The organism is Shewanella sp. LC6 (genome assembly GCF_006385735.2).
Lineage (GTDB): Bacteria > Pseudomonadota > Gammaproteobacteria > Enterobacterales > Shewanellaceae > Shewanella > Shewanella xiamenensis.
In genome coordinates this window covers 4,852,843-5,044,620 of the sequence record NZ_CP043902.1, presented here as the reverse complement: position 1 = coordinate 5,044,620, position 191,778 = coordinate 4,852,843, and the positions used below count along the sequence as shown (strand labels likewise).

General features: G+C 47.5%; 165 protein-coding genes and 3 rRNA genes. 85 read left to right on the top strand and 83 right to left on the bottom strand.

Features of this window, described 5'->3' with window-relative positions:
• Positions 1-445: 445 nt before the first annotated feature.
• The 5 genes from rpmH to mnmE all read left to right on the top strand — a co-directional run bounded on the left by rpmH (position 446) and on the right by mnmE (position 4,272).
• Positions 446-583, top strand: coding sequence for a 50S ribosomal protein L34 (gene rpmH, locus FJD32_RS22495; RefSeq protein WP_011070423.1), 138 nt, complete (start codon positions 446-448; stop codon positions 581-583).
• Positions 584-599: 16 nt separating this feature from the next.
• Positions 600-956, top strand: a complete 357-nt coding sequence (gene rnpA, locus FJD32_RS22490; RefSeq protein WP_011070422.1) for a ribonuclease P protein component — start codon at positions 600-602, stop codon at positions 954-956.
• The gene (yidD, locus tag FJD32_RS22485) at positions 923-1,177 is read left to right on the top strand and encodes a membrane protein insertion efficiency factor YidD (protein ID WP_037413461.1); all 255 of its coding nucleotides are present in this window, start codon (positions 923-925) and stop codon (positions 1,175-1,177) included. Before rnpA ends, yidD begins: the two co-directional genes overlap by 34 nt.
• Before the next feature lie 3 nt (positions 1,178-1,180).
• Positions 1,181-2,806, top strand: a complete 1,626-nt coding sequence (gene yidC / locus FJD32_RS22480; protein ID WP_037429332.1) for a membrane protein insertase YidC — start codon at positions 1,181-1,183, stop codon at positions 2,804-2,806.
• 104 nt (positions 2,807-2,910) lie between these two features.
• Positions 2,911-4,272 carry a tRNA uridine-5-carboxymethylaminomethyl(34) synthesis GTPase MnmE gene (gene mnmE / locus FJD32_RS22475; protein WP_140907427.1) on the top strand — a complete coding sequence of 454 codons (1,362 nt, stop codon included), beginning with the start codon at positions 2,911-2,913 and terminating at the stop codon, positions 4,270-4,272.
• A 154-nt stretch (positions 4,273-4,426) separates the two neighbouring features.
• Here the strand turns inward: mnmE and FJD32_RS22470 are convergent, their stop codons facing one another.
• Together FJD32_RS22470 and FJD32_RS22465 are read right to left on the bottom strand one after the other, a co-directional pair.
• Complete coding sequence (locus tag FJD32_RS22470) at positions 4,427-5,395, bottom strand: L-threonylcarbamoyladenylate synthase (RefSeq protein WP_140907426.1); 969 nt, start codon at positions 5,393-5,395, stop codon at positions 4,427-4,429.
• Positions 5,392-6,237: a DUF6671 family protein gene (locus FJD32_RS22465; RefSeq protein WP_140907425.1), complete on the bottom strand. Its 846-nt coding sequence runs from the start codon at positions 6,235-6,237 to the stop codon at positions 5,392-5,394. The genes FJD32_RS22470 and FJD32_RS22465 overlap by 4 nt, the downstream gene beginning before the upstream one ends.
• Positions 6,238-6,406: 169 nt before the next feature.
• Here FJD32_RS22465 and FJD32_RS22460 point away from each other — a divergent pair, with 169 nt between their 5' ends.
• A complete protein-coding gene (locus FJD32_RS22460) occupies positions 6,407-7,288 on the top strand; it encodes a LysR family transcriptional regulator (RefSeq protein WP_088586440.1) in 882 nt (293 codons plus the stop codon).
• 197 nt (positions 7,289-7,485) lie between these two features.
• On the opposite strand, the gene FJD32_RS22455 is transcribed toward FJD32_RS22460, so the two are convergent.
• A complete protein-coding gene (locus FJD32_RS22455; RefSeq protein ID WP_037429342.1) occupies positions 7,486-9,033 on the bottom strand; it encodes a POT family MFS transporter in 1,548 nt (515 codons plus the stop codon).
• Between the two features lie 179 nt (positions 9,034-9,212).
• Here FJD32_RS22455 and mioC point away from each other — a divergent pair, with 179 nt between their 5' ends.
• The 18 genes from mioC (at position 9,213) to glmS (ending at position 28,393) form a co-directional block, all read left to right on the top strand.
• On the top strand, positions 9,213-9,653 hold the full coding sequence (gene mioC / locus FJD32_RS22450) for an FMN-binding protein MioC (RefSeq protein WP_037429343.1): 441 nt from the start codon (positions 9,213-9,215) through the stop codon (positions 9,651-9,653).
• A 440-nt stretch (positions 9,654-10,093) separates the two neighbouring features.
• Positions 10,094-11,983, top strand: a complete 1,890-nt coding sequence (mnmG, locus tag FJD32_RS22445) for a tRNA uridine-5-carboxymethylaminomethyl(34) synthesis enzyme MnmG (RefSeq protein WP_037413447.1) — start codon at positions 10,094-10,096, stop codon at positions 11,981-11,983.
• Between the two features lie 117 nt (positions 11,984-12,100).
• Entirely contained in the window at positions 12,101-12,721 is a 621-nt protein-coding gene (gene rsmG, locus FJD32_RS22440) for a 16S rRNA (guanine(527)-N(7))-methyltransferase RsmG (protein ID WP_140907424.1), read from the top strand.
• A gap of 74 nt (positions 12,722-12,795) precedes the next feature.
• Entirely contained in the window at positions 12,796-13,584 is a 789-nt protein-coding gene (locus tag FJD32_RS22435; protein ID WP_140907423.1) for a ParA family protein, read from the top strand.
• Positions 13,585-13,593: 9 nt separating this feature from the next.
• Positions 13,594-14,472: a ParB/RepB/Spo0J family partition protein gene (locus FJD32_RS22430; RefSeq protein ID WP_037413441.1), complete on the top strand. Its 879-nt coding sequence runs from the start codon at positions 13,594-13,596 to the stop codon at positions 14,470-14,472.
• A 225-nt stretch (positions 14,473-14,697) separates the two neighbouring features.
• Positions 14,698-15,081, top strand: coding sequence for an ATP synthase subunit I (locus tag FJD32_RS22425; RefSeq protein ID WP_011074336.1), 384 nt, complete (start codon positions 14,698-14,700; stop codon positions 15,079-15,081).
• A gap of 12 nt (positions 15,082-15,093) precedes the next feature.
• Positions 15,094-15,888, top strand: a complete 795-nt coding sequence (gene atpB / locus FJD32_RS22420; protein WP_037413438.1) for a F0F1 ATP synthase subunit A — start codon at positions 15,094-15,096, stop codon at positions 15,886-15,888.
• A 70-nt stretch (positions 15,889-15,958) separates the two neighbouring features.
• Positions 15,959-16,210 (top strand): F0F1 ATP synthase subunit C, encoded by a 252-nt coding sequence (gene atpE / locus FJD32_RS22415; RefSeq protein ID WP_006083840.1) that lies wholly within the window; start codon positions 15,959-15,961, stop codon positions 16,208-16,210.
• 38 nt (positions 16,211-16,248) lie between these two features.
• Complete coding sequence (atpF, locus tag FJD32_RS22410; RefSeq protein WP_011624650.1) at positions 16,249-16,719, top strand: F0F1 ATP synthase subunit B; 471 nt, start codon at positions 16,249-16,251, stop codon at positions 16,717-16,719.
• Positions 16,720-16,735: 16 nt separating this feature from the next.
• On the top strand, positions 16,736-17,269 hold the full coding sequence (atpH, locus tag FJD32_RS22405) for a F0F1 ATP synthase subunit delta (RefSeq protein ID WP_037413434.1): 534 nt from the start codon (positions 16,736-16,738) through the stop codon (positions 17,267-17,269).
• Between the two features lie 14 nt (positions 17,270-17,283).
• Entirely contained in the window at positions 17,284-18,825 is a 1,542-nt protein-coding gene (atpA, locus tag FJD32_RS22400; RefSeq protein WP_037413433.1) for a F0F1 ATP synthase subunit alpha, read from the top strand.
• Positions 18,826-18,875: 50 nt separating this feature from the next.
• Positions 18,876-19,736: a F0F1 ATP synthase subunit gamma gene (gene atpG, locus FJD32_RS22395; protein WP_037413431.1), complete on the top strand. Its 861-nt coding sequence runs from the start codon at positions 18,876-18,878 to the stop codon at positions 19,734-19,736.
• A gap of 35 nt (positions 19,737-19,771) precedes the next feature.
• Positions 19,772-21,163: a F0F1 ATP synthase subunit beta gene (gene atpD, locus FJD32_RS22390; protein WP_205403018.1), complete on the top strand. Its 1,392-nt coding sequence runs from the start codon at positions 19,772-19,774 to the stop codon at positions 21,161-21,163.
• 36 nt (positions 21,164-21,199) lie between these two features.
• Complete coding sequence (locus tag FJD32_RS22385) at positions 21,200-21,628, top strand: F0F1 ATP synthase subunit epsilon (RefSeq protein ID WP_011624645.1); 429 nt, start codon at positions 21,200-21,202, stop codon at positions 21,626-21,628.
• 170 nt (positions 21,629-21,798) lie between these two features.
• The gene (gene glmU, locus FJD32_RS22380) at positions 21,799-23,163 is read left to right on the top strand and encodes a bifunctional UDP-N-acetylglucosamine diphosphorylase/glucosamine-1-phosphate N-acetyltransferase GlmU (RefSeq protein WP_140907422.1); all 1,365 of its coding nucleotides are present in this window, start codon (positions 21,799-21,801) and stop codon (positions 23,161-23,163) included.
• Between the two features lie 259 nt (positions 23,164-23,422).
• On the top strand, positions 23,423-25,516 hold the full coding sequence (locus FJD32_RS22375) for a TonB-dependent receptor (protein ID WP_140907421.1): 2,094 nt from the start codon (positions 23,423-23,425) through the stop codon (positions 25,514-25,516).
• A gap of 201 nt (positions 25,517-25,717) precedes the next feature.
• A complete protein-coding gene (locus FJD32_RS22370) occupies positions 25,718-26,488 on the top strand; it encodes a DeoR family transcriptional regulator (RefSeq protein WP_140907420.1) in 771 nt (256 codons plus the stop codon).
• Between the two features lie 75 nt (positions 26,489-26,563).
• Positions 26,564-28,393, top strand: a complete 1,830-nt coding sequence (gene glmS / locus FJD32_RS22365; RefSeq protein WP_047538114.1) for a glutamine--fructose-6-phosphate transaminase (isomerizing) — start codon at positions 26,564-26,566, stop codon at positions 28,391-28,393.
• Between the two features lie 79 nt (positions 28,394-28,472).
• On the opposite strand, the gene FJD32_RS22360 is transcribed toward glmS, so the two are convergent.
• The 3 genes from FJD32_RS22360 to FJD32_RS22350 all read right to left on the bottom strand — a co-directional run bounded on the left by FJD32_RS22360 (position 28,473) and on the right by FJD32_RS22350 (position 30,214).
• Positions 28,473-28,676: a DUF2061 domain-containing protein gene (locus tag FJD32_RS22360; protein WP_140907419.1), complete on the bottom strand. Its 204-nt coding sequence runs from the start codon at positions 28,674-28,676 to the stop codon at positions 28,473-28,475.
• 168 nt (positions 28,677-28,844) lie between these two features.
• Entirely contained in the window at positions 28,845-29,747 is a 903-nt protein-coding gene (locus FJD32_RS22355; RefSeq protein ID WP_055647059.1) for a 1,4-dihydroxy-2-naphthoyl-CoA synthase, read from the bottom strand.
• Between the two features lie 116 nt (positions 29,748-29,863).
• Entirely contained in the window at positions 29,864-30,214 is a 351-nt protein-coding gene (locus tag FJD32_RS22350) for a hypothetical protein (protein ID WP_037424115.1), read from the bottom strand.
• A 91-nt stretch (positions 30,215-30,305) separates the two neighbouring features.
• On the opposite strand from FJD32_RS22350, the gene ccoG reads away from it, so the two are divergent.
• The 5 genes from ccoG to FJD32_RS22325 all read left to right on the top strand — a co-directional run bounded on the left by ccoG (position 30,306) and on the right by FJD32_RS22325 (position 40,019).
• On the top strand, positions 30,306-31,733 hold the full coding sequence (gene ccoG / locus FJD32_RS22345) for a cytochrome c oxidase accessory protein CcoG (protein WP_037431664.1): 1,428 nt from the start codon (positions 30,306-30,308) through the stop codon (positions 31,731-31,733).
• Between the two features lie 524 nt (positions 31,734-32,257).
• A 16S ribosomal RNA gene (locus tag FJD32_RS22340) occupies positions 32,258-33,800 on the top strand.
• A 311-nt stretch (positions 33,801-34,111) separates the two neighbouring features.
• Positions 34,112-37,004: ribosomal RNA gene (locus FJD32_RS22335) — 23S ribosomal RNA — on the top strand.
• A gap of 173 nt (positions 37,005-37,177) precedes the next feature.
• Positions 37,178-37,293: ribosomal RNA gene (gene rrf / locus FJD32_RS22330) — 5S ribosomal RNA — on the top strand.
• The 16S, 23S and 5S rRNA genes sit together here, the layout of an rRNA operon.
• Before the next feature lie 275 nt (positions 37,294-37,568).
• Entirely contained in the window at positions 37,569-40,019 is a 2,451-nt protein-coding gene (locus FJD32_RS22325) for an EAL domain-containing protein (RefSeq protein ID WP_140907466.1), read from the top strand.
• Here FJD32_RS22325 and FJD32_RS22320 read toward each other — a convergent pair.
• Positions 39,976-40,989: an alpha/beta fold hydrolase gene (locus FJD32_RS22320; RefSeq protein WP_140907465.1), complete on the bottom strand. Its 1,014-nt coding sequence runs from the start codon at positions 40,987-40,989 to the stop codon at positions 39,976-39,978. The genes FJD32_RS22325 and FJD32_RS22320 overlap by 44 nt on opposite strands.
• A gap of 102 nt (positions 40,990-41,091) precedes the next feature.
• Positions 41,092-42,894 carry a DUF885 domain-containing protein gene (locus FJD32_RS22315; RefSeq protein ID WP_140907464.1) on the bottom strand — a complete coding sequence of 601 codons (1,803 nt, stop codon included), beginning with the start codon at positions 42,892-42,894 and terminating at the stop codon, positions 41,092-41,094.
• A 211-nt stretch (positions 42,895-43,105) separates the two neighbouring features.
• On the opposite strand from FJD32_RS22315, the gene add reads away from it, so the two are divergent.
• Positions 43,106-44,101 carry an adenosine deaminase gene (add, locus tag FJD32_RS22310; RefSeq protein ID WP_055648204.1) on the top strand — a complete coding sequence of 332 codons (996 nt, stop codon included), beginning with the start codon at positions 43,106-43,108 and terminating at the stop codon, positions 44,099-44,101.
• 71 nt (positions 44,102-44,172) lie between these two features.
• On the opposite strand, the gene hemN is transcribed toward add, so the two are convergent.
• From hemN to FJD32_RS22285, 5 genes are all read right to left on the bottom strand, one after another.
• The gene (hemN, locus tag FJD32_RS22305; RefSeq protein ID WP_080612454.1) at positions 44,173-45,549 is read right to left on the bottom strand and encodes an oxygen-independent coproporphyrinogen III oxidase; all 1,377 of its coding nucleotides are present in this window, start codon (positions 45,547-45,549) and stop codon (positions 44,173-44,175) included.
• A gap of 257 nt (positions 45,550-45,806) precedes the next feature.
• Positions 45,807-46,274, bottom strand: coding sequence for a DUF2489 domain-containing protein (locus FJD32_RS22300; RefSeq protein ID WP_037429860.1), 468 nt, complete (start codon positions 46,272-46,274; stop codon positions 45,807-45,809).
• 68 nt (positions 46,275-46,342) lie between these two features.
• On the bottom strand, positions 46,343-46,894 hold the full coding sequence (yihI, locus tag FJD32_RS22295; protein ID WP_037424074.1) for a Der GTPase-activating protein YihI: 552 nt from the start codon (positions 46,892-46,894) through the stop codon (positions 46,343-46,345).
• Between the two features lie 82 nt (positions 46,895-46,976).
• On the bottom strand, positions 46,977-47,615 hold the full coding sequence (locus tag FJD32_RS22290; RefSeq protein ID WP_037429866.1) for a class I SAM-dependent methyltransferase: 639 nt from the start codon (positions 47,613-47,615) through the stop codon (positions 46,977-46,979).
• Positions 47,616-48,440: 825 nt separating this feature from the next.
• A complete protein-coding gene (locus FJD32_RS22285; RefSeq protein ID WP_037424071.1) occupies positions 48,441-49,064 on the bottom strand; it encodes a c-type cytochrome in 624 nt (207 codons plus the stop codon).
• A gap of 169 nt (positions 49,065-49,233) precedes the next feature.
• Here FJD32_RS22285 and yihA point away from each other — a divergent pair, with 169 nt between their 5' ends.
• Positions 49,234-49,893 (top strand): ribosome biogenesis GTP-binding protein YihA/YsxC, encoded by a 660-nt coding sequence (yihA, locus tag FJD32_RS22280; protein ID WP_140907463.1) that lies wholly within the window; start codon positions 49,234-49,236, stop codon positions 49,891-49,893.
• Between the two features lie 980 nt (positions 49,894-50,873).
• Here yihA and polA read toward each other — a convergent pair.
• Complete coding sequence (polA, locus tag FJD32_RS22275; protein WP_140907462.1) at positions 50,874-53,639, bottom strand: DNA polymerase I; 2,766 nt, start codon at positions 53,637-53,639, stop codon at positions 50,874-50,876.
• A gap of 385 nt (positions 53,640-54,024) precedes the next feature.
• Between polA and elbB the strand changes: the two genes are divergently transcribed.
• Positions 54,025-54,681, top strand: a complete 657-nt coding sequence (elbB, locus tag FJD32_RS22270; protein WP_011718815.1) for an isoprenoid biosynthesis glyoxalase ElbB — start codon at positions 54,025-54,027, stop codon at positions 54,679-54,681.
• A gap of 75 nt (positions 54,682-54,756) precedes the next feature.
• Here the strand turns inward: elbB and glpG are convergent, their stop codons facing one another.
• The 5 genes from glpG to FJD32_RS22245 all read right to left on the bottom strand — a co-directional run bounded on the left by glpG (position 54,757) and on the right by FJD32_RS22245 (position 59,137).
• Complete coding sequence (glpG, locus tag FJD32_RS22265; protein ID WP_140907461.1) at positions 54,757-55,599, bottom strand: rhomboid family intramembrane serine protease GlpG; 843 nt, start codon at positions 55,597-55,599, stop codon at positions 54,757-54,759.
• Positions 55,596-55,901 (bottom strand): thiosulfate sulfurtransferase GlpE, encoded by a 306-nt coding sequence (glpE, locus tag FJD32_RS22260; protein ID WP_011718813.1) that lies wholly within the window; start codon positions 55,899-55,901, stop codon positions 55,596-55,598. The genes glpG and glpE overlap by 4 nt, the downstream gene beginning before the upstream one ends.
• A 98-nt stretch (positions 55,902-55,999) precedes the next feature.
• Entirely contained in the window at positions 56,000-57,025 is a 1,026-nt protein-coding gene (gene tdh, locus FJD32_RS22255) for an L-threonine 3-dehydrogenase (protein WP_037429853.1), read from the bottom strand.
• An 11-nt stretch (positions 57,026-57,036) separates the two neighbouring features.
• On the bottom strand, positions 57,037-58,230 hold the full coding sequence (locus FJD32_RS22250; RefSeq protein ID WP_055648197.1) for a glycine C-acetyltransferase: 1,194 nt from the start codon (positions 58,228-58,230) through the stop codon (positions 57,037-57,039).
• Between the two features lie 259 nt (positions 58,231-58,489).
• Positions 58,490-59,137 (bottom strand): TetR/AcrR family transcriptional regulator, encoded by a 648-nt coding sequence (locus FJD32_RS22245; RefSeq protein WP_037424052.1) that lies wholly within the window; start codon positions 59,135-59,137, stop codon positions 58,490-58,492.
• A gap of 245 nt (positions 59,138-59,382) precedes the next feature.
• Between FJD32_RS22245 and waaA the strand changes: the two genes are divergently transcribed.
• Positions 59,383-60,657 (top strand): lipid IV(A) 3-deoxy-D-manno-octulosonic acid transferase, encoded by a 1,275-nt coding sequence (gene waaA / locus FJD32_RS22240; RefSeq protein WP_140907460.1) that lies wholly within the window; start codon positions 59,383-59,385, stop codon positions 60,655-60,657.
• A gap of 14 nt (positions 60,658-60,671) precedes the next feature.
• On the opposite strand, the gene FJD32_RS22235 is transcribed toward waaA, so the two are convergent.
• Positions 60,672-61,424: a 3-deoxy-D-manno-octulosonic acid kinase gene (locus tag FJD32_RS22235; protein ID WP_140907459.1), complete on the bottom strand. Its 753-nt coding sequence runs from the start codon at positions 61,422-61,424 to the stop codon at positions 60,672-60,674.
• 88 nt (positions 61,425-61,512) lie between these two features.
• On the opposite strand from FJD32_RS22235, the gene FJD32_RS22230 reads away from it, so the two are divergent.
• The 4 genes from FJD32_RS22230 (at position 61,513) to FJD32_RS22215 (ending at position 65,898) form a co-directional block, all read left to right on the top strand.
• Positions 61,513-62,556 carry a glycosyltransferase family 9 protein gene (locus tag FJD32_RS22230; protein ID WP_140907458.1) on the top strand — a complete coding sequence of 348 codons (1,044 nt, stop codon included), beginning with the start codon at positions 61,513-61,515 and terminating at the stop codon, positions 62,554-62,556.
• 52 nt (positions 62,557-62,608) lie between these two features.
• Complete coding sequence (locus tag FJD32_RS22225) at positions 62,609-63,694, top strand: glycosyltransferase (protein ID WP_140907457.1); 1,086 nt, start codon at positions 62,609-62,611, stop codon at positions 63,692-63,694.
• A gap of 19 nt (positions 63,695-63,713) precedes the next feature.
• Positions 63,714-64,793: a CDP-glycerol glycerophosphotransferase family protein gene (locus FJD32_RS22220; RefSeq protein ID WP_109277653.1), complete on the top strand. Its 1,080-nt coding sequence runs from the start codon at positions 63,714-63,716 to the stop codon at positions 64,791-64,793.
• A gap of 145 nt (positions 64,794-64,938) precedes the next feature.
• On the top strand, positions 64,939-65,898 hold the full coding sequence (locus tag FJD32_RS22215) for a glycosyltransferase (protein WP_140907456.1): 960 nt from the start codon (positions 64,939-64,941) through the stop codon (positions 65,896-65,898).
• Between the two features lie 361 nt (positions 65,899-66,259).
• On the opposite strand, the gene FJD32_RS22210 is transcribed toward FJD32_RS22215, so the two are convergent.
• On the bottom strand, positions 66,260-67,333 hold the full coding sequence (locus tag FJD32_RS22210) for a glycosyltransferase (RefSeq protein WP_037428321.1): 1,074 nt from the start codon (positions 67,331-67,333) through the stop codon (positions 66,260-66,262).
• Between the two features lie 276 nt (positions 67,334-67,609).
• Here FJD32_RS22210 and coaD point away from each other — a divergent pair, with 276 nt between their 5' ends.
• Complete coding sequence (gene coaD, locus FJD32_RS22205; protein ID WP_011718800.1) at positions 67,610-68,101, top strand: pantetheine-phosphate adenylyltransferase; 492 nt, start codon at positions 67,610-67,612, stop codon at positions 68,099-68,101.
• A 66-nt stretch (positions 68,102-68,167) separates the two neighbouring features.
• Positions 68,168-69,640, top strand: a complete 1,473-nt coding sequence (locus tag FJD32_RS22200; protein ID WP_140907455.1) for a capsule assembly Wzi family protein — start codon at positions 68,168-68,170, stop codon at positions 69,638-69,640.
• A 58-nt stretch (positions 69,641-69,698) separates the two neighbouring features.
• On the opposite strand, the gene FJD32_RS22195 is transcribed toward FJD32_RS22200, so the two are convergent.
• Entirely contained in the window at positions 69,699-70,706 is a 1,008-nt protein-coding gene (locus FJD32_RS22195) for an NAD-dependent epimerase (protein WP_140907454.1), read from the bottom strand.
• 24 nt (positions 70,707-70,730) lie between these two features.
• Positions 70,731-71,894, bottom strand: a complete 1,164-nt coding sequence (locus FJD32_RS22190) for a nucleotide sugar dehydrogenase (RefSeq protein WP_140907467.1) — start codon at positions 71,892-71,894, stop codon at positions 70,731-70,733.
• 233 nt (positions 71,895-72,127) lie between these two features.
• On the opposite strand from FJD32_RS22190, the gene FJD32_RS22185 reads away from it, so the two are divergent.
• Genes FJD32_RS22185 through FJD32_RS22175 form a run of 3 tightly spaced genes read left to right on the top strand, consistent with a single transcriptional unit; the run spans position 72,128 to position 75,258 of the window.
• A complete protein-coding gene (locus FJD32_RS22185) occupies positions 72,128-72,859 on the top strand; it encodes a glycosyltransferase family 2 protein (protein WP_011627678.1) in 732 nt (243 codons plus the stop codon).
• A gap of 1 nt (position 72,860) precedes the next feature.
• Positions 72,861-73,520 carry a VTT domain-containing protein gene (locus FJD32_RS22180; protein WP_140907453.1) on the top strand — a complete coding sequence of 220 codons (660 nt, stop codon included), beginning with the start codon at positions 72,861-72,863 and terminating at the stop codon, positions 73,518-73,520.
• A gap of 13 nt (positions 73,521-73,533) precedes the next feature.
• Complete coding sequence (locus FJD32_RS22175) at positions 73,534-75,258, top strand: glycosyltransferase family 39 protein (protein WP_140907452.1); 1,725 nt, start codon at positions 73,534-73,536, stop codon at positions 75,256-75,258.
• A gap of 61 nt (positions 75,259-75,319) precedes the next feature.
• Here the strand turns inward: FJD32_RS22175 and mutM are convergent, their stop codons facing one another.
• From mutM to FJD32_RS22135, 8 genes are all read right to left on the bottom strand, one after another.
• Entirely contained in the window at positions 75,320-76,135 is an 816-nt protein-coding gene (mutM, locus tag FJD32_RS22170) for a bifunctional DNA-formamidopyrimidine glycosylase/DNA-(apurinic or apyrimidinic site) lyase (RefSeq protein WP_099457199.1), read from the bottom strand.
• Between the two features lie 24 nt (positions 76,136-76,159).
• Positions 76,160-76,615, bottom strand: coding sequence for a hypothetical protein (locus tag FJD32_RS22165; protein WP_140907451.1), 456 nt, complete (start codon positions 76,613-76,615; stop codon positions 76,160-76,162).
• Positions 76,616-76,696: 81 nt separating this feature from the next.
• On the bottom strand, positions 76,697-77,680 hold the full coding sequence (gene moaA / locus FJD32_RS22160) for a GTP 3',8-cyclase MoaA (protein ID WP_099457200.1): 984 nt from the start codon (positions 77,678-77,680) through the stop codon (positions 76,697-76,699).
• Between the two features lie 16 nt (positions 77,681-77,696).
• Entirely contained in the window at positions 77,697-79,496 is a 1,800-nt protein-coding gene (locus FJD32_RS22155) for a bifunctional molybdopterin-guanine dinucleotide biosynthesis adaptor protein MobB/molybdopterin molybdotransferase MoeA (protein WP_140907450.1), read from the bottom strand.
• A gap of 29 nt (positions 79,497-79,525) precedes the next feature.
• Complete coding sequence (mobA, locus tag FJD32_RS22150) at positions 79,526-80,119, bottom strand: molybdenum cofactor guanylyltransferase MobA (RefSeq protein WP_140907449.1); 594 nt, start codon at positions 80,117-80,119, stop codon at positions 79,526-79,528.
• Complete coding sequence (locus FJD32_RS22145) at positions 80,103-80,810, bottom strand: energy-coupling factor ABC transporter ATP-binding protein (protein WP_140907448.1); 708 nt, start codon at positions 80,808-80,810, stop codon at positions 80,103-80,105. The genes mobA and FJD32_RS22145 overlap by 17 nt, the downstream gene beginning before the upstream one ends.
• Positions 80,811-80,813: 3 nt before the next feature.
• Positions 80,814-81,521, bottom strand: coding sequence for an ABC transporter permease (locus FJD32_RS22140; protein ID WP_140907447.1), 708 nt, complete (start codon positions 81,519-81,521; stop codon positions 80,814-80,816).
• Positions 81,518-82,342, bottom strand: coding sequence for a substrate-binding domain-containing protein (locus FJD32_RS22135; RefSeq protein ID WP_069453927.1), 825 nt, complete (start codon positions 82,340-82,342; stop codon positions 81,518-81,520). Before FJD32_RS22135 ends, FJD32_RS22140 begins: the two co-directional genes overlap by 4 nt.
• Before the next feature lie 284 nt (positions 82,343-82,626).
• On the opposite strand from FJD32_RS22135, the gene FJD32_RS22130 reads away from it, so the two are divergent.
• Entirely contained in the window at positions 82,627-84,009 is a 1,383-nt protein-coding gene (locus FJD32_RS22130) for a sigma-54 dependent transcriptional regulator (RefSeq protein ID WP_037423995.1), read from the top strand.
• Entirely contained in the window at positions 84,010-86,145 is a 2,136-nt protein-coding gene (locus FJD32_RS22125; RefSeq protein ID WP_037428338.1) for a cache domain-containing protein, read from the top strand.
• Between the two features lie 253 nt (positions 86,146-86,398).
• On the opposite strand, the gene FJD32_RS22120 is transcribed toward FJD32_RS22125, so the two are convergent.
• Entirely contained in the window at positions 86,399-86,866 is a 468-nt protein-coding gene (locus FJD32_RS22120; RefSeq protein WP_140907446.1) for a GNAT family N-acetyltransferase, read from the bottom strand.
• Positions 86,867-86,964: 98 nt separating this feature from the next.
• Positions 86,965-87,624 (bottom strand): 7-cyano-7-deazaguanine/7-aminomethyl-7-deazaguanine transporter, encoded by a 660-nt coding sequence (locus FJD32_RS22115; protein WP_140907445.1) that lies wholly within the window; start codon positions 87,622-87,624, stop codon positions 86,965-86,967.
• A 229-nt stretch (positions 87,625-87,853) separates the two neighbouring features.
• Here FJD32_RS22115 and FJD32_RS22110 point away from each other — a divergent pair, with 229 nt between their 5' ends.
• Entirely contained in the window at positions 87,854-88,579 is a 726-nt protein-coding gene (locus tag FJD32_RS22110) for a transporter substrate-binding domain-containing protein (protein WP_037428341.1), read from the top strand.
• Between the two features lie 24 nt (positions 88,580-88,603).
• Here the strand turns inward: FJD32_RS22110 and FJD32_RS22105 are convergent, their stop codons facing one another.
• Entirely contained in the window at positions 88,604-89,962 is a 1,359-nt protein-coding gene (locus FJD32_RS22105; RefSeq protein WP_037428343.1) for an isochorismate synthase, read from the bottom strand.
• 419 nt (positions 89,963-90,381) lie between these two features.
• On the opposite strand from FJD32_RS22105, the gene FJD32_RS22100 reads away from it, so the two are divergent.
• The 8 genes from FJD32_RS22100 (at position 90,382) to FJD32_RS22065 (ending at position 98,150) form a co-directional block, all read left to right on the top strand.
• Complete coding sequence (locus tag FJD32_RS22100; RefSeq protein WP_140907444.1) at positions 90,382-92,421, top strand: TonB-dependent receptor; 2,040 nt, start codon at positions 90,382-90,384, stop codon at positions 92,419-92,421.
• A gap of 1 nt (position 92,422) precedes the next feature.
• Positions 92,423-93,787 (top strand): ATP-binding cassette domain-containing protein, encoded by a 1,365-nt coding sequence (locus FJD32_RS22095; protein ID WP_140907443.1) that lies wholly within the window; start codon positions 92,423-92,425, stop codon positions 93,785-93,787.
• Complete coding sequence (locus FJD32_RS22090) at positions 93,777-94,460, top strand: energy-coupling factor transporter transmembrane component T (protein WP_069453932.1); 684 nt, start codon at positions 93,777-93,779, stop codon at positions 94,458-94,460. The genes FJD32_RS22095 and FJD32_RS22090 overlap by 11 nt, the downstream gene beginning before the upstream one ends.
• Positions 94,457-94,999 (top strand): core component of ECF transporter, encoded by a 543-nt coding sequence (locus FJD32_RS22085; RefSeq protein WP_069453933.1) that lies wholly within the window; start codon positions 94,457-94,459, stop codon positions 94,997-94,999. The genes FJD32_RS22090 and FJD32_RS22085 overlap by 4 nt, the downstream gene beginning before the upstream one ends.
• 15 nt (positions 95,000-95,014) lie before the next feature.
• Entirely contained in the window at positions 95,015-95,752 is a 738-nt protein-coding gene (locus FJD32_RS22080) for a DNA-binding protein (protein WP_037428353.1), read from the top strand.
• A gap of 7 nt (positions 95,753-95,759) precedes the next feature.
• On the top strand, positions 95,760-96,002 hold the full coding sequence (locus tag FJD32_RS22075; protein WP_055647188.1) for a hypothetical protein: 243 nt from the start codon (positions 95,760-95,762) through the stop codon (positions 96,000-96,002).
• Between the two features lie 217 nt (positions 96,003-96,219).
• A complete protein-coding gene (locus FJD32_RS22070; protein WP_037423961.1) occupies positions 96,220-97,410 on the top strand; it encodes an HD-GYP domain-containing protein in 1,191 nt (396 codons plus the stop codon).
• Between the two features lie 104 nt (positions 97,411-97,514).
• A complete protein-coding gene (locus tag FJD32_RS22065) occupies positions 97,515-98,150 on the top strand; it encodes a paraquat-inducible protein A (RefSeq protein WP_140907442.1) in 636 nt (211 codons plus the stop codon).
• Between the two features lie 42 nt (positions 98,151-98,192).
• Here FJD32_RS22065 and FJD32_RS22060 read toward each other — a convergent pair whose 3' ends face one another.
• Genes FJD32_RS22060 through FJD32_RS22045 form a run of 4 tightly spaced genes read right to left on the bottom strand, consistent with a single transcriptional unit; the run spans position 98,193 to position 103,777 of the window.
• Positions 98,193-98,498, bottom strand: coding sequence for a DUF3240 family protein (locus tag FJD32_RS22060; protein WP_011627657.1), 306 nt, complete (start codon positions 98,496-98,498; stop codon positions 98,193-98,195).
• A complete protein-coding gene (locus FJD32_RS22055; RefSeq protein WP_140907441.1) occupies positions 98,495-101,548 on the bottom strand; it encodes a CusA/CzcA family heavy metal efflux RND transporter in 3,054 nt (1,017 codons plus the stop codon). The genes FJD32_RS22060 and FJD32_RS22055 overlap by 4 nt, the downstream gene beginning before the upstream one ends.
• A 1-nt stretch (position 101,549) precedes the next feature.
• The gene (locus tag FJD32_RS22050) at positions 101,550-102,578 is read right to left on the bottom strand and encodes a membrane fusion-like protein (protein ID WP_140907440.1); all 1,029 of its coding nucleotides are present in this window, start codon (positions 102,576-102,578) and stop codon (positions 101,550-101,552) included.
• Complete coding sequence (locus FJD32_RS22045) at positions 102,575-103,777, bottom strand: metal transporter (protein ID WP_140907439.1); 1,203 nt, start codon at positions 103,775-103,777, stop codon at positions 102,575-102,577. The genes FJD32_RS22050 and FJD32_RS22045 overlap by 4 nt, the downstream gene beginning before the upstream one ends.
• 144 nt (positions 103,778-103,921) lie before the next feature.
• Here FJD32_RS22045 and FJD32_RS22040 point away from each other — a divergent pair, with 144 nt between their 5' ends.
• Positions 103,922-104,467 carry a LuxR C-terminal-related transcriptional regulator gene (locus tag FJD32_RS22040; protein ID WP_037428372.1) on the top strand — a complete coding sequence of 182 codons (546 nt, stop codon included), beginning with the start codon at positions 103,922-103,924 and terminating at the stop codon, positions 104,465-104,467.
• A gap of 103 nt (positions 104,468-104,570) precedes the next feature.
• Entirely contained in the window at positions 104,571-104,726 is a 156-nt protein-coding gene (locus FJD32_RS22035) for a hypothetical protein (protein ID WP_162531799.1), read from the top strand.
• Positions 104,727-104,775: 49 nt separating this feature from the next.
• On the opposite strand, the gene FJD32_RS22030 is transcribed toward FJD32_RS22035, so the two are convergent.
• On the bottom strand, positions 104,776-105,726 hold the full coding sequence (locus FJD32_RS22030) for a putative sulfate exporter family transporter (RefSeq protein WP_069453938.1): 951 nt from the start codon (positions 105,724-105,726) through the stop codon (positions 104,776-104,778).
• 244 nt (positions 105,727-105,970) lie between these two features.
• Complete coding sequence (locus FJD32_RS22025) at positions 105,971-106,534, bottom strand: malate synthase (RefSeq protein WP_037423939.1); 564 nt, start codon at positions 106,532-106,534, stop codon at positions 105,971-105,973.
• Positions 106,535-106,717: 183 nt separating this feature from the next.
• Between FJD32_RS22025 and FJD32_RS22020 the strand changes: the two genes are divergently transcribed.
• Both FJD32_RS22020 and FJD32_RS22015 read left to right on the top strand, forming a co-directional pair.
• Positions 106,718-108,262, top strand: a complete 1,545-nt coding sequence (locus FJD32_RS22020) for a DUF3612 domain-containing protein (RefSeq protein ID WP_069453939.1) — start codon at positions 106,718-106,720, stop codon at positions 108,260-108,262.
• 351 nt (positions 108,263-108,613) lie between these two features.
• Entirely contained in the window at positions 108,614-109,039 is a 426-nt protein-coding gene (locus FJD32_RS22015; protein ID WP_069455370.1) for an SH3 domain-containing protein, read from the top strand.
• A 102-nt stretch (positions 109,040-109,141) separates the two neighbouring features.
• Here the strand turns inward: FJD32_RS22015 and FJD32_RS22010 are convergent, their stop codons facing one another.
• The 7 genes from FJD32_RS22010 to FJD32_RS21980 form a co-directional block, all read right to left on the bottom strand.
• Complete coding sequence (locus FJD32_RS22010; RefSeq protein WP_069453940.1) at positions 109,142-110,389, bottom strand: glutamate-5-semialdehyde dehydrogenase; 1,248 nt, start codon at positions 110,387-110,389, stop codon at positions 109,142-109,144.
• An 11-nt stretch (positions 110,390-110,400) separates the two neighbouring features.
• A complete protein-coding gene (proB, locus tag FJD32_RS22005; protein WP_069453941.1) occupies positions 110,401-111,507 on the bottom strand; it encodes a glutamate 5-kinase in 1,107 nt (368 codons plus the stop codon).
• Positions 111,508-111,516: 9 nt separating this feature from the next.
• Positions 111,517-113,013, bottom strand: a complete 1,497-nt coding sequence (putP, locus tag FJD32_RS22000) for a sodium/proline symporter PutP (RefSeq protein ID WP_140907438.1) — start codon at positions 113,011-113,013, stop codon at positions 111,517-111,519.
• A 3-nt stretch (positions 113,014-113,016) separates the two neighbouring features.
• Positions 113,017-113,193 (bottom strand): hypothetical protein, encoded by a 177-nt coding sequence (locus tag FJD32_RS21995; protein WP_181159862.1) that lies wholly within the window; start codon positions 113,191-113,193, stop codon positions 113,017-113,019.
• Between the two features lie 333 nt (positions 113,194-113,526).
• Positions 113,527-114,882, bottom strand: coding sequence for a glutathione-disulfide reductase (gene gorA, locus FJD32_RS21990; RefSeq protein ID WP_055647509.1), 1,356 nt, complete (start codon positions 114,880-114,882; stop codon positions 113,527-113,529).
• Positions 114,883-115,049: 167 nt separating this feature from the next.
• Entirely contained in the window at positions 115,050-115,580 is a 531-nt protein-coding gene (locus tag FJD32_RS21985) for a hypothetical protein (RefSeq protein WP_055647508.1), read from the bottom strand.
• Between the two features lie 101 nt (positions 115,581-115,681).
• On the bottom strand, positions 115,682-116,467 hold the full coding sequence (locus tag FJD32_RS21980) for a hypothetical protein (RefSeq protein ID WP_037427432.1): 786 nt from the start codon (positions 116,465-116,467) through the stop codon (positions 115,682-115,684).
• Between the two features lie 268 nt (positions 116,468-116,735).
• On the opposite strand from FJD32_RS21980, the gene prlC reads away from it, so the two are divergent.
• From prlC to FJD32_RS21965, 3 genes are all read left to right on the top strand, one after another.
• On the top strand, positions 116,736-118,775 hold the full coding sequence (gene prlC / locus FJD32_RS21975; RefSeq protein WP_055647785.1) for an oligopeptidase A: 2,040 nt from the start codon (positions 116,736-116,738) through the stop codon (positions 118,773-118,775).
• Between the two features lie 160 nt (positions 118,776-118,935).
• Positions 118,936-120,318 carry an IS4-like element ISUnCu8 family transposase gene (locus tag FJD32_RS21970; RefSeq protein WP_140906702.1) on the top strand — a complete coding sequence of 461 codons (1,383 nt, stop codon included), beginning with the start codon at positions 118,936-118,938 and terminating at the stop codon, positions 120,316-120,318.
• A gap of 102 nt (positions 120,319-120,420) precedes the next feature.
• Positions 120,421-120,951: a thioesterase family protein gene (locus tag FJD32_RS21965; protein WP_037423843.1), complete on the top strand. Its 531-nt coding sequence runs from the start codon at positions 120,421-120,423 to the stop codon at positions 120,949-120,951.
• A 12-nt stretch (positions 120,952-120,963) separates the two neighbouring features.
• Here FJD32_RS21965 and FJD32_RS21960 read toward each other — a convergent pair whose 3' ends face one another.
• The gene (locus FJD32_RS21960) at positions 120,964-121,611 is read right to left on the bottom strand and encodes a glutathione S-transferase family protein (protein ID WP_037423840.1); all 648 of its coding nucleotides are present in this window, start codon (positions 121,609-121,611) and stop codon (positions 120,964-120,966) included.
• A 205-nt stretch (positions 121,612-121,816) separates the two neighbouring features.
• On the opposite strand from FJD32_RS21960, the gene FJD32_RS21955 reads away from it, so the two are divergent.
• On the top strand, positions 121,817-122,506 hold the full coding sequence (locus FJD32_RS21955; protein ID WP_037423837.1) for a DNA-3-methyladenine glycosylase I: 690 nt from the start codon (positions 121,817-121,819) through the stop codon (positions 122,504-122,506).
• A 104-nt stretch (positions 122,507-122,610) separates the two neighbouring features.
• On the opposite strand, the gene FJD32_RS21950 is transcribed toward FJD32_RS21955, so the two are convergent.
• Complete coding sequence (locus FJD32_RS21950; protein WP_099458477.1) at positions 122,611-123,357, bottom strand: TorF family putative porin; 747 nt, start codon at positions 123,355-123,357, stop codon at positions 122,611-122,613.
• A 767-nt stretch (positions 123,358-124,124) separates the two neighbouring features.
• On the opposite strand from FJD32_RS21950, the gene FJD32_RS21945 reads away from it, so the two are divergent.
• From FJD32_RS21945 to FJD32_RS21930, 4 genes are all read left to right on the top strand, one after another.
• Positions 124,125-125,273: an efflux RND transporter periplasmic adaptor subunit gene (locus tag FJD32_RS21945; RefSeq protein ID WP_037423834.1), complete on the top strand. Its 1,149-nt coding sequence runs from the start codon at positions 124,125-124,127 to the stop codon at positions 125,271-125,273.
• A gap of 9 nt (positions 125,274-125,282) precedes the next feature.
• The gene (locus FJD32_RS21940) at positions 125,283-128,417 is read left to right on the top strand and encodes an efflux RND transporter permease subunit (RefSeq protein WP_037423831.1); all 3,135 of its coding nucleotides are present in this window, start codon (positions 125,283-125,285) and stop codon (positions 128,415-128,417) included.
• 134 nt (positions 128,418-128,551) lie between these two features.
• A complete protein-coding gene (locus FJD32_RS21935) occupies positions 128,552-128,827 on the top strand; it encodes a hypothetical protein (protein ID WP_099457213.1) in 276 nt (91 codons plus the stop codon).
• A 32-nt stretch (positions 128,828-128,859) separates the two neighbouring features.
• Positions 128,860-129,180, top strand: a complete 321-nt coding sequence (locus tag FJD32_RS21930; protein WP_081990902.1) for a hypothetical protein — start codon at positions 128,860-128,862, stop codon at positions 129,178-129,180.
• A gap of 79 nt (positions 129,181-129,259) precedes the next feature.
• Here FJD32_RS21930 and FJD32_RS21925 read toward each other — a convergent pair whose 3' ends face one another.
• On the bottom strand, positions 129,260-130,867 hold the full coding sequence (locus FJD32_RS21925) for an AbgT family transporter (protein ID WP_099457214.1): 1,608 nt from the start codon (positions 130,865-130,867) through the stop codon (positions 129,260-129,262).
• A gap of 476 nt (positions 130,868-131,343) precedes the next feature.
• On the opposite strand from FJD32_RS21925, the gene FJD32_RS21920 reads away from it, so the two are divergent.
• The 3 genes from FJD32_RS21920 to FJD32_RS21910 are packed head-to-tail and all read left to right on the top strand — an operon-like array spanning position 131,344 to position 133,709.
• On the top strand, positions 131,344-131,910 hold the full coding sequence (locus tag FJD32_RS21920; protein WP_037423819.1) for a LemA family protein: 567 nt from the start codon (positions 131,344-131,346) through the stop codon (positions 131,908-131,910).
• A gap of 48 nt (positions 131,911-131,958) precedes the next feature.
• Positions 131,959-132,987 (top strand): DUF3137 domain-containing protein, encoded by a 1,029-nt coding sequence (locus FJD32_RS21915; protein WP_099457215.1) that lies wholly within the window; start codon positions 131,959-131,961, stop codon positions 132,985-132,987.
• Complete coding sequence (locus tag FJD32_RS21910; RefSeq protein WP_037423814.1) at positions 132,987-133,709, top strand: lytic transglycosylase domain-containing protein; 723 nt, start codon at positions 132,987-132,989, stop codon at positions 133,707-133,709. The genes FJD32_RS21915 and FJD32_RS21910 overlap by 1 nt, the downstream gene beginning before the upstream one ends.
• Positions 133,710-133,820: 111 nt before the next feature.
• Here the strand turns inward: FJD32_RS21910 and rlmJ are convergent, their stop codons facing one another.
• Positions 133,821-134,666: a 23S rRNA (adenine(2030)-N(6))-methyltransferase RlmJ gene (rlmJ, locus tag FJD32_RS21905; RefSeq protein WP_037423811.1), complete on the bottom strand. Its 846-nt coding sequence runs from the start codon at positions 134,664-134,666 to the stop codon at positions 133,821-133,823.
• Between the two features lie 92 nt (positions 134,667-134,758).
• Positions 134,759-137,023 carry a GGDEF domain-containing phosphodiesterase gene (locus FJD32_RS21900; protein WP_099457216.1) on the bottom strand — a complete coding sequence of 755 codons (2,265 nt, stop codon included), beginning with the start codon at positions 137,021-137,023 and terminating at the stop codon, positions 134,759-134,761.
• A gap of 265 nt (positions 137,024-137,288) precedes the next feature.
• On the opposite strand from FJD32_RS21900, the gene FJD32_RS21895 reads away from it, so the two are divergent.
• Positions 137,289-138,038, top strand: coding sequence for a class I SAM-dependent methyltransferase (locus tag FJD32_RS21895; RefSeq protein WP_055647081.1), 750 nt, complete (start codon positions 137,289-137,291; stop codon positions 138,036-138,038).
• A gap of 110 nt (positions 138,039-138,148) precedes the next feature.
• Here the strand turns inward: FJD32_RS21895 and cyoE (FJD32_RS21890) are convergent, their stop codons facing one another.
• From cyoE (FJD32_RS21890) to FJD32_RS21865, 6 genes are all read right to left on the bottom strand, one after another.
• Positions 138,149-139,081, bottom strand: a complete 933-nt coding sequence (gene cyoE / locus FJD32_RS21890) for a heme o synthase (protein ID WP_011718749.1) — start codon at positions 139,079-139,081, stop codon at positions 138,149-138,151.
• Between the two features lie 13 nt (positions 139,082-139,094).
• Positions 139,095-139,448 (bottom strand): cytochrome o ubiquinol oxidase subunit IV, encoded by a 354-nt coding sequence (gene cyoD / locus FJD32_RS21885; protein WP_099457218.1) that lies wholly within the window; start codon positions 139,446-139,448, stop codon positions 139,095-139,097.
• Positions 139,448-140,068, bottom strand: a complete 621-nt coding sequence (cyoC, locus tag FJD32_RS21880; protein WP_047535571.1) for a cytochrome o ubiquinol oxidase subunit III — start codon at positions 140,066-140,068, stop codon at positions 139,448-139,450. The genes cyoD and cyoC overlap by 1 nt, the downstream gene beginning before the upstream one ends.
• Before the next feature lies 1 nt (position 140,069).
• The gene (gene cyoB, locus FJD32_RS21875) at positions 140,070-142,049 is read right to left on the bottom strand and encodes a cytochrome o ubiquinol oxidase subunit I (protein WP_099457219.1); all 1,980 of its coding nucleotides are present in this window, start codon (positions 142,047-142,049) and stop codon (positions 140,070-140,072) included.
• A gap of 2 nt (positions 142,050-142,051) precedes the next feature.
• Positions 142,052-143,080, bottom strand: coding sequence for a ubiquinol oxidase subunit II (gene cyoA / locus FJD32_RS21870; protein ID WP_099457220.1), 1,029 nt, complete (start codon positions 143,078-143,080; stop codon positions 142,052-142,054).
• A 189-nt stretch (positions 143,081-143,269) separates the two neighbouring features.
• Positions 143,270-143,590 (bottom strand): hypothetical protein, encoded by a 321-nt coding sequence (locus FJD32_RS21865; protein ID WP_050991325.1) that lies wholly within the window; start codon positions 143,588-143,590, stop codon positions 143,270-143,272.
• An 857-nt stretch (positions 143,591-144,447) separates the two neighbouring features.
• On the opposite strand from FJD32_RS21865, the gene FJD32_RS21860 reads away from it, so the two are divergent.
• Both FJD32_RS21860 and FJD32_RS21855 read left to right on the top strand, forming a co-directional pair.
• Positions 144,448-148,044 (top strand): EAL domain-containing protein, encoded by a 3,597-nt coding sequence (locus FJD32_RS21860; RefSeq protein ID WP_258195998.1) that lies wholly within the window; start codon positions 144,448-144,450, stop codon positions 148,042-148,044.
• A 74-nt stretch (positions 148,045-148,118) separates the two neighbouring features.
• Positions 148,119-148,595, top strand: coding sequence for a hypothetical protein (locus FJD32_RS21855; RefSeq protein ID WP_037427409.1), 477 nt, complete (start codon positions 148,119-148,121; stop codon positions 148,593-148,595).
• Between the two features lie 60 nt (positions 148,596-148,655).
• On the opposite strand, the gene FJD32_RS21850 is transcribed toward FJD32_RS21855, so the two are convergent.
• From FJD32_RS21850 to FJD32_RS21835, 4 genes are all read right to left on the bottom strand, one after another.
• Positions 148,656-150,161, bottom strand: a complete 1,506-nt coding sequence (locus FJD32_RS21850) for a DUF3300 domain-containing protein (protein ID WP_099457222.1) — start codon at positions 150,159-150,161, stop codon at positions 148,656-148,658.
• A gap of 149 nt (positions 150,162-150,310) precedes the next feature.
• Complete coding sequence (locus tag FJD32_RS21845) at positions 150,311-151,675, bottom strand: ATP-binding protein (RefSeq protein WP_099457223.1); 1,365 nt, start codon at positions 151,673-151,675, stop codon at positions 150,311-150,313.
• Entirely contained in the window at positions 151,668-152,363 is a 696-nt protein-coding gene (locus tag FJD32_RS21840; protein ID WP_140906960.1) for a response regulator transcription factor, read from the bottom strand. The genes FJD32_RS21845 and FJD32_RS21840 overlap by 8 nt, the downstream gene beginning before the upstream one ends.
• A gap of 1 nt (position 152,364) precedes the next feature.
• Positions 152,365-152,667: a PepSY domain-containing protein gene (locus FJD32_RS21835; protein ID WP_099457225.1), complete on the bottom strand. Its 303-nt coding sequence runs from the start codon at positions 152,665-152,667 to the stop codon at positions 152,365-152,367.
• 360 nt (positions 152,668-153,027) lie between these two features.
• Here FJD32_RS21835 and FJD32_RS21830 point away from each other — a divergent pair, with 360 nt between their 5' ends.
• The 4 genes from FJD32_RS21830 (at position 153,028) to FJD32_RS21815 (ending at position 155,916) form a co-directional block, all read left to right on the top strand.
• On the top strand, positions 153,028-153,948 hold the full coding sequence (locus FJD32_RS21830; RefSeq protein ID WP_099457226.1) for a choice-of-anchor H family protein: 921 nt from the start codon (positions 153,028-153,030) through the stop codon (positions 153,946-153,948).
• Positions 153,949-154,254: 306 nt separating this feature from the next.
• Positions 154,255-154,716, top strand: a complete 462-nt coding sequence (locus FJD32_RS21825) for a hypothetical protein (RefSeq protein WP_050991324.1) — start codon at positions 154,255-154,257, stop codon at positions 154,714-154,716.
• 258 nt (positions 154,717-154,974) lie between these two features.
• Positions 154,975-155,304, top strand: coding sequence for a hypothetical protein (locus tag FJD32_RS21820; protein WP_037427403.1), 330 nt, complete (start codon positions 154,975-154,977; stop codon positions 155,302-155,304).
• Between the two features lie 135 nt (positions 155,305-155,439).
• On the top strand, positions 155,440-155,916 hold the full coding sequence (locus FJD32_RS21815; protein WP_037423763.1) for a peroxiredoxin: 477 nt from the start codon (positions 155,440-155,442) through the stop codon (positions 155,914-155,916).
• 107 nt (positions 155,917-156,023) lie between these two features.
• Here the strand turns inward: FJD32_RS21815 and FJD32_RS21810 are convergent, their stop codons facing one another.
• The 3 genes from FJD32_RS21810 to FJD32_RS21800 form a co-directional block, all read right to left on the bottom strand.
• Positions 156,024-156,413 (bottom strand): NirD/YgiW/YdeI family stress tolerance protein, encoded by a 390-nt coding sequence (locus FJD32_RS21810; protein ID WP_069453966.1) that lies wholly within the window; start codon positions 156,411-156,413, stop codon positions 156,024-156,026.
• Positions 156,414-156,503: 90 nt separating this feature from the next.
• The gene (locus tag FJD32_RS21805; RefSeq protein ID WP_099457227.1) at positions 156,504-157,796 is read right to left on the bottom strand and encodes a HAMP domain-containing sensor histidine kinase; all 1,293 of its coding nucleotides are present in this window, start codon (positions 157,794-157,796) and stop codon (positions 156,504-156,506) included.
• Positions 157,768-158,436, bottom strand: a complete 669-nt coding sequence (locus FJD32_RS21800; protein ID WP_037423754.1) for a response regulator transcription factor — start codon at positions 158,434-158,436, stop codon at positions 157,768-157,770. Before FJD32_RS21800 ends, FJD32_RS21805 begins: the two co-directional genes overlap by 29 nt.
• An 88-nt stretch (positions 158,437-158,524) precedes the next feature.
• On the opposite strand from FJD32_RS21800, the gene FJD32_RS21795 reads away from it, so the two are divergent.
• Positions 158,525-159,808: a DUF5666 domain-containing protein gene (locus FJD32_RS21795; protein ID WP_099457228.1), complete on the top strand. Its 1,284-nt coding sequence runs from the start codon at positions 158,525-158,527 to the stop codon at positions 159,806-159,808.
• 65 nt (positions 159,809-159,873) lie between these two features.
• On the opposite strand, the gene FJD32_RS21790 is transcribed toward FJD32_RS21795, so the two are convergent.
• The 3 genes from FJD32_RS21790 to ompR form a co-directional block, all read right to left on the bottom strand.
• Positions 159,874-161,850, bottom strand: a complete 1,977-nt coding sequence (locus FJD32_RS21790; protein ID WP_140906959.1) for a methyl-accepting chemotaxis protein — start codon at positions 161,848-161,850, stop codon at positions 159,874-159,876.
• Positions 161,851-161,966: 116 nt separating this feature from the next.
• On the bottom strand, positions 161,967-163,283 hold the full coding sequence (gene envZ / locus FJD32_RS21785) for a two-component system sensor histidine kinase EnvZ (RefSeq protein WP_037427393.1): 1,317 nt from the start codon (positions 163,281-163,283) through the stop codon (positions 161,967-161,969).
• Between the two features lie 40 nt (positions 163,284-163,323).
• Positions 163,324-164,049 carry a two-component system response regulator OmpR gene (ompR, locus tag FJD32_RS21780; protein ID WP_037423742.1) on the bottom strand — a complete coding sequence of 242 codons (726 nt, stop codon included), beginning with the start codon at positions 164,047-164,049 and terminating at the stop codon, positions 163,324-163,326.
• A 375-nt stretch (positions 164,050-164,424) separates the two neighbouring features.
• Between ompR and greB the strand changes: the two genes are divergently transcribed.
• The 3 genes from greB (at position 164,425) to FJD32_RS21765 (ending at position 169,616) form a co-directional block, all read left to right on the top strand.
• On the top strand, positions 164,425-164,940 hold the full coding sequence (gene greB / locus FJD32_RS21775) for a transcription elongation factor GreB (protein WP_037427391.1): 516 nt from the start codon (positions 164,425-164,427) through the stop codon (positions 164,938-164,940).
• 129 nt (positions 164,941-165,069) lie between these two features.
• A complete protein-coding gene (locus FJD32_RS21770) occupies positions 165,070-167,436 on the top strand; it encodes a Tex family protein (protein WP_055646993.1) in 2,367 nt (788 codons plus the stop codon).
• A gap of 215 nt (positions 167,437-167,651) precedes the next feature.
• The gene (locus FJD32_RS21765) at positions 167,652-169,616 is read left to right on the top strand and encodes an LTA synthase family protein (protein ID WP_099457230.1); all 1,965 of its coding nucleotides are present in this window, start codon (positions 167,652-167,654) and stop codon (positions 169,614-169,616) included.
• Between the two features lie 56 nt (positions 169,617-169,672).
• Here FJD32_RS21765 and FJD32_RS21760 read toward each other — a convergent pair whose 3' ends face one another.
• Positions 169,673-170,227: a hypothetical protein gene (locus FJD32_RS21760; RefSeq protein WP_037431259.1), complete on the bottom strand. Its 555-nt coding sequence runs from the start codon at positions 170,225-170,227 to the stop codon at positions 169,673-169,675.
• 61 nt (positions 170,228-170,288) lie between these two features.
• Positions 170,289-171,080, bottom strand: coding sequence for a pimeloyl-ACP methyl ester esterase BioH (bioH, locus tag FJD32_RS21755; RefSeq protein WP_037431261.1), 792 nt, complete (start codon positions 171,078-171,080; stop codon positions 170,289-170,291).
• 25 nt (positions 171,081-171,105) lie between these two features.
• Here bioH and FJD32_RS21750 point away from each other — a divergent pair, with 25 nt between their 5' ends.
• Together FJD32_RS21750 and nfuA are read left to right on the top strand one after the other, a co-directional pair.
• Positions 171,106-171,912, top strand: a complete 807-nt coding sequence (locus tag FJD32_RS21750) for a ComF family protein (RefSeq protein ID WP_037423729.1) — start codon at positions 171,106-171,108, stop codon at positions 171,910-171,912.
• A 167-nt stretch (positions 171,913-172,079) separates the two neighbouring features.
• Positions 172,080-172,658: a Fe-S biogenesis protein NfuA gene (gene nfuA / locus FJD32_RS21745; RefSeq protein ID WP_037423725.1), complete on the top strand. Its 579-nt coding sequence runs from the start codon at positions 172,080-172,082 to the stop codon at positions 172,656-172,658.
• Between the two features lie 64 nt (positions 172,659-172,722).
• On the opposite strand, the gene FJD32_RS21740 is transcribed toward nfuA, so the two are convergent.
• Entirely contained in the window at positions 172,723-174,660 is a 1,938-nt protein-coding gene (locus FJD32_RS21740) for a S9 family peptidase (RefSeq protein ID WP_099457231.1), read from the bottom strand.
• 77 nt (positions 174,661-174,737) lie between these two features.
• A complete protein-coding gene (locus tag FJD32_RS21735; RefSeq protein WP_099457232.1) occupies positions 174,738-176,105 on the bottom strand; it encodes an MATE family efflux transporter in 1,368 nt (455 codons plus the stop codon).
• Positions 176,106-176,127: 22 nt separating this feature from the next.
• Here FJD32_RS21735 and FJD32_RS21730 point away from each other — a divergent pair, with 22 nt between their 5' ends.
• The gene (locus FJD32_RS21730) at positions 176,128-177,174 is read left to right on the top strand and encodes a polysaccharide deacetylase family protein (RefSeq protein ID WP_047540553.1); all 1,047 of its coding nucleotides are present in this window, start codon (positions 176,128-176,130) and stop codon (positions 177,172-177,174) included.
• Positions 177,175-177,189: 15 nt separating this feature from the next.
• Here FJD32_RS21730 and FJD32_RS21725 read toward each other — a convergent pair whose 3' ends face one another.
• The 5 genes from FJD32_RS21725 to FJD32_RS21705 form a co-directional block, all read right to left on the bottom strand.
• The gene (locus FJD32_RS21725) at positions 177,190-177,819 is read right to left on the bottom strand and encodes an SCO family protein (protein WP_161808791.1); all 630 of its coding nucleotides are present in this window, start codon (positions 177,817-177,819) and stop codon (positions 177,190-177,192) included.
• Positions 177,820-177,879: 60 nt separating this feature from the next.
• Positions 177,880-178,782 carry a heme o synthase gene (cyoE, locus tag FJD32_RS21720; protein WP_099457233.1) on the bottom strand — a complete coding sequence of 301 codons (903 nt, stop codon included), beginning with the start codon at positions 178,780-178,782 and terminating at the stop codon, positions 177,880-177,882.
• Positions 178,783-178,784: 2 nt separating this feature from the next.
• On the bottom strand, positions 178,785-179,858 hold the full coding sequence (locus tag FJD32_RS21715) for a COX15/CtaA family protein (RefSeq protein WP_099457234.1): 1,074 nt from the start codon (positions 179,856-179,858) through the stop codon (positions 178,785-178,787).
• Positions 179,858-180,403, bottom strand: a complete 546-nt coding sequence (locus tag FJD32_RS21710; protein WP_099457235.1) for a hypothetical protein — start codon at positions 180,401-180,403, stop codon at positions 179,858-179,860. The genes FJD32_RS21715 and FJD32_RS21710 overlap by 1 nt, the downstream gene beginning before the upstream one ends.
• Positions 180,404-180,470: 67 nt before the next feature.
• A complete protein-coding gene (locus tag FJD32_RS21705; protein WP_181159816.1) occupies positions 180,471-181,382 on the bottom strand; it encodes an SURF1 family protein in 912 nt (303 codons plus the stop codon).
• Here FJD32_RS21705 and FJD32_RS21700 point away from each other — a divergent pair.
• The gene (locus FJD32_RS21700; protein ID WP_047537887.1) at positions 181,327-181,557 is read left to right on the top strand and encodes a DUF2909 family protein; all 231 of its coding nucleotides are present in this window, start codon (positions 181,327-181,329) and stop codon (positions 181,555-181,557) included. The genes FJD32_RS21705 and FJD32_RS21700 overlap by 56 nt on opposite strands.
• Positions 181,558-181,585: 28 nt before the next feature.
• Here the strand turns inward: FJD32_RS21700 and FJD32_RS21695 are convergent, their stop codons facing one another.
• The 6 genes from FJD32_RS21695 to lexA all read right to left on the bottom strand — a co-directional run bounded on the left by FJD32_RS21695 (position 181,586) and on the right by lexA (position 187,719).
• Positions 181,586-182,461, bottom strand: coding sequence for a cytochrome c oxidase subunit 3 (locus tag FJD32_RS21695; RefSeq protein ID WP_140906958.1), 876 nt, complete (start codon positions 182,459-182,461; stop codon positions 181,586-181,588).
• Positions 182,458-183,039 carry a cytochrome c oxidase assembly protein gene (locus tag FJD32_RS21690; RefSeq protein ID WP_037423698.1) on the bottom strand — a complete coding sequence of 194 codons (582 nt, stop codon included), beginning with the start codon at positions 183,037-183,039 and terminating at the stop codon, positions 182,458-182,460. Before FJD32_RS21690 ends, FJD32_RS21695 begins: the two co-directional genes overlap by 4 nt.
• A 1-nt stretch (position 183,040) precedes the next feature.
• Entirely contained in the window at positions 183,041-184,633 is a 1,593-nt protein-coding gene (gene ctaD / locus FJD32_RS21685) for a cytochrome c oxidase subunit I (protein WP_037426604.1), read from the bottom strand.
• Positions 184,634-184,642: 9 nt separating this feature from the next.
• Positions 184,643-186,184: a cytochrome c oxidase subunit II gene (gene coxB, locus FJD32_RS21680; protein WP_099457236.1), complete on the bottom strand. Its 1,542-nt coding sequence runs from the start codon at positions 186,182-186,184 to the stop codon at positions 184,643-184,645.
• Positions 186,185-186,589: 405 nt separating this feature from the next.
• The gene (locus tag FJD32_RS21675) at positions 186,590-187,102 is read right to left on the bottom strand and encodes a SulA-like leucine-rich domain-containing protein (RefSeq protein ID WP_099457237.1); all 513 of its coding nucleotides are present in this window, start codon (positions 187,100-187,102) and stop codon (positions 186,590-186,592) included.
• On the bottom strand, positions 187,099-187,719 hold the full coding sequence (gene lexA / locus FJD32_RS21670) for a transcriptional repressor LexA (RefSeq protein ID WP_099457238.1): 621 nt from the start codon (positions 187,717-187,719) through the stop codon (positions 187,099-187,101). The genes FJD32_RS21675 and lexA overlap by 4 nt, the downstream gene beginning before the upstream one ends.
• 285 nt (positions 187,720-188,004) lie before the next feature.
• Between lexA and plsB the strand changes: the two genes are divergently transcribed.
• Positions 188,005-190,428 (top strand): glycerol-3-phosphate 1-O-acyltransferase PlsB, encoded by a 2,424-nt coding sequence (gene plsB, locus FJD32_RS21665; RefSeq protein WP_037423683.1) that lies wholly within the window; start codon positions 188,005-188,007, stop codon positions 190,426-190,428.
• Entirely contained in the window at positions 190,428-191,684 is a 1,257-nt protein-coding gene (mtr, locus tag FJD32_RS21660; RefSeq protein ID WP_140906957.1) for a tryptophan permease, read from the top strand. The genes plsB and mtr overlap by 1 nt, the downstream gene beginning before the upstream one ends.
• Positions 191,685-191,778: the final 94 nt, after the last annotated feature.

Below are 191,778 nucleotides of genomic sequence, written 5' to 3'. Positions count from 1 at the left end.
TAAGTTATCCCCAAAAGATCATCAAAAAGAGGTGTATTCTATAGCGAGATCTCAAGGATCGCTATCCTTAAAAAATAATTATCCCCAACAAGATCATTCTTTGTCAGCATCCTCGATCATCAAAGATCAAATTCGATCCTTTTATTCAACAAATAGGGAAAATCCCGCTTTATTAAGCGATCCAGATTGATCTATAATGGCGCCCCTTTGATCTGTTAACAGATCCTCTTAACTACTAGATGTAGTGTCCATACACAGAGTTATCCACATCTTATAGTGTGTGGGGGGAGTTGATCTAAGGATACGCTGGCAGAAATAACCCACTTGCTGACTTTCGTTGTTGACGGGGACAAGTAAAGTGATTACAATTCGGCCTCTTTTTTACCCTTACCTCTATTCGTGGAGATAAGGATATGTTCACTAATAACAAAGACGGATTGCCATCATGAGTAAACGTACTTTTCAACCTAGCAACCTGAAGCGCAAGCGTTCTCACGGCTTCCGCGCTCGTATGGCTACTGCAGGCGGCCGTAAGGTGCTTGCACGTCGTCGTGCGAAAGGTCGCGCTCGTTTATCTGCTTAATTAAGTGGATAACTAGTTGACTAGCTATACCTTTACGCGGGAGTTACGCTTGCTAACTCCCGCGCAATTTAAATCTGTATTTTCCAATCCCATCAAAGCATCTTCTGCTGAAATAACCTTGCTTGCCATTCCTAATTCGGAACAACATCCGCGTCTGGGTCTTACTGTTGCTAAACGCTACGTAAAACGTGCCAATCAGCGAAATCGCATTAAGCGAGTGATCAGAGATAGTTTTCGCCTCAATCAACACAATATTCCTCATCTTGATATTGTTGTGCTGGTTAGAAATGGGGTGATGGAAATGGAAAATGCCGAACTCAACAAGTTGATAGAAAAGCTATGGCGCAAACTCAGTCGCCGCTACAATGGCTAGCAACCACGTTTATTCGTGGCTATCAAATCTTCATCAGCCCAATCTTGGGACCTCGATGTCGTTTCAATCCCACTTGCTCTCATTACGCCATTGAGGCAATAAAAGTGCACGGAACCGCGAAAGGTTGTTGGTTTGCATTGAAACGCATATTAAAATGTCACCCTTTGCATCCCGGCGGTAGTGATCCCGTCCCCCCTAAAAATGACAGGTGTAATAAATAGGCTATGGAATCTCAACGCAATATATTGCTAATAGGACTACTGTTTGTCAGCTTTTTGCTGTGGCAACAGTGGCAAGCAGACAAAGCTCCAAAACCCGTTGCAACCGAATCGTCTGTAGTGGCGAATGCGACCACTAATCACAGTGCTGATGTTCCAGAAGCGGATACTGGTGTGCCAGCAGCAGTCGCTGCGACGCAAAATCTAATCACGGTTAAAACCGATCAGCTCGATGTGCAAATCAACCCTGTGGGTGGTGATATTGTTTTTGCTGCACTGGTTTCACATAAATTGGAACAGGGTAAAGACCAGCCATTTGTTTTGCTTGAGCAAACCAAAGATTACACTTATATCGCTCAGAGTGGCCTAATTGGCCGTGATGGTATCGATAGCAGTGCTAAAGGTCGCGCCGCATTTGCCGCCAGCAAAACTGAATTTACCTTAGCCGATGGCCAAGACACCTTAGAAGTACCACTGACCTATGTGGCTGATAACGGTGTGACTTACACAAAAGTGTTTGTATTCCATCGTGGCAAGTTTAACGTTGATATCGATTACAAAATCAACAACACCTCAGCTGCTCCATTACAAGTTCAGATGTACGGTCAGATTAAACAGACCATCAAGCCATCTGAAAGCAGCATGATGATGCCAACTTACCGTGGCGCCGCGTTTTCGACTCAAGATGTACGTTACGAAAAGTACAAGTTTGAAGATATGAGCAAGAGCAACCTCAATCAACCGACTCTCGGTGGTTGGGCGGCGATGCTGCAACATTACTTCGTATCAGCTTGGATCCCACCAGCAACCGATAGCAACACGATTTTCTCGAGTGTAAGCGCTGGCGGTTTAGCGAACATTGGTTTCCGTGGCGCGGTATATGATATTGCACCAGGTGCAACGCAAGAAATTAGCTCACAGTTCTATGTTGGCCCTAAAGATCAAAAAGCGCTATCTGCGTTATCTGATACCTTAAACCTAGTAGTTGATTACGGTTTCCTTTGGTGGTTAGCCGTTCCAATCCACTGGTTATTGATGTTCTATCAATCATTTGTGGGTAACTGGGGTGTGGCAATTATCCTGATCACCTTAACCGTTCGTGGTTTACTGTTCCCGCTTACCAAAGCGCAGTACACCTCAATGGCTAAGATGCGTAACCTACAGCCAAAACTGCAGGAACTAAAAGAGCGTTTCGGCGATGACCGTCAAAAGATGGGTCAAGCCATGATGGAACTGTATAAGAAGGAAAAAGTTAACCCTATGGGTGGCTGTTTACCTATTATTTTACAGATGCCAATCTTTATTGCCCTATACTGGGTATTGCTAGAGAGCTTCGAGCTGCGTCACGCACCATTTATGTTATGGATCCACGACTTATCAGTACAAGATCCATACTACATTCTGCCGCTGCTGATGGGTGTGTCCATGTTTGTGATGCAAAAAATGCAACCCATCGCACCGACAATGGACCCAATGCAAGTGAAGATGATGCAATGGATGCCAGTGATCTTTACCGTATTCTTCCTGTGGTTCCCATCGGGTCTAGTACTGTACTGGTTAGTGGGTAACATTGTTGCCATCATCCAGCAGAAGATTATTTATGCAGGTCTAGAGAAAAAAGGCTTAAAATAAGCCCAAGCGCTAGATCGGAGCTAACAGCTCAGCATATTCAAAAAGGCGGCTTCATTGGCCGCCTTTTCCTTTAGGTAATTTGATCGATATTAATGGGTATTTCCGTGACAACTGACACTATCGTGGCACAGGCCACCGCGCCCGGACGGGGCGGCGTAGGTATCATTCGTATCTCTGGTGATAAGGCAACCGATGTGGCCATGGCCGTATTGGGTCATTTACCTAAACCCCGTTACGCCGATTACTGCGACTTTAAAAATGCCTCAGGCCAAGTGATAGACCAAGGTATCGCACTGTTTTTTAAAGGCCCTAATTCCTTCACGGGTGAAGATGTATTAGAGCTGCAGGGCCACGGTGGTCAAATCGTCCTCGATATGCTGATCAAGCGCGTATTAGAAGTCAAAGGCATTCGCATCGCCAAACCTGGTGAGTTTAGCGAACAGGCCTTTATGAACGATAAACTAGACTTAACCCAGGCCGAAGCCATTGCCGACCTTATCGATGCCACCAGTGAGCAAGCCGCCAAAAGCGCGCTGCAATCACTGCAAGGTGAGTTTTCGAAGGAAGTGCATGAGCTGGTGGATCAAGTCACCCATCTGCGTTTATACGTCGAAGCCGCGATTGATTTCCCCGATGAAGAAGTCGACTTTTTAAGTGATGGCAAAATTGCCAATGCACTCTACAAAATCATCGACAAACTCAGCGCCGTCCAAGCCAGTGCCAAGCAAGGCTCGATTATCCGCGAAGGGATGAAGGTGGTGATTGCCGGTCGCCCCAATGCCGGAAAATCCAGTCTACTTAATGCGCTCGCCGGTAAAGAGTCGGCCATTGTGACCGAAATAGCTGGCACCACTCGCGATGTGCTGCGCGAACACATTCATTTAGATGGTATGCCACTGCATATTATCGACACCGCAGGTTTACGTGATACCACAGATACGGTTGAACAAATCGGTATCGAGCGCGCTTGGAATGAAATCAACAGTGCCGATCGGGTGTTGTTTATGGTCGATGGCACCACCACGGATGCCGTCGATCCCCACGATATTTGGCCGGATTTTATCGATCGTCTCCCCACCAATTTAGGCGTGACCGTTGTCCGCAATAAGGCCGATCTCACCGGTGAAAACCTCGAGATGACTGAAGAAAAAGGCTATAGCGTGTATAGGATCTCGGCCAAAACCGGTCTGGGCGTAGAGGAATTAAAGCAACACCTTAAATCCTTGATGGGTTATCAAAGCAACCTCGAAGGTGGCTTTATCGCCCGTCGTCGTCACCTCGAAGCATTGGATGTTGCCGCAAGCCATCTGCAACTAGGTAAAGAGCAATTAGAGGTTTATCTCGCAGGTGAACTGTTAGCAGAAGAGCTCAGAATGGCGCAACTCGCCCTGTCTGAAATCACTGGCCGTTTTACTTCAGACGATCTACTCGGCAAAATTTTTAGCTCATTCTGTATTGGAAAGTAAAAGAGTAAACGCATCCGATAAATTAAAATCAATATTATTATTTTTAAATATTTTATTGATGATTAAAAGGTTGCTATCAAAAAGCATATGCCCCTCGTTAACATTTTAACGAGGGGCATTTTTTTGCAAAAAACTGGACCCTACCACAGAGAAGCTATTCCGCAGCCGCGCGGTTTAATCGATCCCAAATATCAGCCCACTCCTCAAGACGAGGCGGCGCTTCAACCAAAAGTGTTTTAATCCCCTTTAGGTCTAATGCGTAAAGAGAGGCATAAAGTGCTTGTCGATATCCTTGGTGGTTGTTAGGTAATATCAGCTTATGTTGGCAATGGATATTTTCCATCTGTGCAGAATATCCCAATATCCCCGTAGCTTCAGGCTCTGCATAAAATTGCGTTGCGAGTGAAGCAGCACAAATCACGACTTTGGCATTAGGTTGATAATGGACTTTCATATTGCCAGAAATAGCTTCTTGATGGCATTCAGGCGTAATAACGGGGAACGGTAAGTAGGGCTGAAAATCCCTCGCGGATAATGGACCACTTCGTAAAATCTCAGCTTGATTTTCACTGATCCGTAAAATAGTCGACTCAGTACCCACACTGCAAATGCCGCCATCGAGTACAGCAGCAATCCTTCCATCAAGCCCACTCAATACTTGCTCTGCACTGGTCGGGCTGAGTTTTTTATGTAAGTTTGCAGATGGAGCAGCAACGGCAATATTGAACTGTTGCAGTAGTGATAAAAGCACCGGATGATCAGGCATTCTTATCGCAATACTGGGCAATCCACCGGTTATAACATCCGAAACCGAGGGATGACGCTCAAAGATAAGTGTCAGCGGCCCAGGCCAAAACGCCTCGGCAAGTGGTGCAACCCAATCTGGAATAACGTTAACCCAACGAGAAAGCTGATCGATGCTGCCAATATGAGTTATGAGTGGATGATTTCTAGGACGTTGTTTAGCCAAAAAAATCTTTTCAACCGCTTCAGGGTTACTGGCATCCGCCGCAAGCCCGTAGACAGTTTCAGTCGGTACTGCGACTAGTTCGCCCGCGATTAGCAACTCTCCCGCACGTTGTAAATCATCAGGATTCAGCGCATTAAGTCTTTCTGTTCTCATGGATTACACCAGTGGCAACGATAAGGATCAGCCACACTCTCCTCTTTGGTTTCAATTTGTTGATATTGGCAGTGAAGACATTGACGGATAAAAGCTTTAGCGAGATCTGTTGGCGTACCACACTCGCGGCAAGGCAAACCAACGATGCGATCGCGTAGCCAGAAATCCGCTTGATGACATTGTGGGCAGTGTGTTTGAAGGCGCTCAACCAGTTGCTGTGCAGCCTTGATAATATATTGCTGCCGCAGCGGAGAATGCATCGCGCGAAGGTCTGGAGCGACATCAATTGGGCAAGCAAAACGACCATTTTCAGGCCCTAGATTCATCGCTTCTAATGTGGCCAGCAACATATCTAGATTAGCTACACCTTTGATCGTATGACCATCAACCTTAACTATCCACGCTTGACCCTCTTCGGCACCAGATAACGCCGCACTAAGTGCACTCACATCATCCCCTTGGAAACTTTGCAAGCTTACCGGACCAGATACATTCGCTACGATATCAATATTTTGCCTTGCATCATGCAGTACGATTAGCTCCGTATCCCAATTCATTATTCCTGGCAAAGGCCCTCCACCAAAGCTACCTTCGCTGCCTAACCCCGCCTCTAAACCTGTTAACTCACAGGCGAGTCGCGCTTTTTTCTTAGCGCACTCTAGTGGTGAAAGCGTACGCTCAACTTCTCCAGAAAAGGTGCCCAGCATGTCGGTATCAAATGCATCCGTTGCGACAATTTCAATCCCAAGTGGCGACAGAATTGGCGCAATTTGTGCTGCCTTGCCATGTTTGCTTAACAAGGCAATTCGCTTTGGCATTTTATAATGTGATTGATGATCCATGATGAATACTCACTCCTGAAGTGAGGGGGGTAATTCTTAACTTTAAGCAAACCTAGCCCTCTACAACGCGATAACGACGCTGAATAAGGAAGGCTATTGTTGCCGTATCAGTGATGGGATGTAAAATAGATAGATATTTACATAACGTTCTATATAAGTGAACGATTCTATGAGAAACCTCAATTTTCACCATCTACATTACTTCTGGACTGTCGCTAAAGAAGGGCATTTAACTCGAGCCTCCCAGAGGCTAAACATTTCACAATCGGCTTTATCATCCCAGATCAGACAGTTAGAGGAACAACTAGGGCATGATCTGTTTCACCGTCAAGGCCGAGCATTATTACTGACAGAGGTTGGGCATCTCGTTCTCGAGTACGCTGAAGGAATTTTTAATTTAGGCCACGAATTGCTTTCAGTTATGGAAAATGGCGAGCACCAAAGGCTTCAGCTACTAAGAATAGGTGCAGTGGCGACCCTTTCACGCAATTTCCAAGAAAACTTACTACGCCCGGTCATTAAATTAAATAACGTCAAACTTGCTTTAAAATCATCCAACTTTGATGATCTACTCGAGCAATTGCGTGTACATAAATTAGATTTGATCCTCTCAAATCGCCCTGTGGCATCGGACTCTTCAACCCCTTGGCGCTGTAAATTAATTGCTCAGCAAGGCGTATGCTTAGTCGGCCCAAATAAAGCGGAATTCAATGCATTACGCTTTCCAGAGGATCTCACAAAAGTAAAATTACTATTACCAGGCCCCGACAGTGATATTCGTAGGCAATTTGATTTGTACTGCGAGCAACATGGTCTCTCACTAACCCCTTATGCAGAAGTCGATGATATGGCGATGCTCAGACTATTAGCGCGGGATTCGGGTGCGGTGGCCGTGGTACCTGAAGTGGTTGTACAAGATGAGATTCAAGCGGGACTATTGAAAAACTACGCGGCCTTAGATTGTGTGACTGAAAGTTTTTATGCCATAACCGCTAAAAGACACGTTGATTTACCGATCTTACATACTTTGTTAAGCACAAAAATGGAGTAACTGATATCACAATCAGTCGATTGGGATTGATTTTAGTTGCACATAAGCGGCAGGTGCGTTTATTCATCTATTAACCCGATCTGAGGTGTTTTGCCAGCCAATTTAGGGCTGAAATTGGCTGGCATTTTGCAGCATCATTGGCTTAAACCAATGAATTACCAAAATTTAAACATCTTAACCAAAAAATATCAGCTCAATCATACCTGCCGGTAGTGATCTTGCATTTGGTATGAACGGGCATACAGTGCAAACACTAATGCCGCCAAAATAGCAAAACCCGCAAAGAAAAACATTTGGAATGCCGTCACGCTCATCCCCGTTTGCATTATTTGCTCAGTCACAGCAGGACTTTTAACACTCACATTGGCAAGCAATACCCAGAGGTTACCAACGGTAACGGAAAGCGTCCAAAAACTCATGATAGTCCCTTTCATCGCTTTAGGCGCTTGGCTATAGGCAAACTCTAATCCTGTCGCCGAAACCAGAACTTCACCAAAAGTCAGCAAAGCGTAAGGTAGAATTTGCCAGAAGATCGAAAGTGCTGAACCACCATCCATCATCAATTGAATCGTCCCCACCACAATCCAACTCAATCCAGTAATGGCAATCCCCGCCCCCATTTTACGTAATGCGGTTAACTTAATCCCCATACGCTCAATCGCGGGGTATAACACAAAGTTATTAAATGGAATCAATAACATCACTAACAGTGGATTTAAAGCCTGCATCATTGCAGGTTCAAACCACGAAGGTTTAACCATATCGTTAGCCTGCAAAATCCAAGTCGAAGCCTTTTGATCGAATAGCGACCAAAATGGGGTCACCAACGCAAATAAGACCAGAATTCGAAGAACTGAGCGTACGCCATCTACCGCAATATCAGGATGACAGCTTCGAGCACGCTCAAGTTGTAATGAAGCGCCAGCTCCTACAAACCCCATCAGTAGCACCATAGCACTACAAAGGCCCGCGACGATTCCTAGAGTTGGGATATTCACCAGCGCATAGGCAGCAGATATCCCACCAATGAGTGCCAACACTAAACCGATATTTCCCTTACCTTCCACTTTAGTCAGCAAAGCACTACGGATCACAGGTAAAAAACCATGGGGATCCTTTGGTTCTGGCGGCATATGCACATAACGCTTACGACCTAACCAGAAAAATACCGTCGCTATAAACATCAGCACGCCGGGTATCCCGAAAGCAACAGCGGCACCAAAGTTTTTAAGTAACAATGGCATAGATAAGGATGCGAAGAAAGAACCAAAGTTGATCGTAAAGTAGAACATATCAAAGGCTTTTTGAGCCAATGACTTATTAGTCTGATCAAATTGATCGCCCATAAAGGAAGATACTAAAGGTTTTATCCCACCAGAACCTAAAGCAATTAAAAATAACCCCGTATAAAAACCTTGCACACTGTGCTCAAAAATCGCCAAAAAAGCATGGCCCACGCAATAAAGTAAGCTTAACCAAAGAATGGTGTTGTACTTACCAAAAAATCTATCCGCAATCCAGCCACCCAATAATGGGAAAAAGTACACACCAATTACAAAGGAATGGAACACGTCCTTAGCCACAGCGCCACGGAGATCCTCCGGAATGGACAGCAAAAGTGCTGTCATTAAGAAAGGTGTTAGAATGTTGCGCATGCCGTAAAAGCTGAAACGCTCACAAGCTTCACTGGCAATAATATAGGGGATTTGACGTGGCCATTTTGGCGCATCAACAGGTGTAGTCATCTGTTATCCTATTATAATTGTTATAAAAAACTTAAGGTTATCGGTATAAAACCAAGATTGCAGCCAAGGATACTAACAGACTGCGAATCAATATTGGCTAAATTTATACAACAAAATACGCTAAGTAGATGTAAGCCCCAAAAATGATAGAAAATTAACGACCACAGAGAGCAGTAACAATGACCAAAATTGCTATATTAGTCGGTACCACCCTAGGCAGCAGCGAATATATTGCAGATGAAATGCAGGCTCAGCTGACCAAATTAGGGCATGAAGTAGACACTTTTTTAAGTCCAACACTGGATTTACTGCAACCCTATTCCCTCTGGATCATCGTTTCATCAACCCATGGCGCAGGTGATCTTCCCGATAATCTACAGCCATTTTGTAAAGAAGTTCTACTCAATACACCAAATCTACACCAAATTAAGTTCGCATTATGTGCCATTGGTGATTCGAGTTATGACACCTTTTGCCAAGGCCCAGAGAAGCTTGTTGATGGACTTGAATATAGCGGTGCAAAAGCGTTTGTGGATAAGATCCAGATCGATGTACAACAGGATCCTGTGCCAGAAGACCCAGCTTTAGCGTGGTTGGCACAATGGCAAGATCAAATTTAAGATCCTCATTTTCAAAATACCTGAAACAACCCACAGTTTAGATCTTATTTATCCACAAAAAACTATTTATATGTATATTTTTGTGGATAAACTATTATTTAGATCTGATCAACCTCTGTGCTATTCACATCATGATCCGCTCAAAGATCCACCCTGTGGATAAATAGCGGATCTATCCCCACCTTTAATGACAGTAGATCTCGGTTAGATCACAGGATCAAAAGCTCATTAACCACTGATATAAAAGAGAAATTAGCCTTACCCACAGGAAAGTGCGATCCTAATAGTAAACATAATAAGAAGATCTCTATAAAGATCTTAAGATCTATTAGTCCCGATCCACTGGATCTATTTTCGAAAAATGATCATTCACCTCAATCAAAGCAAATGCTAAAATGATCGGCTCTCATTGGGTCACTTAAGTTTTTAAAGGTAAGGTCATGCATTTTCATGAACGGTTTGATGTTATTGTAGTTGGTGGTGGTCATGCCGGAACTGAAGCCGCATTAGCCGCAGCAAGAATGGGTTCTAAGACATTATTGCTAACGCATAATCTTGATACTTTAGGACAAATGTCATGTAACCCAGCGATCGGTGGCATTGGTAAAGGTCATTTGGTTAAAGAAATCGATGCATTAGGCGGTGCAATGGCGATCGCAACCGACTATGCAGGGATCCAATTTAGAACCTTAAACTCGAGTAAAGGCCCAGCGGTTAGAGCAACTCGTGCACAAGCAGATCGCGCGTTATATCGTCAGAAGATCCAAAATATTCTGCAAAACCAACCTAACTTACGTATTTTCCAACAAGCTGTAGATGATCTTGTTGTAGAAAATGATCGCGTTATCGGTGTCGTTACCCAGATGGGACTAGCCTTCGAAGCCGCCGCAGTCGTATTAACCGCAGGGACTTTCCTCAGTGGTAAGATCCATATAGGGTTAGAAAACTACAGTGGCGGTCGTGCAGGCGATCCACCATCTATCGCACTCGCCCATCGTTTACGCGAGTTGCCTATCCGTGTTGGCCGTTTAAAAACCGGTACACCACCACGTATCGACGCCAATACCATCGATTTTACTCAAATGACAGAACAAAAAGGTGATACGCCATTACCTGTAATGTCATTTATGGGCGATTTGAGCCATCACCCGAAACAAATTTCTTGTTGGATCACCCATACCAATGAAAAAACCCACGATATTATTCGTGGAGGTTTAGATAGAAGCCCAATGTACTCCGGTGTTATCGAGGGGATCGGCCCACGTTACTGCCCTTCTATCGAAGACAAGATCCATCGTTTTTCTGATAAATCATCGCACCAGATCTTTATCGAACCAGAAGGCTTAAACACCAATGAGATTTACCCTAACGGGATCTCTACCAGTCTTCCCTTTGATGTACAGTTAAATTTGGTTCGTTCGATCAAAGGGATGGAAAATGCTGAGATCGTACGTCCAGGATACGCGATTGAATACGATTATTTTGATCCTAGAGATCTTAAAAACTCGTTAGAAACCAAAACCATTAATGGATTATTCTTTGCTGGCCAGATCAACGGTACAACCGGTTATGAAGAAGCTGGCGCCCAAGGTTTACTCGCTGGGATGAACGCAGCACTGCAAGTTCAAGGCAAAGAAGCTTGGTGCCCTCGTCGCGATGAAGCTTACATCGGAGTATTGGTTGACGATTTATCGACGTTAGGCACTAAAGAACCCTACCGCATGTTTACCAGCCGTGCCGAATACCGCCTATTGCTGCGTGAAGACAACGCCGATCTGCGTTTAACCGCAAAAGGTCGTGAACTGGGTCTGGTGGATGATGCGCGCTGGGCGTCTTTCAGTGAAAAACTGGAATCGATCGAATTAGAGCTACAACGTCTACGTAGCCAGTGGATCCATCCAAACTCTCCATTAGTGCCAGTGTTAAATCCGCACTTGAATACGCCTATTTCTCGCGAAGCATCTTTTGAAGAATTACTTCGTCGTCCAGAAATGGATTACAACAAACTGATGCAGATTGAAGGCTTTGGTCCTGGTCTTACCGATCCACTCGCCGCTGAGCAAGTACAGATCCAAGTTAAGTACTCTGGCTATATCCAACGTCAGCAGGAAGAGATCAATAAAGCGGTACGTAATGAGAACACGGGTTTGCCATTGAACCTTGATTACAAAGAGGTTCCTGGGCTTTCAAATGAGGTGATTGCTAAGTTAAATAGCCATAAGCCTGAAACCATTGGTCAAGCGTCACGTATCTCAGGTATCACCCCAGCAGCTATTTCAATTCTGCTAGTACATCTGAAAAAACGTGGTTTATTACGCAAGAGCGCGTAAAAGCTAGCTTAATCGCCAGTTTGGTCGCAGAAGGGAAGCATTCAGGCTTCCCTTCGACGTTTCAGGGCTTCATAATAGCCGACGAGTTTATCATTGCATTTTTGTTGAGGTTGTTCAGTGTTATCTGCCCAGTTAGAGGCCTATTTAGCCGAAATTAATCTGCCCGCTACCGCTGAGCAGAAAAAGCAACTGCTTGATTTTGTTGGCATGCTCAACAAATGGAATAAAGCCTATAACTTAACCTCAGTAAGAGATCCCAAGATTATGCTTGTCCGTCATATCATGGACAGCTTAGTGGTATCAAAACATCTGCAAGGTGAACGCTTTATTGATGTTGGAACTGGTCCTGGACTGCCTGGCATCCCATTGGCGATTATGAATCCAGATAAAACTTTTGTGCTACTTGATAGCTTAGGTAAACGCATTCGTTTTCAAAAACAAGTAGCCTTCGAATTAGGCATTCATAATATCAGTTCGATAGAAAGCCGAGTTGAGGCCTATCAACCCGAGCAAAAGTTCGATGGTGTGCTAAGCCGTGCCTTTGCGTCAATCCATGATATGTTGACATGGTGCCATCACTTGCCTGCTGAGCATGGGCAATTTTATGCGCTCAAGGGACAACTGAGTGATGAAGAGATGCAACAAATCCCCGCTGGCTTTGCGATAACTGAAACCATCGAACTCAAGGTGCCAAAACTCGATGAGCAAAGACATTTACTCAAAATAATCAAAGAATAACAGGCTTAAAGCTCCTCATTTTGAATGGATTTTTAAGTAGGCAATAAACCAGAATTTACATACAGGGTGACATTGTGGGTAAAGTAATTGCCGTGGCCAACCAGAAAGGTGGCGTAGGGAAAACAACAACTTGTGTCAATTTAGCCGCCTCATTAGCCGCGACTAAGCGTAAAGTACTACTGATCGATCTTGATCCACAGGGCAATGCCACTATGGGCAGCGGTGTCGATAAATACGAAGTCGAAAACACGGCTTACGAACTGCTGGTAGAAGAAAAGCCCTTCGATGAAATAGTGGTCAAAGACACCACGGGAAAATACGATCTAATTGCCAGTAATGGCGATGTGACTGCGGCGGAAATCAAACTCATGGAGTTTTTTGCCCGTGAAGTGCGGTTACGTAATGCGCTCGCGCCGATAAAAGATCAATACGATTATATCTTTATCGATTGCCCTCCTTCGCTCAACATTTTGACGGTTAATGCTATGTCGGCGGCGGATTCTGTGCTGGTGCCAATGCAGTGTGAGTACTTTGCACTGGAAGGTTTAACCGCCTTGATCGATACCATCACCAAATTGGCAGCCGTGGTGAATCCTGGTCTTGGGATAGAAGGGATTTTACGCACTATGTATGATCCGCGTAATCGTCTTTCAAATGATGTGTCCGATCAGCTAAAACAACACTTTGGCGATAAGGTGTATCGCACTGTTATTCCGCGTAACGTGCGTTTGGCCGAAGCGCCGAGCTTTGGTGCACCCGCTATGTATTATGATAAATCGAGCGCGGGAGCTAAAGCATATTTAGCGCTGGCTGGTGAGATGATCCGCCGTTCCGAACAGAAAACTCAGGCTAAGCGAGCGTAAAGGAAAACCATGACGTTAAAGAAAAGAGGGTTAGGTAAAGGCTTAGATGCCTTACTGAGTAATAGCCACGCCGCGAGTAAAAAACACACGGAAGAAGTGGTCGTTGTCGATAAAAAAGAAGAACTTATCCATCTTGATCTCGACCTATTACAGCCGGGAAAATACCAACCTCGTAAGGACATGTCTCCCGAGGCATTGGAAGAACTTGCCCATTCCATCCGTAATCAAGGCATTATCCAGCCGATTGTAGTGCGCCCAGTTAGCAATAACCAGTATGAGATTATTGCCGGTGAGCGCCGTTGGCGCGCTTCCCAATTGGCGGGTGTTGAAAAAATCCCTTGTATCGTTAAAGCGGTTCCCGATGATGCCGCTATTGCTATCGCCTTGATCGAAAACATTCAGCGTGAAGACTTAAATGCCATGGAAGAAGCCATTGCATTACAACGTTTAATGCAAGAATTTGAACTGACTCACCAACAGGTCGCCGATGTTGTGGGAAAATCTCGGGCGAGTGTATCTAACTTGTTACGTTTAAACGGTTTAAATGAGCCTGTTAAGCGTTTACTCGAGTATGGCGATATTGATATGGGCCATGCGCGCGCTTTGCTCGCAATTGAGGGTGAAGAACAAACAAATCTGGCGAGATTAGTGGCAGCCAAGGAATTAACCGTTCGCGAAACTGAACGATTGATTAATCAAACCTTAAATCCACCCAAACCCGTCGAAACTACGACTAAAGATCAAGATGTTTGTCGTTTAGAGCAGCAGTTAATTGAAAGATTAGGTGCCAAGGTTTCGATCGCTCATAGCAGTAAGGGGAAGGGTAAAATTGTAATTAACTATCAGAATCTGGCTGAATTAGACGGAATTCTTAGCAAAATTCGTTAATGTCTGTAGATTAACAGTTTTTAATGTAAATTTGTGACATATGTTAATTTTGGATTTTGACTGTTTTGACGCTATATCACGTTAAAAGTGCTGTTTTTCCTTATCTCAAAGTTGCAATGAAGGCGTGAAAAGGTATACTTTCGCAAGCTTTTTGTGCATCGACATAAATACGGATATTTGTCATCCGGTCATCGAAACAAAAAGTATAAATGCGGAGAGGATGAGTTGAGTAAGGTTTTAGCGCGTCGTGGCCGGTGGTCAGCCTATAAATTGGTGATGATGCAGGCGGCGGTGGCTGGGGGTGCTTCAATTCTCTTTTTCGTCGTGTGGGGAGTTCAGTTTGGCTATTCTGCATTAGCAGGTGGTTCAATTGCTGTGCTCCCTAATTTTGTATTCGCGACCCTCGCTTTCTCCCATACGGGAGCAAGTTCAGCTGCAAAAGTGATTAAAACTTTTTACTGGGGGGAAGCGGTAAAGTTGCTGTTAACCATCGCAATGTTTTCGCTAGTGTTTATCAATCTTAAGGTCGCATTTATGCCTCTTTTTGTTTGTTACGTGCTGACGTTGATCGTGCATTGGACAGCTCCTTTATACTTCAAGCAAAGTTAAGTGGGATGAATCATGGCTGCAACTGGTGAAGCGTTAACACCGCAGGGCTATATCCAGCATCACCTTACCAACCTACACGTTGGTGAAGGCTTCTGGACATGGCACATTGATTCGTTGTTCTTTTCGGTTGGTCTTGGTGTTCTGTTCCTGTGGATTTTCCGTAGTGTTGGTAAAAAAGCGACTTCAGGTGTTCCCGGTAAGCTGCAATGCTTTATCGAGATGATCGTGGAGTTCGTTGATAACAGCGTGAAAGAAAGTTTTCATGGCCGCAATGCCGTGATCGCGCCTTTAGCTCTGACCATTTTTGTATGGGTATTCATGATGAACTTCATGGATATGCTCCCTGTAGACTGGCTGCCTTGGCTAGCAAGTTTAGCGGGAATTCCATACTTAAAAGTGGTTCCGACGACTGATGTAAACATCACCTTCAGCTTAGCTATCGGTGTGTTTGTGCTGATTATTTACTACAGCATTAAGGTCAAAGGCGTGTCTGGTTTTGTTAAAGAACTGACGCTACAGCCCTTTAACCATAAGGCAATGATACCCGTCAACCTCCTATTAGAGACTGTTACCTTAATCGCTAAACCAATTTCATTGGCATTGCGTCTATTCGGTAACTTGTACGCAGGTGAGTTGATCTTCATCCTTATTGCGCTGATGTATGGTACCAACTTGTTATTATCTTCCCTAGGTGTGACTCTGCAACTAGGTTGGTTAATTTTCCACATTTTGGTTATCACGCTGCAGGCGTTTATCTTCATGATGTTGACCATTGTTTACTTAAGCATGGCCCATGAAGATCATTAAGGATTGCTGAAGAAATTTTAAACTAAATCATCAACTAATTAGATTTAGATTTTAGATACTGGAGATACAGATGGAAACGATTTTAGGCATGACAGCTATCGCTGTTGCTCTGCTGATTGGTATGGGTGCTCTTGGTACTGCAATCGGTTTCGGCTTATTAGGTGGCAAGTTCCTGGAAGGCGCTGCGCGTCAACCAGAAATGGCTCCTATGCTGCAAGTTAAAATGTTCATCGTAGCGGGTCTGTTAGACGCCGTAACAATGATCGGTGTTGGTATCGCATTATTCATGCTGTTCACCAACCCACTGGGTGCAATGCTGTAAGAAAACGCTTCTGTCTTAACTCTAAATAGGAGGCTGTTGTGAATTTCAACGCTACCCTAATCGGTCAGACGGTCGCCTTTATCATCTTCGTGTGGTTTTGCATGAAGTTTGTATGGCCCCCTTTGATGAATGCCATCGAAGCGCGCCAAAAAAGGATTGCTGACGGTCTAGCTGATGCTGATCGTGCGGTAAAAGACCTAGAGTTGGCTCAAGCGAAAGCGACTGACCAACTAAAAGAAGCCAAGGTGACGGCTAACGAAATTATTGAGCAAGCTAACAAGCGTAAAGCTCAAATAGTGGAAGAAGCTAAAGCCGAAGCAGACGCTGAGCGTGCCAAAATCATCGCTCAGGGTAAAGCAGAAATTGAAGCTGAACGTAATCGCGTGAAAGAGGATCTGCGTAAGCAGGTTGCTACTCTTGCCATCATGGGTGCTGAGAAGATCCTTGAGCGTTCTATTGATCCAGCCGCCCACAGTGACATAGTTAATAAACTAGTCGCTGAAATTTGATAAGGGAGTTTGAGTTATGGCTGAATTAACCACCATCGCTCGCCCTTACGCAAAGGCAGCTTTTGACGTTGCTGTTGAACACAACGCAGTGGATACCTGGGCTGAAATGCTCACGTTTGCCGCATTGGTTAGTGAAAACGAAACCATGCAGCCACTGCTGACTGGCTCTTTAGCCAGCACCAAACTCGCCGCACTCTTTATCAGTGTGTGTGGTGAGCAAATCAATGAGCAAGGTCAAAACTTGATAAAGGTAATGGCTGAAAACGGTCGCTTAAAGGTACTACCTGCTGTATCTGAGCTTTTTGCTCAATACCGTAATGAGTGGGCAAAAGAAGTGGAAGCCGATGTGGTTTCTGCAGCTGAGCTCAGCTCTGAACAACAGCAGCAGATCAGTATTTCTTTAGGGAAACGTCTCGCACGCAAAGTTAAGCTGAATTGCAGCACTGACGCCGCGCTTATCGCCGGTGTAATCATTAAGGCAGGTGACTTAGTCATTGATGGCTCTGTCCGCGGTAAGTTATCGCGTCTGTCTGAAAAGCTGCAGTCGTAATTGGGAGTTTGAGCATGCAACTGAATTCCACTGAAATCAGCGATCTGATTAAGCAGCGGATCGAGCAGTTCGAAGTCGTTAGCGAATCTCGTAACGAAGGTACTATCGTTGCGGTTAGTGACGGCATTATCCGCATCCACGGCCTAGCCGATGTGATGCAAGGTGAAATGATCGAACTGCCTGGTAGCCGTTTTGCAATCGCGTTGAACCTTGAACGTGATTCTGTCGGTGCCGTAGTAATGGGCCCTTATGCTGATTTAGCAGAGGGCGTAAAAGTTAAAACTACTGGCCGTATTCTGGAAGTTCCAGTCGGTCGTGGCCTGTTAGGCCGCGTAGTTAACACTCTGGGTGAGCCTATTGACGGAAAAGGAGCTATCAACAACGATGGTTTCTCTCCTATTGAAGTGATTGCTCCTGGTGTTATCGAGCGTAAGTCAGTAGATCAACCAGTTCAAACTGGTTATAAAGCCGTTGACGCTATGATCCCAATCGGTCGTGGCCAACGTGAATTGATCATTGGCGACCGTCAAACTGGTAAAACAGCCATGGCGATCGACGCAATCATCAACCAGCGCGATTCTGGCATTAAGTGCGTATACGTAGCAGTAGGCCAAAAGGCTTCTACAATCGCTAACGTAGTGCGTAAGCTAGAAGAACACGGTGCATTAGCTAACACTATCGTTGTGGTTGCTACAGCTTCTGAAGCTGCTGCGCTGCAATACTTAGCACCGTACTCTGGTTGTGCTATGGGTGAATACTTCCGCGACCGCGGTGAAGATGCTCTGATCGTATACGATGACCTGTCTAAGCAAGCAGTTGCTTACCGTCAGATCTCGTTACTATTGAAGCGTCCACCAGGCCGTGAAGCTTATCCTGGTGACGTATTTTATCTACACTCTCGTTTACTAGAGCGTGCTTCACGCGTAAACGAAGATTATGTAGAAAAGTTCACTAAAGGTGCAGTAACAGGTAAAACCGGTTCGTTAACCGCGCTGCCTATTATTGAAACTCAGGCGGGTGACGTATCTGCATTCGTACCGACCAACGTAATTTCGATTACTGACGGTCAGATCTTCCTTGAGACTGATCTGTTTAACTCTGGCTTACGTCCAGCGGTTAACCCAGGTATTTCTGTTTCTCGTGTTGGTGGTGCGGCTCAGACTAAGATCATCAAGAAACTGTCTGGTGGTATTCGTACTGCTCTTGCACAGTATCGTGAACTTGCTGCGTTCTCACAGTTTGCATCTGACTTAGACGATGCAACTCGTGCTCAGCTAGAGCATGGTGTGCGTGTTACCGAACTGATGAAGCAAAAACAATATGCTCCTATGAGTGTAGCTGCTCAAGCTGTGTCTATTTTCGCAGCTGAAAAAGGTTACCTGAAGGGCATTGAGCTGAAAAAAGTTGGTGATTTCGAAGCCGCTCTGCTCTCGTACATGAACAGCGAGCATGCTGCTTTAATCAAGCTTATCAACGAGACTGGCGATTATAACGCCGATATCGAAGCTGAATTAAAAGCTGGCCTCGACAAGTTCGTAGCAACCCAAACCTGGTAACAATGATAGAGGTGTCTTAAGACACCTCAGGTCCAGATTGGAGAGTAGAGATGGCCGGCGCTAAAGAGATTAAAACCAAGATCGCGAGTGTAAAAAACACTCAGAAGATCACGTCCGCCATGGAAATGGTGGCAGCCAGCAAAATGCGCAGAGCGCAAGAACGCATGGCTGCGAGCCGTCCATACGCGGAAAACATGCGTAAGGTGATCGGTCACGTAGCGCAAGGTTCTCTCGAGTATAAACACCCCTACTTAGAGGTGAGAGAGGCTAAGCGGGTTGGTTACATTGTTGTGGCAACCGACCGTGGCCTTTGTGGTGGTCTGAACGTCAACCTCTTTAAAAAGGTTGTTGCAGACGTGAAAAGCTGGAAAGAGCAAGGTGCAGAATTTGAATTCTGTCCTATTGGTGCTCGTAGTGTGCAGTTTTTCAAAAGCTTCGGTGGACAGGTTTCTGCCCATGCTTCAGGTTTAGGCGATGCGCCAAAGCTCGCTGACCTGATCGGGACAGTACGTGTGATGCTAGATGCTTACAACGAAGGCAAACTGGATCGTCTGTATGTAGTGTTCAACAAGTTTGTAAACACTATGACGCAGACTCCTGTGATCGAGCAGCTGCTACCTTTGCCTAAATCGGAAGATGATGAGGTTGCTCATCGTTGGGACTACATCTACGAACCTGATCCAAAAGCCCTTTTGGATACCTTATTGGTTCGTTATGTAGAATCTCAGGTTTACCAAGGTGTTGTTGAAAACATTGCTTCCGAACAAGCTGCCCGTATGGTGGCGATGAAGGCGGCAACGGACAACGCGGGTACACTGATTGACGATTTGCAATTGGTCTATAACAAGGCTCGTCAGGCTGCGATTACGCAAGAACTGTCGGAAATTGTTTCTGGTGCCTCTGCGGTTTAGGTTAGGTAACGAATACAAGTTTTAGAGGATTAATCATGAGCACAGGTACTGTTGTCCAAGTGATTGGCGCGGTTGTGGACGTAGAGTTTCCACAAGATGCCGTACCTCAGGTATATGACGCTCTGAAGATCACAGGTGAAGGCTCCTGTAATGGTTTGGTGCTGGAAGTTCAGCAACAACTAGGTGGTGGTGTAGTTCGTACCATCGCTATGGGTACTTCTGATGGTCTGCGTCGTGGTCTTGAGGTAGTAAACTCAGGTTCACCTATTTCTGTTCCTGTTGGTACCGCCACTCTTGGCCGTATCATGAACGTTTTAGGCGACCCTATTGATGAAGCTGGTGCAATTGGCGAAGAAGAACGTTATGTGATTCACCGCAGCGCTCCTTCATACGAAGAGCAATCAAACACGACTGAACTGTTAGAGACGGGTATCAAGGTTATCGACCTTGTATGTCCATTCGCTAAGGGTGGTAAAGTAGGTCTGTTCGGTGGTGCGGGTGTTGGTAAGACAGTTAACATGATGGAACTGATTAACAACATCGCTAAAGCTCACTCAGGTCTTTCTGTATTCGCTGGTGTAGGTGAGCGTACTCGTGAGGGTAACGACTTCTACTACGAGATGAAAGATTCTGGCGTTCTCGACAAAGTAGCCATGGTTTATGGCCAAATGAACGAGCCACCAGGAAACCGTCTGCGTGTAGCACTGACCGGTCTGACTATGGCTGAAAAGTTCCGTGACGAAGGTCGTGACGTACTGTTGTTCGTTGACAACATTTACCGTTACACCCTAGCCGGTACTGAAGTATCAGCACTGTTAGGTCGTATGCCTTCTGCGGTAGGTTACCAACCCACTCTGGCTGAAGAAATGGGCGTTCTGCAAGAGCGTATTACTTCAACTAAGACGGGTTCTATTACCTCTGTACAAGCGGTATACGTACCTGCGGACGACTTGACTGACCCGTCACCAGCTACAACCTTCGCTCACTTAGATGCGACTGTTGTATTGTCACGTCAAATCGCTTCTCTGGGTATTTACCCAGCGGTTGACCCATTGGATTCGACTTCTCGTCAATTAGATCCATTAGTGGTTGGTCAAGAGCACTATGACGTAGCTAACGGTGTACAAACTGTTCTGCAACGCTACAAAGAGCTGAAATACATTATTGCGATTCTCGGTATGGACGAATTGTCAGATGATGACAAGATGACCGTTTCCCGTGCACGTAAGATTGAGCGTTTCTTGTCTCAGCCTTTCCACGTAGCAGAAGTCTTTACTGGTTCTCCTGGTAAGTACGTTTCTCTGAAAGACACTATCCGTGGCTTCAAGGGAATTCTGAGTGGTGAGTTCGATCACATTCCAGAACAAGCGTTCTACATGGTTGGTTCTATCGACGAAGCTGTCGAGAAAGCTAACAAAAAGAAATAACTAAGTAGTCATACTTAGTTTTTTAAGGAGAACGGGATGGCAGCCATGACAGTACAGCTTGATATAGTCAGCGCAGAAAGCAGTATCTTCTCTGGTCGCGTAGCGAGCCTACAAGTGACCGGTTCTGAAGGTGAGTTGGGCATCATGCATGGCCACGCTCCACTGTTAAGCTATATCAAACCTGGCATGGCGCGCATTGTCAAACAAGACGGCAGCGAAGAAGTGTTTTATCTTTCTGGTGGTTTACTGGAAGTACAACCTTCTTCTGTTTCTGTGTTAGCTGATGTGGTTATGCGTGCCAAAGATATTGATGAGCAGGCAGCATTAGAAGCCAAGCGTCGTGCAGAAGCCCATATGGCAACTGCGGGTGCGGACTTTAATTATGATGCCGCTATGGTTGAGTTAGCGAAAGCAATGGCTCAATTACGTGTTGTTGAAACCATCAAGAAAAACATTGCCAGATAAAGGTTATTGTTTGTGATAAAAGGCGGTTATCGAAAGATACCCGCCTTTTTTGTTGGTTTTTTCCATCGGTTTTAATATCTGCATTTCGCTTTGCTTCGTCTTTCCGTTAAAATTGCGCCATTAAATAGAGCTCAGTTTATCCCTTTGGGATGTTAATCAAGGATATGGCAATGGCATTAAATGTAGTGATCTTGGCAGCAGGAAAAGGAACTCGCATGCGCTCGGATCTTCCCAAGGTATTACATCCTATCGCTCATAAGAGCATGGTGCAGCATGTGATTGATACTGCACACCATATTGGCAGTGATGCTATACAGCTCGTTTATGGCTACGGTGCCGATAAATTAAAATCCGCTTTGGGTGAGCAGCAACTCAATTGGATGTTGCAAGCCGAGCAGTTAGGCACTGGCCATGCGGTCGCTCAGGCGATTCCTAATATCGATGATAATGATACTGTGCTGATCCTTTACGGTGATGTGCCGTTAATCCAAGCCTCTACACTTGAAGCTTTGCTCGCTGCGCGTCCCGATAATGGCGTGGCAATTTTAACCGTCAATCTAACCAATCCTACTGGCTATGGCCGTATCGTCCGCGAACAGGGCAAGGTTGTCGGTATTGTCGAACAAAAAGATGCTAATCCCGAGCAACTTGCTATTAATGAAGTTAACACGGGCATTATGGCGGTTCCTGGTAATGCATTAAAAACCTGGCTTGGTCGCCTATCGAATAACAATGCCCAAGGTGAATACTATCTAACGGATATTATCGCCATGGCCCACGCCGATGGGGTTGAGATTAATACTGCTCAGCCGCAATCTGCTATCGAAGTGGAAGGCGCTAATAACCGCGTGCAGCTTGCACAACTTGAGCGCACTTATCAGGCCCGTGAAGCCGAAAAGCTGATGATTGCTGGTGCTAATCTGCGCGATCCAAGCCGTATCGATATCCGTGGTGAAGTGACCGTGGGTATGGATGTGATGGTCGATGTGAATGTGATTTTCGAAGGTAAAGTGGTGATTGGCAATAACGTTAGCATCGGCGCTGGTGCAATTCTGATTGATTGTGAAATTGCCGATAATGCCGAGATCAAACCTTACTCTATTATCGAAGGTGCTAAACTCGGCGTAGCAGCCAGTGCGGGGCCTTTTGCCCGTTTACGCCCCGGTGCTGAGTTAATGCAAGATGCCCATATCGGTAACTTCGTTGAGATGAAAAAAGCCGTTTTAGGTGTGGGGTCTAAGGCGGGTCACTTAGCCTATTTAGGCGATGCGCAAATCGGTGCGGGTGTGAATATTGGTGCGGGCACTATTACCTGTAATTACGATGGTGCCAATAAACACTTAACCGTGATTGAAGATAATGTGTTTGTGGGAAGTGATACTCAGCTGGTGGCGCCGGTGACTATTGGTAAAGGCGCGACGCTTGGTGCGGGGTCAACAATTACCCGTGATGTGGGTGAGGATGAGCTAGTGATCACCCGTGTTAAGCAAAAACATCTGACTGGCTGGCAACGTCCGGTAAAGATTAAGAAGTAACGGCTTCATTTTTTGTTATACAAAGCGGCAATTAGCCGCTTTATGTTTTTTTGTCAAAGGTCAAAATCCTCTCCAAATAAAAATCAGCTAAATTAATGTTGAATTAATACTGTGGTGTTATGGCTAATTCATTGTTTTTATTCAAAGTTGATCTAAGTCACGCTAAATTGTAAATCCATGTAAAGAATCTTAAATAAAAACAATTCTTATTTATATTGCCTGCAATTCTAAGACGAAAGGTCTACTTGAGGTGTTGGCAATGGTATTTAAATATTCAGTTGTAGGTTTGGCCGTTGGGGCTGCATTAATGGCGATGCCTGTTATGGCAGAAGCGCCAAACGATGCAAACATTGAACGTATTAATGTAACAGGCCGTACTTTTAACGATTATAAAGTCGGGAGCGCATCGGGCGCTATGCGTGGCGATATTGACTTAATGGATACCCCGCAGTCCGTTAATGTTATCCCTGATTTTGTTACCGATGAACAATTAGCAACAAACCTTGCGGAAGTCTTAGTTAACGATTCGAGCGTAACGGCGGGTACTACTCGTTGGAACCGCCAAGTCTTCAGTATTCGTGGCTTCGAACTCGATTCGGGCAACGGTTATCTCATCAACGGCCACCAGCAATGGTCTCATTACGTTCAACCTATTGAAACGCTACAACAGGTTGAGGTACTAAAAGGCCCTTCAAGTATGTTGTATGGCCAATCCGGTCCTGGCGGTTTGGTTAATATGGTCACCAAAAAGCCGACCTATGATTCAATGCTCGATTTAGGTTTTGATACTGATGGCTACGGCTCTACCCGTGCGCAGTTAGATGCGGGTGGCAGCTTAAACGATGCTCAAAGCATTCGTTATCGTGGCGTATTGGTTAAGCAAGACACTAAATACTGGCGCGAATATTCAACTACTAATGAAAACCAAGAGCGTGATCGTTGGTTAGGTTATTTAAATTTAGAATTTGATATCAGTGATGATGTTTTGTTATCGGTTAAGTACGACCATACCCAAGACAAAGCGGGCATCGATGCGGGTGGCTGGTTAGATAAACAAGGCAATGTGATTGGCGAGCGTAAAACCGTATGGGACGCGCCTTGGGCCTTTACCGATAATACTGTTTCAAATTTAGGTGCTGATCTGACTTGGCAAATGACTGACGACTGGAAAGTTAAAGTCGGCTACAACGATCAACAATTTAATCGCCAACGTTTCGACTCTGCCCCTGTTTATGCGGCAGATCCCTTCACCAAGGGGTATAGCATCAAGCCTTTTGATCGATATGACGATTGGCAGCATAAAACTGCTTATATTGATTTTACGGGCGAGTTTGAATTAGCAGGCTTGGAACATCAATTCCTTATTGGTGCCAACTATTTAGATTACTTCTACCAGCAACAAATCGCTCGTGGTGCAACTCAAACAGTGATCCCTGGACAACCGGTTGTTCAGCCTGACCTTGATTACCATCAGGGTAAATTAAGTGCTCCAAGCGAATACAAATACTACGGTTTCTATCTGCAAGATTTAATGACTATCAACGAACAATGGAAATTGCTTGCAGGTGTACGTTATGACGAGCAGAAAAAAGACGGTGAAGGGGAAAATAGCTATGCCGTATCGCCAAAATTCGGGGTGATTTATTCGCCTATGGATAATGGCAGTATTTATGTCAACTATTCAAAAAGCTTCACCCCACAAGGTGCAGTGAATAACGAATACGATATCAATAACAAACTTAACCTAAAGCCTGAATACGGTATTCAATATGAAGTGGGAACAAAGTGGGAACTGTTTGACGATAGTTTGCTGCTAACGGCAGCGGTATTCGATATCACACTTGAAAACATTACCATTTCAGAAAAATTGCCAACGCCTATTGGTGATTATACTGATATCACTACCCAAGGCGGTGAGCAAAAGCACCGTGGTTTTGAAATGGGTGCCCAAGGCAAAATTGGAGATAGCTGGTTTGTGACATCATCGATGATGTATTTAGATGCTGAATATCAGACGGGTGATGATCGTGAAGGTAATACTCCTATTGATGCCCCTGAATGGTCTGCCAATATCTGGACTCGTTACGAAGTAACTGACAACTTTGCGATGAACTTTGGTGCTATCTACGTTGGTGAGCGTTTTGCTGATACTGCTAACACTATCACCAAAGATGGTTACGTCCGTTTTGATATCGGTGCTGCCTACACTATGGATATTATGGGTAAAGACGTAAGCATCCGCGCAAACGTGAGAAACCTATTTGATACTGAATACTTAGATGGTGGTAGCGATAAGATGGTCACTATTGGCCAAGATCGTAACTTCAGTGTGGCGCTTGAAGCTAAGTTCTAATTTCACTTTCTACGCTTAAGTTTTAGCTCGCTTAAAGCAGTTCATCGATAGGTGAACTGCTTTTTTATTATTTTTCATAAAGTTAATTAATCCAATTTAAAAGCTACCCATCTTGATTCGAAATTATCTTTCGAATACTAGCAAAAATGTTTCGTTTCTCTATAATATAACTTTCGAATCGAAAGTTAACTGAAAGGTTTTATGAATAAACGAAACACACAGCAACGACGTCACAGTATTATCAGCATTCTGAATGAACAGGGTGAAGTGAGTGTCGATGAGTTGTCATTACGTTTCGAAACCTCAGAAGTGACTATTCGTAAAGACTTGGCTGAGCTTGAAAAAACCGGACTGTTGCTACGCCGCTATGGTGGTGCTGTGGCTATTCCCGATGAAGTGACGCAACAGTTTTCTGCAAAGATTGCGCCTAATAAGTTATCCATTGCTAAAGCCGCGGCGCAGCTGATTAAAGATCACAATCGCATCATTATCGACAGTGGCACCACTACTTCAGGCTTAATTGCTGAACTCAACCACAAACGTGGGCTGGTGGTCATGACCAATGCCCTGCATTTGGCTAACGCGATTCACGAACTTGAAAATGAGCCGACCCTATTGATGACCGGTGGAACCTGGGATCCGCATTCCGAGTCGTTCCAGGGGCAAGTGGCCGAACAGGTATTACGCTCCTATAACTTTGACCAACTGTTTATCGGTGCCGACGGTATCGATTTAGCGCGAGGCACCACCACCTTTAATGAGCTGACGGGTTTAAGTAAGGTGATGGCTGAGGTTTCCCGTGAAGTCATCGTGATGGTGGATTCGGACAAAATAGGCAAGCGGATCCCTAATTTAGAACTACCTTGGTCGCAAATCAGTGTACTAGTCACCGATGAGCGCATCGAAGAGAGCGCCCTTAACCAAATTACCGAGCAAGGCGTGAAAGTCATCTTAGCGCCCTACTCGCCTTAGGCATTTGCCCGTGATAAGCCAGAGCAAATGACTCAAACAACTTCATTTTTATTTTTCATTTTATAGGTAAAAACTATGTGCGGAATCGTTGGCGCCGTGGCGCAAAGGGATGTGGCCGAAATTCTGGTCGAAGGTTTACGTCGTTTAGAATATCGTGGATATGATTCTGCGGGTGTTGCGGTGATCCACAATGGCGAACTCAATCGCACCCGCCGCGTGGGTAAAGTGCAGGAGCTTTCTACGGCACTCGAAACCGATCCGCTAGCGGGCGGCACTGGTATTGCGCATACACGTTGGGCGACCCACGGTGAGCCAAGCGAGCGCAATGCTCACCCACATTTATCTAAAGGCGATATTGCCGTTGTGCACAATGGCATTATCGAAAACCATCATAAACTGCGTGAAATGCTTAAAGAACACGGCTACCACTTCAGCTCTGATACCGATACTGAAGTGATTTGCCACTTAGTTCATCACGAATTAAAAACGCACGACACCTTACTGGCCGCGGTGCAAGCCACGGTTAAACAACTCGAAGGCGCTTATGGCACTGTGGTGATTGACCGCCGCGACAGCGAGCGCATGGTCGTCGCGCGTTCCGGCAGTCCACTGGTGATTGGTTTTGGTTTAGGTGAAAACTTTGTCGCGTCTGATCAATTGGCGCTGTTGCCTGTGACCCGTTCTTTCGCGTTTTTAGAAGAAGGTGACGTGGCTGAAGTGACTCGTCGCACAGTGAGCATTTTCGATGTGCATGGCAATAAAGTTGAGCGCGAAGTTAAAGAATCTGAAATCACCCACGATGCCGGTGACAAAGGTGAATATCGCCACTATATGCTCAAAGAAATCTATGAGCAGCCACTGGCACTGACGCGTACTATTGAAGGCCGCATCGCCAACAAACAAGTGCTCGACACGGCTTTTGGTGATAATGCCGCTGAATTCTTAAAAGATATTAAACACGTACAGATTATTGCCTGTGGTACTAGCTACCATGCGGGTATGGCTGCGCGTTATTGGTTAGAGGATTGGGCTGGCGTTTCTTGTAATGTCGAAATCGCCTCCGAATTCCGCTACCGCAAGTCGCATTTATTCCCCAACAGCCTGTTGGTGACTATTTCTCAATCCGGCGAGACCGCCGATACGCTGGCGGCGATGCGTCTAGCCAAAGAAATGGGCTATAAGGCGACGCTAACTATCTGTAACGCACCAGGCTCTTCCTTAGTCCGTGAGTCTGACATGGCATACATGATGAAAGCGGGCGCCGAAATTGGCGTTGCTTCAACTAAAGCCTTTACCGTGCAATTAGCGGGTTTATTAATGCTGACTGCGGTGATCGGTCGCCATAATGGCATGTCGGAGCAAATGCAGGCCGAGATCACTCAAAGCCTACAGTCTATGCCTGCCAAAGTGGAGCAAGCATTAGGCTTAGATGATGCGATTGCTGAATTGGCGGAAGACTTTGCCGACAAACACCATGCCTTATTCCTTGGCCGTGGCGATCAGTACCCTATTGCGATGGAAGGTGCGCTGAAACTTAAAGAGATCTCCTATATCCATGCTGAGGCATATGCTTCTGGCGAGCTGAAACATGGCCCACTGGCCTTGATTGATGCCGACATGCCCGTCATAGTGGTGGCGCCAAACAACGAACTGTTAGAAAAGCTGAAATCTAACGTTGAAGAAGTGCGTGCCCGTGGTGGTTTAATGTATGTGTTTGCCGATGTGGATGCTGAGTTTGAGTCTGACGAGACTATGAAGGTTATCCCGGTTCCACACTGCGATATCTTTATGGCGCCGCTGATTTACACTATTCCATTACAGTTGCTGTCATATCACGTTGCGTTAATTAAGGGCACCGATGTGGATCAACCGCGAAACCTCGCTAAATCGGTGACGGTGGAATAAATTGGAAGCAATAAAAAACCGCCTAAATGGCGGTTTTTTATTGGGGCTTGATTAGAGTATGTGCTGGTGGCTGAGTGTATTAAGCCGTTATTGCATTAAGTGCGTGCTGCTTTTTTGCTTCTAAACGTTTCCATACTTTATCGTGGAAATAAAACACCACAGTGTTAATCGCGGGCTCAACTAAGGCAACGGCACCACCGACTAAAACACTACCAGTTAATAAATAGGTAACGGTGAAGGCAACGCTGAAATGTAATACGGCAAAAGTAAGTGTCTTGGTCATGATTCTATCCTCTAATGTAAGCCCCTTTTGGGAATGATTAGATGATAACAATTCTCATTAAAATTTAAAGCCGTATTTTGAGATTAGTTTAAACGGTTTTTTCTATCTATAAGCGCTAAAAAAATATAAAGCCCTCAAATGAGGGCGTTATATGGCAATCAGCTTCGATCAGTAATGCCAAGGGAAGGCTGAGAAGTCTTGGTCACGTTTCTCGAGGAAAGCATCGCGCCCTTCTTGAGCTTCTGCACTGGCATAGGCTAAACGTGTTGCTTCACCCGCAAACAGTTGCTGGCCAACCATGCCGTCGTCTGTCATGTTAAAGCCGTACTTCAACATCCGCATTGCTGTCGGCGATTTTGAGTTGATTTCTTTGGCCCATCTTAATGCTTCGACTTCGAGTTCGGCATGGGGAACCGATTTATTCACCATTCCCATGGCAAAGGCTTCATCGGCACTGTAGTTAAAGCCGCAGAAGAAAATTTCTCTCGCGCGCTTTTGGCCAATCATCTTGGCAAGATAAGCACTGCCATAGCCTGAGTCGAAACTCGCGACATCGGGATCGGTTTGTTTGAAGACGGCGTGTTCCTTGGAGGCTAAGGTTAAGTCGCAAACCACATGCAAACTGTGTCCGCCACCCACGGCCCAACCAGGCACGACCGCGATCACTACTTTTGGCATAAAGCGGATCAATCGTTGGACTTCGAGGATATGTAAACGCCCCATTCTGGCTAAATCGGCTTTGCCCTCTTCGGCGCCTTCATATTTATAACCATCTTTACCACGAATGCGTTGATCGCCGCCGGAGGAGAATGAGTATTGTCCTTTAGCCGAGGGGCCATTGCCAGTGAGTAATACACAACCTACATCGGACCATTGACGAGCGTGATCGAGGGCGATATATAACTCATCAACCGTTTTTGGACGAAAGGCATTGAGGCAATCTGGGCGATTGATGGCGATACGCACTGTGCCGTGGGCTTTGGCTCTATGGTAAGTAATATCGTCGAAGTTAAATCCGTCGACTTCATCCCACAGTGTGGGATCAAAAATATCTGATACTGGTTTAGTCATGATGCAAGGCCTATATAATTGAAGCTCAAAGGCTAGGCGGAATCATGTTTCTGGTCAATCGCCTAAGCACCATGCTTAGTGATGAATTGCAAAATTCCGTTTGCCTGTTAGTGGAATTAGAGGTTATCGCAGATAAATAGCAAGTTATCTCGGCTAAAAATGGGATGCTCAGTGGCTGTAGTGCCGCAGTAGTTTTCTTTAAAATCAGCAATGCCATCTTCGGTGAGTGGGATTTTATTAAACTCTTCAGCCTCAGATGCTGATAACCGCTCCAATATCTCTGTTCGTGCTTTCGTGAGATTTTGATTAATTTTAATTATCTGAGTGCCCATTGCTGAGCTCACTTTGCTTTCTATCTTTTGAACCATTTCCTCTGTTTTTGCTATAGGTGCATCTAGTTTGTCTGTTTCGGTGTATAAGTAATATAATGCACCACAAAGGAGCGCTAATATGATCCAACCTTTCATCTTTTAGTCCAACATAAGTGAATAACCATTAATAATATGGGTATAATAAGCCAGTTTTCGTCCAATATTAAAGCAGTAAAAGGCTGTCACGATGAACGCAGAATCTAATAACAAGGACTATTCGAAAACCAATCGAATTAAGATTCACCAGCCTGATGCAGATAAGGCTGATCGCTTTAACCCCCGCAATCGGATTTATGTCCGTGCAATCGATGGATTATGGAGTAGTTTACGCCGCCGCATGGGCTGGATAGCAATGCTCTTCTTCCTGATATTACCTTGGATCCCTTGGGGAGATCGTCAAGCCGTATGGTTTAACCTCGCTGAGCAGAAATTCCATGTCTTTGGCTTAACGATTTGGCCGCAGGATCTGACCTTACTTGCCGCTCTCTTTATGATAGCCGCCTTTGCGTTATTTTTTGTGACAACCTATCTCGGCCGAGTTTGGTGTGGTTACACTTGCCCGCAAACCGTTTGGACGTTTATGTTCATTTGGTTTGAGGAAAAACTCGAAGGTGCCCGTAATAAGCGCATTAAGCTAGATCAAATGCCATGGGGTTTTGACAAAATCTGGCGCAAAACCGCAAAACACACTGCATGGATAGTGCTTTCGCTCATCACGGCAATGACCTTTGTATCCTATTTTGTGCCGAGCCGTGAAGTCTATGTCGATGTATTTACCCTTAATGCATCAGGCGCAATCTACTTCTGGGTGGTGTTTTTTACCTTAGCGACCTACGGTAATGCGGGTTGGATGCGTGAAATCATGTGTATCCATATGTGCCCTTACGCGCGTTTCCAATCGGCGATGTTTGATAAAAACACCTATATCGTTGGTTACGATGCAAAACGCGGTGAGACCCGCGGCCCGCGCTCACGTAAAGCCGACCCCAAAGAAATGGGTCTAGGTGATTGTATTGACTGCGACCTCTGTGTTCAGGTTTGCCCTACCGGTATCGATATTCGTAATGGCTTGCAATATGAATGTATTAACTGTGGTGCCTGTATTGATGCGTGCGACCAAACCATGGAGCGGATGGGATATCCTCTAGGGCTGATTAGTTACACCACCGAAAATAAACTCGAAGGTATTAAAGAGAAGGTACTGCGTCCGAAGCTGGTGGGTTATGGTGTGGTGCTGGCCGCGATGATACTGATCTTTATCTATGCGAGTGCGACAATTGCGCCAGTGCGTATGGATATTATCCGCGACCGTAATCAACTCTATCGAGAAAATGATCGAGGTTTGATTGAAAACACCTTCACTTTGAAGATCCTGAACAAGACAGAGCAAGCCCATGAATACACGATGAGTGTTGAAGGCCTCAACAACTATAAGTGGTATGGACCTACCTCAGTGACGATTGCTGGTGGAGAGGTATTAACTCTACCTATTAGTATCGGGGTCGATCCGGTCGAACTTTCGCGTTCAGTGACAAACATCGAGATAAAAGTGAAAACCCATATTGATGGTGAAGAAGTCGAAGTCGAGCAAGAATCGCGATTCTTCAGCCCATAGTTACTGTTTCGTTAACCAAATGAGTTTAAAAAGGGACTGTTTAGTCCCTTTTTTATTCATGTTGCTGGATATCTAGGCGTCTAGATGATTAATCGTAATTTTCTGACAAAAAGCGCTTGCACAAAAAGTTCTGCTGCCTATAATGCGCATCCACTGACACGGCAGACAGCGAAAGCGAGCGCGGTTACAGTGCGAATCGAATGCAGAATGTGCAGTTGATTCGAAAGCCTCAAGAAGTTTGTAAAAACGCCTTGACGCGACAAGGGAAATGCGTAAAATACGCAGCCCTGACCCAGTGAGCGGTAACGCAAGCGATGAGGTCAAACGCTCTTTAACAATCTAAACAAGAAATCTGTGTGGACACTCACAGGTGTTGAGTTAATCGAAATTACTCTGCCGTTTGGCGAGTAATCAAAGAATTAAATCAATGAATGAGTGTTCATAGCAATATGTACAACGACTTATTAAGTTAAGTCGATTCAGAATTCATTGAGTCGTTTAACGCGAGTTAAACAAAAAACTTTTAATTGAAGAGTTTGATCATGGCTCAGATTGAACGCTGGCGGCAGGCCTAACACATGCAAGTCGAGCGGCAGCACAAGGGAGTTTACTCCTGAGGTGGCGAGCGGCGGACGGGTGAGTAATGCCTAGGGATCTGCCCAGTCGAGGGGGATAACAGTTGGAAACGACTGCTAATACCGCATACGCCCTACGGGGGAAAGAGGGGGACCTTCGGGCCTCTCGCGATTGGATGAACCTAGGTGGGATTAGCTAGTTGGTGAGGTAATGGCTCACCAAGGCGACGATCCCTAGCTGTTCTGAGAGGATGATCAGCCACACTGGGACTGAGACACGGCCCAGACTCCTACGGGAGGCAGCAGTGGGGAATATTGCACAATGGGGGAAACCCTGATGCAGCCATGCCGCGTGTGTGAAGAAGGCCTTCGGGTTGTAAAGCACTTTCAGTAGGGAGGAAAGGGTGAGTCTTAATACGGCTCATCTGTGACGTTACCTACAGAAGAAGGACCGGCTAACTCCGTGCCAGCAGCCGCGGTAATACGGAGGGTCCGAGCGTTAATCGGAATTACTGGGCGTAAAGCGTGCGCAGGCGGTTTGTTAAGCGAGATGTGAAAGCCCTGGGCTCAACCTAGGAATAGCATTTCGAACTGGCGAACTAGAGTCTTGTAGAGGGGGGTAGAATTCCAGGTGTAGCGGTGAAATGCGTAGAGATCTGGAGGAATACCGGTGGCGAAGGCGGCCCCCTGGACAAAGACTGACGCTCATGCACGAAAGCGTGGGGAGCAAACAGGATTAGATACCCTGGTAGTCCACGCCGTAAACGATGTCTACTCGGAGTTTGGTGTCTTGAACACTGGGCTCTCAAGCTAACGCATTAAGTAGACCGCCTGGGGAGTACGGCCGCAAGGTTAAAACTCAAATGAATTGACGGGGGCCCGCACAAGCGGTGGAGCATGTGGTTTAATTCGATGCAACGCGAAGAACCTTACCTACTCTTGACATCCACAGAAGAGACCAGAGATGGACTTGTGCCTTCGGGAACTGTGAGACAGGTGCTGCATGGCTGTCGTCAGCTCGTGTTGTGAAATGTTGGGTTAAGTCCCGCAACGAGCGCAACCCCTATCCTTATTTGCCAGCACGTAATGGTGGGAACTCTAGGGAGACTGCCGGTGATAAACCGGAGGAAGGTGGGGACGACGTCAAGTCATCATGGCCCTTACGAGTAGGGCTACACACGTGCTACAATGGCGAGTACAGAGGGTTGCAAAGCCGCGAGGTGGAGCTAATCTCACAAAGCTCGTCGTAGTCCGGATTGGAGTCTGCAACTCGACTCCATGAAGTCGGAATCGCTAGTAATCGTGGATCAGAATGCCACGGTGAATACGTTCCCGGGCCTTGTACACACCGCCCGTCACACCATGGGAGTGGGCTGCAAAAGAAGTGGGTAGCTTAACCTTCGGGGGGGCGCTCACCACTTTGTGGTTCATGACTGGGGTGAAGTCGTAACAAGGTAGCCCTAGGGGAACCTGGGGCTGGATCACCTCCTTACCTATACGACTAACTCGATGTTTGCTGAGTGTTCACACAGATGGCTTGTTGAACTTCCTGTAAGGGAAGGGAGAGCGACATGCACCGCGAGCCGGTATGCATTGTTCTTTAACAATTTGGAAAGCTGATAGTAATTAACGCAATGATGTCTGTCGTTGTGTTAATACGAAAAAAATTGAGTTCTTAAAACACTTGTTAAGTGTCTTGAATATTCAAGTCTAAGGCGAGTCCATCTTCTTGGTCGAAGATGAGACAAGTAAAACCAGCTGGTCGCAACGACGCAAGTGATGTGAAACTCATTTGGGTTGTATGGTTAAGCGACTAAGCGTATACGGTGGATGCCTTGGCAGTCAGAGGCGATGAAGGACGTAGTAACTTGCGAAAAGCGTTGGCGAGCTAGTAACAAGCATTTGAGCTAACGATGTCCGAATGGGGGAACCCGGCCGCATAAGCGGTCATCATGTGGTGAATACATAGCTACATGAGGCAAACGAGGGGAACTGAAACATCTAAGTACCCTTAGGAAAAGAAATCAACCGAGATTCCCCTAGTAGCGGCGAGCGAACGGGGATTAGCCCTTAAGTCAGAGGGGTGTTAGTGGAATGGTCTGGAAAGTCCAGCGGCACAGGGTGATAGCCCCGTACACGAAAACTAACCTTTGATGAAAACGAGTAAGGCGGGACACGTGATATCCTGTTTGAATATGGGGGGACCATCCTCCAAGGCTAAATACTCCTGACTGACCGATAGTGAACCAGTACCGTGAGGGAAAGGCGAAAAGAACCCCTGTGAGGGGAGTGAAATAGAACCTGAAACCGTATACGTACAAGCAGTGGGAGCGGTTCTTGAGACCGTGACTGCGTACCTTTTGTATAATGGGTCAGCGACTTACGTTTTGTAGCGAGGTTAAGCGAATAGCGGAGCCGTAGGGAAACCGAGTGTTAACTGCGCGTTTAGTTGCAAGGCGTAGACCCGAAACCCGGTGATCTAGCCATGGGCAGGTTGAAGGTTGAGTAACATCAACTGGAGGACCGAACCGACTAATGTTGAAAAATTAGCGGATGACTTGTGGCTGGGGGTGAAAGGCCAATCAAACCGGGAGATATCTGGTTCTCCTCGAAAGCTATTTAGGTAGCGCCTCGAGCGAATACCATTGGGGGTAGAGCACTGTTAAGGCTAGGGGGTCATCCCGACTTACCAACCCTTTGCAAACTCCGAATACCAATGAGTACTACTCGGGAGACAGACGGCGGGTGCTAACGTCCGTCGTCAAAAGGGAAACAACCCAGACCGTCAGCTAAGGTCCCAAAGTGTATGTTAAGTGGGAAACGATGTGGGAAGGCTTAGACAGCTAGGATGTTGGCTTAGAAGCAGCCATCATTTAAAGAAAGCGTAATAGCTCACTAGTCGAGTCGGCCTGCGCGGAAGATGTAACGGGGCTAAACATACCACCGAAGCTACGGGTGCAATTCATTAGAGTTGCGCGGTAGAGGAGCGTTCTGTAAGCCGTTGAAGGTGAAGGGGTAACCCACACTGGAGGTATCAGAAGTGCGAATGCTGACATGAGTAACGATAAAGGGGGTGAAAAACCCCCTCGCCGAAAGACCAAGGGTTCCTGTCCAACGTTAATCGGGGCAGGGTGAGTCGACCCCTAAGGTGAGGCCGAAAGGCGTAATCGATGGGAAACAGATTAATATTTCTGTACTTCCGCTAACTGCGATGGAGAGACGGAGAAGGCTAGGCTAGCGCGGCGTTGGTAGTCCGCGTTTAAGGTGGTAGGTGGGTGACTTAGGCAAATCCGGGTCACTATACACTGAGAGCTGATGACGAGTCCCCAAGGGGATGAAGTAGTTGATGCCATGCTTCCAGGAAAATCTTCTAAGCTTCAGGTTAGCGGGAATCGTACCCCAAACCGACACAGGTGGTCGGGTAGAGAATACCAAGGCGCTTGAGAGAACTCGGCTGAAGGAACTAGGCAAAATGGTACCGTAACTTCGGGAGAAGGTACGCTCTTGTTGGTGATGAGACTTGCTCTCTAAGCTGACGGGAGTCGCAGATACCAGGTGGCTGCAACTGTTTATCAAAAACACAGCACTGTGCAAACTCGCAAGAGGAAGTATACGGTGTGACGCCTGCCCGGTGCCGGAAGGTTAATTGATTGGGTTATCGCAAGAGAAGCTCATGATCGAAGCCCCGGTAAACGGCGGCCGTAACTATAACGGTCCTAAGGTAGCGAAATTCCTTGTCGGGTAAGTTCCGACCTGCACGAATGGCGTAATGATGGCCACGCTGTCTCCAGCCGAGACTCAGTGAAGTTGAAATTGCGGTGAAGATGCCGTATACCCGCGGCTAGACGGAAAGACCCCGTGAACCTTTACTATAGCTTGGCACTGAACATTGACCCTACATGTGTAGGATAGGTGGGAGACTATGAAGTTGGAACGCTAGTTCTGATGGAGTCGTCCTTGAAATACCACCCTTGTAGTGTTGATGTTCTAACTTGGCCCCATTATCTGGGGTAAGGACAGTGCCTGGTGGGTAGTTTGACTGGGGCGGTCTCCTCCCAAAGAGTAACGGAGGAGCACGAAGGTTGGCTAAGTACGGTCGGACATCGTACGGTTAGTGCAATGGCATAAGCCAGCTTAACTGCGAGACAGACACGTCGAGCAGGTACGAAAGTAGGTCATAGTGATCCGGTGGTTCTGAATGGAAGGGCCATCGCTCAACGGATAAAAGGTACTCCGGGGATAACAGGCTGATACCGCCCAAGAGTTCATATCGACGGCGGTGTTTGGCACCTCGATGTCGGCTCATCACATCCTGGGGCTGAAGTCGGTCCCAAGGGTATGGCTGTTCGCCATTTAAAGTGGTACGCGAGCTGGGTTCAGAACGTCGTGAGACAGTTCGGTCCCTATCTGCCGTGGGCGTTGGATGATTGAGGGGAGTTGCTCCTAGTACGAGAGGACCGGAGTGAACGAACCGCTGGTGTTCGGGTTGTCATGCCAATGGCATTGCCCGGTAGCTATGTTCGGAATCGATAACCGCTGAAAGCATCTAAGCGGGAAGCGAGCCCCAAGATGAGTCATCCCTTGGACTATAAGTCCACTAAAGAGCCGTTCGAGACTAGGACGTTGATAGGTCAGGTGTGTAAGCGTTGTGAGGCGTTGAGCTAACTGATACTAATGACTCGAGAGGCTTAACCATACAACCCAGATGGGTTTTGCTAAGTAGCACTTAGACGAATACAAACACTTAAGAAGTGGTCATAAAATGCTCCTGCATTTATGACATCAAGTACCTCCATGTACTTGTGAACTCAAACAGCTTTCCAAATTCATTTACTGCCCACATAAGATGGGGAGTAGATACCAAATTTGCTTGGTGACAATAGCATTGTGGTCCCACCTGATCCCATCCCGAACTCAGAAGTGAAACGCAATCGCGCCGATGGTAGTGTGGGGTCTCCCCATGTGAGAGTAGGTCATCGCCAAGCGCCTAAATAAACAATGAAGCCAGCTGAATAAGCTGGCTTTTTTGTTTTTGAAATTTCAAACTGCCTGTTTGTTGTAACATAGCGATCCCATATTCAAAACATCTACATATTCAAAACATCTAAATGTTATTAGATGATTACAATCAATCACTGTCTTAATTTTTAGGCAGTATTCTCCAAAATACTCGTATTTATGTTAAGTCTTTTTGCTTAGTCGTAGGTTTACCGTTAGCATACAGGGCGTCTATTTCTTTATTTAAGATCATAAGCTACCAATGCTTCGCAAACTCTCACTCGCCTTATTAATTCCTGTGTGTATGCTGACACTTTATTTAGTGTTAGTGACTGCTGAGTATTTTTATGAGAGTGAACTGGTGCGTAAGGAGTTAGCTGATCGTCAAGTTAGTCAGATAAAACAGCAGCTTTTGCGTATGCAGGCTGTCGTTCAGTCAGCACAGGCATTGCAAGATATTGAGCGGATTGAGCAGGAAGTGTCTCTAGCAACCTTAGATATGAATGTGATGGTTTATATCTTGCTGGATGCGAACAGTCTGATCCGTTTTGCTAATCATACTGTTTGGCGCGATAGCAATGCGATAGAAGTGATTGATGGATATGATGTGCTTAGACATCATGCCGTAGTGCAATCAGGTCAGGCAAGTATTTCGGTCAATCCAGAAAGGTTATCAATTCAAGCTTATTATCCAGTTGACGCCCAGTATCCTGGGGCCACAGAGCTGCTTTATCTTGAATCTGATCTAGCCCCTTTGGTCACGAGAGCATCAAGCGAGTTACAACAGCGATTTATGCGTGTGTGGGGGCTTGGGGCGTTGCTGCTTATTGGCTTTACCTGCGTGTTATATTATCTGCTAATACGTCCACTGAAGCTGTTATGCAAATCGGCACAACATGTCGGCACATCGGCATTTTCTACTCAAGTACCTTGGAGTGCGTCCGAGATTTTATCCCTGCAAACAAACCTTCAATTGGTTCATGAGCGGTTAGCGCGAGCGGTTAAACAGCTTAATGATAGTGAACAGCGTTGGTTATTTGCCGTTGAAGGGTCGCGCAATGGTATTTGGGATTGGGATCTTCGTACTGGCGAAGTGTTTCTCTCCGACCGCTGGAAAGAAATGATAGGTTATCAACCCGATGAACTGGAAGGGGTATTCCAGACATGGGAAACACGTTTGCATCCCGAGGATAGACGGGCTGTATTGCATTGCTTACAGGAATATGTGAGCGGAAAAACAAAAGAGTTTGAGAGTGTTCATCGCTTACAGCACCGCGAAGGGCATTATGTCTGGGTATTTGACCGTGGCATGTTAGTCGACTGGGACCATCTTGGTAGACCGACTCGGATGATAGGCATTCATGTCGATGTATCAGAGAGTGAGAGAAACCATGCTGCGATTGCGGAGTTAGTGAAGCAATCGGCAGGTGGTCATCGGATGCTTCCTGAAGTATTTATGGCGCAATTGTCACATTACCTGACTCAACGTAATAGTTCTGGCCAATGGGGAGCATTATTATTCGTTAATGTCGATACCTTAGGCATTAGCGAGGCATTATCATCCCACGAACTTGAGCGTTTACTGTCGCAGCTAAGTGCAAGGCTCTCGAGTTACTTTACAGAGAACATTGTCGTTGCTCATATTGAACTTGGTCATTTTGCTCTTTTAATTAAGGAGTTGGCCGTTGATGCTGAGATTGCAGGGCGTCGAGCATTAGCTTTGGCAACCGAGTTAAGACAAATTACGATTCGCCCTTTCCATTATGGAGAGTCTCATTTTAGTTTGAGTGCCAACGTGGGTATTTGTTTATTAGATCCCGTCGATACTCTCACTCCAGAACTCGTGGTTCAGCGTGCGCAACTCGCAATGAAGTGTGCTCTGTCACTGGAGCATGAGGGATGCGCGTTTTATCATCCAGAGTTAGCGTCTGCTGTTGATCCTGAATCGTCATTAATCAGTGCATTGCAACATGCGATTACTGACAATCAACTCTCTTTGATGTTCCAGCCTGTTGTTGATAGGCAAGGCAAAATTGTTTCTGCAGAGGTTTTATCTCGCTGGTATTTAACCAATGGTGAAATCGTGCCTGTAGCGCAGTTTATTCGCTTAGCTGAGCATAATGGATTAATCGCCGCGCTTGATTTAAATGTTGCCGATCGAGTTTGTCAGTTAGTCAAACAGTTTAAGCAACAAGGCATCATACTGCCGCGTATGACGTTGAATATAAGTACCTTATCTTTTTGCCAAGCTGATTTTGTAGATCAATTTATTACTTTAGTTCGTTCCTATGAGCTTGATGATAAGCAACTGGGGGTTGAACTTGCTGAGGGTATATTACTTACTGCTAACGCTTTTGTTGAGCCACGTATCCGACAGTTAACAGAGGCTGGTATTGCGATTACATTAGATAACTTTGGTGCTGGCCAGTGCGCCTTAAGTTGCCTACACCACTACCCGCTTACAGAGGTTAAGTTAGATTTGCATTGTGCTGCAAGCTTGCTGGTTGATGCCAGTTGGAGCCAAGCGCTTATCCAATCGATACAATCTTTTAAACTGCCGATAGTGGCGAAAGGTGTCGAATCTGTACAGCAACAGCAGCTATTTACAGCCTTAGGATGTACGCACTTTCAAGGCTACAATATCGCTCGAGCCTTGAGTTTTAATGATTTTATACAGCTTGCTTGTCCACGTCCCTTGTTGCGTAGCGTTTAAAAAAGTCGAGTACGTAATTGAGTGCTTGATTGCGATAGCTATCCTTCTCCATAAAAATTTCATGGGCAGCACCTGCAATCACTTTTAGTTGGCAATTAGAACTCACCGCAAGATTTTGTGCGGCATTGTCGACAATTTTATCCTCACCAGCTTGTAGGATCAGAATGGGTGTGCGGATATATGCCGTGGCCAAGACACAGGCATCGGCCGCATCTAAGGATTCAGTCAACCAGCGGTTAGTCGGTGAGCCTAATTGCAGCTTTGGCGCTGCATCGTACAATTCTCGGTAAGCTTGATAACGGCTCTGGCAATGGGTGAGATCATTGCCTTTAAAGGGAGCGGCCTTATAGTTTTGCCCGCTGAGAACATAGTTAGGCTCTCCACCGTTGAGGCTGGTATCGAGCTTACTGGCTAACCAACGGACAAACCCTTTAGGCATAGGTAACTTAATACCATACATGGGGGCTGAGAATGCCGCCGCGGTAAACACATCTGGATGTTGTTTGAGATACAAGGTGCCGATGGCGCCGCCCATGGAATGCCCGAGTAAGAACAGCGGTGAAGTGGCATGTTTAAGTACAACGCTTTGCATAAACAGGGCAAAGTCGTCGATATAGTCGTTGAACCGCCGCACATGGCCTTGATGGGGATTTGCCGTCATGCGGCTCGATAATCCCTGGCCGCGGTGATCAATGGCAAACACCGAATAGCCTTGCTGATACAAGTCAAATACCAATTCTTGATACTTTAAGTAGGACTCAACTCGGCCACTGCTGATAACTATGCTGGCATGGGCCTTGGGATGCTTGACCATCATGTAGGCCAAGGTTAATCCATCGGGGGTTTTGAGTGTGTCTTGGATAACGGTTTGCCAAAAGGCTTGCTGTTCAGAAGTATTTAAATCGTGTTCCGTTGAAAAAGCTACCTTGGAAAACTCTTTCATAGGAAAGTTTTGGGGCGTTTGGCTCATACTCTGTCGCACATCTCGGGCAAAAAGGTTTGCTAGAGTGTATCAGAGAACTGGGGCGGGCAGGAAAGGGAGCAGGAAAATACCCGCTCCCTTGGGATGAACTTAAATTGCGGCTTTTTGTGCTTCTATAAAGTCGTTTATCTGTTGCTCCAGCACTGACATAGGCACTGAACCATTTTCTAATACGGCGTCGTGGAAAGCGCGAATATCGAATTTGTCGCCTAAGGCTTGCTCGGCTTTCGCGCGTAGGCGTTTAATGGTGAGCTCACCAATCTTGTAGGAGAGTGCTTGCCCTGGCCAGGTAATGTAGCGGTCAATCTCAGTGGTCACATTGTGGAGCGATAACGCCGTGTTGCTCGCCATAAACTCGATGGCTTGTTCTCTACTCCAGCCTTGGGCGTGCATCCCCGTATCGACAACAAGGCGAGCGGCACGCCACATCTCGTAAGTGAGGCGTCCAAAATTACTGTAAGGGTCTTGATAGAATCCCGCTTCTAAGCCTAAGTATTCGCTATACAATCCCCAACCTTCACCAAAGGCCGAAATGTAGCCGTAGCGACGAAAATCAGGCAACGAGCTCAGTTCGGAGTTGAGTGAAATCTGCAGATGATGTCCGGGCACCGCTTCGTGTAGCGTTAGCGCTTCGAGTTCATAGAGCGGGCGCTTATCTAAGGCGTAGGTATTAACCCAGTAGTAACCCGGCTCGTCATCACGATTAGATCCTGAATAACGGCCTGAGGTGTATTTAGGGGCAATTTCGGCCGGCACTGGCGCGATACCATAGGGTTTTCGCGGCAATTTACCAAAATATTTGGGCAACATGGCATCGGCTTTTTTGGCAATAAAGGCCGCCTCTTTCAGGAGCTGATCAGCACTGGTGGTGTAAAACTGGGGATCGGTTCTTAAGAAATGTAAAAAATCGGCAAAGCTGCCTTTAAAGCCAACAGACTTAATGACTTGCTCCATTTCCTGGCGGATACGCTTAACTTCTTTTAAACCAAGTTCGTGCACTTCGGCCGAGGTCATATTTAAGGTCGTGTAGTAGCGAACGCGGTTCTCATAGAAGGCATCACCATCGGGTAAGCTGTTGGCGGCAATATTTTCCCGAGAGTTGGGCATATACTCCTGAGTCATAAAATCATAAAAAGCCTGATAGGTCGGGATTACATTTTGTTCGACTAAGATTCGGCCTTCTTGGGTGAGCTGTGCTTTTTGCGCCTCGGTAAAGTGGCTTGGATATTGAGTAAATGGCTTGAAATAACTGCTTTTCTCTACCGGTAAGATGTAAGCACTAATGCTGTTTTCAAATCCCTTGAGCGTGGCTTTAGGGGGCGTAATGCCTTCCTTTAAGCCTTGTTTTAACCAATGGGTTTGCTGGGCAAAATAGGTCGGTAGCGCTTTAAGCTTACCTAGGTAGTTTTGGTAATCCTCTAGGGTGTTGAATCGCCCTTGTGCAATGGAAGATATATAGGCGTGGAAGCCGCTCTCTGCGGTGATTGGCAGGTAGTAATCCTTGTATTTATAGAGATCAACCTCATTTTGGATCTGATCCTCGAGGATTTGGGCGTTGATTTTATCTTCTTTACTCAGCTTGCTGCGATTCAGTGCTTTCAATTGGGCCAGAATGGCAATTTGTCCTTGATTGAGCTTGGCTAAGGCTTCTGGTGACAGATCTTGTAGTTTACCCGCAGCACTTTTGTCCCCCATTCCATAGGCCATTTCTGGGCTGGCACTGAGTTGGAGTTGCCAACTTTGATCCACAATCGCTTGCAGTGCTGGTGCCATAGTTTTGGCTGGCGCCTGCGCTGTAGTGATGGTTGTCGGTGTATGTTCGATAGGAGTTTGAGCTGTGCTACAGGCAGTTAGGGCGCAAATCAGTAAGCTTGGGGTAAAGAGTTTATGCATGATTTATCTCGGATATTTTCGTTGTTATTGAAGTCATTATGCCTGAGGTTTACCCCAGATTCTTGTACGCATATTAAGCAGAATTGTGACTGAATGTGAATTTAAATCCTGCCCTTAGCTAAGTGCCACCAAAGAATGCGTGTTAAACTTAGTGTCCGCCCTAGACCAAATAACAAAAGCATTGGCTGGGTAGTTCACATAGGGGTTAATTATGATCAATACATCCATTCCATTGGTGGATTTGCATCGTCACTTAGATGGTAACGTGCGAGTGAACACCATTTGGGAACTCGGACACCAACATGGCATTGCTTTGCCTGCCGATTCTTTAGAGACTCTCGCGCCATTTGTACAAATTCAGGGGAAAGAAACCAGCTTAGTCGCCTTCTTAAAGAAGCTTGACTGGATGGTGGCCGTTCTCGCTGATTTAGATGCGGTAAAACGTGTCGCCTATGAAAACGTGGCCGATGCTGCGTTATCTGGCCTTGATTATGCGGAGCTGCGTTTTAGCCCATATTACATGGCGATGAACCATAAGCTACCGATTGAAGGTGTGGTTGAAGCGGTTATCGATGGGGTGAAAGCAGGCCTGAAAGATTACCAAGTTAAAATCAATCTTATCGGAATTATGTCGCGCTCTTTCGGCCAAGCCGCTTGTACTCAGGAGCTTGAAGGCTTACTCGCCCATAAACAACACTTAGTCGCGATGGATTTAGCCGGCGATGAGTTAGGTTTTCCTGGCGAGTTGTTTAACGAGCACTTTAAGCGAGTGCGAGACGCAGGCTTAGCCATTACCGCCCATGCGGGCGAAGCGGCGGGTTCACAAAGTATGTGGCAGGCGATTCAGGAGTTGGGTGCGACACGTATTGGCCATGGGGTGAATGCGATTCACGATCCTAAGCTGATGGAATACCTCGCTAAACATCGTATCGGTATCGAATCTTGCCCAACCAGCAATCTGCATACTTCGACTGTGTCTTCCTATGCTGAACATCCCTTCAGAACCTTTATGGATGCCGGTGTGTTGATAAGCCTGAACACCGATGATCCGGGTGTGAGTGCGATTGATATCAAGCATGAGTATCGCATTGCTAAGTCTGAACTGGGACTTAGCGATATTGAGCTGACTCAGGTGCAACGTAATGGGGTGGAAATGGCGTTTTTATCCGAGAGTGAGCGTAAGGCGCTGTATGCGGCTAAAGCTTAAGTAAGTAGCTCTATTTCCCAATAAAAAATCCGACATTCGAGTCGGATTTTTTTATTGGAAATGTGTCAGTGTTAGATCACACGGGAGAACTGTTGTTGACGCGCTTTTTGACGGTAGTAAAGGTCGAAGCACATACAGATATTGCGGATCAACAGGCGGCCTGTGGGGCTGATGGTGATCTTTCTGTCGGCGATTTCAACTAATTTATCGTCGATAAAGGTTTGCAGTAGTTTTAAGTCTTCGGCGAAGTATTCCTCAAACTTAATACCCAGTTTGTCATCCATTTTTGCCATATCTAAATCGAAGTGGCAGATCAATTGTTTGATCACTACGCGGCGGATTTCGTCGTCACGGTTGAGGCTACAACCTTTCCACAGCGCATGGCCATCTTTGTCTATGGCTTCGTAGTAAGGACGAATGTCCTTCTGGTTTTGCGCATAACAATCGCCGATTTGGCTGATTGAAGACACGCCCAGACCGAGCAGGTCGCATTCTTCTTGGGTGGTATAACCCTGGAAGTTACGGTGCAGTTTGCCTTCGCGTTGTAACTTAGCCAGCTCATCGTCAGGCTTAGCGAAGTGGTCCATGCCGATGTACTGATAACCCGCGCCGGTTAAGGTCTCGATCGTTTGATGCAACATCTCGAGTTTTTGTTTTGGCGAAGGTAAATGTTCATCTTTGATCTTACGCTGCGCGGCAAAACGCGCGGGTAAGTGGGCATAGTTGAATACAGATAGACGGTCGGGCGACAGGTCTAACACGCGCTGCATGGTGGCGGCGAATGTTTCGGGTGTCTGGTGTGGCAGACCGTAAATTAAGTCGATATTGGTTGAGACGAATCCCATGGCCTTGGCTTTGGCCATTAAATCGAAAATAAATTGCTCGTCCTGCTCGCGGTTAACTGCGACTTGTACTTCTTTATTGAAGTCCTGCACCCCGATAGAAATGCGGTTAAAGCCTGCTTCTTTTAAGGTATCGAGCATTGAAAGCTCAATCTCACGCGGGTCAACTTCGATCGAGAACTCACCTTCAGCGGCAAAGTTAAAGTTAGCCTTGATTAAGTCGGTTAACTTCAAAATTTGCTCTGGATTTAAGAAGGTTGGAGTGCCGCCGCCCCAGTGCATTTGGGTGACTGTGTAGTGCTTAAACAGCGGAGCACGCTTAATAATTTCGAGGCTTAAATACTCAATGTATTGATCAGCCTTGTGGGCGTGGCGAGTGATGACTTTATTACAGCCACAGTAGTAGCAAAGTTTGGCGCAGAAGGGGATGTGAATATACAGCGACAGTTTGTCACTCTTACTGTTTTCAATCGCCGTTAACAGGTTTTGTTCAGTGAATGAATCATCGAACTCTAGCGCCGTTGGATAAGAAGTATAACGGGGACCGCTGTAGTTATATTTTTCGATCATCGACTGATCCCAGCTTATCTGAGTGGGCTGCTTCAAGGCGTGTCCTCCGAGGGTAAATTAGCAACAAACGAAGTATGCAAGGTTCTTAGGTAAATAACCTTGATCTAGGTTGTAAAAATGATGTCTGCCATTTTAGAAGTTACGCAATATCTATGAAAAAAGAGCGTGTGTCTGTCGTTTTTTGGAGGTTTTGTGCACAGGCTCACGGGAAGTCGCACTCTATGTGATGAACGGATTTAAATTGATCGCCTCGAAACCGATCCAAATTTGGCTTCGAGACGGAGTAAGCGTTTTTAGTGCGGTGCTTTTAGCTGATAAGTCGACAACTTTTTAGCATCTTCGTTAATACCTTCGGCAAGCTCAGCTTCAGATTTCATTCGTGTAAAATCGAGTTTCATTCGATCTTGCTTTGGCAGAGCTTGGCGGGCTTCCATAATCGGATGATTTTTAATTAACTCAAAATGTTGGAAGAGTGCAGGAAACTCTGGTGCGACTCGCTCGCTGAGGGATAAAATCTCAAACAAACGCCCAATCCTGACCACGCCTTCGGAGATTTCACAGCGGTCTTCAATCATGGCTGTCGCAATATAGCGGATATCTTCGAGTACTTGTGCTCGTTTGGCATTAGCTGCCACTTCGCGCTCGGCAAAAAGCGCTTGTTGACGGTGTTTTTGTTGCTTGAGTTTGAGGAGTAAAAAAGTGGCGTAGCTACTGAGGGCAACAATAATGATAAAACCAAGAACGATAAGAGTGGTAGACACGAGAACTCCTTGTTCAGAAAGCATAAAAACAAAACATAATCGTTTTGTTTTTATGCATATTCTAAGATTTAAAACTTATCTTGATAATCTTTTAGCAGTTCGGCACCTGATTCAAAGCGATCGAACAGGTCGTCATCTGAATCAGCTTTAGATTTCGCTGGCACTTCATCTTCTAGCTCATCGCTAATACCCAGTTTAATCATCAGGGCTTCAATCTTATTCAGCTGCTGATCTAACCATTTTTGATCGGCATCATTTAAGTTGCGACCTTCTTCTAGCATATCGAGCAACTGATTTAGTCTTGGATCTTCTTCCAGCTTCAGTAATTTTTGCTCGTCAGTTAACTTTGGCTGCTTAACCTTTGGCGTGGCTGGCTTTTCTGTCGCGGTTGGCAACGTCAAAGCCACAGGTTTTTTACTGCCATGGCGAGGATCTTTGCTCTGTGCAGCCTTTTTCTGTGGTGCTTGAGCCTGGATCAGCGCTTCATTATGACGACTGCCAGACTTGTTACCCTTTTCTGCGCGCTTGCCTGTTACTTCAGCACGGTCCTGCTTTTTCACTCTTGGCTGTTGTTTGGGGCTATTCTCGCCGCCCTTGCGTGTTTTCTTGCTACGAGACATGATTTTCTCAATTATTTACATCGTATGGCCTAGCCGATACGGGATCGACTAAGTGCTAAATTCGGTCGGCTGTTATACCAGATTATGATGTTTTTTGCATCAAAACGAGGTCTTTCGCGGCAAATAATAGTTCAAAATCACTATTACTCGCTAGGTATTCAAAAGTTAGTCTTTGGTAAAAACTCACGTGAGTGAGATTGTTTTTATAATGCCACTTAGCAAAACCTTCTAAATCAATTAATAAAGGAGTACTAATTGCTAACCAGCCTCCTGGTTTAAGCAAGCGGGTCAGTAATCTCCATTCTTTGAAGGGATACTGAAAATGCTCAAATACTCGGTAGCAGCAAATAAAATCATACTCTTGCTTTAGAGGTTCATGGTCAGGAGCAAAGAAAGGGTCATATTGCTTGAAGGTGTGCCCCGCCGATTCAATGGTCGCCAGACTGGTTTGATCTAACACGCGTCCAAAATTTAAGCCCGTAAGGCTACCTTTTTGCTGCAGTTGTATTTGTGTCAGTAGCGGCAAAATAAATTGCGAGAGTTGGCGTTGTTTGGCGGCAATCCGCGAACGGCCATAGCGCTGCTTTTCTGCCGCAGGAGGCAGATGGCTATTTGCATCAGCAAAAGTGAGTCCGCATGTCTGGCAAATATAAAAACACCGTTTTTTGTCCTGTAGGAGCAACAGTGTTTGTGTGCTATGACAAAGGGGACATCTGCGCATTGAGTCAACTGATAAAAGATTAAGGCTTTGATTGTAACAATTATATTTGCAGAGTGCACTTTCTAGACAAAGTGCGTTTTGACTGAAAATCACAAAGAAAAAAGGCGGCAGTTAAACTGCCGCCTTACAAACAGTGCATTTTAGCACCCTATTCTGATTCCAAGTATCCGTACTTGCTATGCGACTTTCCCGGTCGGTATCCTTCTTTTTTTTACTGCTTTCCCTGCGTGTTTTTGTTAGCGGTCTTCCAGACTCTTAATTCTTTCCTGTCGCCATCCTGACCACAGTTTCCGTAGATGGTCTCAAGACACATCTTTTATAGCAGCGTCATCAATGACGTTAAATCAACCATCCTTGTTACTTGAAGTACCTTCCAGTGATAACAAGCTTCCAGCCAGTGCATCCAAAGCGATTAGCTTCCTTTGCTACAGTTTACATCATGTAAAACTGTGTCCTGATGGGGCAAGTTACCCTGAATGTAAGGCGTTTTGCTTTCGCAAATTGGCGTTATTGGCCGTCCCTTACAAAAATGTATGACCTGGATTTCAAAGCGAAATCACTGCTCTTGTTATTATTAGAGAGTGGTCTTAGTTATATTGTTGTTATTGAGAGTCTTTATTCTTATATCTTGAATGTTAATTATACCGAAATCTGTAAGTTATTATTAATTTATTTGTACAAACAGATGGGTTTATCTCGGTACGGGGCTTATTAAACCCAAATCTGTGATCCATGTCAAGCATGAATCTTTATCAGTTTACGTTAACGTAAACTAGGCGGTGTAAAAAAAGGGTGACAACACACCCTTCTTTACATCGCTAAACCTTATTTCAGGCTAGCAAGATATTTAGATAGTGCATCGATATCACTGTCATTTAACTTCTTAGCGACATCTTGCATCATACCGTTTAGGTCATTGTGACGACCTGCATCACGGAACTTAGTCAGTTGGATCTTGATATAGTTAGCGTGTTGACCGGCTAATGCTGGGAAACCGGCTGATTCAGCCCCTTTACCATCTGGACCGTGACATGCCATACATGCAGTGATGCCGCGTGACACATCGCCACCTTTGTAAAGTTTTGCACCTAGCTCAGGAACATCTTTCACCTCAGCAACTTGGATTGCTTGAGTAGAGAAATATGCAGTAATGTCGAGAATATCTTGATCACTAAGAGGCATTGCCATACCACTCATGATAGGATCCATACGACCATCTTTACCGCCAGATTGTGCCGCACTACGGAAATCATGTAGTTGCTTTTGGAGGTATGTGGCGTGTTGGCCCGCAAGCTTAGGGTACATATCGATCATGCTGTTACCGTCCATACCGTGACAGGCAGAACAGACGATAATTTTAGTTTTTCCCGCTTCAGCATTACCTTCAGCAATCGCAGGTGAAGATATGGCGGCAACTACAACAGACAGCGCAAGAGCTAACTTTTTCATGGCGTTCCAACTTCTGGTTAAGATTATTATCCTGAGCTTACTAGGGTGACCCGCAAGCGTGGTAAAATATGTTTAATGTGATCGGGGTAATATTTTACACGAAAACGTGGAAAAGTAAGCAATTCTTCATAAATTATGGTATTGCGCAGTAAATATATTGGAGTAAATAGTGACTGAATCTCATATAGATTTTCGCAGGGCGAAGTTTTTAATCAGTGCACCAGACATTGCACATTTGGATCAATATCTGCCTGGCGATGTCGGTGTTGAGATTGCTTTTGCTGGTCGCTCCAATGCTGGAAAATCGAGTGCGCTCAATGCATTAACTGAGCAAAAAAACTTGGCTCGTACCAGTAAAACGCCTGGACGTACTCAACTGATTAACGTATTTGAGCTTGATGCACAGCGTAGATTAGTCGATTTACCGGGTTATGGTTTTGCCCAAGTGCCATTAGCCATGAAGATTAAATGGCAACAATCTCTAGGCGAGTATTTACAGAAGCGTGCTTGTTTAAGTGGTGTTGTGGTTTTAATGGATATCCGTCATCCCCTAAAAGATCTGGATATGCAGATGATCGAATGGGCGGTTGCGAGTGAAATTCCAGTACTCGCATTACTGACTAAGTCCGATAAATTGGCGCAAAGCGCGAAGATGAAAACCGTGAACGAAGTGCGTAAAGCGCTGGTTGAGTTTGGTGATTGGGTACAGGTTGAGCCTTTTTCTGCGCTCAAGGGAACAGGCAAACCTAAAGTGCTTAGTATCTTAAATGAATGGTGTCATCCGCAATGGTTGGCCGATGAGTTAGAAAACCAAGAAGACGCTGAGTAAGCCTTTTGCTTTATGGTCGGATGCCACTAGCGCATTCGGCCATCTCTTTCTGCTATATCCCCTTATAAAACGTCGATTTCACCCCGCAAATTTTGGGCAAAAAAATAGCCGATAACATTAGTCACCGGCCAAAATTTTAGCTCTTTTGGGGAGAAGCTAAATTCAACAAGACTCAAGCACCATCAAATTACCTTCAATGGTTCTCAATGAAGACAGCATACATCGAATTTACCTTTTATTAAAGTAAATACTCTAAAATTTACTCGCCTTTGTTGAAATCATCCCTAGACCGAAAAAAGAGCAAAAAAAAGCCCCAGCAAACAAGTTGCTGGGGCGCCAGAATTTGGCTCGTCACTAAAAAGTGAAATAAAGGTCTGAAAGATAGAACATCTTAACCTCTGTACCCTACGCAGAGAATAATACGCTATTTATCGCTAAATGGAAAACAGTTTTTTTGAAAAAGTGATAATTGTGTGCGGTAGATCTCAAGTTTTAGGTGAAAAAACCAGCTGCATTTGATCTGGAATTTTCACAAAAAGCATTTAAGCAACTGATTTTGCTAAATTGACCGTATTTTTAGTACAGAATTGATCAATTATTCAGATTTAATGTTTTTACTCTATTTTGGTGATTGTTCCTTGTTGTATCCATCATCGAACGATTGTTTAGGCTTGTCTGGAGTGTCACGCGGATAGAAGGTTGTGCTTATGGCAGAGTTGAAGCATCGAGAATTGAGGGGAGATTGTATTTAGTGACTGAGAACATTGTACAGTGAGTCAAGTGCTGCTTCCTGCTCTTGAGGCGGTTTCGCCATCAAGGTATTCGCCTGAGTAAACAACTTCTTCTCATCTTGTTTTCTGCGACGTCGAGTTTAGCGGCACCTAAAAAGTTACACCAAATATAAAGGCCCATCCTGTAACGGATGAGCCTTAGTATGGGTTAGCAACGTGTGTTAGAAGCTAAAGTCTAGAGTTTGAATGCTAGTGGGCTTGATCCCAGTTATCGCCAATGCCGGCTTCTGCCAGAAGTTCCACGTCCAGATTGGCCGCTTTTGCCATGAGTTCACACACCTTGAGCTTGAGTGTTTCGGCTTTCTCGGCATCGACTTCGAACACTAATTCGTCGTGGACTTGCATGATCATGGCGATTTCACCTTGGGTATCGTTTTTTATCCAATCGGCAATGCTGATCATGGCTTTTTTAATGATATCCGCGGCAGTGCCTTGCATTGGGGCGTTAATCGCGGCTCTTTCTGCTGCTTGGCGGCGCATTGCATTACGATCGCGAATTTCGGGTAAATACAAACGGCGCCCAAATAGCGTAGAGACATAGCCAAGTTCTGCTGCACTGGCTCGTGTTTCTTCCATATACCTTAATACGCCTGGATAGCGGGCGAAGTAAGTGTCGATGTAAGTTTGTGCCTCGTTACGGGGAATATCGAGCTGACGCGCCAATCCAAAGGCGGACATGCCATAGATAAGGCCAAAGTTAACGGCTTTGGCACGGCGACGCTGCTCCGAGGTGACGCTGTCAAAGTCGGTGCCAAATACTTCGGCGGCGGTGGCTCTGTGAATGTCTTTCCCTTCTGCGAAGGCTTTGAGTAAGCCCGCATCTTGGGATAAATGCGCCATGATGCGTAATTCAATCTGCGAATAGTCGGCGGCCAAAATCTTACGTCCTTGAGGCGCAATAAAGGCTTGGCGAATACGACGACCTTCCTCGGTGCGGATAGGAATATTCTGTAGGTTTGGTTCGCTCGAGGATAAACGCCCCGTTGCGGCGTTGGCCTGATGGTAGCTTGTGTGTACCCGACCCGTTTTCGCGTTCACCATTAGAGGGAGCTTGTCGGTGTAAGTACTCTTTAGCTTGGTTAGGCTTCTATGTTCAAGGATCACTTTAGGCAGAGGGAAATCCAATGCCAACTCAACCAACACTTCTTCCGCGGTAGAGGGGGCGCCCTTAGGGGTTTTTTTGATGACCGGATAACCCAGCTTTTCAAAAAACAGCACTTGGAGTTGCTTTGGCGAGCTTAAATTGAATTTTTCACCAGCAATATCATAAGCTTTTGTTTCTAACTCATCTATTTTGCGGGCAAGCTCATCACTCTGTTGGCCGAGCAACATACTATCGATAAACACGCCTTGGCGCTCAATATCGGACAAGATTTGGATCAGCGGCAGTTCAATATCGGTAAAGACCGAGGCTAATTCGGTTTCTTTTTCGAGTCTTGGCCACAAATGTTGATGTAGACGTAGGGTAATATCGGCATCTTCCGCCGCATAAGGGGCTGCTGTTTCCAACGGAATTTGGTTGAAGGTCAGCTGTTTAGCACCTTTACCCGCGATATCTTCGAAGGCGATATTTTTATGGCCTAGGTATTTAAGCGCCAACCCATCCATATCATGGCGTGATGCGACCGAGTTAAACACATAGGATTCGAGCATAGTGTCGAATACCACACCTTGGAGTTGTATGCCTGCATTTGCCAATACGCTGATGTCATATTTCAGGTTTTGACCGACTTTTTTGAGCTTGGCGTCTTCGAGTATCGGGCGCAGTTTTTCGAGTGCAGTTTGCTTGTCTAATTGTTGAGGCGCGCCAACATAATCGTGGGCTAAGGGCAGATAGGCGGCTTTACCCGCTTCAACAGCAAAGGACAGACCAACCAATTCCGCAACCATATAGTCGAGGCTGGTGGTCTCGGTATCCACGGCCATTAATGGCGTTTGTTTGAGTTTGGCAATCCACTCATCGAGTTGAGCTTCGGTCAGAATGGTATCGTATTGGGTTTCAATCGTGACGCTGCGCGTTGATTCTTCTTGGGTTTCTGTCGTTTCGACTTTTGCTGCGGCTGTCGTCGCCTTATTATCTAAGACTTCGGCAAGCCAGCGTTTAAATTCCATCTCGCCGTAGCATTTGATCAGCTCATCCCTGTCAGCGGGTTTGGCTTCGAGTTCATGCCAATCTTGTTCGAGCTCAACATCGGTTTTAATGGTGGCAAGCTCATAGGACAGTTTTAGCATGTCGGCATTGTCGATGATTTTCGCCGCCATGGTTTTTGCGCCCCTAAAGCCTAATTCGGTGACTTTTTCGGGCTCTGCAAGCAAATTGGCGACACTGCCCGCCCCTGTGAGCATAGCTAATGCGGTTTTTTCGCCTACGCCGGGTAAACCGGGAATGTTATCTGCCTTGTCGCCCATCAACGCCAAGAAATCGATAATTCTATCTGGGCCAACACCATATTTAGCCGCAACCTCTTCAGGGCCCATGATGGTATCTGTCATGGTGTTGATCAGCGTGATATTTTCATCAACCAGCTGCGCCATGTCTTTATCACCAGTGCTGATGAGTACAGCGCGGTTTTCGCGGCTCGCTTGGCGAGCGATAGTGCCGATAACATCGTCCGCTTCTACACCTGGAATGGAGATTAAGGGCAGGCCTAAGGCACGAATAATACGGTGTAGTGGTTCAATTTGTGAGCGCAGGTCATCCGGCATGGGGGGACGATGCGCCTTGTATTCTTCATATAAGTCATTGCGGAAGGTTTTGCCTTTAGCGTCGAACACCACAGCGATATGGCTAGGTTGATAACGGCTTAATAAGCTGCGGAGCATATTCACTACCCCATAAACAGCACCAGTAGCTTCGCCCTTTGAGTTTGTCAGGTGAGGAGGCGCATAATAGGCGCGATATAAATAAGAAGATCCATCCACAAGGACAAGTGGGTTATTGGCTATGGTAGGCATAAGTAATTTTCGTTTATCGATGACTTAGATGGCGGTAAGCATGCCACAGATACGGTATTTCAGCCACGGCAAATTGACTCTCAGCCTGTGGATAACTCTGTGAGTGAAAAAGTCAACTGTGAATAATGGCGATGTTTACGGCTTGGTGCGATATTTTTAAGTTGTTGATTTTTATGGTTTTAAAATATTTGTGTGAGTTCAATACTGTTTCTTGAAAAATCTTCCTGATTTGTGGATTTTTTCTTGACTCCGTAAAATGCCTAAAGGCTGCGTTAATTTTCACCGACCCTTAGATTCGACGAACTAAGTTAGCATGATTTTTAAGCAGATCAACCATTTTGTTTACAGTTTGTTAAAACCAAATGACATAAGAAGGATATTTATAATGAAAAAAATCGCAGTATTGCTCAGTGGGTGCGGTGTTTTCGATGGAACAGAGATCCATGAATCGGTTTTAACGTTATTATCTCTGTCGAAAGCGGGTGCTCAATATCAATGTTTTGCTCCTGATATCAATCAGATGCATGTTGTTAATCACTTCACGGGCGAAGTGGACAAGACGGCGACACGAAATGTGCTGGTTGAATCGGCACGTATCGCCCGTGGCGAAGTAAAAGCAACCACCGAACTCGATATTACCGATTTCGATGCACTGGTTATCCCTGGCGGATTTGGGGCGGCGAAAAATCTGTGTAACTTCGCCACTAATGGCAGTGAGTGTGAAGTGAATCCACTCGTTACTGATTTTATTAATGAATTTATTCTAGCGAAAAAGCCTGTCGGCTTTATTTGTATCGCGCCAATGATGATCCCGCGTTTATATGGACACGGCGCTAAGGGCACTATCGGTAATGATGTGGATACGGTAGCAGCCTTTAATCTGATGGGCGGCCATCATCAGGCGGCGACTGTGCATGATATCGTGGTGGATGAGGCGAATAAGATTGTCAGCACGCCCGCTTATATGCTGGCGGGGAACATTGCCGAGGCGCACTCTGGCATCGAGAAGCTGGTCGCCAAAGTATTAGAGTTGGCCAAGTAACGGCACCTAAATGCAGCAGGGTAAGCCTTTGGGCTTACCCGCTTTTTAATCGAGCATGGAAGCAATCAGGGTAAGTTAGCGAGTGGCTTTACTGCGACTATCGAACCAGCCTTGGGCGAGACCTATCAGCAATCCGCCAATATGGGCGCCATTCGCTACTGACACGCCTAAGAAATCCGTAAAGCCTAACACCAGCCAAATCAACATAAATCCCATGTAGGAGGGCGGTAAACCTATTCCTGCTGCGGGTTTACGGATCCCCATGACCCAAGTGTAACCGGCGACGGCATACACTACGCCCGACAGCCCGCCAAAGTTGGGGCCGCTAACATAGTATTGGACGACATTGGGTAAAGTACCGGCGACCAGTAGCAGGATTAACAGTGGGGCTGTACCTATGCGAGTCTCGATTTTTCCACCCAAATACCACCACCAGAGTAAGTTGAAGATGATATGCATGGCCGAAAAGTGCATCAGACTTGGGGTAAACACGCGCCAGAATTGATTAATACTGGTGTCCGGCACCGCACCGAAATAGGAGAGCGTTTCATAAACCGGGCCACCGAAGCCTAAATTCATCGCGGCATAAATCAGTACACAGAGGCCAAAGATGATAAGAGTAACTGGGCCTGCACCTGTGATAAATTGCGCAAAAAGCTGTAAAGAAGGGGCGCCATAGTCGAGCTTAGTATGAGTATCACCATGCTCCCACGAGGCTTGTAAGTATTTGTTATCGTAAGGATGGGCGATAAAATGGGCGAACTCTTTACGGGCCTGTTCGGCATCTTGATCGCGGATAACCAGAATAGCGACTCCCTGCGGCAATGGCTGAATCTGGCAGTCTATCTGTTCACCTTTAAGGTAATCGACAAAGGCCTGCGCGGCTCTGCTGTTGGGGAGTCTGCCAATCTCTATCATGCATTGGCCTCATGCCAAGCGCTAAAGCCACCATCTAGGCTATAGACATCATCAAAGCCTTGTTCACACAGATATTGCGCGGCATTTTGGCTGCTGATGCCATGGTAGCAAACCACCACTAAAGGACTGTCCATATCCGCTTGGCCAATAAAGTGCGCCAGATTCTCGTTATTCAAATTAAATGCGCCATCAATATGGCCGTTGTTAAAGCTGTGACCATCGCGAATATCGACGATTTGCACTGGCTTTGACTCGGTCATTTGCACTAATTGATTAACGCTAAGGTGTTTAAAGGAAGACATAATAAAACCTGAAATAACTGAAAAGGGATAAGCGATGGGATAAGTGTGCAACATGGGGCTGCATGTGTACAGCCCCGTGATTGGCATCGCTGAGAGAATTAATCCCAGCTGAGGATGACTTTACCGGATTGGCCCGAGCCCATAGCGTCGAAGCCTTTTTGGAAATCATCAATCTTGTAGTGGTGCGTGATGATAGGCGAAATATCTAAGCCAGATTGGATCAAGCTTGCCATCTTGTACCAAGTTTCGAACATTTCACGGCCGTAAATGCCTTTGATGACCAGACCCTTGAAGATCACTTTGCTCCAATCAATCGCCATTTCGCCACCCGGGATACCGAGCATAGCGATTTTGCCACCGTGGTTCATGGTATCTAACATGGCGTGGAAGGCTGAAGGTACGCCAGACATTTCTAGACCCACGTCGAACCCTTCGGTCATGCCGAGTTCTTTCATCACGTCTTTCAGGTTTTCCTGAGCCACGTTAACTGCGCGGGTAGCACCCATTTTACGGGCTAACTCTAAGCGGTATTCGTTAACGTCGGTAATGACCACATGGCGAGCACCAACGTGGCGACATACGGCCGCCGCCATAATACCTATAGGACCCGCGCCAGTGATTAACACGTCTTCGCCGACTAAATCGAATGACAGCGCAGTGTGCACTGCGTTACCGAATGGGTCGAAGATAGAGGCTAAATCGTCGCTGATATCATCGGGGATTTTGAAGGCGTTAAAGGCCGGGATAACCAAATATTCGGCAAATGAACCTTCGCGGTTTACACCCACACCTGAGGTGTTACGGCATAAATGGGTGCGACCAGCGCGGCAGTTACGGCAGTGGCCGCAGGTGATATGGCCTTCGCCAGAAACGCGGTCACCAATGTTAAAGCCACGAACTTCTTGTCCGATATCAACCACTTCACCCACATATTCGTGACCTACCACCATAGGTACAGGAATGGTTTTTTGTGACCATTCGTCCCAGTTGTAGATGTGCATGTCGGTGCCACAAATGGCGGTCTTTTTAATCTTGATCAGTAGATCGTTATGGCCCATTTCAGGTTTAGGCGCATCGACTAACCAAATGCCTTTTTCGGCTTTTAACTTGCTTAGTGCTTTCATTTTGTAGGGTCCTAAATAATCGCCATTTCTTTAGCAATACGGGTAAAGGCTTCAATTGCTTTGTCGAGTTGCTCACGGGTGTGGGCCGCCGACATTTGAGTACGGATACGGGCTTGTCCCTTTGGCACGACTGGGAATGAGAAGCCGATAACGTAAATATGTTCTGCTAATAAGCGGTTAGCGAAATCGCTCGCCAATTTGGCATCGCCAATCATCACTGGGATAATTGCGTGGTCGGCACCACCTAAGGTAAAGCCTGCCGCTGACATTTTCTCGCGGAAGTAACGGCTGTTTTCCCATACCGCTTCACGCAGTGCTTGGCCCGATTTGAGCATCTCTAATACATGGATAGAGGCAGTTACAATCGAAGGCGCCAATGAGTTAGAGAATAGGTAAGGGCGAGAGCGTTGACGTAACCAGTCGATGACTTCTTTTTTACCTGAAGTGAAACCGCCCGATGCACCGCCTAAGGCTTTGCCTAAGGTGCCAGTGATAATATCGACTCGACCCATCACACCGCAGTGTTCGTGTGAACCACGGCCGTTTTGGCCAACAAAGCCCACGGCGTGTGAGTCGTCAACCATCACTAATGCACCGTATTTATCGGCTAAGTCACACACACCTTGCAGGTTGGCGATGACGCCGTCCATTGAGAATACGCCGTCGGTGGCGATCAAAATATTGCGCGCGCCAGCTGCTTTTGCGGCGATCAGTTGCGTCTCTAAATCCGCCATATCGTTGTTAGCATAACGGAAACGTTTGGCCTTACATAAACGCACGCCATCGATAATAGAGGCATGGTTTAAGGCGTCGGAAATAATCGCATCTTCGGCATCTAACAGGGTTTCGAACAGGCCCGCGTTGGCGTCGAAGCAAGAAGAGTACAGAATCGTGTCTTCCATGCCGAGGAACTCACTCAGGCTGGCTTCGAGCTGTTTGTGGATGTCTTGGGTTCCACAAATAAAACGGACCGACGCCATACCAAAGCCATGACTGTCTAAGCCTTGTTGGGCGGCTTTTATGAGTTCAGGATGACTGGCTAGGCCTAGATAGTTGTTGGCACAAAAGTTAACAACTTCTTGGTTATTTACTTGAATGGCTGTTTGTTGCGGTGAGGCAATAACACGCTCGCTTTTATATAAACCTTCGGCTTTGATATCCGCAAGCTGTTGATTAATCTGTGCGTAGAATGAGGTAGAGGCCACCTGATATCTCCTTAGTTAACTTTATTCTGATTCTGGGAGTTGCGGCATTCTAACGCTAAACTCTATCGGCCTACAGCCTTTTTTTCATGCAGGTTAGCTAGATAAATTAGTTTAGGGCTAAAGGGGTTGTTACATTATAAAAACTAATGTGCAACATGGTCGGCATGTATGTCGCATCACCGCCAACGGCATGAATTGAGCCCGCATTTAGCACGTTCAACCTGTTGAGTTTAGCGCTAAATGCGACGGCGTCGGACGATTAAAGCGAATCTTGGGTCGCTAACTCGTGGTAGTGCTGCTCTAAACGACAGAAGGTCGCTTGGGAGGTTGGCGTGGCGTAGGCCTTAAAAATCATCAATACCCGCAATACTCCTTCGTACAAAATGCCTTTAGTGATGGTGGACGTGCTCGACTGGGTAAGCTGATAACCAATCCAAAAACTCACAATCATCTTGATGGTGTCGGCAAGTGGGGTGATTTTATCGTTATCAATATTTAAAAAACCATCCTGCTTGAGTTTACCTAGCACGTGACTTGAACGGGTTAATACTTGCTGCTGGGCATGTAAATAACGGCTTTTTAATTCTTCATCACGGGCCAGAATATCGGCCAAGTTGGCGTACATAAAACGGAATTGCCACAGGGTGTAAAACATCGCATCAAAATAGCCGATCAGTTGTTCTACATTGACTTGCTCGCCCTCATAGGGTTGAAACCCCGATTCAAGGTGCGCCTCGTAGAGACTGAAGATCGACTGAATAATATCTTCCTTATTACGGAAGTGGTAATAAAGATTCCCGGGACTCATATTTAGGTGAGCGGCAATATGATTGGTGGTGATATTTCGTTCGCCATGCTCATTGAATAGCTCAAGGCTGGCATAGATGATTTTGTCGCGGGTTTTCATATATTTTCCAAGTGGCTAGTGAACGCTACAAATTGATTAAAGAAGGCTAACCAACGACCGCTACACTGCTGGTAAATTATCCCTAATTTAAAATCGTATGGATTCATCCCAATGAACAAAAATTCAATACGATTGATATCCCCAAACAATCTCAAGAGGCTGAAACTCGTATCTTGAGGACGCTTGGGGATATTATGCTAACATTGCCGCTATTCATCAGGCAAAAACTCATAAGCACGATTTTTATGAATCGATTTTTTTACAGTGTGCTGCTTTATCTATTATCCCCTCTGCTCATTGTCTATTTGGCATTCCGTGCCATTAAAAGCCCTGATTATCGTGGCCGCTGGGGCGAACGCTTCGGATTAACACGACTGGCACCAACGGATTTACTGATCCACTCGGTTTCTATGGGCGAAACGCTGGCGGCGATTCCGTTAATCCGCCAGATCCAACAGGCGCATCCACAGCTTAAGATTACGGTCACAACCTCAAGCCCCACGGGGTCTGCTGAGGTGCGTAAAGCCTTTGGTGATCAAGTGCAGCACTGTTATTTGCCCTTCGATTTGCCTTGGTGTGTGAACCGCTTTCTGCGCCAGTTATCCCCTAAATGGTGCATCATTATGGAGACTGAGCTGTGGCCGAATCTCGTGGCGCTGGCGACTAAGCGCGGCGTGCGCTTGATGCTCGCTAATGCTAGGTTGTCGGCGAAATCGGCGGCGCAGTATGCCAAGCGTCCACAGTTGAGTCGCCCCATGTTGCAACGTTTAGATGTGGTTGCGGTGCAGACGCAAGCCGAGGCGCAGCGGTTTATCGACCTTGGGGTGCCTGCTGATAGAGTCACTGTTTGCGGCAGTTTGAAGTTTGATTTAACTATCACCCCTGAACGATTAACCCTAGCGCGAGAGCTAAGGCAGACTTGGGGGAAAGAGGCGGCGCCCGTGTGGGTGGCTGGGAGTGTTCACCCCGGTGAGTTTGATGCCATGCTGAGCGCCCATAAGCAGCTGCTCGCTAAATGGCCAGAGGCGTTATTGGTGATTGCGCCACGTCATCCTGAGCAGTTTGCGGCGGTGGCCGATGTCGTTGCCAGCCAAGGTTTTGAATTTATGCGCCGCAGTGAGGCTCAAGCTATCACCGCCACGACGCAGGTGCTGGTGGGCGATACCATGGGTGAATTGTTAACCTTCTATGGCGCGGCCGATCAAGCCTTTGTGGGCGGGACGTTAATTGAAAATGGTGGTCATAATCCCTTAGAACCCGTGGCCATGGGCGTGCCTGTGATGGTTGGGCCGAATCATTGGGACTTTGCCCAAATTACTCAAATGTTGGCAGACGCGGGTGGCCTGCGGATTGTGAGTTCAGGCCAAGCGCTCGGGGAGTATTTAATCCAGTATTTTGAGCAACCTGCGTTACGCCAACAAGCCGCAGAGGCAGGCCTTGCCGTGGTAGAGGCTAATCGTGGTGCATTGCAGCGTCAGTTTGCTCTAGCCGAATCCTTACTCTCGCGCCAAACAGCCTAACGCTATTCAGGTGACTAGGCTTGGGGAATAACTGAGTGATAGCCCGAGAGCAAAGCCGTCCAGTCGGCGAGCGTAAAGGCGAGCGTAGGCTGTTTTCCTTGTTCTTTATTGAAGGAACGTAGCAACCTATCAAGGTTCGCCTTCTGCCATTGGGCATGGGGCGTTTTGATTTCACCCCGGTCAAAATCAATTAGATAGAAACGTTCTTGTACGCCATCCGCTTGCTGTGGTTGCCACAAAATATTTTTCGCGTTTAAGTCGGCATGGTAAACGCCGCGGCGATGAAATTGAGCAATGGTGGCGCCGAGTGTTTGCCACTGCTCTGGAGTCATAGTGCCTTTGGTTAACTTGGCGACCAAGTCTTCGGCGCCATCGACTCGCTCGATAATAATGTCGGCACGGTAGAACAAGCCATCGCGCACAATATTGGCGGCAATAGGCTTAGGCACCGCAAATTGCTCGCGGTAGAGCAAGTCAAGCAGCCTTAATTCGCCCATGGCGCGGGTGTTTTCAAGCCCGGTATAGAAGTAGGCGTCCTTACTGAATTTCTCCATCAGGCCACCACGCCAGTAATGTCGCAACACCCAATGGCGCTCGCTAAAGGCCACAAACCAAGTGGTGTAACGTCCCTTGGATGATCCCACTACCGCGGCTTTTTCACGCCAGAAATCCACCGAAAACCAAGCCGGAGTGATGTCTTCTGGCGTATCTTGGCAAAGTGCCATATAGCCATCTGCGGTATTTATGATTTTGATTTGTGCGTTCATGGGAGATTTGTTGACTTAAGCGTGGCACCTGCGGCCATTCTACATTAAGATCCTTAGCTTGCGCCAAATAACCTTAAGAGCTATTCGCTTGAGTTTAAATCCCAACACCATGAATTCTCTCTGCCTGCTTAGGCTATCGGCTATCGGTGACGTCTGTCATGCCGTGGCTATGGTGCAGGCGATTCAACGCCAATATCCCCAGCTCAAAATCACTTGGGTGATAGGCAAGCTCGAATACCAACTATTAAAGCACCTGCCCGGTATTGAGTTTGTGATTTTCGATAAATCCCAGGGCTGGCGCAGTTATCTTAATCTGCATAAGGCGCTGAAAGGCCGTCGCTTCGATGTCTTGTTGCACATGCAAGTGGCGCTACGTGCGACCTTGGCCTCCCTCGCGATTTCGGCAAAGGTTCGGGTCGGATTCGACCGCGCCCGCGCCAAAGAAGGTCAATGGCTGGTCACCAATCATAGGGTCGAACCTTTAGCTGAGCCCCATGTGCTGGACGGCTTTATGGGATTCGCCAAGGCGATTGGCGTTAGCGACATCACCCCGAGTTGGAATATTCCAGTCCCTCAGGCGGATACTGAATTTGCCCAGCGTCAGATTGCCGATGGCGAGAAGGTATTGGTTATTTGCGCGGCCGCCAGTAAAGCCGAGCGTAATTGGCTACCCGAGCGTTATGCCGCCGTGGCGCAACATGCGGTGAATAAGGGTTACCGAGTCATTCTCTGCGGTGGCCCAACAGCACTTGAAAAGACATTGGCCGACGATATTGCCAATGCATGTTCTGCCAAACTCGATAACTTAGTCGGTAAAACCAGTTTGACTCAATTGCTGGTTCTGCTGAAACGCGCCAGCCTAGTGCTAGCGCCCGATACTGGCCCTGCACACATGGCGGTCACGCAAGGGACGCCTGTCATAGGTTTATATGCCCATTCCAACCCAAGCCGCACTGGGCCTTATTTATCGCAGCAATATGTGGTGAGTGCCTACCAAGAGGCCATCGCCTCACAGCAAAGCGGTGAGGTGAAATGGGGCACCCGTGCTAAGGGTGAGCACCTTATGGCGCTAATTAGTGTTGACGCTGTGATAGAGAAATTTGATCAGGTTATTCAGCAGACACACAGTTAACCACTGTTAGCTTGTCACCCTGAGTTTTAGATTATCGTTTAGGAGAAAAATCATGCGGATAGCCATAGCCATCGACAGTTTAGCGGGTGGTGGAGCCGAGAAGGTCATGATTACCTTGGCAAAGCAGTTTATTAGCCTAGGGCATGAGCCGCATTTTTTGGTCATGGAAGATAATCGTTATTACGAAACCCCAGACAATTTACCTGTTCATCAATGTTTTGCCGACAAAGATAAAGATTATGACCACTTCGGGCGCCTAGGGGCATCGGTCGATAAATTACGGGCAAAGATTGCCGAGATTGAGTCCCGAGTCGGTAAGTTCGATCTGTTTTTATCCAATCTTGATAAAACCAACTTGATGATGACCAAAACCGGGGTGACACCACTCTATGTGATTGTGCACTCATCAGTTGAAGAAGAATTGAGTCGTCAGTTTAAGTTAGGCCCCTTCGCCTACTATAAGAAACTGCGGGCGAAAAAAGCGCTCAATGGCCAGCATTTGATCACTGTGTCCAACGGCATCGCCAAAGAGATTCAAGCTAAGGGACGCTTGCAGCCTGCATCAATGCGAACTATCTACAATCCATTTGAATTTAATGAGATTGTTGATCAGTCACAGCAAGATAATCCGCAAATCCCTCAGGGTGACTATTTGATCCACGTGGGACGTTTTGCTAAGCAGAAGCGACACGATGTGTTGTTTGAGGCCCTTAAACAGACCCAAAATCAGTTACCCGTGGTGCTGTTATGTCATAACCACAAGAAGGCGATTAAAGCGGCGAAGAAATACGGCATCGAGAAGCGTTTAATCATTCCTGGATTCCAGACTAATCCTTTTCCTTGGATCAAACGTGCTAAAGCTCTGGTGCTGAGTTCCGATTTCGAAGGATTGCCGACGGTATTAATCGAATCCTTAGCCTGCGGCACGCCAGTGGTCAGTACCGATTGCCCACATGGGCCTAATGAGATTTTGACCGGCAATTTGGCTCCCTATCTTGTGCCCCGTCGTAATCCTGCTGCCTTGGCCAAGATGATTGACGCCGTGGTCGCCCAGCCGCCATCCCTCGACAATGTGGAGATTTTAGCTAAGGTGGATGCGACTGCGATTGCCGAACAATATCTCGCGCTAGCGAAATAATTTACCCAAGGAGAAAGCGGTGGAAGCGCGTAAATCAAATAAAAGACGTTATTTGTTCTACATAGCACAGAACTATTCCTATGCGATGCTAAGGCCGCTGCAGCAAGTGATTCTGGCGCGTGGCGATGAGGCGTGTTGGTTCCTCGAAGGCCGTGAGGTCGACCCCAAATTCCTTAAAGCGGATGAAAAACGCTTACCCGATATCGATGCCGTTAAGGCATGGAAACCCGATGCCGTGTTCGTGCCGGGTAACGTAGTGCCAAGCTTTATCCCTGGAGTAAAAGTGGGGGTGTTCCACGGTTTTAATGCGGGCAAAATGAATCATAAGGGGCGAGAAGATCACTTCGAAATCCGCGATTGCTTTGACTTGTATTGCACCCAAGGGCCGGCGACGACGTTGCCTTTCCTTGAGCTAGAGAAAAAAATCGGCACCTTTACCGTGGCCGAAACGGGCTGGCCAGCGCTCGATCCTTTATTTATTGAAAATAAAGATAATCCTTACATTAAGCCCGATGATCCTCGGCCTGTAGTGCTGTTTTGCTCAACATTCTCCCCCAGTCTGACCTGTGCGCCTGAGGTATTCGAGCAGATTAAAGCCCTGTCGCAAAAGAGCCAGTGGCGCTGGCTGGTACAATTCCACCCTAAGATGAAGCCAAGTATTGTTGAGCAATACAAGACTCTCGAAAATGAGAATCTGCAGTTTGTGGAAACCGACAACGTGATCCCGCTTCTGCAGGCGGGAGATGTGATGCTCTGCGATACCTCCTCGATTTTATTGATGTTTTTAATGCAGCGTAAGCCTGTGGTGACCTTTAAAAATCAGTCACCGAAGGCGCATTTAATCGATATTAACCGAGTCGAAGAGATTGAACCTGCACTCACTAGAGCGCTTAGCCGCCCCGATGATTTGATGGCGCATATCCATGATTATTGCAATCAAATCCACCCCACGGGAGATGGTCAGTCTAGCCAGCGTGTACTCGCGGCGACCGATGCCTTGATCGATAAGGGAACCGCTTGGCTTAAACCTAAGCCATTGAACCTACTGCGACACTTTAAAATGCGCCGCAAGTTAGGCTATTGGAAATTGTTTAGCTAATTGTTTCATGAATGTCTGATTTGTGTTTTTTATTTGGTTTTGTGATGGCGTATATAATATAGAACTGTATTATCATAAAGTTTATTTTTATGTTATTTTACTGTGCTTGAATAATTGAAAAGACGTCTTTAGGATTGAAGTGAATATGGAAATTTCAAATATACACCCTGTAATTTCTGTTATTATTCCAGTTTATAATGTTGAGAAGTTTTTAAGAAGATGTTTGAAAAGTGTTGTGTCGCAGACATTTAAAGACTTTGAAGTTATTTGTGTTAATGATGGTTCACCTGATAATTGTGATGTTATTTTAGATGAATATAAAAAATACGATGCAAGAATTAAGATTGTAAACCAGAATAATCAAGGTGTATCAGTCGCTCGCAATACTGGCTTAAACGTAGCTCTAGGTGATTACATTTTTTTTATCGATCCAGATGATGCGATACAACCGCAAACATTAGAGATAGCCTATTATTTTGTGCAAAAAAATAAAGCGGATTTGGTTGTTTGGCAGAGTGTTTATTCTGATGGCTTCGATCATCCAGATAAAAAGTTTGAAATTGAAAAAATAAATTATAAAGTAATCTCGGACCCTTTATATCATAAAAATAAAAAGCCTTATAAAATTGGATCGGTTGTGTGGAATAAGTTATATAAGAAACAGCTTGTTAAAGGGCTTTATTTTATTCCTGGAGTCAACTATGAAGATATCTCGTACAGTTTCTCCATTTTAGCAAAACGTCCAAAGACAGTCGTTATTCCAACCCCATTATATCTATACACAAGGTATGAGAATTCGATAACACAACAAAAGCCAACTCCAAAGCTTATTCGTGATTATCACATAGTAATCAACTCGATCTACAACACTTACCAAAAAAACTTAGGAAGTAAGGAGTTAAGCCATATAAAAAATACTTTGATGCGGCCTCTTTTAAGTTATCAGCTCAAAAAATGTAAGCAAGCAGGATTGGAACAACAAGCTGAAATGTTACCAGCATTTGCAGAAGAGTTGAGAGATCTTGATAGCAAAGGTTTGCTTACATGGCGCGGGCATCGTCTTTCACGATATATAGCTTATAAAAAACTCATGAAAACTATTTAGTTTTTATGATGATAATAGTCGTTAGTTAATACTCGTATTGTGTATATTTATTGGTATTTTAAAACCACCTCCTTTGGAGATGATGATCGTTCATGTGAGGCTTTGCCCGAAGAATGCTCATACAATTACTGCCTTTGTTACCAGTAATTGTATGAGCAGATACGAGTCATCATCGCATATATCTTACCGTTGTCAGTATCATCAGAAGATATGTAAGGCACCAAGATAAAGTCGCGAAAGAGGAAGTCGAGAGACTGATTCAGTTAGGATATGGAATATTAGTTTTTTAGCCCCCCCTTCTAGGGGGCTATTTGAAAGCCACCTGCTATAAAGGTGGAGTTTCACAATGGAGTTCTCAATTTTAATTCTTTCCCAGAGCAATATATTGAGCGGCAATATATTGGCTGTCTACGGCCTTTAATATTTCTAGATTGTCTAAAGCGGGTGGTGAGGCCAAGCACTCCAGTGTCTTTTGTGCAAGTAGAGCGGGTTGTCGAACGGGGACAAGATATTGTGCTAAATGTCCTGTGAGAATCTCGCTTGGACCATAAGGGCAGTCAGTGCTAACAACTGGAGTGTTACAGATTAATGACTCAACTATGACTAATCCAAAACCTTCAAAATCAGAACTTAATAGCATCAGTTCAGCATTTGCAATCCAAGGAAAAGGATTTTGTTGAAAGCCTGGAGTTATAATTCTATTTTCTACCCCATATTTTTTGGCTATTTTCCGTGCGCGCTCTGGACGATTAGTTAGTAAAACTAAGTCTGGTGCGTTTGGTGCGAGTTTCAAGGCTTGAAAGAGAATATCATGCCGTTTTTGGCGCGTAACTCGGCCGACGTGAATCATGTAAGGCTTATTAGGAATGTCAGCGTTGAATTCTTTTGACTTATTACGAATCTCTTCGATTTTAAAAGGATTATAAATAGTCTGTACGCTCTCTGGCTTAAGCCAAAATGTAGCTCTGAGTTCATCGGCGATGCCATTGGAAACGGTAATGATTTTTTTGCCAATCAGTGCCTTAGCCTTTTTCCAGCGACGCCAGAAATGCACTGGACCACGCTTTAATTCCATCAAGAGTTCTTGCTTAAGGGCGCAGTGGCAAAAGTAATAGCAGGGATCGAAATCGCAGCCGGAAACAACGACATCGCAATCGGTCGAGTTACTTAAAAATAGCGAGAACTTACCCGATTGTTCCGCTTCGGCCACCTTGGCCTGCAGGCGTTGTCTTTGCTCCTGTAGGCTTGGCTTTTGACCGGCGTCATAAAGATAATGAATCGTCACATTTTCTGGCGGCATAAAATCCCCCTCTTTATGGAACACAAAGAGGTGAACATCTTGCCCGGCTTCTTGCAGCACTTCGGCCTGAGATAAGGCGACTTTTACTGTACCGTTAGAGAAAAAGTTATGGCAAAAAATGGCGATTTTTTTCATATAAATGCTCTGATTACGTGGACTTAATCGGTTGTGGTGTGGTTTCAATCCATCGAGATTGGATGAAAAGCCGCTACCTACTTAAGCCAATATATAGCGAGTCGGCATTATATCAGTTCATGCCTTTACATGGGCTTAATCCGAGGAATTCTTGCCAGTATTTCAATTTTTAACGGGATTTTCAGTGGTTTTTATCGGGATGATTCACTCAAGTGGCTAAAACGAGTAGACTGGCGGCAATGATTTTTGGGTATCTATCTGAGTTGAGTCAGCAAAGTGCATACAAGAGCGATTTATCCTGGGACATTCGATCCCATTACCAATGGTCATGCCGATTTGATTGAGCGTGCGGCTAAGTTGTTTAAGCATGTGATTATTGGCATTGCGGCCAATCCATCTAAGCAGCCAAGGTTTACCCTTGAGGAGCGCGTTGAGCTGGTAAACCGCGTCACAGCCCATTTGGATAATGTCGAAGTGGTTGGTTTTTCGGGCCTGCTGGTGGATTTTGCCAAGGAACAGCGTGCGAGCGTGCTGGTGCGTGGTTTGCGTGCGGTTTCCGACTTTGAGTATGAATTCCAATTGGCCAATATGAATCGCAGATTAAGCCCTGATCTTGAGAGCGTGTTTTTAACGCCGGCCGAAGAAAACTCTTTTATTTCTTCCACCTTAGTGAAGGAAGTCGCGCTGCATGGCGGTGATGTGAGCCAGTTTGTACACCCTGAGGTGGCAAGCGCGTTGACCGCCAAGCTTAACCTCGCAAAAGCCTGATAAGGCTGAGTATTTCCATAAAACCTTTGAGGCATCAGGCCTCGCGATGATAATGAAAAGGATGTTATGAAGGCTTTTTTGACCCCCTCTATCCTCGCTGCTAGCGTTGCATCTGGTTTACTGTTTTCTGCTTCCGTTGCTGCCGCCCCTTGGGTGGATGCCTCGGACATTTATTTAAGAGCCGATATTCAAGCACTGGCCGATGCGGGCGTGATCCGTGTGCCAGTGAATACCTTTCCCTTGATGTGGTCTGGTATTGGTGGCGACTTAGCGAAAGTCGAACCCGAGCTATTGTCTCCCCGATTAGTGCAAGCCTTTGCCCGAGTTAACTTTTACTATCAAAATGCCGTCGATAATCGCGGCAATGCTAGGGTTAAACTCTCGGGGGCGACCGATCCCGCTCGCTTCCAGCATTATGGCTCCGACTACCGTGAAAAGGGTGAGGCTAAAGCCTCATACGAATACTTAGGCTCACGTGTGGCCTATAAAACCACAGTTGCCGAGACGTATGATCCGCAAGATAACAAGAACTTCCGCCTCGATGAGTCTTATTTTGCGGTGATCATGGGGAACTGGATTGCCACCTTAGGTACGGTTGAGCAATGGTGGGGCCCAGGATTCGATTCGGCATTGCATCGCTCTAATAACGCGCGTCCTATGCAGTCACTGTCGCTCAGCCGCAATAATGCCGCCGCCTTCGAAACGCCATGGTTATCTTGGATTGGTCCTTGGACCTTCAAGACTGGCTTTAGCATGGCTGAAAAAGAGCGTGCCGTGCCTAAAACGGCTGAATGGGATATGCGTTTCACCGCCAAACCCCTTCAGCAGCTAGAAATTGGTCTGTCTTGGTCGACACTCTTTTGTGGCGAAGGGCAGAATTGCGACTTCGATTCCTGGTGGGATTCGGTGGCGGGCAGTGCTGTTTGTATCGATGGTTCAGATTCTTGCCTTGCCGAACAACGTCGTGACGCGGGCCATAGAACTCAGAGCATCGATTTACGCTATGCAGATACTTGGCAAGATATTCCCGTTGGTTTGTACCTTGAACGCAGCTGCGAAAACGGCAGCGATTGCGGCTCACTCTGGGGTATAGATACTCATTTCGGCACATCGGGTAAACAGTTCAAGCTGTTTATGGAATACTCGGATACCTTTGTCGAGTGTGATGGTAAGCCTAACTGCTTCTATGAAGATCCTGTTTACCTCAGTGGAGCGCGTTACTACGGCAGAGCTTTAGGCTCGACCTATGATAGCGATGCTCAAGTCTTTGTGTTTGGTTTGGTTGGTCAGTTCCATAACAGCCGCGGTTTTACCTCGCTACTGCGTTATGCCAAGTTGAATAAAGACGGCACCAATGTGGCGACCACATGGGCCCCGCAACCGCCGAAGGAAGACTTGCTAATGCTAGAGTTGTCCTACCGTATGCCGGTGTGGAAGGGCATGTGGAGTTTGGGCGGTACAGTATCGAGATCGGAGTTTGATATACAAGAAAACGATACTAATGCGACCTTCTTTAGCAGTTTTGAATATCGTTTTTAAGCGCTAATCCAATAAAAAGGCCTGCAAATCAGCAGGCCTTTTTATTTTCTCAAAGAGCTTACTTTGCGTAAAACGCGCTGTACCACTCGACAAATCTGCTCACCCCAGTATTGATATCCACTTGGGGTTTATAACCCACCGCCTTAAACAGGTCTTCGGTATCGGCCCAAGTGGAATGCACATCACCGGGCTGCATGGGTAAAAATTGCTTTTTCGCCTCGATGCCAAGCGCGCGCTCGAGTGCGGTAATAAAGTCGAGCAATTGCACCGGGCTGCCATTACCTATGTTGAATACGCGATAGGGCGCGCTGCTATTAGCCGGTGTACCAGTTTCTACACGCCAGTCCGGTGTTGGGCGAGGAGGTTTGTCTTGTACCCTGATGATGCCCTCAACGATATCGTCGATATAGGTGAAATCACGGCTGAGATCGCCATGGTTATACACATCAATCGTTTCACCGGCGAGTATCGCTTTAGTGAATTTAAACAAGGCCATATCGGGTCGTCCCCAGGGGCCATACACAGTAAAAAAGCGCAGGCCTGTGGTGGGTAACTGATAGAGATGCGAGTAAGTGTGCGACATTAACTCGTTGGCTTTCTTAGTCGCCGCATACAGGGATATCGGATGAACGACGCTATCCTCGGTCGAAAATGGCATCTTTTGATTCAAGCCGTAGACAGAGGATGAAGAGGCATACACTAGATGCTCAATCTTATGGTGGCGACACCCCTCTAATATCGTGAGATGTCCGACTAAATTGCTATCGGCATAGGCGAGGGGATTATCGAGGGAGTAGCGCACTCCTGCCTGCGCGGCGAGATGGATAACCCGTCGAAAACCTTGTTCTGCAAACAATGCCGCTATGCCGTCTCTGTCGGCTAGGTCCAGTTTGATAAAACGGAAATTGCTTAAGGCCTCGAGCGGTGCCAGTCGAGCTAGCTTTAGCCCAACATCATAATAGTCATTGAGGTTATCGATACCGACAACCTCATGGCCCTGTGCGCAGAGGCGCTCACTGACTTTAGCGCCGATAAATCCGGCGGCGCCTGTGACTAAGTATTTCATAGTAAACCTTTATATTTTGGACGCTTAGTCGTGATGGAACAGATCCCGGGTGTACACCTTAGCGGCGACATCTTCGAGTTCACTGGCCATACGGTTAGAAATAATCACGTCGCACATGGTTTTAAACTCATGTAAATCGCGGATCACCTTCGAGTTAAAAAACTCACCTTCCTTGAGTACTGGCTCATAGACCACGACTTCGATGCCCTTGGCCTTAATGCGTTTCATTACACCTTGTACCGCCGAGGCGCGGAAGTTGTCCGAGTCGGACTTCATGATCAAACGATAGATGCCGACCCGTTTGGGTTGCTTACTGATAATGGCGTTGGCAATAAAATCTTTACGGGTGGTGTTGGAATCGACAATGGCGCTGATGAGATTGTTAGGCACATTATTATAGTTGGCCAGCAACTGCTTAGTGTCCTTGGGCAGGCAGTAACCGCCATAACCGAAGGAAGGATTGTTATAGTAATCGCCGATGCGCGGATCTAAACATACGCCTTCGATAATCTGGCGGGTGTTGAGCCCTCGGCTCTCCGCATAGGTATCCAACTCATTAAAGTAGGCGACACGCATGGCTAAAAAGGTGTTGGCAAACAACTTAATCGCCTCGGCCTCTGTGCTGTCTGTGAGTAAAATTGAAATATCTTGCTTAATTGCGGCGCGGGCAAGCAGATCGGCAAAGACTTGAGCGCGCTCGGAGCGTTCACCCACTATGATGCGCGAGGGGTGCAGGTTATCGTAAAGCGCTTTACCTTCACGCAGGAACTCGGGTGAAAATAAGATATTGTCACTGTTGAGCTTATTTCTCAGCCCCTCGGTAAAACCAACGGGCACAGTCGATTTGATGACAATTGTCGTATCGGGATTCAGGGTGAGCACTTCCTTCGCGACATTTTCTACCGATTGGGTATTAAAGTAATTGGTTTGTGGGTCGTAATCCGTAGGGGTGGCTATGATGACAAAGTCGGCATTTTTAACGACGTTTTTATCGGTCGTGGCACTGAGATTTAAGGTTTTATGCTGTAGATATTCTTCAATCAGGCTATCGGCAACCGTCGCTTTGCGCGCATTGACTAATTCGATACGTTCGGGCATCAAATCAATAGCGGTAACACGGTTTTGCTGTGCGAGTAAAACCGCATTCGATAGGCCGACATAGCCCATTCCAACCACAACTATGTTCATAGGTTTTATAAGGTTTGGCATTTTGTCTTCCAAACTAGCATTTTCTGCTGAGATAGAATACGTCATTTCAATGAGATCCACAGTTCCAAATTAAGTGCTCATTTCTTGAGTTTTATGAGTATACAATGCTGCGCCAGCATTCTGTTTAATTCATAACATCCTATCAATGCAGATTTTTGTTTGCCACAATCCTATGTTACCGTACTCATGGTTATTAAGCCTGGAGCCTAAACGTGATTTCAGTCGTTATCCCCGCAAAAGATGAGGTGGGCAATATTGGCCCGCTAATGAAAGAGATATGCCAAGCCCTACAAGGGCTGACTGAGTTTGAAATTCTTGTTGTCGACGACGGTAGTCAGGATGACACTTTTGGTGAAGTGATGCACACCGCAGAGGTGATGCAATGTGATGCTAAAGCCATTCGCCACGAGCGTAGCACGGGCCAGAGTACCGCTATCTCCACTGGCGTTTTACACGCCCGCGGTAAATATATCGTTACCTTAGATGCCGATGGGCAAAATGACCCCGCGGATATTCCCGCCATGTTGTCTCAATTGCCGCAAATCCATGCCCAACACTTTTGTATTGCCGGTTACCGTAAGAACCGTAAAGACACGGCGTGGAAGCGATTCCAGTCCCGCTTTGCGAATAAAGTGCGTGATGCGCTGTTACACGATGGTGTGCCTGATACCGGATGTGGCTTAAAACTCTTCCCCCGCGAAACCTTCCTGCGCATGCCTTACTTCGACCATATGCACAGATATATCCCTGCACTCGTGCGCCGCATGGGGGGCGAGGTGTTTATTTCTGTGGTTAATCATAGGGATCGCCAAGTAGGCGTGTCTAAATATACTGCTTGGAATCGGGTCTGGGTCGGGATTGTCGACATCATGGGCGTCATGTGGCTCGGTCGCCGGGCGAAAATCGCTAAGGTTGCCCGTAGCGAAACCAGCTGGCACGATTAAGATGAAGCGACTCTATAAGGCGATTTTTATCGTCTTTATTTTGCTGGTGTTAATGTTTGCGGCCCAGCAAGGGTTATTCGAGCATGTGACCGATAGCAATTGGGTGGCGCACTTTATTGCCGCTCAAGGGGTCTATGCGCTGGCGGTATTGCTGATGGTTGGTGCCTTGTTTACCGCTGTCGGTGGACCGAGGCAGGTGATCGCCTTTGTATTCGGCTTTGCCCTCGGTGGCATCTATGGTGGGCTATTTTCCACCTTAGCGGCATTGCTGGGTTGCGTGCTGGCGTTTTATACCGCGAGATTAACCATTCGAAGCAGTCTGCAACGACGTTTTGGCAATCGTTTACAAAAGTTTGAGGCATTGATCATTCATCGAACTTGGTTAAAAGTCTTAATGATCCGCCTGTTACCCGTGGGCAGTAATCTGCTAACGAATCTGTTTGCGGGGGCGACACACATCCCCGCGGGGGGATTTATGTTTGGCAGCGTGCTGGGTTATTTGCCGCAGATGCTGATATTCAGTTTTGCGGGCGCGGGCATTGGCTTATCTGATCATAACCAATTGGGGATCAGTATCGGGCTGTTTATTATCTCGAGTCTTATCGGCGCTTACCTTTACCGTTCGAGCCTGCGTAAGCAGGTGGATGAATTGGAAAACTAAATAGGGATTAGGAATGGATGCATTGAATCGTCGTTTCAATAGCGAAGATTATTACCAAGTACTCTGGCCGCTGCTGTTGATGAGTTTGCTGATCTTGCTGGTTGGCATAGGTTTTCGTTCCCCTTGGCCCGCCGACGAGCCGCGGTTTGTTGAGGTCGCGCGGGAAATGGTGGCCTCGGGTCAATGGTTATTCCCTACCCGGGGCGGGGAATATTATCCCGATAAGCCGCCAGTATTTATGTGGGCGATTGCCCTGTTTTATCAACTCACGGGGTCGTTAAAACTCTCCTTTTTACTCCCCAATGCTTTCTGCGGCTTGTTGACGGTATTCCTTGTCTATGATCTGGGTGCCAGATTGTGGAATGTGCGGGTTGGCCGCAACGCCGCCCTATTGCTCCTTATCGTGCCGCAGTTTTTAATGCAGGCGAAAAATGCCCAGATAGATGCCATGGTGATGTGCTGGATAACCGTGGGATGTTACGGATTAATCAGACATTTTATGCTTGGGCCTAAGTGGCATTGGTATTTTATTGGCTGGGCATTTATGGGGCTTGGGGTGATCACTAAGGGGGTTGGTTTCTTGCCCCTGTTGTTGCTCATACCAATTGGGATTTACGCCTTCAAAGATAAGACCCGTTTCGAGGGCCGCTTAACTTGGCTTTGCCTGGCGGGGCCTCTGGCCATGCTGGCTGTGATTGCCTGTTGGTTAGTGCCTATGGTGATGACGGTTCAAGCCCATGGCACGCCCGAGATGGTGGCCTATCAAAATAATATTTTGTTTAAGCAAACGGGCGAGCGTTATGTTAATGCTTGGCACCATATCAAGCCTTGGTATTTCTTCGTGCTGAGCGTGATCCCTTGGATGTGGTTCCCGATTTCGTTGCTGGTGGTCGCCTATTGGAAACAGTGGGTGCAAAAGGTAAAAGCCGATCCCACCATCGCGATTCTGCTGATTTGGGTCGGGCTCGTAGTGCTGTTTTTCAGTATCAGCCCGGGCAAGCGCAACGTGTATATTCTGCCCGCATTACCTATGTTGGCCTTGGCGGCATCGGCGGTATTAACGGGTGTTTCACCCAAAGCTTGGTTTGAAAAACTGGTCACTGGTGTGCTGTGGTTCTTGGGCGCACTCGTGTTAGTGGCCGGCGTGCTGGCATTTATCCATCACCCTGCACTTGTCAAAGCGCTGGCGGATTATACCGATGATCTCACTGGCATTGGTTACTTATTTATTTTGCTCGGGGTGCTTTGGTGTGCCTTGCTGTGGCTGGCGCGTCGTCAGTTTGCACTGGTGAAAGTGGGGTTAGTTTCAGCCTTGGGCTGGGTGCTGGTGAGCACTTGGGGTTACGCTATGCTTGATGAAATGCGCACCCCCAGAAGCCTGATGCTACATACCGCCGAAGTGATAGGTGAGGATGCCGAGCTTGGGTTAGTAAACTTTAAAGAGCAATTTATTCTGTTCTCGCCCATGAGTGTGACGCATTTTAGTTATCTCGCGCCAGTAGAAGAGCAGGAGCGTAACGCGTGGCAATGGATGCAGGAGAACAAACAGCGTTATGTGTTAGTGCCTAGCGGTGCTGAGCTGAGTTGTTTCGATATTAAAGGCGGTAAGAGCATGGGGATTGCCCACCGTGACGAATGGATTTTGTTATCTGCGTCAGAGCTTAAGCCTCAGTGCCAAGCGCCAGAGCGTGTGTACCGCTACTTTACCGATCATCCTGGCCGTTGGTTAAAAGAGTAATCAAACATTATATCGAAGAAGCTAAAAATGCCTGCAATAGCAGGCATTTTTATCGGTGAGGTTAACGCGTCTGGCAGATGCCGCAAAATACTGTGGTGCGTTGACCAAGACGGATTTCGCTGAGTAGATTGCCGCACTGAGTGCAGGTTTCGCCGCCGCGGCCGTAAACATGCAGCTTTTGGGCGAAATAGCCGGGTTTACCCTCGGCATTGGTGAAGTCCTTAAGCGTGGTGCCGCCTTGCTTGATGGCGTGTGCGAGTATTTGTTTGACCTCGGCAACCAGTACCGTTAAGCGTTCAATATCTATCTTGCCTGCCTCCGCCTCGGGGTGTATCCCTGCGGCAAACAGTGCTTCGTTGGCGTAAATATTTCCCACACCCACCACAATATGATTATCCATCAGGCAGAGTTTGATGGCCTTTTTCTTGCCTGCCAGTGCGGCAGCTAACTGATTGACGTTAAAGGCATCGGTCAGAGGTTCTGGCCCGAGTTTTTCCAGCAGCGGATGGGCTTCCTCTGGCAACTGACACCATAACCAAGCGCCGAAGCGTCTTGGGTCGTTAAAGCGTAGAATGCGGCCATTGGCGAGAACGAGATCGATATGGTCATGCTTCTCCACTGGCGTGTCGTGGGGCAGGATCCTTAGGCTGCCCGACATTCCCAAGTGCACTATGCTGGTGCCGGCATCGGTATCGATGAGCAGATACTTAGCACGGCGGCGCACTTGGCGTATGGTTTGGCCGATGATCTGTTTGGCAAGTTCGGGAACGGGCCAACGCAGTGAGGCGTTCCGCACAACGAGGTCAACCACGGTTTGATCGACTAAGTAAGGGGTTATCCCCTGACGGGTGACTTCGACTTCTGGTAATTCCGGCATGATTGGCTTCTTTTATTCAATAGATTAACGTGCAGGTTTCGCATCGAGGATTGGCTGTAAACCCGTCCTTAAGCTCGGTGGCACTAAGTACCAGTTGCTCGCGGGAGATTTAAGGACGCCTTCATCGGGGAAATAAATCCAGCGCTGTGATTGACGAATATCGGTAATTTGGATCACCAGCTCCTGAGGTTTGCCAGTGGGTTGTGGCGCGTCATTCAAGGGCGTGACCCTTAAGCCTTGCCAAGCCTTTGCCCATTGCTCACAGTTGAGTACTTGTAGATCGCATTCCCAGCTTGAAGTTTGTTTGTGCAGCCAAATACCATCCAACTGCAACTGAGCCAGCGGGGCATTATCATCAAATAGCCGTTGCGCATCACTGGGCACATTTTGGGTTTTCTTATCCATAAACGTGAGCACGCCAATGATAAACACGCAGGCAAGAATAATGATGTTATTCCACTGTTTACGAGTAAGCGCCATAGGAAGAGTGACACAAAAAATAGGACTAATGTCATGAGTGTATCACGGCAAAATTGAGATGCTAGCCCTGAGGTGAGGAGGTTAACCGCCGGTGGCGTTCATAAAACGCAGAATTTGTACTTCGTTATTATCGAATACATGCTGCTGAGGTTTGCGCTTAATGCCTTGGAGAATGGCGGTTTTTAGTCGTTCAATATCGCCGGGGAACTCTCTTATAATGCTTTTTAAATCAACGGAGTGCTCATTACCCAGACAGAGCAATAGCTGCCCCTCTACGGTCACGCGCACCCGATTACATTCGTGGCAAAAGTTGTGGCTATGGGGTGAGATAAAGCCAATGTGAATTGGACTATCGACCATCTTGTAGTAACGCGCGGGGCCGCCTGTGCGTTTATTGGAGAGTTGTAGTGGATAATGCTCGCTAATCATGGCCTTAACTTCATCACTGCTGCAATGGCGCATGCGTTTGCGTTCATCCATTTCACCCAGCGGCATTTCTTCAATAAAGGCGATATCGAGCTTGCGGTCGCGGCAAAAGTTAACCAGATCGATGACTTCATGATCGTTTTGCTGTTTGAGGATCACGGCATTGATTTTTATGCGCGTAAAGCCTGCGGCAATGGCCGCATCAATGCCTTCGATAACGCGTGCTAATTTGCCGTTGCGTGTCAGTTGGGTAAAGAGTTCGGGGTTAAGGGTATCTAAGCTGATGTTTAAACGCTTAAGACCCGCATCAAACATAGGCTTGGCAAACTTACTGAGCCTAGAACCATTAGTGGTCATCGATAAATCTTTAAGCCCTGGTAGCTTGCCCAGTAAGTGCACCAGTTGATCGCAATCGCTACGCACCAGCGGCTCGCCGCCAGTGAGGCGAATTTTGGTCACCCCCAGTTCAGTAAAGGCTTGGGCAATCCAAGCCAACTCTTCGAGGTGCAGTACATGGTCCTTGGGCAAGAAGCAGGGATCTTCCGTCATGCAGTAGACACAACGGAAGTCGCAGCGATCTGTCACTGAGAGTCGTAAATATTCGACCTGACGGCCAAAGGCATCCACAAGTTGGCTCATAGGGACTCAGTGGCTCTTATAGAAGATCGGCAAAAGGTTGAATAAACACGGTTTCACCCGCATTCACCACCTCAGCATCATCTCCAATGATGATAAGGCAATTGCCTTTGACCATAGAGCTGAGCATGCCCGAACCTTGGTTACCTGTGCTGGTCACGTGCAGCCGGCCATCATTACCGAGGCGATAGATTCCGCGGATAAACTCAGTGCGGCCAGTGCGGCTACGCAGGGTTTCATCGGTAATCGCTGGGAATAATGGCGCCTGCCAGTTTGTTTCGCCAGCGAGCTTACGCAGTGCAGGTTGCACAAATTGCAGGAACGACACCATCACCGCCACCGGATTGCCGGGCAAGCCGAAGAACAAGCTATCGCCGACCTTACCAAAGGCGAGTGGGCGACCGGGACGCATATTGATCCGCCAGAAGTCGATATTGCCAAGGCGTGCCAGCACGGCCTTGATGTAGTCGGCATCGCCAACGGAAACCCCGCCAGAGCTAATCACCACATCGGCCTGCGCCGCAGCCTTAGTTAAGGTGGCTTCGAGAGCGCTTTCGGAGTCTTCGATAATGCCTAAGTCAATGACGTCACAACCTAAACGTTTTGCCATCGCTTTGATGGTGTAACGGTTTGAGTCATAGATACAGTTTGGATTCAGTGCTTCGCCGGGTTGGCTGACTTCATCCCCAGTTGAAAACACGGCTACTGTTGGACGGCGATAAACCGTCACACGGTTAAGGCCGAGGGAGGCTAATAAGCCTTGCTCGGCGGCGCTTAGGCGCGTGGCCTGTGTGAGTGCGACTTGGCCTTGGCCAATGTCTTCTCCCGCAAGGCGAACGTGTTGGCCCTGCTGAATGCGGCCTTCAAAACTGACCTTGGCATTGGCCTCGTTAGCTAGCTCACGAGGTTGAACAGTATCGGCGCCAGCGGGCACGGGCGCACCGGTCATAATGCGCACGGTTTCACCCGCTTTGAGTGTGCCCGAATATTGATGTCCGGCGAGGACCTCACCGACTAAGGTGAAGCTTGCAGGCAGCGGATCTTGATAGGCGAAGGTATAACCATCCATCGCCGAGTTGGTTTGTTGCGGCACATCCACGGGCGAAATGCTGTCGCGGGCGAGCACGCGATTATCTAAATCGTCTAAGCCTATGTCTTCCACCTCAGTGACCGGCGTGACATGGGATAAAATCTGCGCTAACCCTTGGCTCACGCTCAGGTTTTTATCGCTGCCCAAGGTGCAGGCATCGACAGTTGCGATCGGTAATGCGGGGTTAGGGGCTTGCCAGCTATTGGCATATTCCATCACAAAGTCAGCGATTTGCGCGACATTGTTAAGGTCGAGTCTTCTTAGCTCGCTCGGTAGCTCGGTGTCATCACAGCAAGCGATGGCGAGAATATTGTCGTCTTGGGTATAGATAAACGGCTTACCGTGGGCGGCGCGGTGCAGCTCAATTTTCGGTAGCGTGAGTTTTTTAAAGCCTTCGACTAAGACGATATCGACTTTATCGGCTTCAATTTGCTTGAGTAGGTGGACTAACTCTGGGTCACCATCGCGGGCATCTTCGGTCATCAGCGCCCAACGCACATGGGAGGCGACTAACATTTGCCGTGCGCCAGCTTTTCGCATCTCGTAGCTGTCTTTACCGGGAATATCGACATCGAAATTGTGGTGAGCATGTTTGATCACCGCCAGACGCAGGCCGCGCTGATTTAATTCGGGGATCAATTGCTTGAGTAGGGTGGTTTTCCCCGTGCCGCTATAGGCACAAAATCCGAGAACGGGAATAGATAGCGGATTGACGAAGGGAGTACTCATTTGCACCTCTAATCTGGGAAATTGAAGCCTTAGCTTTGGTTTATCTCTGCTGCCAGTCGTTGTTTTTGTTCTGGCGTGTTCACATTGACAAAGGCATTGGGTTGATCGGCGAAGGCCGCCACGGCAAAGCGATGTTTGGCATACCAAAAATCAATTTTACGCTCGCCCGCTTCGAGAAAGGCGGTCATCGACTCGCGCAGGCTTGGCTTTAATAACATCACCACGGGCTGCTCACGCTCACCATCGCTGGCAACGGCAAGTTCAGCATTGTTTGCCTCAATGGAGGCTAATAAGCGGGCGACTAAATCCCGCGGCAGCAGCGGACAATCGCAGGGCACCACGAGCAGATAGTCTGCTTGGGTGTGACCCATAGCGGTGATCATGCCCGCTAAGGGGCCGAGAAACCCAGTATGCTCATCGCTCAACACCGTAAAACCGAACTCAGCATAACGTGTTTGGTTACGATTTGCGTTGATCAGGATCTCCTTAACCTGAGGTTTTATCCGCTCGATAGTGTGTTCAATCATAGCCTTGCCGTTTAGCTCGACGAGACCTTTATCGTCCCCGCCCATACGACGCGCCATGCCACCGGCAAGAATTACGGCATCAATTTGCAACGACATATAAAGATCCCTGTGTGGAGTTTGTGGGCGTTTGCTGACGGGAGGTTATCACCTGTTGGTCTTCAATGTGCCATTGCTGCTCGCAAATGGCGGTGAGCGCACAGTTTTGATGGCTGCTTAACAGCATTCCCGTCCCTTGCTGTTTAAGCTGTTGGATCATTTGCAGCACTAAGGCTTGGGAGTCCTTATCCATATTGGAGGTCGGCTCATCGAGCATCAGTAACTTTGGCTGCAATATCCAAGCGCGGGCGATGGCGAGGCGTTGTCTTTCGCCGCCGGATAAATTGCTGGCTCTGGAATGTAATAACGAGCCCAGTTGCGCCATCTCAATTGCTTGGCCAATTCTACGTTTGGCCTCGGTTTTTGAGGCCGCAAAGGGGAGCCCGTAGGTCAGGTTGTAATTGACTGTGCCATCAAAGAGATAGGGATGCTGGTGGAGGTAAACGGCTTTGCCCAGCAAAGGGTTACGTGTCCACCATGCGTCCTTTTTAAAGCCGCTAACTTCAATCTTGCCCTGAGATGGCGGCTGTAAACCCGCGAGGATCTTCATTAGGGTCGACTTGCCCGAGCCGTTGTCACCCTGCAAATAAATGACGTTCCCTTGGCACAACTCTAGGCTATGGGCTTTGAATAATAAGCGCGAGCCAAAGGACATTTCCAAGTCACGGGCGATCAGTTTGGCTTGGGTCATAAGTTAATGGCTCCTTGGCGTTTCTTTGCCGCGTAAACTACCTAAGGCAAAGTTGAGGATCAAGGCCAAGATTAGCAGCACTAATCCGAGGGCGATAGCTTGGGCGAAATCGCCTTTACTGGTTTCCAGTGCGATAGCCGTCGGGATATTACGTGTTACGTTTAAAATGTTGCCGCCGACCATCATAGAACAGCCGACTTCGGTGAGAATACGGCTAAAGGCCGCGACAATTGCCAGCAATAACGGCATACGCAGTTCGCGACACACGGTCCAGACCGCGCTAAACCAAGAGGCGCCTAAGGTGCGTGAGGTTTCCCATGCACGGCGATCGACACTGGTGAATGCAGCTTGGCTCATGGCGATCATCACTGGGGCGCAAATCAGCATTTGGCCGAGGATCATCCCCTCTTGAGTGAACAACCACTTTAAATCCCCAAGCGGGCCGTTGCGGGTCAAGATGAGATACACCAGCAGGCCGATAACGACCGTGGGGATCGATTGCAATGTTTGTACTAAGTTAGTGACAAACCACTTTCCGGGGAAATGGGCAAACGCCAACACAAAACCGAGCACCATAGAGGGGACTAAGGTGATGAGCAGCGCCGCGAAAGAAACCGAAAACGAGACTGAGATGATGGACCAAACGTCGGGGTCCAATGAAAACAGCAGGCTTAACGCCTGCTGTAACAGTGCTAGCCAGCCTTCGCTCATTCGCTATAGGTTGCCTTGAACAGTTGCTCGCCTTCAACTTTGAAGTTGTTGATCATGGCTTGACCTTCTTTGCTGATCAGCCAGTCACTGAAGGCTTTTGCGCCTTTGTGGTTCAGATCTGGGTATTTAGCTGGGTTGATCAGAATCACTTGGTATGGGTTCGCCAGGGTTTTACCGCCATCGAAATCCACGCCTAAGTCCAGCTTAGTTTTGTACGCCACGAAAGTACCACGGTCAGACAGAGTGTAACCTTGTAATTCGTTTGCCATCAGCAGGGTTTTACCCATGCCTTGACCTACTGAAGTGTAACCTTTGAAGTCTGGAGTCACGCCTGCGGCTTTCCATACTTCTAACTCTTTGATGTGGGTGCCAGAGTTGTCACCACGAGAGACGAAAGGTAAGCCAGATTTGGCGATTTTAGCGAAGGCTTCTTCAGCCGTTTTGCTTTCACGTAGTTTTGCTGGGTCGTTTTTAGGACCTAACACCACGAAATCGTTTTCCATAATGCCACGTGGCTCAACACCAAAACCATCGGCAACAAATTTTGCTTCAGCACTTGGTGCGTGGGTCATCACTAAATCCACATCGCCTTGCTCGCCTAGTTTCAATGCTTTACCCGTACCCGTTGCGATAACTTGTACTTTATAGCCTGTTGCACTTTCAAACTTAGGCAGTAATTCTTGTAACAGACCAGAGTTTTCAGTACTGGTCGTGGTGGCTAACTTAATTACTTCAGCCGATTGAGCGGGTAACACTGTGAGCATGCTGGCTGCAACAACCAGGCCCAGTAATGACTTCATATGGGATTTCACGTTTAGCATGGATACTCCTTGGCGAAAAATAGGGTTCCGACTCAATTGCCTACTGAGTGGGAGGTTCCGTAAATTGTAATGCGTTCGGTTGAAAGCAAATAGGGTGCCAAACCGATATTCACGCTTTTACCTTCACAGCTTGATCTAAATTGTGACTTCGATCTCAGGCTCAGCAAATAGTTTGCAGACAAATTGTCTCAGCGCATGCTTCTTATGGTTCATAGTGACCTATTTGTCTAGTTTCAATGCTAGAATTGGTCGCAATTGAGTCAAAATGTCCAGAAGTGAGCACTATGAGCCAGATAGATAATAACCTCAAGCCCCTTCCTTCCGCTGTTTCAGTCCTGATCGTCGATGACGAGCCGGGGATGCGTAGCTTTTTGAATAAGGCACTTTCGAAGAAATTCGCTTTAGTTGAAACCGCGGGCAGTATTGAAGATGCTGAGCAGTTACGTAGTCGCTGCCATTTCGACTTGCTGATTGTCGATATCCGCTTACCCGGTCGCTCGGGTATCGAGTGGCATGAAGCCTTAGACGAGCAAGGCCGACGTTCCGATGTAATCTTTATGACCGGCTATGCGGATTTAGAGGTGGCGATTAAAGCGCTGCGAGCAGGTGCCTCAGATTTCATTATGAAGCCATTCCATCTTGAGCAGATGATGTCGGCGGTTGACCGTTGTATTGAACGCCGTTTGCTGCGCCGTGAAAACTTGATGTTGCGTCGCGAAGTCTCTATCGGCTATTCCTCTACCATCATAGGGAGTAGTGACGCCATGAAGTCGGTGAAGCAAGTGATAGAGCGCGTGGCACCGACCAACGCCGTGGTGTTAATTCAAGGCGAATCGGGCACAGGTAAAGAGTTAGTCGCGCGGCAATTACATTTGCTCAGCGGCCGCCAAGGGCCCTTCGTGCCTGTTAACTGTGGCTCGATAGCCCCCGAACTGCTTGAGAGTGAACTCTTTGGTCATACGGCTGGCGCGTTTACTGGTGCTAAAGGTAACCGTGAAGGCCTATTTAGTTTTGCCTCCGGCGGTACGATTTTCCTCGATGAAATTGGCGAGATGCCGCTCAAAATGCAAACAGCGTTGTTAAGGGTGCTGGAGCAGAAGGCGATTCGCCCCGTGGGCAGTGAGAAGGAAGTCAATATTGATGTCCGGGTGATTGCGGCAACTAACCGTACTCTGATGGATGAAGTCGAAGCGGGGAACTTCCGTCGCGATCTTTATTATCGACTGAATGTGCTGGATATTTTTATTCCTCCGCTGCGTGAGCGTCCGGAAGATGTGGTCGAATTGACCCACCATTTTACCCGCCAATTGGCTGCAGAATTAGGCGTGCGTGAAGTGGTGTGGAGCCATGAGGACATGGTAAAGCTGCAACAACATGAATGGCCGGGTAATATCCGCGAACTGCGTAATATGATTGAGCGTTGTATTCTGCTCGGCAAGCCGCCAGCGGAGTACTGGAAGCAGCAGGTTAAAACCGAGTCTTCGGCTTTGCAGGGTTATCCTTTAGATTGGCCATTAAAAGATGTGGAAAAACACCATGTGACGAGTGTGGTCGATCTGCATTCTGGCAATAAATCTGCGGCTGCTCGGGACTTAGGGGTTTCCCGCAAGACCTTAGATCGCAAATATAAAGAGTGGTTTGACGTTAGCGACGAGCAGGAGTTTTAAGTGTCTTTTTTTACTCACTTTTTTGGAGTTAGTTGGCAGCAAATGCAGGCTAAAGTGCGTTATCGCATTTTGATCCTCACATTGCTGCCGATTTTGCTCACTTTGGTGAGTTTAGTGTTTATCACGATCTACTGGAATATCAGCTATACAGGTAAGCAACTGTTTATGAAGGTCAAAGCCGATTTGGCTGTGGCTGAAAATACCCTGCAACAGGTGCAAGTTCGCCAAGAAAAACAGCTAGAAAGAGTGATGACCTCATGGACATTCCAGAATGATTTTAGGCCGATCCTCAGTGGTGCATTAGATCATAGGACGAGCATAGATAGTTTTCTTGATGAGCAAAAGCAGCAACTCGATTTAGACTTTTTGCGGCTGGTCAGTGTGGCTGAAGCGGCGGCGGATCCTGATTTACGACAGATTTTACCGAAAATGGGTGGAATGTTGCCTTATTCGGGACTGATGGTGTTATCTCGTGAACGTTTGGCGCGGATTGACCCTGATTTAGCGCAAAGAGCGAGTATTCCACTGTTAGCGACCTTGCGGGCACAAAGTCCCAATAAGCAAGTAGAGGACCGTGGTTTGCTCAGCCGTAGCTTGTTGCCGATCCCCGATACTGAAGGCAAAGTGGCATGGTATCTCGACGGCGGGGTGTTATTTAACCGCGACACCCGCATCGTTGATCATATCCGCGATCTTGTCTACGACAAGGGTACCTTGCCCGAACGTTCAATTGGTACTGTGACGATTTTTCTCGATAATATTCGGGTATCGACTAACGTTCCTTTGCATTTTTTTCCACAGCCGAATGAATCCCAAGGGCGTGCACTGGGGAGTTTGGTCTCTGAGGAAGTGCGAGAAAAAGTGTTAAATCACGGAGAGTTATGGGTCGATAGGGCGTTTGTGTACAATGATTGGTTTATTTCTGCCTATGCGCCCTTAGAAGATGTCCGTGGACAACGAATTGGGATGATTTACACTGGTTTTTCGGAGTCACCTTTTATTCATAACTACCTGCTTAATATCATTGAGTTAGGTACCATTCTGATGTTAGTGCTGCTTATTTCTGGATTGCTGGTTTACCGCGGTGCCTACAGTTTATTGCAGCCGATTGAGCGGATTCACCATGTGGTGCAAGCCGTGCAGTCTGGGCGCAATGTGCGTATTGGTGCCTTGGGGTTAGATAGGGATAACGAGTTGTCGAATCTTGCCGAGCAGTTCGACCGTATGCTCGACCTATTGCAGCGGCGCAACGCGCAAATTCAGGCCGCTGCCGAACAGCTCGAAATGAAGGTCGAAGAGCGTACTCGTAGCCTGCAAGATAAGACCTTAGAGCTACAGCGTAACGTCGCTTTACTCAATGAGACACGCCAGCAGTTAGTGACTAATGAAAAGTTGACCGCTCTAGGAGAGTTAACCGCTGGTATTGCACACGAAATCAATAATCCGACCGCTGTTATCCTCGGCAATATGGAGTTACTGCGCTATGAGCTGGGTGATAATGCCGACGTCGTAAAAGAAGAAATTGATCTAGTTATTCAGCAGGTTGGTCGTATAAGCACTATTATCCGTAGCCTACTGCAATATAGTCGCCCGGGAGAGTTTAACGCTCCCTTAGAGATGCACCCTATCACGCCGATCATTGAGGAAATGCTGGTATTAGTGCGGCATTCAATTCAAAAGCAAGAAGTTGTGCTGATAACGGAACTGAACGCCAGTTGCCCTGTTCAGGTCAATCGCCCGCAGTTACTGCAAGTACTGATTAACCTTGTGGTGAACGCAGCCCATGCGATGGATGGTAAGGGACGCATTTGGGTTCGCACTTATGATTGGGTGCAGCAAGATATGCCGATTGGCGTCAAAATCGAGGTTGAAGACGAAGGGTCTGGGATTGAGCCTGAGCAATTGGGACGGATTTTTGATCCTTTCTATACCACGCGTAAAGATGGCACTGGTCTTGGGCTGTCGCTCAGCTACGGTATTATTAAGCGCATCGGTGGCACCATAGAGGTGAGCTCTGTATTAGGTAAAGGCTCAATCTTCACCATTGGCTTGTATCACGAGGCTAAGGAAGATCAACAAAACAACCTTTACGATGGCTTACATTTTTCTGGCCAAAGCACCGAAATGTCATCTTAGAAGCGACTCTGCATAAAACGCTATCAGATTGATTCACTGAATAAAAAGCAAAAAAAAGCCGGATGATGAATCCGGCCACAAAAGAGTGTGTGAGCAATGTCGTGCTTGCAAACTCAGGAGCACTTTAACAACGTCAGATTACCAGTCATCGGTGTTAAAGATGAGTTTTGGAACGCAAGTTAACGATAATCATTCTCAATTGTGTTTGCAAGCTATTTATTGCAAAAAATGTATATTTTTATCTATGGTATGTTTACGCCGCCGCAATAGACTTGCTTAAATGCAATTTATGGTTGATCAAACTCTGGGGATCGGCATTTAGCTCGGTAATTAAATATTGGTTTCTAATCAATAGATTGAGCATTGCAGGGAAGCGATTCATGGTTTTAACCTGAATATGGTTATAGCCTTGGAGGCTGGCCCATTTCTCTTGGTATTCCAGTAGGCTTTGTGCTAATCCTAAACGTCTAAAGTCTGTCGCAACGCCACCTAACCAACTGTAAAAAATCCCTTTTTCCTGTTCATATCCCAGCTTGAACCCCGCCAGTTCGCCTTCCACATAGGCTAGGAGAATCAAGCAAGTCTTGCCTGAAAGCCGTGCCGTTAAGGTGTCTGGCGTCAATGGACGGTCGAGCTCAGGAATTTGCTTACTTAGTTCGATGAGTTGTATAGCTAACTCGGGAGTCAGAGTTGTGATTGCTTTGATTTCAATTGAATACATAATTTTCTCTCACAAAAATCAGCCCCAATAGCGTATCAAACGCATTGGGGCCGAATAAAAACTGTTCAAATTATAACAGGTCTGGCCAGTTGAGTTAATCAGGAAAATGATTTTTGTGGGTTGGTTTGCAATATCTTGTCTTGTAACACTTTCAGCAGCACACCGTAGGCGGGTAAGAATAGCCCTAGGCTAACAAGCAATTTAAAGCTGTAATCGACAGTGGCAATTTCAGGCCAGTTGGCGGCCATAAAGCTGTCTGTTGAAGCATAAAAAGCGATGCTGAAGAACACTAAGGTATCGACTAAATTACCAACAATCGTCGATGCCGCAGGCGCGACCCACCATGAACGGCTTTGGCGCAGACGGGCGAATACAGTGATATCCATCAGCTGACCAATCAAATAAGCCGCAAAGCTGGCAAACGCAATACGAAACACAAAGGTGTTCCATTGGCTTAAGGAGTCCATCCCTTGGAAGCTACCCTGATGGAATACGACTCCCATAACATAGGAAATCATCAGTGCGGGCACCATGGCCTTGAGGATGATGCTTCGAGCGGGTGTTTGTCCAAAAATGCGCACCGTTAGATCGGTTGCAAGGTAAACAAAAGGAAAACTAAACGCGCCCCAAGTGGTGTGATAACCAAACAATTGAAACGGCAGTTGTACCAAGTAGTTGCTTAGGCAAATAATCAGTATGTGAAATCCCACTAATAGCAGGAGTGCGCGGCGAAGCTGCGCAGGGGTTAACATTAACATATGTGGCCTTTTTAGTTGTGTAGGGCGGGGTGAGGGAACCCGCTAAATCGTCTGCTGTTATTTTATCCCGTTCCAGCGTGCTGAAATCGGGCCGCCATTATAGTGACCATGTTTGAAGATGCAAGCTTACGGTTTATATTTCAAGCAATTTAGCCGCGAATACTGCGCAAACCTAAGGCATAGGGATCGAAATTGTCCTACACTTTCTAAGAAATGTTAGGAGAAACCGATGAGATTATTTCTTGCCGCCTTGTGTGTTAGCTTATTGAGTTTCTGTGCTTTCGCGACTCCCAATAAGCCGGTCGTGGTGCATCTTGTCACAGCCTCTTGGGAAGGTTTTGCTAATCCTGATGAGACGGGTTACTACTTTGATCTCCTCAGGCGTGTCTTTCCATCACCGGAATGGCAGGTCGATGTGCAGTTTATGCCTTTTGCTCGTACCTTATATTTGATTGAAAGTGGACGGGTCGATATGGTTCTCAGCGTGTACAAAGGCGATGTGAAAAATAGCCTACTGAGTGAAAATGCCGTTGAGCTTGATTCAATTGATGCCGCAGTAACGCCTCAAATTGCAGCAACTTGGGCAGGGATGGAGAGTTTATCCCATAAGCGAGTCCAAGCCATGCTGGCCTATCGTTACAATATGCTGACTTCCATACCGATGTTTTACGAAGAAAGTAGCGACATGCTGAGTATGCTCAATAGTGTAAATGCGGGACGAATCGATGCAGTACTGGATTACAAAAAGAATATGGAGGCGCTCATTCCTGAACTGAGGGCGCCACAAACGTTTGTGATTATCCAAGGAGTGTTAAATGCAGAAACTTTTTTTGCCTTTGCCAATACCGAAAAAGGACAAATGCTAAAGCAACATTTTGATATTGAACATAAAAAAATCATTGACTCCGGTGAGCAGGATAGGCTTTACACTGAGACCAAAGCAAAGGGTTTTTAATGTTTTGGTATCAGTGTTAAATGTTTATAGTTCAATCAGAATCGACATTATCGTTGCAAGTTTATTCTCTAGCTCTTGCCACTCAGCCTCGGGATCTGAACCTGCAATAATGCCCGCACCCGCAAACAGATTAATTTTACCTGGCTCAATCAATGCACTGCGGATGGCGACTGAAAACTCACTCTCATCTTGATTAAAATATCCGCAAGCACCAGCGTACCAGCCTCGCATATAGCCTTCCCGCTGGCGAATGAACTTCATTGCAGATTCTCTAGGGAGGCCTCCCACCGCGGGTGTAGGATGCAGTGCTTGTAACAGCTGAAAATCGTTCACGCCAGGCTTTAACTCGGCACGAATAGCGCGGTGCAGATGCTGAATATGATTTAACTTAAAGATTGTGGCCGCTTCTTCTGCACCGACATACTGACTCAAAGGCGTGAGCATATTGACTATGTGACGGCGAACAAGCTGATTTTCAACACTATTTTTATTGTCTTCCAGCAGCGCATTGGCTAGTGCCACATCTTCTTCTTTATTTAATCCGCGAACTGTCGTGCCCGCTAATGCCTCGGTAAACAATTGTTGCCGACGACGACGAAATAAGCGCTCTGGGGAGCAGGAGATATAAGTACGCTCAGGGCTAAATTGGAATCCAAATTGAAAGCTATTGGGGTTACGGCCTTGCCAGCAGGCTAATACCATCCAAGGATCAACTTGCTCGTTAACCTTAAGCTCTGTCAAACGTGAGAGAACGACCTTGGGCGTATCTTGATTAAATTCAGGCTCAACGACTTGTTCGACTAAGGTTTTCCAACGAGGAAAGTCCGGAATATCTTGGCGGCTCACTAGGGTGAGTTTATTGGGTGGCGCCAAGGGGCGTGCTGGCATAACCGCTTCAATAGCGGCAATCGCAAGGTCGATCTCATCGATAGGATTGTTATCGGCAAAATTAAGATTTACCCGCAAACTAAACTGATCCGCACTGCGTCTAAACTCGATTCTGGGTAGTACAAATCGGCTATTACCAAACTCAGGCCAAGATTCAATGCTGCGGTCAAAGGCTACACCGCCATAGTATCGAATGTCTGGATTGCTAGATAAAACACGTTGCCGTTCGTAAACACTGGCCAGCTCGTTATCCTGGACGCCAGTTTCAAATTTTATGTCTTTACAAGCACCTATGGCTGCAACTTCTTCAATTTTGTCACGCCCATGCCAGTAGATGCGTGGATACTGAGTTTGTGATGCCAACCATGAAATCAAAGGAATAGAGACAGTCGTTAAAGATAGCTGCACTATCGGCTCCGACGCTGGAACCTGTTTCATTTGAATGAGTTTGTCGATGAGAGACTTAAGGTCTTCAGACAGGGCATGAGCAGGCAAGTAAAACTCCAAAGATAACGGAATGAAGGTAGTGGCTGAAGTTCCGGTTCTCAGCGGTGAATATGAACTAGGTTAATGCATTCTTTTTAAAGTCATTTACACCAAGTTGATTAGAACGTGTAAATAAGAATCTTTCGCTCAAATTAAAGGCCGAGGCCGTCAGTGTCAAGAAGCAAGCCATGAGTGTGTGACTTTTACCATAGTCTCATTTTAAGACGCAAAAAAATGTGACCAAGATGGGTCTTTTTGTCGATACCGTTGGCAGTGTTGGACATTTTGTCTCTTTGTGACTAAAGGCGTGTTCCATTTGCCGTAATTAGTCGATCTGGGTTGGTTTTTAATTTTTTTTTGGTTGAGACGGAATTATCTAAGACCACAATAGGGAGCACATCTTAAATTTCCTCTATGACAACAATAATATGATTACCAGACAAACGATTTTTAGAGTGTCGTCCTTAGCGTTAGCGATTGGGCTCAGTTTAACGGCTCACGCCGATGAAATCGCCCGCGATCCCCTGCTAAATGTGAATGAAGTGATTGTAGTCCATGGCGAAGGCGCCGATACGGAGCAATTGGCGACCACTCATTGGAGCATCAATGAGGCCGAAATCCGTGCTTTGGGTGCGCAGACATTAGACCAAGTGCTGAAGAATGTGCCCGGGGTTTATATCCGTGTGGGTGGTGATGGCACCCCTAGGGTCGATATCCGTGGTTTTAAGACCCGCCATGTCACTCTGTTGGTAAACGGCGTGCCCATGAGCAGTGCCGACGATGGGCAGTTCGACCCAAGCGTGATCCCAACCAGCCAAATTGCCTCGGTTGAAGTGTCGGTCGGCCCGACTTCAGTGCTGTACGGCCCAAGCGGTGCCGGCGGGGTGATCAATATTATTACTAAGCAAGGCAGCACTGCGCCCGCCTTGTCTGGACGTGTAGAAGCGGGTAAAGACAATACCTTTAATGGCGACATCAGCGCCGCAGGTTCGGGTGATGATTGGCAGGGATTAGTGAGTGTTAGCCGTCAACAGACCGATGGTTTCCCGATGTCGAACGATTTCGAGCCGACCAAATATCAAGACGGTGAACTGCGTGCCAACTCAGATAAAGAAGTCACCAACGTTTATGCCCAAGGTAGTTACTGGTTATCGGATAAGACCCAACTGATTGCCAACGCGGCACTGCGTAATGGCGAATGGGGCAAACCTGCCCGTGATGGAACTGGCAGTGGCAAACTTAAGTATGAGCGCACCGACGATTACGATTCACATACCTTCCAGCTCGGCTTAGCCCATCAGTTCGACGATACTTTTACCCTGCGAGGTTTTGGCTATCACAATCAAAGCGATACCTTAGAAGCCGCTTATGCCGATGAAACTTATTTGGCATTAACGCAAACTCAAGACGGTCGCTCCGTGGTTCAAGGGGTCAATTTACAGCTGATCACTGATTTTCATAAGGCCGGGCTGTTAACCACCTCTGTGATTGCTGAAGAGCAGAGCTGGAAGTCTGTAGTGGACACATACTCCAGCAATACTGGTAGTGGTACGGGGAATAACTCGGGCACTGGTTCAGGTTCCGGCGGTGGTACTGGCAGCGGTGGCGGTTCTGGTGGCGCTGAAAACCTAAATGATTCTGCATGGTTATATACTGCGGCGGCCGAATATCAGTATCAATCTGAGCACAACTATGGCGTTACCTTAGGTGGAGCTTTCCATTCACTCGATGCCTCTGATGGCACGGATGATAATTACTCGGCAATGGCATCTAGCTACTGGCAAGTGGTACCCGATTCACGTTTAAGCCTAAGTGTGGCACGTAAAGTCCGTTTCCCTTCCATGGTGAACTTGTACTCGCAATCATCGGGTAACCGTGATTTAGAAGCAGAAGAGTCTAAGCATGTTGAGTTGGGTTTAGAGCAAAACTTACCCGCCAGCACCGACTTCTCGCTCTACGGTTATTACACGGACGCGAAGAACTACATTGCCAAAGATACTGCGGGTTTCTACCAAAATATGGGGCGCTATGAGTTCAAAGGGATTGATTTTCAAATTAATAACCATGTGATTGAACATTTGGATCTGAGCTTCTCCTACAGCTACTTAGATTCAAAAGAAATGGAAGGCGACGATACCTTAGATGCGCTGCAATACCGTCCTCGTCACCAACTGCGCTGGCAAATGAGCTACGAATTCCCATTCGAGACACAAGTCCACCTCAATGTGGAACGTATCCTCGATCAGGTTTATGCGACTCAGGTGAAGGTAAACGGACAAAACCAATATCAACAGCAATCGCTGGATAATTACACCTTAGTGGATATCAACTTAGTGCAGCCGCTGATCACCGATAAGTTAGACGTGTATCTGCGTGCCACTAACCTATTGGATGAGAACTACTACCAGAGTGAAGCCCTGCCTCAGGCTGGTCGTCAGTTCTTCGTGGGTGTGAACTGGCAGATTTAAGATGAAATTACTCGAGCTCGACGGTGTCAGCTTTAACTATGGCAGCCAGCTAGCCCCGGTTTTACAGGAGCTTAATCTCTCGATTGGCGCAGGCCAATGCCATTGTGTGAGTGGGCCCACGGGCTCGGGTAAATCGAGTCTATTAAATCTACTGGCGGGCGTACAGAATCGCCCGCATGAGGGCGATATTTGGCGTCACCCAGAGTTGGTTACTGGCTTAGTGATGCAGGATCCGCAAACTCAGTTACTGCGGCAGACTGTTGGGGCCGAAGTCGCCTTCGCCTTAGAGAATCTCGGCATCCCCGCCGAGAATATGTTACCTAAAGTGCAGTTAGCGCTGCGACGCGTCGGGCTGTTTTTACGGCTCGACACCTCTGTCAGCACCCTTTCCCTCGGTCAAAAATACCGTTTGATGATTGCCGCACAGTTGGTGTGTGAGCCGCATTTACTCTTGCTCGATGAGCCATGGGCGCAGCTCGATGACCATGGCGTGAGTGAGCTGTTAGCGGTATTACGTAATCTAATTGCCGAAGGCATGGCATTGGTGTTGGTGGAACATAATGCGGCGGCCTTTGCCGAGATTATCCAGCATTATTGGCAATTAGAGGCAGGCCGTTTATCCGAGGGGATATATACCGTCAGCGATGCCACCGTGCAGGAAGCGCCAGTGAGAGCTTGGGGAAGTACACATCACTTAGGCAAAGTACAGGTGAGCGCCGAGGCGTTTGATTTCTGCTTCGATGGTTGTCAGCCCTTGTTTAGCTGTCCACAAGGGTTTGAATTGCACGCCGGCGAGATAGTGACCTTAGTGGGGGATAATGGTGCGGGTAAAACTAGCCTATTAAAATCCATCGCGGGCATGCTGCACCTAAAGTTGCGCTTGCCGCTCAAGGTGTTGGGCCGTAAGCCTAAACTCGGTGTGTATGGCGCCGAGTTAGGGTTATTGCTGCAAAGGCCGAGTCGACAACTGTTTGAAACCAGCGTGCTGGCCGAGATGCAGTTTAGTTTGAATCGTTTCGAACTGCCTAAAGAGCGTGCCGAGCAAATGCTGCTCGATCTCGAATTGAGTGCGCTGGCCGAACAGTCGCCTCATAAGTTGTCCTACGGTCAACAGCATCTTATTGCCTTGGCATCATTAGCCTGCTTGCAACCTAAGGTGTTGCTACTTGATGATCCACTCGCGGGCATGGATAAAGAGTACTATCGCAAAGTATGGTATCTGCTCAGGCGCCTCAGTGCGCAAGGTTGCGCCATTTTAATGAGTAGTCACAGAGTAGTCGTGCATAGTGCCGTGTCTCGGCAACTCAGTTTACACAATGGGTTGTTGACGGAAGACACTCTGATGGAGGAGCGCTATGTGGGTTAGTTGTCGTCGATGGCGACTACGTGCCCGCCGGCGTTGGAGTCGCGAGAAGCAAGAAACTACGCTATGCGCGCTGTCGCTGTTTTTCGTCTGCGTACTTTCCGCCTGCGCTTTTGTATTGCCCGCCGATTTATTGCTGCCGCTGGCGGCCGTGAATGGCTTGCTAGTGCTCCATGGCTTAGCGCGCCGGGGCAGTATTATGGGCGTGGTTAAACTCGGTGTGATTCAACTGACGATTACTTTAAGTCTTTATTTATTGCTCTATGGCGTTGATCACCTCGCCCAAGGCGCCGTGGTGGTGGGACGCATTATTTTAGCGACTATCCCCGGCTGGTGGTTGTGTATCACAGCGGCGCCCGAGCGCATTGGCGAAGTATTAAGTGCATTTTTGCCGAGCAAATGGGCCTTTGTGGTGGCCGCATCTTTGAGTTTGCTGCCCTATATGGCGGATGAAGTGCGCGAGATTTATCAGATCCAATGTCTGCGAGGCGCGCGTATTACCCCTAAGGCGCTGCGAAATCCTAAAAATTGGCCTGAGCTAGTGTATTGCGTGCTGTTTCCTGTATTAATCCAATTACTTAAATTATCTCGCCAGATGGCGGTTGCGGCCCAGAGTCGTCACTTTGGCAAGAGTACGCGTGTCACCCATTGGCACTCACCGAGAGACAAAAAATGAAGAAAAAACTTCCTCTGAGTTTGCAGGACTCGCTGTTTATTGGTTTTTGCGCCACTTTGCTGGTGGCATTGACGAGTATGTTAAGGCTTAAGCTCGGGATTTCTGGCCATAGCATGTTTTTGATGAGTTTCTTCTATTTGATTTGCTACGGCGTACTTGGGCGTTTTGGTAGCATGATTGCCTGTGGTGGTGTTGCAGGGCTAGTCGCGATGGCGCTCGGTGTTGGTAAGGGCGGCCCAATGATTTTATTGAAGTTTATCTTACCTGCTATTGCGATGGATCTGGTGGCCTTGTTGCTACCTCTCACCTTAAGCCTGCACTGGCGCTGCGTGATTTTAGGCATTGTTGGCTGTATGGCCTGGGCGGTCAAAGTGGCTCTGACCAATGCGCTGGCGGGCATGGCGCTCGATGTTGTACTGATCCAATGGGGTGCTAGCGTGCTTAAGGGTGGATTTTTTGCCACCTTAGGTGCCCTGCTGGTGCCTCCCGTGCTGCATAGGCTTAAGGCCCATGACATCCTCCACCGTGACAAGTTTTAACTGCTAGGAATACCGATGAAAAATTGGCTTATTTGTATCGATGATACCGACGACATTGGCACTAAAGGCACAGGCGAGATAGCTGAGGAAATTGCACATTTGCTCGCGCAAAACTCGGGTGGCAAGGCTTCCTTTGTGACGCGGCACCAATTATTTGTGCATCCTGATATTCCTTACACCTCTCACAATAGCGCCATGTGTTTTGCGTTGCAGTCGCCGTTATCACAGGCCGAGATCTATCGTCTGGCGGTCGCGCATCTGGTGGCTGAATCTGCACCTAAGGCAGATCCTGGGATTGCAATTTTGGATGTCGATTCCGACTATGATGTGAACGCGCTGATAGACTTTGGGCTCAGAGCCAAGTGTGAAGTCATTACCAAAGCGGCCGCCTATCAGCTTGCTGAGCAGTTACAGATTCATCTGACTGAACACGGTGGTACTGGTCAAGGTGTGATTGGTGCTTTGGCTGGGCTTGGATTGCGGTTAATGGGCAATGATGGGCGAGTGAAGGGCCAAATCAAACTCGGTCAACTTGAAGAGGTTTCCCTTGAGCTACCTGTGGCGGATATCCTTGAACAAACCGGCTTGGATGCGGTGATGAGTACCGATAAATACCGCTTGGCCGCAGACGAAAAAGTCCAACTCAAAGGCAAAGTAAAAGCTGTCTATCTTGAACATCAATTTGTTTTATTAGTCGCGAAGGACGGTGAGCTGTGGCGTAATGCTGGCAAGCAAGCCTTGCAGGACTATTGAGGTGGGAATGGATCAAAAGTTACTCAAGCTGTTTGAATATGAGACTGAACGTTGGATTTTTCGGGCGGGTTTACAGCAATATTCAGAAGCAAGGCGGGCGGCGCGGTTGTGCACTCATTTTGCTCCAGATGATGAAGATGAGCAGATAGATGATGATCTTCATTCCTGCTATAACTGCCAATATCGCCGTTGGATGGTGGCAAGCTTCGAATGTGTAATATTAAAAAATGCTATATTATTAGACGATTAGCTCGCTCTTGAGTAATGGCATAGGATTCTACTAGGTTTTTGTCTTGTTCTTTGATGCTAATCATCAAAGCATATGGTGCTTTTATCTTCCTCAGCATAGAATGCGCGTTATACTGTCCTATACTTCCAGGAAGTAAACAACGGCATCGTGCGCCCAATAGTGCGGCATGTTACGTAGTCGATAGCAGTAATATTCTCTATGCCTTGGGGTTGCTAGTATGAGTGAGTCGGCAGAATCGGTTGACCTAATCAAATTGCCAGTGTCGAAATTGACGTTGGGAATGTTTGTCACAGCAATTGACAGAAATGATCAGGGCCGGTTGGCAATTGCAAATGCTGGACAAATCAAGCACAAGGACTCGATTCTAAAATTATCAAAGAGTGGCATCAAATATGTTTGGGTCGATACGGAGCGTTCGGCTGAACATTGTGGTTTTAAACGTAAAGCCAGCAACGATAGCCTATCAGAAGTTAAAAAATCCCTACTGACCCGTGAGAAGCAACAAGCGCAGGCGAAGGTCATTTTGACCGAAGCGAAGGATCTCATTCGCAAAGTACTCTCAGAAACATTCGAGGGTAAAGCGATTGAAGTCGCTCCTTTTGAAGCACTTGCTGACAGCATGATCGAGTCAGTGTTGTTGGATGAAGACGCCCTAAAGTGTATGTCAGCACTGCGCACTAAAGATGCTTATCTGTTAGAGCACTCAGTGAATGTCGCCTTCCTGCTCGTTACTTTCGGTAAATACCTTAAACTCGACCGCGCTATGTTAAGAGAGATGGCGGTGGGCGGCATTTTGCATGATATTGGCAAGATTAAGGTCGACAATAAAGTCCTGCATAAACCGGGCAAGCTCACGCCTGAAGAATTCGAGCATATGAAGTTGCATCAAGTATATGCACTTGAAATAATGAACGAAACCAAAGGGTTGTCTCAAATAAGCAAAGATATCTGCCTAATGCACCATGAAAAATTAGATGGGCGGGGCTATCCAAGGGGATTAAAGGGAGATGAGATACCTCGCCACGGTCGGATGAGTTGTATTGTCGATATATTTGATGCCTTAACCGCGACGCGTTGCTACAAAGAGGCCATGAGTCCTGCGGCCGCCTTTAAGATCTTACTGAGCTTGACGCCATTTCACTTAGATCAAGAGCTGGTTTATGAGTTTATTCGTTGTATCGGTGTATATCCTGTAGGCTCTTTAGTCGAATTGTCCGATGGTCGAGTTGGTATTGTTTGGACCTCCAAGGATAGAGATGCATTACATCCAATTGTGAAGTGTTTTTATTCTCTAAAAGCAAAGCGTTACACTGAAGTCGCCATGGTAGACCTTCTTAAATCAGAACTTCACATTGAGCGAGGCGTATCGCCAAGCTCCTTAGATATAGATCCATCACCCTTTTATTGATTGCCCAAGTTGCACTTGATATCTACCAAGATCTTAAGTGCCATTCATTGCCCCCGCTGCGCCAAAAGCCTTACACTGGGTGAAAGTTTGCTTTGGGCTCAGTTATGAACAGTGTTCGTCAATCTCTCCTTCCCATTCTCGTTATTCTGCTGTCTTTGGCGTTGTTAATTCCCGGCGTAACTCAGCCCATTTTGAGCCTTAACGGCAGCATAAATAAGGCCAAATTAGCCGAACAGGGGATTGAGCAGGTCGCACAAAGTTTCGATGATGACTCGGGGCGCGACAGTGCCCGCGGCATGTTGAATATGGTTAGTGGCCTGCTAGGGCTAAATAACCTCAAGGGCGAGGTAGAAGTATTGCAGCAAACCCGCAGTATTTGGAGCACAGTCACCGAATTATATAATACTGGTAATGGCTTAGTTGCAGGACTGGTGATGCTGTTTAGTATCATTATCCCTGCGGTAAAACTCAGTCTAATGTTGGTACAACAAACCGTGAGTTCGATTGCGCTGCAGTGGCGCATTCATCATATCGTCTCTGCGCTAGCGAAATGGTCGATGGCCGATGTGTTTGTCGTGGCTCTGATTATTACCTTTTTGGCGGGCAATGCCTCGGGTGGCATGGGTGAAATGCTAAAGACCAAGGCGGAGTTTGAGAGCGGATTTTACTTCTTTACCGCCTATTGCATCCTCTCCATCGTTAGTGGTTACTTAGTGCGTCGTCCAACCCCGATTCTGTAGTCAATCAAAGGGCATACAGCAGGTTCTGTATGCCCTTTATCGTTAGGAAAGCGTGCCGTTTTGATAGATGGGCATAATCCAATAACGGCAAGGGTTGTGTTTACAGACCTTTGCTAGTGCTTCAAGCAGGGCGCTTTGCTGGCTTGCAGGGTGCATAATCTCAAACTTACAAAACTCCCGATAACCTTCCACCTGTTCCTTGATATTAAAATGGCTGTGCTCTCGGCTAAATCCGCAAATATTGCCCAAGCTAAAGCCGGATAAAAACTCCAACTCAATCAGAGTGTCGACTATATCGTCCTTAATATCGTTTTGGGCGATCAGGACTAGCAGTTGTTCCGTGCTCATCGGCGTTTCTCCAGCCAAAAATACAACATGGGCAGTAAATACAGGGTCGTAATGGTCGATGTGAGCAATCCACCGATCACCACAATGGCCAAGGGTTTTTGGATTTCAGCACCAGGGCCCGAGGCGAACACTAAGGGGATCAAACCAAACATGGCGGTGGTGGCCGTCATCAGAATGGGTCTGAGTCGCCGCGCGGCACCCTGTTCGACTCGCTCCCTGAGGCTGCCAAATAAGTATTTGGTTTGTTCGTAATAACTGACCATCACTACGCCGTTAAGCACCGCGACACCGAGCAGGGCGATAAAACCTACTGAAGCGGGCACCGAGAGGTACTCCCCCGAGAGATACAAGCTGACGATACCGCCCATCATAGCGAACGGGACGTTAGCGAGGATTAATCCCGATTTTGCTAGCGAGCCAAAGGTGGTGAATAAAATCAAAGTGATCAGTGCGATAGCTATTGGGATCACCAGCAACAAATTGCTGGTGGCGCGCTGCTGGTTTTCAAACTCGCCACCGAAGCTGACGCTATAGCCGCTTGGTAGTTTGATTTCCTTGGCGATTTTGCTGTTAAGCTCTTCCACAAAGCCCACAATATCCCGCCCTTGAACGTTGGTGGTGATTACCGAAAAGCGATTTCCCTGTTCCCGCTCGATCAGGATAGGGCCCTGTTTATAACTCAATACTGCCACGTCACTTAGGCGTTTCAGGGAATGATCTGGCATTACCAATAGCTGATTTTGCAGTTCGTTGATATTGCTGATCTGCGCCTGATTATTGGCGATAAGCACAGGCGTGCGCTTCTTCCCTTGCAGCACCTCGGTGACGACCACACCTTCGAGTTGGCTCTTGAGGTAACGGGCAAATTCCATAGTGCTCATCCCAAACCCACGGGCGAGCTCGTTATCTAAGGTGAGATTAATAAAGGGGCTACCTTCAATCATCGCCATCTTAACGTCGACACTGCCCTGAGTCGCTGTGACCAGTTGTTCTATTTCGCCGGTGAGCTTTCCTAAGGTCTCGATATCATTACCGAATACTTTAATCGCGACATCCCCAATACTGCCTGTGAGCATTTCGGAGACACGCATCTGTATCGGTTGCGTAAAGTTAAAGTTCACGCCGGGATATTTAAGCAGCACAGTGCGGATGGCATCGATAAGCTGCTCTTTAGTGGCAAAACGCCATTCGCTGCGTGGCGCCAGCTCTAAAAACACATCGGTTTCGTTCAGTCCCATGGGATCTAAACCAATCTCATCGGCACCAGTGCGCGCCACCATCTGTTTGATTTCGGGGATTTGGCTTAGCAGTGTTTGCTGGATCTGTTTATCGATAGCGATGGAGGCGTCGAGGGAAATCGAAGGGGATTTCTCTAACTGGAGAATGATGTCGCCCTCATCTAAGGTCGGCATAAAGGTTTTCCCCACCAGACTAAATAGGCCGAGACTGACGATCAGCAAGCTAAAGGCGATGAGCATAAAAGGCTTTTGCCAACCAAAGCAGGCCTTTAGGCTGCCAAGGTAAAGATGCTTGAGCTTTTCGATGGCCTTAGGTTCTTTCGCGGCCTTTTCGTTAACGAGGTATGAGGCAATCACGGGGATCACAGTCAGCGATAACACCAGCGCCGACAGCATGGCAAACACTATGGTGATGGCGACTGGGGTAAAGAGTTTACCCTCTAAACCACTGAGGGTAAGCAGTGGCGAGAACACTATGATCACGATAACCGTGCCCGAGACTACGGGAATGGCGACGTCTTTGGTGGCGCGAAAGATTAAGTGCAAACGCGGCAAACGCTGTTTAGTGGCGATTAAATTTACCATGTTTTCAACCACGACCACGGAGGAGTCCACCAACATGCCGATAGCGATAACGAGGCCACCGAGGCTCATCAAGTTAGCGGAAAGATTGAAGTGATCCATCATCAAAAAGGTGAACAGTGCGGCCAGTGGCAGCGATAGTGACACCACTAACGCGGCGCGCACATTCCCTAAAAACAGCGCCAGCAATACGATGACCAGTACCACGGCCTCGAATAGCGCATTGGAGATGGTCTCGATAGCGGTATTGATCAGGTTAGCGCGGTCGTAAAAGGTGTTTATCTGGCTGCCTTCAGGGAGAGTTAGGCTGATTTGTGCCAGCTTTTCCTTAATGTTGTTAACCACTTGTGCCGTATTGGCGTCCTTGAGGGCAATGATTAAGGCTTCGGCGGTTTCGTTACCATCCTTTGTCACGGCGCCGTAGCGCGCAAGGTGGCCAATCTGGATATCGGCGAGATCCTGCAAGCGATAGACCTTGGCATTATCGGCTTTGATCACTAGCTGTTTAAGCTCGTCGATATCATCGATGCGTCCCTCGGAGCGCACTATGATGGTGTCTGTACCTATGGTGAGCTTACCAGCACCTTCGTTGTGATTATTCTCCACAATCGCCTGTTGCAGCGCGGCAAAGCTCACGCCCGCAGCCGCCATCGCCGCAGGATTGGGGCTGATACTAAAACTCTTTGCATAACCGCCGAGGATATTCACATCGGCAACACCCGGCACTGTGCGCAGCAGCGGCCGAATTTCCCACTCGAGTAATTGACGTCGCTCCAGCAGGGAAAGATTGGGGTTTTCGAGTGAAAACATAAAGATTTCACTCAGCGGTGTGCTCATTGGCGCCACACCGCCACTCACACCTTCGGGAAAACTGTCCCAGACCGCCGAGAGGCGCTCGCTCACCTGTTGGCGCGCCCAATAGATATCCGTGCCTTCTTCAAAATCGAGGGTGATATCGCTAATGGCGTATTTAGTGGTCGAGCGCAGAATCGATTGCTGCGGAATGCCGAGCAGCTCGGTTTCAATCGGGACGGTAATCTGGGCCTCGATTTCCTCCGGCGTCATGCCGGGAGCCTTGAGGATAATCTTCACTTGGGTTGGGGAAATATCCGGAAAGGCATCCAAGGGAATGGCAAACCAAGCGCGTGCGCCTGCCAACATGAGGATCAGCGCCACAATCAGCACAAAGAGTCGCTGAGTGAGCGAAAAACGGATCACAGAGGTGAGCATCTTATTCGCCTCCTAAACCGAGCATGATGCCTTTCACCGCGGCAACCGACTGGGATAGGACTTGCAGCTGACTCAAGTCTTGATCGCTGGCGACAATATATTGCTCCGGAGTTGAGCCTAAGATATCGACCGTTAGCGCATTGAGCTGGTTATCGGACAGAGTGAACACTTGGCTGTCCTGTTCCCAACTAAACACGCTGTTTTTGGGGAGTAGATACACAGCTTTTTGATACTCGGGAACCACAGTCATTTGCTGACCTAACAACAGGTTACATTCCTGTGGCACCGCCGATGACCAAGCCGTGACAAAGGCGCCTTCGGCAATCGCCGACAGTGACTCAATCGCGATATGGCATTGATTAATGTTGATGGCCGACAGGGAGTGGGACTGGCCCGTCGGCACATTCACTTTGACGCGGATGCTGTTATTGGGTACCAGTGAAAACAGCTGATCCCCGGCCATATAAGGGCCGCTGATGGCATTGAGTTTAACGATACCGTCAACGGGCGCGGCGACCACTAAGGAGTCGGTAGCCGCATCTGTGCTGTGGACGCGCTCCATAAAGTGCTGCATATGCTCGTATTCGAGGTGAGTCGTGAAATAGTCCTGACTGATCTCACGCCATTTTTCGGCGCTTATGCTGCCATTGGCGAGCAAAGGTTTGTTGCGCTCATAACGACTCTTGGCGAGTTGATACAGGGTAGCCGCGGCCTCGACTTGGGCGAGGTAGTGGAACACTTCTGGCCCTGTGAGTTTAACTATCGCTTGGCCTTTACTGACGCGCTGGCCTTGGCCGACGAGAAAGTGCACCTGCTGGATATTCTCGGGCGTGCTGATCCAGTAATCATTGCCTGGGAGGATTTCAACCTGCGCCGGCAGTGGGCTGCCCTCATAACTGGCGACTCTTTGGGGTTGGGTGTAATTGAGGTCGAGATTACCTAAGGCGCTAATGGCTAAGCTTTCGGCCTGTGCCAAACCTACAACACTCGTGGATAAACAGAGAAGGCATGCGCCGTACTTGGCCATCATAATGAAATTCCTAAGGCTTGGAGTTGTTGGGAATGCAGTTGTTGTAAACTGACGCGGTTGAGCGCCAAGCGGGATTCGGTGTCGAGCGCCTCCATATAGCGGCGTAGCCAGACTTCATAACTCACCTGATCTTGATCTTTTACCTTGGCGAGTTCCTCGGTAATGGTGCGACTGAGGGCGAGCGCTTGGGTGAGTAGGCGCTGTTGCTCGACGAGGTTAGTTTGCTGGCGGACTAATTGATCCCATTGGTTTTTAAGCTCGAGGGCGCTGCGGTCAAGATTGAGACTTTGCTCGGTATTCGCTTGTTGCCATTGGGACAAATCGCTCTGGGACAGCGCCGAGCCCAAGGTTAAGGGCACTGACACGGCGATGCCTAACTGCTGATCATCCACGCCCGTATCCGCGGTATTTTTTGCTGTGAGTGAGACGGTCCAAGGATCGCGCTCACCCGTTTGCTGAGTTTGGATCAGCAGCAGGTGTTGCTGTTGTTGCAGCTTTAGCAATTGCCATAGGGGATGTTGGGCTAAGGTCTCCGCGCCCTTGCCAAGCGGGCGGTCAGTTTCTTCTATCGCGCTCGGCATTCGGTCTTGACCCGTCAGCTGTTGATATAGGGCTAAAGATTGGGCTTGTTGCTGCAGAATGTCGGCGCGGCTTAAGGCGATATCGACACTTTCCCGCTCCAGTAGCAGAGTGTTGGCCAGTGGCAGTTCCCCCGCATCGGTCAGTTGTTTTTGCTGGCGATGGAGTTTATCGAGCAACTGCTGTTTGCGCTCAAGCTGCGACAGTTTGACTTCGCTCTGGCGGTATTCCCACAAGCTCTGCCTTAATAATCCCGAGAGATACAAGCCTTGCAGCGCTGTTTGTTGTTGATGAATTTGCTCGGCGAGTTGTTTTATTTGCTTATCGCTGCTGTGTAGCGCGGGCGATTTAAATGGCAAATTGACTGAGAGTTCCTGCTCGTAGCTGTTACTATTATCCAAACTCCCGAGGTGACTTAAGGTAATGCTCGGCAGGCCAGTGAGCCAGGTCGAGCTGGATAAATTTGCCGATTGGGTATTCGACGAAGTGAGATGAGTCAACCTAGCTTGGCTGCTCGAAAGCGCTTGGGAAAGTTCGGCTTCCGCCGCAAGACACAGGAAACTACTGCCGACTAAGCTGGTCAACAGACATAACTTGATACAAGACGAACTGACAGACATGAGATGATTCTGTGGTATTAAACAATGCTGTCAGTGTAGGGATTGACGGGTGAAAGTCGTCGGGGACCTGTATCATAAATCCGCCTATGGTACATATGTCCCATAAAGTAATTGATTGATTTTGCTTTTATTTAGGAGTTTTAGATGAAGGATATTGTCATTATTGGTCTGCTGGCACTCATCATGTGCTTTAAGCTTTTTGACATTAGTTCCGACATTCAATTAGGCATTCCGCAATGGCACTTAGTGCAGGAAGCCATACTCTTAGTGCTCACCGCCGTCGGTGCCATCTATCTAAGTTACGATTTAATGCGCCGCTCGCGTGAGGTTAAAGCCTTAGCAAAACGCCTCGAGTACGCCGATAAGAAAATCGACAATATGTCGACCCAAATGCGCTCCGCCAGACAGGAATACAGCCAAGCCGTATCGAACCAGTTTGATACTTGGGGTTTTACCAAGAGCGAGCAGCAAGTCGCATTTTTATTGCTTAAGGGGCTGAGTTTTAAAGAAATTGCCGAAGTTAGGCAGACAAAAGAGAAAACCGTGCGCCAACAGGCGTCGACCATTTATGGCAAGGCCGATGTGGATGGCCGCCACACCTTTTGTGCTTGGTTTATGGAGGATTTTATTCAAGAACATAACCAAGAACTGGCGGCAAACGAGTCCGATAGCGCCCATAAAGCCGCTTAAGCTAAACTCTCAGGCTTAGTTTTTATAGCTATTTGTTATTGAAAATCGATATTGGCTGGCTTTTTAGTTCTAAACAATAATGATCATCCCCTAAGTTTGTCGGATGATGCAATTGAAAAACTCGCTACTGATTGTGTTTTGCTTTATTGCCCTCGTTGCATCCACGCAAACCACAGGATTACTCCGCTCGCTGATTGAGTTTTCCGCCTTTTTAGGCGTACTGGGGTTGGCTTGGCGGATTAAACCCAACGCCGAATAAAGCTTCCCGCGTTAGCGCGTCAATCAGAGTCGTTAGACTCAAATCCAATCTATTGAAAATACAGAATATAACCTAAAGACGTTATTCCTATCGCTGCCCACAGGATCACGCCCAGCAGCAAAGGCTTAGGACCGCTTGCCCGCATTTTTTGCACCGTAATCCCCGCACCAATCAAGAACAGACACAGAACCAAGGTACGTTTCGACACCATAAACAGCGTGTCGTAGAGCGGCTGAAACTGCGGCAACCAATGGGCGATTGCAATGGCTAAACAGTAAAATCCGATAAAATACGGTAGGTTAAGCTTACGTTTATCGCCGCCAAAGATCAGCGCACTGACAAGGGCGATAGGGATAATCCACAGTGCGCGCGCCAGTTTAATGGTTGTGGCGGTTTTAAGTGCTTCATCACCATAGGCAGAGGCCGCGCCGACAACTGAGGAAGTGTCGTGAATCGCGATGGCACTCCACACGCCAAAATCGTATTGGCTCATATTGAGTAAATGCCCGAGGGCGGGGAATAAAAACAAAGCCACCGAGTTGAGTACAAATACACAGGCTAATGCGGTAGCGGTTTGGTCTGGTTTGGCATTAATGGCGGGCGATACGGCAGCAATCGCGCTACCGCCACAAATAGCGGTGCCAGAGGCGATTAAGTGCCCTGTGATCGGGTCAAACTTTAAAGCGCGAGTCACCATAAAGCCCAAGAACAGCGTAAAAATAATCGAGCCGACAATCAGCCCGAGATTGTGGCTACTGGCCTCAATCGCGGCATTGAAGTTAATGCCAAAGCCTAAGCCGATAATCGAATAGGACAGTAATTTTTTGGTGAGGGCGGCGATATTCCAGTCGTTTGGTACCCAACCTAGGCTGGCTAAGGTAAAACCGAGCACAAGTGCCATAGGGGATGAGATAACAGGCGCGAGACACAGTAGCGCAGCGCAGATAAACATAAGGCGATGGGGTTGCTTAAGTTGCGAGACTATCGATGAAAAATTCATAACGCCTTAGGTTTGCGACTGAGTGTTTGGTTCTAACTACTGGAGCGCGGTTTTATATGGCAACGAGGTTAGAACTGAGACGCTGATAAAAGCGGGTATTATAGCGATGGAATTAATCTTCAATAAAATCAATTTAATTTATTTTGAGAGTCAGTTTTACTGACTATTGGGCCGATGGAATGAACATCAAGGAAAGCTGAGGAGATTCACCTATGGTTTCATCTCCTCCAACTGTAGGATTAAATTAAAGATTAACAATGCTTTGCAGGCTGTAATCACCACCGTCTTTAGCGGTAAACAACTTGTCTTGAATATCGTTGGCGCTTGGCATTCCCGCATGTAACAGGCTTAACCAGTGGCGAGATGTGGCGTTGCGAGTGTCCTTTGGCTCAGTCGCTTGTGCCATTGGGGTTTCGATTTGTACATCTTCCAAATTCGCTAAATCCCGCGCGCCTATCATGCCAGTGCGGTCGAAACATAACTCTACATGGCAGCCTTGGTCCTGTAACACTATGGCGCTTGGTGCATCTTTAGTGCCGTTGAAGGCAACAAACTGCTTGGTTTGGCGTAATCCGCTGTGGCTGCCGTCGGCAAAAAATGCCAGCAGGTGTTGGTAGTAAACCACATAGCTGATCACATCCTGGTGCGAACCCGCATCCAGCGGGAAATGACGGTCGAGGAATTGCTTCGCTTGGGCAAGTTTTTCATGCTCGGCCACGTTCACTTGGGCGACGGCAAGCACTTCTTCTGCGATGAAGCTGTTAAGATTCGATTGGATCTGGTTGCTCTTGATAATTGACATATTCATCGCTAGTTCCTCTACACTTTCCAATTTAAAAATTAGGGCCTTGATTTCACTTTAGCTTGTCCAACAGCGTTAATCGTTAAGCAGTGCTAGGTGGATAACCCTTCCTCGATTGCTTAATTTGTAGTCTAGTCTTTTTTTGACTACAATTTCACAATAAAAATTTTACAATGTGAATTTTACAAAATGCGCAATGACCAGAGCTTGATGAGAAAATCACACTTCCTTGGAACAAAAATACGTAACCTACGGAAACGTAACAATTTAACCATGGAAGATTTATCCGCGCGTTGCATCCGCGTCGATGCAGGCAGTGCGCCCTCTGTGTCATATTTGTCGATGATCGAACGCGGAAAACGCGTGCCGAGTGCCGAAATGTTGGCCGTGATTGCCACTGTATTTCAAAAGGACGTTGACTGGTTTTTAGACGACGTGCCCGAGGAGAGTGCCATCACGCCGGACAAGGGCCGCCGTGGTGGGATCAGTGGCATGGCACTCGAACCCAGCTTTTTGTTTTCAAATGATATTTTGCAAATAGCGATTCCTGAAATGCTATCCCAGACGGGGATCTCGGGTCGACAATTCGCCCACTTATTAATCCGCGCCCATCAGGAGCACCATCAAAACCATTTCCCCGATCTTGAACGTGCAGCCGAAGAGGTTGGGTTAAAACGAATGCCCTTATCCCTCGAGGATATGTTGGATATTGCCAAGGGAGTAGGCTTAAAAATCAAATGGATAGATAGTACGCCCCAGGAGGTGATCGACGAGCGTGGCGTAAGCTCCCATCAGTTAGTGACCTCTTTCTTCGAGCCGCCCAGCACGATTTACATCAATAAAGTCCTTAAAAATCGCCCCAGTCGGCTGAAGTACGATCTCGCCGCCCATATCGGTCATTGCGTATTGCACAACAAAGATGGGCTTAAGAGTGTGATGATCTCCGGCCGAAAACTGGAGATGGATGAAGAAGTGACCATGCAGTCTAATACCCTGAACGCGCAGGATATTTTGCATGCGTGGCGCGACTTTGAGTCCAGCTTCTTTGCCGGAGCCTTGTTATGCCCTAAGGTGCCGTATCGACAATTACTCGACCGCCACGGTTACGAAATTGAGGTGCATAAACAGCTGCAAGTGTCGGCCTCGGTCGCCATGCGACGGATGACTGTGGTATCGCCTTATCCCCATTGGCATTATTTTGATGCCTATGCGCCGGGCAAACTCAAAGCCGTTTACCGTGGTAATGGCATTCCCCTGCCTTGGGGCAATATGCGGCTGGTGGAAGACCCTTGCCAGCACTGGGCGGTGTTTAGAATGATCAGTGAACCTTCAGTTGGGACATCGGCGCAAATTTCGATTTTAAATGTGGGCAATGAACCACGGATTTACTGCTGCGAGTCGATTAAGGTCGAAGACTCGGCGGGCAACCCCCATGTGCTTTGTGCCGGTATCGATTTGAATCCGGCCATTGAAGCCCAAGGTAAAGATGCACTCTCTATAGCCCATGATTTAAAAGCCGCCTGTGTCTCTGGCGGTGGCTCAGTCCCGATTCCCAAGCATATTAAAAGCGATCTCGTCAGCGTGGCTAAGATATTGAATATCAACTGGATTGAGCGCGGCATTAAAAATGATGCCCGGCTTATCTGCTCCCGCGGCGCCGTCTGCCCACGGCAACCCAGCTGTTATCAAGCGGGGAAATCTCAGTGTGATGGGGCTGAGCAAATCACTATTTGATTTACGTTGAGTTTTGCGGCCTTACGGCCGAGGTGAATCAAGGTCGTGGGTCTTCAACCCACACCCGACCAAGAGGGGATCAACAGCAATTCCCTCTTGGATCTCCCTTGCCGCCCCCAACGGAGTTGAATGCCCCTTGTGCTCATTGGCAAATTTGCTATCGCTTCCGAAGGATGCGTCCCTGCACCTGCGAAAGCTAGTCGGTCATCCATGACCGAACTCACGCAATTTGCCTATTCGCCCTGCGGCAACTCCTAGGGGAGTCGTATTCTGCGGTATCGGGCGGTAAATCTATGCTTAAAGCAATCTAGCGGTAATTATTTTGAGGCAAGAATATTAAAGGAGTTAAATGTGAATAGGTTATGGATATTACTGTTAGTTTTTGTTCTGGGGCATCCAATATCCATTGCCAACGCCAAAAATTGCAAAAAGGGTCAACCGTGTGGCAACTCTTGCATTTCTTGGAACAAAACTTGTCGTATCGGATCGGCAAATACAAGTGCTAGCACTCGCACCGTGGTGTCACAAGAGAAAAGCCATTTGCAATCGCCAAACGCGGACATTGCGAGCAATCCTGTTCTGGAGAATGGACAGCTATATGAAGTGACTATTGATAAGCTCAATATCCGCAACAAACCTAAGAAAAATGGGGAGTTACTGGGTGTACTCTCAAAAGGTGAGCGCATTAGTGTGCTGGCTGCAAGCGGTGATTGGAAGGCCTTTCTATATCAAGACAAACTCGCTTGGGTATTTTCGAAACATTTGAAAGCCGTATAAGAAGTATGAAGCTCTATTTCAATGATGAGCACTTAAACAAAGCCCCAAGGGAGAATACCTTGGGGCTTTATTATTTAGTTAATCACATCGTCTAAGTAATCGCTAAGCCCTAATCTGTCCTGTGCCTGAAACCAGATATTTTTCAGTAGTTAAGGCTTCGAGTCCCATAGGGCCGTAGGCATGTAGCTTAGTGGTGGCTATGCCGATTTCGGCGCCGAGGCCGAGTTCGCTACCATCGGAAAAACGTGATGAGGCATTCACCATAACGACCGAGGCATCTACTGCGCGTTGAAAGCGGGCGGCGGTGAGTTCATTGTCGGTGCAAATCACCTCGGTATGGTGGCTGCCAAACTTAGCGATATGTTGGGTGGCGACCTCAAAGCTGTCGACTTGGCGAATGGCGATTTCTAAGTCCAAATATTCTTGGCCAAAATCCTCTTCTGCCATATAAGTGCAAGCATCGAAATACGCGGCGGCCGGAGGACATGCATTGATTTTTACTTGATGCTCGGCCAGTGCTTTGGCGACACGGGGTAAGAATCGCGGCGCGATATCCTTATGCACTAACAAGCCTTCGAGGGCGTTGCATACGCCAGTGCGTTGGGTTTTACCATTGAGCAGCAAATCCAAGGCGATATCTTGATTGGCGTCTTTATCCACATATAAATGGCACACACCTTTAAAGTGCTGAATAACCGGAATGCTGCTGTTTTCAGTGACGTAATTAATCAGTCCTTCACCACCGCGAGGGATGATCACATCGATAAATTCCCGCTGCTGCATCAGTTCGAGCATCAGGGCGCGGTCAGGATTTGGGATCACGCTGATTAAAGCCTTAGGCAATCCATAGGCAGTCAGTACCGCCTGTAAAATGCTGGCGATCACTTGGCTGGTGTGTAGCGCTTCTTTACCGCCACGCAGGATCACCGCATTGCCGGATTTAAAGCACAGGGCGCCTGCATCGGCGGTGACATTAGGGCGCGCCTCATAAATCATACACACGACGCCGAGTGGCACACGCATCTTACTGATGGATAAGCCATTAGGCCGTTTACCAATAAAACGCTCGCGTCCAACGGGATCGGGCAGGGCGGCGATGGTTTCGATTCCTTGCGCCATTGCCTCAATACGATGCTGGTTCAGCGTGAGGCGATCGACCATAGCGGGACTTAAGTTATCCTGAGTCGCTCGGTGTACGTCAATCAGGTTAGCGCTTTGGATTTCATAGGTTTTTTCCCTTAATGAGCGTGCCATATCCAGTAATACGGTGTTTTTTAACGACTCATCGAGTTGGGCGAGTGTGCGGGCCGCATGGGCGGCATCGGCAGATATTTGTTTAATTAGGCTCATAGTTTCTCCACTCAAATGGATTTAAGAATGGCGATATTCTTATCGGAAATGATGGGGCCGGTTTTTTGCTGGAATTCACTGGCAAACGCCTGATCATCCTGCTCGGTAATAAAACTCAGTAGGCAACTGCTGTAGTTAGATTTGGCTTTTGCTAACTTAGTGCCATCGCCTTTACGCACCAGAATGGTGTCGCCCACTGAGAAATCCCCTTTGACTTCAACCACATCATCACTGGTTAATTGCTCGCTGTGCTGATCGAGTGCGAGGTCAAAATCATCCTCGACGATCACTTCGCCCTGCGCTTGCGAGGTGTGGGTCATCCAATGCAAATGCTCCTGCATCGGTTTTTCGTAGGGGGTAAAGAGGGTGCCCGGATTTTGCCCCTTTAGCAGCTGGCTAAAGGAATCGGCATTAAAGCCATTGATAATAAAGGTCTCAATGCCGTGTGAGATGGCTTTTTCGGCAGCTTGGATCTTAGTGCGCATGCCTCCAGTACCAACATCGCTGCTGGCGCCTCCCGCCATCGCATAGATATCGGCATTGATTTCAGTGACTTGCTTTATCAACTTGGCATTGGGATGTTCGTGGGGATTTTGATCATAGAATCCATCCACATCCGAGCAAATGATCAAGGTGTCGGCATCGGCCGCAGCCGCCACCATGGCCGAGAGATTATCGTTATCGCCAACCTTGAGTTTGTCGGCGGTCACGGCATCATTCTCATTGATGATCGGCATTAAACCGTGTTCGAGCAGGCTAAAAATGGTGTCTCGAATACTGATATAACGCTCGCGATTACGTAAATCGCCATGGGTCAGCAGCAGTTGGGCGGTAGGAAAATCAAATAGCTTATTCCACGTCGCCATCATATCCGCCTGACCCGCAGCCGCCATGGCCTTTTTTACCGTGACACTCGGCTGAGCTTGGCCACCAAAATGATGCCAACCAGCGGCAACCGAGCCGGACGAAACCAATACCACTTGGATACCTTGGACGCGGCAGTAAGTAATAAACTGCGCGATACCCAAGAGATAATGGCTGCTGCAACCTTGCTTGTGGGGCGCGATTAAGGCGCTCCCCACTTTGACGACGATACGTTTACGGGGAGAGTCTGTCATAGCGCCTCCTTAGCTTTCCTCGGCCAGCACACGACTGGCCTGATGGAACTGCTTAGTGGTTTTAGCGCAAGGGTCGTTATCGAATTTGCTCACCAGATAAATCACTGTGCTGCTGACAACAAAGCCTGGGATCATCTCATACACTAAGCTACTCAATGCCTTACCATCGGCAAGCACGGGGGCATAAATCCAAAAGAGTACCGTGAGCGCGCCCGAAATAATCCCCGCAATCGCCGCTTTATGGGTGAGGTTAGCTTTATACAAACTAAACAGCACCAGCGGACCAAAGGCGGCACCAAAGCCTGCCCACGCATTACTTACGAGGGAGAGGATGCTGTTAGAGCGATCAAGCGCCAATAGCGTTGCGACAATGGCCACACCTGCGACACCATAACGACCCATTTTTACCATCTCTTGCTCGCTCGCTTGTTTCTTCGACAGGGTGCGATAAATATCTTCGGTCAGCGAACTCGACGAGACTAATAGCTGCGATGAAATCGTGCTCATAATGGCTGCGAGAATCGCTGCCAGCAGGAAGCCGCTGATTAAGGGCTGGAACAGTAGCTCTGAAAACACGATAAAGATGGTTTCAGGGTCTGACAGTTTCATCCCAAATTTATTGGCGTAGGCGATACCGACCAAGCCCGTCGCTAGGGCGCCGATAATGGTCACTGTCATCCAACTGATGCCGATGCGGCGTGCGGTTTTAATGTCGGCGACCGAGCGGATCGCCATAAAACGCACAATAATATGCGGCTGGCCGAAATACCCGAGTCCCCACGAGAGGCTGGAAATTAAGCCAAGCAGGGTCACATTTTGCATCGCGTCGGTAAAATGCGGAATCGACTGATAGGCAAAGTTCATCATACGGTCCGCGCTGGTAAATTCTTGATATGCCACGAAAGGCACTAAGACCAAGGCGACAAACATAATGCAGCCTTGCACAAAGTCGGTGAGGCTAACGGCTAAAAATCCCCCCAGCAGAGTGTACGACACCACGACGGCTAAGGTGACCACTAGGCCTATGTCGTAGTTCAGCCCAAAGGCGGATTCGAACAACTTGCCGCCCGCGACTAATCCCGCCGAGGTATAGAGGGTGAAAAAGATCACTATGATGGCGGCGGCAATAATGCGAATGCTGTTATCGGCCTGACCAAAGCGTTTGGCGAAGAACTCTGGAATCGTCAGCGCGTTATCGGCGACCTCGGTGTAGACCCGCAATTTAGGGGCGACCACCAGATAATTGATTAGAGCACCAATTAATAATCCGAGGGCGATATACAGGGTTTCAAACCCCACCAGAAACATAGCGCCGGGTAGGCCCATCAGCATCCAGCCACTCATATCCGAGGCGCCGGCCGAGAGTGCTGTGACGTGCGGGCTCACTTGGCGGCCACCCAAAATGTAGCCAGAGACATCATCGGTCGACTTACGATAGGCGAACAAACCAATAGCGAGCATGGCAATAAAATAAATTGCCAATGAAACGTAAGAGAGGGAATTCATCGATTATTTTCCTCCTAACGCTTTGTTATTTTGAATGAAGCTCGGTTTCAAAATGACAAAGAGATAGGTACTTAGAATGGCGAACAGGCAGAAATATTGTAGTGTTCCATGCAGGCGTTCCCGGTTGGAACGGATGATCTGTGAGATGGGGTTTTCATCTGCAGCATGCTTAGCTGACATAATGCCTCCTTGATGTATTTAGGGTGAACAATAGTTAGTGTTATAACTATAATAAGCTCTTTATTAGCAAAACATCAAGTTGAAATGCCCATTTTGCATACTTTTGGTTGGCGTAAAGCAAGGGAAATTGATTTGAATACTGATAAATTTATCTATGCTTTTAACCGAAAATTGGGGCTAAAGAGTGGGATGTTAAGAGCGGATAAATAGACGGAATGACCTAGCGTTGAACATAAAAAAAGCGGCGCTGAGAATATCAGAACCGCTTCTATAAAATTATAAAATGCAACATTCACAGGCTATAGAGCCTGATTTAAGGATTGAGTCATGCGCTTAGCGCATGGTGACAAATTCCTCAGCTCCTGTGGGATGGATAGCGACAACGGCATCGAAATCGGCTTTGGTGGCGCCCATTTTCATGGCGACGCCAAAGCCTTGGAGAATTTCGTCCATACCAAAGCCAATACCATGAATACCAACCACTTTCTCTTCTTTACCGGCGCAGACTAGCTTCATCTTACAGGCCTGACGGTGGCTAGTGACGGCGGTATACATGGAGGTGAAACTGGAGGTGTAAACCTTCACATTGTCATCGCCATATTGCGCGCGGGCTTCTGGCTCGGTTAAGCCCATAGTGCCAATCGGTGGATGGCTAAAGACCACGGTTGGGATTTGACTGTAATCCATTTTGGCATCGCTCATGCCGTTAAATAGGCGCTCGGAGAGTAAACGGCCCGCTTTAACTGCAACAGGAGTCAGCTCCACACCGCCCGCCATAATATCGCCCACGCAATAAATGCCTTTGTGGGTGGTATTTTGCTGCGCGTCGGTAATCACATAGCCTTTGCTATCCAGTTGCACATCGGTGTTTTCTAAACCGATATTGCCCGTCGCGGGTGAGCGGCCAATGGCCCAAATCAGGCAATCGACGGTCACGCTTTCGCCATTTTCGAGGCTCAGAGTCAGGCTGTCGTCGGCATTTTTTACCACAGATTGTGGGACGCTGTTGGTATGCAGACTTGGGCCTTCGGTCTTCATGGCATCGACGAGGGCGTCGATTAGCATAGGATCGAAGTTACGCAGCGGCGCATGTTTACGCACAAACAGGTGAGTCTCACTGCCAAGTGCGTGTAACACGCCAGCGACTTCGACGGCGATATAGCCAGCGCCGACGACTGCGACACGTTTAGGTTGTTCGCGCAGGGCGAAGAAACCATCGGAATCAATGCCGTATTCGGCACCAGGAATGTTTGGAATAGTTGGTGCGCCGCCGGTAGCGATCAGGATGTGGTCAGCCGTGTAGTGCTCGCCATTCACTTCAATGGTGTTGCCATTAACGAAACGGCCATAACCATTGAGCAGGGTGACTTTGTTATTGGTAAAACCGCGACCGTAGGCCTCGTGGATGCGACCAATATAGGCTTCGCGGCTGTTTACTAAGGTGTTCCAATCGAATTTGTTGACTGAAACATCAAAGCCATAATCTTTGGCGTAGAGGTTCATGGCTTCGGCGATATGCGCGCCATACCACATGACTTTTTTGGGTACGCAGCCCACGTTTACGCAGGTGCCGCCGACGTGTTTCGCTTCGATGAGAAGCACTTTAGCGCCACGCATGGCAGCTCGGTTAGCTGAGGCGATACCGCCGCTGCCTGCGCCTAGGCAGATATAGTCAAAATGTTGAGCCATGAGTTTCTCCGTCTAACTCTAAGAATGAGGTGCTTAATAGCAGAAGGTCATTGTAGGTTGGAATGGGTTTGCAGACCAGCCCATTAAGTCGCCATGGTATAGACCTTGGTTTGCCACAAAAAATCTCCATGAAGCTGAGATTTTATCCCTTGGCGGTTAGCTTAAGCTTAACGGCGATATTGGCAGCGATGGTAATCATCAGGGTTTGGTCCTTCTACGCCGCATTTAAGGCATTGCCACTCCTGCTTGCGAGCATTGAGCTCATCGCTATGGTAGTCGGCGGCTTGCTCTCGCTTATTGCCGATCTGGGTTTCGAGCTGTGACATGCGCGCATCAAGCCAACGGCAACTAGGATCGTTAGCGACTTTATCTCTGCTGGCGAGTTGTTGCTTGCGACTCAATTTTTTATTTTTAGTCTTAGTAGATTGCGTCTTGTTGGTCTTTGTTTTTGGGGACGTATTGTCAACATTGACGGTGGGAGGTGAATAATCCAAAGCGCTTTGCTCTGCGGGAATGGGCAGCGGTTTACCTTGACTGTCGAGCAGAGTCCCCAGTGGTAGTGAGTCAGTCGTGCTACTTTTTGACAGAAATTCTAATACTAATTCAGGCTCGTTCTCGGGTGCCGCTAAGGATGGCAGAGTACAAAATGCTAGTGTAATAAATGTGTTCGTGAGTATTTTAAACTGATGAGCCAACATTCCCTGTGCCTCGCTAAATCAAGGTCGTTCCATCGACATCTTGAGTGTAGTTTGGGCGGGAACGGTTTGCCAAGTCGAAGGGGAGTTAGGCCGAGTAACGCTTAGAAGCTGATATTAAAGTGGATGCCCGCATAGGTTTGATCCTGTGAGCTAAAGTCGCCATTCGTGGCCGCTTCTTGCTCTATATCTGCCTGCGCAATACTGTGGCTAATATGGCCACTAATATTCATATTCTCGGTAAGGTTATAGCTTGCTTCTAGCCCAAACTGGAGATGATTTCTACCATTGTGCTCTTCTGTTCGATATTTAAAATCAACGCCTTGTGTTACGTAGGGGGAGAGTGTGAATTGCTCTGTAACTTGCCAATAGCTGTGTAGGCTCAGTTCCACAAAATAGCCCGCCGCCTCGGTGGAGTAGACATAACTCACGGAAGGCACTAGCCAAGGCTTGGCGGTGTAAGCCAATTCAGCAAACAGTTCGTTATCCTGACAGCGGCTACTGCTATAGCCTTCAATACGTTGATAGCCAAGATTCGCTTCTAAATGTTCACTTAAATCCAAAGCGTATTCTAGGCCAATATTCCACTCAGTATAGGCTTGGCTATCACCACGGCCAACGAGGGCATAGGTGGTGAGATTGCCGTATTGAATACTGGTATTCATCCAATAAATACCGCCTTTAGCCAAGTTATTGCGCCCCTGCGAAACATACTTGCTATCCCAGCCTAAATCGATGTTAGCAGTTAAAGGCACGTTAGCCGCAGATAATTTGCTGTTTAATATCCCTTCGGTTTGCGCCAAGCTCTCGTTGGCCAAACATGGATGGCTAAAGCAAACTAAGCTAATGGCGCCTACGGCGCTAATGATGGATTTAACTGATGCTGCCATAAATAAGCCAATCTAATTGAAAATATAGAATATGCACTGATGTTAGCCTATATACATATAAGCGTTAATGAGAATGGATTTGATTTGCGATCAAACTATCAAGATTCAAAGGGTAAATTTAGTGTAAATCCTAATTGAGAGCTGGTTCACTTTTTTATTGATGAAATGGCGTTAGGCCTACAAACGAAGATAGCAATCGGTTTTCTCGCCTTGATAAATTGAACATAAGCCCTTATTTATTAGCTACACAGATTGTAGAGGAATCATTATGAGCAACCCTTTGCTTAACGGCGCTGCATTACCGCTTTTTTCACAGATTAAACCTGAACATATTCAAGTTGCCGTTGAGCAAGCCATTGCTCAGTGTCGTGCCAAGATTGATGAAGTGCTGCAAAACCCTGGGCCTTTTACGTGGGATAACTTAGTCGCCCCTCTGGAGCAAGTAGATGATGAGTTAAGCCAAATTTGGTCACCCGTCTCCCATATGAACTCAGTGGTGAGCACAGATGAATGGCGCTCGGCCCATGATGCTTGTTTGCCACTGTTATCCGAATACGGCACTTACGTTGGCCAACACCAAGGGTTATACGAGGCCTACAAATCGCTGCGTGCATCGGCAGAGTTTGCTCAATTAAGCCAAGCACAACAGATGGTGATTGAGCACAGCTTACGCGACTTCGAGCTTTCGGGTATCGGCTTAGACGATGCGCAAAAACTGCGTTATGGTGAAATCGTTAAACGTCTTTCTGAACTTACCAGCGGCTTTTCCAATCAACTGCTCGATGCAACCCAAGCCTGGACTAAGTTAATTACCGATGAGGCAGAACTCGCTGGCTTGCCCGATTCAGCTAAAGCGGCCGCAAAAGCGATGGCCGAGGCCCGCGCATTAGAGGGCTGGCTATTTACCTTAGATTTCCCTTCCTATTTACCTGTGATGACCTACAGCGAAAACCGCAACTTGCGTGAAGAGTGTTACCGAGCCTTCGTGACTCGCGCCTCGGATCAAGGTCCAAATGCGGGCGAATTCGATAACGGTCCATTGATGGATGAAATCCTCGCACTGCGCCATGAATTGGCACAGTTGTTAGGCTTTGATAGCTTTGCCGAAAAATCCCTCGCCACGAAAATGGCTGAAACGCCTGCGCAGGTGATGGCCTTCTTAAATGAATTGGCGCTGCGTTCAAAAGACCAAGCCAAGGCCGAATTAGCCGAGTTAAAAGCCTTTGCACTGGAGCATTATGGTGTGAGCGAGATGGCTTCTTGGGATTTAAGTTTCTACGCTGAGAAGTTACAGCAACATAAGTATGAGATTTCACAAGAGTTGCTGCGCCCTTACTTCCCTGAAGATAAAGTGCTATCAGGCTTGTTTTACAGTGTCTCACGCCTATTTGGCTTAAAGATTGTTGAGCAAACCGAGTTTGACCGTTGGCATAAAGACGTGCGTTTCTTCGATATTTTTGACGAAACGGGCGAGCACAGAGGCAGTTTCTATTTAGACTTATACGCCCGCACTGGTAAACGCGGCGGCGCTTGGATGGATGATTGCCGCGTGCGCCGTCAAACCGCCAATGGCCTACAAAAACCCGTTGCCTATCTCACTTGTAACTTCAATGGTCCAGTTGATGGTAAGCCTGCGCTTTTCACCCACGATGAAGTGACGACCTTATTCCATGAGTTTGGCCATGGCATTCATCATATGCTGACCAAAATCGATGTTGCTGGCGTATCAGGTATCAATGGTGTGCCATGGGACGCGGTCGAATTACCTAGCCAATTTATGGAAAACTGGTGCTGGCAAGAAGAAGCCTTAGCGGAGATCTCCGGTCACTACGAAACCGGTGAACCTTTACCAAAAGCGATGCTAGACAAGATGTTAGCGGCGAAAAACTTCCAATCCGGCATGATGATGTTGCGCCAGCTCGAGTTTTCACTGTTCGATTTTAGACTGCACCACGAATACGACCCTGCAAAAGGCGCGCGTATTCAGCAGACCTTGGACGAAGTGCGTCGTCAGGTGGCCGTGTTAATTCCGCCAGCATTTAACCGTTTCCAACATGGTTTTGCGCATATTTTTGCCGGCGGCTATGCTGCGGGTTATTACAGCTACAAGTGGGCCGAAGTGCTGTCGGCGGATGCGTTTTCTCGCTTCGAAGAGGAGGGTATCTTCAATCCTGATACGGGCCGTAGCTTCCTGCACAACATCCTCGAAATGGGCGGTTCTGCTGAGCCTATGGACTTGTTCAAACAGTTTATGGGACGCGAGCCGAGTATTGATGCGCTGCTGCGCCACTCTGGGATTGCCGCTTAAGCCATACTAAATAGCTGTGCTTGAGCATAAAAAGGCGCCGAATGGCTGTCTCTCATACACAAATCCCTGAACAATGCTCAGGGATTTTTTTTGAACTCATTCCCCGCATTGTGATCAGATCGTCTAGGGCTAAATATTCGAGGCGATTATGATGAAGATGATGGATCCAGAGCAGTGGGCGCAATGTCAATTTGGGCACGCAAACCTCAACGACCCAAGACGTACACAAAGACTTGTTTCACTGGCTACCTCTATTACCCAACAACCCGGAGTTGCCGTGTCCAGACTTCCCTTATCCCCCGCTGAGATGGAAGGGGCCTACCGATTTATCCGCAATGAGAATATTCAAGCCAGTGATATTGCTGAAGCGGGTTTTCAAGCCACCGCGCAGCAAGCTCGAGAGCATGACATCTTGTTAGCACTAGAGGATACCACCTCGCTGACTTACAAGCATGACAGTGTCAGGGAGGAGTTAGGTCATACCAATCAAGGGGATAAAAACCGTGCCATTCTGGTGCATTCAATCTTGCTGTTTTCACCGCAAAGCCAGCAAGTCGTTGGGCTGATTGAGCAACAGCGTTGGACGCGGGATATCACTAAGCGCGGGCAACGCCGCCAACATGCTACTCGCCCTTACGAGGAAAAAGAGAGCTACAAATGGGAACAAGCCTCCGCCAATATGTCTGCCCGTTTAGGCGAGCATATCAACAAGGTGATTTCCGTCTGTGACCGTGAGGCTGATTTGTTTGAATATCTGACCTATAAAACCCAGCACCAACAGCGCTTTGTCGTCCGCTCGATGCAGAGTCGATGCATTCAAGAGCATGCACACAAACTCTATGACTACTCGAACACATTACCGCTTGCAGCGACGAAATCTCTCCTCATTCCTCAGAAAGGCGGAAGGAAAGCCCGGGCGGTGACGCTGGAAATGAGATATGCCCGAGTGACCCTTAAAGCTCCAGCCAACAAACGCACTCAGGCAGACATCCCTCTGTATTACGTCAGTGTCGTAGAGCAAAGTCATCGTGAAGAAAAACTGGCATGGCACTTACTCACCTCCGAACCTATCACATGCTCGAAGGAGGCACTGGAGGTTGTCGGCTATTACGAGCGCCGTTGGTTGATTGAAGATTACCACAAGGTATGGAAAAGCAGTGGCACCGCGGTGGAAGAGCTGAGAATGCAGTGCCGTGAGAATCTGGAGCGTATGAGTGTGATACTGGCTTTTATCGCCACACGCTTACTCCAGCTTCGCTTTATGAAGGTATCCAAAGCGGAAGTGGCAGCACAATGTTGTGAAACGCTATTGGGTCAGAAAGCGTGGAAATTACTTTGGCTGAAAATGGAGGGACGTCCGTTACCTCAACAGGCACCCGATATGCAGTGGGCGTACGAGCGTCTGGCCAGATTAGGGGGTTGGAAAGATACCAAGCGGACAGGTCGAGCTTGTGTAGAGGTATTGTGGGAAGGATGGTTTAGGTTACAAACCATCCTTGAGGGTTACGAATTGGCCATGTCTCTCAATCACGAAGACTTGTGATCAAGAGACAGCCGAATGGCGCCTTTTTTGTGAGCTAGATCTCGCTTGCCCTCTGGTATGACCTCTGTTAGCCTGTGGCTCTTCTTTTTAGGGCTACTGCATATGAATCTGTATTTCCGTTTGTTTTGGTTGTTATTTTGGCGCACGCGCCATTGCCGTAAGATTGATTTTTTGGGGACGAGCCGCATTACTTATCGCGCGTTGCCCAGTGATTGCGATATCAATTTCCATCTCACTAACTCCCGTTACCCAGCGTTTATGGATCTGGCACGCACCTATATGTTGGCCGAAATGGGGTTGCTGAAGCGTTTCCTCAAATTAAAATGGATGCCAATTGTTAACGCCGCCGAATTTACCTATATCCGCGATATCAAGCCCTTAAAAAAGTTTGAGATTGAAACCAAGGTCGTGGGCTGGGATGAAAAATATTTCTATATTGAACAACGCTTTATCAGTGAGCGCGGCCTACATTGTATAGTGCATGTGCGTGGTGTGTTTGTGTGTAAAGGTAAGCAAGTGCCTTTAGAGGTATTAGTTAAAGAAGCAGGCTATACCGATCCGGCTCCAGAGTTACCGCCCGAAGTGGTGAAATGGAAAGCATTTTTACAATTAAAGAAAGAGCGTAATCTTTAGGACGCGCTGGTACTAGGGAATACTCCTAATCCCAGTGTCTTCTTCCATTTCGGCTAGTAGCACTTCTTCAAGCACGAGTGTCCAGGCGCCGCGAAGCTGCGCCTGTTGCCAATAACGGACTAACTCATCTAAATCCAATAGGTTTAAGTGAGCAAAGCTGTAGCTTAAGCAGGGGATCAGTGCACAGTCGGCTAAGGTAAAACTGTCGCCACACACCCAATGATTTTGACTAAGATGGCTATCTAAGCGTTGAAATTGGGTAAGCATTTGCTTTTCAATCTGCTTGATTTCGAACTCATGCCCATCAGGGGCATACTTTAATTTTTCTAATTGGAATAGTGGGTTATTGATATCAAAATCAATAATGCGATCGAATAGGCGCACCGCCAAATTCCGTTCAGCCTCCGCGGGTAATAACTCTGTACCGTTTTGAAAATGCCTGTCTAAGTATTCAATAATAATGCTGGATTCGGGGATCAGTTGGCCTTCTTGCGTTTTGAGCAATGGCAGTTTGCCAGGAGGATAAAATTGCTGGAAGGCCTTGCGTGCCAGTGGGTCGCGTAAATCAGTGATCCGCGGATAAAAGTTCGCTTGTTTCTCATAGAGAGCAATTAATACTTTCTGTGAATATCGTGATAACGGATGATAGAAAAGCTCCATAGGTACCGACCCCATAACCACTGCATTTTTTGACTCTACGCCTTAACTTTAGTCGGTATCAACATGCGTGCAGTGGGAATTTCTTCAAAGGGCCAGAAATGGACGTAAAACAGGTTTTCCATACGGAATGATCCCCGTGGGCTCAAATTCGGTACTATTAACGCCTAGAAACGCTAGTGAAATATCGATAATCAAAGGTAACAGCATGAGCCAATTAGAAAGTTTCTCATCCATCTATGCCAGAGCGAGTGAGCGAAAAGGCGGTAAAAAGGGACTCGAAGCCTTACTTCCTGGGTGCCTAACGAGTGCTGAAATTCGTCAATACGATGATGCTACGCTGCTTTCGGCCATGAGCCGACAAGTGTTCCAGAGTGGTTTTGTCTGGCGCGTGGTCGATAATAAATGGCCTGCTTACGAAAAATCCTTCTTTCATTTTGTGCCCGAGAAGGTATTAATGTTGTCACCCGAGCAGATCCAAGCTCGCGCTGCGGATGCGACCTTGATTCGCCACCTAAAGAAAACCCAAGCAATTTATGATAATGCTTTGATGATCCATGATATTGCCCGCGAACATGGCAGCTTGGCTAAGCTGATTGCTGACTGGCCGACCGAAGATATCGTCGGACTCTGGGCGTTCTTAAAGAAGCGCGGCGCTCGTCTCGGTGGCAATACGGGGCCGTATTTCTTACGTGGAATCGGTAAGGATACCTTTTTGTTAACCGATGATGTGCAAGGCTATTTTAAAGCGCACAAGCTGGTAGATGCCGGCTTTAGCTCGCAAACGGCGTTAAAACAGGTACAGGCCGTGTTCAATCAATGGCAACAGGAGTCGGGCCGTTGTCTTGCGGATATCAGCCGGGTGTTAGCCTGTAGCGTGGGTGATAATCGTATTTAGATAAAAAAAGACCAGCCAAATTTGGCTGGTCAAGGCTCGATATTTCAAGCAATTGGAGTACTGCAGGGAAGCAGCGGGATGAACGTATAAGCAAAAAAACAGGATTAGAAACTTTTACTGATCCCAATGACGACTCTGTCATCGAAGATTTCAGTTTGTGTACCATAGACTTTATGGTCAGTGTCGACAGTGCTGCCGTGGTAGCGTAAATCGAAGTTAAGACCGTAATAGGCTTTGCTTAAACCTATGTTCCAGTGGCCCCAACCTTCAGCACCATCACCCGTTAGGTCTTGATAACCCACAGATGCTGAGATTTTTACACCGTTGTCAAAGCTATAGCTGGGGTGTAGAGCGTAGTTCACCCCGTGCCAGCCATCGACACCAAACCAGTCATCCACCGTTGGGGTGACTTCGAGTTGCAGGTTGGCTCGACCGAATTGTTTACCCACTTTTAGCCATAATTCGGTGTAGTTGGAATAGGAAGCTCCGGGGTAAAGGTATGAAAACAGCATGACATCATAGGTAAAGCCAGAATCGCCAAACTCTCCCGCTTTACCAATAAAAGGCGCGGTAACAATTTCTAAGTTTGGGTCAGCAAACTTAATGTTGGAGCTAAATACCCCAGCATACCAGCCTTGATTGTGGTTCCAACTTAATGTGCCTTGGACGACCGGAATATCGCCATCTAAGGTCTCGGATTCACCACGAAACACATAGTCCGAAGCAAAATTAACATTGCCGTTAAGGGTGCCACCAAAGAGTTGATTATCTTCAGCAGCGTGGGAGCTGGCCGCCAAAGAAAGTAACGCCCCAGTGAGCAGCAATTTAGTACGAGTCTTCATAATCATCATCTCAAAGTGATTGGAAATTGTTAGCGCACCTATATCGTAAAAATAAATTGTTAATAGCGGTGCCGCCTGGGATGAACCAATAACGAAAAGATATGAATGAATGTGAATAAGCAGCGAAATAACAGGGTCAATAAAAGCGTAATTTATAAAACTGCATTTTTTTGGGAAGCTGAGTTTCATTAAATGGGGTGCAAAATGTAATATCCAATTTGCGCTATACAACGCTTGGTCATAAAATGTCGCGTCCAAAGGTTTGAATATCTATCGTTTCCCTGACCCATTTGTAACAAGGATTTACGTAGCAATAGTATGCATTCGGATAGCAAGGTATGGTCATTCCATGCTTGATCCAATATGACCACACAGGGGTTATATATGCACAAAACCTTATGTAAAAGCTTGTGCTAATATGCCCTAGCTGTATCAAATAAATGTTTACTCAGGTTAATCGAGTATAAACATTTGTGTCGCCAAACATGTTTGCAACATTTTTGATATAGAGTAGGCTGAATAAGTGCTTTGTATCGTATAACGCTAACAATCTTATCTACAGTTAACATACTTCTTAAATAGGATAACAATTCTACTAATAAGGTATTGGCAAAGGTGTGAATATTTTCATTAGTTTACACTTTTGTTTGTTTATCTTTCTTGTTGATCCTTATAGGGTATACGATAAGTAATAGCTTTGATTTTAGTTATAATTATGGCCGTGAAATCATCCATATTGTGTGAACACGGTGGCGTTAAAATTTAAAGGAGTTCTCATGCGGCAGACAATTAAACTTGCCTCAGTAATCAGCGTGGCGTTGTGGATGGCAGCTTGTAGCCCTCAAGAGGATAAAGCCGCTCATGGCGGCGCGGGGCCGCAGAGCATGGAAGTTGGGATAATCAAAGTGGAGGCTAAGCCACAGGTTATCCAAGTCGAGTTACCGGGTCGTAGCAAGGCATTTCTTGAAGCCGAAGTTCGTCCTCAAGTGAATGGCATTATCACTAAGCGTAGCTTTGTCGAAGGCGGCAATGTGAAGCAAGGCGAATCTCTTTATCAAATTGATTCTGCGCCTTATAAAGCTGCACTTGTCAGTGCAAATGCTGACTTAGCTCGAGCAAATGCAAGCCTTGCTTCTGCTAAGGCAAAAGCGGCTCGTTATCAGCAGTTAGTTAAAACTAACGCAATCAGTAAACAAGATTTCGATGAAGCCGAAGCCGCTTACAAAGAAGCGCTGGCCAGCGTGACTGTAGCAGAAGCGGCGATTAATACTGCGAAAATCAATCTTCAATACACTGAAGTATTAGCGCCGATTTCAGGCCGTATCGGTAAGTCGAGTGTAACAGCGGGTGCGCTAGTAACGGCTAACCAAAGCCAAACTCTGGCAACCATTCAACAGCTTGATCCTATCAATGTGGATATCGCTCAATCGAGTGCTCAGCTGTTACGCCTAAAAGCCAAGCTGAAGCAAGGTAAGCTGCAGGCGGCGGATAACGCTGACGTGCAGTTAGTCTTAGAAGACGGCACGATTTATGGTCACAACGGTAAGCTGCAATTTGCTGAAGTGAGCGTGGATGAAAATACTGGCTCAGTGATCCTACGCGCCGAGTTCCCTAACCCAGATGGCATCTTACTGCCTGGCATGTATGTTCGTGCTGTATTGAATACCGGTACCGATCCTCAAGCCATCCTAGTGCCGCAAAAAGCCATTACCCGTAACGCTAAGGGTCAGGCCGTGGCGATGGTGGTGAACGATCAAGGTCTAGTGGAAGCAAAAATTGTTACCACAGCGGAAGTTATCGACAATCAATGGCGTATTACTGCTGGTTTAGAAGCGGGCGATAAGTTGATTGTGGAAGGATTACAAAAGATCCGTCCAGGTGCACCAGTCACCACCAAAGTTATTTCTGAAACCCAAGCAAAATAGGGCATAGCTATGGCACGTTTTTTTATTGATCGTCCCATCTTTGCGTGGGTGATCGCCTTAATCATTATGTTGGCGGGGATTTTATCGATCCGATCCCTGCCAGTCTCGCAGTACCCCAGTATTGCGCCACCGACAGTAGTGATCAGTGCGAACTATCCAGGTGCATCGGCCAAAATCGTTGAAGACTCAGTAACTCAGGTGATTGAGCAACGTATGAAGGGTATCGACCACCTACGTTATATCGCTTCAACCAGTGATAGCTTTGGTAACGCATCGATTACCTTAACCTTTAACGCTGAGGCCGATCCGGATATCGCGCAGGTTCAGGTACAAAACAAGTTACAGGGCGCAATGACCTTGTTACCACAAGAGGTTCAATCTCAAGGGGTTAACGTTAACAAGTCAAGCTCTGGCTTCCTGATGGTATTGGGCTTCGTATCGACCGACGGTTCTTTGGATAAGGGTGACATCGCCGACTATGTGGGCGCTAACATCCAAGATCCTATGAGCCGTGTACCGGGCGTGGGTGAAATTCAGATTTTCGGTGCTCAGTACGCGATGCGTATATGGTTAGACCCGCTGAAACTGACTCAATATAACCTCACTAGCTTAGATGTGGTGAGTGCTATCCGCGCGCAAAACGCACAGGTATCTGCCGGTCAACTCGGTGGTACGCCATCACTGCCAGGACAAGAGCTAAACGCGACCGTATCGGCACAGAGCCGTCTGCAAACGCCAGAACAATTCCGCAAGATTATTCTTAAATCCGATACGTCGGGTGCGAACGTGTTCTTGGGTGATGTGGCGCGTGTCGAGTTGGGTTCAGAAAGTTATGCCGTAGAGTCTCTGTATAACGGTAAACCTGCCTCGGGTATTGCGATTAAGCTGGCAACCGGTGCTAACGCCTTAGATACGGCGGCAGCGGTTCGCGCTAAAGTGGAAGAGTTGCGTCCCTTCTTCCCTGCTGGGTTAGATGTGGTTTACCCCTACGATACAACACCATTCGTTGATAAATCGATTGAAGGCGTAGTCCACACTCTGCTTGAAGCGATCGTACTGGTGTTCGTCATCATGTATCTCTTCCTGCAGAACTTCCGTGCGACTTTAATTCCAACGATTGCAGTACCTGTGGTATTGCTGGGTACCTTTGCGATTCTGTCGGCAACGGGCTTCTCCATCAACACCCTCACCATGTTTGCAATGGTACTGGCGATTGGTCTACTCGTGGACGACGCGATTGTGGTGGTTGAAAACGTTGAGCGGGTGATGGCCGAAGAGGGCTTAAGTCCACTCGAAGCGACCCGTAAGTCGATGGATCAAATTACTGGCGCGTTAGTCGGTATCGGTCTGACCTTGTCTGCGGTATTCGTACCTATGGCGTTTATGTCGGGTTCTACTGGGGTAATTTACCGTCAGTTCTCGATCACTATCGTTTCTGCGATGGCGCTGTCTGTGCTGGTGGCCTTGATTTTAACCCCCGCACTCTGTGCGACTATGCTCAAACCGTTGAAGAAGGGTCATGGCCATATCGAAACGGGTTTCTTCGGTTGGTTTAACCGTGGTTTCGATCGCTTAACGAACCGTTACGAATCGAGCGTGGCTGGCATTGTGAAGCGTGGCTTCAGGGTCATGATGATTTACGCTGCATTAGTGGTGGCAGTGGGCTGGATTTTCATGCGCATGCCAACGGCATTCTTACCAGACGAAGACCAAGGTATCTTGTTCACGCAGGCAATTTTGCCAACCAACTCTACCCAAGAAAGCACCATGAAAGTGTTAGAGAAAGTCTCTGATCACTTTATGGCTGAAGAAGGCGTAAGGTCGGTATTTAGTGTTGCGGGCTTCAGTTTTGCGGGTCAAGGCCAGAACATGGGTATTGCCTTCGTTGGCTTGAAGGATTGGTCAGAGCGTGAAGCGCCAGGTATGGATGTTCAATCCATTGCGGGCCGCGCTATGGGTGTATTCAGCCAAATGAAAGAAGCCTTCGTATTCGCCTTCGTACCGCCAGCGGTCATCGAGTTGGGTACGGCCAATGGTTTCGATATGTACCTGCAAGATAAAAACGGCCAAGGTCACGATAAGTTAGTGGCGGCGCGTAATCAATTGCTGGGTATGGCAGCTCAAAATCCAAACCTTGTGGGGGTTCGCCCTAATGGTCAGGAAGATGCGCCAATTTATCAATTGCACATTGACCATGCTAAGTTGAGCGCATTAGGCGTTGAGATTGCTAACGTTAACAATGTGTTGGCAACGGCGTGGGGTGGTTCTTATGTTAACGACTTTATCGACCGTGGTCGTGTTAAAAAGGTATTTGTGCAAGGTGATGCTCAATACCGTATGCAGCCAGAAGACCTAGACACTTGGTATGTGCGTAACAACAAGGGCGATATGGTGCCGTTTTCAGCCTTTGCGACAGGTTCTTGGGAATACGGCTCACCACGTCTAGAACGTTTTAACGGTTTACCTGCGGTGAATATTCAAGGCGCGACAGCACCTGGCTTTAGTACTGGTGCGGCCATGAATATTATGGAAGACCTAGTTAAACAGTTACCACCGGGCTTTGGCATCGAGTGGAACGGCTTATCCTATGAGGAGCGTTTATCGGGTAACCAAGCGCCTGCGCTATATGCGTTGTCGATTCTGGTGGTATTCCTCGTATTGGCTGCACTGTATGAGAGCTGGTCAGTTCCGTTTGCGGTAATCCTAGTGGTTCCGCTAGGTATTATCGGTGCCCTGCTGGCGATGAATGGCCGTGGCTTGCCAAACGACGTGTTCTTCCAAGTAGGTCTGCTGACGACCGTTGGCTTGGCAACCAAGAACGCCATCTTGATTGTGGAATTTGCGAAAGAGTTCTACGAGAAAGGGGCGGGTCTGGTTGAAGCGACGTTACATGCTGTACGTGTGCGTTTGCGTCCGATTCTGATGACATCGCTCGCGTTTGGTTTGGGGGTTGTGCCGTTAGCCATTAGTACGGGTGTAGGTTCAGGTAGCCAGAATGCCATCGGTACAGGTGTACTTGGCGGTATGATGAGTTCGACGTTCTTAGGTATCTTCTTCGTGCCACTGTTCTTCGTTATTGTTGAGCGGATCTTTAGTAAACGAGAGAGAAAAGCGAAAGACGAAAAGCCAACATCGGCGGAGTAATCTAACGTTCTAATCAAAGCCCTGTATTTACAGGGCTTTTTGTTGGGCGAAAAATATTATCGTTACAAGGATGGATAGCTACCTTGAATCAATTCGGGCATATTAAATGAGTCAAGATAAAAAGGGAGTAGGTGATGTCGGCAGTCAGTAAGGATCAATTAATCAAATTAGAGGTATCTCTCGCAAAGGGAAAGTGGTATTTCATTTTGGTGATTGGCGTACTGTATTGGGGGAGTGTGACGTCACTTTTAGTGGCGGGGTTTCAATACTTCACCGCTGAGACGCCATTTTGGCAGGCAATGAAAGTCGCACTATATATTTATCCCGCGAGTGGCGTGCTATTTGGCTGGACGCTATGGATGCAGTTAAATCACAGAAGAGATAAACTGCGCGGCAAATCTCGTCCATAATCAATACATAGCGCTGGCGTAGGAGCAAAATCGTGTCATCGGTGAGCAGTCTTATCACTAAGCAACTTGTCGTAGCGATGATTTGCCATGCTATCGCTATTGGCATTTTGGCCTATGGTGCCTATGAGTTTTATCTTGAGCAGCTTGTCGTCCCCGAGCTCATCCGTAGTGTTGCCGTAGCGGTATTTTTTATCGGCATGGGACTCGAACCCAATATGTTTTTTACACCGTTAAGTCAGGTCATGACCCAAGCCGACGATAAGTCGCCTAAGTCGAAATTACAAACGATGGTGTTTAACTTTGGGGTTTTCTTACTGATTTGTGGCTTTTTAATGGAATGGTTGTACGACTAGCCCGTTAAATCTGTCCATGAAAAAGGCGCCGAGACTAGCTGCGACGCCCTAATCAACCTAGCGAAAGTTAAACTCGTGCCTAAGGCGTGTAGTAAGTTGCTGCCCCCGGCCCTACAGGTAAACCAAAACCGAATACCCACAGAAAGAAAAACGCCGTCCAGCCGATGAAGAACACTAAGGTATAAGGCAGCATAGTGGCGATCAGTGTGCCTATGCCGAGGTTTTTTTGATAGCGACAGGCCACCGCTAAAATCAATCCGAAATAACTCATCATTGGCGTGATTAAGTTAGTTACCGAATCCCCAATACGGTAGGCCGCTTGAATGGTTTCTGGCGCATAGCCAACCAACATCAACATGGGCACAAAAATGGGTGCGGTAATGGCCCACTGTGCTGAAGCACTGCCCAGCATTAGGTTGATAAAACCGCACAGCATAATAAAAAACAGGAACAGGATTGGCCCAGTTAACCCTATGGATTGCAAGGCATCTGCGCCCAGCACGGCTAACACGGCGCCGAGATTACTCCAGTTAAAGAAGGCCACAAATTGTGCCGCAAAGAACACCAGTACGATATACAGTCCCATTGTACTCATACTGTGCGACATGGCATTGATAACATCTTTATCGTTATTAATACTACCTACCACTTTACCGTAGACAAAACCCGGGATCGCAAAACAGATAAAGATAAAGGCGACGATGCCTTTGAGGAAGGGTGAGCCCGAAACCAGACCGGTTTTAGGATCGCGCAGTGGTGCACCCTCTGGCACGACAGATAGCGCAAGGATCACCGCCAACACCAGCATTGCTAATCCCGCCCACTTGAGGCCGCGTTTTTCCAACTCAGTGACATTGCCCATGGATTGATGCACGGTTTCATCGGCATCATCGCCCTGATACTTGCCCAGTTTGGGCTCGACAATTTTCTCGGTTACAAAGGCGCCGAGGAAAGTGATCACAAAGGTCGAGACAAACATAAAGTACCAGTTAACCTCGGGGCCGACGTTGTAGTCGGGGTCGATCATCCGCGCCGCCGCTTCAGTTATGCCCGATAATAGTGGATCGACAGTACCTAGCAATAGATTTGCGCTGTATCCCCCTGATACTCCTGCAAATGCGGCGGCTAAGCCTGCTAATGGATGACGGCCTAAGGAATGAAAAATCATCGCCGCCATGGGAATTAATACCACATACCCAAGCTCTGCCGCGGTGTTTGACATAATTCCCGCAAACACGATAGTCACTGTCACTAAACGCTTTGATGTTCCCATAACGAGTGCGCGCATGGCGGCGGATAATAGTCCTGAACGCTCGGCGATACCCACACCCAGTAGGGCAACCAGAACCGTGCCCAAGGGGGTAAAACCGGTAAAGTTAGTGACTAAGTTGGACACTATCATCCGCAAGCCTTCGGCATTCATCAGGCTAACCACATGGATAAGTCCATCGGCACCTCGGCCGTGGGCGCCCTCGGGGCGTGGATCGGCCACCGTCAACTCAAAGTAACCAGCAATGCCAGACACCAGAATCACAGCGACACAAAATAGAGCAAACAGGGTAATAGGGTGTGGCAATAAATTACCTAACCGTTCGACAATATTCAGAAAGCGTACAAACCAGCCACTTGAGTTGATGTCATGTGGGGGCGGTGTCTTTATGGGAATATGATTGGATTTCAAACTCATGCCTTGCCTCTGTCGACCTTTGCTAGCGCATTTTTATCCGTGAGCTGAATCGATGCGGCGTGACTTGGCTGAGGAGCCTCTCGCTCAAGTGATTGGATTAACGCTAAGGTAAAAGTGAAAAAATTGGCCGAAAAGTATGATGCTTGTGCTTTAAATAAAACTTAAATGAGGCTAGAGCAGTATATAGGCAGATTTTGGATAAAAAAATGGACTCACGGGGAGTCCAGTATTCACGAGCAAAAAGGTTGCTCTAAACGTTGTGCAAATTAACTATAGCTTAGTTTTTCTGTATCCAAGCTGAATGTTTTCAATCAATTCGGGTTTAATCTTGTCACAAAAAATCTTGGGTCAGAGGCTCTTACCTGTGCAGTAAAAGATAACATTTCATTGCACTAGCTAACGCTTTAGATGAAATTCTTGCTTATTTATGGTTAGCTGTAGCCATTAAAAACAATAATAAACACTAAGGATGGAAGATGGACAAACTGTTACTAGGATTAGCGCTGATTTTTATCGTGACCTATCTTTGGTATGTCAGCCTAGTCAAAAAACGCAATACCGCCCTTGAGGCTCTGTCGGGGATCGATGTGCAGTTGGCTAAACGCGCCGATCTCGTGCCCAATATCCTCAAAATCGCCAAGCGATTTATGGATCATGAAAAGTCATTGCTCACTGAAATTACTGAGCTACGCACGCAATTAACCCGTCATTACAACAAGACTGACCCCAATGCGGTTAAAGAGCATATTGCACAAGCCGAGCAGTTAAATGACAAAATGGCTACATTGATGGTTAATGTTGAAAACTATCCCGAGCTGAAGTCCGACAACACTATGCTTGAAGCCATGCAAACCTATAACGAGGTCGAAGCACATATTTCGGCGGCTCGTCGTTTCTATAACTCAGCGGTGTCGGAGTTAAATACAGCCGTTGAAATTTTTCCCGGGTCGATTATTGCGTCAATGGCTAAGATTAAAGTGATGCCATTTTATGAAGTCAGTGAGGCATCTAAAGCACCAATAGACGCGGCAGATTATCTGTAATCTTTAATATTTGCGGGGGTAAAATACCCCCGTAAAATAACGATCTCAATGAATATACTCACCTTTATCTTGGGCAGTCCCATCAAGGCACAGCGACAGACAGTAAAACTGTCGGCAGAGCCTGCGGATAGGGAGTCGCTGCAACAGTACTATGATTCCCACCTTGCACCGCTTGCCGCCCGTTATGAAACCAAGCGCGTAGCGAGCCTGAAGGCAGCACGTCAACGCTTGTATCTCAGTTTAGTGATTGTTGCAGGTCTCGTACTATTAACGATATTGGGACATAGCCGTGGGCTGGTGTTGTTTCCGCTACCAATGATTGCACTGCTGGTATTAGGTTTTTGGAGTTTTACCCCGACAAGGCAGTTTACGCGTCAAGTACAGCAAGAAATCTATCCCATCATGTTTAAGTATTTTGGTGAAGACTTTATCTATAATCGCGAGATGCGCCTTGATATGAATCGGCTCTCGGCGGCAAAAGTCTTACCTCATTACGACAAGGTGAGTTTTGGTGACTATATTCACGGTCAATACAAAGGGGTAGAACTAATCGTCAATGAGTTAACTCTGACCAAAGATGTGCGAGTGGAAGAGTGGGACGGTAATAAACGCAGAACCGTAACCCGCACTGAAACCCGTTTTCGCGGCACTGTGGTCGAGCTCAGTAGTCACAAGCAGTTTATCGGCCATACCGTGGTATTAAAGGATCGTGGCGGATTAGCGAATTTCTTATCCGACAGTCATTCGGGGCTGCAAAGAGTGCGACTAGAAGACCCCTTGTTTGAAAAAGAGTTTGATGTGTTTTCAACAGATCAAATTGAATCACGTTATTTGCTCAACACCGCTTTTATGGAGCGATTACAGCAACTGGCAAAGGTCTTTGCTGGTGATATCCAATGTGCCTTCTTTCGCAACCGGCTGATCCTATTTTTGCCCAATCGTAGGAGTCGTTTCCAAATGCGCTCTATCTTTGATAGTGCGAATTTTTCGACAGAATTTAGCCAGTTAAACCGTGAGATGAAGCAACTCTTTGCTATTATTGAAATACTTAAACTAAACGAATACACGGGACTTTGATGATAGCAATGCACCAACCACCTACTTACCTTAAGTCGATTGCGCTATATGGGCTCGGCTTATTGTTAACTTGGGGGAGCTTTGCAACCGTGTTCGCCGAAGAGGTCAAACCGACTAAGCCGCGCATTGTGGCGCGCTATTCTGACAGTGGCATCGTCAGCGCGGAAGGCCAAGAAAAATTTAAGGTTTATCAATATCAACAGGCCAATGGCGTAACGGTTTTTACCGATAAAGCGCCATCGAGCAGCGATTACCAAATCCTACTGTACGATTGCTTTGCTTGTCGCCCAGACTCGACTATCGATTGGAATGGTATTCGGTTGTTTACCCGTAATTACGAGAGTTTAATCAGCCGTGCGGCCCATAAACATCGGTTAGATCCTGCACTTATCCGTGCGGTTATCCATGCTGAGTCAGCATTTAATGCTAGAGCGATATCCCGCTCGGGGGCTATGGGATTAATGCAATTGATGCCCGAAACCGCCAAAGAGATGGGTGTGACTAATGCCTTTTTGCCAGAGGAGAATATTCTCGGTGGCAGTAAGTATTTGGCGCAAATGCTAAAACAGTTCAATGGGGATATTGCGCTGGCCTGTGCGGCCTATAATGCTGGGCCTACAACTGTGACTCAGTACAACGGTATTCCGCCCTATCCAGAAACCCAAGCCTACGTAGAACGGGTGCAAATTCTGCTCAAGCGTTACCGCAGCACTAAGGTATAAGGTTCGCTGTAACTATCGATATTCTGCTTTAACAACAAACGCAGCGGGACAAGTAAAGTATCCGCTGCGCTATGTTGCAGCTTCATAATGTTGAAGCCAATCTGGCTGAGCTTATTCGCCAACTTCCCATTTTACACTGACATGACCATCTGCTTGGCCTAAGGTTTTACCTAAGTAATCGAGCATTTCGGTAGCAATTTCATCCAGTTGCCAAGGTGGATTGATCACCCATAGTCCTGCGGCAGTCATGCCAAACTCGTTAGAATCGGGCTTGATGGCTTGCTCGATACGTAGTTGGCGCTTAATACCGCTAGTGGCTAAGCGGGAGAGCATTTCTTCTGTTTGCGCGCGGTTGACTACCGGATACCAGAGCATAAATACGCCCGTGGCAAAGCGTTTGTGCGCCTTGATTAACGTGTCGGCCACTGTTTGATAGTCGGTCTTAATCTCATAACTGGGGTCAACAAGTACCAGTGCGCGGCGCTCTAGTGGCGGTACTGCGGCAATCAGCCCTTTTAAGCCATCGCCTTTAATCACTTTAACTTGCTTATCTTGTTCGAAATACTCATCCAGTAGCAGATGATCGGTACCGTGCAGCTCGTGCAGTAGCATACGATCCTTTGGCCCAAGATCCATATCGATAAAGGCTGGCGAACCTGGGTAAAAGTTCAGTTCTTCTGGATTGTCTTCATTAAAATGACGCACCGCATCTATATAATCTTGCAAGGATTTGGGCAGATCGGTTTTGTCCCACAGTTTTGCTACCCCGTCGAGATATTCACCTGTCTTTTGGGCAAACTCATCCGTTAACGCATAACCGCCTGCACCCGCATGGGTGTCGATATACACGAGCGGTTTGTCTTTTTTATGCATTAACTGCAAGGTTTGCAGCAACATAGCGTGTTTCAGCACATCGGCATAATTGCCGGCGTGATAACCGTGACGGTAACTTAACATGGGGGATCCTAGTTATTTGCAAACAAAGCAAAGGGAGGCAAATGCATGTCGGCAATTATACCTAGGATGCCCTATGGCGTAAAATTAATGCCTCACTTCGCCCGTTTTTTATGGGTGAGCCAATGTGAAGGGGTTTGCATCTGGAAGGTTTTTAGCCAAAGCCCAGCGGGGGCGGGTTTACCAAATAAGTAACCTTGAAACTGTTCACACCCTAGTGCGGTCAGTTGCATTAATTGCGTTTCGGTTTCGATCCCCTCAGCAATGACATTCAGGTTTAAACTTTTAGCTAATAAAATTGCGGCGTTGACAATTTGAGTATGGCGCTCGCTAATGCCGAGCTGGCTGACAAAGTAGCGATCAATTTTGATTGTATCGGCGCTTATGTCAATCAGCTGGCTTAAGGAAGCATGGCCTGTGCCAAAATCGTCAATCGCAATGGATACGCCCATACGAGCAAGAGTGTTTAAACGTCTGCCAGTTTCTTTATATTTTGAAAATACTGAAGTTTCTGTAATTTCAATTTCTAATAATGGGATGAGTTCAGGATGATTCATATAGGTTTGGATCAAGACTTTAAAGAAGCGATCCGACAGTATATCTTGCCCTGACAAGTTGAAAGCTATCCTGACCATAGGGACATTTTTTGGCCAAGCACGGATCAGTTGGAGTAACTGTCTAAGCACTTTCATCGCAAAAATCGCCTGTAATTGTGACGACTCTATAATGGGGATAAAGGTGCTTGGCATGATCATGCTGCCGTCTTTATCGAACATTCTGGCGAGCGCTTCAAAGCTAATGATATGGCCATCAGCCATCACTTTAGGCTGTAACCACATTTCAAGACGGTTGTGTTTTAACGCATCGCGGATTTTACTTTCTTGCGAGGAGGCCTCAAGCAAATTGTTAATCAAACCAACGTAATACACCATGACAGGGTTAGCTTGGGTGGTTTGTTTGATGGCAATTAAGCATTGCTCGGCGGCTTGCTGCGGCGCGGATTTATTACCTGAACAGCAACCTATTCGACATTCGAGATGATATTCAATCTGCTGTTCTTGCTTCAGTTTTAAACTGGTTGGTATGCGTTGCCGCAATTGTTGTGCAAGCGTCTCTGGGGAGATTAACGGTAGTTCGGTGAATTCTAGGGCAAAGGATGCGCCCCTAAAGCGGTATATTTTGGCCTGATGGCCGACACGTTCTTTCAGTTCTATGGCAAAGGCTTTTAGAATTGCATCACCAACGCCGATCCCAAATGCGGCATTGATTTGGCTGAGATTATCTATCTTAACTAAAGCGACGGTCATTGCTTGATGTGTCGCGCTTGGAGCGGGGTTATACCAATGGTTCTCGTTGGGTAAACCCGTGACTAAATCATAATAATGAGTGCTGATATGGTGCTTTTTAAGTCGACTTAATTCAAGCGCATGATTGGTTTGCGCCGTGATATCGTGACAGTGAAATAACAAGGTATCGTGGTGCTCCAATGAGGCTTTTTGCAGGAGATATCGATTGCTTTGGTTGTTTTTTAAACGGGTCTGAAATGACGCGGCGAGTAAATTGACGCTGGCATCTTCAGTTAAATCAAAAATGTCACATAGGCGAGTGCTATTGAGTGTGATATCGGTAGCAATGTTCTTTGCCGCATTATTTAGGTTGAGAATCACCCCATCCTCATTACAGAAGAAAGACGCTGTGCCATTATTCTCAAAAATCTCAGCATATTGATCTAAGGTATGTTGCAGTGCCTTTTGATGCTTAATCATCTGCTGTGCATGGATTTTTTGGGTTTTTAACAGCCGCATTGCCGATAAGGGGATACAGATATTAAAAAACATAAACAGTAACCCGTTTAGATAGGCGTGAGTTGCGGGCAGGCTAATATCCACATCGACAAGGGGCGGGAGGTTTTGGTTACGCAGCAATAATAAAAAAGGCAACACATTGAAGCACATCATCCAGCAGGCGACTTTTCTGCCAAACAGAAAAAGCGCCATCAGCGGCAGCGTATACAGAAAAGTAATACCCGCCTGCGACAAATTGAAATTAGGTACAAACAACAAGATAGACAAACAGGCTGCAACCACCATGACCAGCAAGCTGATTGAACTCGCCAGTAAACATCGACGGGTAAACCATAGCGCAAGAAATAGCACAGTTAAAAAACTGACCGTGATGCCAATAATAAAACTGAGGTTGAGTTCATATGCAATCAATGAACTGTGCAGCACTATGCTGGTGGTCAATACTGCACCACTTAGCAAAATAATCCGCAATAAACTGGTTTTTAATATGGTTCTATCAGGGTTTAAAAAGTCTTGCTCTCTGATAAACAAAAAACCTTTCAGCCAGTTAAGCAAAAAATGTCCTTATTCCATACGGAAGTCGCTAAGGTTGACTGGGAATAAGACATATAACATAAATCGCTAATTTGTTACATAAATAGATTTCTTCCATTATAAATCAGTCAATTACATTGTGATTGATGTTTGAGTTTTTATAGGAGCAGTTAGACAAATTGACCAACAACTTAATACTCGCAAACAAGGTGATTTGCTTGCATGTTCATCAAGGCGGTTCTTTGGCATAATGGCCGCAATTTCTACCCGTTAAACAGTGATCCCTTTGCCTATTCCAGTCTTTTTTAATCAGCAATTTCCAACACTTGTGGACATTTGTGCCCGTTGGCAACTGGTTTTTGATGTCGATGCGCCATTTGAATTGCGTTTTGAATCAGACACCTTGACGCTACATAAGCGTGATGAGCCTAAGCTCGATGGCATAGTGGTGGATTTTGTGACAGGCGCGGTTGCCCATAGACGCAAGTTTGGTGGCGGTCGTGGTCAGTCGATTGCCAAGGCTGTTGGGTTAAAGCAGGGCGTTACACCAAAAGTGGTCGATGGTACTGCGGGCCTCGGCCGCGATGCCTTTGTGCTGGCAAGTTTAGGCTGCACCGTGACTATGGTAGAGCGCCATCCTGTAGTAGCCGCATTATTAGAAGACGGCCTACGCCGCGCCTATCAAGATGCCGAAATCGGCGATTGGATGCGTGAACGTATGCAGCTTTTCCATGGTTCTAGCCTCGAAGCACTCGCCAAATTGGAGCAAGAGGTCGATGTCGTCTACCTCGACCCTATGTACCCCCACCGCGACAAATCAGCCTTAGTAAAAAAAGAAATGCGAGTCTTCCAAACCTTAGTCGGCGCGGATCTTGACGCCGATGGTTTGCTCGCCCCCGCCATGGCCCTAGCCCGTAAGCGTGTAGTGGTGAAGCGCCCCGATTATGCCGAAGACCTCGCCGGCGTTAAGCCCAGCATGGTTATCGAAACTAAGAAAAACCGCTTCGATGTCTATATAAAATCGGCAATGAAGTAGTGCTCGTCATCCATTTTTTAACGCCCTTTTGTCCCTGAGTTATTGAGGATTAAGACAATAAAAAAGCGCTAACCTAGGTTAGCGCTTTTGTTTTTGAATAAAGGTTATGTTTATCGCACTAAGGTAAACAGTGGGGTTTGACTGACCGCTTGAAAATCCAGCGCCATGGTTACACTGAGTGCTGTGATGGTAATAATTGAAAAACCAAACACTTGTCTGGCCCAACGTGGCATATCCACATCTTGACGATAACCTTTGAGGGCCATAGTTAGCCACCAGAGGCTGGTGGCACAGGTCACGGCCATAAAGGCGGTGCCTGTGTAACCTGCGAGTGGCAGCATGGTGCTGACCAAGGCGAACACTGCGATATAGAGCACTATATGGTGCTTCGCCTTGGCCATCCCTTCGGCGACGGGCAGCACGGGGATCTTCGCGGCTGCATAGTCATTAAAACGGAAAATCGCGATGGCGTAGGAGTGTGGCATCTGCCAGAGGCTGAACATCAGCAATAAAATCACTGCGCCCATATCCATTTGCCCCGTTACGCTGCAATAGCCCACCACGGGCGGTACTGCGCCCGAAAAGCTGCCGACTAAGGTACCGTAAACCGAGTTTCGCTTCATATAGAGGCTATAAATCCCGACATAAACGACATAACCAATAGCGGCAAACAGCAGGGCTAAGGCATTGGTGAACAAGGCTAAGATACCAAATCCAAGCACGCCTAAGGCGATGCCAAACAGCAAGACATGGCTTAGGGGGATTTCGCCCGTGACGGTGACGCGTTTGCAGGTGCGCTGCATTTTGGCGTCAATATCACGGTCAATACAGTTATTAATCGCGCAGCCTGAGGCGACGACTAAGGATAATCCCACTAAGCTTGCCAGCATCAAGACCAGATCCACATCGCCCTTCGCGGCCAATAGAAAGCCGCCAGCAACGGAAATCAGATTCCCGAAAATGATGCCAGGCTTAGTCACCTGAACATACCCTTTGAAGCGTGCTTTCCATTGCGTCGATGTCAATCTAGCTTGTGTGTTCATTTGCTGTGTCTCGTTACATCATCAAAGCGTTAGCTTCGAGAATGATCCATACCGACAAGCCAACCACCATCACGATGATCAGTGCGGTAAATAGGAAGGAGAAGGTGTTGATCTTGCCTTCCTTAGAGAAGTCCAAATGCAGGAAGTACTTAAGGTGTACCAAAATCTGCACCAGTGCCGTGACAACGACGATGGCAAGCGTTGTCGATTGCTCGAAGTGATGGGTCATTACCGCCCAGAATGGGATGGCAGTTAACACCACTGACAGCACAAAACCGACTAAGTAGGACTTGATGCTGGCGGCCAGATCGTCTGCGCCATGGCTATGATCATGGCTATTATGCTGGGATTGAGTATGTGCGCCCATTACAGTGCTCCCAATAAGTACACAACGGTGAATACGCAAATCCACACGATGTCGAGGAAATGCCAGAACAAGCTTAAGCAGCTCAGGCGAGTGATACTGCGATTGCCTAAGCCCGTTTTGGCGACTTCAATCATCATGATTGCCATCCAAATTAACCCTGCGGTCACGTGCAAGCCGTGCATGCCCACTAAGGTGAAGAAAGATGACAGGAAGGCGCTGCGTTGTGGACCGTTGCCATGTTCGATCAGGTGATGGAACTCATAGACTTCCATGCCGATAAACACACAGCCCAGTGCAAAGGTAATAGCTAACCAAGTGAGGGTTGCCGCCTTGTTGTGACGCTTAGCGAAAATCAAGGCAAAGCCATAGGTAATACTACTGAGCAGCAGGGCTGCGGTTTCGATCAGCACAAAGTCCAGTTCGAAAATGTCTTTACCCGATACACCGCCGTCGGTGTTCATATAGAGCACGGCGTAGGTGGCAAATACCGATGCAAACAGGATGCAGTCGGTCATCAGGTAGAGCCAAAAACCAAATAGGGTGTTGCCACCCGTGTCATGGTGCTCGTGGTGCTCCTCGGCGTGAGCAACGTCTAAATCAGCTGGGATTGCAACACTCATATCAGCCCCTTACTACATTGTTTAAGTGAGCATTTTCAATGCGTGCCACTTCATCGGGTTGAACGTAATAGTCGACATCGTTGTTATAAGCTCGGAATAAGAACACGATAAACGCGCCCACCATGCCCACAATCGCGAGCCACAGAATGTGCCAAATCGCAGCAAAACCCGCGGCAGTAATGCCCAGCGCCATTAAGATACCGCTTGGGGTATTTTTCGGCATATGGATTGGCTGATAGTGTTTTTGGCGTTGATACGCGGTGCCTTTTTCTTTGGCATCGGTAAAGGCATCGATATCAGATACTTGTGGCAACTTAGCAAAGTTGTAGAACTGTGGTGGTGATGCGGTTGACCATTCCAGCGTGTGGCCATTCCATGGGTCGCCCGTGGTGTCACGGTTTTGGTCGCGGTCACGGATACTCACGTACAGTTGCACGAATTGCAGAATGATACCGACCATGATGATGCAAGCACCCAAGGCAGCAATATAGATCCACATGTTCCATGCTGGGTTATCAATGTGGTTGATACGGCGAGTCATACCCATAAAACCGAGTACATACAGCGGCATAAAGGCCACATAGAAACCAATCTGCCAGCACCAGAATGACGCTTTACCTAAACGCTCATTTAAGTGGAAACCCGTCGCTTTCGGGAACCAGTAAGCAAAACCAGCTAAGTAACCGAACACTGCACCACCGATAATGGTGTTATGGAAGTGAGCGATCAGGAACAAGCTGTTGTGCAGTACGTAGTCGGCGCCAGGTACGGCCAATAACACGCCCGTCATACCACCAATGGTGAAAGTCACCATAAAGCCTAAGGTCCACAGCACTGGCACCGTTAAGCGCAGGCGGCCGCGGTAAATGGTGAACAACCAGTTAAACAGTTTTACCCCAGTCGGGACCGCAATCACCATAGTCATCACGCCGAAGAAGGCGTTGACGTTGGCGCTCGAGCCCATGGTAAAGAAGTGGTGTAACCACACGATAAAACCGAGGATCGAGATCGCGCCACTGGCCCATACCATGGAGGAATAGCCGAACAGACGCTTAGAGGTAAAGGTTGAAATCACATCCGAGAAGATACCGAACGCAGGTAAAATCAGGATGTACACTTCAGGGTGACCCCAAGCCCAGAACAGGTTGATATACATCATGGCGTTACCACCACCATCATTGGTGAAGAAGTGGAAACCCATGTAGCGATCGAGTGTTAACAGCGCTAAAACCGCGGTCAGGATCGGGAACGACGCCACGATCAGGATGTTGGCCCAAGTACAAGTCCAAGTGAAGATGGGCATTTGCATCAGCTTCATGCCAGGAGCGCGCATCTTAAGCACGGTCGCGATAAAGTTAACCCCAGTTAAGGTTGTCCCTATCCCCGAAATCTGCAGCGCCCAGATATAGTAATCAACCCCAACGCCCGGACTGTAAGCCAGCTCAGACAACGGCGGGTAAGCTACCCAACCGGTACGGGCGAATTCACCTAAACCTAATGAAATATTGATTAGCACAGCGCCAGAGGCGGTTAGCCAGAAGCTGAGGTTGTTCAAGAAGGGGAAGGCAACGTCGCGGGCACCGATTTGCAGTGGCAGCACTAAGTTCATTAGACCGATCATAAATGGCATCGCCATAAAGATAATCATGATCACGCCGTGGGCAGTGAAGATTTGGTCGTAATGTTCAGGCGGCAGATAACCTGCTGCGCCATTGGTGGCCAGTGCCTGTTGGGTTCGCATCATGATGGCGTCGGAGAAACCGCGGATCAGCATGATGAAGGCAAGCACTATGTACATGATACCGAGGCGTTTATGGTCAACCGAGGTTAACCAGTCGTGCCAAAGCACGCCCCATTTTTTGTGTTTAGTGATCAAGGCTGCGACGTACAGGCCTATCACGGCAACAACCGCAAGGGTCACCATGATAATAGGCTCATGATACGGAATCGCATCTAAGCTTAATTTACCGAGAAAAGACATGATTACTCCGCCTCCACTGGGTGAGTGGATGAGTGTTCTGTTGATGAAGTGTCAGAATGGGTTGAGCTTTCCATGTCGGCCATCTTCTGTTCGCTCGCCATATGCGCCATATCGTGGTGCATGCCAGCCATATTGTGGTCGGCACTCATGTGTTCCATACCTTCATGGCCTGCCATGTGCTCGTTTGAGTCCATGTGCATGTATTGCATAACGATTTGATCGAACATGCCGTGACTAACTGAGCCAAAGTATTCAACAGGATTGTTTTCACTCTTCTGTGCTAAGGCTTGGTAAGTCGCAGAGTCTAAGGTCTTCGTCGCCTGTTGTTTTGCCTTGGCTACCCAAGCATCGAAGTCGGCCGCCGTTGGCGTGGCAATGGCTTTAAACTTCATGCCCGCAAAACCTGCGCCGCTATAGTTAGCGGAAATACCGTCATAGGTGCCGGGTTCGTTGGCAATCAGGTGCAACTTAGTCGTCATCCCAGCCATTGAGTAGATTTGGCTACCTAACTGCGGGATAAAGAAAGAGTTCATGGCGGTATCAGAGGTGATCTTAAAGTTCACTGGTACATTGGTTGGGAAAGCCAGTTCATTTACCGATGCAACACCTTGTTCTGGATAGATAAATAACCATTTCCAGTCCATAGAAACCACTTCAACCGTAATTGGCTTGGCTTCGTGTTCGAGTGGTTTGTAAGGGTCGAGATCATGGGTTGAACCCCAAGTGATCACGCCCAAAATCAATACGATCACAATAGGCACAATCCAAACCACGGTTTCAATCGCGCTTGAATGGGACCATTTAGGGGCGTAAACCTCATGATCTCGGCCATCGCGGTATTTCCATGCGAAGAACAAAGTCATGAAGATGACGGGGATAACCACAATCAGCATGAGTAGGGTAGCGATGATGATCAGGTGCTTTTCATCGACACCGATCTGGCCCTTGGGATCCAATACGCCGCCATCACAGCCTGCGAGCATCAGGGCTATCGCCGCGAATGCTACTTTACTTAAATTTCGAATTAACAAAGGAAGATTCCTCTAACCCTAAGGTTTACAACTCTGCCCAGAGAGATTGGCAGTAGCATTGAGCGGCGTTATCCGAAGGCAAATCCGAAAGTGGCTCGAGCGCGGCACAAAAAATGCCTGCCACCCCAATGCAAGATTGAGGATCGACTTTCAGCGCTTAATGCTAAATTTGAATTTTAAAACAGAGAGTTACAATGGTGGGGCGCGACAACCGTGTGCAAGGTGCTCGAGGGATTTTAGCCTTGGGGGTGCTAAAAACAGGGCAGCATTAGTTAAATCTAAGCTGTTGAAAAACTTGAAGCCATTGTCGAACAAATTCCACAATTGCTTAATAATCTGGGGATTGAGCAGCAAAATGCTCAGCAGCGTGGCGCCGAAGAACTCGATTAAAAAGCCATCACTTAGGGTGATTAATTCGCCAATATCGATGCAGCCGCCGACCATCACTGACACTAAGTCAGCTGCGGGCAGCACAAACAGTAACCCAAAAAGCAGGGCTAAGTTTGTCATACTGAAGTGGGAGAACCTCGCAACGAGATTCAATCCTTCAGCGCAAAATTGGCTGAGTGCGAATTTCAATTAACAGGTCCGGCGTTGAGCGAGAAGAATTGTTGGCTGAATAAAAATTCAAGCTGCAACTTTTTTGTGCGGGCGGGAGGATAACAAGAAGCGGGGATTGATTGAAAGTGGATCTAGGTCACAAAAGGGCTTTTGCATTAAAAAAACCTTAATCAAAACTGTGTTTATACATTTTTTATACAAATTTAACTTAAAATAAACCTATTAAGCTCACAAAATATATGGGATTTGTGAGCGTTGTTTGCAAAATATTGAGGTTATATTTAGCCTGTTTAAGGCTAGATTGGGGAGATTGTGCTCGAATCGGACTATGCATGTTTGCCGATTTAGCGGGCAACCTACAGTGAATGGCAGGTTTATTTCAACAAAAAATAAGCATGTGACTAGGTCGTGTTGATGTTTCAGGGTTATTTTTGCAGCCAAATGCTGCCCGAAGGGTTCGCCTGGCAAGTCCTTGCTCTTACCTTCTGCCATAAGAGCCGTTCGTCATTGGAGTAGAATAACGACACATCATTCCTCGTTTCGCGAGCACGTGCTTGCCAGAAAGAACAAAATCTAATCTCGACGCGTCAACACGCCCTAGGTGCTGAGTCTGAACTTTTAACAGATACAGCATGGTAAAAGGTGTCCAAATTCGGCGATAAGGCGACTATTATTCAATACTTGGTTCGCTAACTGCCTTTACTAGGCTTGAGATTGATTTATAGATTAAGGCATTATGGGGCCATTCTGCTCGTTAACAGAATAAAAAGGGATTATATATCAAAGCATTTGCTCACCATGTAAAGATCAATTTATTCATTGCCTTAGCCTACTTTATTGTCGGTAAAATTGGTCTGATGATCGCTTTGCCGCCCGGTTATTCGGCGGCAATCTGGCCTGCTGCTGGAATAGCGATTGCTTCGTGCGTGCTATGGAAAGCCTATACACCTTGGGTGGGTGTTTTTATCGGGTCACTGCTGATTAATATCAATATAGGTGGCCAACTACATCTCGGTTGGTTGCCCGTCAGTATTGCCTTGGGCACGTTACTACAGACCATTATTTCTGCTCGAATTATTCGATACATCGATCCTTTACTGACCTTTGATAAACCAGAAACTGTTATAAAATCAATGGTTAGTCTCAGTGCTGGTTGTATTATTGCCTCTCTATTGGGTAATGCTGCACTTGCAGTTTACGGCATGATTCCAAGTTCGGATCTCGTTACCAGTATGCTCAATTGGTGGATGGGCGATTTCCTTGGAGCGGTCATTTTTATCCCGCTAACCATATTAGTGTTTGATCGGCGACCCATTTGGCGCTCAAGGCGGATTCAAACAGGACTACCTTTGGTGATTGGTTTTTTACTTTGCGTGGGGATTTATTATTACGCAGATATGAACCAGCGGCAGCAACTGCAGGATAAGTTTCAAATTCAATCCAATGCGATTATCAGTAGTGTGGAAACTTTTCAGGGAACCAATCTACAACAATTAGTTGCCCTTGCCAGCCTGTTTGATAACAGTGAAATAGTCACGGAAGATGAATTTATTCAGTTCGGTAAACGTAATCGACTCCAATTAGATGGCTTCAAGGCTTGGGCTTGGTCACCATTGATTGCGGCGAGCGATAAACAGAGTTTTGAGTCTGCAACCACAGCTGAGCTGGGGCGACCTTTCAATATCAAATATTTAGAGGGGGGCAAACCAAACGCCGACGGCTGGCTTGTGCCTGTTAAGTATGTGCAACCTATGTATAGCAGTCGCACCGTACTTGGATTAGATCTCAACAGCGAGTCTGCGAGGGCGGCAGCCATAGCAAAAGGGAGATCAACGCTTGCGCCGGTCATCACAGGCAAAATCCAATTAGCTGAAGATCCTCATGGCCTTGGAGGCACGCTACTATTGGTGCCTTCTTTCGATCGCGTTGGTAACATTAAAGGATTTTGTTCGGCGGTGATCGATATCCAAAGCATCATCAATAAAGTCGAACAGGTAAAAGGTTTGCATTGGCGGCTAACGGATATGAGTGCTGATGGAGCCTTGCTCTATGCGAATAGTCAGAAAGAATTTCCTACCTTTTCTGGTAAGTTACATAGCGATAAAACAGGCCAATACTATCAGGCCCACTTAACGCTTGCCGATAGGCAATGGCATATTGTGATTTACGAGTCGTATGCTCAACTGATGGGTGAATCTTACAGTCTGTCACTGTTGCTATTACTTTTAGCCTTTATCACCTGTGCCGTTGTGAGTGGTGTGACATTAATCTCTTCCGGTGAGCGTCATCGGATTGAGGATAAAGTGGCAGAAAAAACTATGGCACTTTCGAAGGAGATTGCGCGTAACCAAGCATTTCAAGCCACCCTCGTCGAGAGCGAAGAAAAATACCGTAACCTATTCGATAAGGCACCCGTTGGCCATGTGTTAAAACGTCTTGAGGATGGGCACTTTGTCGCCATTAACCAAGCATTTACTGAAATTACGGGCTACACACTAGAGGAGCTTCAGGCGCTTGATCCTTGGGATCTTACCCCGATTCGTTACCAAGTGACTGAGGCTGAGCAGCTCGAACGCCTCAAGCAAACACGCCGTTATGGTCCTTATCAGAAGCACTATCGGCATAAAGATGGACAGCTAGTCGCCGTCAGACTGAATGGCTCCTTAGTGGCCGCAGCTAATGGTGAGCCGCTTATCCTGTTTATTGTGGAAGATATTACCGCGCAAGAGCGAACTATTGCCCGAGTTAACTTGCTGGCACAGGTATTCCAGCAAAGTGGGGAAGGTATCACTATTATCGATGCCAATGATGTCATCGTGGATGTTAATAGCGCCTTTAGCCAAATTACTGGTTACTCAAGGGATGAAATCATAGGTAAAAACTGTCGTTTTATTGAAGCCGCTCGAACCGATAAAAACATTGATGCTCAAGTGCGAGCCGCGCTTGAGCAAACGGGGTTTTGGCAAGGAGAAGTGTGGGATCGCCACAAAGATGGCTATGATTTCCCGAAATGGCTGATGATGTCTGTGGTGCGCGACGAAACTGGGGCAATCAGCCATTACATCGGCAGTTTTACCGATATCAGCGAACGCAAGGTGAATGAGGAGCGCATTCACTTCTTAGCGCATCATGATTCCTTAACTTTGCTACCGAATCGTTTGAGTCTGCAATCGCGTTTGGAGATGGTTTTTCAGGAGGCTTTTGTCAGCCAAACCCAGATTGCCGTAATGTTTATCGATATGGATCATTTCAAAAATATTAATGACACCCTGGGACATCATGTCGGCGATATGTTGTTGCTCGAAGTGGCGCGGCGCTTAAAGAGTATTGTAAGCAGTGACGATATCGTCGCGCGCTTAGGCGGTGATGAATTTGTCGTGGTGTTGTCTGATACGGATCACGATAGCGTCGCTAAGGTGGCGGAAGCCTTGCGCAGCGGTCTGAATCAAGTCTACATCATAGATAACAAGCCCCTACATTCATCACCTAGCATAGGCATCAGCCTATTCCCAACCGATGGTGATAGTGTTGAAGCGTTAATGAAAAATGCCGATATGGCCATGTACCGCGCCAAGGCGGCGGGGCGAAACAACTATCAGTTTTTCACCGCTGCAATGAATACCTTAGTGACTGAGCGCCAGCAAATTGAAACTGGGCTCAGGCAAGCCATTGCCCGTGATGAGTTACTGCTGCATTATCAGCCGCAGATCGATATCAACACCGGACAAATGGTGAGTGTTGAGGCGTTGATCCGCTGGCAGCATCCTGAATTGGGATTGGTTGCTCCCGATCGCTTTATTCCTATTGCCGAGGAGATCGACATGATTATCCCCATCGGCCAATGGGTATTAGAGCAAGCACTCGCACAACTGGCGCAGTGGCGTAAAAAGGGCGCGAAAGACTTGCGAATGGCGGTTAATCTATCGGCGCATCAACTGCGTAAAGAGACCATAGTTGCTGATATTATCAATGTGTTAGCTCAATATGATCTTGGCAAGGGAGCATTGGAGCTTGAGATCACTGAAAGTGTCGCCATGCAGTATCCTGAGCAAAATGCCAAGTTGCTGGCCGAGTTGCGTCAATATGGGATTGAATTGGCTATTGATGATTTTGGCACCGGCTATTCGTCACTCTCGTACTTGAAGTTGCTGCCCTTAGATCGGCTTAAGCTCGACCGTTCCTTTGTCAAGGATATTGAAAATGATCCAAACGATGCGGCAATCAGCGCGGCCACGATTTCGATGTCCCATGAGTTAGGGTTAACCGTGGTGGCTGAAGGAGTCGAGAACGAGGCCCAACTGGTATTACTCTCGAGTATGGGTTGCGATCTGGTGCAGGGATATTATTTCAGTAAACCCTTATCTGCAGATGATTGTTTGCGTTTTATTGAACGCAATTTTTAGGCCGTTTTTTATCCATTTAGCACTATACTTGAGTCAGTCTGGCGATAGGACATGGATACATTAAGGACAGCGCTATGCAAGTTATCTTCACTAAAGGTTCGACCCGTTACGCTCAATTACGTTGTGTTCGCATGGATGGTAGTGCCACACAAACTCAGATGCCTGAGCAGGGGATTGCTCCCCACGATATGATTCACTACGTCGTTGAAAAACGCCTGCGGATTCAAGGGGCTTTTTTCGCGCAAATACGTGCTGGTGCCGATATCAATTTCACCCTTGAGCATAACGAAGCTTCTTTAGCGGTTGCTGATAAAACTGACATTTGGCAAACCGAATCGATCGTCGAAGCATTGCAATCTCTGCTATGGTCTGCTGATACGCCTAGCTATGCAGGATTTATCTATTTACTCGAGCAGGCCTGTAGTAACCGAAAGCTAGCTATCCCAGAGATTTCACAATCTGACTTTGAACATATTATCAATGAGATAATGGAGCTTACCATCGAGTGGCAAGGTATGGGAGAAGGCCAGTCCTTGACCCTAAAGTTTTAACGACTGAGTTATCAAAAAGAGCGCGAATCTTCGCGCTCTTTTGTTATATTTGATCTTTGCTTATTCCCGCTGGCGACGTTCTTGGCTCTGAGTTGAGCGGCCTTGATTACGCTCCACACTGCGTGATGCTTGCATATTTTGGCGGGGTTCGCTCTGCCTTACTCTCGTCTCTTCCCGTTGTCTTGGCTGTGCTTGACGGGGCTGCTCGATACGTTGCGGTTCGGCGCGTCTTACCTCGGGGCGAGCTTCCTGTCTTTGTGGCTGAGAGTGAGTCTCGACGTTACGCGGCTGCTGGTCTCGACTCTGGTACTGCCTTTGTGAGATATCCTTAGCTTGTTCCCGCGATGCCTTAGCCTGCATTTGCCTTACCTGATTATCATTGCGGACATTGTCGTTACGCTCTTTTTGGTAACCTTCCCTTTTGGTTTGCGCCGAGTTCGTCGGTGCCACGCGGCGCTCTTTTAACTCGGCTTGAGTATTCTGAAAGCTGGGCGCCCGCTCGCGGCTGTAGTGATTATCGCGGCTTAGGTTATTGCTTCTGTCCTTATCTTGGCGCTTGTCATAGTTCTTGTTGTCGCGGTTATAACGTGTGTCTTGGTGTTCCCTTGATTTCGAGTACTGGCTGGTAAAGTGCTGGCTGCTGCCACTGGAGTGGGAGTCGCGGCCACGGAACTTGCTGTCAGCGTAGTAGCGTTCTTTTACCACGGGATTATGGTAAACCACGCCGCGTCTGTGTTCGGGTTTATGCTTCCAAGGTTGAGCGCCATGGCTGACCGAGTATCTTTCCCGTGGACGATAATGGTGGGAGTGATGGTGATCTATCACGACGACTTTATGGTGATGCCAATGAAATGAGCTAAAGAAGTAGTTAAAGGAAATATGGATACCAGGCGACCAGTAAAAGTAGCTATGGCTTGGGCGGTAAGGGTAGCCAACATAGCCGCCAAACTCCCAATATACTGGCGGATAGGCCACGCCCCAACGCCAAGTACCGTAAACTACGCGGGGGTCATAATAGGGCACATATACCACTTCGCGGCGTACAGGCTCGATGATGATCTGGTTATTGGCGCGAGTTACCGCCATATTCTCCATACTGGCTAAACTGTTGGCTTTATCCGCCTGTTGTCTGAGTGATTGAATACCGTCCATCACTTGCGCCTCATCGGCCAAGAAGGCTTCGCCAAGCCTTTGGGTCCAATCCAAATCTTCGCTCATTTTCTGTAAGACATTGGGGAAAGCCATTAGGGCTTTAACACTCGGGTCCCAGTCCTTGTCTTCGGTGCGAGACATCACTTGATCAGTCGACAACTTAGGATGATCTTCCAACCAACGTTGCGCTTGTACTACTTCGAGTGGATAGGTTGAGGCGATCAAAATATGGCTCAACAAACTATCGGGATAGAGGGCAATAGGCGCAAGCATCTGCTCGAGTTCGGCTTGGCTCAGTGAAGCACTTGAACCTTGGCTAACGGATACGCCCGCAGCTTGCGTCGGCGCGGTGAAAGGCAGAGCAACTAAAGCCGCCGATAACACTAGCCATTTCCATCGATATAATCTGTTCATGGTTCGCTCCAATAATCCTATTTGAGGATGTTATTGGCATCATAGGCGCGTGAATATGAACATAAGCTGAAAGTATATTGTGCGGCAAAAGCGTGTTGTGGATTTATTTTCTTACCAATAAAACGATATATGGCATTGAAAATAAAAGATTAAGCAGAATGAGTAAAGTTAACGGTAAACTTGGCGCCACCTAAATTTTCTGAGCGGGAAACAGAAATTCGACCGTTATAGCTATCCACTAAATCGCGGACAATCGCTAAACCTATGCCGTTACCTTGATGATAGGAATCGGCGCGGATCCCGCGCTCAAAGATTTGCGTTTGCAGGGTTTCGCTGATCCCTGGGCCGTCATCTTCGATACAAAGTTGCAATTGATAAGCATCGCCGGTGACGGTTAATTTGACCGTTGATTTAGCGGCTTTGCAGGCATTGTCGAGTAAGTTACCTAAAATCTCGGTGAGATCGGCTTCATCGCCCTTAAAAACCGCTTGTTCAGCGATTTCGCCACCGAGGTTAATTTGCGGTTCTCGATAAATCTTGGCTAAGGTGCGTAGCAGTTTATTGGCCACCTCATCAACCTTAATCCCTAAATGCCATGAGGCGGCCGCCGCAGTTTGGGCGCGTTTAAGCTGGTGGCTGATGATGCGACTGATGTTCGACACTTGCTCACTCGAGGCTTCACTTAAATCCACCTGACTTTTAATCACCGCCAGTGGTGTTTTGAGACTATGAGCTAAATCCGCAAGGGCGTTGCGGTAGCGCTTACGCTGGGTTTGTTCGGTATTGAGCAAGATATTGAGCTGCCTCGCCACCGCTTGTAACTCGCTGGGGTACTGGCTGCTCAGCTGGGTTGATTTACCCTGTTCCACATCATGCAGCTCTTGGGTAAAGCGTGCCAGTGGTCTAATGGTCCAAATCAACCAACTCAGCTGAAATATCAGCATCACGAGAATTAAGATCAGTAACCAAGTCCAAAGCTGTTGATTAAATTGAGCTATCTGCTGCTGAAATTCATGTTCATCTTTAATGATATGGACAGTCACTGGCACATTTTCATTCAGGCTGGCAAAGCTCACACTAAAGCTATAGATAAGGTGTGGCGCGCCCGCGAGGTCGATTTGCTCAAAGGCACTTTGGCCCGTTGGCGGAATGGTGAACTGTGCTGGTGGCGTGATGCCCATAAAGGATTGCGAATGCCAGACGATGCTCTGTTTATGCTCCGCATCTTCGGTGGTGGCTATGGCATAAAGCCCTGATTGAATAAGGTTAAAGCGGTTCTCGAGCACTAATTCAGGGATAAAAATCCGTTTATTTTCGACTTCAGTTACCGCTAATACTGAATATACATAGGCACTTAGCTCATTTTTAGCGGCACTCTTTACCTGTTCAGCAAAGGCGTCATTGAGGGCGACCCCAATCAGCGGCAGCAGCACCAAGATAAACAACAGTGCGCTAAGGACGAGCCGAGTCTTTAAGGAGTTGAGCAACTGCCAGGCAAGCGCGCGTTTACTCATCAGTACCTTGCTCAGGAGCAATGACTCTTAAACGATAGCCCTGGCCGCGCAGGGTTTCGATTAGATTGTATTGGTTATCGGGGTCGAGCTTTTTGCGTAAACGGCGGATAAAGACTTCGATGACGTTAGAGTCGAGGTCAAAATCCTGATCATAAATATGTTCGGTGAGTGCTGTTTTAGATTTCACTTCACCTTGATGCAGCATAAAGATCTCAAATAGCTTGTATTCAGAGCCGCTTAGCGTGACGAGTTCGTCCCCTTTGCGGACCTCTAAGCTACTGGTATTTAAACTAAAGGGGCCGTTAGTGATGATTGGGCTTGCCTTACCTGCCGAGCGGCGGCTCAAGGCTTTGAGCCGAGCCACTAATTCTTCGGGATGAAAGGGCTTAGTGAGATAATCGTCGGCACCGGCATCGAGACCTTCGACTTTATCTTGCCAGCTGTCGCGCGCGGTTAAAATTAAGATCGGGAAAGCGCGCTCTTTTTGGCGAATGCGGCGGATAAGGCTAATACCGTCGAGTTTAGGTAAACCGACATCGATAATGGCGGCGTCATAGTTATATTCAACGGCTTGAAACAAGCCCTCTTCGCCGTCGCTGGCGACATCAATGCTGTAATGGGCATCCAGCAAGTGCTGTTTTAAGTTGGTTTGCAGTGCTACGTCGTCTTCAACGAGTAAGAGTCGCATATTAATTCCTCGACACGCGTCCTGTAGCGGCATCCACCGAAACTGAAAAAACCTGGCCATCATTATTGAGGATTTTGACTCTATAGCCTGAGCCGCTCGACTGCACGCTGAGCACTTTGCCTCGATATTGACGCTGCACCATAGCCACGGCTTGGTCTGGACTATTCACCACAAGGCGGCGCTGCTCATTCTTAACGCCTTGGTCGCGCGATTGATTGCGATCATCGTGTTTATCATTGCCCGCTATGCAGCCAAAGGAGGCACATAAACAAGCGACTAGGGTCAGTGTCAAACCAAGTTTCATATCTGTTACCCGTACAGGTTCGGCGATCTTAAGTAAGTGGCGAGCTTGATAGCTTATCGAGTCGACTAAGAATACCTCATCACCATAACAAACACATAGAGATCAGCCAATTGGTAAACACAATTCCTTTAAAATTCACTGTGATTCGTGAGATTTTATCGAGTTAATCCTCATCGAACCTCTTTACATATCAGGAGTCATATCCTGTGACATATTAGTAGTGTTAACCACAGCAGATGAATTAAGGCTGAACAGCATTGTTGCTCTGAAATAGAGCAGATTTTAATGTTCAGCTTATGTTCACCTTGAGTGCCCTCTAATGTCACCAATTTGAGCGGATTATCCAATGGGGTATTCAAGATGAACACAGTGAAACAACAAGTTATCGCAACCACGACTTATGTGAAGGCTGTAGTATTGGCCAGTGCATTACTGGCATCGACAATGGTGAGCGCGCAGCCGAGCGACGAGTCAAACTTGGCGCCCTTTAGTGCAGCAAGTATTGGGATGATGAAAAAGGCCGATGCCGAGCAAGCCGTCAAGCAAGAGCAGCAAGCCTTAAGCCTATTGCAACAGTCGGCTCCCGCTCAAAGTGTAGCGGAAGCTACTGCCGCTGCGGTTAAATCGCTGGCACCGTCCTTCTCGGCACAAGGTGCGAATGTTCAGCGAGTACAATTGATGGGTGCAACCCCCATGACTCGCGAACAAGTGATCGCCAAACATACGAGTCAGCCGATCCCCAGTTCAAGCGCCGCCACTGAAGATCCCTATCGCGCCCCTATTTATCACAGCTTTGCGATTTTTGATGCCAGCAGCCGTTTGTTTGAAGACTTTGATTACGATGGGTTTTATCAAACCTTTAGCGTAACCTTCGATGTAGATGTGTTTGGTGCATATCTTAATGAACGCGCCGACCTGTTTGCCGAGTTATACCTCAGTCGTAACGGTGGCCCTTGGGTGCATTACTACACCACGGACGTGTTTACCATCTACGGTGACTCGACTCAGGATGATTACGAAGTGCTGACGACCCTCTACACTGGCTATCAAACGGATCACTACGATGTATTAATCGATGTCTATGAGGTTGGTTATAGCGATATTGTTGCGACCATTAGCGCCGATGATACCGATGGCTTATATGCCTTGCCGCTAGAAAGTCGTGACCGCGATAGCTCTGGTGAGGTAATTATTGTCGAAGAAGGCGGCGCAGTTTCTTTCTTTGCTCTGCTTGGTTTAGGGCTACTGGCTGTACTGCGTAAACGTGAAGAGTTTATTTAAGATTTGATTTTGATGTGCAATTTGACTGAGTTTATCAAAGGCCATACTGACTATACACGCAGAGTAAGAAGTCGGTCTCACCTTAACATGGCAGCGTATCCATCGATACGCTGCTTTTTTATTTCAAAATGCATACCGCAAAACAAGCAGAAATCATGCGTTTGCGCACTTTCTACCCAGAATGATTTTTGCTATTGTGGAAATCAAATTTTAAATCAGTGGGTTGTGTGTAGTTTTACCAAGTGTTCAGAGGTGAGATTAGGCGCAAGCGCACGATATAAATCGTTATGTATACAAGGAAGGGTAATGTCTTCGATCTACGAAAAAGAAGAGTTATCAGGTAGCGATGTACAAAGTGAAGTACTCCGGCGAATGGAGAAATACAATGATAAGTCCTTCTTAGAATGTTTCTCAATTTACCTTGGTACGGCACAAATTCTCGAGTTTGCCTTAAAAAAACTTTTAGAGGAATCTTTTGGCATACCTGAGTCGGAAACGGAAAAGCTCACACTTGGGCGGTCGCGAGCAAAACTAGAAACTGTTGGTTTACGAGCCGATTATACAGAGCTACTAAAGCAAGTCGTCAAAGATCGAAACCATGCCGCTCACGAGTTATTGGCTAACCAAGTATTAATTGGAAACTTGGGCGTAGAGTTGAGCGAACGTATGCAATTCAATGAATTAAAGCATTTTATTTATGGCTTGGAGCAAGCTGTATTTCTGTTTGATTATTTTCAGCACAACGATGCATGGGTTGTAACTACTTAGCTGATTGACCCATTTCTCATTGCCCTGTGACGACAGAAAGAAGTGGGCACATCTCCAAGTAAAGGAATAAAGAAGGAAGAAAGTGGACACCCATCTTAAAACGTCGATTTTGCCTATGATGCTGCCCAAGTATTTTTAATGACCCTATTCAAGCCACTTTAGCCTGAGTAAGTTGTAGGCAAATCTAAAGTGCATTATGTGCTTGTTTTATCTTGGGCGACCTCATTTATTAGCCTCATGTATTAGGAGAACAGTCAGATGTCATCTGTATCTGAAAAAGATTGGAAGAGGCTCAGCAGCCTCAAACAGAGTTTGCTCAATTCGGCATGCGAGACAATTTTTGAGCGTATAGAGCAGATATCATCTACCCGTAAAGGTCGGGAGCATGAGGCTTACTTAGCTCTTTGGAAAGTGATTAACAAAGAAGATAATGCCATCGCTGAGATGTTTGATGATCTTAAGCGTAGTAATGCGGTCGTTAAAATAGCAGCCTTGAAACATCATGGTGTATTGACTGATGAGCAATTGGCGCTGTTTTCGCAAGAAACACAGGATGCGGTTGCCCATCTTTGCAGTCACAGACGCTAACAGACGCATTTTATTGCCAGCAAAAACACTGGCTACAAAATCAATCCTCTGCACAAATCCCCTTTTTCTCTCGGTGTTTATCCTGTCGGATTCGGGCTAGTATGGGCAAGTTACGTTAACTAAAGGAAGAGAGACATGATTGCTCAAGGTCAAAAATTACCAGCGGCGACGCTAAGCCAATTAACAAAAGATGGCATGGTAAATCATCAAGTTACTGAGCTGTTTGCGGGTAAAAAAGTGGTGTTATTTGCAGTGCCTGGTGCTTTCACTCCAACCTGTTCTGAAGCACATTTGCCAGGTTATGTGGTGCTGGCCGATCAGTTTAAAGCCAAAGGCGTTGATTTAATTGCCTGTGTATCGGTAAACGATGCCTTTGTGATGAAAGCGTGGGGCGAAGCGCAAAATGCGTCTGAGTTACTGATGCTTGCCGATGGTGACGCCAGCTTTACTAAGGCGCTCGGACTCGAGATGGATACTGCAGGCTTTGGCGGTGTGCGTTCACAACGTTATGCGATGATTATCGATGATGGCGTGGTAACGTTACTGAATGTTGAAGCACCTAAGTCATTCGAGGTGAGCAAGGCCGAAGTGGTGTTGGCGGCTTTAAGTTAAGATAAGCGGATGCCCCTGCGCTTATGGGGCTGATGTGCCGCTTGCTTGAGCGAGAACAATAGCCAGCCTAGATGAGGCTGGCTTTTTATTCGGGCTTTTTTATACGGTTATTGAACGAGTTGAATGCTGTCGGCATCGATAGTGACTTCTGACCAGTCCTTATCCACTTCACCGCGAATAATGACTTGGGTTTCAGGCGTGACGGTATGTCCGAGCCACAGATCATCGTCAATTTCAATTTTAATCTCGCCCGTGCTGTCACGGAAAATATAATCATCGTGGCCAATTGAAGACATGATATGGCCGGTTAACTCCACTTGAGTGTCATCGCTGGCATTGAGCGCACTGACGACATCATGAATAATTTGCCGTGCGCTGGGGCCTTGAAAGCCGCCACGTAATTGGGGTTCGCCCGTTGTTGGTTGAAATCCAGCTTGGCTGTACAAGGCACTCAATGACAATGTGATTGCTAACATGCTTAAGGTGATTTTATTCATCTAAATGTCCTCTTTCTAATCTTACGCCGCTGGGCGACTCATCTACGGCGAGTATCATGCCAAGACGAGCGTGAAGCAGTTGTGAAGAATTTAAGCGGATTCATTTAGATGCTGTTGTGGCTCGCCGTTATCCATAAATTGGATTGTTGCCAGATAGTCATTCCCTAGGCTTTGGGCCAAAAAGTGCCACCCCATGCGCTCGCAGATACGTTCAATAATAATCAAACCACAGCCATAGCCCGTGGGCTCGGCGCTGTGGTGGCTAAGCGGATTTTTTATGGTTAGTTGATTGTTATTCAGCGTGATTTCAATATCGCCACTGCTGTAGTTAAAGGCATTTTTAATTAAGTTGCCTATCACTATGTCCACAAAACTCACCGGTGCGCAAATGGCAGTATTTTGGTTAACGCTGAGCTGATAGCGGATTTCGTGTTTGGCAAAATGCTGCGCCATTTCACTTAATAGCTGCGTAAGGCGTGCGGCTAAATCAACTTGGTCATAGTGTTGCGATTCAATCTGTTCCTTACCTAATAATAAAAAGGTTTCGGTGAGGGTTTTCATCTGTTGGCTTGCGTAATCAATGCGGGCAATGGCTTTGTTGGCGATCCGCTGCTGAGCTTCGCTCCCGTTGTTTGGCAGTTTTTTAAGTAATTCTGTCGAGCCTTGGATCACCATAATGGGCGTGCGTAGTTCATGGGAGGCAAAGCGGCTAAACTCCTGCTCCCGAGTAAAATAGGCGGCAATTTTGGCTTTATTTTCCAGTAGCGTTTGTTCTATATGGCGGGTTTCACGGTAGGGCGTGCTAGGGATAAAGCTTGGCTCCTCTGGCGTCAGCGCATTGATTTTGCGTTCAATTTCAAAAAATGGTGCCGATAGTAGCCGCACAAAATATAAGCCATAGGCCATGATGAACAGCAGTAAACCTACCCCGAAGAAGGATATCAAAATATGCAGCCTGTCCTCATATCCATCGAGAAAGTCATCCGCATCATCCTTATACACCACATACAATAAACCTTGTCCTGATGGGTGCGGCGAAATCAAAAAGTGCTTATCTTCGGCGCCCAATTGGTGCTCATAAAAACCCGTTTGTTGATAAGCTTGCAGCCATTGCGGCACAAACTCTTTGCTCCAATAGGTGGTGAGTTCGTGGATATCGGGGAGCTGAGCTTTATCGCCAAATCGTTGATAGTTTTTTTGGTATTCGCGGGTTTCGGTCGCCAGTTTGTGTTCAAGGCTAATGACCTCAATTTGTTCTTCGGCGATATAAATCAAACCCCAGAAAATCGCGAACATTAGGCTCGTTAGCACTAAAAACGTTAGGCGAATTTTTTTGTATAAGCTCGGTAATGGCTTAGGGGAGGAGTCGGTAACCTTGGCCATGAATCGTCTCTAGTTTGGAATCTGTAAAGCCCTTATCCAATGCACTACGCAGGCCGTAAATATGGCTACGAAGCGCGTCGCTACAGGGTGCTTCGTCACCCCAAACCGCATCGATAACTTGTTCTTTACTCACAATGGCGGGGGCATGTTTGAGCAGTAGCGTCAAAATCGTGCGTTGGATTTTACTCAGCTTGATTTCCTTACCCGCGCGGCATACTTGCTGCGTTGCGACATTTAAGCTGATTTCACCAAAGCGCAATATACCTACATCTAAACGCGGCCCGCGATTATGTAGTGACCGTAGACGCAGGCATAGTTCTTCCATGGCGAAGGGTTTATTTAAAAAGTCATCACCGCCCGAGGTAAAGGAGTCAATTTTGTCCTGCAGGCTATCTCTGGCGGTTAAGAACAAAATCGGCGTATTACAAAACAGCTCTTCGCGCAGTTTTTTGACCGTACGAATACCGTCTAATTTGGGCATCATAATATCCATAATGATCACGTCATAATGGTTTTGCTGTATTAAATTGATGGCGCTTTCACCGTGATAGGCGCAGTCAGCAATAATGCCTTCGAGGGTTAAATAGTCCATGATTGTTTCTATAACATCATGATTGTCATCAACAATTAATACTTTCATTGCTTATCTTCATTTCTTCACGTTTGCTTGACGTTTCCCATACTAAGATGCCAGCCGTTGATTTAACAAGGTAAATAAGGGAGAAAAAATGAATAAGCACTTAGTAGGTATAGGTATTAGCGCATTACTATTAACCGCCTGTGGTAGCGATGGTTCATCAACGGATGTGGCGCCACCTCCCGCGAATTTACCCGCTAAAGTGATGGGGACTGTGACTCAAGTGTCCGCAGACCATCAACAGATCACTGTGAATGGATACAAGATTAATATCGCCAATGCAGATATTCGTTATCAACAACAGCCACTGGATGCAAAAGCTATTCAAGTGGGGATGCGCCTAGATTTGGTTAACCAAGGTCAGCAGGCTAAAACGGTTGCTGTCGATCCTGCGCTGGTCGGTGAAATCAGTGCCATCAATCAAAATAATATTACGGTCAATGGCATACAGTTAGCCGTTGCATCAGCTAGCCAATATAAAAAGGGCGATTGGGTAGCGGTAAATGGCTACCCCACAGTGGTCGGACAATGGCAGGTAGAGTCGATTAACCTTTTCCCGAATCTCGCAATTGCTGAAATCGAAGGTCGAGTAACAGAGCTTGATCCTGTTGCGCAGCAATTCCGCCTAGGCTCAGCCTTGATCGATTACGCTGGTATCACCCCAGAGGGGCAGCTCGCCGAAGGCGTGTGGGTTGAGGTTGAAGGTAAATTGGAAGGCGCCGTATTTAGGGCCCATGAAGTCGAGGTGGAAGATGCGAATGATGCGCCGACGTTCAACGAGATGGAGTTAGAGGGCACAGTAACTTGGGTTAACCAAGACAAGAGCCAGTTTGAGCTTAATAGCCGCACACGACTCTATGTGAATGAACAGACTCAATTTGAAGATGGTAATCGCGCCAATTTGCTGGAAGGTAAGCGCCTAGAGGTGGATATTCAATCTACTGCGCAGGGCCTGTGGGCCAAAGAGGTCGACTTTGAAAGTTCAGATGCGGGTGACCCATTACCCGATTTAGGTAACAAGTTTGAGCTTGAAGGGCGAGCTACGCTCGATAGCAATAACCAGCTACAAATTAATGGCGTTACCTTTATTATCGACGCGAGAACCCAGTTTGATGATGGCTTAACCCTTGCAACCCTTGATCAAAAATGGCTGCAAATTGAAGGTGTTGAATTAGCCGATGGCCAATGGCTAGTGAAGGAAATTGATCTTGAACAGCAGAGTAATGAACTGGAGTTAACCGGAAAGGTGAGCCAGAACAGTCTGTGGGGTTACCATGCTAGTGATGCCTCATTAGCAACCTTTGATGGTAAATGGGTTAATGTGGAATGTCAGTTTGACGGCATGCAAATCCACAGTTGCCGCATTGACGACTAATGCTCGTTAACCCCTGCAAATGGCAGCGAGATTGATCTCTTGCTGCCATTTTTATGTGCTTAAGTTTAAGCCGCACGCATTGGCACGACACGACTGTCGGCAATACCTAAACTGGTTTCGATATTTTCCACGCTTTGCTGCACTTCTTGGGCGATGACTTCGCTCTGCTGCGAACTGGTTTGCGCTTGGTCTTTCAGGTTATCCATGCTGCGAACAAATTCATCGAGGTAATCCACCTGTTCCTTGGCGTTGAGCGAGCCTTGTTTGGCGGTATTGGCCATTTCACTCGCTTGATTTTGTGCGGTTTGTGCCATTTGCCATAGGCTCTGTGCCCGCTGTTTTTGGCTATTGGTCGCTTGGGCAATGCCATCGACACTCTCGCCGAGAGCAAGGTTAGATTGGGTGAGCTGATGCAGGATTTTCACAATTTCATTTAACGATACCTGAGTACGTTGGCTAAGGCTGCGCACCTCATCGGCGACCACGGCAAAACCGCGACCTTGCTCGCCTGCTCGGGCGGCTTCGATAGCGGCATTAAGTGCCAGTAAATTAGTTTGCTCGGCGATATTGCCAATTACATCAATGATTTTAGCCACATCTGCTACCGAGTTATTAAGACTTTCGAGCGAGGCATGGCAAAGGCCAACCGCCGTTTGGGTTTGCTCTGTGGCACTCAGTACCGCTTCGGCCTCGGCTTGGCTCGACTGCATTTGGCGCATGGTTTCGGCCGCGCTTTGTTCAACAATGGCCGAGGTATGGCTGACCTCATTGGCGAGGCTACGGATATGCTCGGTTTGCGACTGCGTGTCGGCGACTATGGTCTGAGTGTGTTCGGTGTGCTGCGACAGTTGGGTAATGCGTGCAACCAGCTGACTTAAGGATTGAGAAACCTTAGTCATTTGTTGGCGCTGGAGTTCATCTTCCTGTTCAAAACGATGCAGTAGCTGATTAAAATGCCCTGCAATTTGGCCGGTTTCGCAGCGGCGATTGATGTCCAAACGTTCACGGCTGTTGGACTCGCTTAATTGCATAAAGGCTTGATTGAGGCGTTTAAGGGGGTTAACCACGCGGTTCTGTTGCAGGATTAAATAGCCGATAGCAAACAGCGCCATAATCGAAACCATCGCATAAAGAATGACTTGTAACTCATATTTGAGCTGTTGGTTTTTGGCCGCTTGGGCTTCACCGAGGGCAATGAGCTGCTGTTCAACTCTGCCAATCGCTTGAATTAATTGCGCTTGCATCTCCTGATTGGCTTGCAGCAATTGGTGGGTGTTGGCGACTTCTTTATTGTATCGATTGGCAAGGCTTAGCAGCTCGTTGCGATCATTTTCGCCCACTTCAATTTGCTGCGGCTCACTTGCACCGAGGGCAAATTCATCGGCTTCCTGTTGTTCATATACGCCGATTAATGGCAGGGTGTTGAGTTGATCGCGCCATTGGTTAAGCGCTTTACTGGTGCTGTCGAGAATATTCTTAAGTTGCTGATTTTTATCAATGAGATAGCCATCGGTAAGCTGCGACAGTTGATAAACAATACTGGGAAAGTCACGGCTTAATTGCAAATATTGCTCGGCTATTGCTGGATTAACGGCTAAGCCTTTGTCGGCATAGCTACCAAGCCTGCGGTTATAGTCGAGCATTTCGGATTCTGCGTGGGCCAGCAGTTGTCTTGGGTTACCTGCTAGTTTGCCCGCCGCGCGGTATTTAGTGTCTAAGTCTTGAATGAATTGATTCAGGCCTACCTGTAATTCCTCATCGGCATTGCCTGATGCGGCAAGGTTGAGTTCGCTGAGTTGGTTTTTGATTTTACTCAGCTTGGCTTTGGCTTCTTCGAGTTGGGTCGCGTTGCCGCTGGTTAAATAGCCATCAAGATCGCGGCGCACGCCTACGAGAAAGTCCTGTTGCAGGCCTTGGAGTACTTGGGTTTGTTGCTCAATCTGCTGTCTTTGATCGCTACTCCAAAGTACTACTGCTGCTAATAATGCCGCAAGCAATAACAACAGCGCCGAAGCAGTACGTGACAAGGTCGAAATCTTCATGATGCAATCTTCATTGGAAACTTAAGGTAAGTTAACTGCCTAAAGTTTATGAATTTCGCGTGACATAAATATGACAGAACCAATCAAATGTCAGCGTTGTCATTATGATTTGGGGATTATTCTAGCGGTAGCCAAACTTGGGCTTTTAAACCGCCTGCGGCGCGATTCGAGAGGGTAATTTGGCCTTGGTGGCGGTCGATAATTCGTTTGATGATGGCGAGCCCAAGCCCTGAGCCGACACTGCCACGGGCAATATCACCTTGGGTAAAAGGTTGAAACAGTGTAGGAATTTGTGATTCATCTATCCCAGGGCCATTATCTTCAACGCTAAAGCCGATGCGTTTGCCGTCAAATTGCGAGCTTATCCGCACCCAGCCGGAGCCATAACGAAAGGCGTTTTCAACTAAGTTGCTCAACACCCGCTTAATCGCCAGCCCTTGAAATAAGGCCTCGGGGCAATCGCTCAGCACGACTTCAATTTCACCGTCGCGGTTGGCTTCGGCTTGGGCAATATCTTGAATGAGTTTATTGATTTGCCCGGGCTCGCGGCTGGCTTCCTGATCTTGGCGAATATAGGCAATAAATTGGCTGATAATGGCATCCATATCTTCAATATCGTTGACGATACCGTCTTTAAGATATTGATCTTCTTCAACCATCATCTCAGAGGCAAGGCGGATGCGGGTCAGCGGCGTGCGCAAATCGTGGGAAATACCCGCCATCAACAGTGCACGATCTTGCTCTAGCTGCTTCATACTATGGGCCATCTGGTTAAAGGCGTTGGTGACTTCCACCAGTTCGCTGGAGCCTTTAAGCGGCAAAGGATCGGGAAACTCGCCACGGGACACCGAGATCGCGGCTTTTTGTAAGCGCCTTAATGGTCTGTTTTGCTGGCGAGCAAACCACCATCCGCCGGCAACACTGAGTGCGCCGATCACCATCAAGTACAAGGTCAGTGGCGACAAGTCGGAAACATTTTGCCCAATCAGCGGCACTTTAATCCACACAGACGGCGCCTGCGGTGGGCGGATCCAAATTTGCAAAACACTGCCGTGGGTGACACGGACTTCGGCATCTCCACCGAGATATTCTGACATCTGTGATGACCAAAAACCGTAGTAGGTGGCTTGTTCGATGCCCGCTTCACGGGCTTGCTGTTGGTTATACACCTTCATGCCATCGTCGCGGACTTTGGCATTGAGCGCATCGACTATGGTTAAGTGCTCGCGGCCGATATCGACACCATCGACAAATAACAGATTGATTTGACGGGCGATTAACTGGTTGATTTGTTGATAGCTGGGTTTCAACACATACACAGCGACAGTGACATAGGACACCAGCTGATTGATCAGCAGCAAACAACCAATTAGCAGTACCGTTTGACTAAAGGCGCTGCGTGGAAGGAGTCGCTGCCACCACTTAAGTTTCATAGTCGTACCAAAAAAGCGTCAACAACAGGCCAAAAGCAGCTCATCGACGGGCGGCACCGTCGGGTACAAATACATAGCCTAATCCCCACACGGTTTGAATGTAGCGCGGATTAGCGGGGTCTTTTTCAATTAAGCGCCGTAGACGCGATACCTGCACGTCAATCGAGCGCTCGAGCGCCGAATAATCACGACCACGGGCGAGGTTCATCAGTTTGTCCCGCGATAACGGTTCCCGTGGATGGGTAACTAACACTTTTAATACTGCAAATTCGCCACTGGTCAGCGCGATGGCTTCATCACCGTGGTACATCTCACGGGTAGCTAGGTCGAGGGAAAACTCACCAAAGCTAATTTCGGCTTCTTGTTGCGCGGGCGCGCCGGGCACATCCTGAATTTGGCGGCGCATCACCGCTTTAATCCGCGCCAATAATTCCCGCGGGTTAAAGGGTTTTGGCAGATAATCATCGGCACCGAGTTCTAAGCCGATAATGCGGTCGACTTCATCGCCTTTGGCGGTGAGCATAACAATCGGAATGGTGCTGCCCTGTTGACGCAGACGACGGCAGATAGATAAGCCATCTTCCCCGGGCAACATCAGATCGAGCACAATCAAATGAAAGTTTTCTCGCTCCAGTAAACGGTCCATCTGCTCAGCATTGGCCGCACTGCGTACCTGATAGCCTTGCTCCATCAGGTAACGCTCGAGTAGTGCTCGTAGGCGCATATCATCATCGACAACGAGGATTTTCGAGGTTTCTTGTCCCATGGGATGTCCTTAAATTGCTCGGATTATTGCTTTTATTTTTTATGCCGTCATACAACAAAGATTAACTGGCTGAAATTGAAAACGAATCTGCCAAGAATGCGCTTAATATAGCTGGATTCAATCTGAGCGACTAGCTCATGATGTAAGCCAACCACGGTCGAATGCGACAAATTGCCAACTCATGTTAATACTAAGCAAATGAAATTGCATGGGAATCGTTGAATATATTCACTATACATATGAAATTGTAACTAAATTGGCATTTCTGGCAGCGGTGCTTTTTGCTAGTCCTTAACTTTGGCGGCGACTCTGAGTATCATCAGTGCCATGCCTGTTTAAAATTATGCTCGTTTTAGTTAACTATAGAGTCTTAACATGAAAGCGCATTTGATCACCCGCCAAGGCTGGATGACCTTAGATAAAGAATTAAAATACCTGTGGAAGGAATATCGCCCGCAGATCACCCTCAAAGTGCAAGAGGCTGCCGCGCAGGGCGATCGAAGTGAAAATGCGGATTACACTTACAACAAAAGGCTTTTGCGTCAAATAGATAGTCGTGTTCGCTATTTGGTTAAGCGCCTCGAAGAACTCAAAATTGTCGACTATTCTCCGCAGCAGGAAGGCAAAATTTACTTTGGCGCTTGGTTTGAGCTTGAAAACGACGCGGGTGAGCGCGTGCGTTATCGGATTGTCGGTAAAGATGAGCTCGATACTAAACTGGGTTATATCACTATTGATTCCCCCATGGCACGGGCGCTTATCGGCAAACAAGTTGATGATGAAGTGGTGGTGCAAACGCCCTCTGGCCCAAAGACATGGTATATCAACGAAATCCGTTATACGCCGTTCGACACCTTGCTTGACTCGGCGCTCGCGGACGAGGGGGAATAAACCTCGCGAGATCAAACTCTCGGCGATTTTCAGCGGCAAATCGCTCGCATCATATGAAACAACGACTGCGCCTGTGGTATCTTGGGCGCAATTAGGATTAATCAAACCGTTAGGCACGATACTTTATTTATGCAGACTATTGCCCAAATTATTGCTCAGGAACTCAATGTTCGTGAGCATCAAGTCACTGCCACCATAGATTTGCTCGACAATGGTGCCACTGTTCCCTTCGTCGCCCGTTATCGTAAAGAGGCGACTGGTGGTTTAGACGACACCCAGTTACGTACGCTGTACACCCGTTTAGGTTATTTGCGTGAATTGAATGACAGACGTCAGGTGATTTTATCCAGCATTCAAGCGCAGGGTAAATTAACGCCTGAGCTGCAACGGGAAATCGAAGGCGCCGATAGTAAAACGCGTCTCGAGGATCTGTATCTTCCCTTCAAACCTAAGCGTCGCACTAAGGGCCAAATTGCCATTGAAGCGGGATTAGAGCCGCTGGTCGAAACCTTGTTAGCGGATCGCAATGCCGATATTGAAGCATTGGCTGCGGGTTATCTGAATCTAGAAGCGGGTTTTGCCGACACCAAAGCGGTATTGGAAGGTGCCCGTTATATCCTGATGGAGCGCTACGCCGAAGATGCGGAATTACTGCGTAAAGTTCGCGAACATTTAAGCCAAAACAGTGTGTTAGAGAGCCGTGTTATTGCCGGCAAAGAGAAGGAAGGCGCGAAGTTTCGCGATTATTTCGAGCACAACGAACCTTTGGCCAAAGTGCCATCTCACCGCGCCTTAGCTATGCTCCGTGGCCGTAATGAAGGCTTCCTGTCATTATCGATGAATGCCGATCCCGGTGCAGAGGCGGGTCAAGGCAGTTACTGTGAAGTCATTATTAGTGAGCATTTAGGCTTAAAGCTGGGCGATAGCAGTGTGGATCAGTGGCTCAAAACGGTCGTTACTGCCACGTGGCGAATTAAAATTGCCCTGCAAATGGAAACCGAGTTTATCTCGCAAATGCGTGAGCGCGCCGAAGCGGAAGCCATTAACGTATTTGCCCGTAACTTGGGTGATTTACTGATGGCCGCGCCAGCGGGCGCCAAGGCAACCATGGGCCTAGACCCAGGTCTACGTACTGGCGTTAAAGTCGCCGTGGTGGATAACACGGGTAAGTTGGTGGCACACACCACGATTTTCCCCCATGCACCACAGAATTTATGGGACAAGTCGATTCGTACCCTCGCCAACTTAGTGCAAATGCATAAGGTAGAGTTAATCGCGATTGGTAACGGCACCGCCTCCCGTGAAACCGATAAATTAGCGGCTGAGTTGATCGCCAGCCTCAAGGACAGCCAACCACAGCTGACCAAAGTGATGGTGAGCGAAGCGGGCGCCTCGGTGTATTCCGCATCAGAACTGGCGGCATTAGAATTCCCTGAGCTAGACGTTTCGATTCGCGGTGCGGTCTCAATTGCCCGTCGTTTACAGGACCCCTTAGCGGAACTGGTGAAGATTGAGCCTAAGTCTATCGGCGTTGGTCAATATCAACACGATGTGAGTCAAAGCCAGCTTTCTAGCTCGCTCGAAGCCGTGGTCGAGGATTGTGTAAACGGTGTAGGCGTGGACTTAAACATGGCGTCTGTGCCTTTGCTATCGCAAGTTGCAGGTTTAAATAAAACCTTGGCCAAAAACGTGGTGGATTACCGCGATGCCAACGGCGCCTTCAAAAATCGTAAAGAGCTGTTAAAAGTACCGCGTTTAGGCCCTAAAGCCTTTGAGCAAGCCGCAGGCTTTTTACGTATTCGTGACGGCGATAATCCATTAGATATGTCAGCGGTTCACCCGGAAGCCTATTCGCTGGTCGAAACGATTGCCAAGACCAAACAAGTCGATGTGGCGAGCCTTATTGGCAATTCAGAATTATTACGCAACATCAAACCGCAGGAGTTTACGACTCCTGAGTTTGGTCTGCCGACAGTGACCGACATCCTTAGCGAGCTGGATAAACCTGGCCGTGACCCCCGTGGCGAGTTTAAAACCGCTAAGTTTAAAGATGGGGTTGAAGAGCTTAAGGATCTGAAACCTGAGATGATCCTTGAAGGCGTTGTCACCAACGTGACTAACTTTGGTGCCTTTGTGGATATCGGCGTGCACCAAGATGGTTTAGTGCATATCTCGTCATTAACCGACAAATTTATTACCGATCCCCATACCGTGGTCAAAGCGGGTGATGTGGTAAAAGTGAAGGTGATGGAAGTGGATGTGGAGCGCCGCCGAATTGGCCTGAGTATGCGTCTGGATGAGGCGATTGATCAGAGTAAGTCGCAAACTCGCACGCCAGTGCAGGGTAAGCATCAGGGTAACAAACCGAATCAGCACAAAGCGTCACAGCACAAATCATCACAACCTCAGTCTGGGCGGTCAGCACCCAAGCCAGCCCCTGTCAATGCGGCGATGGGCAATGCCTTTGCTGATGCTTTCGCTAAGCTGAAAAAGTAAGTCATCTCGATGCGACTCGGGTGTTAGCATGTGCCCGAGTCGACATTTTTTACCCCTCAATCACAAAATTGTTGCATGTTTGCTACGACAGGTAATATAAAGGCGGCAATTTAATGCAACCTTAAGCCAGATCGGTTGTCATATAGCAACTTCTGGTAATTTTTCAAATTGACACTCCAAAGCTGAGTGTGCGTTTAATGTTTTTGGGGTAATACATGCAGTCAGGTTTATCTGCTGGTGGACGCAAGGGCGCCCACGGGCCCTTTCGCGTCATTCTTATTTTCAGTCTGTTAGTACTGGCTATTGCTACCGCTAGCCGAATCGGTTTAGGCCTGTGGCAGGGCGAACGTGTAGCTGCTGTTGACGGTTGGTCGCATTTGTTGCTGCAAGGTATTCGTGTCGATATTGCAACCCTATGTTGGTTATGGGGTGTGGCTGCTTTAGGTACGGCGATATTTTCGGGCGATCATTTGATTGGCCGAGCATGGCAATGGATTCTGCGTTTATGGCTAACCATAGGCCTCTGGACTATCTTATTCCTCGAAGTATCAACGCCCGCTTTTATTGAGGAATACGGCATTCGCCCTAATCGTTTGTATGTGGAGTATTTGATTTATCCCAAAGAAGTGCTGTCGATGCTGTGGGCGGGACGCAAGCTTGAGCTGATTTTTTCTGTGGTGCTGAGTATCGCAACCCTATGGGGCGGCTGGGTATTGAGCGGTAAGTTGTGTAAAAACCTCCGTTTCCCCCGTTGGTATTGGCGCCCGGTGTTAGCCGTGCTGGTTATCATTTTGACCCTATTGGGTGCGCGTTCAACCTTAGGTCATAGACCGATTAACCCTGCGATGGTGGCATTTGCCGATGATCCATTAGTAAACTCCTTAGTGATTAACTCCGCTTATTCTTTAGTATTTGCGATCAAACAAATGGGCAGTGAGGAAGATGCTTCTAAGGTGTATGGCTCCTTGGACAAAGATGAGATTATCAAGGTCATTAGGCAGGAGAGCGGTCGCCCTGAGAGTGCGTTTACCTCAAATGAACTTCCCTCTCTGAGCTTTAACCAAGCCAGTTATACCGGAAAGCCTAAAAATTTAGTGATCCTGCTGCAAGAAAGTCTGGGAGCCCGTTTTGTGGGGAGTTTAGGTGGTTTGCCGTTAACGCCAAATATCGATGCCCTCTCACAGGAAGGCTGGTATTTCGATAATCTCTACGCCACTGGCACACGCTCTGTGCGCGGAATTGAAGCTGTTACGACTGGTTTTACCCCTACGCCAGCCCGTGCGGTGGTGAAATTAGGCAAGAGCCAGACGGGTTTCTTCAGTATCGCTGAATTGTTAAAAAATCACGGCTATACCACCCAATTTATCTATGGTGGTGAGAGCCATTTTGACAATATGCGTAGCTTCTTCCTCGGGAATGGTTTTAGCGACATTATCGATCAGAAGGATTATAAATCTCCTGCGTTTGTCGGCTCTTGGGGTGCTTCTGATGAAGATTTAATGCGTAAGGCAAATAGTGAGTTTGAGCGTCTGCATAGCGAAGGTAAACCGTTCTTTAGTTTAGTGTTTAGCTCGAGTAACCACGATCCATTCGAATTCCCCGATGGCCGTATTGAGCTGTATGAGCAACCTAAACAAACCCGTAATAACGCGGCAAAATATGCCGATTATGCAATTGGTGAGTTCTTTAAGCTGGCCAAAAATGCCGACTACTGGAAGGATACGGTCTTTATTGTGGTAGCTGACCATGACAGTCGAGTCGGTGGTGCGGATCTGGTGCCAGTATCGCGTTTCCGTATTCCTGGGTTAATCCTTGGGGATAATGTTGCACCAAAACGCGATCACCGTATCGTGAGTCAAATCGACTTACCGCCAACCTTGTTATCTTTGATTGGTATTTCAGACTCTTACCCTATGTTAGGGCGTGACTTAACTCAGGTCAGCGATGATTGGCCTGGACGTGCACTGATGCAATACGACAAAAATTTTGCGTTGATGGAAGGCAAGGATGTGGTGATCCTGCAGCCAGAGAAAGCGGCGCAAGGTTTCCAATATGATGAAAAAACTGAGCACTTAACGCCTTATGCACCCGCGGCGCAGGCGCTAGAGAAAAAGGCCTTAAGTTGGGCCCTGTGGGGCAGCCTAGCCTACCAGCAAGAGCTGTATCGCTCGGGTAAGTAACCGAATAAAAAATGCCGCTGATTAGCGGCATTTTTTATCTTTCAAATCAGCATTTTTTAAATCCAAGCCGACATAGATGGTTCGGTCTCAGGCTGAGTTTGCTGCGCATAATATTGTCCAATACGCTGGCCAACCTGCTGATAAAACTGAGGTGATTCGCCCTGAATAGGTTGACGAGCCGTTGTTGTACCCATTTTGGCATTGGTATTGGCTGGTCTCGGATTTTGTTGGCCGACTTTGAGGCGAATATCCTTACGTTGCAGCGCGGCTGGGCCGCGTACAGGCACTTTTAATGTCTTGGGAAGCGCGCGATCAGCGGCAACAATAGGAGCTTGCTTTTCCTGCTGTTGCTGGCTCTGTTGCTGCGAGGATTGCTGTTGCTGCTGCTTTTGTTGAACTTGTTGCTGATTTTGCTCAAGTAATCGAGCCTGTTGCTGAGCTTGGTCTGCAGTACGTTCATTTTGCGGGTTAAAGGCGCGTTCTTCATGGCCTTTAGTCGCAGCCTGAGGTGGGATAACCACTGGTTTTAGCTGATTGTCGACCCGAGCCGAGTCCGTCGCGACATTGGTCGTCGCTAGCGGAACCTGGGGGTAGTTACTGACAAGCAGCATGAAAAATTCCTTGTAGCCTTAATGGTTAAATACTAGCCACTAATTGCACAAAGATAAAGCATTAGTCCTTGAATTGTGCCAACCAAGGTAAGAGTGCTTGTAAGAATTCTTGCCTATGTGACACGAATGGCGCGTGGGATGCTTTGGCGAGCATCACATCGGTGATGTGGCTTGCTGTTGGCATTTTAGGTTGGACGCGTTTGGGCACGAGTCCATCTAGTCTGCCCCATATCCGCAGCCAAGGTTGGTTGATGCTCGATAGCTGCGGTCTCAGATCAACTTGATTCAGCATATCAAGGCCTTGAGTTAATGCCGCAGCATCGGGAAGTGGGCGAGCTAAGACTAAATCCCGTAGCTGTTTGATATCGTCTTTGGCTGTTTCACTGCCCATGGCTTGAATTGCTAAAAAACGTTCAATGGTTTTTGGTAAATTTTGCCCAAGCTGTTCGCCAAACATACTGAGTACTTGTGGCGGGATACCGGGCCATGCTTCTTCTTCCCTTGCCATAAAACAGGGGGAAGAGGCGATAGTGACTAACCCTTTAATTTGCAATGGATAGCGAATGGCAGCTTGAGTTGCCACTAAACCGCCCAGCGACCAGCCAGCCCAAATTGCATTGGCGGGTAAGCTACTGATTAACGCATCGACCCAAGCAGATAAATCGCCCGCTATCGGTTGGCTTAAGCCAAAACCCGGCAGATCGACATAGTGCACTCTATACTCAGACAGTTGCTCATGCAGCGGCGTAAACACGGCGCTATTAACCCCCCAACCGTGGATCATCACCAGATCTGGCCCTTGGCCAATGGTTTCGATATGGAGTGGATGATGAGTAGACGTTGTAGCGTTCACTAAAATACCTCAAATAGGATGTTGTATGTCGGGCGATAGCAAATGGATTTGGTCGCAACAGGGGGCGAAGCTATTACGCTTAGTCTCGCATTGGGTGCATCGTTGCTTGGCAGGCAGTTTACCTAACCGCTGCTTACTGTGCCACCAATCCCTAAATTCAACGGAAGCAGGATTTTGCCAGGTATGCCTGCAAACTGGCTTGTATCACAGCCCCATTTGCTTAGGTTGCGGCAAATCCATGCAACTTGAGCTGGAATATTGTGGTCAATGCCAAAAGCATCAGCCGCGAAAAGTCATCGCTCCTTGTAGTTATCATCAAGGCTTTGGCCCTTGGATAGCCGCTATCAAATATCAGGGACAACTCGCCGCCTTACCCCTATTGTGCCAAGCCTTAGTGGCGCGCGTCGGTCAGCTTGAACAGCAAGGATTAACCACTCTACCACAGGCCATAGTACCAGTTCCTTTACACCCCAACCGATTAAGGCAGCGCGGATTTAATCAAGCTTGGCTCATCGCACATGAGTTATCGAAGCAGCTCTCGCTCCCTCTGATCAGTGACGGATTGGTTCGGTTGCAAGATACCCGCCCACAAGCTGGACTCAATGGCGCGCAGCGGCGACGAAATCTACAGGATGCCTTTGAGTTAAATGCCGATTTTGCCTATCAACGGATTGCGTTAGTGGATGATGTGGTGACGACAGGCACGACGGTTGCGGAAATCGCCCGTTTATTTGAAGCGCGATACGTGCATGTTCAAATATGGTGTCTTGCACGAGCCGAAGCGCCAGGCTTGTTGGAAGATATCGCAGGTGAAAACATAGAGTCGCGATAGTCATACATTAGTGGTTTGCATGTTAAGTTGCTGCATTTAAAGCGTGATGGATTTTGCAAAATTCCAGAACTTGCTACCCTAGGGACTACAAAGCGCGAGTGACTAGGAGTATCATACGGCTAATTCTTACTAAAACACTCAGGTATCCCCTGACGGAGCTGGTTTCCATGATTACGATTTCCGATGCGGCTCAAGCCCATTTTGTAAAGTTGTTAGCAGATCAACCTGAAGGCACTCATATTCGTGTATTTGTGATAAGCCCAGGTACCGCACAAGCTGAGTGTGGCGTGTCTTACTGTCCACCTGATGCCGTTGAAAGCGATGATATTGAATTAGCATTCAATGGCTTTAGCGCCATGGTAGACGAAAAGAGTGCACCTTTCTTAGAAGAAGCCTCAATTGACTTTGTGACCGATCAATTAGGTTCGCAATTAACCCTTAAAGCGCCAAACGCGAAAATGCGTAAAGTTGCGGGTGATGCGCCTTTAGTGGAGCGTATCGAATACGTGATCCAATCAGAAATCAACCCACAATTAGCTAGCCATGGCGGCAACATTATGTTGGTTGAGATCACCAAAGAAGGCGTTGCGGTATTGCAGTTTGGTGGCGGTTGTAACGGTTGTTCGCAAGTGGATATCACCTTAAAGGATGGTATCGAAAAACAACTGTTAGATATGTTCCCAGGTGAATTAACCGGTGTGCGTGACGTAACCGATCACCAACACGGTGAGCATTCTTACGCTTAAGTTTGTGTTGAGCTGAATTAAAAAACGCGACCTTGAGTCGCGTTTTTTATATTTGGCTGTGATGCTACAACTGGGTTTTCAGATTGTCGGCTAAAAACTTATCCAGTGCTTTGAACGTGGTTAACCTGTGGTCATTGTTACTTAAATAATGGTCACCATTTTCAAGCTCAATATATTCGACGTTTTTCTTACGTGATTTCAGTTCGTCGAACATTTCGCGGCTATGTTGCACCTTGACCACTCGGTCCTTGTCGCCATGCAATAGTAATACTGGGATAGTGATTTTATCGGCCTTACTGACGGGTGAGCGTTCATAGAGGGCGCTAAAGTCATCGCCAATTTGTTCTTTAACGACTTCATAATTGGTAAAACGGCGGCTGGATTTTACTAGGTAAGCCACGTCTGTTACGCCAGCCACACTAACCGCACAGCGGTATAGGTCGGGGGTCATCGCCGCGCCCATTAGTGCTGCATAACCACCATAACTCGCGCCGACAATACAGATACGTTGCGGATCGCTAATCCCTTGATTGATTAGGTAACGCGTGCCATCTTCCACATCGTTTTGCATTTCGAGTCCCCAGCTTTTTAGGCCGGCTTTCATAAACTCATAGCCATAGCCTGCTGAACCCCGAAAGTTCATTCTGAATACTGCGTAGCCACGGTTGGCAAAAAACTGTGCCCAATAATCAAAGTCATTACTGTCGTAACTAATGGGGCCGCCGTGGGGGAAGATGATGGTTGGTAAGTTTTTCGCCTCAAGGCCTTTAGGCACAGTAAGGTAAGCATCTATTTTGAGTTTATCCCTCGCTTCGTAGCTCAGATATTGAGTGTCGGCGAGTTGTTCGCTGCTGAGCTGGCTATATCTCTCGGCTATTGGAAACAGTGCCTTTTCATCCCGATCACCAAAGTAATAGGTGCCTGGCTGAGTCGAGCTGGTGGAGTAGACAATATAGCGGCGTTCATTGGCGCTAAATTGGGTGATGAAGTTGTGCGCATTGGGTAATACCGCTTTCAGCCCATTTTGTAGGCCCGCATATTCAGGATCCCAGAAGGTATACTCTTCGCCATCGCCCTCACTGATCCCAATGACTTTTTTCTTTAATTCTGAATAGATGAGGTCGCCTTCGACATCGGTATTTTCGTTGGCGTACACCAGCTCTTTGGTGAGCTTAGGATCAGTCAAATTCACCTTAAAAATGGCTTCAAATCCTTGGTGATAGGCGCGTACGTACAGAATATTTGGGTCTGCATCAAACCCCAGTGGCCAGATACTGTCTTCGGAGAAGGCTTTAAAGGTCCAAAGTAAGCGAGACTCGGTTTTTTGTTCGGGCTGTTCGTAGATTCGGTACTCAGTGTCATCGTTATAGATGGAAATTCGGACCTTGTGCTGCCTGTCGGCAATCCAACCGATGACTTTACGCTTAGCGTTTTGAATAAAGGCGGATTTTCCCTGAGAGAGATTGACTCTAAGCACGCTATCTTCTCCCACTGCTTCGCCCATACCATCGAGGGCGAGCAAGATATGATCGGGATCATCCGGCATCATATCGATAATCTGTCCCTGATGTTGGGGAATCCAACTAAGTCGCTCCACAACACTGCGGGCAAGAACACTCGTCGTTTTTCGTGTGGTTAAATCGTACTTCACCAAGCGAGTTTCGGTCGTTGGTGTGCCGTAGCGGTTTGCCGGAAACTTAGCGCTAATCAGCAAAGTAGTGTCATTTGCCCACTGTAATGACAGCAGGACAAACTTCTGATTATCGGTATGAACTGCAACGTCTTTTGCACCTGTTTCTAAATCGAGGATGCTGACAACGGTACCCTTAAGTTTGGGCTGGTCTACCCGAACGATAGAGGCAATTTTTTTACCATCGGGCGACAGTTGGACTGAGCTGACATCGGGAATACTGGCAAAGGCCTCGACGGGAAGCTGAGGAACTGTTTGAGCAAGCAGTGGCAGGCTTAGCCACAGGAGTAACAAAGGTAAAATCCTTTTCATTTTATATCACATTTATATTACAAAAGTTGTGCGTATATTAATCGGTCAAACCTAAGTAAGCTACTGTCTTTACTGAGTTAACTAACAATAAATGTCTTACTAAAGCGATAATGTGCAGCAAGGGTCAGGCTTCGCATTAACATAAAGGCCGTCATGGCCGCCCACAGAGCATGGTTAGCCTGCTCAGAAGGCAATAGCGATTGTAGTAAATACCATGTCGGGAAGAAGGCGCCAAATGTCGCGATAATCATGCTATTACGCATCACTTTACCCTGCGCCGCACCGATATAAACGCCATCGAATAGGTAAGAGCTAAAAGACCAAAGCGGTAGCAATACCAACCAAATCAGATAAGTCTGTGCTGTGGTTCTGACCTTATCAATACTGGTCAACAGTTCGATAATATGGCTTCCCCAAAGGCTGAAGATCAGTGTAAACCCAACTGCTGTGATGGCAGACCAACACCAGGCCAGCACCACGGCTTCATGCAATTGCTGCGCGCGCTTTTGACCATAGGCTTTGCCCACTTCCGCCTCGGCATAATAGGCGATGCCATCGAGGGCGTAGGAGATTAATAGCAGTAAATTTAATAACACTGCATTGGCTGCGACGGTATTGTCCCCAAGGCCTGCACCGTGAAAGGTCATAAAGGCGAAGGCAGCTTGCAGGCATAGACTGCGGATAAAAATATCGCTATTGAGTTTGAGCAGTTTGCCGTAACCGACAAACGTCAGATGGACACGCAATTGGTCAAATTTAAATTGAGATGACAGCTTAAGCTGTTGTAATACCATGTAGAGTGCAACGCTAAAGGCGGTGATATCGGCACATACTGAAGCGAGTGCTGCGCCTTTTACACCCCAGCCGAATCCCATTACAAATAGTACATCGAGGATAATATTGGCTAAGTTGGCGAGGATAAGCTGCCACATCGCCGCCTTGGGTTGTTGCCGGCCAAGGAGCCAGCCGAGCATAACTAAATTGAGTAGGGCGAATGGCGTCGACCAAACGCGGACTTGAAAATATTCTCGGCAATAACGCTCCACTTCCATACTCGCCTCGGAGAGGCCGAGCGCTAAATTCAATATCGGGAGCTGCAATAGGATCACCGCGATACCCAGTCCAGTCGCCAGCATCGCGCCTTGAACCAGCAATTTTAATTGGCTCGCGGTATCGTTTGCGCCATAGGCCTGTGCGACTAAGCCTGTGGTCGCCATTCGTAAAAAGCCTAATAACCAAATGATTAATGTGATAATCGTTGACCCGAGTGCGACACCCCCTAAATAATAGGCGTCACTCAAATGCCCTATCACAGCGGTATCCACTAATCCTAATAACGGAACCGTGATATTGGAGAGGATCATCGGCAGTGCAAGCGCGAACAGTTGGCGATTTTGGGCGCCATTAAACAGCAGCGCGAGTGCGGTAGATTTTGCAGTAGTCATTGATATTGGAGGTATTCACATTATGGTTAAACGTGCGTTATTGGCACTCTTCGGGTTGATGACTTTTTCGGCCAATGCCGTGGTCATTTTACAGTATCACCATGTGTCAGAAACCACGCCGGCGGCGACGAGCGTCACGCCTGCACAATTTCGTGAGCAAATGCAGTTCTTGGCTAATGATGGCTTTAAGGTGATTCCGTTATCGCAGGTGGTCGAAGCGATAAAAAACAAACAAGATTTACCCGTCAAAACGGTGGCGATTACTTTCGATGATGGTTATCACAGCATTGCGACCACAGCGCATCCCATCCTAAAGGAATTTGGTTTTCCCTACACCTTATTTGTGGCAATTGAGCCTATTAAACAAAAGTTTACCGAGATGATGACTTGGGAGCAGCTCATCACGCTCTCCAAGGAAGGGGCCGATATTGCTAACCACAGCTGGGCCCATGAGCATTTGATCCGCAGGCTGGACAATGAATCTCAAAGCCAATGGTTGGCGCGAATTAAGGCCAATATTCAGGACACCGAAAATGCGATTCGCGAGGCGACTGGGCAGAATTTTAAAATGCTGGCCTATCCCTATGGTGAATACAATCAGGCGATTCAAGACATGTTGACCGAAAACGGCTTTGTTGCCTTTGGCCAACAGTCAGGGGCGGCAGGCCCTTATTCGCCACTCACGGCGCTGCCGCGCTTCCCTGTGGCGGGGCAATATGCGGATTTAAAGAGCCTAAAAGCCAAGTTATACAGTCTCAATATGCCAGTGCTTGAGCAAACACCTAGCGATCCTGAGCTTAAGGGCGGAAATTGGCGCCCCGAGCTTAAGGTGAAGCTCGATATGAGCGATATTTCGGCCAAGCAAGTGATGTGTTATATCCAAGGGCAAGGCGCTAAAACACCTACTTGGTTAAGTGAAAACGAGTTTAGCATTCAAGCCGATTTAGCCTTGCCTGCTGGCCGCTCGCGCTACAACTGTACGGCACCAAGTAAGACGCGCAATGGTTTTTACTGGTTTTCTCAGCCTTGGGTGAGACCGAAAGACGACGGTTCTTGGGTCAAAGAATAGTCTCATCTGCGATGGCTATTTAGGTTTATAGCTGTTGACGATTTTATCGAAGTCGCTGATTAAGGCCTCGTTTAGAATCTGAGGTGCTTTACCTAAGGTGACTGCGGGTTTAAACACCGCTACCCGCGTGCCTTGAGGGGAAACCAGCACATAGCCCGCACTATGATCGACCTGATAATTTTCTCCTTCACCTACCATAGCGTAGGTGAGTCCTAGGCTGCGGGTGAGGGGGAATATTTGGGTTTGCTCACCCGTCACCGCCTTAAACTCAGGATTAAAGAAATTCACGTAAGTGAGGAGTTTATCTGGGGTGTCCCGCTTCGGATCCACGGATAAAAACACGATTTGAATGGGCGCAATTTTTTTCAGCTCAGGATAGGCGGCGGCGAGTTTGTTTAAGGTAGTTGGGCAGATATCGGGGCAGTAAGTAAAACCAATAAAAAATAGGCTCCATTGGTCTTTCAAATTCGCATTGGTAAAGGGTTGTTGCTGTTGATCGATAAGCTCAAAGGGCGCTAGCTCGAAGGCCTCTGGAAACAAAAAACCACTCTCTAACTCAACGGGCTTAGGTGGATTGAACTTCACTGCAAATAGCCCTCCCAATCCTATTAATAGAATCGCTATCACTAAGATCTTGTTGGAGATTCTTTGTTGCATATTTTGTCCTCAGGCCATGCCCGTCCTATGCCCATCGAGCGTTGCACATTACGCCCAAAGATAGTGGTCGAGCAGTAATGCCATAAATAACAACATTAAATGATAAATCGAGAAGCGAAACACTTGCATCGCCAGTCCTTCACGATCCTGATACTTTAATTGCCACGCCTTATAGATAAATCCAGTGCTGAGCAAGCTTGAGCACACAAAGTAGAGCGGTCCACTCATCCCGACTAATACGGGCAATAGACAAGCTATCGCCAGCAAAATCGTATAGAGCAAGATACAGGTCTTAGTAAATTCTACCCCATGGGTCACGGGCAGCATGGGAATATCTACTTTGGCATATTCTGCGCGTCTGTGAATCGCCAGTGCCCAAAAATGCGGCGGCGTCCACAGGAATATGATGATGACGAGCAATAGCGCATGACCATGGAATTGATTTGTCACCGCCGTCCAACCCAAGAGAGGCGGCATCGCGCCCGCCAAACCGCCAATCACAATATTTTGCGGGGTGGCCCGTTTTAAATAGGTGGTATAAACCAAGGCGTAACCAATCAAGCTGGCAAAGGTGAGCCAAGCGGTGAGCGGATTAGTAAAAACATAGAGGATCACAAAACCTAGGCTGCCTAAGAGTGCCGCGAACAACAACGCCCTCGTCGCCGAGACTCGGCCCTTGGGCAGCGGACGGTTATAAGTGCGTGCCATCATGCCGTCGATTCGCCTATCAATCAGATGGTTTAAGGCGGCGGCCGACCCCGCCATCATGGCGATGCCGAGCAAGCCTGCCACTAAGGGTTTGACTGGCAGTATGGTGGGCATGGCTAAACACATGCCGACTAAGACGGTGAGTAGCATTAAAGCCACCACCTTAGGTTTGGTCATCTCGAAATAGGCACGCCAAGCCACATTAACACTAGGGTGACTACTGATTGAGAGCGGTTTTGCCATGGTTAAACCCTCGATGTTGAAGATGGCTTATGCCAAAGAAAATAGTTAATTGCGACTAGGGCGAGTAGCAATAATGCCGCGCCGCCATTGTGGGAAACGGCAATCCCTAGTGGTAAATGCATCACCACGTTTGAAATCCCTAAACTGACTTGCAGTATCACTAAGGCGACCAACAACAGGCTTAGAGCCTTGAGCTGGGTGCTGAAAAATAACCGATAGGCGAGCAACAACAATAGACTGGCGGTAATGATGGCGCCAACGCGGTGGGCGATATGAATGGTCATGCGAGCATGGTAATCCAATACGCCAAATTCAAAGCTTGGGTGTTGCCCTTGGAAAGGGGAAAAGGCATCGGCAATAGCGAGGTTGTCCATCCAATTACCTTCACAAATCGGCAAGGCCGTGCAGGCGAGGGCCGCATAGTTGGAGGAGGTCCAGGCACCGAGCATGATTTGGCCGATAAGCACCAGCAGACTCAACAGCGCCAGTTTCGGCAAGTGTTTACTCTGGCCAATGAATTTAAGGCTCGTGCCTATTCGCGAACCATGGGCGCCATTAAATCCTGCGCCCGCAGCACGCTGACTGTGAATATCAGCGGTTTCGAAAATTCGCCTCGGACGTGTTCGCAGATACAGCAATAGCAGGAGCGAGAGCAAGCTAAAGCCGCCAATTAAATGGAACATCACGACAATCGGCATTAGTTTCATCGTCACAGTCCACATCCCCAACGCCGCCTGAAATATGATGAGTAACACTATGGCCAAAGGCAGTTTTTTGGGAGCTTCGGATGTTTTTAGGCAGAGAATAAAAACCAGTAAGACGAGGATGCCCAAGGCGCCCGCAATATACCTGTGGATCATCTCGAGCCAAGCTTTTTCGGGATGGATATCGTGGTCGGGAAATAGGGTTTGGGCATGGGAGATCTCATGGTCGTGGGTGGGCACTTTGATATGGCCGTAGCAACCGGGCCAATCTGGGCAGCCAAGTCCTGCGTCCGAGAGCCGAGTGTAAGCCCCCATTAAAATTACTAACAGGGTAAAGACTATGGTGACGCGGAGGAGCCAAGTCAGTTGCATTAGTCTACCCTCGATAGTTTCAATAACTTACGGAGATCCGCGACCAAGGCCTTACCCTGAGCTAAATGTGCCGCCTTGCCTTGCACTTGGGGGTAACGCAGCACGAGTGCGCCGAGTGGATCGACAATAATCAGCTGTTGTTGGTCAAGCCATTGGCTGAGGCTTTGGCTGGCGGGCTGAGTGTTGAAGTTAAAGCTGCTTAATGCGTTTAAGTCACTGTCTGGATTCACAAGAATAAGCGGTTCGACACGAGCCTGATCTGGCCCTAAGGCGGTATGGCTCTGACGCAGGATATACAAGCGCTCGCGGCAAGCTTCATCGCACTTTGCGGGCAATAAATATAGTAGTTGCCATTCCTTAGGCTGAGGATTGTTAAGGCCAAGACTGGTATAGCTGGTTTCTGGGCTGATGAGCTCACCGTGGTTGGTGGAGCCGCCTTGATACCAATGCATGCTCAGCACTAACTTAGCGATGACCACAGGCGCGATAAAGGTCAGTAGCAATAACCCCAATGCGCGGTATTTGGCTGTTTGTTGGGAGTCCATATTTGCTCCTCTTATTGTCCCTAATGCTTTGTTTTATTGTTTTTTATTAAAATCTTGCTGGTATCTGTTACTCGGTCTTAGTCGCTTCCTTATCGGCTTGATGCCGTTGTCGTGATTTTTTGAGGTATTTCATTGCTTGCCAACCCATCAGCCCCGCAAACACTGTTGCCATGGCAAACCATTGCAATGCATAACCCCAATGTTTTTGGGCCGAGAGGGGGAAAGGCTGCCAAGGGTGAGGCAAGGTTTGCGCTGGTTGTAATTGGGGTAAGACATCGGGTTGTAACACCGCGGGTAGGATGGGATGTCCTAACATTTGTGCCATCTCGGGTAGATTGAGATTTTGAAACCGAATCCGTTCGCCTTGTTCCGTGGTGAAGGGTTCTGCCAGTAAGTGATGGCTCAAGGGATTAATCTGTTTTTGATAGAGGCGGCCTGTAAGAACCAGTTCACCGACTATGGGGCTGACTTCGGGCAAGGCATCTCGGTGGGATTTAGCGGCAATAAAGCCAAGTTCGAGTAACAGCCAAGGTTGAACAGGATTATCTGTCTGATTTGCTGACGTTATTTGCAGTAGCTGAAAGGCGAGATAGCCCACTTGCCCTTGATAGACCTGATTGTCGAGCAACCAGATTTGTGGATTCGCGGATTTTGCTTGAACTTGTAAGCGGTAGCCCGTGACGCTGCCTTTAGCCAATTCAGCTATGAGCTGTTCAGGATTGAGTGTGGCAGCGGATTGTCTTGCCTCCATTTGTGCGAGTAGTTCGGTTTTTTCAACTGCCCTATCCATTTGCCACAAACCTAGCTTGACCAAAACCACGAATACCACCACAGTCAATATCAGTAGTAACGACACACCCCTATGCAACCAAATAAATCTTGGTAACCAAATCAATTTGGCGAGCAAAACATAAGGATAGCGTATGAACATCCCGCTCATTTTTAAGTGTGTTTTAGTACTGCTGTTGCTGTTTATCATTTTTAACCTAGGCAGAGCCTTAATTATTATGGTTAAAGGTGACGACCAAACCGCTGAACACCCGGTGCCAATGAGCCGCTATTTGGGCCGTAGGGTGATGTTTTCTGTACTGGTTATCCTGCTCTTGCTGGTGGCTTTGGGGACTGGATTGCTTGGTCTCAATCCCACGCCTTAAGTTTTCAACTTATTGTTTCAACGAATATTTAAAGCACATAAACAAAGATAAACAGGCAGAGCCAAACTACGTCGACAAAGTGCCAGTACCAACTGCCTGCTTGGAAGGCAAAATGCTTATCCGCACTAAAGTGGCCTTTTAACACTCTGAAAAACAAGACTAATAGAAAGATAGTGCCCAAGGTTACATGCATGCCGTGGAAACCCGTCAGCAGGAAAAAGGTGTTGCCATACACGCCCGAGGTGAGCGTTAGCCCCATCTCATGGTAGGCATGGCTATATTCCTCCGCCTGCAAAGCAAGGAAACTAATTCCCAGTAAAATCGTGAGCCCTAGCCAGAGGGTGATGGCCGAACGCTTACCCTTTTCTAAGCTGATATGGGCAAAATGCAGCGTGACTGAGGAAGTCAGCAGCACAATGGTGTTGACTAAGGGTAGTCCATTCCATGGCATGGCTTCGGTTTTGGTGCCATCAGGCGTGGTGACGAGTGGCCAAACGGCCTCGAAGTGTGGCCACAGGACTTCGTGGGTCATGGCATTGTTGGACGCGCCGCCTAGCCAAGGCACAGCGACCATACGGGCATAAAATAAGGCACCGAAGAAGGCGGCAAAGAACATCACCTCTGAGAAGATGAACCAGCTCATGCCTTGGCGAAACGAACTATCCATTTGATGGGAATAGAGGCCCGTCATCGATTCTTTGATCACGGTTCTAAACCAGCCAACCAGCATAAACAGGATGACGGCGATGCCTGCCAGTAAAATATAGCCGCCACCCGAAGCGCCAGATTTGAGTTGATGTACAAAATGTCCCGCCCCAAAGGCGATTAAAAACAAGCCGATAGCACCAACAATCGGCCAAGCACTCTGGGCGGGGACGTAGTAAGTCTCATGTTTAGTGGTCATTTTGCAGCTCCTTGCTCTATGGCAGACGCTAACTGCTTGTCGGTAATGTCGTAGAGGGTGTAAGAGAGGGTTAAGGTGTGGATAGACTCGGGTAATTGAGGATCCACGAAGAAGATCAACGGCAGCTCGGCGCGACTCGCGGCGGCTAAGTGTTGTTGGTTAAAACAAAAACATTCGGTTTTATTGAAATAAGCTGCGCCTTGGCCGGGCGAAATTGAAGGAATCGCCTGGCCCACAATTGCTCTATTCGAAACATTTTGCGCCAGAAATGCCGTGTGGATGAGTTCTCCCGGATGCACTTCGAGCCGTTTCGTTTGTGGTTCAAATTTCCACGGCATGCCCGTCTGCACCTGCGAGATAAACTCCACCGTTACCACCCGGTTCTTATCCACAGTGATCGCCTGATAACTGCTGGCAGTATTAGAGGTTTTGCCATTAATACCCAGTTTTTCGCATAGCACATCGTAGAGCGGCACTAAGGCGAACCCAAAGCCAAACATCGCAAGGCAGCCCAGCACCAGCAGGCTGATGAGCTTACGGTTGGACTTGATGTTGGGCTGATGGGGTTGGCCTTGCATGTTATTTCACCTCGGGTGGCGTGGTGAAAGAGTGATAGGGCGCGGGGCTTGGTAGGGTCCACTCTAAGCCTTCGCTGCCTTCCCAAGGTTTGGCGGGCGCCTTTTCACCGCCCCGAATACACTTAATCACCAGCACGAGGAAAATCAGCTGAGATAGCCCAAACGCAAAACCCCCAATCGACACGATTTGATTTACATCGGCAAATTGAATCGAGTAATCGGGAATACGCCTTGGCATACCCGCAAGACCTAAGAAATGCATCGGGAAAAACAACACGTTGACCGAAATCACCGAACACCAAAAATGCCACTGGCCGAGCTTTTCGCTGTACATATGCCCGGTCCATTTAGGCAGCCAGTAATAGGCCGCCGCCATGATGGAGAAAATCGCACCAGTGACTAACACATAGTGAAAGTGAGCCACCACAAAGTAAGTATCGTGGTATTGGAAGTCGGCTGGCGTGATGGCGAGCATCAGGCCAGAGAAGCCGCCAATAGTGAACAGAATAATAAAGGCCACCGCGAACAACATTGGGGTTTCAAAACTCAGTGAGCCGCGCCACATGGTCGCTACCCAGTTAAACACTTTTACCCCTGTCGGCACGGCAATCAGCATAGTGCAGTACATAAAAAATAACTCTGCAAACACTGGCATACCGGTGGTGAACATATGGTGCGCCCACACGAGGAAGGACAGAATCGCAATACTCGCCGTGGCATACACCATGGATGCATAGCCGAATAATGGTTTACGGCTGAAAGCCGGGACTATGGCAGAGATAATGCCGAATGATGGCAAAATCATGATGTAGACTTCGGGGTGACCGAAGAACCAGAAGATATGCTGGAACATCACAGGATCGCCGCCGCCTGCCGCCTCGAAGAAGCTAGTACCGAAAAACTTATCGGTTAACACCATAGTGACGGCACCAGCGAGTACTGGCATAACGGCGATCAGCAAGAAGGCGGTAATCAGCCAAGTCCATACGAACAGTGGTAACTTCATCCACGTCATTCCTGGCGCGCGCAGGTTAACTATGGTTACGATCACGTTGATGGCACCCATGATCGAACTTATCCCCATGATATGGATCGAGAATACAAATAATGCTGTGCTGTCAGGGCTATAAGTGGTCGAGAGTGGTGCGTAGAAGGTCCAACCAAAGTTAGGGCCGCCGCCTTCCATAAACAATGAACTCAACAATATTGCAAAGGCGAAGGGCAGGATCCAAAAACTCCAGTTGTTCATACGTGGAAGCGCCATATCAGGCGCACCAATCATCATCGGGATTAACCAGTTAGCTAGTCCGGTAAAGGCTGGCATCACTGCGCCGAATACCATGATTAGCCCATGCACTGTGGTCATTTGGTTGAAGAAGTTAGGCTCAACGAGTTGTAATCCGGGCTGAAAGAGTTCGGCGCGGATCACCATGGCCATCGCACCACCGGTTAAAAACATTATGAAACTAAACCATAGGTACAGGGTGCCAATGTCCTTGTGGTTAGTGGTGAGTAACCAGCGCATGATGCCTTTAGGTGCACCGTGATGGTGTTCATCATGGGCGGCAATTTGATCTTGAGTCAGTGTGCTCATCTTAATCCCCTACAGTCCATGGCGAGCAATATCAGCGGGTTGCACTGTATCGCCGGTATTATTGCCCCACGCATTGCGCTCATACGTAATGATGGCAGCAAGTTGTTGTGGCGTGAGTTGGTTGCCAAATGCCTGCATCGCCGTGCCCGGTTTACCGTGCATCACTATATCGATGTGATTGGCGACCGGACCCGTTGCGATAGTGCTACCAGCAAGGGCGGGGAAGGCGGGAGGCATACCTGCACCCGTTAGTTGGTGGCAGGCGGCGCAAACTGTGGCATAGGTCTTTTCTCCTTCGGCCATCAGTTCATCATGGCTGAGCGTGGGAAGACTCGCGGGATCGACACTGGCGATGGGCTCTGTCGCCGCTTTGGGCGCATCGGTGGTTGAGGGGGGCTGAGTCGTTGCTACTGGTTCGCTATTGGTGCCACCGGATTTATGGGCATCAACGTCTTTGGCTTGCACCGCATCACCCGTGTTGTTGCCCCACGCATTACGCTCATAGGTAATCACTGCGGCAATTTCTTGGGGCGTTAATTGTTTGCCAAAGGCTTGCATGGCCGTACCCGTTTTACCATTGAGCACGATTTCAAGATGACCGCTCAGCGGCCCGGTAGCTATGGGGCTGCCTTTGAGATGAGGGAATACGCCTTTTAGACCTTCGCCATTAGGTTGATGGCAGGCTGCGCAGTGACCAAGGTAAACTTGCTCACCCTGAGTCATCAGCTCTTCTTTACTCAGTGTTTGCGATAAGGCGGCTTGTGCGGCTTGCGCTGCGGCATTGGCGGCTTGTTTTTGTTCTGCAACCCAAGCATCGAACTCGGCTTCGGGCAGTGCCTGAACCACTATCGGCATAAATCCATGATCTTTGCCGCAAAGTTCGGCACATTGGCCACGGTAAATGCCGGGTTTATCGATACGGGTCCACGCCTCGTTGATAAACCCTGGGTTAGCATCTTTTTTCACTGCAAAATCTGGTACCCACCATGAATGGATAACATCTTCAGAAGTCATCAGAAAGCGGATTTTTCTATTTACAGGCAGGACAAGGGGCTTATCGACCTCGAGTAAGTAGTGCTCTCCCTTGGCCTCACTACCTTCGATTTGAGGTCTTGGTGTGGCGAGAATACTGTAAAACTCAATATCTTGATCGAAATAGCTGTAATGCCACTTCCATTGCGATCCTGTGACTTTTACCGTGAGATCGGCATTGCTGGGGTCTTCCATGGCAATCAGAGTTTTAGTTGCCGGAATCGCCATTAAGATCAGAATGATAAAGGGAATTATCGTCCAAGCGATCTCAACTTTTGTACTCTCATGGAAGTGTGACGCGACCGCGCCCTTGGATTTTCTGTGGTTGATCATGGCATAAATCATCACGCCAAAAACCACTAAGCCTATCGCGCAGCAGATATACAGAATCGTCATGTGCAGGTGGTATACCTTGCCACTGATTTCTGTTACGCCAGGCGTCATATTGAACCGCATGTCTGCTGCGGCCAACGGTGGGGCGAATAGCACCACGAGTAAACAATACAACCATTGCTTCACAAGACTTCTCCTCTGCTAATTGCAAATAGCAACTACAAAGAAGAGCAACACAGTAAGTCTCAACTCTATGCAAACTCTTCAGTTCCCAAAAAAGTGTTTCTGACTTCAACGTGCGTTGGCGGCTTACTTATGATCAAGTATTGTTACTGCTGGTATTAGCCACACTGGCACATACTGCTGAATAAACCCATTATTCTCAATTTTTGTGGGCGAGCGATATTCGAAAATAACGCGATATTTCTGCCTAAACAGGCGATATATCATGTGCGCCTAAATCAAACATACTTGCTGTTTAAAAATTGATCAAGATCACTTCTTTTTCTAATTGTCTGAAAAATTGCCAAAAAAAAGCCTCACATTCACAGGTGAGGCGGCTTTCAAGGCTAAATACGGTGTGAAAAATTTTTAATGAACAGAGCTGAAAAATGCGGGTTGAGTAAATTTAGTCGATTGGGTGAGATTGGTGCTAGAAGGTTGGTCATTCGTTGAACCTTCAAGCACGATACCCATTGCACGTGCGCTCTTTGCTACAATTTGTAGGCGACGATTATCGCGAGTATCTAGGGCGTTAATCCAAGTAATCACTGCGCTAGATGTGCCACTGGTTAAGGCTTTTTCCATCGCCCAAAGGGTTTCGACCTCATCTTTTGCGTGAACCAATAGTACGCGATCCATACGCACACCTGCGTTTGCTAATAGCTGCTTGTAGCCAATACTAGGTGGGTTGATGAGCACTATCCATCTTCCCTGTTGGCTCAGTTGGGCAAGTTGTTTGCTCAGCTGTGTCAGCTCTTGGCGCCCTTGGCTCTGAGTTGGCATAGTGACTATTGATGTATGCTGCCAGTCGGTCTCTGTATCTCGAACCGTATCGAGCCATAAACCGGGGTGACGCGGGGCATTACCTAATAGTTTGTTCATAGCCAATCTCCATTGCGGATCACCCCTACGGCGAGCCCTTCAATTGTTAGACTTTGGAAACTCAAATCGACTTTAATCGGTGAATAGTCTTCATTCTCGGCATGTAGGTAGACAAAATTACCTTTTTTTTCAAAGCGTTTTACGGTTACATCATCGTCAACGCGAGCAACAACAACTTGTCCATTGCGCGCTTGTTGTACTTTATGAACGGCAAGCAGGTCACCCTCAAGGATGCCGATATTCTTCATACTGTCGCCTTTTACGCGCAGCAGGAAATCGGCAGCAGGGTGGAACATGCTGGGGTCGACTTGGTAATACTGTTCGACATGCTCTTGGGCGAGAATCGGTTCACCCGCTGCCACTTGGCCGATAAGTGGCAAGCCTGTTTCGCGGTTATCTTCTTCCTCTACAGGGAGACGGATCCCGCGGGAAGTACCAGGCATGATCTCGATGCAGCCTTTTTTCGCCAATGCCTTAAGGTGTTCCTCTGCGGCATTTGCACTTTTAAAACCCAAACGGGTGGCAATTTCGGCCCGAGTGGGTGGCATGCCAGTCTCGGCAATATTACGTTTAATCAACTCTAAAATTTCGGCTTGGCGTGGCGTCAACGGTCTCATGGTCTTTCCTGTTTTTCTATACAGTTACTGTTAGTATATACAGTATTATTGGTAGTGCAAGTATTAACCACTTTTAACTTGGTCAGCTAGATCTGCAAATAACCGTAATCGTCATCTATGGGGTGAATGCCATTTGCACGGTATCAATAAATGGTGTCGCCTAAAGTGCGTTACTAAGTCATTAAAATCAGCAGCTGAATCCTGCATCTTTAGGTTGTTTGGGTATATTCTCTAGAATCTGGTATTCTATGGGGCTAATGAACGTACTTACATTGCATAAGAATAATGCCTAAACAAGACTCTCTTTGGTTGAAATCATTACGTTGGATCCAAAAGCACTTAGTGCACACTATTGTTGTGCCACAGGATCCCTTTGCCGATCTGAATCTGGATGCCTCCAGACCGCTTGCTTATGTAATGAAAACAGAATCCCTGAGTGATATTGCTGCGTTAAGCGAGATCACCACGAAACTTGGTTTGCCAAGCCCTTACGAGCCGCTGGTGGTGAATGGCGTTGTGGCGCCACGGGTGGTATGCCTTGAAGGTCGTAAGCCTTTATTTGGTGAACGCGCCAGTAATGAGCCATTCCTCGAATGTTTTATGCGTTTGTTGGCCGTCCATAAGGAAAAGCCAGAGTTAGATATCCAGCTGGTGCCTGTGAGTCTGTATTGGGGTCGTACTCCGGGTAAAGAAGACGACACCATGAAGGCGGCAGTGCTTGAGCGCGAGAACCCTACTTGGTTACGCAAGTGTTTGATGATCTTATTCTTAGGTCGTCATAACTTTGTGCAATTTTCTAATGCGGTATCGCTGCGTTACATGGCCGACGAACATGGTACCGATATGGGCATTGCCCATAAATTGGCTCGAGTAGCGAGAGTACATTTCCGCCGCCAACGTAAGGTGATGACGGGGCCTGTGTTGCCTAATCGTCAGGCGTTATTCCATTCCTTGCTGAAATCTGAATCCTTACGCAAGGCGATTCAGGAAGAAGCCGCGAGCAAGAAGATTTCTGAAACCCAAGCGCGTGAAACGGCAATTGAATATCTTGATGAAATTGCGGCGAATTATTCCGATAGTCTCGTACGTATTGCCGAGCGCTTTTTAACGTGGTTATGGAACAAGCTCTACAGCGGTATTAACATCAAAGGTGCCGAGCATATTCGGCAGTTACACCACGATGGTCATGAGATTGTGTATGTGCCCTGCCATCGCAGCCATATGGATTACCTGCTGTTATCTTACATTCTGTATTACCAAGGTATGGTGCCACCGCATATTGCTGCGGGTATCAACCTAAACTTCTGGCCTGCGGGGCCGCTGTTCCGCCGTGGCGGGGCTTTCTTTATTCGCCGTAGTTTTAACGGCAACAAACTCTATACGGCCGTGTTCCGTGAATACCTCGATCAGCTGTTTGCTAAGGGATATTCGGTTGAGTATTTCTCTGAAGGTGGCCGTTCTCGTACCGGTCGTCTATTGGCGCCGAAAACGGGCATGATCGCTATGACGATCAACAGTGTGTTGCGTGGTATCGAACGCCCAGTCACCTTAGTGCCTGTGTATTTAGGCTACGATCACGTGATGGAAGTGGCGACCTATCACAAAGAGCTAAGCGGTAAGAAAAAACAGAAAGAATCTGTATGGCAAGTCTTTGGTGCTATTCGTAAATTAGGTAATTTTGGCCAAGGTTATGTCAACTTTGGTGAGCCGATTACATTGCAAAATTTCTTGAATGAAACGGCACCAAACTGGCGCAGTGAAGTGGCTGATGATCCTGAGCAAAAACCGACTTGGTTAACCCCAGCGGTGAACGTGTTAGCAAATCGGGTGATGACGCGGATTAACGACGCCGCTGCCGCCAGCTCTATTACCTTGACCAGTTTAGTGTTGTTGGCGTCGGAGCAAAATGCCTTAGAGCGTTGTTTGCTCGAGCGTCAGTTAGATTTATACCTGACCCTGCTTAAGCGTGTGCCTTACACGTCGTTTACGTCGGTTGCCGAAGGTGATGGCAAGCACTTAGTACAACAAGGATTAGAGCTGAACAAGTTCTCCATCAACGCCGATCCTTTGGGTGAGATAGTGTCAATTGATGAAAAACAAGCGACGTCAATGACATACTATCGCAATAATATCATTCACTTATTTATTATTCCGTCATTAATTGCCAGCTGTTTAATCAATAATAAACAGATTTCAAGAGCGCAAATCCTTGGGATAGTGAACGACTTTTATCCGTTATTGAAGGCGGAGTTGTTTATGGGGATCAAAGATCTCCCAAGCTACGTGAATCAAGTGCTCGAGCTGTTTATTGAGCAAGGTCTAGTGCAGGAAAGCGATATGTTGTCGGTTGTGACCGAGCACACCAGCCAAATGTTATTGTTGGCTGGCAGCGTTAGTGAGACCTTGCAACGCTATGCCATTATCTTCAATCTGCTGGCCCACAGACCTAAGATGGAGCGTTCGGATCTCGAGTCTGAAAGCCATCTGCTTGCCCAACGTTTAGGGGCGCTGCATGGAATTACCGCACCAGAATTTTACGATAAGAAACTCTATAACACCTTGAGTGTTAAGCTAAAAGAGTTGGGTTATTTCTCTGGTAAGGAAGATAAATCTGATGTTGAGCGCATTCGCGATCAAGCTAATAGCTTACTCAGAGCCTCTGTAAGGCAGACGATTGTCGCCAGCGTGACCGCGGAGCATATCGCTTAATGGCTAACCATATGAATGCGGCGAAGAATAAGCCGGTGGGCAAGTCTTTGCTTGGTGGTGCCATGATTATTGCCGGTACCACAGTCGGGGCGGGGATGTTTTCTTTGCCTGTCGTGGGCGCTGGCATGTGGTTTGGTTACTCGGTACTGATGTTACTCGGTATTTGGTTTTGCATGTTGATGTCGGGACTGTTACTGCTCGAAACCAACCTGCATTTCGAGCCGGGAGCGAGTTTCGATACCCTGACCAAGGAAACTTTAGGCCAGTTTTGGCGGATCGTGAATGGGGTGTCCATTGCCTTCGTGCTCTACATCTTAACCTACGCCTACATCAGTGGCGGTGGCTCGATTGTTAACCATAGCCTCCAAGGTATGGGGATTGAGCTGCCTCAAAGTGTCGCCGGATTAGTATTTGCTGTCGTGCTCGCCTGTATCGTGTTGATCAGTACCAAGGCGGTGGATCGTATTACGACCATTATGCTCGGCGGGATGATCATCACTTTCTTCCTCGCGATTGGTAATTTGCTGATCGAAATCGATGTGACTAAGTTGCTCGAACCGGATGGAAAGCAAAGCTTTATGCCTTATCTGTGGGCGGCCTTGCCATTTGGTCTAGCCAGTTTTGGTTACCATGGAAATGTGCCGAGTTTGGTGAAGTATTATGGCAAAGATTCATCGACCATTTTCAAAGCCATTTTTGTCGGGACTTTTATCGCGCTGATCATTTATGCCTGCTGGTTAGTCGCCACTATGGGCAATATTCCCCGCAGCCAGTTTAGTGAGATTATTGCCCAGGGTGGCAATATGGGCGTGTTAGTCGGCGCCCTGTCAAAGGTAATGGAAAGCAGCTGGTTAAACAGCATGTTAACCCTGTTTGCTAATTTAGCTGTGGCGTCTTCTTTCCTCGGTGTGACCTTAGGTTTATTCGATTATTTGGCCGATTTATTCGGATTCGACGATACGCGCTCTGGCCGGATGAAAACGGCAATTGTCACCTTTGTGCCGCCCACCATATTTGGTTTGCTGTTTCCCGATGGCTTTTTAGTTGCCATTGGATTTGCAGCCTTAGCGGCAACCGTGTGGGCTGTTATCGTGCCAGCGCTGATGGCCTACAAGTCGAGACAACTCTTCCCTAACCATCAAGGTTTTAGGGTCTTTGGTGGCACGCCGTTAATTATCCTTGTAGTGTTGTTTGGTGTTGTGACGGGTGCTTGTCATCTACTCGCGATGGCGAATCTATTACCGCAGTTCTCCTAAGTATTTCGCTCGCAAATCAAGCCCTCAAATTGAGGGCTTTTTCTTTGTATTCATCTTTTTACCGCCAAAACTGGACAGTTGCATAAACTCCAGC

Bases quoted from the DNA above. Each gene is read 5' to 3' on its own strand.
- glmS (WP_047538114.1), top strand. From the start codon at position 26,564: ATGTGCGGAATCGTTGGCGCCGTGGCGCAAAGGGATGTGGCCGAAATT.
- glpE (WP_011718813.1), bottom strand. From the start codon at position 55,901: ATGTCTTCCTTTAAACACCTTAGCGTTAATCAATTAGTGCAAATGACC.
- FJD32_RS21790 (WP_140906959.1), bottom strand. From the start codon at position 161,850: ATGAAGATTTCGACCTTGTCACGTACTGCTTCGGCGCTGTTGTTATTG.
- FJD32_RS21995 (WP_181159862.1), bottom strand. From the start codon at position 113,193: ATGTCAGCTAAGCATGCTGCAGATGAAAACCCCATCTCACAGATCATC.
- FJD32_RS21730 (WP_047540553.1), top strand. From the start codon at position 176,128: ATGGTTAAACGTGCGTTATTGGCACTCTTCGGGTTGATGACTTTTTCG.
- FJD32_RS22470 (WP_140907426.1), bottom strand. From the start codon at position 5,395: ATGAGAACAGAAAGACTTAATGCGCTGAATCCTGATGATTTACAACGT.
- FJD32_RS22020 (WP_069453939.1), top strand. From the start codon at position 106,718: ATGCGCAATGACCAGAGCTTGATGAGAAAATCACACTTCCTTGGAACA.
- FJD32_RS22175 (WP_140907452.1), top strand. From the start codon at position 73,534: ATGGATGCATTGAATCGTCGTTTCAATAGCGAAGATTATTACCAAGTA.
- mnmG (WP_037413447.1), top strand. From the start codon at position 10,094: ATGCATTTTCATGAACGGTTTGATGTTATTGTAGTTGGTGGTGGTCAT.
- FJD32_RS22180 (WP_140907453.1), top strand. From the start codon at position 72,861: ATGAAGCGACTCTATAAGGCGATTTTTATCGTCTTTATTTTGCTGGTG.
- FJD32_RS22085 (WP_069453933.1), top strand. From the start codon at position 94,457: ATGAAGAAAAAACTTCCTCTGAGTTTGCAGGACTCGCTGTTTATTGGT.
- FJD32_RS22110 (WP_037428341.1), top strand. From the start codon at position 87,854: ATGAGATTATTTCTTGCCGCCTTGTGTGTTAGCTTATTGAGTTTCTGT.
- rlmJ (WP_037423811.1), bottom strand. From the start codon at position 134,666: ATGTTAAGTTACCGTCACGGTTATCACGCCGGCAATTATGCCGATGTG.
- FJD32_RS22080 (WP_037428353.1), top strand. From the start codon at position 95,015: ATGAAAAATTGGCTTATTTGTATCGATGATACCGACGACATTGGCACT.
- FJD32_RS22155 (WP_140907450.1), bottom strand. From the start codon at position 79,496: ATGAGTACTCCCTTCGTCAATCCGCTATCTATTCCCGTTCTCGGATTT.
- envZ (WP_037427393.1), bottom strand. From the start codon at position 163,283: ATGAAACTTAAGTGGTGGCAGCGACTCCTTCCACGCAGCGCCTTTAGT.
- polA (WP_140907462.1), bottom strand. From the start codon at position 53,639: ATGCCTACCATAGCCAATAACCCACTTGTCCTTGTGGATGGATCTTCT.
- FJD32_RS22130 (WP_037423995.1), top strand. From the start codon at position 82,627: ATGAGCCAGATAGATAATAACCTCAAGCCCCTTCCTTCCGCTGTTTCA.
- FJD32_RS22115 (WP_140907445.1), bottom strand. From the start codon at position 87,624: ATGTTAATGTTAACCCCTGCGCAGCTTCGCCGCGCACTCCTGCTATTA.
- cyoE (WP_099457233.1), bottom strand. From the start codon at position 178,782: ATGGCAAAACCGCTCTCAATCAGTAGTCACCCTAGTGTTAATGTGGCT.
- yidD (WP_037413461.1), top strand. From the start codon at position 923: ATGGCGCAAACTCAGTCGCCGCTACAATGGCTAGCAACCACGTTTATT.
- FJD32_RS22095 (WP_140907443.1), top strand. From the start codon at position 92,423: ATGAAATTACTCGAGCTCGACGGTGTCAGCTTTAACTATGGCAGCCAG.
- FJD32_RS21980 (WP_037427432.1), bottom strand. From the start codon at position 116,467: ATGGCAGCATCAGTTAAATCCATCATTAGCGCCGTAGGCGCCATTAGC.
- glmU (WP_140907422.1), top strand. From the start codon at position 21,799: ATGGCATTAAATGTAGTGATCTTGGCAGCAGGAAAAGGAACTCGCATG.
- FJD32_RS21940 (WP_037423831.1), top strand. From the start codon at position 125,283: ATGGCACGTTTTTTTATTGATCGTCCCATCTTTGCGTGGGTGATCGCC.
- FJD32_RS21815 (WP_037423763.1), top strand. From the start codon at position 155,440: ATGATTGCTCAAGGTCAAAAATTACCAGCGGCGACGCTAAGCCAATTA.
- FJD32_RS22045 (WP_140907439.1), bottom strand. From the start codon at position 103,777: ATGTCTGTCAGTTCGTCTTGTATCAAGTTATGTCTGTTGACCAGCTTA.
- gorA (WP_055647509.1), bottom strand. From the start codon at position 114,882: ATGGCTCAACATTTTGACTATATCTGCCTAGGCGCAGGCAGCGGCGGT.
- FJD32_RS22430 (WP_037413441.1), top strand. From the start codon at position 13,594: ATGACGTTAAAGAAAAGAGGGTTAGGTAAAGGCTTAGATGCCTTACTG.
- FJD32_RS22370 (WP_140907420.1), top strand. From the start codon at position 25,718: ATGAATAAACGAAACACACAGCAACGACGTCACAGTATTATCAGCATT.
- FJD32_RS22355 (WP_055647059.1), bottom strand. From the start codon at position 29,747: ATGACTAAACCAGTATCAGATATTTTTGATCCCACACTGTGGGATGAA.
- nfuA (WP_037423725.1), top strand. From the start codon at position 172,080: ATGATTACGATTTCCGATGCGGCTCAAGCCCATTTTGTAAAGTTGTTA.
- FJD32_RS21765 (WP_099457230.1), top strand. From the start codon at position 167,652: ATGCAGTCAGGTTTATCTGCTGGTGGACGCAAGGGCGCCCACGGGCCC.
- FJD32_RS21845 (WP_099457223.1), bottom strand. From the start codon at position 151,675: ATGAGTAAACGCGCGCTTGCCTGGCAGTTGCTCAACTCCTTAAAGACT.
- greB (WP_037427391.1), top strand. From the start codon at position 164,425: ATGAAAGCGCATTTGATCACCCGCCAAGGCTGGATGACCTTAGATAAA.
- FJD32_RS21805 (WP_099457227.1), bottom strand. From the start codon at position 157,796: ATGGCCAAGGTTACCGACTCCTCCCCTAAGCCATTACCGAGCTTATAC.
- FJD32_RS21985 (WP_055647508.1), bottom strand. From the start codon at position 115,580: ATGTTGGCTCATCAGTTTAAAATACTCACGAACACATTTATTACACTA.
- FJD32_RS22030 (WP_069453938.1), bottom strand. From the start codon at position 105,726: ATGAATTTTTCATCGATAGTCTCGCAACTTAAGCAACCCCATCGCCTT.
- FJD32_RS21800 (WP_037423754.1), bottom strand. From the start codon at position 158,436: ATGAAAGTATTAATTGTTGATGACAATCATGATGTTATAGAAACAATC.
- tdh (WP_037429853.1), bottom strand. From the start codon at position 57,025: ATGAAAGCACTAAGCAAGTTAAAAGCCGAAAAAGGCATTTGGTTAGTC.
- FJD32_RS21735 (WP_099457232.1), bottom strand. From the start codon at position 176,105: ATGACTACTGCAAAATCTACCGCACTCGCGCTGCTGTTTAATGGCGCC.
- FJD32_RS22455 (WP_037429342.1), bottom strand. From the start codon at position 9,033: ATGACTACACCTGTTGATGCGCCAAAATGGCCACGTCAAATCCCCTAT.
- FJD32_RS22200 (WP_140907455.1), top strand. From the start codon at position 68,168: ATGAAGGCTTTTTTGACCCCCTCTATCCTCGCTGCTAGCGTTGCATCT.
- cyoC (WP_047535571.1), bottom strand. From the start codon at position 140,068: ATGAGTGTTGCAATCCCAGCTGATTTAGACGTTGCTCACGCCGAGGAG.
- FJD32_RS22465 (WP_140907425.1), bottom strand. From the start codon at position 6,237: ATGGATCATCAATCACATTATAAAATGCCAAAGCGAATTGCCTTGTTA.
- FJD32_RS22100 (WP_140907444.1), top strand. From the start codon at position 90,382: ATGATTACCAGACAAACGATTTTTAGAGTGTCGTCCTTAGCGTTAGCG.
- glpG (WP_140907461.1), bottom strand. From the start codon at position 55,599: ATGATAGAGATTGGCAGACTCCCCAACAGCAGAGCCGCGCAGGCCTTT.
- FJD32_RS22190 (WP_140907467.1), bottom strand. From the start codon at position 71,894: ATGAACATAGTTGTGGTTGGAATGGGCTATGTCGGCCTATCGAATGCG.
- FJD32_RS21760 (WP_037431259.1), bottom strand. From the start codon at position 170,227: ATGCTGCTTGTCAGTAACTACCCCCAGGTTCCGCTAGCGACGACCAAT.
- FJD32_RS22165 (WP_140907451.1), bottom strand. From the start codon at position 76,615: ATGGCGCTTACTCGTAAACAGTGGAATAACATCATTATTCTTGCCTGC.
- FJD32_RS22350 (WP_037424115.1), bottom strand. From the start codon at position 30,214: ATGAAAGGTTGGATCATATTAGCGCTCCTTTGTGGTGCATTATATTAC.
- elbB (WP_011718815.1), top strand. From the start codon at position 54,025: ATGAAAAAAATCGCAGTATTGCTCAGTGGGTGCGGTGTTTTCGATGGA.
- FJD32_RS21820 (WP_037427403.1), top strand. From the start codon at position 154,975: ATGTCATCTGTATCTGAAAAAGATTGGAAGAGGCTCAGCAGCCTCAAA.
- FJD32_RS22140 (WP_140907447.1), bottom strand. From the start codon at position 81,521: ATGAGCGAAGGCTGGCTAGCACTGTTACAGCAGGCGTTAAGCCTGCTG.
- FJD32_RS21770 (WP_055646993.1), top strand. From the start codon at position 165,070: ATGCAGACTATTGCCCAAATTATTGCTCAGGAACTCAATGTTCGTGAG.
- cyoB (WP_099457219.1), bottom strand. From the start codon at position 142,049: ATGTCTTTTCTCGGTAAATTAAGCTTAGATGCGATTCCGTATCATGAG.
- FJD32_RS22325 (WP_140907466.1), top strand. From the start codon at position 37,569: ATGCTTCGCAAACTCTCACTCGCCTTATTAATTCCTGTGTGTATGCTG.
- FJD32_RS22070 (WP_037423961.1), top strand. From the start codon at position 96,220: ATGAGTGAGTCGGCAGAATCGGTTGACCTAATCAAATTGCCAGTGTCG.
- FJD32_RS22145 (WP_140907448.1), bottom strand. From the start codon at position 80,810: ATGACCCAAGCCAAACTGATCGCCCGTGACTTGGAAATGTCCTTTGGC.
- FJD32_RS21795 (WP_099457228.1), top strand. From the start codon at position 158,525: ATGAATAAGCACTTAGTAGGTATAGGTATTAGCGCATTACTATTAACC.
- FJD32_RS21715 (WP_099457234.1), bottom strand. From the start codon at position 179,858: ATGCAACTGACTTGGCTCCTCCGCGTCACCATAGTCTTTACCCTGTTA.
- FJD32_RS21865 (WP_050991325.1), bottom strand. From the start codon at position 143,590: ATGACAAACTTAGCCCTGCTTTTTGGGTTACTGTTTGTGCTGCCCGCA.
- putP (WP_140907438.1), bottom strand. From the start codon at position 113,013: ATGAATTCCCTCTCTTACGTTTCATTGGCAATTTATTTTATTGCCATG.
- mtr (WP_140906957.1), top strand. From the start codon at position 190,428: ATGGCTAACCATATGAATGCGGCGAAGAATAAGCCGGTGGGCAAGTCT.
- waaA (WP_140907460.1), top strand. From the start codon at position 59,383: ATGAATCGATTTTTTTACAGTGTGCTGCTTTATCTATTATCCCCTCTG.
- FJD32_RS22075 (WP_055647188.1), top strand. From the start codon at position 95,760: ATGGATCAAAAGTTACTCAAGCTGTTTGAATATGAGACTGAACGTTGG.
- FJD32_RS22040 (WP_037428372.1), top strand. From the start codon at position 103,922: ATGAAGGATATTGTCATTATTGGTCTGCTGGCACTCATCATGTGCTTT.
- FJD32_RS21945 (WP_037423834.1), top strand. From the start codon at position 124,125: ATGCGGCAGACAATTAAACTTGCCTCAGTAATCAGCGTGGCGTTGTGG.
- FJD32_RS21750 (WP_037423729.1), top strand. From the start codon at position 171,106: ATGTCGGGCGATAGCAAATGGATTTGGTCGCAACAGGGGGCGAAGCTA.
- FJD32_RS21970 (WP_140906702.1), top strand. From the start codon at position 118,936: ATGGATCCAGAGCAGTGGGCGCAATGTCAATTTGGGCACGCAAACCTC.
- FJD32_RS22065 (WP_140907442.1), top strand. From the start codon at position 97,515: ATGAACAGTGTTCGTCAATCTCTCCTTCCCATTCTCGTTATTCTGCTG.
- ompR (WP_037423742.1), bottom strand. From the start codon at position 164,049: ATGGGACAAGAAACCTCGAAAATCCTCGTTGTCGATGATGATATGCGC.
- yihI (WP_037424074.1), bottom strand. From the start codon at position 46,894: ATGTCTCGTAGCAAGAAAACACGCAAGGGCGGCGAGAATAGCCCCAAA.
- FJD32_RS21830 (WP_099457226.1), top strand. From the start codon at position 153,028: ATGAACACAGTGAAACAACAAGTTATCGCAACCACGACTTATGTGAAG.
- FJD32_RS21690 (WP_037423698.1), bottom strand. From the start codon at position 183,039: ATGCAAGGCCAACCCCATCAGCCCAACATCAAGTCCAACCGTAAGCTC.
- FJD32_RS21675 (WP_099457237.1), bottom strand. From the start codon at position 187,102: ATGAACAAACTATTAGGTAATGCCCCGCGTCACCCCGGTTTATGGCTC.
- FJD32_RS21710 (WP_099457235.1), bottom strand. From the start codon at position 180,403: ATGGACTCCCAACAAACAGCCAAATACCGCGCATTGGGGTTATTGCTA.
- FJD32_RS22215 (WP_140907456.1), top strand. From the start codon at position 64,939: ATGGAAATTTCAAATATACACCCTGTAATTTCTGTTATTATTCCAGTT.
- FJD32_RS21835 (WP_099457225.1), bottom strand. From the start codon at position 152,667: ATGAAACTTGGTTTGACACTGACCCTAGTCGCTTGTTTATGTGCCTCC.
- FJD32_RS22360 (WP_140907419.1), bottom strand. From the start codon at position 28,676: ATGACCAAGACACTTACTTTTGCCGTATTACATTTCAGCGTTGCCTTC.
- FJD32_RS22460 (WP_088586440.1), top strand. From the start codon at position 6,407: ATGAGAAACCTCAATTTTCACCATCTACATTACTTCTGGACTGTCGCT.
- proB (WP_069453941.1), bottom strand. From the start codon at position 111,507: ATGACAGACTCTCCCCGTAAACGTATCGTCGTCAAAGTGGGGAGCGCC.
- mioC (WP_037429343.1), top strand. From the start codon at position 9,213: ATGACCAAAATTGCTATATTAGTCGGTACCACCCTAGGCAGCAGCGAA.
- atpD (WP_205403018.1), top strand. From the start codon at position 19,772: ATGAGCACAGGTACTGTTGTCCAAGTGATTGGCGCGGTTGTGGACGTA.
- add (WP_055648204.1), top strand. From the start codon at position 43,106: ATGATCAATACATCCATTCCATTGGTGGATTTGCATCGTCACTTAGAT.
- FJD32_RS22285 (WP_037424071.1), bottom strand. From the start codon at position 49,064: ATGAAAAAGTTAGCTCTTGCGCTGTCTGTTGTAGTTGCCGCCATATCT.
- FJD32_RS21840 (WP_140906960.1), bottom strand. From the start codon at position 152,363: ATGCGACTCTTACTCGTTGAAGACGACGTAGCACTGCAAACCAACTTA.
- atpB (WP_037413438.1), top strand. From the start codon at position 15,094: ATGGCTGCAACTGGTGAAGCGTTAACACCGCAGGGCTATATCCAGCAT.
- rpmH (WP_011070423.1), top strand. From the start codon at position 446: ATGAGTAAACGTACTTTTCAACCTAGCAACCTGAAGCGCAAGCGTTCT.
- FJD32_RS21825 (WP_050991324.1), top strand. From the start codon at position 154,255: ATGTCTTCGATCTACGAAAAAGAAGAGTTATCAGGTAGCGATGTACAA.
- FJD32_RS21695 (WP_140906958.1), bottom strand. From the start codon at position 182,461: ATGACCACTAAACATGAGACTTACTACGTCCCCGCCCAGAGTGCTTGG.
- FJD32_RS21960 (WP_037423840.1), bottom strand. From the start codon at position 121,611: ATGGAGCTTTTCTATCATCCGTTATCACGATATTCACAGAAAGTATTA.
- FJD32_RS21740 (WP_099457231.1), bottom strand. From the start codon at position 174,660: ATGAAAAGGATTTTACCTTTGTTACTCCTGTGGCTAAGCCTGCCACTG.
- ccoG (WP_037431664.1), top strand. From the start codon at position 30,306: ATGAACGCAGAATCTAATAACAAGGACTATTCGAAAACCAATCGAATT.
- FJD32_RS22035 (WP_162531799.1), top strand. From the start codon at position 104,571: ATGATGCAATTGAAAAACTCGCTACTGATTGTGTTTTGCTTTATTGCC.
- FJD32_RS22010 (WP_069453940.1), bottom strand. From the start codon at position 110,389: ATGAGCCTAATTAAACAAATATCTGCCGATGCCGCCCATGCGGCCCGC.
- FJD32_RS21950 (WP_099458477.1), bottom strand. From the start codon at position 123,357: ATGATGATTATGAAGACTCGTACTAAATTGCTGCTCACTGGGGCGTTA.
- cyoD (WP_099457218.1), bottom strand. From the start codon at position 139,448: ATGGGCGCACATACTCAATCCCAGCATAATAGCCATGATCATAGCCAT.
- FJD32_RS22225 (WP_140907457.1), top strand. From the start codon at position 62,609: ATGCGGATAGCCATAGCCATCGACAGTTTAGCGGGTGGTGGAGCCGAG.
- FJD32_RS21965 (WP_037423843.1), top strand. From the start codon at position 120,421: ATGAATCTGTATTTCCGTTTGTTTTGGTTGTTATTTTGGCGCACGCGC.
- FJD32_RS22090 (WP_069453932.1), top strand. From the start codon at position 93,777: ATGTGGGTTAGTTGTCGTCGATGGCGACTACGTGCCCGCCGGCGTTGG.
- FJD32_RS22135 (WP_069453927.1), bottom strand. From the start codon at position 82,342: ATGCTAAACGTGAAATCCCATATGAAGTCATTACTGGGCCTGGTTGTT.
- mobA (WP_140907449.1), bottom strand. From the start codon at position 80,119: ATGTCGTTGCAAATTGATGCCGTAATTCTTGCCGGTGGCATGGCGCGT.
- FJD32_RS21850 (WP_099457222.1), bottom strand. From the start codon at position 150,161: ATGAACAGATTATATCGATGGAAATGGCTAGTGTTATCGGCGGCTTTA.
- FJD32_RS22060 (WP_011627657.1), bottom strand. From the start codon at position 98,498: ATGAGCACGGAACAACTGCTAGTCCTGATCGCCCAAAACGATATTAAG.
- FJD32_RS22050 (WP_140907440.1), bottom strand. From the start codon at position 102,578: ATGATGGCCAAGTACGGCGCATGCCTTCTCTGTTTATCCACGAGTGTT.
- FJD32_RS21910 (WP_037423814.1), top strand. From the start codon at position 132,987: ATGATAGCAATGCACCAACCACCTACTTACCTTAAGTCGATTGCGCTA.
- plsB (WP_037423683.1), top strand. From the start codon at position 188,005: ATGCCTAAACAAGACTCTCTTTGGTTGAAATCATTACGTTGGATCCAA.
- FJD32_RS21935 (WP_099457213.1), top strand. From the start codon at position 128,552: ATGTCGGCAGTCAGTAAGGATCAATTAATCAAATTAGAGGTATCTCTC.
- FJD32_RS21925 (WP_099457214.1), bottom strand. From the start codon at position 130,867: ATGAGTTTGAAATCCAATCATATTCCCATAAAGACACCGCCCCCACAT.
- FJD32_RS21915 (WP_099457215.1), top strand. From the start codon at position 131,959: ATGAATATACTCACCTTTATCTTGGGCAGTCCCATCAAGGCACAGCGA.
- moaA (WP_099457200.1), bottom strand. From the start codon at position 77,680: ATGAGCCAACTTGTGGATGCCTTTGGCCGTCAGGTCGAATATTTACGA.
- FJD32_RS22315 (WP_140907464.1), bottom strand. From the start codon at position 42,894: ATGCATAAACTCTTTACCCCAAGCTTACTGATTTGCGCCCTAACTGCC.
- atpH (WP_037413434.1), top strand. From the start codon at position 16,736: ATGGCTGAATTAACCACCATCGCTCGCCCTTACGCAAAGGCAGCTTTT.
- FJD32_RS21700 (WP_047537887.1), top strand. From the start codon at position 181,327: ATGAACATCCCGCTCATTTTTAAGTGTGTTTTAGTACTGCTGTTGCTG.
- FJD32_RS21920 (WP_037423819.1), top strand. From the start codon at position 131,344: ATGGACAAACTGTTACTAGGATTAGCGCTGATTTTTATCGTGACCTAT.
- ctaD (WP_037426604.1), bottom strand. From the start codon at position 184,633: ATGAGCACACTGACTCAAGATCAAATTGCCGCCCATGATGAACACCAT.
- FJD32_RS22120 (WP_140907446.1), bottom strand. From the start codon at position 86,866: ATGTATTCAATTGAAATCAAAGCAATCACAACTCTGACTCCCGAGTTA.
- FJD32_RS22210 (WP_037428321.1), bottom strand. From the start codon at position 67,333: ATGAAAAAAATCGCCATTTTTTGCCATAACTTTTTCTCTAACGGTACA.
- FJD32_RS21810 (WP_069453966.1), bottom strand. From the start codon at position 156,413: ATGAATAAAATCACCTTAAGCATGTTAGCAATCACATTGTCATTGAGT.
- FJD32_RS21955 (WP_037423837.1), top strand. From the start codon at position 121,817: ATGAGCCAATTAGAAAGTTTCTCATCCATCTATGCCAGAGCGAGTGAG.
- prlC (WP_055647785.1), top strand. From the start codon at position 116,736: ATGAGCAACCCTTTGCTTAACGGCGCTGCATTACCGCTTTTTTCACAG.
- FJD32_RS22385 (WP_011624645.1), top strand. From the start codon at position 21,200: ATGGCAGCCATGACAGTACAGCTTGATATAGTCAGCGCAGAAAGCAGT.
- cyoE (WP_011718749.1), bottom strand. From the start codon at position 139,081: ATGAACACACAAGCTAGATTGACATCGACGCAATGGAAAGCACGCTTC.
- FJD32_RS21855 (WP_037427409.1), top strand. From the start codon at position 148,119: ATGCAAGTTATCTTCACTAAAGGTTCGACCCGTTACGCTCAATTACGT.
- FJD32_RS21705 (WP_181159816.1), bottom strand. From the start codon at position 181,382: ATGATAAACAGCAACAGCAGTACTAAAACACACTTAAAAATGAGCGGG.
- FJD32_RS22320 (WP_140907465.1), bottom strand. From the start codon at position 40,989: ATGAGCCAAACGCCCCAAAACTTTCCTATGAAAGAGTTTTCCAAGGTA.
- atpA (WP_037413433.1), top strand. From the start codon at position 17,284: ATGCAACTGAATTCCACTGAAATCAGCGATCTGATTAAGCAGCGGATC.
- FJD32_RS22195 (WP_140907454.1), bottom strand. From the start codon at position 70,706: ATGAAATACTTAGTCACAGGCGCCGCCGGATTTATCGGCGCTAAAGTC.
- FJD32_RS22375 (WP_140907421.1), top strand. From the start codon at position 23,423: ATGGTATTTAAATATTCAGTTGTAGGTTTGGCCGTTGGGGCTGCATTA.
- mutM (WP_099457199.1), bottom strand. From the start codon at position 76,135: ATGCCGGAATTACCAGAAGTCGAAGTCACCCGTCAGGGGATAACCCCT.
- lexA (WP_099457238.1), bottom strand. From the start codon at position 187,719: ATGAGACCGTTGACGCCACGCCAAGCCGAAATTTTAGAGTTGATTAAA.
- FJD32_RS22055 (WP_140907441.1), bottom strand. From the start codon at position 101,548: ATGCTCACCTCTGTGATCCGTTTTTCGCTCACTCAGCGACTCTTTGTG.
- atpG (WP_037413431.1), top strand. From the start codon at position 18,876: ATGGCCGGCGCTAAAGAGATTAAAACCAAGATCGCGAGTGTAAAAAAC.
- yidC (WP_037429332.1), top strand. From the start codon at position 1,181: ATGGAATCTCAACGCAATATATTGCTAATAGGACTACTGTTTGTCAGC.
- FJD32_RS22245 (WP_037424052.1), bottom strand. From the start codon at position 59,137: ATGAAAACCCGCGACAAAATCATCTATGCCAGCCTTGAGCTATTCAAT.
- FJD32_RS22025 (WP_037423939.1), bottom strand. From the start codon at position 106,534: ATGAATATGTCAATTATCAAGAGCAACCAGATCCAATCGAATCTTAAC.
- atpE (WP_006083840.1), top strand. From the start codon at position 15,959: ATGGAAACGATTTTAGGCATGACAGCTATCGCTGTTGCTCTGCTGATT.
- FJD32_RS22290 (WP_037429866.1), bottom strand. From the start codon at position 47,615: ATGCGCAGATGTCCCCTTTGTCATAGCACACAAACACTGTTGCTCCTA.
- FJD32_RS22235 (WP_140907459.1), bottom strand. From the start codon at position 61,424: ATGAACGCACAAATCAAAATCATAAATACCGCAGATGGCTATATGGCA.